Origin of the sequence: Aphanothece sacrum FPU1 (genome assembly GCF_003864295.1) — a bacterium.
In the GTDB taxonomy this organism is placed as follows: domain Bacteria; phylum Cyanobacteriota; class Cyanobacteriia; order Cyanobacteriales; family Microcystaceae; genus Aphanothece_B; species Aphanothece_B sacrum.
Genome location: NZ_BDQK01000003.1, coordinates 1 through 230,686, shown reverse-complemented (window position 1 = coordinate 230,686; position 230,686 = coordinate 1). Strand labels below are relative to the sequence as shown.

Genomic DNA, 230,686 nt, shown 5'->3' with positions numbered 1-230,686 from the left:
GGAAATTAGGGAACAACCAGATAGCGATCGCGCATTAAAGTGTTCCCTAACCCCATCTCAGAAAATTGTTGACAAAGCTAATTCTAAAGGACTTAAGGGTACATTTGATTTAAAAAAGATCGGGAAAAATTATTATTGGTACATCAGGTTTAGGGAACAAGGTATATTGAGAAGTGTTTATCTAGGAAAAGCTAAGCCAGAAATTACCAAGCAGCTTCTTTAGCAGATGCTCTCAAGGGCGTTAACCTTTTGAGCGTCACTAACTTCGATGTACCGTTGTAAGCTCGACAAACTCTGATGCCCGCTAATCGTTTGAATCACTCGCGGGTGAACCCCTTGCTTAGCTAAGTTGGTAATTAGGGAACGCCGCCCTGAGTGAGTGCCGATTTTTTCGTGACTCAAGCCAGCTTTTTCAGCTGTAACTTTCAAATACTTGTAAACCGCTTCATAGCTGATCGGTTGTTCTGGGTTCCGAGGTGAGGGGAATAAATAACCGTCCGTTGGGGGTTGATAGAGTTCCAAGTAACTCAACAGGGTTGAATTAACCGGAACAGATAAAGATTGCTTTTTACCTTTACGGATTGAAGCCGGGAAAAATATCTCAGGTCTAACAATGCCCTTAACCGGATCACTGTAAACATTCTCAACTTTAAGGAAGCGCACCTCGCAGGAACGACAACCAGTAAACCTCATAATCGCCCACATTGTCTGATGTACTTGACTTAAACAGTTCTTTTCTAACTTAGACCATTGTTTAGTGTCTAAAACTTTTACCTGACCGCCACACTTAACCATAATAATTTCTCCTATCTCTTTTTTAAAAAAATAACTACAGACTTGAAGCGTTTATTAGTTAAAGTCTGTAGTAATTCCCCTTCAGATAACTTTTTAACCTAACTTAATCCTAGACTAGCTAAGGATTACAAACCATTCGTATAACTACTGAAATTGTCTATTATCTGTAGTTGTCGTTTAATTTTTTGCCCACTAACGTAAGAAATATGAACATTCTTAAGCCTGTTTTATTTCAGATTGAATATTTCCTGGCACTGGTGAGATATAACTACTACTCTCATCAATCATTTATCAATTTTCTATTGACTTGTGCCTTGCTTTTATCACTATTCACTAACTCGATTAACTAAACATGACTACTATCACTGTTGGGACTGGCTCTGGTTTACCCTCAACAATTAACGAATTAACTAAATTAATTCTTTGGAATGCTATCAAAATTAAGGAAATTCAACCCAAAGAACAAAGAAATTTATACGAAAATTTTCCCACTCAAAGAATAATGACTTATCAGATCTTTGAAACACCTAATTATGGTGTGCGGTGTGCCTTGCAGCTAATAATTAAGCTTAATTCAGACTGGCTTAGCACAACTGGCAAAACTTGGGAAAAAGCCGTTCCTATTTTAATTAACGAAGACAGCCCACAAGGTGCGGTAAATACTTTTACCCCAGGTACGGGTGGCTCAATTCCTAGCGGCGTTAATACTCAAGCAAAGTTAGCCATGTGGTGCGTTGATGCGGCTAGTCGAACTAATCCAACTGGTCAAATTGTTGAGGACGAAAATGTTGGCTCAATCCCTTTAGTACAACTTAGTTTAGGAAAAGCTTTTGATGGATTTGAAACTGCTTTAATTCGATATTCAATCCCCTTAAGTCAAACCCATTTAAGCCAAACTACGCCCCTTTGGGAACAAGCATTGGCTTTTAATTATGTGCCATTACCTAGTGATTTGTTGGTTTAAATATGACCCCCGTACCTAAACAATTTCCATCAGGAAAATATGTGAATAATCCATCGGGTCGTGGGATATTCAATGCAAAACCCCTGCCAAAAAACGGTTCAATTGTCCCATACCATTCTCCATTAAATCCAAATTTGGGAAAAGGATTCAGTCAACCACAATTGCCTCCAGCCGGTGGTACTACGCCACCTTATGGAGTAAATGTTAAACCCAACACATTTACCAATATCCCACCTAATCGCGGGCCCGCGATAGATTTTGCGGGAAAAAGTGCGAAAGGGAACTTTAACGGTGGTGGTGGTCCTATTGGTCGTGGTCGTGGTGTTGGTGGTAATGGTCGTGTTTTTGCAATTGTGGAAAGTTTTGCAGTTGGTTTAGCGATAGGAAATATTATCTACAAAGAAGCAGAAAATCCTGACTCAATTGTTTTTAAGGGAATCGACGCGATTGATCGCAAATTGAGAGGAGGAAACCAAGTCAAATTAAACAAAAGTCCAAAGGTTGAGTCTAGAGGTGGCGTTCAAATTTCCCCTGACATACTTCCTTTTTACGGGGGTCAAGTTCCTGATCAACAGTACATCGTGAATTTTCAACGAATTGATTGTGAAGTTTTAGTAAATGGGAAATGGGAAGGAGGCTATTCAGCGTATAACCAAGGAATACTTGTGACCGGCCCCATCTCAGCAGTAGGAGTGAAAAATGATTCTCCTACTGCTGAATTGTATATTTATGCTGTTGGGAAAAATGGGGAAATTTCTTCAAGGGGTTTATCGTTTGGAATGTTAAACAGAAATCCTCCCGTGCGTGGTATTCCTGCAGGGATTGAAATTTTCAGAGTAGACGGAACTTCCCAACAAGTAGATCGCGCACAAGGAGGCAATCCCCAACCCACTCAAATAGGTACGTCCGAACCCAGGACAACAATTATCAATAATACGACCAATAATACGACGAATATAACAAATAATTATCCGCCCCCATTTGCTGAACCCGAACCTCCCCCCAAACCTTGGTTGCCACCTCCTAGCATTAAACCGACACCAGAACCCAATAAAGCCCCTAGTCCGGCGGGTAGCCCTAATCCGGGCAGTAGTTCGGGCAGTAGTCCGGGCAGTAGTTCGGGCAGTAGTCCGTCTGGTAGTCCTACCAGTAGCCCTTTCGGTAGTCCAACTGGTAGTCCTAACCCCGCGCCTGGAAATTATCCGGCCCCTAGTGGCTCGACTACTTTATCACCCGCACCTAAAATTTCTAGTGGTAGTGCAAGCGGGTCAAGCGGCCCTCAAGCCTTACCCGCGCCAGTTGCTCCAGCCCCTTTTGCTGAACCAGAAAAGCCGTCTAATTTGCCTTTCCCCTTATTTCCTTTAGCACCGCCTGTCACTTCCCCTAATACCTCAACGACCGACAGCTTAAAGCCTGTCACCCCGTCGGGACAACCTCAAACTACTCCCCAAACCGAACGGGAACGCCAAGGTTTACCCGTACCAGATTCAGGCGGTTCTTGTTGTGCTTTACCAGCAATTCAAACAGGAAACAATCGAATTCTAGAAAGATTAAATGGCTTAAATAATGCGGCTCAAGATGCTTTATTGTTGGAAGTTCTTAACAGATTAGGCCCTCAAGTACAAGGTGGCTTATCCGGTTGGTTAGGTCGGTTTAGTCGTTCGATTAGATTAGATCGAGTTCTTAGCGTACTTCAATTTATGCTAGTTCTTCACAACGCAGGAATGTTAAGTCGTTCATTACTTGATTCCATTAGTTATTTGATTGATTCAGCCGGTCAAGCTTTCGGATTGAAAGACGAAGATGATAACCCTATTAATTTAACGGCAACTATTGGGAGTTCTGTTAGTAGTTTTCTTGAAGGAATTTTAGGTACTGAATTATATTCTGGACTTTCTTATAACTGGAAGAAACTATCAGCTATTTATACATCTGCCGTTAATGTTTATCAGTTAACTACGAACTCTATGGCTGGTATAGCTGAAGGGTTAGAAACGGTTGGTAACTACACGGGAAAAATAGGAAATGCGCTTAAACGTGGTGGAGTAATTATAGAAAATGCCTATCAATGGATGGATGAAACCTTATCTATTAAATCAGGTAAATTTGCAGCCATTCAAAAAATTACTGATGGTATTTCTCAAGCTGATAGTATTGTTAATGACCTCACAAGCGTGACCGAGGAAATAATCGAAACTAAGGACAATATTAAACAAATCCAGACTGAGTTTAAAACAATTCAAGATAATTTAAAAGATAAGGAGAAAACAAAATTAGAGAAAGAAAATAAAGCTAGGACTGATAGTTTAGGCCCCAATATTGCTAGAGAAAACTTATTAGAAGCACCTGAAAAAGATGTCACTACCAACTGATTTTAATTCCTGGGAACACTTTCAAGATATTTGGAAGAAAACCCACAATAAAGAAGTTCGTCAATGGTTTCGTGACCTTGACCCTGATACTTTAGATCTTGACCTAAAAATACCTCGACAAAGTTTATATTTAGCTTCATTAATTGATGATAAAGATTCGGCTTTACAATGCATTTGTAAGTGGATTTTCTTTAATTATGATATTCGTCGAGGTCAAGCTTTTACAACTCCTATTTATGGCATTCCCATTGAAGACTACAATCAATCTTTTAAATACAAGCCACAAATTACCTTATTATTTGTTGAGAATGCTCATGACGTTGAGCCTGAATATGAACCTTGTACAGGACAAATTAGTTTTAGATTAATTCAAGAAACTTCTCAAACAATTACAGAATTAGAGTTAAAATTAATGGCCACTAAAATCAAAAGTCTTTTTGCTAAACCGCGTTATAAATGGCGTAAAGGTAAGGAGATTTATTCTTACAGAGATAAGGAAAAAGGCTATGAATTGAAAGTGTATGCCAGAGCTGAACTTGATGCGAAAAACTTAATAGAGCAAGTTTTAGATATTCAAAATCATAAACCCGATTGGGACTTACTCAGAAAAAATGTTGCTCCTAATGAAACCGCCGCTTTTCCCACTATTCCTGGTACTCAAATAATTTTAGGCAAAAGTAAGAAAAAACCTCGAAGCCGTCCCATTACTGATGTTTATTTTACTGGAGCTATTTGTACTATACATGGGCTTAAACGTCCCATACCTTTAGTGGATTTAACCTATCAATTTCCCGACGCTTATCAAACCGCTTGAGGTTGCGAATAAATTTCAAAGCAGGGAGAAATCCTAGGGTTTCCAGGGGAAAATTTGCTTAAAAGTTTGCTGTAATCTGGGTGAAACACCACACACAGAGGACTTTATGAGTACGTTACGAAATTTAGCACGCGGGGCCAAAAATCAGATCGCTTTCAAGAATTTGATCGCTTACTACGACAAATATGATGAACGCCCCGACAAGGTAGGCTCTGGAACTCCCAAACCCCCTCAAGTTGAATTATATGTACATTTGTTTGGACAAGATTTTAATGCAAAGGTATTTCACAAGGTTAAAGGGACAGAATCTACCTGGAATACGAATAAAGAAAAACTTGCAGGACGTACCAAGTTAGGAGAAGGTGCATTTCCTGCTGCCGACGATATCATTTTAATAGGTGGCCGCGCTCGTCCTGCTAAGGTCGTAATCACCACTGGCTTAACTTCTAAAGGTGTAAGAAAGACTTCAGATCGCACAAAATTACCTTACCTCAGTTATGGCGGTACTTCAGGTAGTATTCCCTTTGGCCGATTAAATGGCACAGACGAAGAACTGACCGCCTACAACGCCATTGTTAATAACTTTAAAACAGCAGGAAAAATCCCCGCCGGAACCCGTGTAAGTCGCATTAAGGAGAAAATCTAGCGATGAACAGAGAGACTCCTTTCTTAATATGGACACCTCCGATTGATGAAGATTGCAATCTAGATCAAGAACTAGAAAATTTGCATCAAGCGACTGAGTTATTAGATTATGCCCTTTATACCGGAGACGAGTTTGACTGCGTTTTGGATTGTCTCAATGATCAAGGTCAAGACCCTAACGCTTACCTCGATTATGTGGCTCAAAATCTTCAATTCTTAGGCATTTGTGATTAAAACGATCAGGTAATTATGACGTTAACTTTTCGTTTTGATAGTGGAGAAAATTGGGAATCTTTGGGGAGTTTTTCTTACTCCTCAAGGCCCATTCCTGGAAAAGAAGGTCAAACAGATCCTATCGGGTTTGTGACATTACCTTTAACTTTACAAAACCATAATATAGCGGTTCGTTGTTCTGGTTATCCTGTTTACTCCTTTTACAGATATTGGGCCATGACTTATTATCTGATTGAAGATTTAATCACTCTCGATGGTCAAGGAGAATATAACAGAGTTGAAGGTAAAAAGTCCTGGATAGGAGAGACAACTATTATGACTTTTCCCCAAATGGCTACTAATTACAAGATAGGGATCGAAGTTCCATTTTGGTACGATAACTTCTTAATTGAAGTTTACGAATATACGGGCCCTGTCTCCAGTTCACAAGATGAGAAATTAGACCTATTAATTCGGAGATTATTATGATGGAACCTCAAAAAAAATGGAAAGCAGAGCGTATTATTGATGATGTAGAACACTATGGGAGAAAGTTAAAAGCAGAAAGTCATATTGCTGATTTTAACTTATCTCTAAAACCTCAATCTAATCAGTCTAATGGCAATCTAGGTTTATTGTTAGGGTCTATGTTTTGTTTCCTTCTCTTTGGATTTATAGGCTTTACTGTCCTTTCTAATCATGAACAAAAAACATCGAACCCTATTTCCCCATCCCTTGATTCCTTACCGATTGCACCTTAGTTTTTTGGCTTTAACTGTTCTATTTTTCCTTATTCCTTTACCTCAAAGCAAAACCCAACCATCTATCAGGTATTTAATTAAAGATCATGCAATATATAAGCCTTATTCTAAATATCCTAAAATCTTGGTTTTTATTGCTGACAAAAACAATAAAGGTAAGGGAAAATTGATAAGTCTTGATACCAAAAACGGGTTAATTGACGCTGAGTTTAAAGCTGTTAGCGGTGTTGGGGGGAATGAGGGTCAATCTTCTGCTGGCCCCATTCCCTCGGTAGTTAGGGTTGACTTAAAACATTATAGCGTCAACACTAAACCGCTTTATCTAAGCATCAAAGGGATTGAGGGGAACTTCTACAAAATTAACCCACACTTGGTTAAAGTTGATGGCAATACTAGAGGTGACTTTGGTATTCATTTTGATGCTAATGTTCCAGGTACGGCTGGCTGTTTGGGAATTGTAGATAGTGCCAATTGGCAGCAATTTCAACGGTTAATGACTACCTATCAACGGGCCGGATTAAGGACAATTCCTTTAATTGTTGCTTATTTCTGAGGTGTTCCCTAAAAGGGCGATCGCCCCTTAACTGTTCCCTAACTTTCAAGCCTCTAACTGTGCGATCGCCTATTAATTGTTCCCTAAATTCCATCTGGGGATTCAGTCCAAAATGCTTCTTGATTAAACCAATGAAAAGCTTGCGCAACCGTAATTAAATCAATTGAATTAGATTCTAAAAGACTATTTTCTGCTAAGGAAACAAAATAGTTAATGCGCTCATTATTTTGAGCTTGACTAATTTGTTGTTCACTCCCATCTGAGGCATAAACTTGATCAAAATAATTGACTAATTGATTAGCAACTTGTCCATTACCTGTGGCACAATCCCAAGCAACTCCATGTTCCTGTACCAGGGTGTTTAGAAAAGTGAACAGATTTTTGGGGTAATGGGGACGATAAATAGCATAATCTGAAGCTGTTTGCGAAAAATAGTCTTTAAAGCTCATAATTTGCTCTTATTTAACACTTTTATTCTAAGATATTGCTCTGACAATTAAAATATGGCCGTTATGGTATAAGTCATTACAAAAAAAACACCACTTCTGTTGAAATTCTTTACATTTCGACGAACTGTGTTACTATCTTTGGTGATTGACCTATAAATCAATCAAACCTTGGTGGAGGAGTTTACTAGGAGTGTTCAGGAGAATGTACAACCAACAACCTAATTTAAAAGGACAGAGAAGCCCCTTTGACCCCATTCGTATCGGGGTGATTGGAGTAGGAAACATGGGACAACATCATACCCGTGTGTTAAGCTTACTCAAAGATGTCGAATTTGTCGGAATTTCCGATGTTAACGTAGAAAAAGGCATAGAAACCGCCAGTAAATATCGGGTACGTTTTTTTGAAAGCTATCTTGACTTATTACCCCATGTAGATGCAGTTTGTATCGCCGTTCCTACCCGTCTTCATCATACTGTAGGCATGGATTGTCTCAAGGCAGGGGTACATACACTAATTGAAAAGCCTATTGCGGCCAGTATCGCCGAAGCGGAATCTTTAGTCAATGCCGCAGCCGAATTTAATACTATTCTACAAGTCGGTCATATTGAACGGTTTAATCCCGCTTTCCAAGAACTCAGCAAAGTCCTCAAAACCGAAGAATTACTTGCAGTAGAAGCTCATCGCATGAGTCCCTATTCCCAACGAGCAAATGATGTCTCAGTGGTCTTAGATTTAATGATCCATGATATCGATTTACTCTTAGAATTGGTAGGGGCCCCAGTGATTAAGTTGACGGCTAGTGGTAGTCGGGCGGCTGATTCGGGATATCTTGATTATGTTACCGCAACTATCGGTTTTGGTAATGGTATTGTCTCTACATTAACTGCTAGTAAGGTAACACATCGCAAAATTCGTCGCTTAGCGGCCCATTGTAAAAATTGTTTAACTGAGGCTGATTTCCTCAATAATGAAATTCTTATTCATCGTCAAACTACAGCTAGATATAGTACGGATTATGGTCAAGTCCTATATCGTCAAGATGGATTAATTGAAAAAGTTTATACTAGTAATATTGAACCTTTACACGCAGAATTAGAGCATTTTGTTAACTGTGTCCGAGGGGGTGAACAACCTTCTGTCGGAGGCGAACAAGCATTGAAAGCTTTACGTTTAGCTAGTTTGATCGAGCAAATGGCTCTTGATGGCCAAATTTGGCATGATTCTGACTTAAATTATAAATCTCTTAATCGTTCAGAGATGGCGGTTTCCTGATGTTGATCCCTCTAAATCCTTCTTCAAAAGGGGGACTTTTTTGCAGTTTCCCTCTTATTTGCCCCCCTTATTAAGGTATGGGGTTGGGGGGATCAAATATTGCAAGCAATCTCAGCTTTTGACTAATGGTTTGACTAACCAGTTGATTTCCTTGAGGACTTAAATGTATATGATCTCGGTATAAAATAGTTTTGTCCTTATTTTCTTGAAATACCTCTAAAAAGTCAATTAGAGGTATATTTTGCTCTTGCGCCCACTGAGTAAGCCTTTTTCGGGCTTTCTGTTCATAATCTTTAGGGTTATTTTCTACCTCCCGTTTTAAAGGTGTAATGGCAACTAATAAAGGAATTTGAGACTCAGTGGCGATCGCCTGAATTTGAGTTAGGGCCGTTAAATTAATTCCTACGCGATCGCCTTTTTCTCCTAAAATATTAGCCATTTCTGGAATGTCCTCAGACTTGGCAAAAACGCGCTCTAACAGTTCTGTAATAGCTGATGATGGTTGAGTATTAGGATAATGGCGATCGCGTCCTACAGGCAATCCTGTAGGTGCTGTGGCGAATAAATCATCGGTATTGAGCAATAAAATAATTATCTGAGCGTCAAACGTGCCAAAGCGTTGTAAATAGGCTAACTGATTTCGCGGCCCCCAAGAATTAGCCGAGGCATTAAGAACTTCTATTCTCTTGACAAAATCTAACTTTAATGTATTAGAAATTAGAGTAGAAATGGTATCTGATTGATCTGTCCACCAAGCCCCATTAGCAACAGAATCACCTAATAAAAAAAGTCTTAAAGTATTTTTTTCAGGATGTTTTTCGATAGGTTGACTACGCATAGAATATTGATTAATTATTATCTGTTTACCAAAACGACGTAGATTTTGATTTGGTGCTAATAAATAACCAATCTCAGTATCAGGGATATATATCAGTCGTTTACCTAACCCGAAAACAAGCCTTAAACTACCTTCTAATAAGATTAATAAAACAAAAATTACAGCAAAAATAATTAATAATAGTTTCATCATTAAACGGAAAAGTAAAAATCTTGTAGGGGTCAACGGCTGTTGACCCCTACTATTGTAAAGACTATGGGGCAAAAAATCTAATTTTTAGACTATATTGACTATTGTATTGATATTAACCATTATTGTAGAAGTTTAATAATATTAACCGAATTTGTCAGAAATTCTTGGCCCATTTTTGTCAAATCTTCGCTAACCTATTAGATAAGAGTGCCTAATCTGGCCCATATAACCCGCAAAAGGAGCTAAGCTCTATGTCTGATCTGAACCGTGGCATCATGAAATTTGAGGGTGCTGATAAACCCGTATTAATAACTGTTTCTGCTATCCTAGTTTTGAGTGCCATTACCGCCTTAATTGTCTGGGCTTTAAACGTTGCCTATAAAGTCAATTAATATCTCAGACTCATTCACCGCTCGGACATTGTTTATAATGGTTTCTGAGCTTTTTTGTAATTATTTTGTCCCACTATTTTGTTAGCTTTAGACACTTATTTACTTGCTTTAACTGAACCTGCCCCTTTACTGGGACAGGTTTGGTTAGATATACTTGCAATTACGGTGATGCTATTGTTGTCTGCCTTTTTTTCTGGGTCAGAAACTGCGATCACCGCTTTTGATAATTTTAAATTACGAGGACTCATAGAACGTCAAGGTGATCCCTCTGGGATGTATCGCTTAGTATTAGAAAATAGACAACGTTTTATTACCAGTTTGTTAGTAGGAAATAATCTAGTTAATAATTTTTCTGCTATTCTCACCAGTAATTTATTTGCCATTTGGTTAGGGAATGCGGGGTTAGGGATAGCAACAGCAGTAGTGACAGTTTTGGTGCTGATTTTTGGTGAAATTACCCCTAAATCTTTAGCCATACTTAATACTCGTCCTTTGTTTCGTCTTTCCGTTCCGTTAGTATTCCGATTATCCCAATTTTTATCGATATTAGGAATTGTTCCAATTTTTGAAATGGTTACTCAAAGAACTATTCAATTATTCCAAGGAAAATTCGAGAAAACTTCTCCTGGAGAATCGGTAAATGATCTTCAGTTGATGATTGAAATATTAGGAGGAAAAGGACAAATAGACATCTATAAACATCAGCTACTCCACAAAACATTAATGTTGGATCGTTTGATGGCAAGAGATGTGGTTAAACCTCGTATTGATATGATAACAATTTCTCATCAATCGAGTCTACAAACTTTACTTAATTTATCCTTAGAAACTGGTTATTCTCGTATTCCCGTTCAAGGAGAATCTAAGGATCATATTGTAGGTGTTGTCCATCTTAAAAAAGCTTTAGCAAAACTACAATCCGTTCCTAAAGAAATGCGTTCTGAATTAGTAGTTACAACCGCTATGGATGCGCCCATTTATGTTCCTGAAACTAAAATGGTGACAAATTTATTAAAAGAAATGCTCCAACAACGGTTTCATATTGCTATTGTTGTAGATGAATATGGAGGAACAGTTGGTTTAGTGACTCTAGAAGACATTTTAGAGGAATTAGTCGGAGAAATCTATGACGAGAGTGATTCTCCTCATATTCCCAAACGTTTATCTATAAGCGATCGCTAAAATAGTTCTTTTTTTACTCAATCTCAATTAAAATAAAGAAAATAATACAGAAAATACATTCTAATCTTTGCTATGGAAATCAAACTTATTCCCGTTTTATCAGATAATTATATTTTTCTTCTTCATGATCCTAATACTCATAGGGCCGCAGTTATTGATCCGGCTGTTTCTACCCCTGTTTTAGACTGTTTAAATGAGTTAAAATCTGAATTAGTTGCTATTTTTAATACCCATCATCATTCTGATCACGTTGGGGCCAATAAACAACTTATAGAAAAGTTTCCTAATTTGTGTGTTTATGGAGGAAAAGAAGACCAAGGGAGAATACCCGGACAACAAATATTTTTAGAAGAAGGTGATCAAATAGAATTTGCTGGTAGAGTCGCACAAATCTATTTTGTTCCTGGTCATACTCGCGCTCATATTGCTTATTATTTTGCCCCAGAATCAACAGAAAGTCCAGGAGAATTATTCTGTGGTGATACTTTATTTGCGGGAGGATGTGGCCGCTTATTTGAAGGAACTCCAGCGCAAATGGTTGATTCTTTGAGTAAGTTACGCAACTTACCTGATAATACTCGGATTTGGTGCGCTCATGAATATACGTTAAGTAATCTTAAATTTGCTTTGACGGTTGATCCTGATAATTATGACTTACAAATTCGTTATCAAGAAGTACAAAATAAAAGAAAGCAAAACATAGCAACAGTTCCTTCTTTATTAGGAGAAGAAAAGAAAACTAATCCTTTTTTAAGATGGGATCAAGTGGCTTTACAATCAACTACAGGAATGATTGATTCTGTTAAAGTTTTTGGAAAAATACGAGGAATGAAAGATAATTTCTAGAGTAGTATGGTAGAAGAATCAGAATCAATTCGCCAAAAAGTAGCACATTACCTTGATGATTTCGATAGCTCTATTAGTATTATAATAAATTTGATTCTTGTAGGGCTAATTTTTTTATCTTCAGCAATTTTTGTAATTGAAACTTATCCGATAACTACCTCTTTTGTATCTCAATTACAAACAATAGATAAGGTAATTATTTGGATTTTTACAATAGAATATTTAATTCGTTTTTGGTGTGCAGATAGTAAATTGAAGTTTATATTTAGTTCTTATTCTTTCATTGATATCCTAGCAATTTTACCCTTATTTATTGGACTAATTGATATTCGCTATATTCGGATTTTACGTTGGTTTAGAGTTTTGAGATTAATTCGATTAATTAAGTTACAAACCTCTTTACTGAAAATTCAATCGGAAGATACAATCATTTTAGTTAGAATTTTTTTGCTTTTATTTTGTTTAATTTTTATCTATGCTGGGGCGATTTATCAGATTGAACATAAAACCAATCCCCAAGTTTTTAAGGATTTTTTTGATGCTTTATATTTTTCTGTTGTCACGATGACAACTGTTGGGTTTGGGGATATAATTCCTCTCTCAAAAGAAGGAAAAATTTTAACTGTAATTATGATTTTCTCAGGAGTAATTTTCATACCTTGGCAAATTAGTATTTTAACTCAAAAAATTTTTCAAATAACTCAACAAAATGATAAAGTATGTTCTTATTGTGGACTAAAATCACATGATCGGGATGCAAATTTTTGTAAAATTTGTAGCACAAAATTATAAAAATAGACCAATTGATAATTGTAGGTTGGGTTGAACGTTCTTTGAAACCCAACACTTTAGATAAATGTAGGTCTAGGTTTTGTTCTGCAACCCAACACAGCAATATGACTGATCAAAATAATCAATTTATATGATAAAATGAAATAATAATATTAATGGAAATTAGATATATCTTATGCACAAAATACCCGTTACTGTTATCACTGGGTTTCTCGGTGCAGGTAAAACAACCCTGATTCGTCACCTCCTACAAAATAACCAAAAACGTCGTATTGCGGTTATCGTCAACGAATTTGGAGAAGTAGGAATTGATGGAGAATTACTCAGAGATTGTCAAATTTGTGATGAAGAAGACAACCCTCAAAATAATATTTTTGAATTAACCAATGGATGTTTATGTTGTACAGTTCAAGAGGAATTTTTTCCGACTATGCAGCAACTTTTGGAACGACGAGAATCTATTGATTGTATGTTAATAGAAACCTCTGGGTTAGCATTACCTAAACCCTTAGTTCAAGCTTTCCGTTGGCCCGAAATTCGTAACGGTGCTACGGTAGATGGAGTAGTAACAGTAGTAGACTGTCAAGCATTAGCATCAGGAACTTTAGTGGGAGATTTAGACGCATTAGAAGCACAAAGAAAAGCTGATCCTAATTTAGAACATGAAACCCCAATTGAAGAATTATTTGAAGATCAATTAGCTTGTGCTGACTTAGTTTTATTAACTAAAACTGACTTAGTAGAAACCTCACAATTGACTCAAATACAAGAATGGTTAAAACAAGAATTACGGCCAGGGGTAAAAGTTGTTTCTTGTTATCAAGGAGAAATTAATCCTGATATTTTATTAGGTTTTAATGCTGCAGTAGAAGATAATTTAGAAAGTCGTCCCAGTCATCATGATGAGGAAGAAGAACACGATCATGATGAGGAAATTAATTCCATTCAAGTCATTTTTGACCAAGCATTTGACCCTAAATCTTTAATTGAAACTTTAAAAAAAATAGTTGAAAACAACGAAATTTATCGTATTAAAGGCTTTGTCAATGTATCGAATAAACCCATGAGGTTAGTATTACAAGGAGTTGGCGATCGCTTTGATACATTTTATGATCGGTTATGGAAGGCCAATGAACCCCGTCAAACCCGATTAGTGTTCATTGGCTGTCAATTAGATCAAACAGAAATTCAAAGTAAGTTAAAACACCAAATTTGATACCATTAAAGGGTTCAACGACATCAACAAAAAAATCTTTAAATTGACAAAGAATTAACAATAATTTACCTTGAAAAAATGACACAAAAATCCTCTCTTGAGCCATTAACCTCTATTCCCTCTTGGTTAAAACGTCCTATCGGTAAAGCGAGTGAACTGTCTACTGTTCAGCGTATCATTAAACAACGAAATATTCATACTATTTGTGAAGAAGGTCGTTGTCCCAACAGAGGGGAATGTTATGCTCAGAAAACCGCTACTTTTCTGTTAATGGGGCCGACTTGCACTCGTTCCTGTGCTTTTTGTCAAGTAGATAAAGGTCATGCACCGATGGCATTAGACCCCGAAGAACCCGAAAAAGTAGCAGAATCTGTTAAATTGTTAGGATTACGCTATGTAGTGTTAACTTCTGTTGCACGGGATGATTTAGACGATGGAGGGGCCCAATGGTTTGTTAGGGTAATGAGTTCCATTCGTCAGAGTAACCACCAGACACAAATTGAAGTCTTAACCCCGGATTTTTGGGGAGGAAAACACCGAGAAATTGCCCAAAAACAGCGAGTTGCCACCGTAGTTGCCGCTAAACCTGCTTGTTACAATCATAATATCGAAACCGTCCAACGACTACAAGATCGAGTGCGACGAGGGGCAAAATATGACCGTTCCTTGGCTGTTTTACGGTGGGTTAAAGAGATTGATCCCACCATTCCTACTAAGTCGGGTTTAATGTTAGGTCACGGGGAAACTGAGACAGAAATTAGACAAACCTTAGAAGATTTGCGAGAAATTGGCTGCGATCGCTTGACAATTGGCCAATATATGCGTCCGTCTTTAGACCATCTTCCAGTTGAAAAATATTGGACTCCTGAAGAATTTGAGGAATTAGGAAATTTAGGGCGATCGCTTGGATTTTCTCAGGTTCGTTCGGGTCCTTTGGTTCGGAGTTCCTATCATGCGGGAGAATAAGCTAAAACCCATTCAATGTTAAATATTTTCTATTGTAGGGGCATGGCATGATTAGCTTTAAGAAAAAAACAAAATCTTGATATTGCCATGCCCAAACCTATGATTAATACTGAAATTATAATTAATTCCACAAATCATATTTGGACATGGCAAATTATAATTGATGGATAGGCACAATAATTGGTTAATGCCATGCCCCTACAGGATGGTGAGAGTGTTGGGTTTCGTTCCTCAACCCAACCTACGGACTTCAATTGACCGTTGTTCGATGCTACCCTAAAAATAAGGCACTCTCTTAAGTAAGGGTAATAACACTGATGGGTATCAAAGATAAATTTCAATTACTCCCAATTCCTCCTCTAGAAAGTCTCATTTTAGCCTCCGCAGGAGTGTTAGTAGTTGCGTATATGTTTTGGCCTCGTTCGACTAAAATTCCTTTACAGCCTTATAGTGAATTTCTCGATCAAGTAGAACAAAATCAAGTTCTGTGTGTGCGTGTTCAACCAAATCAACTGGTTTACCAACTTAAAGATCCTCTTAAGAATTTAGAAGATGCCCTCGGTAATGTGCAGAAATCAGTTTCTGGGAGTAATCAAGCACAACAATGTGATTTAATCAAAGCAGACCAGACAACCGTTTCAGACAAAATCTTTTTAACAGTTCCCCTCAATGATCCCGAATTACCCAAATTATTACGCACTAAAGGTATCCTGTTTTATGCGGTGCAACCTGAAAGCGGTTTTTGGAGTACCTTATTAGCTTGGGTGGTTCCTCCAGTGATCCTGGTTTTGGCTATGCAGTTTCTTCTCTATCGTAATGAAGATCGGGGTTCCTTAGCCTTTAGTAAAAGTAAAGCCAAAGTCTATGTCGAAGGAGAAACCGCCAAAATTACCTTTAAAGATGTGGCCGGGGCCGAAGAAGCAAAAACCGAATTAGTCGAAATAGTCGAATTTCTCAAAAATCCCCAACGATTTAGTAAAATTGGGGCCCGTATTCCTAAAGGAGTCTTATTAGTCGGCCCTCCAGGTACAGGCAAAACCTTACTCGCTAAAGCGGTTGCGGGAGAAGCAGGAGTGACATTCTTTAGTATCTCTGCATCGGAATTTGTCGAATTATTTGTCGGGACTGGGGCCGCCAGAGTGCGGGATTTATTTGATCAGGCAAAAAAACAGGCCCCTTGTATTATTTTTATTGATGAATTAGACGCGATCGGTAAATCCCGTAGCGGGGGAACTTCTCACAGTGGGGGTAATGATGAACGAGAACAAACCCTTAATCAATTACTCACAGAGATGGATGGATTTAGTGTCGGAGATGCTACTGTAATCGTTTTAGCGGCTACTAACCGCCCCGAAACCCTTGATCCGGCATTATTGCGTCCTGGCCGCTTTGATCGTCAAGTTTTGGTAGATCGACCGGATTTATCAGGAAGACTGGAAATTTTAGAGATTTATGCCAAAAAAATTCAATTAGGCGAAGATCTCAACTTAAAAGAGATTGCTACCCAAACTCAAGGGTTTGCAGGGGCAGATTTAGCTAATTTAGTCAATGAAGCGGCTTTATTAGCAGCCCGAAATCAACGAGAATACGTACTCCAAGCAGATTTTAAAGAAGCTATAGAACGGGTAGTGGCCGGATTAGAGAAAAAAAGCCGTGTCCTGAATGATCAAGAAAGGAAAGTAGTAGCTTATCATGAGGTGGGTCATGCTTTGGTGGGGGCCGTCATGCCTGGTGGGGGAAAAGTGTCTAAAATTTCTATTATTCCCCGTGGTTTGTCTGCTTTGGGTTATACTCTAAAAATGCCCACAGAAGACCGTTTTTTGATGACTGATAAGGAATTTTGTCAACAAATTGCTATGTTACTCGGTGGACGGGTGGCCGAAGAAGTTGTTTTTGGGTCGGTGACGAATGGGGCCTCCGATGATTTGCAACGGGCCACAGATATTGCTGAACGCATGGTGACTAGCTATGGGATGAGTAAGGTGTTAGGTCCTTTGGCTTATGAAAAACGTCAACAAGGGGGTTTCTTAGGGGGTAATGAAGGACATTTACGCCGTATGGTCAGTGCAGAAACGTCTAAGGCCATTGATGAAGAAGTTAAACAAATTGTAGATTCTGGCCATCAACAAGCTTTGACAATTCTTAATAATAATCGTGAGTTATTAGAAATGATTGCTCAACATTTATTAAGTACAGAAATAATTGAAGGGGAAGAATTACAACAACTACTTGATCAAGTTAAAAATTAAGTTTAACTAATTTGCCATCTCAATCAATAATGATAACAAAATCTTCTATTTTGAGAGAGTGAACAATCCATTTGACATAATTACGTTTTTGTGTTAGTCGTGGTAATTGAGTAAAGTTAGATTAAAGTGCTTCTGGGGGACTGTTAAAATCCAGAACGGACAAAAGAAATGCACAAACGTCCCTGGCCGGATTTGAACCGGCGACCTAGCGCTTCAGATTGGTGTAAGTTTCCCTACTCTCTGGACTATTCCTTCACCTTAGGTCAAACTGCCTTTAGGTGGTGGCCGTTATGTTGTAGGCTCATTGAATGCTCTGTTCACTAATTCCCCTTAACTACCTACAACCAGTCTCTGCACCTTCTCTACCAGGGACGTAGAGCTTGGCTCAAGATTACCCTATCCTTAAACTTGGACTTAGGCTTCCTTGAATTTGACCACATTCATCTCTGACGTTTCCGCACAGGATGCCCGATATTTCAGGAGGCGCTCGCTCTATCCTACTGAGCCACAGGGACAATTAGGATTAACTCCTTGTCAATTATAATATTAAAGTGTCAGTCTTCCCAATGCAATCAAACGCGATTTTATAGAGAAATCTTTTATAATAAGAATTGTTAATTTAAAATGACAATTCTCAATATTTTGTCTAGTTACAGCAGGAATCATGATTGTCTCAATCTCAACTCAGTCATCAGCACAAGATACCCAAACCCTGAAAAGGGTTTGGCAAACTCTCCATCGTGAGAGTTGTCCCTATGACTATAATTTTCATATGCATACCCTTCATTCTGATGGAAGACTTAAACCAGAGGAATTAATTCAACAAGCAATTACCATTGGACTTAAGGGCATGGCCATTACTGATCACCATTCCCTTAATGGCTATCGGGTAGCCCAAAAATGGATTGATGACATTGGCCAAACATCCCCCCAAACTCCTCTCCCTCATCTATGGACAGGGATAGAAATAACTTCTTTGTTACTAGATATAGAAGTTCATATTTTGGGTTACGGATTTGACCCCAATCATCCCATTATACAACCCTATCTCACCGGAAACTCTCCCAAAGGTACTCAAGCTTTGGCCGAGCAAGTGATTAAAGCTTTACATCAAGCCGGAGGTTTAACAGTACTAGCTCATCCCTGCCGTTATCATCGTTCTGCTGTTGAGTTAATCCCAGCGATCGCTGATTTAGGCATTGATGGAATCGAAACTTTCTATGCCTATAGTAATCCTAAGCCTTGGAAAGCTAGTCTCAAAGAAACTGAACAAATGTTGACCCTTAGCCAATTTTATGGGCTTTTTAATACCTGTGGAACGGATACCCATGGGGTCAATTTACTCCAACGAATTTAATGTCTTAATTACTATTTATGCCCATTCACTATTCAACCGTTTCCAAGTTAATTGATGGGTCGTTTCTTCCCAATGCCAACGTAATAAATGGGCCGGTTGTCCAGGGCTAATACCCCCTAAGTTAAGAGCTTTTCTCGGTGATTCTGTCCCTAACGCGATGGCGATTCCTATCGGACAAATTTGCCATTCTACTAAGTTCTTAACCCCTACTAATAAGGGTAAGGTCGTCCCCGCTAAGGTTCCATCTGCTAATCTTGCTGTTCCTTCTTTAACTTCAATTTGTCGATCATCCCAAGGGTAAACCCCATCTTCTAAACCAATAGGGGCTAAAGCATCACTCACTAAAAATACTCCAGCTTCATAAAGACTTCCTCTTAATAATAATTCTATCATGGTTGGACTGACATGATTTCCATCCGCAATTAATCCACAATAAACTTTAGGATTTATCATGGCTTCTCCTAATAATCCTGGTTTACGATGATGCAATGGGGGCATAGCATTATAAGCATGAGTCACCATTGAAGCTCCTAATTTAAAGGCTTTCTTCGCTTCTTGAGCGGTGGCTTGAGAATGACCTAAACTAACAATAATTCCTTGGGATATTAAATATGAAATGACTTCATCACTAGGATCTAATTCGGGTGCTAATGTCATGATTTTAACCAGATGACCATATTCTCCTAATACCCATTCGACAGTTTCTTTCATAGGAGTTAATAAATATTGGGCGGGATGGGCCCCCTTTTTTTCATGGTTGAGAAATGGCCCTTCTAAATGCACTCCTAAAATTTTGGCTGTTTCTTTTTTTGCTTGGCTTTGAATCGCTAAAAAGTCATCAATTACTGATAGGGATCTCTTGATATTATCCACTGATGTTGTGACTAAAGTAGGCAAAAATCCATCAATCCCTTGTTCCCATAAATATTGACAGATCTTTTGTAGGGTCGGAATATGTTTTTCTCGTAGATTGGTAAAGGCTAATCCTAATCCTCCATTAATTTGTAAATCTACTCCCCCTAAAGATAACCAATCTCCTCTGACATCGTACAAAATTTCCGTTTTCTCTGGAGAAAATATCCCACTCATTAATTCTATTTTTTCAATTATTCCTTCTTCATTTATTGAGATTTGCTGCGTCTCTTTATATCCTGGTATTTTGGCGTTAATTATCTTAATATTTTTGAGCATTCTTGACTTCCCTAATTTTCTATATTTCTTAAGTATTTAAGTAAAATTAATTGCACAGACAGGGCGGGTTTATCTAGTTTTTTGTGAGCATCATTGATTAATGTAAAAAACCCGCCCCTACATATTTTATGTAATTAATTTTGTCTACCTACTTAATAATGTAGCAAAAAATTAGGCTGTTTTTCCTTGACTTATGGGACGAATTATGAAACAATGTATATTATAATTGAAGTCTATTCTTTTATTAATTACTGTCCATGATTCTATTATTAAGCATCTTAAAATTTACTATAACATAAAAGAAGATAAAAAGATAGCTTTTGGGTCGCAAAAATCTGTTTAAAGGTAATTCATGGAATACTCCTCAAAAAACACAATTTATCGAAAGGTTGGGTAGGTTCTGATATAATATAAGCGTAGCTCTAAAAGGTAAAATCAAGCATAATGAGGGAAAATACTCCCATTATCGGAATTATCATGGGAAGTGATTCGGACTTACCCACAATGAAAAGTGCGATCGCCATTTGTGAAACATTTGGGGTATCTTGGGAAGTAGCAATTGTTTCCGCCCATCGCACCCCAGAAAAGATGGTAGAATATAGTAAAACAGCCCATTTTAGAGGAATTAAAGTCATTATAGCAGGAGCAGGAGGAGCAGCCCATTTACCGGGGATGGTAGCATCATTAACGCCCTTACCTGTGATTGGTGTTCCCGTCGCCACAAAACACTTACAAGGAGTAGACTCATTATATTCTATTGTACAGATGCCTAAAGGAATTCCCGTAGCTACAGTAGGTATTGGAAATGGGGAGAACGCTGGATTATTAGCCGTACAAATTTTAGCAGTTAATGACCCAGACTTGCTGAAAAAAGTGCAAGAATACCGTCAAAATTTAACTCAAATAGTGCAAGAAAAGCAAACTAAATTAGAAGATATAGGCTATCAAAAGTATTTGGAACAATTGTAACTTAAGTTAAATTATAAAGTAAATAGTCATTAGGATTAATTAACAAGATATCAGATGATAATCAGTCTTATAGAGTATAGTTGGGACAGGTATTTTCATCAGAAAATCTTCAAAGAGACAAAGATAAATCTATGCCAAACCAGCAATAATCCTTAATGTCGAGGTCATTTTCGAGTATTAAGCATTATTTTAGACAGATATGTAGATAAACCGTTTACAATCAAAAATGTTACCACGTATAAGGACTAAAGTAGCATGAAAACAGACGCGACAGAGAAACAAGCCCGTATGAATACAAAAGTTATCGCCCCCCCTTGGAATATCGAGGAAAGCGAGCATTTATACCGCATTCAGGGTTGGGGAGATCCTTATTTTTCTATTAACGCGGCTGGCCATATTACTGTCTCTCCTGAAGGTGATCGCGGGGGTTCCTTAGATTTATACGAATTAGTTCAAGCGTTGCGACAACGTAATATTGGCTTACCTTTACTAATTAGATTTTCTGACATTTTAGCGGATCGATTAGCCCGTTTAAATGCGAGTTTTTCTAAAGCGATCGCTCGTTATAATTATCCGAATGTTTATCGAGGGGTTTATCCTGTTAAATGTAACCAACATCGTCATATTGTTGAAGCAGTGGTACATCATGGTCGCCCCTATCATTTTGGACTAGAAGCCGGATCTAAACCTGAATTAATGATAGCATTAGCGACATTAGATCCGAGTGTTTATCCAGCCAATGATCCGGCTTTAATTATTTGCAACGGGTACAAGGATCAAGAATATTTAGAAACGGCAATGTTGGCCACTCATTTAGGTCATAAACCGATCATTGTTATTGAACAGTTAAATGAATTATATGCGACGGTTGATATTAGTAAACGATTAGGATTAAAACCAGTGCTTGGGGTTCGAGCAAAGTTAAGCACTAAAGGTTCAGGACGTTGGGGCAGTTCAACAGGCGATCGGGCTAAATTTGGTTTAACTATTCCTCAAATGATAACAGCAATTGAGTATTTGAAATCTCAAGAAATGCTTGATTGTTTACAACTGTTACATTTTCATATTGGTTCTCAAATTTCTTCAATTAATGTGTTTAAAGATGCTATTCGAGAAGCCAGTCAAGTCTATGTGCAGTTAGCTAAGGCAGGGGCTAATATGAAATATCTGGATGTAGGAGGAGGATTAGGAGTTGATTATGATGGCTCAAAAACCAATTTTTACGCCTCTAAAAACTACGATATGCAAAGTTATGCTAATGATATTGTAGCGGAAATTCAAGAAGCTTGTGAGGGTTCTAAGTTACCCGAACCTATTTTAATTAGTGAAAGTGGACGAGCGATCGCGGCTCATCAATCTGTGCTAATTTTTGATGTTCTTAATACCAGTGATGTTCCGACTATTCCTCCTCCTCCTAATGGGGGAAATGATAATTTAATTATTCGCAATCTTTGGGAAACTTATGAGTCTATTAACCTCAAAAATTACCAAGAAATGTATCATGATGCGTCTCAATATAAAGAGGAAGCGATTAGTTTATTTAATTTTGGCTATCTAAGTTTACAGGAACGCGCCAGGGCTGAACAATTATATTGGGCTTGTTGTGGTAAAATTCTAGAAATGACCCGCCATCAAGAGTATGTTCCTGATGATCTTGAAGATTTAGAGAAGATCATGGCATCGATTTATTATGTTAATTTTTCGGTGTTTCAATCTGCTCCTGATTCTTGGGCTATTGATCAATTGTTTCCTATTATGCCAATTCATCGTCTTGATGAAGAACCAGAAAAAAGGGCAATTTTAGCGGATTTAACTTGTGATAGTGATGGAAAAATAGATCAATTTATTGATCTACGAGATGTTAAATCTGTCTTAGAATTACATTCTTTAAAAGAAGATAAGAGTGGATTAAATAGTGATAATTGTTCTTCGTTACCCCCCAAAGAACCTTATTATTTAGGTATGTTTTTGGTTGGGGCCTATCAGGAAATTATGGGCAATTTCCATAACTTATTTGGGGATATTAATGTAGTGCATATCCAAATGAATCCCAAGGGCTATAAAATTGAACACGTGGTTAAGGGAGATACGATTACTGAAGTTTTAGGTTATGTTCAATATGATGCAGAAGATTTACTAGAATCTATGCGTCAGCAGACGGAACACGCTTTACAAGATAATCGAATTGATTTTGATAAATCTCAACAATTATTAAAGGATTATGAGGGTAGTCTTTCCCGTTATACCTATTTAGTTTAAGTTAGTGACCGCCGTTCTACGGCGGTTATTTTTCTAGAAAAAGTTTTTTTAACCCTCAAAAATTAAGAATTTGCGTTATACTCCATAAAATATGCGTTATGAATCGATGACGATGATAAAGATCTAAAAAATGAGGATATGAACCCCATATATTACGACTATTATTACTACTATCAACAAGGATGTAATTTAGGCCAACAAGCAATACAGGCAGAAATGACTCAAAACTTTCCTGTCGCTGCTAATTTATACGCTCAAACAATTGAACAGATCAAACATTCGATAAGTATAGCTCGGCAGGTAGGACAATTTGTTTCTGGCTATGTATATTATTCGCTAGGATTTACCTATTTTCGTGCAGCATTAATGCAGACAACTTTAGGGTTTCAAGAGTTAGCACCAAATTATTTAACTGACTCCTTGGCTAATGTAAATCAAGCGATTGCTTTGAATCCTAACTTTTTTCAATATCATTCCTTGGCAGGAGAGATACTTCTAGCACAAGGAAATACAGTAGAAGCACAGAAGGCATTTTCATTCGCTCTACAACTTAATCCGATGGATGCTAAATCTTCTTGGATGTTAAGTTTTTTATATTCAGCTAGACAGCAAACGGCAATGGCAAATCAATACTATCAAAAAGCTCATCAAATACAACCTGATGCTCCACCAATACCATCAAATTTAGGCAAGACTTCAGGTTCAAATTGGCTAGATATAATAGTCCAAGTTTCCACTATTATAAAAAATTTATCACCTTCACCAGTTACTATTTATAATTCCAACTCTCAACAAGGAAATAGCAGTACTATGTCAAATGTTACTCAAACCCATTCTGGCAGTGGTGATAATGTTGCGACATCGGAGATCCAGATTTTTTTGGCTCATGCTAGTGAGGTAGTGTGTGGGATGAGCGGAGTCTGACCACAAATAATGACGAATACATTGTAAAGAATTGTAAAAGAATATTGACAGATAGACGAAGATGTGTACTGCGGGGCGGTTCCTGGGGCTACGATCCTGATTTCTGCCGTTCTGCTTTCCGCTACATCGACGTTTCGCGCGTCAACCACCTCCTCAATAGCGGTTTTCGTCTGGTATGCCTGTTCGGTAGACCTCTTTAACCCTCTGTTCTTTTCCCCTATTGCCCTTTATCCTTCCGTCAAATTTTTTTTTCTATTGTTACATTACTTAACATAAGTTAGTTAATTGTTACAATTTGGGGATTTCACAGGCAAGATGCGGCGTGCCACAATTGATGAGAGTATAACTTATAAGTTATACTCCGAGAATGAACTGGAGTGTTGAAACTTTAAACGAAACCGTAGATGCAGAACTAGCAGCATTACCAGCAGATATGCGTGCGCGGTTTATTTGGATTAGTAAGCTGATTACGGAACATGGTTTAGAAAATGTAGGGGAACCCTATGTCAAACATATAGAAAAAGCTTTGTGGGAAATTCGTCTTAAAGGGAGAGATGGAATTTCTCGTGCTTTATATGTCACTGTCAAACCCAAACGAGTTATTGTTGTGCGAGTTTTTATTAAGAAAACTCAGAAAATTCCCAGAAAAGAAATTGAACTTGCCCTAAAAAGGGCCCAGGAGATTGAAACATGACCCAAGTTTCCCAACTGCATCAGCAATGGTTAGAAGATCCAGAATATAAAACTGCTTATGAGGGGATGGCTTTAGAATTTGAAATTGCTTCAGCGATAATTTCTGCTAGAACCCAAGCTGGTTTAACTCAGGCAGAACTAGCTCAAAGAATGTCGGCTAAACAGTCTCAAATTGCACGATGGGAAGGTGGGGAACAAAATGCTACCATCAAAACATTAATGAGGATTGCGGAAGCGACGGGAACACATCTCAAAATTTCCTTTGAAAAGTCAAATTAGGATTGTAGTAATAACTAGAAAAATCTATGATAAACACACCATTTGAACCTAATCGCTCTGTGGCCAGCTTAACATTAGGAGAACTCGAAAACTTTATTAAACAAACCATTTATCAATATAATCAACAAAAATTAACCCATTCAGAAGATGATCAACCTTTTGATGAAACTGTCCCTTCTTTTTTACAAATTGTTACCGAAAATGCCGATAAAATTCCTGATAAACTTTGGGAAACGGTTCCAGAAGACGCTTCCGAAAATTTAGATTATTATTTATATAACATTCCCTACAATATTAATTAAAGTGGTTTCAAAATGACTCAAATAACAGAAACCTTAAAATTAGAACTTTCTCAGCTTTCTGTACAAGATCGTGCTGAAATTGCTCAATTTCTTATCCAATCTCTTGATGAAAATATAGATGAAAATTTAAAACAAGCTTGGGATAATGAACTAAATCAAAGATTAGCAGAAATTGGTGAGGGAAATGTTAGGGGCGAATTAGCTGAGCAAGTATTTCTGGAATTACGAGATAGATATTAAAGATTAAAATCAACCCTGTTACTTTGTTTTAAATTGGTGGGTTACAACGCGAATAAAAAGTTATTAGTTTTTTATAAAAATCATGGCCGCGTCTAACCCACTCTACTCGATTGTTTGACGCTAATTTGGTGTATTAAGATTCGAGTTTGTTGGGTTTCGTTCCTCAAACGCCACTTCCTCTACTTGGGGAAACCCCAAGACCGGAGTGGCTCCCCAACCTACAATCTATTGTCTTATTTTAGATTACTCTAAAAAGGTTTGAACTCTACCATTAGGGGTCAAAACTAAACGAATGGTTTGATTTTCCGACAGATCAAGCTTAGAGACAAAAGAATCTCCAGGTTTAGGAAGTCCCGTACTAGCCAGATAAAGGGTAGCCGCTTTCCCTAGAGGAACAGCTTGTTTGAGAGAACCATCAGGCCCAACGATGAGACGATATTCTAAAGTTTGTTTGACATCTGCGGCCGGTTGCCAGCGTTGTTGAATATATTGTCTAGCTTCTGCCACTTGAGGGATAGCATCAAGGAGAGTGGTTTCTAGAGGAGGTTTAGTGGTGACAGACGGCTCAAACTCAGTCGAAACATTATTACCATCAACCAGCGATCGCCCAGATAATGACTTAGCCGTTAGACGGGGAGGAGGAGTAAGAGGCGCGATCGCCATAATTTGAGCGGCGGGAGTGGAAGGCCAAGGCTGCATGACCATACCTCTACCAGCAGGAGGTAAAACAGGAACCCTGCCAGCCGTAGCAGGGTCTAAAGGAGGCGCATCAACAGCATTAGGAGGTTTAGGGGGTGCTGGAGGAACCACAGGCGCAGGCGGCAAAATAGCGAGGTTAGGAGATGTAATAGGACGGGAGGAATTACGGGGTGGAGGAGTTCCTGGACTAATTTTTGAGGGTGGTGGTAAAGGATCTCGACTAGCTAAAATAGGGGCTAAGGAAGGAGAGGGCAAAGGTTTGCCAGAAGGTGGGGGAACAGGGGGTAACACATCCAAAAAGCCCACAGGTTGCTCATTCTTTTCTTGAGTAGTATTAGAGGCAGAATTAGGGTTAAGTTGACGAAACCACTGAACCCCCACTGTAGGGACTACTACTGCCAGTATAGCCACTGTAACAGCCCCTATCCACACAGATAGTCCTTTCCCTCGCCAAGAAGTGGAAGCGGGTGTGACAACGGACTGTCCTTGAGTATAGCCTTCTAAAGCGTTGAGTAGATCAAATAATTGAGAAGCACTTAGAGTAATACCAGAATGAGAAGCTTGAATTTCGAGATCGGCAAATATTAATTGATGAGTCAGAAAACCTTGGGGTTGTAACCTGGGAGGATGACTCGACAAAAAAGAAGCATTATCAAGTATATTTGTCTGATTTGAATCAATTTTTTTCTCTAAGCAAGGAGTTAAACAACTAGAGGTTTGGTATAGTAAATTCTGCACATAGGAAGACACCACATCAGTGAGTAATTCAAGTTGAAGGTGATCTCCTGACAGGTTGACTTGTTCTTTTTCGGATAGTCTAGGATCGTCAAATTTTAGTTTAAAGTGTAAGTCATCAGGAGAAGCTTTTTTTGTCCAACGAGAGAATTTAGGGCGTTTGTCCCAAATTTCTAGGGTACAGGTTGGGGGTGTATAGCGTCGGATGGCAGACTCAGAAAATAACATCATAATTTTAACAGGAATATTAGCGAGTGTAGTCTAATAAGGCTATCCACAAACGGCGATGGCCATTAGGCGCACTATAAAACAGTAAATCTACTAAAAGTTTAGAGGCAAGTTTTGATAATTGGGAAGGGGAAAGACTCTCTGATGGAGGAATACAACCTTGATAGAGATCATTAAACTTTTCTATATAATTACCAAGTAAAGTTGTTCGATAAGGATCTTTATCTTGAAATGTCACCTGTTCTAGTAATGTAACAGCACGGCGAATAAATTCTTGATTTTGTTGTGCTAAGTGACAAATCAATAAAACTTGTCCTCGTGCCTGTTCTAATTGCAATTTTTTGCCAGATCTGCCATTATTTAGAGAAGGATTTAAGATACATTCTCGCCAAAGATTAAAGGTTTGGGCGATACTCATACTTATATTGAGTTCTTGGGCGGTTGCGAGTAGGGACTCACTATTGAGGTTTGTTAAGGCTTCTAAAGCCAATAATACTAAATCTAAATGAATTTGAATCTGATCGAGTTTTAGCCCTGTAGGAGCATGACTGAGGGTTAAATCTTCCCAATAGGGAACTAAAGATGGATTTATCGCCGTATTATTCATGAATTTGCTGGTTCTGATGATAAGAATTGTATCCTTAAATATAATCTATTTTCTTCTAATTATTAGTCTTATCAACTTATTTTGTAGGTTGGGTTGAGGAACGAAACCCAACCTAACTTTAACCATGTTAACCGATAATTATTAACTATTAACTATTAACTATCAGCATAGAGATTTTGTTGGGTTTCACTATCGTTCAACCCAACCTACCTATCAATGAAATACCTTTTAATTAAAGTACCTTATGGGTATGAGAATGCTGTTTAACATTATCTTCTGTCTTCACAACATTCACCGCATTAAGAACCCGCTTTCTTTCCAAAGAATAATTAAAATCCTTCTTTAAGTTGCCTAACTCAATATGAGATTTCGCTTCATTTCTACTTTTATAAGTTCGGACTGCTGCGGTGACTCGTTCAATAAAATTATCACAAAATTGAGCAGAATCAGGAAAATCAGACGGCTTTTGTAAAGTATCTGCCATTAAAAATTCCCCTACTAATTTAGCACAAGCCCATTGATAAGAAGTAGGAATTCCCTTAAGAATCGCTTCTAAAGCGGCCGAAGGAATAGGTTCAATAATTTCAACCTCATGAAATTCTCCATCCTCTTTAAGAAAACAGGTAGCTAACCCAAAAACACAATAATCATCGACACTAATATCAGGTGCATCAAGCAGTAAGGTTGCGGTTGCCATAAACTTATCGTTCAATCCCTACAGGAATAATCAATTAAGATTTTAACAGGAATTGAGTTACAAAGGGCGATTTCACATAATATATTTGTTGAAACCATCAATTATTGTTAAAACCATCAATTGCCGTTAAAAACTTGCCCCTACCATTTACTTTGTTTGATAGACTTGTTTTATCACTAAAATTCTTACTTATAAGTACCGTGCGCAAAATTAATTGCATAGTCGGGGCGGGTTTTGATATAGTTGTAATGGTTGAGTAACAATGGTTTTAGGGGCGGGTTTATCTAGTTTTTTTGTGAGAATCATTGATTTATGTAAAAAACCCGCCCCTACAAAAACCCGCCCCTACAAATTTTGTGTAATTAATTTTATTTACCTACTTATGAATATTCGTATTGGTAACGGTTATGATATCCATCGTCTTGTATTAGGAAGACCCCTAATTTTAGGAGGAGTTGAAATCTCCCACACCGTAGGATTACTCGGTCATAGTGATGCTGATGTGCTGACTCATGCTATTATGGATGCTATGTTAGGGGCCTTAAGTTTAGGCGATATTGGCCATTATTTCCCCCCTTCTGACCCCCAATGGGCCGGGGCTAATAGTTTAATCTTATTACAACAGGTTAATCAATTAGTGCGATCGCAAGGATGGCAAATCGGGAATATTGATTCGGTAATTGTGGCAGAAAAACCGAAAATGAAGTCCCATATCCCGACAATGCGCGATAAACTCGCTCATACTTTAGAAATTGACCCTAATCAAATTGGCATTAAAGCTACCACCAATGAACAATTAGGACCCGTCGGACGAGAAGAAGGTATTGCTGTTTATGCAGTTGTTCTTTTAATTGTCGTACCGGAGAAAACCCAATCATCATTTTGAAGGAGGAAGTCCCTTCAACGAAATCAACGCATCCATTACTAATTTAGCCACAGGTGCAGCAACCGTTGACCCGAAGGTATTACCCCCTTTCGGTTCATCCACCACCACTAAAACCACGTATCTAGGGGACTGAACCGGCAAAATCGCCACAAAACTCGTAATTTTGGCATTGGGCAAATATCCACCTCTGGGGCCCGCTTTTTGGGCAGTTCCCGTTTTCCCACCAATACGATAACCCGGAATTTTAGAGACTTCTCCCGAACCACTATTAACCACTGTTTCCATCATATTAACCACCTGTTGAGTCACTTTAGGCGGGAAAATAGAGTGAGTCTCATGATTCGGTTTCCAGTGTAAATTACCGTCAACATCTACTAACCCCCGCACCAAATGAGGAGTCACCAACTTACCCCCATTGGCTAAAGCACCATGTAACTGTACTAATTTCATCGGTGTTAGAGAGAAACCCTGACCAAAAGATGTTGTTGCTTGTTCAATTCCTTGACTGGTAAAAACATCCTTACTTTTAAGATGGCCAGAGGCCTCTCCTGGGAGATCAATTCCTGTTTTTTGGTTGAGTTTTAGCTTTTGTAACCGATTATAATAGTCTTCTCGACTTAATCGCCGCATCATCTGAACCATAGCCACATTACTCGACACTTGTAAGACTTTAGCTACGTTAATGTTGCCATTTCCGGCTTTACTGGCATTGTAGATTTTCCAACCATCCACGGTTACTAACCCAGAATCATTAAATACCGAATTCGGTTCAATAACCCCTGCTTCTAAAGCTAAAGCCACATTAATCGGTTTAAAGGTTGATCCTGGCTCATAAAGGTCACTAACTGTCCAATTTTTAAATAATTCTACCTTAGACTTATAAAATTGATTGGGATTAAAGGTTGGCTCACACACTAAAGATAACAAAGAACCATCACTCGAATCCATGACAATAACGGCCCCCCGTTTAGCATTAAACTTCTTTAATTGTTGTTGTAACGCCGAACGAGCCGCCCGTTGTAAACGCATATCTAAGGTTAATTGTACCTGCCAATCATTAGACTTGAGTAAATCTTCTGGCAAAAAGGCCGGCATGATTTCCCCTAAAGCAGTACGCCGCACATATAAACTCGTTAAATCCCGTTCTAATAGGTTTTCCTGACTCAATTCCATTCCTGCTTGGCCATGGCGATCGCCATCTACATAACCAATGATATCAGCGGCCATTTGTTCTTGGGGATAAAAACGGGCATAAGCTTCATTGAGTTCTACCCCATCAAGTTTCAATTTTCGCAGACGTTGTGTCACTCCTTCAGGTAAACCGCGCGCAATAACAACCCCAGTTTTGCGCTCTTTAAACCGTTCTAAAAGTTGTTGAGGGGTTTGATTTTCCAGAATTTCTGACAATTTAGCCGCAATTTCTTCTTTGGGCAGTTTCAATTGAATTGGGTGAACATAGAGAATATATTCTAGATGATCACTAGCTAGGACATTTCCCTGACTATCAATAATTGAGCGTCGTGGGATATAAGGCCGCAAATTGACCGTTTGTTGTGAACGAGCTTTTTTTTGTAATTCAGCCCCTTGAACAATTTGTAACTGATAGAGTTTCCAGCTTAACCCCATCATACAGGCCAACAGAAACCCCCAAACCATTAAGAGTCGTAGTTTGGGTAAAGTGGTCGGTTTAGTTTTAGGGGGAGGGGAAGAAACAGAAGAAACCTGCCGCGACTGGTTCCGTTTGGCAAAAGAACGACGCTTTCTAGGAAATGAATTATTTTTTGGGGAAGGTTTGTTAAACGGAGAATTCCTCATAATTATGATTGACTTCGTTTGTAAATTAGATAAACTCGCCCGTACAATAAACCAGCCCCCTATTACTCAACTGATCACTGATTTAATAAGCAACAGGAGCTTTACCTACTAAGGGTTCTCCTTCAGTTGAAGTAGTAACAGGGGGAACCGCAATCGGAATATTAGGCGTTTGCGGTAGAAAAATTGATTGACTCGGTTGAGGGGCGGTTAAACCTGAACCAGCTTGTTCAGCTTGTTCAGCTAATTTGTGTTTTAACGTTTCATTCGTGGTTACTAAACGACGTTCGTGACCTTGTAAGGTCTCTAATTTTGTAAATTGTTTACTCCAGAGGTTGGGGGCGTAAACTGTCCAACCATAAACCCCTAATGTCAGACCTATTAACCCAAAAGTAACTACCGTCGAGCTTTTTTGTACCAGCAAAAGAAATTGAAGGGCTAAGGGAAGTTGACCGCAACGGTTAGGTAGTTGGGTAATTGTAGCACGACTGAGGGAGGAGGACTGGGAACGGCCTGTAGTCTTAGCCGATTTTCTTAAACGGGAAGGGGGTGATGTGGGTGAATAATCACGTAAAGCAGTCATAATCTCCTCAAGTAAGAACTGTTAGCCACTAGGCTTGATGATACTGACTCTTGTTATAGAATCTTAATCTCTTTTGCTCTGTGTTGACGCAGATGACTTAATGTAAGTTGCCTTGACTCAATATCCCTAAATTTTTTAGATTCCTTTCACGTTCTCTGTCTTTATCAGTATTTATGTTTTATCTTAAGCCTTCCCTTGAATAGTATCAAGTCCCCACAAAAGTCCTTAAAATTGAGTGAAGATTGACCACTGAGCCAATAACCGCGATCGCAGGAGCTTCAAATTGTTGAGCTTCCACTTGTTCAACAATGGTAGCCAATGTTGCGATCAACTGTTCTTGCTCCGGTCGAGTTCCCCAACGAACTAAGGCGATCGCGGTTTGAGAAGTTAAACCCCCTTGTTGCAATTGGTCTACAATATACCCTAAGTTGTGGAGACCCATGTAAATAACAATGGTTTCTGAGCCTTGAGCAATAGCTTGCCAATTGACTTGAGGGCGGTATTTTCCGGCAGATTCATGACCCGTGACAAAGGTGACAGAAGAACTATAATCTCGATGGGTTAAAGGAATACCCGCATAAGCTGGAGCAGCTATCCCTGAAGTAATACCAGGAACTACCTCTACGGGAATACCCGCTTTAATTAAATCTGCCATTTCTTCTCCTCCCCGACCAAAAACAAAGGGATCACCCCCTTTAAGTCGCACTATAATAGCATGGGTTTGCGCTTTTTCAATCAATAACTGGGTCGTTTCCTCTTGTAACTTAGAGTGACGGCCCCGTCGTTTTCCAGCATGAATTTTTTCGGCGCGATCGCTGATCATGGCCAAGATAGGAGGACTGACTAAAGCATCATAAACCACCACATCAGCGTTTTCTAGTAGGGTTTTCCCTTTGAGGGTCATTAACCCAGGATCACCGGGGCCGGCCCCGACGAGGTAAACTTTGCCTAATGTTGGACTCATAAACGATCAATAATCAATTGGGCTAATTCGGGAGTTGCACCTAACGGATGTGCTAACTGTAATTGGACTTGGGGTAAAGTCGTCTGTAATTGTTCGATTTGTTGGGCGATCGCCCTAATAATACCTCCAGGAAAGAGAAAATAAGGGACGATGGTGATCCGTTCTTTGCCTTGTTGGGCCAGTATAGTAATTTGTTGGGCTAAACTCGGAGCAACAGACCAATAAGCCGCCACAGCATTTAAACTTATGGCCATGGCTTTAACAGGCTCATTGCCCCCCGGATAGCGACTACCGTGAGCTAAAATAATTTTTCCTTCTTGGGTTTGAGAGGGGAACTGACGGGCAATCAGTTCGGTTAACCCTCTATTACTTCCCAAATAAGGACATAATTCTAGGGTACAGGTATGTCCTAAAACTTGTTGTGCGATCGCGATTTCTTTAGGGATATCTTCGGTGACGTGAACCCCTGGTAATAGAAATAAAGGGATAATCTTAAGGTTTTTCTGACCTCTTGTATTAACTTGCTGCGCCACCTGTTGAATTTTTATGTTCAAAGGTACTGAAGTAAGTTCCAGAGAAGCGGTTTCTACTAGGATAGGGGATAGAGGGGTGAGTACTGCAGTCTTATTGTAATTTTTTTCTAATTCTAGATAAATCATGCCCCCAAGTCTTACACTTAATTGCTGTTTAAGTAAATAAGCTAACCGTTCAAGAGCCATTTGGGGACGGGGATCACGGCTACCATGGGAAACGAGAAGATAAGCTGATGTTAAAGTCAAGGTTTTTAACTCTCTACCGCGAGAAGTCCCCCGATTTATCGGTGGGTATGTCACGATAAATCTTATTAATTATGCTAACTGAGTTTATCTTTTTGTGCCAGAAAACCGCCTCTTTAGAGGCCCGATGAAGGGCATTCGCTTTGTTAATCGGGTCTGTCCTGTCACATTTTAAGGAATCAACCGAAATAACTGTTAACTGATAACTGTTAACTGATAACTGATAACTGTGTTAAACCCGTACTGAACTTCTCCGAGGGTCGGAAAACACCACTTACCCAATTGTTAGCACTCACTACTCAAGAGTGCTAAATTGACTAAAGAAGTGATAATAGCATCAAGGATAAATATGGCAAAAATTGTTTCTTTTGGTGATGACTCTAGACGGGCCCTTGAAGAAGGAGTTAATGCCCTAGCCAATGCAGTACGGATTACATTAGGCCCCAGAGGACGTAATGTATTACTAGAGAAAAAATTTGGCGCACCCCAAATTGTTAATGATGGAATTACGGTTGCTAAAGAAATTGAACTGCCTGATCCCTTACAAAATACTGGGGCCAGACTGATCCAGGAAATTGCTTCTAAAACCAAAGAAGTGGCCGGAGATGGAACCACCACCGCAACGGTTATAGGTCAGGCCCTGATTCGGGAAGGCTTAAAAAACGTCATTGCCGGGACTAACCCCGTGGCCCTGCGTCGTGGTATTGAAAAAACCGTTGCTTATTTAGTCAAAGAAATTGAAGCATTAGCTAAACCTGTCGCTGGAGACGCGATCGCTCAAGTGGCGACAGTTTCTGCCGGAAATGATGAAGAAGTCGGTCAAATGATCTCTTTAGCCATGGATAAAGTCACCACTGATGGGGTGATCACCGTTGAAGAATCTAAATCTCTGACCACTGAATTAGAAGTAGTCGAAGGGATGCAAATTGATCGGGGCTACATTTCTCCTTATTTTATCACCGATCAAGAACGGCAACAAGTAGAACTCGATCATCCCTATGTGTTAATTACCGATAAAAAAATTAGCTCGATCGCCGATTTAGTGCCTATCTTAGAAACAGTGGCCCGTGCAGGTAGACCCCTGTTAATCATTGCTGAAGACGTAGAAGGAGAAGCTTTAGCCACTTTAGTAGTCAATAAAGCCAGAGGTGTCTTAAGTGTAGCTGCTATTAAAGCCCCTGCCTTTGGAGAACGACGTAAAGCCGTTTTACAAGATATTGCGATCATCACCGGTGGTAGTATGATTTCCGAAGAAGTTGGCCTAACCCTAGATACAGTCACTCCTGATATGTTAGGACAAGCGGTCAAAATCACTATTCAAAAGGATAATACTGTTATTGTTGCCAGCAATGAGAATAAAGCCAAAGCATCTGTTGAAAAACGGGTCGCCCAACTACGCAAACAATTAGCCGAAACTGACTCTGACTATGATACAGAGAAATTACAAGAACGGATCGCTAAGTTAGTGGGTGGAGTAGCTGTCATCAAAGTGGGGGCTGCCACTGAAACCGAACTTAAGGATCGCAAACTTCGCATTCAAGATGCTCTCAATGCCACTAAAGCGGCGGTAGAAGAAGGGATCGTTCCTGGAGGCGGTACAACTTTAATTCATTTAGCAGGTAAAGTTGCCCAGTTCAAAAAGACTCTGACCAACCCAGAGGAACAAGTGGCGGCTGATATTGTCGCTAAAGCCCTAGAAGCCCCTTTACGTCAATTAGCTAATAATGCCGGGGTAGAAGGTTCTATTATTGTGGAACGGGTACGCGAAAGCGAATTTAATATCGGTTACAACGCTGTTACCGGAGTATTTGAGGACATGATTGCGGCTGGGATCATTGATCCGGCAAAAGTAGTCCGTTCTGCTTTACAAAATGCTGCTTCTATTGCGGGCATGGTATTAACTACCGAAGCTTTAGTGGTGGAAAAACCTTCGCCTGAACCTCCTGCTGCCCCTGATATGGGTGGTATGGGTGGTATGGGTGGTATGGGTGGTATGGGTGGCATGGGTGGCATGGGTATGATGTAATCGTCTACCTTTTCCTTCAGTTTCGTTTTCCCATTACAGCAAATTGCGACTGAGTGAGAGACAAAAATTGTAGGGGCATAATATATTATGCCCCGATTTTTTTATAATGGATAGATTAACAATAATGAATAATAAACCTGTGATTCGACAAATTTGTCCTCATTGTGAGGGAAAAGGTTATATTTATATTCGAGATTGTAGTGGAGATATTCAGCGACGGGTTTAACTACCAAGAAATTGATATTGGTGATATTACTTTATCGATATAGTTATGTTCATCAAACTAGACCTCAATTATACTTTATGGAGTTACTAGAAAATATTGGACAAGCAACCGATTTGATGAGTCTCATCTATCATATTAAAATTGCCTAGATCCATTCATCATCGTCGTCATCTTCAAATACTTCAACTTCAGGGGTTAATCTAATTTCAGGTTCTGGGGGAGGAGGAGAAATTTCCGGTTCTGGTAATAACTCACTCGGAGAACTTCCATCTACCTCAGTAACGACTATTTCAGCCGCAGGAAGCCAAAAAATTTGCCCCTGGCGATCGCAGACAGCCACTGTCGCAGGAAGCCAATTTTTGAGTAAACGGGAGGAAGGTAAAGCTTGATCAGCCCCTAACCCCGTACCAATGAGTAAATAATAATTTCCTGTTGTATTATGTCTAACAATAACTGCCATAATTAATTTTAGGACTGAACTTGGGCCCCATGACTACGAGGATCACTAGAAGGAGTATTGATGGGAGCATTAAACTCAGAGGTTTGACCCGTAGAATCAGCATAAGGTAAGGTTTGATGGGCTATTAATGCCTCCACATTCGCTTCCATGACAGAAGGTGGTTGTTCTCCTATAGCTTGGGCGATCGCTTCTCCAGTGTCATTGATAAAGACAAAATGAGGGATACCATCAACCCGATAACGGAGAATTTCGGGTAACCATTTATTATTATCCACATTCAACATGACAAAATTGATTGAATTCGCATATTTTTGTTTCAATTGAGCTAATTCTGGGGCCATGGCTTGGCAACTTGTACACCAATTGGCATAAAATTCTGTGAGGGTAGGTAAACCATTCTTTAAAGCCAGTTCTATAGGGGTTGCGGCTTGAGCTTGAGATTCTAAAGAAAGGGAACCTGTTTGAGTTTGAAAGCCAAAAAATATCGCTATACTGAGGATAATGGCAGCAAAGGCAATTAAGCTATTTCTGATGCGGTTTACATTGACGACTTCAGACATAAAAAGAATTGATGGATGAGGGCTTTTACTAATTTAACACCCTGTCGGGCAGAATTTCCTTATCATCTACAGGTTAGGGATGAATACCCGACCAACAAATAAACTTGTACAACTTTTATTTATCTCTACAGAATTAACTCATGAAAAAACGAGTCACTTTAACCTTTCCCAAACGGACTGTTCATATGCCTTTGACTTATCGTTTGGCTAAGGAATTTAATATTGCTTCTAATATTATTCGCGCTCAAGTTGCCCCCAATCAAGTAGGTAAATTAGTTTTAGAATTATTAGGGGATATTGATGCTATTGAAGCAGCGATAGAATGGATGCGATCGCAAGAAATTGGAGTTTCTTTAGCTAGTCGTGAAATTGTTATTGATGAGAATATCTGTGTTGATTGTGGATTATGTACAGGAGTCTGTCCCACAGAAGCTTTAGTTCTTGATCCAGAAACGTTTAAGTTAAGTTTTAAGCGATCGCGTTGTGTGGTTTGTGAACAATGTATCCCTACTTGTCCGGTTCAAGCAATTTCTACTAACTTATAGGTAAATATTAATGATTATGCAAGCAGAAGCCACCAAAATCTATACCTCACAAGAATATCTTGAATTAGAAATTAATTCACAAGAACGATTAATAAAAGGCTAAGGCCTAATTATATAAAAACGAAGTCCGACGAGCGCGGACAGCCATTATTAGGTTGCGTAGGCAACCTTTGTTTATATAGCTTAACTCTTCAGAGTTAAGGTTTATTATTTAGCATAACTTGTCCAGTAGGAAAAAAATAGCTAATAGTAGTCATTATTAACTGATAACTATTAACTATTAACTAATTACTGAGTTTGTATATCTCCTAAATTAAATAAGAAAGGAACACTACTCTTATTATCTCCGCTCATAACTAATACTTTAGGCATTTGTGCGCCCCCTTGTTTCCACGCTTCAATAGCTTCTTTTTGTAGGACTAATTGTCCCCCTTGAGCTTTTAAAGTTTCTGCTAACAAACGTTGCGCTTCTGCCCGACCTTTAGCACGGTTAATGTCAGCTTGTGCCTCTTGTTCCGCTTCTTGAGCAATATAAACTGCTCGTTGTGCGCGTTGTTCAGCAATTTGTTTCTCTTCCACTGCACGGGAAAATTCAGGAGAAAAATTAAGGTCAATTACACTCGTATCAAGCACAATAATTCCATACTTTTCTAATCGAGAATCAAGAGCCATATCAAAGTCTTGTTTAAGTTCACTTCGTTGCGTAATTGCCTGTTCTACTGTACGCCTCGCTGCTGCAATTTTAAATGATTCTTGTGTTTGAGGAGCGACAATTTTAGAGACAATATTCTGTAAGGTTCCTTGAGTTCGACGGATATCAACTACTTTTACAGGATCAAGACGGAAATTAATGGCAAAACTTGCACTAAGATTTTGTAAATCTTTGGTGGAACTTTCGGCGGGAACTTCAAATTTCTGTACCGTAAGATCATAGACATCTACTGTAGAAATCACAGGAGGTTTAAAGTGTATTCCTTCTAATAAGACTCCATCTTGAGCTTTTCCTAAAATACTTAAAACCCCCGCTTGTCCAGGGTTAATAACAATAAATGCGTTAAAACTTATGACTACCAATAAGGCGGCAATAATTCCCCCTATTAACGGTTGTAAGCTAAGTGATGATTGACGATTCACAAAAGTGTCTCCTTGGTTTTATTCAGCTTTAATAGGACTTAGGCAAGGCCCCTATAAATTTTGTTTTTTGTAAGGGCAATTCATGAATTGCCCTTACATCATAGGGTCTTTACTTAAGTCCTGTTTAATCTTAGCGGTTATTACAAATTTCCATCGGCAGACAAAACTAACCAATTATAAGGAGTCTATAGGCAGACACAGTTACCCCATTTTATTTTTAGTATAGCTCAATATCATATAAAAAAGTAGTATGCCTTGAAAACCCGCATTCTCTCGTTGATTATTGCAAAATATTTTTATTTATTTTTTATCACCATGAACATTTTCAAGGGAATTTTGTATTTAATATTACCGTTTTTGATGCGAATTTACACATCAAATATACAAATGTGTTACATAGATATTAATAAAATTAGCTTAACTATAAAAAAAAAGTAGCTGATCTTGTAGGGTGCGTTAATGTTAATGTAAAGCATGCTGTAACCTATAATTATAGATGTAGTCAACCCAGCCTAGCAGCTATTGTTGAGGAATTAATTTAATTAAACTTCTTAAAGTAGCATTAACAGATTCCGAATTAGGAAAATATTTTTTTACATCAGGATCAAGAATAATTACCTCGTTTTGTGGTGGAAAATGTTCGATCTTTTTGGTGCCATCTTCATAATGAATAGTAACATTATGACCTTCTCGATACTGTTCATAATATTTTCCGCGAACAGGATTTTTAAGTTGGCTTAAATCATATTCTTCTCGCAAATCATCTTCTAAGTTATCCTGGATGTTATCGTTCATAATATCTCCTTTCTTTTGGTGTAACTAATCTTGCACTAATTAAACGAATCTTATTATTACGATCCGTATAAGAAACAAAGAGAAATTTGCCTTGATCTGATAAACCTATTATAAGATATCGATCATGAATCATGAATCATGAATTATCAATTATCCATTGTTGAAGAATATTGTAGGGGCATGGCATTAACCAATCATGGAACCCACAGATAAATAATAAATTGCCATGCCCAAATCCTAACAAATTATTAAACTCGTTTAATTGTGGGACGTTCAACTTTAGTTAAGAATAAATTTTTTAATCCTTGTTGACGATCTTTGGGGGGTTCTTTGCCAAAATTCCACAAACTTTCATAGAAGAAAAAAGACACCCCATCAAAAGCTTGTTGACGAGTTCTTTCCACTTGTGTTTTCATTTGTTTGAGAGATACGGGACGACCTTTTAAACCAGAAAGAACCCCAACAGCAAAGGGAATATGCGCTTTTGCTGATTGGACTTCAGGACTGGCTAATTCTCGTTGAAAGTCTGTTAAATTTTCTCGATAAACTTGTAAGACTAATTCTTCAATAATGCCCTGTTTTTCCCAACTTTGCCAGTCTAAAAGGAAACAATTTGCCGAAAATAATTGAGGGTTAGGAGAAACCGAAACAATTAGATTAGGTTTCACTGCTTTAATGGCACTATATAAAGTCTTCATATAAGCTGTAATTTTATTTGCTCGCCATTGTGTCCATTCAGTCCAAGCAGCATCATTAACCATACAATTATTACTACCCATCCTCAAAGTTTTTGGAGTAGTTGGAGGCAATTTTCCCTCATGTTCTTTTTGATAAAGACTAACGGTTACTTCATCGTAACCAAAATCAAAGGGAATGCCAAAATGATCGTCTACTTGAATACCATCTACGTCATAATTAGTGACAATTTCTGTGACCAAATTGGTAATAAATTCTTGAACTTCAGGATTTAAAGGATTAAGCCATACTCGTTTATGAACATTTCCTTCTAACCAAACTGTGCTATTATCTTGACGTTGGGTTAACCAATTAGGATGACTTTGAGCTAAATCTGAATCGGCTGGAGCCATAAAGCCAAATTCAAACCAAGGAATTACAGTCATCTGTTTTTGATGCCCTTGTTCAATCATTTCTTTGAGCATATCTCGTCCTTGTAATCCTTCTGTGGGATCTAATTTTTTGCCAATAACAGATTCAGCAACATCAGAAGGATATAAAGTATAACCCCAATTCCAAACGGTGGGATAGATAGTATTAAAATTTAAGTCTGCCAGGGTGTTAATGGCTTCTGAAACATTCTTTTGAGTAAACAAAACATCACTATCAATATTCGTTAGCCAAACGCCCCTAATTTCAGGAGGAATATTGCGAGATTGAGCCGGATATGGAAAAGTAAAAGGAATTAAAGTGAGAAAAAATCCAAACAGAATGAGAAAGATTATCCAGGCCATACGACCTCTTTGACGACTAAAATTAACAAGGGTGTTTGCCCCCATATCAAATAACTTTTGTGCCATAGTTAAGAAGTGAGTGTTCTTATCGTTACAATCTAGACAATAACTTAAAACAGTGAACAGTGAACAGTGAACAGTAAACAGTTATCAAGGATAAACACATCATTCTTTAGATTTATGGAAAAAACCCAGGGCGGGTTAAGAAAAACCCGCCCCTACGAATTTTATGTAATTAATTTTGTGTACTTACTTAACTCATAACTCTCTTTTTGCCGTCCTAGATTATGATTAATGGTGGTATTTTATAGGCTAAGTTGACTTATGGGAGAATTTTTTCAAAACGTTTCTCGTTACCCTCGTTACCTAATTAGTTTTACCTTAGGTATCTTCTTTTCTGTGTTTGGCTGGGTCAAACCTCTACTGAAAAATCCGGTTACGGCGATCGCCCTTATAGGAATGGTAGTGGGAATCTTTTCTTTACTCTTTTTTACTCTAAAAGCCATGTTAGGATTATCACCAGTGTGATTTTGTCTGATCTGACGAATTTTTGCCAGATGACCCTATTCTAAAACTTAGGGATTATTTTTAAAATGATGGCCCACAATTAAGTAATAAAGAGGGCAAAAATGGCTAATGATCGTCGAGTTTCTCGCGTTTCCTCATTAATTAAACGCGAAGTCAGTCAAATGCTTCTCTACGATATCAAAGATGATCGCGTAGGGGCTGGAATGGTTAGTGTGACTGAAGTTGATCTGTCGGGAGATATGCAGCACGCTAAAATCTTTGTCAGTATCTATGGCACAGAAGAAGCGAAAACTGAAACGATGGAAGGCTTGCGATCGTCGGCGAGTTTTGTGCGACGGGAATTAGGACAACGTATGCGTTTAAGGCGTACCCCAGAAGTGGTATTCCTTGAAGATCATTCCTTAGAAAGAGGGGATAAAATGTTACATCTTCTTAACCAAATTACCTACATTAAGGACGATGAGGAGGATTATACTAAGTTAGAAGAAGAATAACATCCCTAAAACCCCTGTGGCTGATAAATTACCCGTTTGGACTCTGAAACAACAAATTGGACAAATGATCGTGGTTCGTGCTTCTGGTTATTTGTTCGATCATCAAATTTCTTACCCCGCTTGGGAACCTCCTAACCAGACTTTGCGCCATTGGTTGGAGAACTTGAATTTAGGCGGGGTGATTCTTTTAGGAGGCAGTGCCGCAGAATTAGCCCTTAAAACGCAACAATTACAACAATGGGCAACTACTCCCCTATTGATTGCCGCAGATATTGAGGAAGGGGTGGGACAACGGTTTTCTGGGGCTACTTGGTTTCCCCCTCCTATGGCTTTAGGGGTAATTGCTCAACAAGATTTAGGCCAAGGGAAAGAATATGCTGCCCAAATGGGGGTAATTACGGCACAAGAAGCTTTAGCTATTGGTATTAATTGGATTTTAGCCCCTGTCGTTGATGTTAATAATAATCCTGATAATCCTGTTATTAATGTTCGTTCTTTTAGTGATGATCCTCAAATAGTTTCTCAGTTAGCTAGTGCGTTTATTCAAGGGGCTAATACTTATCCGGTTTTGACTACAGCTAAACATTTTCCAGGTCATGGAGATACTAGCCATGATTCTCACTTAGATTTACCTGTAATTGCTCATGAAAGTTCTCGACTAAATGAAGTAGAGTTAGTGCCTTTTAAGGAGGTCATTAAGGCTGGAGTTGATAGTGTTATGACCGGTCATTTGTTAATTGAAGCTTGGGATAAGGAACGACCTGCTACTTTATCTAAACCTATTTTAACCGATAAATTACGTCAAGAATTAGGCTTTGATAAGTTGATTGTCACTGATGCTTTAATTATGGGAGGAATTGCTAATTATGCCTCACCTGAAGAAGTCGCAGTCATTGCCATAGAAGCAGGTGCTGATATTTTATTGATGCCAAAAGACCCTGAAAAAACCATTGAAGCGATTTATCAAGCTGTAGAATCAGGACGTATTACACCTCAAAGAATTGAAGATTCTTTAAATCGAATTTGGCAAGCTAAACAAAAACTTTCTAATTATTTATCTGGTAATGGATATAATCCCTTATTATCTCTGGAACAATTATCTCAAATTAGGGCAACCCAAACAGTTAAGAATATTCTCAAAGATTCAATTCAAATAGGAGGAAAATTACCATTAAGTTTTGTTAAAAAGAAAGAAAAACGCAACTTAATTGTGGTAGATAATTTACTCAGTTGTAAGTTTTTGGAGGGACAAAAACCTGCTGTAATGATTCCTGAAAAATTAGGTTATGATTTACAATTAATCGAGCAAAATAATCTTGAATTGTTTCTCAAAGATGACCGTGTAACCTTACTACAGATTTTTATTCGAGGAAACCCTTTTCGGGGGAATGCAGGGTTAACAGATGAAGCACAAAAAGTATATAAAAAGTTAATAAAGAAAGAGAAAGTACAAGGATTAATTATTTATGGCAGTCCCTATGTGAAAGATTGGTTTTTAGAAAAAACTAAGGTTTTTAAAACTAAATTACCTTGGATTTTTTCTTATGGACAAATGGCAGACAGTCAAAAAATCGCTTGTGAGACGTTATTTGATTTATCTCAACCGACTGAACAAGTCAAAGATACACTTAATGAATTTATGTGATCAGGACTTATTCACAGATGTTATTTGTAGGGGTCAACGGCCGTTGACCCCTACTATTTAAGTACCGAAGCAAAATTAATTGCACAGCTTTCGTAATTCATAATTCATAATTCATAATTCATAATCCTTATACTTCTACTAACTTTTAACCCCAGATTGATAACGCGATCGCAATTCTAAATAAACCAATAAAGCATTAATATCAGCCGGGTTTACTCCTCCAATACGAGATGCTTGTCCCAAAGTTAAAGGACGAATCTTTGTTAATTTTTCCCTTGCTTCCATTGACAAAGTTTCTATCATCATATAGTTAATATCTGGAGGTAAATTACGATTACTATGACGAGTAATTTGGTCAATTTGAATTTGTTGGCGTTTCAAATAACCCGAATATTTAATATCAATTTCTGCCCCTTCTTTTTCCACTATGGTTAACTGAGAATTACCCAATCCATATCTTTCTAAATCTACATAATGAAAGTGAGGACGACGTAATAATTCAGCTAAAGTAACTGACCCTTTAATCTTTTGTTCAGTATCATTAACAATAACAATTCCTATCTCATCCCGTTCTTTAATTCTGGTTTCATAAAGACGTTCCTTTTCAGCAATAATATTAGCTTGTTTTTGTTCAAATAATTGCCAACGACGATCATCAATTAAGCCAATTTTTCGACCTAAAGGAGTCATTCTGTGATCAGCATTATCAGAACGCAAAATTAACCGATATTCAGAACGAGAAGTTAACATCCGATAAGGTTCTCGTAAATCTTTCGTACACAAATCATCAATTAAAGTTCCCAGATAACTATCCTCTCTAGGAAAGACAATCATCTCCTCATTTTTAACAAATTTAACCGCATTAATTCCAGCCACAATTCCTTGGGCCGCTGCTTCTTCATATCCCGTTGTTCCATTGACTTGACCCGCACAAAATAACCCCTCAATTTTTTTAGTCATCAGAGTAGGATAACATTGAGTCGCGGGTAAAAAATCATATTCCACCGCATAAGCAGGACGCAACATAACACACTTTTCTAGTCCAGGAAGGGTTCTCAACATTGCTAATTGAATGTTTTCTGGTAAACCCGTCGAAAACCCTTGTATATACAATTCTGGAATGTCCCGGCCTTCCGGTTCAATAAAAATTTGATGGCTTTCTTTATCCGCAAAACGAACAATTTTATCCTCAATAGAAGGACAATAACGAGGCCCTTTTGAGTCAATAAACCCCCCATAAATTGGGGATAGATGCAAATTATCTTTAATTAATTGATGTGTTTCGGCCGTGGTTCGAGTTAAATAACAATTCATTTGTTCCCGTTGTACCCAAACATCAGGATCAAAACTAAACCAGCGTACTTCTTCGTCTGGTGGTTGGGTTTCCATCTGGGTATAGTCAACTGATCGCTTGTCAACCCGTGCAGGAGTTCCGGTTTTGAGTCGTCCGGTTTCAAACCCTAATTGGTTGAGAGTATCAGTTAAACCAACTGCGGCAAATTCCCCGGCCCGTCCTGCTTCCATCGATTTATTACCGATCCAAATGCGTCCCCCTAAAAAGGTTCCAGTGGTCAAAATAACGGCTTTGGTGGCGAAACAACTGCCAAAATAGGTTTGCACTCCGACTATCTCATCATTACTGCCCAAAACTAAATCTGTGACCATTCCTTCTCGGATGCTCAAATTCTCTTGATTTTCAACAATTTCCTTCATAACTGCCGAATATTCTCGTTTATCGGTCTGGGCCCGTAAGGCCCAAACTGCGGGCCCCCGTGAAGCGTTGAGAACCCGTTTTTGTAGATAGGTGCGATCCGCCATTTTGCCAATTTCTCCCCCTAATGCGTCTACTTCGTGGGTTAATTGGGATTTTGCAGGGCCTCCCACTGCGGGGTTACAGGGTTGCCAAGCAATGCGATCGAGATTTAGGGTTAACATGAGGGTACGACACCCTAAACGGGACGCTGCTAAGGCTGCTTCACATCCAGAATGACCCGCACCTACCACTATGATATCAAAAGCGTCTTGGAAGTCTACGGAGGCCGTTATGGTCATGGTTGTTGAGGATCGCACAGGGAATATTTTTTAATTTTAGCGGATAATTTTGAGTCTTACAAATATTTTTTTATACTCTATTTAACACATTAACTGATGCTTTAAAGCTTTCTGTAAATCATGTCCTGGATTGGTGATAGTATGGCCAGGATTATTCGATGTTGTTTTCCATTCTTCTATATCATGATAAGTGATAATAATTGATTTAAGTAAACACTCAATCGCTACACCTCCAAGGTGCATAGCGGCTATTTTTCTCTGAGAATCACAAAGAATTTCTTGATCTTGATGACGTTGTAAAAAAGCTGACTGGTAATCTTCCATAAATTACTAAGTTAACCTTAATCAGTGTAACTAAGCTTTCTTTGCTATATTATGAGATATTTCAAGAACTCAATTATCCCTTGTCAGTATCATTGGTCTTTAAAAACCACAAATAAGTTTTTAAAATACTTAACAAATACGGAAGTATTTTAATCTATTTGACATAATTACTATTTTGTGTTATTCGTTGTAGTTGAGTAAATTTTGAGTAAACAACGTAACTCTAAGAGTTGGTTACAGGGTTGAGAGTGAATAACCGACAAAGGGAGGAAAACACGGGTATGACAGGACTCGAACCTGTAACCGACGACTTAGAAGGTCGTTGCTCTATCCATTGAGCTACACACCCATCAAATTTATTGTAACTGTTTTTTTTGCTTCAAAATACTTACTTAAATCAATAAATTAAGTATAATCAAATCTTGCTGATATTGACAAGGAAGATCCTCACTATAATGAACCTATTGTCTCTTCAAATGTTCCCTCAAAACTCAATTAATCTTTTTTGTAACATCTGGGGAAATTTAGCATAATACTGTGTATTCAGAGGCGAAGGATGAGGTAAAGGAAGTAAATTGATTTTACGCTCATATTTCTCCCCTAAACTATCGGTTGCTTTTAAAATTAGGGGTAATTTACTACTATAGCGATCGCTTTGTTCCCAAAAGCTATTAATCTCTATTTTAGAGCAATAGGGAGTAAACCATTTAAAGGCCTCGGTTCCCAGGGTAATAATTTCAGTCCCTTTCCAATGAATAATAAGTAATTGTTCGATAAATGGGCGAAACCTCTCTTTAACTTCTTTAGAATAGGCTTTATTCCCAGGAGGTTTATAGGGGACAGTATTGGTCAAAAGCGCGCGATCGCAAATGGTTTGTAATGCTTCTTTATTGGGGGCCTCTTGTTTATTAATAGACCGATAAAAGCCTTTACGTACCAAAGTTCCGGCTGCCCCAATCAAAGGTTGACCCTCATGAACTTCATCTCGTCCGAGATCCCGTCCAAAAAAACAAATCTGACTTTTGAGGTTTCCTGCATAAAGGATAGCATCATTAGGGTTTTTGTGTGCTGCTTCATACACAGGAACATCAATGGGAAAGGGTTCTCGTTGTGCTTCTTGAGAAATTTGGTCTATCAGGGTTTCGATATCAGTCATGGCTCTCCCGACATCTTGGTATAAAATGTATAATCAGCTACAATACTTAATATGGTGGGTTACGACGCGCCTTAAAAGTTATGGGTTTTTCATCAAAATTATAGCCGCGTCTAACCCACCCTACGAATTATAAGCTTTACTTATCACCACAGGTACGGGAGAGCCTCTTTTTTCCATTTCATATTATTTCTATCCTCTTGAAAGAGAAGGCTTGAAACCTCTTTTTTCGATACAATATAGGGAAGATGAGTCAGGTTGGGGGCAATGAATTCTGGTATAAAATCCATGAATTATTGCCCGCACCTAACTCATCCTATGAATAATAAAATTTTATTATCACCACAAGTACGGTAAAGTTGAAATTTAAGCGTTTTTATCTTTCTTTTTGGCTTGACCTAATTTGCGTTTGAACGCACCACCAAAAGCAAAAGCAGCACCAGCACCTAACATGGTGAGAGGTTCAGGAACCGTATGTGAAGCATTGTCAATGCCGAAGCCATCGACGATATCCGAATTATTGCCAAAGACAACAGAATCAAATTTTGTCATCCCAACAATACCGAGAAAACCCGTACCTCCACCAATTTCTGCAAAGACGCTAAGAGTTTGATCTCCTGTGCCATCGAAATTACCTGTCAGGGTTAATCCACCATCATTAACACTAATAAAATCGGCACCAAAAGCCCATGTCTTGAGAGAGGGAAACACCCATGTTATTGTATTAGAAGCAGTGCCATTACCCGCCTGGGTCGCATTATTGTAAACACCCCCAGAGACGCTGTTGTTATTAAACGAATTAGGAAGGGTAATGGGGCCAGAATTGGTGGAAACAATACCTGAATCTAGGGTAATCGATTGTGCTGAAGCAATATCATTGCTAAAAGTATCAGTGAGAATTGTATTCCATCCTGGTGGTATACTGCTTGCGATCGCCGCTTCCCAGGCAGCACGATCTGTATACACAGTAAAAGCACTAGCAGAAGATACAGCACTGAACAATAGGGTAGCGGTACCTGTGACTAAAACCAAGGAATTAACGGTATTTAGCTTCATGGGGTTGTTTTCCTCACATTAAATAAAATATAAGCTATTCGCGACATAGTAACATAGTAGAGAACTAATGTCAAATATTTTGGCCAAGTCAGACAAAAAAATTAATAATTAACTGTCTTATAGTAAAAGATTATGTTAATTTTAACAGAAATGTCGTTCATGTTATCGAATATACTAATAAGGAGATATTTAATTAATGAATTCTCAAACTGGCTTAATTTTCAAAGTCTTAATTTTTTCTTTACTGGGATCGATTTTAATTAAATATGCTGGCCCTTTAATGTCCATACCTCCTACTGATATTAATGCAGCTATTATTATTGTGAGTCTTCCTTTAATGGTTATGTTCGCTTTAATTTGGCGACTAATTTATAAATCATCTGAACTTTAATAAAATTGATTTATTTGGCGTTTTAATTATGAATTTTTCTCAATGGCTTGGCTTTAGTGTATTAATAATTATTGTTTATATTTTCTGGAGAATTCGTAATTTATTACTCTTATTATTTACCGCAGTTATTATCGCTAATGCTTTAAATCATGGGGTAAAACAATTTCAAAATTGGGGTATTAGGCGCGGTTATGCTGTTTTAATATCAATGGTTTTATTATTAGGAACTTTAGGGGGATTTTTTTGGTTGATTGTTCCTCCATTTGCCGAACAATTACCAGAATTAGTCAAATTAGTACCTAAAGGAATTGAACGTCTAATTTTAACATTAAAAGAACAGGTTTCCTATCTTGATCCAGAATTTAGACAAGCTTTACCAACTCTTGAAAATCTGACCAAACAACTCCAGCCTTTATCTCAACAAATTATAAGTCAAAGTTTATCCGTTTTTTATACGACATTAGGGATTCCTCTAAGTATTTTATTATTATTAGTTTTGAGTTTAATGTTATTAGCTAATCCCCAACCCTATCGACAGGGCTTTATTCGTTTATTTCCTTCTTTTTATCGACAACGAGTTGATCAGATTTTAGTTCAATGTGATGAGGCATTACAAGGATGGCTAATGGCTATCCTTTGTAATATGACTATTATTACAATCTTAAGTTTTATTGGTCTATCAATATTGGGAATTCCTCTTTCCTTAGCTCAAGCATTACTAGCGGGAATTTTTACCTTTATTCCCAATATTGGCCCTGCATTAAGTGTCATTCCTCCTATTGCTATCGCTCTTTTAGAAGCTCCTTGGAAATCTATTGCTGTCCTTATTCTATACATACTGATTCAACAATTAGAAAGTCATTTATTAACCCCTTTATTAATGTTTCGTCAAGCTTCATTACTCCCTGCTGTCACCTTATTAGCTCAACTATTTTTTGCTACTATTTTCGGTGTATTAGGATTATTATTAGCCTTACCCTTAGCCGTAGTCGGTCAAGTTTGGTTCAAAGAAGTATTAATTAAAGATATTTTAGATCAATGGAAACCGTATTAGCTGAGGAAAGTTTGTTGGGTTTCGTGCCTCAAACGCCACTTCCTCTACTTGGGGAAACCCCAAGACCGGAGTGGCTCCCCAACCTACAATTTATTACTATATAATGATCCTGAGTCTCCGAAACTAACAACCGTAGAATAATCCGAATAATGCGTACTATTTCCGAAATTAACGACAAAATTTGCCAAAAAAAAGCTATTGTCTGGACAGTAGAAGAACTTAAAGTACGAGTCCAAGATATCGGAGTATCCCAAGCATTTAAAGAAGTCGATGTTATTTGCACAGGAACTTTTGAACCGATGGAATCATCAGGGGCTATGCTTAATCTAGGACATACTGATCCTCCCATTAAAATTCGTCAATGTTGGATCGATGGTATTCCTGCTTATGCCGGATTTGGTGCAGTAGATTTGTATTTAGGAGCCACCGCCACCGTAGATTATGGGGCCAATGACAAAATGAGTGACCTAGAAAATCGTCAGGGAAATCGTCCAGAAAGAGGAGGGGGTCATGTAATTGAAGATTTAATTGCCGGAAAACCCGTTCCTTTGCGGGCCCTTGGCCAAGTGACAGACTGTTATCCTAGAGCATCCTTTGAAACGACTATTACTCGTAAAACTATTAATCAGTTTTATTTATATAATCCTCGTAACTTATATCAAAATTTTATTGTTGGAGTAAATGGGGGCGATCGCCCTCTTTATACTTATTTGGGGCCATTACAACCAAGATTAGGTAATGCTGTCTATTCTAATCCAGGAGCGATCGCACCTTTATTTAATGATCCTGACTTAGAGGTGATTGGGATCGGAACTCGCATTTTTTTGGGAGGAGGAATAGGATATATTGCCTGGGAAGGAACCCAACATTTTCCTTTACAAAAACGCCTTCCTAACCGAACTCCTATCGGCCCCGCAGCTACATTAGCATTAATTGGAGATGCTAAACAAATGTCTCCTCGTTGGGTTAGAGGTTGTTATTTTCTTAATTATGGCCCATCTTTGATGTTAGGGGTTGGGGTTCCTTTACCTGTTTTAACCGAAAAAGTTATCGAACATTGTGCAATTCGAGATGAAGAAATTGTGGCCCCTGTAGTAGATTTTGCTATCCCTCGTCGAGTACGTCCTACCTTTGGATTAGTCAGTTATGGACAGCTTAAAAGTGGTCGGATGACTATTGAAGGAAAAACGGTTCGGGTCGCTCCTTTAGCTAGTTTAGCCCGTTCTAGAGAAGTCGCTCAAGAACTGAAAAAATGGATAGAAGCTGGTGAATTTATGTTAACTGAACCGGTTAGTTCTTTGCCTAGCGATCGCAGTTTTATGCCTCAAGATTTATGGGGATCTCAGATTAGTTTAGAATAATTATGAATTATGAATTATGAATTATGAATTATGAATTATGAATTATGAATTATGAATTATGAATTATGAATTATGAATTATGAATTATGAATTATGAATTATGAATTATGAATTATGAATTGTTAATCATCCATATGTGGCAGTAAATAGAGTAATTCAGTGGTTAATTTTTTGGTGAAATTTTGATAAGATTGACTCAGTTGAGGATGACGATTCCAAGCGATCGCAGTGAGTAAAATTAGGACAATCAAACTTCCTGATAGATTGAAACTCATAAAATAGGGAAATTTTCGTCGAGATGCAGCACAACGAGATAACTTGAGATCACCTTTGACTGCCTGCTGCCAAGATTCACTATCACGCATGACCCAAAAACAGTAATGAAGCTCAATATCATCAATGCAATCTACATGGCTACTAGGATTTTTGGAGGATTCTTGAGACATTATTACTTGTTAACCACACTCGTCTATATAAACTACAGGAGAATTTAGACAATTCCTAAAATATTGACACAATAATTAACAAAATTTTAGACGATCTTTTGATTTGAGCAGAAAAACCCCCTGTCACTTCCCTCAATGTGCGATAAGATTTTCATATTTGTGGATGTGTGTGAGGAGAATTCAACAATGAGACAGCAACAGCAGTCAGACTATTTTGTCTGGCCCTTAAGATTTCTGGGATTTTCGTTTAAATCTTGCAGTTGGCTGATAGGATTACTTTGGGTTATCTTTTGTCTTCCAGGACAAGCAACCGAACTAAGGGTCGCTATTCAAAAAGGGGTCAATAGTGTTCGGGTAGGCAGTTCTACCACTGCCATTGTCCGAGACGCAGGAGGCAAACAATTAGGAGAATTATCCCCCTTAAATTCTTTTAACGCCACCCCAGACAGAACAGGAGTTCGCCTTGAGCAATGGCAGTCTAACCAATTAGTTATTGAACCGACACTTGATGGGGTTGTTTGGATAGGCGATCGCTGGTATCGTGGCAAGGTAAGACTCTTACGACAAGGAAATGGAGTCAGTGCCATCAATTTAGTAGATTTAGAGAAATATCTTTATAGTGTGGTCGGGGCCGAAGCTTATCCTACTTGGCCCCTAGAGGCCCTCAAATCTCAAGCGGTTGTCGCTCGTACTTATGCACTGTACAAAAGTAATACGGCCAGTAATCGTTTTTATGATCTTGATACTACCACCAAAACTCAAGTTTATAAGGGTTTAGAAACAGAACATTTAAGCACTTTTGAAGCGGTGAATGCCACTATAGCAAAAGTGTTAACCTATCAAGGTAAAATCATTCTAGCAGCCTTTCATTCTTCTTCTGGTGGTCATACGGAAAATGTTGAAGATGTGTGGAATTCTTCTTTGCCCTATTTACGCGGGGTAGTAGACTATGATCAACAGGCCCCAGTTTTTGCCTGGAGTAAGTCGTTTAGTGCAAGTCAGTTGGGGAGTCTGTTAGGAGGTGTAGGAAATGTGCGATCGCTAGTTCCTGAAAGGACAACCCCTCATGGACGTATTATTACCTTAAAAGTGGTAGGCAATAGAGGTTCTCGGCGCATTACTGATGATCAATTACGTCAAGCTCTTGATATTAAGAGTACCCTATTTACGGTTTCTACTGATAATGGTACGTTTCAAATTGATGGACGTGGTTATGGTCATGGTATTGGCCTAAGTCAATGGGGTAGTTATTATCTTGCCCAACAAGGGGTTCTTTATGATCAAATTCTCTCCCATTACTATCAAAATGCTCAATTAACTAATCTTAATTAAGGAAATTTAAGGAGGAGTTGTGACACAGGCAAGATGCCTGTGTCACAACTCCTACATGATATTTGATTCTAACAAAGAGGTTGGTTCAATAATGGACAATTGACAATTTATTTATTTCTCCGGTAATTGATATTGAGAAACGATTTTTTTAGCATATTCAGGAACATGATCATCTAATTTTTCGGGATGATTGCGTTTGACATATAAATAGTTCCGCGTAAAATGAGAATCGATGGAAAAACGAGCATATTCTAATCCTTTTGGCCCGATTTTCTCGATAACAACTCCCATTAATTTAGCTGCCCACATTGGTAAAGTAACACCCTGATCATAAGCAGGAATACTTTGTTGAACAGCTTGTTTTCTATCCCCTTTAGAGATGACAGGTTTAGTGTCTATTTGTTCCTGTACTAATTCTAACATTTCTCGTCCTGTATCATTACGAACAACGAGCCATTGCCAGCCAAATTCTGCCCCCATATAGCCTACTACTAAATCAGCCAAAGAGTTCACATAATCAAAACAACTCATACAAGAAGGGGCAAAAACATCTTTTAATTGATTAGTTTTCAAGCCAAAAAAAGGAACCAATTCAGTTGAGCCATCTTCATGTTTAAAATGAACTCTAAAGTCCTGCATAAATTCATAATGAACCACCGTATCAGGAGATTTACTTGTAGTGTCTAAGAACTTTTGTAAGCCTTCACGAGTAACATTATCTACACAGGGAGTTCCTAATACATAAAGTTTCTCTAATCCTAATTCTTTTTCTACTGCTCTTAAAGCTTGAATTTGACAACCTACCCCAATGACTAATAATCGTTTCATCCCTGATTGTTCTATCTGTTCTAAAATAGATAAATTAGGGGATAAGGTTGGTTTATTAACTCTTGCGGCTAAAACTTCTTCAGGATTTTTGGCAATAATAGGCATAGGTTGAAAGCGATCTTCTTTCGTATTTTGAACACAAACCACACCTTCAACTAAACCATCTGTTAACATTTTACAAGCAATACTACTGACAATTCCTGTCCATTGCGCCCCTTCAATTGGTTCTTTCTTTTTGGCAGCCATCATCTCTTGATGCACCCCAAAATACCAATCATCTTCATTGTCTAAATTACGAGAATATCCATGAGCAATTTCTTCAAGTTCTTTAATTTGTTGATTAAGAAAAGCACAAGCTTCTTTCACATAATGGATATAATAAGTATCACATAATCCACACTCACTACAGAGTTCTTTCGCTGGACGACGACTTCCTGGTTTGAGAGCTTTAGCTTTAGTATGAGGGGCAATTGATGACATAAAGTAAGGTAGATTTGTTATGTAAGATCAAGCATCATAGTTTAGGTTACGACATTTTGGTAACAAAAAGCGATCAATGTTAAAAGACTGTAACGAAACAGCCAGAGATTTATCTTAGGTAAATTTGCCATGAAATAGGGGATTAATTCGAGAAAATGAACCTTAATCAATTATTTTTATTTAACTCACAAAAACGTCAACAATTAAAACATAATTATCAATTGCTTAAACAAGCAGTCGAAACAGTAGGCAAAGAATTTGAGCAAAAATCCTATCTAGAATTGTTACAACCAGCAGAAGAACTGTTTACTGTTAAAATGTTTGAGGAACATTATCTAACATTTTCCGGTGAAGCTTATCATCTCAAAAAAGATGGAACCATTTGTTTTTGTCTAGATGTAGATGGCTTACCAACTTTATTCGGCATTAAACCATCTTATCATTTTTATAAACGTCGTGATGGTTCAGTTTATTACTAAAACCACTTATAAAAAATTTTGGGATAAATGTTTCTTATTTTGAGAAGATAGCGTATTCTAGAGATAATCACTTAATTAAGTTGTTTAGCGCGATCGCAATTTGAGTAACCACTATGACAGATGAAACTACCCCCACGACTCCCACTTCTGAAGCTAAACCAGCAGCTAAAAAAGAGAAACCTCCAGCTATTGAAGATAAACCCTTCACTGAATTTATGGAACAACACTTTACCCCTGCGCTAAAACAAGAATTAAATAAGCAGGGACTTAAGGATGTAGAATTATCTTTTGTTAAAGAGAAAGTGTCTATTTCTGGAGCAAATTCAGATGATAGCTGTTGGCAAGTTATTGGAACTTGGAAAAGTGGTCAACGTCAGTTTAAACTTTATTTTCCTGAAGAAAATATTAACGGACAAAAAGCCTTTTCTTATGGACTTAATGGCAAGATTCCCAGCACCATTGAATCCTTTATGATTGACGAACGTAAAACTACTTTGGATTTAATGCTTTTATATACGTTACAACGTTTGAACGGACAAAAATGGCTGACTCGTAATTAACGGGAACTTACTCACAGACCCTAACTGTAGGGGCAATTAATGAATTGTCCCTACTCATTATTAAATGATGGATCAATTAAGATGACACAATCATTATCAATTCCCCTTGATGCAACTATTATCTATCCTGAAAAAGATGGCAAACCTATGTCAGATAATACTAAACAATTTCGTTGGATAGTCGTTATTAAAGAAAATTTAGAATTATTATTTGCTGATAATCCTAATATTTTTGTCGCCGGTGATTTATTATGGTATCCCAGACAAGGAGATAATAAAATTCGTCAAGCTCCTGATATAATGATAGTTATTGGAAGACCGAAAGGAGATAGAGGTTCTTATCGACAATGGGAAGAAGATAATATGGCACCTCAAGTAGTTTTTGAGATATTATCCCCAGGAAATCGTTTATTAGAAATGGCGAAAAAGTTTAAATTTTATGAACATCATGGCATAGAAGAATATTATCTTTATGATCCTGATAAAATAGATTTACAAGGATGGTTACGTCAGGAAAATGAATTAACTGTGATTGAAGATATACAAAATTGGGTGAGTCCAAGATTAGGCATTAAATTTGAATTAAATGCAGAAACTTTAGCAATTTTTCGTCCTGATGGAGATAAATTCTTAACATTTGTAGAGTTAGGAAAATTAAGAGAACAAGAAACCAAAAGAGCAGATGAGGAAAGACAAAGAGCAGATGAGGAAAGACAAAGAGCAAATGAATTTGAATCTCAATTACAACAAGAAAAAGAACAGAGGAGAATTTTAGAAGAAAAATTGAAAGAATTAGGAATTGACCTTAATAATCTTTAAGTCACCTTTTTAACCTAAAAGAAAAACAATGACACAATCATTATCAGTTCCCCTTGATGCAACTATTATCTATCCTGAAAAAGATGGCAAACCTATGTCAGATAATACTAAACAATTTCGTTGGATAGTCGTTATTAAAGAAAATTTAGAATTATTATTTGCCGATAATCCTAATATTTTTGTCGCCGGTGATTTATTATGGTATCCCAGACAAGGAGATAATAAAATTCGTCAAGCTCCTGATATAATGATAGTTATTGGAAGACCGAAAGGAGATAGAGGTTCTTATCGACAATGGGAAGAAAATAATATGGCACCTCAAGTAGTTTTTGAGATATTATCCCCAGGAAATCGTTTATTAGAAATGGCGAAAAAGTTTAAATTTTATGAACATCATGGCATAGAAGAATATTATCTTTATGATCCTGATAAAATAGATTTACAGGGATGGTTACGTCAGGAAAATGAATTAACTGTGATTGAAGATATAGAAAATTGGGTGAGTCCAAGATTAGGCATTAAATTTGAATTAAATGCAGAAACTTTAGCAATTTTTCGTCCTGATGGAGATAAATTCTTAACATTTGTAGAATTAGGAAAGTTAAAAGAACAAGAAACCAAAAGAGCAGATGATCTTCAACAACAATTACAACAAGAAAAAGAACAGAGGAGAATGTTAGAAGAAAAATTGAAAGAATTAGGAATTGACCTTAATAATCTTTAAGTCACCTTTTTAACCTAAAAGAAAAACAATGACACAATCATTATCAGTTCCCCTTGATGCAACTATTATCTATCCTGAAAAAGATGGCAAACCTATGTCAGATAATACTAAACAATTTCGTTGGATAGTCGTTATTAAAGAGAATTTAGAATTATTATTTGCCGATAATCCTAATATTTTTGTCGCCGGTGATTTATTATGGTATCCCAGACAAGGAGATAATAAAATTCGTCAAGCTCCTGATATAATGATAGTTATTGGAAGACCGAAAGGAGATAGAGGTTCTTATCGACAATGGGAAGAAAATAATATGGCACCTCAAGTAGTTTTTGAGATATTATCCCCAGGAAATCGTTTATTAGAAATGGCGAAAAAGTTTAAATTTTATGAACATCATGGCATAGAAGAATATTATCTTTATGATCCTGATAAAATAGATTTACAGGGATGGTTACGTCAGGAAAATGAATTAACTGTGATTGAAGATATAGAAAATTGGGTGAGTCCAAGATTAGGCATTAAATTTGAATTAAATGCAGAAACTTTAGCAATTTTTCGTCCTGATGGAGATAAATTTTTAACATTTGTAGAGTTAGGAAAATTAAGAGAACAAGAAACCAAAAGAGCAGATGAGGAAAGACAAAGAGCAGATGAATTTGAATCTCAATTACAACAAGAAAAAGAACAGAGGAGAATTTTAGAAGAAAAGTTAAAAGAATTAGGAATTGACCTTAATAATATTTAAACTTTAAGTAGGGGTCAACGGCCGTTGACCCCTACCATAAACTGTTATTTTTAAGTCTATTTTTATTCTTAAGGTTTGAGGTTTCCCCCGCGAATTACCCAACCAACTACACTACTGATAGTCGCTGTTATTGTTATAATTACTATCTGTCTCCAATTCTTTAATTCTCCTACCTTTTCTGCGAGATCTGGAATTTTTAGTATTGCTCCTTCTATTATTTTAATTCTCTCGCTTACTCCATTGAGTTTAGCATCAACGGTTTTAATCTCTCCCTTAATTTCCGTTTGTCCTATTGTAAGAGTTTGACTTTTCTCACTAATTTCTTCCTTAATTTCTGTTTGTTTTATTTCAAGGGTTTTGATTTCTCCCTTGATTTCCGTTTGTCCTATTTTAAGAGTTTGACTTTTCTCGTTAATTTCTTTTTTAAGTTCTATTTGTCCTATTTCAAGAGTTTTAATTTCCTCTTTAAGTTCTGTTTGTCCTATTTCAAGGGAATTTAATCGAGTCTCAATTGTACTTAATCGAGTTTCTAAGACATTCTGACCTTTTTCTAACCTATCAAAACTACCTATAATTAAGTCTTCTAATCTTTTGAGATCACTTTCTGTTATCTTTGACATCTGGGTTATTCTCCAATATTCGACAAGTCTCCTAGAATTAACTAGAGAACTATCTTTATGATCGGTTACGGCATCTTATCTTCAGTATATGATAGGATGACCTTCAACACCATAAATCAATGTACAATTGTAATGGGAAAGAAAAAACACAAGAAAACTATACGTTCCCTGATAAAAAGAATTGATTAACCGAAAATATAGTTTAACCTTGATAAGCAAAGACATCGACTTGAATAGATTTTGTCGGTTTAGTTTCTCCTTGAATCATCAGACGGACTTTTTCAGCAGTTTCACTACTAAAAATTATCTCTCCACAACGACAACAAACTTGAGCAGGAATATTTTCAATTAAAATCAATTTTCCTTTAATCTCAAAGGTTTCATTAACAAATTTATCTTGTAATTCATCTGAACCGCAATTATAACAATTAGACATTTTTACCTCCGTTGTGAATAATTAATCCATTCGTTTTTATTAGGTTCATATAGGGTAATAATAGTCGTTCTGGGAGAATCTAAACGAGATGTTTGGATATGTAATGGTCTATTTTCTTGGGTAAATCCTAACAAAAGACAACTGGGTGTGTATTTATCATTGGGATAATCTTCAATAATTATGGCATTTTTCCCAGTATCCATAATTTCTTGTTTAGATATATTCCGTTCAACTACACGCTTCAAAGCATGGCGTGTTAAATCAAATTGTCCAGATTTTAGTTGTTGGCAAATATTATCTAATGATTTCATCTTTTTGAAAAGTCCCCTAGAATTAACGAGAGGACTATCTTTAATTATCGTTTATAGCTAATAAACATCAGCTAATTTATTTTTTCTTGCTATTCTTGGCAAGTTTGCGTTTAAAATTGGCACCCAATGCAATGGCGGTTCCTGCACCTAACATAGCCAGGGGTTCAGGTTCAGGTACGGCCTGGTACTTAAAAGTCCCTGTCGCATAACGATTAGCTGGCAAAATATCTACAGTATCTCCAATACTCGAACCAAGTGTTCCACCATAACGGCTACTACCAACAAAGGAGATGAGTCCTCCGCCATCATTAGTTGTCCAAGGCGTTGGATCATAAGAATTGCCGTTTAGATCATTTCCAGAATAGCCATAGGAAACGATAGTATAGCTACCTGGATCTAAAACTAAGGGACTCAACAGAGTTTTGAAACGACTACCGCCTTCTAAAGAACCGGGATCACTATTAGAGAAAGTCAACGTAGCTAACTTAGCAATCCCTGTATCACCACTTCTCGACCATAACTCCGTTGTTAGGGTTCCAACAATACCATTTCCAAGATCATCAAAAGCACCCAGTTCAGAAACTTTGATACTGTTATTGACATCAAAATCCATACCTAGAATACCACCAAAATCTTGATTTCCAGCCTGTCCTGATGGTACTTGATAAGCAGTAAATGAACTTGCTTGGACTGATGTAAAAGGAGTTAAAAAAGCAAGAGTAGTACCAGCCATTAATAAGCCAGGCTTTACCCCCCCCCGAAAATAGATAAGTTTTGCTAAACTAAACATGGTAGAACTCCAAAAAATGATTTACAGACAACCCTCTTTCATCAGTCTAGGCAGGAGAATAACAAAAGTAATCCGAACAAAAGACTAAATAGTGTAAGCAGTCAAACTCATTCATCCGCACAAATGCGGAATGTAGTCATAAAACTTTACATATTGAGAGTTTATCCATTGAAGATCAAGGTTAGTCAAGATTAAAAGAATACAAATCGTAACAAACGCCCTCAGAAAGCACCAAACAGTTTAATCTAGATGCTGATTAACTTTTTAACAAACATCTGGTTTTAATCAAGATGTTGCGGATATCTAGACTCCGACCAGGAGTAGATTAGCAATTTTTTCATGGGAGATAGTTGAAATCCAATGAGTGTAAAGGCAAGTGGTGGAAGCTCGTTAGCACGGCCCCAACTGTATCAAACCGTTCCTGTATCGGCAATTACCCAAGCAGAACAACAGGATCGCTTCTTAGCTAAGACGGAACTTAGTGAGTTAGTTGCCTATTTTCAATCAGGAAGCAAGCGGCTCGAAATAGCGCAAATTCTTACGAATAACTCTGATTTAATCGTTTCACAAGCAGCCAACCGTATTTTTACGGGTGGATCACCCATGGCTTATTTAGAAAAGCCTCCCGTTGAAGTGAAAGAAATGGCCATGGCCGGGGCCCCTGTTACCATGCAACGGGCCATGGAATTAGGAAAAGTTACCTACGCTGAAAGTAGCGGTGGTGGCGGAGGCTTTTTCGCCGGATTTCGCTCTATTTTTGCTTCTACAGGCCCAATTCCTGCTGGATTTCGCCCCATTAATATCTCTCGTTATGGCCCAAGCAATATGCAGAAGTCCTTACGAGATTTATCATGGTTCTTGCGTTATGTGACCTACGCCATTGTTGCGGGCGATCCTAGTATCCTCGTTGTCAATGTTCGTGGACTACGGGAAATCATTGAAAGAGCTTGTTCAACGGATGCTACCTTAGTGGCACTCCAAGAAATGCGGGCCGCCGCTAAAGATTATTTCCGACAAGATGCAGAGGCACAAGAGATTGTGACTCAGTATTTTGATGTACTGATTACGGAATTTAAAGCCCCTACTCCGGCTAATCAAGTACGTCAACGTCCTTCATCGGATCAGCAAGGGTTAGAACTGCCCCAAAGTTACTATAATGCAACCACAACCCGGCAAAAATTCGTCATGAAAACTGGCTTATCCGAGTCAGAAAAAAGCGAAATTGTCAGAGCAGCTTATCGCCAACTGTTTGAACGGGACATCAGTAAAGCGTATAGTCAGTCTGTTTCTTATTTAGAATCCCAAGTCAGAAACGGCGACATTACCATGAAGGGATTTGTCCGTCGTTTGTGCAAATCTCCTCTCTATCGTCAACAATTCTTTGAACCCTTTATCAATAGTCGCGCTCTAGAATTGGCTTTCCGTCATATTTTAGGCCGTGGCCCCAGTTCTCGTGAAGAAGTTCAAAGTTACTTTGCCATCGTTTCTAATGGTGGTTTAGGTGCGTTAGTTGATGCTTTAGTGGATTCTCAAGAGTATTCTGATTACTTTGGAGAGGAAACCGTGCCTTATTTACGGGGATTAGGGCAAGAAGCCCAAGAATGCCGTAATTGGGGGATGCAGCAAGATCTGTTTAATTATAGTGCGCCTTTCCGCAAAGTTCCTCAATTTATCACCACCTTTGCTAAATATGATCGTCCCTTACCCGATCAGCACGTTTACGGTTCAGGTAATGATCCCCTAGAAATCCAATTTGGGGCTATTTTCCCGAAAGAAACCCGTAATCCGAGCAATCGTCCCGCACCTTTTAGCAAAGATACCAAACGGATTCTGATTCACCGTGGCCCTGGGATTAATAACCAAAATAGCAATCCTCAAGCCAGAGGAGAATTTCCCGGAACCCTGGGAGCAAAAGTATTCCGTCTCAATAACGAACTCCCTGGTAGTAGTAACGGGGTGAGCGTTAAATATGGGGAAAGTTCCACTCAAGCGGTGATTCGGGCAGCTTATCGTCAAGTATTTGGACGGGATGTCTATCAAGGTCAAAACTTGACTGTGGCTGAAATTAAGCTAGAAAATGGCGATATTACCCTACGGGAGTTTATCAAAACTTTAGCTAAATCGGAAGTATTCCTCAAGACATACTGGACTCCTTACTATGTCGTTAAAGCGATCGAATTCATTCACCGTCGTCTCTTAGGTCGTCCGACTTATGGTCGTCAGGAAATGAACGCTTACTTTGATTTGGCTTCTAAGAAAGGCTTTTATGCCCTCGTTGATGCCATGATCGACAGTAAAGAGTATGAGGAAGCTTTTGGCGAGGATACGGTTCCTTATGAGCGTTATGTAACCCCTGCTGGAATTCAGGCACGCATGACCCGTCCTGGTACGTTACGGGAAGATATTGGTCAACGGGTAGATAAAGAAGTTACCCCTCGCTTTGTGGAGTTAGGGCAAGTTTCTAATAATCGTACCGAACCGGATATTAAGTTCCGTATTAATCAAGGTGTGACGGTTCAACGGGAACAAACCAAGGTCTTTAAACTGCTATCAACGGCGGATAAAGTTGGGGTACAAAATGCGATTCGCGCTGCCTATCGTCAGATTTTTGAAAGAGATCTTGATCCCTATATTATCCAATCAGAATTTACTGCTCTTGAAAGTAAACTCAGCAACGCAGAAATTAACGTTAAAGAGTTTATTGAAGGATTAGGTTGTTCTGAGTTGTATGTCAAAGAGTTCTATGCACCTTATCCTAATACAAAGGTCATTGAATTGGGGACAAAACACTTCCTCGGACGTGCGCCTCTGACTCAGAAAGAGATTCAAAAATATAATCAAATTCTGGCAACTCAAGGCATTCGCGCCTTTATTAGTGCGATGGTTAATGGTATGGAATATGTCCAAATATTCGGTGAAGATACTGTTCCTTACCGTCGTTTCCCCACCCTTCCTGCGGCGAATTTCCCCAATACGGAACGGTTATACAACAAACTCACCAAACAGGATAAAGAGTTAGTGGTTCCTAGCTTTGAACCTGTGGTTAAAATTGGTGGTTAATTTCGGTTAGTTATTAACTGATTTTTAAGCAAGTAGAGGCGCGAGCGATCGCGTCTCTGTTGTTGTTATAGTAAATAATAGTCTATTTAACGGCAAACTCGGTATAAGGGCGAATATATTCTGGTTTAAATGCAAGGACAATTTTATCTTTAGGAATTCCTGAAGCTAATAAATCGGTGGCAATACCTTCTTCTATTTCGTCTCTTTGTATCCAGATTTTATCATTAATAATTTGCAAATGAACTAAACAGCCATGAACTCTTTCTGTGTTTTCCCATCCTTCTAAGAGAATGAGATAATTATCAGAGTCTTTGTCTATAATGAGGAGTCGATTAACTTCACCTGTTGCATAGCGTAAGTTAGCATAATAGCGCAGAGATTCAATAATAATTTCTCTCATCTTCTCTAAGTTATCCATTTTAAAATGACCTCCTGAATTGCATGAAAAACTAATAATTTAAGGCGTTTATTCTCTAATAAAACTTGACAAAAAAAAGGTTTCAATCCTCCTCTTTCAAAAGGATAGAAATAAAAATATTCATTGTATAAATCTCTTTTTCCCCAACGAATAACTAGGGGATCATTAGTAATTGTCCAACAGTCTTTTTCTAGGGCAGTTCTTACGATATCATGATAAATATCTTTGGCGGGCATTTGATGATAATTATCCATAATTAAGGATAATCATTATTGTAACACATTCATATTGCCGTGAGTTTGTGGAGAAATGATGACATTTGTCTAAAGATTCCCTATTCTGGGAGTAAATAGGCCCTTAGTTGCGCCCAGAGAAGGTTAAGATTACATACAATAAGTAACGGTTTTAATGATTTCTTTGTTAGAGGATAAGCACTTTTAGGAAATTGAATGAGCAACGAAATTTATGTCAACCATCCCACTTTCGGACTGTTATATCGAGTATGTATCCTCGATGATAATCAAGAGTTATTTACCACCCTATATGCCCAACGGTTATTTTTTTTGGTAACTACAAACTCAACTAATACCGCCCTTGACCCCATTAGTCGCTCTGATGCTAGGCTATTGATAGAAAAACGTTTACGGAACCTGCGTCGTATCGGAATCTCTCAAGAATATCAAGATCTCTCCGAAATCCATAAAAAGACGTTTCAATAGGTACGTAAGCGATAGTATAGTCCTCAAAATTAAGTAGGGGTCAACGGCCGTTGACCCCTACAAGGCAAGGTTTTAGGAATAACTAATGCCAAACTACGAAAATTGCTCCTTGATATGACCATTGCCCAACGCCTTGACCAAATTCGTCAACAAATCCCCCCGTCAGTTCTTTTGATCGGGGTAACTAAGCAAGTCTCCGTATCAGCTATGAAGGAAGCTTATGAAGCAGGAGTCAGAGATTTTGCCGAAAGTCGTCTACAAGAAGCAATCCCCAAACAAGAACAACTACAAGACCTAAAACATATCTCTTGGCATTTTATTGGACATTTACAAACGAATAAAGCCAAAAAAGTCCTAGAACACTTTGATTGGATTCACTGTGTTGATAATCTAAAGCTGGCTCAACGTCTTAATCAATTAGTACAGGAGGGGGTTAACTCCCCTAAACTCTGTCTCCAGGTTAAAGTTTTACCCGACCCCAATAAATACGGTTGGCACATTCGGGAACTTTTGGACGATTTATCGGAATTAGAAAGGTGTAAACATCTGAAAATAGAAGGATTAATGACTATTTTACCATTGGGGTTATCAGAATCCGAGATTTTAGCTGCCTTTGACCAGACCAGACAATTAGCTCAAACCCTTAAACAACAGTCCTCCTTATCGATGGAACAGTTGTCAATGGGAATGTCCTCTGATTACTTATTAGCTATACAACAGGGGGCAACCATGATTCGTCTAGGACGTATTATCTTTGGGGACAGATGAAAAATTTTTTGCTCATTAATACTCTAAAATTATTATACCCATCTAAAATTCTTTTTAATTTTTTGGGGAACATATTCTCAAGTCAAAACGACTAGAGGAAAAAGCTATCCTAACTCTAAACAACTGGCTTAAACTTTCCTAGAAAGAATGCCAGTACTAATGTAAGCAATAGGGAAGATGAAGGGAAAAAAGAGACGAGAACGGTAAAATAAAACAGCGATCGCGGCTCTAAAATTCTCTTTTACTCAACCCATTAAAACTGCAATTGTGAACTGCCATCAGGTATTTAACAAACTTGTGCTTGATTAACTCCTTGTAAAAAAAAACGAGATTGCGGATATGATTTTCAAAAAGCTGAAAGATTGGGCTAACATTGACGAACCAATAGATGATGAAGATGATTCTAACGAATCCTATGAAGAAATCTATGGTAATTTAGAACCCGATAATCAAGTACAAGATACCTCAGCCGAGGATGAACAACGCAACTGGCGCAAACAAGATAGATTAAACAATTTAACCCCACAATCGAATATGCGAACTAGTAGAAGTAATAACGTTCTCGATAACGTCATCGGTATGCCTGGCATTACTAATAGTATTGCTGAAGTTGTGGTGGTTGAACCCCATTCTTTTGACGAAATGCCTGAAGTTATCCAAACTTTACGGGAACGTAAGTCTGTTGTGCTTAATCTTAACTCAATGGACCCAGAAGAAGCTCAAAGAGCGGTAGATTTTGTCGCTGGTGGAACCTATGCCATCGATGGCCATCAAGAACGCATTGGGGAGAGCATTTTCTTATTCACCCCTAGTTGTGTCAAAGTAAGTACCCTCTCAGGTACTATGCACGATGTCCCTGATGTTAACCCCATTATGCCTCGTTCTTCTTCCCCTATTTCTAGTTGGGGAGCAGATGTTAATCGTTTAGTTCAATAGTTCGGTTGTTTGAGTTCCCGTTTTAGTGATTTTACCGTTTTAACGGGAGCTTATCCCCAAATTTCTCTTTTTTTCTATTTAAACCTGGAAATTAGTGTCCATTAGATTAGGCATCATTGGTGGTGGCGTGATGGCAGAAGCAATCCTATCACGTCTTGTACAACAAGGTATTTATCAAGGGTCTGAGGTATTAGTAAGTGAACCAGAACCGAAAAGACGAGAGTTCTTAGAACAAACCTATGGGGTTCAGGTAACTTCAGATAACCCAAACACCCTGACGGCAACGGAAGCGTTACTCTTAGCCATTAAACCCCAGGTATTCGATACGGTTGTCAACCAATTAGAAATAAAGTCTCAACCTAGTTATCCTCTAATTATTTCAATTTTAGCTGGAGTCCCTTTAAGCCGTTTACAAGCGGCTTTTCCCGTATATCCGGTAGTTCGAGTTATGCCTAATACTCCGGCGACTGTGGGGGCAGGAATGAGTGCGATCTCGTCTGGGCAAACAGTTGAACCTCATCACCTAAGTTTAGCGACTTCTATTTTTACGGCGGTTGGGGAAGTTGTTACCGTACCTGAATCTTTAATGGATGGAGTGACGGGTTTATCGGGTTCGGGACCTGCTTTTGTCGCCATCATGATAGAGGCTTTGGCGGATGGAGGAGTAGCAGCAGGACTCCCCCGAACTATTGCGGCTAAACTGGCGTTACAGACGGTTTTAGGCACGGCTCAACTGATGCAAACTACTAATATCCATCCGGCCCAATTAAAAGATCAAGTAACCAGTCCAGGGGGAACCACTATTGCGGGTGTGGCCCAATTAGAACAAAGACGGTTTCGTTCGGCTATTATTGAAGCAGTTAAGGCCGCTTATCTGCGATCGCAAGAATTGGGTCATAAATTATGAATTATGAATTATGAATTATGAATTATGAATTATGAATTATAAATTAGGATTTTTAAATTAGGATTTTTAAATTAGGATTTTTAAAGTCTAGACCTCATTAAATTATGAATTGTAAATTGTAAATAATGCTTGAAAGCTTTGTATAATTCGGTTCTACCGGACTTGTTCTGTTAAATCAACGTCTAAATCACAGACCTTATGTCTGATACTATAGGGACGAAGCCTCTCTTCAGAGGCTAAATTAAACCCGCGTAGGCGGGTTTTGTTTTTATAGCTTAACCCGATCGGGTTTAAACCCATAATTTCTAATAGTTTTACATACTAGGTTCAGTAGAACCTATAATTCTAAGTTCAATTCTTATTAATTCATAATTTATAATTTACAATTCATAATTTATAATTCATAATTTATAATTCATAATTCATAATTCATAATTCATAATTCATAATTCATAATTCATAATTTATAATTTAATGATGATTTACACCTATCCGCCCCTAATTCCAGGAATTCTAAAACAACGCTACAAAAGGTTTTTAGCGGATATTGAGCTAGAATCAGGAGAAATCATTACCGCCCACTGTGCTAATACGGGGCCCATGATTGGGGTATGTACAGTCGGAAGTAGGGTTTATGTATCTAAAAGTTATAATCCTACTCGAAAATTAGCCTATAGCTGGGAAATGATTGAAGTTAATAATACTTGGGTCGGTATTAATACAGCATTGCCTAATAAAGTCATTAAACTAGCCTTAGAAAAACAATGTTTACCCGACTTAGTGGGACAATATACCCAGATTCGTTCAGAAGTTCCTTATGGTGTTGCTAAAAAAAGTCGGATTGATTTTCTTTTAACTCAAGAAAAAGGAGAATCACCTATTTATTTAGAGGTAAAAAATACGACCCTATCTCAAGGAGAAATTGCCTTATTTCCTGATACTGTCACCAGTCGGGGTCAAAAACATTTAAAAGAATTAATGGCCCTTTTACCAGAAGCAAACCCCATCATGTTGTATTTTATTAATCGGGGAGATTGCGGTTTTTTTGCCCCTGGAAATGAATTTGATCCCACTTATGGGGAATTATTTCAGGAAGCCATAGAAAAGGGGGTTAAAGTGTTACCTTGTCGATTTGATGTAACCCCTGAAGGAATTAGCTATTTAGGTTTAGCTTCCCTTAGTTTATGGTGACATACTCCCGACAGCAACCGCTTAGGCGGTATGAGAAAGGGCTTTAGCTTTTTATTAATTATCAGTTTAGCATAGCAAATCCCGTAGAACCAGGTTTATTCAACAATTCAATATTTACGGTTCTCTGGCCATTTTTCCTAAAAATTCTGTGGCCTCCTTTGCTGATAAAGGATAACTAAATAAATAGCCTTGTACTTCTTGACAGTCAATTTCTCGTAATAGCTGAAGTTGTTCTGGTGTTTCCACACCTTCGGCCACGACTCGAATATTAAATCCGCGTCCAATAGCTAAAACGGCTGAAATTAAGCCCATTTCCTCTGATGTTCCTCGAAAATCTCGAATAAACTCTTGATCTATTTTAAGAGTACGGAACGAAAATTGTTTGAGATAGCCTAAAGAAGAAAAACCGCGACCAAAATCATCTAAAGCGATACGAACCCCTAAATTTTGTAAATCTTTGAGGGTTTTACGCGCTAAATTCAAATGTTGTCTTAAGGTTAACTCAGTCACTTCTAATTCTAACCACTGAGGGTCTAATGCGGTTTCATCCAAAACTCTAGCCACAATTTCTGCTAGATTAGGTTGTTGAAACTCCCGACTACAAAGGTTAACAGCAATGGGTATGGAGGGTAAACCGTCTTTTTGCCAAGAACGATTTTGAGCGCAAGCAGTTTTCAGCACCCATTTATTAATATGTAACATTAAATCGGTCTTTTCGGCCAAAGGAATAAATTTTTGCGGAGGAATGACCCCTAAAGATGGATGTTGCCAACGTAATAAGGCTTCCATTCCTACTATTTTACCTGTTGCTAGGCTAATTTGGGGCTGATAATGTAAATAAAATTGTTTTTTCTCAATTGCTTGATGTAAGAGACTTTCTATTCTTAATAATAGAGAAGATTCATCGGTTAAATTAGGACTATAAAATTGATAATGATTCCGTCCTTGTTCTTTGGTACGATTCATCGCCGCATCAGCATTCTTCAGTAAAATCTCTGAGTTTTCTCCATCTTGAGGATAAACCGCAATACCGATACTACACTTGATTTTTAATTGATGTTCCTCGATAATAAAGGGACGTTGTAGATTATCAAAAATTCGTTGAGCGAGTTTAATTGTATCTTCTGTATTGCTAATTTGAGGTAAGAGTAAGGTAAATTCATCACTTCCCCATCTTGATACTGTATCACCAGTCCTAACACAAGATTCTAGTCTTTTTCCAAAGCTTTGTAAAACCCGATCACCAATGGTATGACCCAAGGTATTATTAATATGAGTAAAGGAGTCAATATCAAGGAATATAACCGCTAAGAGATGTTGATGACGTTGAGCATGGGCTAAAGCAATCGCTAATTGTTTATTTAATAAAAGACGGTTCGGTAAATTAGTTAAGGGATCATGTAAAGACTGATATTTCAGTTTTTCTTCTGCTTGTTTCCGTTCTAAAATATCTCGTATTACCAAACAAAAAACTTCTTGTCCTTGATAAAGTGTCTCACTAATTTTTCCAGCAACACTAATTAAAGAACCGTTACGGTGACGATGGAGAGATTCTTTAATAATATAGGGTTTTTCGGCGGTAACTAGAACTAATTCTTGTTTAATGACTTCTCGTTCTAAGGCAATTAATTCATAAAGACTTAGACCAATAATTTCGGCACTACTATAACCTAATAATTTACAATAAGCTTGATTTGCTTCAATAATATTTTTGCTTTGTCTATCGACTAATAAAATTCCTTCTGTTCCTTGTTCAAGAAACAAACGATAACGATCTTTACTCGCTCTTAATTTTTCTTCTCTTTGTTTATATTTAGTAATATCAAACAAATAAGTCATAAGGGAATTATTATCTTTTGCATAATAAATATGCTGTTCATAATAATCTTCATCTACTTTAACTTCTCGCACTAAGTAAGTTTCATCTTTTCCCGATGAATTTAAAACCAGTCCTTGTAAAATAGGATGGTCTAATTTAACCTCATTGAGATCAGGAAATTTAACTTTTGCTGTTGGGTTGATATAGGTTATTTTTTCAGGAAAATTTATCTCAATAATGGGATAAGGATTTGAATCAATTAAGGAAGAAAGATCAATTTGATGACTAGGCTTATTTGTTTGACAAACCTTGCCAAACCTCATTGTTTCTTGGTTTTCTTCCTCATCTTCAATGAAAAGTTCCTCTAAAGGCATGATCGTATGATCGTTAAGAAAAGTATCTAAATGATTAGATTCAGAAGTTTTATTCCCTAGATTATTTCCCTGTTTTAATAAATCTAATTCTTCAGAATTAGCAATCACATAGTAATTAGCTTGAGACTTACTCCCAAAGCGAACTAAATCTCCTGGTTGTAATTCATGAGATAGACAATATTTACCATTAATGGTAATTCCATTAGTGCTTCTTTTTCCTTGTAAATTTCCATCAACTATCCGGTAACAAGGTTGTTCATTTTGAACATCATTAATTCGTAAAAGGGTGGCGTGATGGCGAGAAACTTGCCGATCATACAATAAAATACTACTATTAGGATCACGACCAATAGAATAATTGCTCTGGGCTAAAGGAACAATTCTTCGTGATTTTTGGTCAGCGATTACTAAGATATGACGAACTTCTGAAACATTACTCATCACGACTCATAAAGAGTAAGGGGCTATAATTCTAATGTTCCCAAAATCTTCCCTAAATTAACATGACCTCAAGAAAAATTTTTTAACGTTTTCAAGGAAATCGGTAAGTATTAAAGTATACTTACTATCTGGAGAGTACATATGAACGACGATAATAACTTTATGTTTCAATTGGTTCGGGTATCTAACCTCTTAGAAGAACCGATTAACTTAGAAAATGGTTTAGCTGAGGCGGCTAAGCTGACAGCCCAAATTTTGAGATCTCAACGTTGTTCTATCATGTTATTTTCTGATGAATCTGACGATTCCGTCAATGACCCCTATCTGCGAGTATTTACTCATTACGGAAATTTACCTACTTCAGCTTACGCAGAAGTGACTAAACTTAATGAGGGCATTGCTGGTTACGTCGCAGCAACGAGAGAACCCCTATTAATTAAGGATCTTACTCAATCTAAGTTTGTTACTAATGCTCGTTATCTCGATGAGGGTCATAATAGTTTAATGTCTGTCCCTATTATTTTAAGTCAACAAGTAGTTGGAGTAATTAATGTTAGTATTCCTTTAGAACGACCTAGCTTTGTTGAAGATGAGTTAGATATAGTCGAAATTTTTGCTTTATTTGTTGGTAAATCTTTACAAATAGCCCAATTACAAACTATTATGCGCTCAAAATTTGTTGAAGTTGCTGTTATTAGAGATGTTATCGAAAATAATCGACAACCTGCTGTCGCACTTCATTCTAATCCGACAAAATTAGCTAAAATTGTCGCCAAATCTTTCTATAAAGAACTTGCTCAAGCTGGTTTTAGTCCCAATCAAGTTATTGCGAGCGCAACAGAAGTCCTCAACTTATTACAAGATAGTTTAGAACGTCACAAAAAACGTATTAAATAATAATTAAAGCTTATGATTCCTAGGGTGGGTTAGACGAAGCAACGATTTTGAGGGCAAACTAATAAGTTTTAGGGCGCGTCTTAACCCACTATATTAAAGATTATAGCTTATCATACATTTTCTAGCAAGATGTCGGGAGAGTCAAGGGGGCGATCGCAACTTAATTGTTCCCTAACTTCTATTTTTGTGTAATTAATTTTGTCTACTTACTTATATTGTCATTTGATTGATAATAGAATTATGCACTTGTTACTATAAATTAGGGAATGTCTGAGCCAACTTTTGATGATCAATGGAATTTTTCAGACTTAGATGAAACTATTCTGAGTTTTGAAGCGATTCAGGAAGAATTAAACTATAAACAAGCACAAGATACCTTGAGAAATTTGGTTAATCGTCTAGATTTAACTTCTCAGGAACAAATCGGTTTAGAATTTGAACTCGATCATCTAACAGAAATGTTAGAAAAATTAGAGCAATCAGTCGTACAAATTGCTGCTTTTGGTATGGTAGGTAGGGGTAAATCTTCGGTTTTAAATGCTTTATTAGGACAATCTATTTTTGCAACTGGGCCCCTTCATGGTGTAACTCAAACTATTGATACAGCTAATTGGAAGTTAGAAGAAGATCAGAGTTTACAGGGTGTACAAAGATTAGTTTTATCGGGATGGGGTAATTCTCAAATACAATTAATTGATACTCCTGGTATTGATGAAATTGATGGAAAAACGAGAGAAATGTTAGCCCATCAGATGGCTAAACAGGTAGATTTAATCTTATTTATTATTGCGGGAGATATGACAAAAGTTGAGTTTGAGGCTTTATCTCAATTACGAGAAGCGGGAAAACCGATGATTTTAGCTTTTAATAAAATTGATCAATATCCTGAAGTTGATCGCTTAGCAATTTATGAAAAAATTAGGGATGATCGAGTCAAAGAATTACTTTCTGCTGATGAAATTGTCATGATTGCGGCTTGTCCTTTAGTGACAGAGGTAACACAAGATAAAAGCGGAAATATTAAGCAACAAAGACTCAGAGGAACGCCACAGATTGAATCTTTAAAACTGAAAATTTTAGAAATTTTGCACCGAGAGGGTAAATCTTTAGTTGCTCTTAATACGATGTTATATGCTGATGAAGTTAATGAACAAATTGTCGCCAGAAAATTAGAAATTAGGGAAAATGCGGCTAATCAATTAATACAAAAAGCGGTGATGACTAAAGCAATGGCCATTGCTCTTAATCCTGTGACGGTGATAGATTTATTAACAGGGGCCGTGATAGATGTTGCCATGATTTTAAGTTTATCTCGTCTTTATGGTATCTCTATGACTCAACAAGGGGCGATCGCTCTTTTACAAAAGATTGGTGTTAGTATGGGGGGAATTAGTGCCAGTGAGTTTCTTGCTTCTTTGGGGTTAAGTTCTGTCAAAGGAATGTTAGGATTAGCTGCACCAGCAACGGGGGGATTTTCTTTGTTTCCTTATGTGTCAGTTGCTATTACTCAAGGTAGTGTGGCCGGGGTTTCTTGTTATGCGATTGGACAGGTAACAAAACGTTATTTAGCTAATGGTGCATCTTGGGGGCCAGATGGGCCGAAATCGGTGGTTAAAAGTATTTTATTGTCTTTAGATGAAACCTCGATTCTTAATCGTATTAAATGGGAATTAGGGGCTAAATTAAAACGGAGTTAGTCTTTGATATTATGGAAAATATGGTTCTATCGGACTTACTATGCTAAATTAATAATTAATGACAGACCTTATGTCTTATCCTATAAAGACTAAGTCCGCCTGCGCGGACGCTCATTCTAGGTTGCGTAGGCAACCTTTGTTTGTATAGCTTAACTCTTTAGAGTTAAGGTCTATGTTAAGCAAGGTAAAACTAGACCTATTTCTGAATTATGGGAAAGAATTAATGACCGATAATTTTAGTTCTATTATGATTTTACAATATCATCAATAGTTTTACTAAAGACGAGTAAAAATAAATCTTACAAATTTTGATATACTTCATCATCATTACGCTTACCAATTTTAAATATTCTAATTTTATCATTCTCAACTGTGTATAAAATTCGGTATTCACCTTGATCTACTCGATAACCTTTCTCATACCCTTTTAACTTTTTGCAGTCTTGAGGAAAGGGATTATCTTGCAAGGTAAATATTTTGAAAACAATCTGCTTGATAAATTTTGGTTGAAGATTTTTTAAACTTTTTCTAGCAGAAGATTCAATGATAAATGAATATTCTTTATTCATCTTCATCTCCCGATGTTAAATCTTCAATATTTAAACCTAATTCTTCTAATAATTCATCAAAAGTCACACTAGGTTGGCCTTTGCTTTCTTCAACTGCTTGACGTAATAATTCAGAATCTCTAGCATCTTCTAAAGCTTCTAAATATTCTAAATCTGCATAATTAATAATGGCAACTTTTCCTTGACCTTCTTTTTCTATAATGATTCTTTCTCCTTCAATTTCAGCTTTTTTAACTAATGCTAAGAGTTCATCAGAATTAACTGTTTCATTGACTTTTATCATAACGATTTACCTAATTTTGATTGCCTTATGTAATTTAATTATAATCTAAAATCTAAAAGGATTTATATTATTATCTGAGTCAGGTATATTTGAAGACATAAAATGTTCAACAATACTGTTGACGGATAATCAATTTTTGTAGGTTGGGTTGAGGAACGAAACCCAACATAAGCTAATACGCATTTAAAATGCGTATTAGCAAGGCAAAAGGCAAAAGGCAAAAAGAAAGAGAGTTGTAGCTATTTCCTTCAATTTAACCAATAAGCAGTTTAAATGCACAACAGCTTAGCCATCTTCCGTCATCTTACGAGATTTTAACGAAGGCAAGTCATTTCAACTAGGGAAAAACCAGGGTTTTAATCCACTCTGACGCAAGAGGGATAGCATAGGGGGTTTGTTGGGTTTCACTATCGTTCAACCCAACCCCCATTTTAACAATTTAATGGCTGTTTGGACTCGAAATTATAAGAAAGTAACTCTTTTGATAACCCTTACTGTTATAGTATTTGAGGACAGAATCAACAAGCCTCTGATAACTACTATGCTGAGCCATAAATTGCTTCCAAAACGTTTATTGAGCAAAACCTTCAAACAGTTAACTTTAGGAACCCTGGCGGCGATTTTAACGGCACTTCCCCTTCAAGCTGGCCAAAGATTGCACTTTATTTTTGGCCCCATTAATATATCTTTAGGCATTGATTCCTTGGACACCTTTGCGAGAGAAGGGGTGGTTACTCGTGAATTAGCTGATTATATGCGTCTAGCAGGGGTTGATGACGAGCAAAAAGCTTTGTTTCGAGAGGCCTTAAACACACGCGCTGACATTAATGCGGTACAAATGTCTCGTTTTCTCAACACTCCCACTGGAGAAGCTATTTTAGAAAGAGTAGGATATCTGATCTCAATTCGCGGGGGACGTAATGGTAAGTTTGCCCTACGAGGTGCAATGATCAAAGCAGCACTGGATCAAAAAGAAGGACTAACCCTACTTAATGTTCTTAATAATCTTCCGGTTAATATGCAGTTTAATTTAAAAGATATCTTGCAAACTGCTGATTATGTTGATCTTTTAGGACGGGGAACAGATTCAGTTATCGAGGAAATGAGAGAATTATCAGCCCAACAAGCCAAAAAAGAGACTCCTGTAAATTTTTCTACCCTTCCTGATATTCGTCAACCGGGCCCCTATGGGGTAGCACCTGAACGAGTTCTAACCCTCAAAGATGAGAAGCGTCAAAGAACATTTAATGTGTTATTATTCCAACCTCAAAAGTTTCCAGAAGGTAAAATTCCAGTAGTTATCATTTCTCATGGGTTAGCTTCTCGGCCCCAAGATTTTAGCGATCGCGCTAAACAGTTAGCATCTTATGGTTATTTAGTAGCTTTACCTCAACATCCTGGGAGTGATTTTCAACAGGTACAGAATATGTTAGCAGGTCTATCTAGAGAGCTATATAATGTTAATGAATTTATTGATCGTCCTTTAGATATTAGTTATGTTATTGATGAATTAGAAGTGCGTAATAATCGAGAATTTGGCGGACGTTTGGAGCTAAAAAATGTCGGAGTTATGGGTCATTCTTTCGGGGGATATGGTGCATTAGCTGTTGCGGGGGCCCCCATTGATTTTAAGAAATTAGAAGAAGTTTGTGGTAGAAGAATTTGGGGGCCAAATCTTTCTTTATTGCTTCAATGTCGAGCCTTAGAATTGCCCCGTAAAGAGTATAATTTTCGGGATGAAAGGGTGACATCTGCCCTAGTAATTAATCCGGTTACGAGTGCTATTTTCGGGTCACAAGGATTAAATCAGGTCAAAATTCCGGTTATGATCGGAGCGGGAAGTAGTGACCCTGCAACTCCTGCTGTCATTGAACAATTACAAGCATTTGTCTGGGTTAATACGGCTGATAAATATTTAGTGTTAGTAAAAGGACAAGCTCACGTTAATTTTTCTCAATTGGATGCTAGTATTAAAGCTTTGATTGATTCCTTTCCAGATTTAACCCTTCCTAAACAACAAATTCTTGATGAATATGCGAATTCTATATTAGTGGGTTTTGCTGAAGTTTATGTCTCTAAAAATGAGGCTTATCGTCCCTTTTTAACCTCAGCTTATGGACAATATATTAGTCAAGAACCGAATACTCTTTATTTAGTAGGTGCTGATGCTGATGTTCCTTTAAGTGATGTATTTAACCGCTTAAGACCAGGAAGTACCCCTGCTATTTCTTCTCCAAGAGTTTTAAATAAGAATTAACATCTAGCAAGGCAATATCTAAGAGTTGTGGTTCTACCGAACTTGTCATGTCAAATTAATAAATCAATACAGGCTAAAGCCTTATTCTATAAGCACAAAGGCTGTCTACACAGCCTAATTTTAAACCTGGGTAGCCAGGCTTAGTTCCTATAGCTTAACCCGATCGGGTTTAAGCCTGTAATTTTTAATCGTTTTACATCCTAAGTTCGGTAGAACTTAGGATGTAAAACTTATTGATAATATCTCGAATATGGTTAGTTGTAATGTCAGTTTGGTCAGATTTAGCATATATAAGAATCAGTTGTAGATCATTGCGAATGCTACGATAACGTTTAGCAAGGGTGCGAAGTCTACTTTTGAAATCATCGAAGAAAAAGATTTTAAGATCGGGGATTTCTTCAGACATCAATGTCATCCCACAGTTCAGAGATAGGATGTAATTTGCCTTCTTTAGCTTGTTGAAGGGAAGTGTTAAGACTAGCGAGGATAAGTTCGTTGGATTCGTCGTCGGGGTCAGTGGGTAACGTAATGAGATTGCGACCTATTAGCAATTGATAGAAATCATCGATTGCCATTCCACTAATTTGGGCTGCTTGTTCCAAGTGAATACGCTGTTGCTGATAAAGCATTATAGCAATTTCTTTGAGCATTTCTGCTTCAGTCATTTGCGCTGTTTGCAGAAGTTCAGTAGGGAGTTTAAGACTCATCATAATTTTATTGAGTTGAGGTTATTTTATTATATGATCAAGCAATACCTAGTCTCTATATTGAATAAAGTGAGATTGATTATCAATGGAAAGTACAGAAATAAAACACAGAATAACAGAAACTCTGGATAATCTAAATCTTGAACAATTAGCTTTAGTCGAAAAACTTTTAACCGAAATTACCGCTTATTTTAAAACTGATAAATCCTTGTAAAATGCGTTAGAAACCACATCAAATAGTGATGATCCTCTAGCACAATTAAGAAATAGTGATTTCATTGGTTGTTTTTCTGATGACCCCGACTTAGCAGAAAAATCTGAAGAAATTTATCAAAGACTTCAATGGAGCGGATTTCTTCAGAAATCAATACCATCCCATAGTCTTGATAGCAATTATCCTCATCATATTGGGAATACTGAAATTACCATAAAGATAACATGATCGTGAGAGATAAGTAACATGATTGCTGATGTATCTATTTTAGAACTTCCCAGGATTGCTTTACACGCTAAACAATTACTGCCTGAATATTCAGGAATTTACTACGTTTTAGATGAAACTAAGACCATTTGGTATATAGGAAAAGCGAAAAATCTTCGTAAACGTTGGCAAGGTCAATCTCATCATCGTATTTATCAGCTAGAGGCCCAGAAAAAGAAATATTTTACTATTTATTATGAGCAAGTAGATGATAGTCAATTAGATCATATAGAACAGCAACGTATTAGCCAATATAATCCCTATTTAAACGCTACTTCAGTCAAAACAAAAACCCTACGCCCCACTGAAACACTACTCAGAGAAACTATTGCTGCGATCGCTGATTTTGCCGTTATTTTAGGGGTAGAACCTCCGAGAAAAGAGATAGAGTCTCAAATGAGATCTCAATGGTTAGCAGAAAAAAAAGTATTGGGTTTAAATGTAATTCATATAGCTTTAAATGATGATGATTTTCAAGAAAAATTTAAACCTGAATCATTAGAAGAAGAAGAAGCACTGATCAAAAAACCATTCATGAGTCGTAAAGCTTATGCTCATAAGTGGGAAAGTGTACAATTTGCTCGACAATACAGACTTTCAGTGAATAATTATGCAATTGAAATTAATTCTTTTACATGGTTTTTGACGCAAGAAATAAGAGAATTAAAACAATATACGCAAACAACATTAGCACAGGAATCTATTAGAACATTGACCCCAGAAGCTTTAACTAAAATACAACATCAGGCAGATAATCAACAAAGTTATGCTTTGCATTTACAAAGATTAATCCCTTACACTTCAGATCTTATTCAACTACTCTTTAACGAACCCATAGATCATGAAGGCGCAAGCAAAGAATTAACCCAAATTAGTGAAGACTATAAGACAGGAAAACGAGGAGTTGGGAGTCGTTCTACACCGATTAAATCTAAATTTATTACTTCAGAATTTACAACAATTGACGAATTATTATTGAGTCGAGGAATTGAACCAAATAAATATGATCAAGGTCAAATCATTACTTTTCCTAAATTCAGAGATCGGATAGGAGTATATATCAAGACTTTTAGTGGCAATGGTCAACAGCCTTATTATAATTTAGTTGAGGGAATGCTGGATAATAAGACAACAAAAGGTGCTTATTCTCAATTTAATCTTGTTTATTTATTAGCAAATGTTGACACAAAAGCCTGGCTACTGGTTGAAGAATATTTAAAAGACTTTGCTCTACCTGCTGGTAAACTAAGTAACGGAGAAGGATTTATGACAAAATTTTATATTTCACCTAGAAAATATATTGTACCCGCGAAAGTTAATATCAAACTTGAAAAAATCGAATATAGTGCTTGGATTCCTTTTGGCTTTAATCCAGAATTTCCGTCATTAGAATTGGCTATTGAGGAAATTCGTAAACGTCTTCAAAATTCAGATTTACCAGATTTAAAAGTAAGTTTTAAACGGGAAACTATTGAAAAATAGTAATAACTGTTGCTATATTTTCCCTTGCGTTTCGTGTAGGGGTAATTCATGAATTACCCCTACAGGCATTTCTACTGTGTAAGTTATGTAGATTATCTAGTTTAAATCTGACTTAAACCGTCCTGTAAACGAGTTTTATCCCATCCTTTTTCATTTAATAATAACCAAGATTGAATTAAATCAGGTCCGTGTAATTCTCCCATTAAACCTGCTCGTAAAGAACGCATAATTAACCCCTTTTTCACATTAAATGTTTTCGTTACTTGTTTAATAATCTGTTGAGCATTTTCTGAGGTTAACTCAGGATGATTATTCAAACTTTCAAGAACAGCTTCCAGAATTTCTTTGACTCCATCTTGTTTAATTTGAGCCATTGCTTCCTCAGAATAGATAACAGTTTCTCCAAATAATAAATGACTTTCTTTCACTGCATCGGTTAAACGGGTTAAACTTGGCCCAATTAACTTCGCTAATTGTTCTAACCATGCTCTATCTTGTTCTAAATTTACCTCATATCCAGCCCCTTGCCAATAAGGAAACGCTAATTCAACTAACTCATTGGCCGGCACTTTATGAAGATATTGACTATTAATCCAGTCTAATTTATCCCAATCAAATTTAGCACCAGCTTTGTTAACTCTTTCTAAACTAAACTGTTGCGCTGCTTCAGAAATGGTAAAAATTTCTTGGGTAGAGTCGGGGGCAGTCCAACCCAATAAAGTCATATAATTAGCCATAGCTTCGGGTAAAAAGCCCATATTACGAAAGTCATCAATAGAGGTCACTCCATCCCGTTTTGAGAGTTTACGCCCTTCCTGGTTCAAAATTAGGGGAGTATGGGCAAAGTCTGGAACCTTAGCCCCTAAAGCTTCATACAATAAAATTTGTTTAGCCGTATTAGCAATATGGTCTTCACCGCGAATGACCTGAGTGATGTGCATATCAATGTCATCCACCACCACAGCTAGGTTATAAAGGGGTTGTCCGAAGGCTTCTCCTTCAGTTTCCGGCATACGGGCGATCACCATATCCCCACCGAGATCACTGCCTTTCCAAACCACTTTACCTCGGATCAGATCGTTCCAGGAAATTTCCCGATTATCGTCAATAATAAACCTAATTACCGGTTTTCGGCCTTCAGCTTCTAAGGCTAAACATTCAGCTTCCGTCAAATGACGATGACGGTTATCATAGCGAGGGGCTTGGTTTTGGGCTTTTTGTGCCTCCCGCATCTGTTCTAATTCTTCGGAGGTGCAATAACAACGATAAGCACAGCCTTTGTCAATCAGGCTTTGAATAGCTTGACGATACAAGTCAAACCGTTCTGTCTGAAAGAATGGCCCCTCATCCCAGGTTAAACCAAGCCATGTTAGACCAGATTTAATGTTTTCCGTATATTCTGGACGCGATCGCTCTTTATCTGTATCCTCAACCCGTAAAATAAAAGTACCTTGATGATGGCGGGCAAATAACCAATTAAAAATAGCGGTTCTGGCGGTTCCAATATGTAAATTTCCGGTAGGACTGGGGGCAATACGAACTCTAACTGTCACAGAATTTTCCTGATAAATATTTACACTATCTACATTTTACTTTAGAGCGCAACCTTAACTAAAGAGTTAAGCTAGATAAACAAAGGTTGCCTACGCAACCTATAGCTCGTCGGACGCTCGTTCTTGTAGAATAATGCAATAGCTGTATTATTAATTATTCCTTTAGCATAGCAAGTCTGATAGAACTGATTTAGGAGGATCAAATAGACATTTAAGTACCCTTTTTTAAGGGGGATTTAGGGGGATCAAATATCTGTAGAATTCTTTTAGAGACTTAGTATAATAACATTGATAACAATTGTGTTAAAATTTTCACAACAACTTATAGAAATTTAAAATGCAATCTCTAGACTACTCTCATATTAAAAATTTAGATGACTGGAAAAATAAAATTTTTTGTGGAGATTGTTTAGAAGTTCTACAAAATTTTCCCGACGCTTCAGTTAATCTAATTGTAACATCTCCACCCTATGCAGATAGTCGCCGCAGTACCTATGGAGGTATTCATCCTGATAATTATGTGGAATGGTTCTTACCAATAGCTAAAGAGTTACAACGAGTTTTAAGAGATGATGGAACTTTTATCTTAAATATTAAAGAAAAAGCTGTAAATTGTGAACGTCACACCTATGTTATTGAGCTTATTTTAGCTTTAAAAAAACAAGGATGGTTATGGACAGAAGAATATATTTGGCACAAAAAAAATTGTACACCTGGTAAGTGGTCTAATCGCTTTCGGGATGCTTGGGAAAGATGTTTACAATTTAATAAACAAAAGAAATTTAAAATGAATCAAGATGCGGTTATGGTTCCTACAGGTGATTGGGCAAAAACACGCCTCAATAAATTAAGTGATAATGACAAAATTAGATTTAATTCTCAAGTTGGTAGTGGGTTTGGTAAAAATATTGCTAATTGGGTTGGTCGAGAAATGGCTTATCCTACAAACGTTTTACACTTACCAACAGAATGTAGTAATAAAAGTCATAGTGCTGCATTTCCTAAGTCTTTACCGACATGGTTTATTAAATTGTTTTCTGATGAAGAAGACATCATTTTAGATCCATTTCTTGGTTCAGGAACGACTTGTGTAGCTGCTTACGAATTAAATAGAAATTATATTGGTATCGAAATTAAAGAAGAATATTATAAGATAGCATTAGCAAATCTTGATGCTGTAAAAGTACCTTTTGTACAAAACTCTTTGTTTTAAAAAATATGATGATAAATTCAATTTATGATGATTACTACGAATATTTATCTAGGGAAGTAATTACTCCTTTTTACTCTAAAAGGCTGAACAAGCTTAAATCTCTCAAGCTGACCGATGTATTAAAAAGAAAAAATCCATATTTATTTAAAGCTAAAAATATTGAGCTTGCTGGTGAGTTAGTTAAAGGTATTGTTGATGCTTTTTTATCTTCTCAAGAAGAAACAATATTTGGAGATTTACTTGAAGGTTTTGCCGTGTATATATCACGTCGATTATATGGAGGTTTTAAATCTGAATTTAAAAGTGTAGATTTAGAGTTTGAACGTAATGGTATCTATTACATAGTTGGAATTAAATCAGGAATCAATTGGGGTAATAGTGATCAAGTTGCCAAGATGCGAGATAATTTTAAACTTGCCAAAAATCTCTTAAAACAAGGTGGAATATCAGTGGAAATTCAGGCAGTTAATGGATGTATCTATGGCAAAGAGAGATCCCCACTTAAAACTAATACTGATCCAGAAAAGAACTATTATAAGTATGCTGGACAAGACTTTTGGCAATTTATTTCTGATGATGATAACTTATACCGTGAAATAATTTCTCCTATTGACCATGAAGCACGTCAGAAAGATGAAACATTTAAGAAAGCTTATGTAGCAAAAGTCAATGAAATGACACAAGATTTTATGGAGCAATTTATGACGGCTAATCAAATAGATTGGCTCAAGTTAATAGATTTTGTTTCTAAGCGACACAACGTTTAACTATAGCACTCTGAAACCTTGTTAGATAGGGATCAATGGCAAGGTTATTTTATTGCCAAAAATCACAATCTAAGATAGACTCTATATCATTAGGATAGGACCAAACATCAGGAAAAGTGACTTGTGGATAATCTTTGCGAACTCCTTTAAGTGCAAGTCGCCAAACTGTATTAAAAGAATCTTCCCAGATAGTTTTTAGACGGGGAGAATCTTCAATTTCTAATTCTAATTGTCGTCTTTGTTCATTAATTGTAATTTCCCAACCACGATAGTTATCTGGTGAGTTAACGTACAATCTTTTGAGTAAATGTTCTAAAATAACTAAAAGTCTGCTTTTGAGTTCCTTTTTTTGCGATCGCCCCAAGCTTTCAATTTCCTCGATTAAATTTTCTAAATCTAGTTGTTCAAAATTATGTGCTTTTAGTTTAGTAACTGTATCTGTTGTCCACAGCAAAAAGTCACTTTCATAAAGGGAAACTGTCATTGATCTTCCTCACATAACTCTTTTAATAGACTTTAACTCGTTCATAGTAGGGGTCAACGGCTGTCTATTTTATTATTTTTTATTTTCATTTTAAGTAGAAGGAGTCCAAAAGCGAATTTGTTTAAAATATCCCAAATCTCGATAATCTAGGGTCCAGACTTCTGCGTTATATTTTTCTGCTAAGATGATTACTGTGCCGTCTTCTAAACTTCCTTTCCAATTAACCAGTTGACGCACCAAATCATAAACTTCCGCAAATAATTCTCCTTCTATCGGAACAATAACGGTTTCTTGATAAAGAATAGTTAATAAACGCTGTGCAGCTTCCACAGACGCTTCCCTAGAAACAAATTTATATACTTCAAAAAGAATGGGTAAAGGTGTTAAGACTTCGCCAAATTCTTGCGGGAGTTGACTAAAACCTGTTTTTGCCTCTTGATGATAATTATCTTGCTTAGATACCAAAGCAATCAGAGGGCCAGCATCTAAAATTAACCGTCTCATCAAAGGTAATCTTCATTCATAGAAGCTTCAGCCGGAGCATTATCAACGATTCCCGCTAATTCAAGCAAATTAGCCCCATTTCGAGGACGTAGCTTCTCCATAAGTGCCGATTGAATCACACTAGATGGATTTTCGTTAGGATGAGCTTGTAAATAAACTTTTAAGTGATCCCACAGTTCATCAGGAATATAAAGGGTTTTTTTCATTTTGGCTAAGGTATGATATAAGTTGTACCTTTCTATTCTAAAATGAAAACTGCATAAATTAAACTCCTCCTGATTAATTGGGAATCAGAATTAAAAAAAAATCTGACTTAAATCCCAAATAAAGCAAGGAAATAAAAAAAATAGGGCAGAAAATAGCAACCCTATCAGTTTTGTTAATTTAATTCTAACCTTTTCAGTTACTTTTTATTGTCTCTCATTAAAGTAACAAATTTCTCAAACAAATAATCAGCATCATGAGGACCCGGACTTGCTTCAGGATGATATTGTACCGAGAAAAAGGGCAAAGTTTTGTGAGATAATCCGGCGACAGTGCGGTCATTCAAATTAAGATGAGTAATCTGAACATTATCATCTAAAGACTTTTCTGTTACCGCAAAACCATGATTTTGACTCGTAATTTCGACTTGTTGTTGTAACCCACAAGGTTGATTTAAACCGCGATGACCAAACTTTAACTTAAAAGTTTCGCCACCTAAAGATAACCCTAAAATTTGATGACCCATACAGATCCCAAAAGTGGGTTTTCCTGCTTTTACTAACTCTTTAGTTGTCTCTATTCCTTCAGCAACCGCCGAGGGATCACCGGGGCCATTAGAGAGAAAAATTCCATCAGGATTGTACTTTAAAATTTCTTCAGCCGAGGTACTCGCAGGAACCACAATCACCCGACAACCATAACTAGCTAAACGACGTAAAATATTACGTTTAATGCCAAAATCAAGAGCAACAACCGTTAAACTTTCTCCCTTACCTTCTTGATTTTCAGGATTAAATTCCCAATGAATATCAGTGGGAGTTGTCCACTCATAAACATCTTTAGTAGTAACTTCTTTAACTAAATTTAAACCAGCCATACTGGGGGCCAATTGAATTTTATGTAATAATTCACTTGGATCAAGAATTTCCGTCGAAATTGCCCCATTCATTGCCCCAACCGAGCGCAATTTACGAGTTAAAGCTCTCGTATCAAGTCCATAAATAGCAAGAATTTTATGACGTACTAAATAATCAGGCAAAGATTCCGTCGATCGCCAATTACTGGGACGATAAGTAACATTACGAGCAATAACCCCCTTAACTTGAGGGCCATCTGATTCTTCATCCTCTGGGTTAACCCCTGTATTGCCCAATTCAGGGTAGGTAAAGGTAACAATTTGACCACAATAACTCGGATCGGTCAAAACTTCCTGATATCCCGTCATTCCCGTATTAAATACCACTTCTCCCAAGGTAGTGCCTTTGGCCCCGAAAGACCAACCCGAAAAAGAAGTTCCGTCAGCTAATACTAAGAGGGCAGGTGTAGCGTCTGCAATTGCCATAATCATTAAGTTTTTGAACTAACACACAGATGAAACCGAACATTGAGCCTTGATAATCTCGCCATTAAGCCTTTGACTATAACCGCGAGATTTATTTGCATTAAAGTAAGATAGACTAGATGAGGCGGCCAGTTAAACCCTGACTGTTTCCTAGTCTGTTAAGACAAACTCGCCCCCAGGCTACTCCCGATCATCTTATCAGATACTCTTGGGGGTATTAAGGTAGAATCAAACTGCCAGAAAGCAGGTATAATCCCATGAGTCCCAAGAAACTGACGGATGATGATAAGCAAGAAATTCTTAAGCTTTATCGTCAAACTCCCGAAACCACATCCACTTTAGCTGACCGTTACGGGGTTAGTAGTTCAACTATTAGTCGTTTTCTCAAAAGTTATTTGTCTGAATCGGAATATGAAGACTTAATTCAGCAAAAACGCTTAGCTAGAACGAATAAACCTGATTTTCCTTCCTTTGAACTGCTGCTAGAAACTCCAGAAGAGTTAGTGCTAGAAACAATTAAACCAGAGGTTGCTGTCACTCCGACGGTGATGGAGTCCACTGTGAAAAAGGTAACTGTTGTCTCAACTCCTAAAGCTGAGACTCAACCGACTGCCATCCCTTCAGAAGTTGCGGTTAAAAAGGTAACTGTTGTCTCAACCATTAAAGCGGAAACTCAAACTATTACAACACCCCCAGAAGTTACGGTGAAAAAAATCTCTCCTGTTTTAAGTGAGGTCAAATCTTCTCTGAAACTCAAAGCAATACCAGAGGAGGATGAGTTAGAAGAAGAACTAGAGGATATCGATGTTCTGGCCTTAGAGGAGATGTTTGGAGAGGATTTATTGCAAGATGAGGATGAGGATGAGGATGAGGATGATTGGGATGAGGATGAATCAACTTATCAACCTTCTTTGGCTGGAGGTAAGATCAACATATTACCTCTGTCCATCGCTGCCTTTCCTAAAACCTGTTATTTAGTCATTGATCGTGCGGCTGAATTAATTGCAATTCCTCTGAAAGAATTTGGGCATTTAGGTCAAATTCCAGCCGAAGAAGTGCAACAAAAAACTTTACCTGTTTTTGATAATCATCGGGTAGCACGTCGTTTTTCTAACCGTTCTCAGCGTGTAATTAAAATTCCTGATGGCCGTTTATTATATAAAACTTGTTCTTATTTATACGCTAAAGGAATTACTCGTCTTTTAATTGATGGTAATATTTATACTTTGGGAATTAATGGTGACAATAAATAATTAGGCTCAAGTCTTAAGTCTCATTTTATCGTGAAGTTCCGCGTTCTAGCACAAATCAAGGACTAAAGGAATGCTCTCCCGATACGCTGGGGTAAAATGTATAATAATATACAATATCCTATTTTATTATCAATTAATGGGTTGATGTATTATAATTATCGGGTAGTATTCATGTCAATTTTTCAACATAGGGTTAATAGTCGTAAATTTATCATAGAATAAACCAAAAATTCCAAATTTAACTTATCTTTGTGGCTAAAAGAGGCCTTTTGTTGTGTTTGCTTTGAATATCTTGTTATTTTGCCATTTTGAGGATATATAAAGAAAAATATGAAGATTATTTCTTTTCCGTTACCCCTTTGTTTGACGACCGTAGCAGCATTCATTTAGTCCTTGATTTGTGGTAGAACACGGAACAATCTGATACAATGGGGCAATCTTTTTGAGTATCCTTATAAATGTATCAGTTTTTATGTTCTACTATAAGGGTCATTGGTAGTTTATTGGTATTAACTTAAGCCAAAAATGGCTTTTTGGTTAAGTTCCACAGTCAGCCGTGAAATTTATTTCACGGCTAAAACCATAAGTCCATTTTAATGGACTAAGAATTTGTGGCGTTGCTGAATCAGAGGATGAAACATCAGTTCTTTGCGTCTTTGCGCGAGATAAAAATCATACCTTAATTCAGCAACGCCGCTTAAGCTGTTAAGCATATAAATTGCCTGGCGTGGGGACATAAAAATCTATAAGCTAGACTTAATCAGGGATATAGCCCGTCGTCCTCGTCGATAATAGGCGCGTTTTTCGGGGCTTAATTGCATTAATGCCTGGGCTTCAACGGTAAATAAATCACAAGAGTCAACCCAATCTTTTCCATGAAGACCGATATAAAAGTTACTGTGTCTCCGTCGCATTTTCTTGTTTTTTCTGACTCTCCCCACATATTTTGCCAATCCTTTCTCTTTAATAATTTTTCCAGAAAATGTTGCCATTGAATAAGCTAGAGTAATCAATATAATTAAGGAAGTAAGGCGATGTCCTGTTAATTTCGTTCTTTCTAAATCATAACCACCTTTCTTAAAATCCCGAAACATTTCCTCAATACAAAATCTCTTTTTATAAGCGTCAATCGTCTCATCAATACTGGTTAAATTTGTGATAATAAACCAAGCTTCTTTTGTCTCTATTCCTCTATACTTCTTTTTCCATTTCGCCACTATATTACTGCCTATAAATCCTTTTGTTTTCGTAACTTTAACTCCTTGATAAAATAAAGACATTCCTGAAGATAATCCTAAATCTTTTAGTCGCGTCCACATTTCCTTTTCTACTTCAATATAGTTGCTTTTCTTCAATCTGAGTGCATAATAAACTCTTTTTTGTCCATGTAACCATTTTGCTAGTTCAACTGAGCAGAATTCTCTATCCCCTAAGACAACTATTTTATATTCTTTTAGAAAGAGTAATATTCGGGCTAATATACTTTTCTGTGTGTCAAAGTTACTATTACCGATGTGATCTAGCAACTCAAAATATAAGGGAATTCCTCTATTATCAATTACCAGACTTACCATCAAAATATTAATCAACCCCCATTGGGTTCTATCTATGGCAATATGTAAGACATCTCCTGTACTAAATGATTGCTTTAACCACTGTTTTATGATAGGTATCCATACTCCTTCAATTGTCAAACAAGGAATCTCGAAAAACCGTTTTAACTTTTTTCTCTTACTTTCAAATAAAATGGGACTGGGAAAATAACTAGCTAACTCATAAAACCTAATTTTCCTATATACTTGCACTAATTCTATCATGATTAACAGTATTAAATATTCCGATTTTTTCAGATACTTTGTTAAATGGTTGTTATAAATTTCTGGTAACATTTTGGGTTTAGACGGCGATCGCTAAAAAAAGAACATTTTCTTTTTACCATGTTTTGCTCTTTTCGTCATCTGGTAAGGCTTTCAGGGTTTCATGTCCCCACGCCAGATAAATTGCTAGTTGAGATTGCAGGGGAGCGCCGGAGCAAAGGGAGCACCGGAGAAGGAGTTTAAGATTTTGTACTAAACAACTAAATACCCTGTTTAAATGCGTCTTAGCTTATCCCCCAACATTAACAAGTTCTTTTGTTGTCACTTTTTGCCCTTGCATTATCATTTTAACACCCCCACTGGGAGCTAGAGTAAACCCACGACGCTCAGGTTTAACCGTTTGATTTGGGGCTAAATTTAATTCATAATTAGATAATATAGTTGCTAGAACTAATTTCATCTCTAATAGAGCCAAAGCATAGCCAATACATAAACGGTTTCCTCCCCCAAAGGGATAAAATTCATAAGCAGAATATTGACGTTCTAAAAATCTTTCTGGTTTAAATTGTTTGGAGTTAGGATATAAATCTTCACGATGATGGGTTAAATAAATACAACCAGCTAACATAATTTCAGGATCAAATTCATGTTCCATAATACTTACTGGAGAATTAGTTATCCGACCAAACGTCAGTAACCCAACCGGATAAATTCGTAAAGTTTCTTGACAAACTGCACTTAAATAGGGCAATTTTGCCATCGTCATGGGGTTAGGATTTTCTCCCAAATTTGCTAATTCTTCTAATAATTTATTTTTGACTTCTGGTAAGTGATGAACCCAATAAAAAGCCCAAGCTAAAGTGGTAGCTGTGGTTTCATGTCCTGCCACTAGTAGGATCATCATTTCATCTTTTAATTCTTGGTCGCTCATGGGTTCACCAGCTTCATCCCGTGCTACCATCATTAAACTAAGAATATCATCTCCCATTAATTCTGGATGGTTACGTCTATCTTCAATTTCTGCTGCTAATAGTGCGTAAATTTTCTTGGTCGCTTGTTTCATTTTACGCCAAGGACTGCCAGGAATCCAAGGTTTTTGTAAAAATTTAAAAAACATAAAACTGGCTTCAAAGGGAGAAGAAAGACTATCTAGCATTTCAGTAACTAACGGTTTTAATTGTTGATATCTTTCTCCTTCTTTGAGACCAAAAACAACTTGAATAATCACTTCTAATGTGATTTCTTGCATTGCTTGACGTACAATAAAAGGTTTATTTTTTTGCCATTGACTTCCTATTTTATGGGCTATATTAGAAATACTTTGAGCATAAGTTTGTAGACGTTCTCCGTGAAAAGGAGGCATTAATAATTTTCTTTCTCGTTTATGGCGATCGCCGTCTAACATGACAATAGAGCGATCGCCGAATAATGAACCTAAGAGATTATTAGTACGTCCGGCATCAAATTGTTGTGTATCTGCTGTAAATAACTCTCGAACTGCTTGAGGATGACTCACCATGACAAAAGGAGGAAACCCTGTCATATTTGCAGTGAACATATCCCCGTATTGCTTAGCATTAGTTTCAAGATAATTAAGAGGATCACTGATCCATTGTATTAATTGTAACAAAGCAGGAGTTTTTGGCCCATTAGGAAGTTTTGTCATATTGTTTATTGGAAGAATAATTTATACATTTTTTTTTATAATAGCATTTTGTTTAATAATGTGAGTGAGAAAACACATAAATACAATTTCAGTCAAAAATTAGCTTTTCTAGACCTAAATAGAAGCCAATTATTATTAGTTTAATTTACCCTATATAACCTCAAGATGAATTCCAGGGTCATTTTCAAAAGTTTTTGTATACAATACTGGTAGGGTAGATAGGACTCATCCTACCCCTATCTGTAGCGTTTGTCCTTTATCTGTAGCTAAATAATGATAGAACATCCCCTGGGATCAGTTATTCAAGGATCTCTTTCTGAGGGTTTAGAGGTTCGTTTGCATCCTGATATTTCCGTTGAACAAATGCGGGTAGGTAAATTTTTAGTAGTTCAAGGGGTGAGGTCGCGTTTTTTTTGTCTTCTGACTGATGTTTCTTTGGGAACTGCTAACCCTCGTATTATGGCAAACCCCCCCAGTTTTGAAGATACTTTTATGCGGGATGTTTTAGCAGGAAGTAGCACTTATGGAACCATAGAATTAGCTCCTATGTTGATGTTTACCCCTATTGATAGTGATAATAATTATAGTTCTAAAAACAACAAAAATAATAGTTCTTTGGCTTCATTTAAAGCCCAAACTAACAGCGAAATTGAACTTCTCCCTGTGAAAACTATTCCGTCTCATTTTAGCCAAGTTTATGAAGCTTCAGAACGAGATTTTAGATTAGTTTTTGGTTGGGAAGACGATCAAACTCGCCGTAATTTTACCATTGGTAAACCCTTAGATATGGAAGTTCCTATTTGTATTGATCTAGATCGGTTTGTTGAACGAAGTAACGGAGTTTTTGGCAAGTCAGGAACCGGTAAATCTTTTCTCACAAGATTATTAATTTCGGGTATTATTCGTAGACAAGCTGCTGTTAATTTAATGTTTGATATGCACTCAGAATATGGGTGGGAAGCGATGCGAGAAGGGAAAGACATTGCCACAGTTAAAGGGTTACGTCAATTATTTCCTGGACAAGTAGAAATTTATACTTTAGATACAGAGTCTACTAAAAGAAGAGGGGTCAAAGATGCTCAAGAATTATACCTCAGTTACAATCAAATTGAGATTGAAGATATTCGCTTAGTCGGTTATGAATTAGGCATTTCAGAAGCAAGTTTAGATAATGCTAGTATTCTCAATGCAGAATATGGCGAATCTTGGATTGTTCAATTATTAAATATGACTAATGAAGATATTAAAATATTTTGCCAAGAAAAACAAGGTCATGCGGGATCAATTATGTCCTTACAACGTAAATTAATGCGCTTACAAAACTTAAAATATTTACGCCCTGTTTGTCCCCATAATTATATTGATCAAATCCTTCAATCTTTAGATGCAGGTAAGCACGTTGTAGTAGAATTTGGTTCCCAATCTAATCTGCTATCTTATATGTTAGCTACTAATATGATTACCCGACGTATTCATGCTAATTATGTAAAAAAATCAGAGCAATTTTTACAGACTAAAAGTTCAGTTGATCGACCCAGACAATTAGTTATTACAATTGAAGAAGCCCACAGATTTCTTGATTCTAAAATTGTTCATCAAACTATCTTTGGAACTATTGCTAGGGAGATGCGGAAATATTTTGTTACTCTCTTAATTGTAGACCAAAGACCATCAGGAATTGATAATGAAGTGATGTCTCAAGTCGGTACTCGTATTACTTGTTTATTGAATGATGAAAAAGACATTGATGCGATTTTTACTGGAGTTTCTGGGGGGCAAAATTTGCGTTCAGTATTAGCTAAATTAGATTCAAAACAACAAGCTTTAATCTTAGGTCATGCAGTCCCAATGCCTGTAGTTATTAGAACTCGTGCTTATGATCAACAATTTTATACGGAAATTGGAGAAATTGACTGGTCAGAATTATCTGATGAAGCTGTTTTAGCGGCAGCAGAAAAAGCAAGAGCAGATTTAGGATTTTAATCTTAATTATTTCCAAGAATTGGTTCTACCGGACAAGTTATGCTAAATTATTACAAATAATAGACTTTAACTCGCTTAGAGTTAAGCTATACAAACAAAGGTTGCCTACGCAACCTATAGAACCCATTTGGGATCTTTCCCAGAATCTCTACACAGTCAGGATTAAGAAGAAATCATCCAATTTGCTAAAACCATCATAAGTTCAATCTTTCGATAGAGATCCCAAATGGGTTCTATAATTTAGTCCGCGCTCGTCGGACGATCGTTTTTATAGAATAAGGCTTTAGCCTTTTATTAATTATTAGTTTAGCATAGTAAGTTCTGTAGAACCGCAGATTTAGGATTTTAATCTTAATTATTTCCAAGAATTTTGGGCAAAATTATAATTAACTCAGTATAAGAATTAACTTCTGTATTAACTTTAATTTGTCCTTGATGTCCCTGCACAATAATGTCATGACTAATGGAGAGGCCTAACCCTGTCCCTTCTCCTGTAGGTTTAGTGGTAAAAAAGGGATTAAAAATTTTGTCGACTACTTCTTGAGACATTCCCATACCATTATCTCGGATACGAATCTCAATTTGTGCTTCTAAATTTTGAGTAGTTACTAGAAGACTAGGGATAAATTCTTGTCCTAAAAGTTGTTGTTTTTCATGCACTGCATAGCAAGCATTATTAATAATATTAAGTAAGACTCTGCTGATATCTTGTGGCACAATATAAAGGGATTTTATCGCCTCATCATAATGGGTTTCAAGGGTAATATTAAAAGAAGCATGTTTAACCCGCATTCCATGATAAGCTAAATTGACAGATTCAGCTAATAAAGCATTAATATCAGTGAGTTGTCTTTGACCTGCTTTTCCACGAGAGTGCATCAACATTCCCCAGACAATTTTATCTGCTCTTTTGCCATGCTCATTAATTTTCTTGGCATTTTGTTGCAAATCATGTAAAATTTCTTCAATATATTCTTGAGTTTCTGAGTCAAATTTGTCTTGATGATTGTCTAATTCTTCGATTAGTTCCTGTGTTAATTCTACTGATAATTCAGAAAAGTTATTAACAAAATTTAAAGGATTTTTTATCTCATGAGCAATACCTGCGGTTAACGCACCTAAAGAGGCTAATTTTTCTTGAGCAATAATTTGTGCTTGAGTCGTTTTTAGTTTTTCTAAAGCTATTCCTAATTCTAGATTTTTTTCTTGTAATTCTTCAGTTCTTGCTTCTACTTTTTTCTCCAAAGTCCGACTGTAATCTTCTAATTGTTCATAAAGACGAGAATTTTCAATCGAAATTGCTCCTGAACTTGATAATATTTTTAAGACTTCAACTTGTTTTTCTGTAAATGCTCCTGTAGTTAGATTATTTTCTAGATAAATAATTCCACTGAGTTTCCCTTGATGGAGTAAAGGAGTACATAAAATAGATTTAGGTTGAGTTTTTATAATATAATCATCTCTGGTAAATTTCCCTTCATTAGTAGCATCGTTTAATACTATATTTTCTTTAGTATGAACAACATAATTTACGATAGAAACAGATAATAATGGCTGTTTTATTTCAGGAGCAATGGCATTAATAGGAACAGATTGTAAAATGGTCTTAGGCTCAACATTAATAGCTCCTTCTGCTTCTATTACCCAGTTTTCTTCTTTTTCAAGAAGTAAAAAGCCTTTGGTTGCTCCTGCATTTTCTATAACAGTTTTCATCAATTTTTTTAATAATATTCCTAAAACAATTTCTCCTGAAATTGTTTGAGAAGCTCTGATAATACTAATAATATCTAAATCACTACACAGATGTTTTCCTGTAATATTAAGTGTGTTATTATTTGCCTTATTTGGTTGGATTTTAGCCAGTAATTGAGGGTATTTATCTTCTAAGTCCTTGACTTTAGCAATTGCACCCCAACGTTGATAAGCATAATGAGCATCTTGTAAATAATAACGGGCTAAATGTTGATAATTTATATTAATATAAAACTGCGCGGCTAATTCATAGGCTAAAGCTTCTTCCTGAATATAATCTTGAGCTTTAGCAACTGTAATCGCTTGATCATAATAGTCTCTAGCAGTTTGCTCTTGCTTTAATATACGAGCTAATTCAGCTTCAACTAAATAAAATTTATTAAGATAATGACTAGGATTATGTGTAGCCCAAATTTTCATTTTTTTTTGATTAATTTTAACTTTTTTTATGATCTCATTTTGCTGAAATTTTGAGACGTTGTTATATATAGCTAATTGGGCTAAAGAATTATAAAATCGAAAGGTAGGTAAACCAGGAATTATGATCGCACCTAAATGTTTTTCTGCTTCAATTGAATTTTCTATTGCTTGAGAGAAATCACTAAATAAATAACAGAGCATTAATTTGTAAAAATACAAATGAAAAATAGCTAGATTATAATGAGATTTTATATATTGCTCTAACATTATTTTCTCATTATAACTTTTTCCAATTAATTGACATTTATCCTCACATTCACCTCTTAAATTTAAGGTAACTTGATAACCCATTTTTAAGAAACATAAACTATTTTTTTGTCCTAATTTATTAGCTAATTCAATATATTTATTGAATTCTTTCATGACTTGAGTTAGTTCGGTTCCTATTCCAAATAAATAAGAACAATACATATGTCCATGCCAGGCAGCATATTCAATATTTCCTGTGTCAATACCACTTTGATATCCTAAGAGTAACGGTTGTAATAATTGTTTTAACGGTTCTTTCCAATATCTGATAGAAACAGTGACAATAAACAAGGTTTGTGCTTCCCATATTTTCGTATTCAACTTAGAAAGTAACTGTAAAGTAAGTTGACCAAATTCATAACCATTATCAAAATCTCCTATTAATTGACATAAAATTTGCCCATAACAAGCATAAGCAAAAACAGACTCAGGAGCATTACCATATTTAATGGATAAGTTAACTTGATTAGTAACAATTAAGGGAAATAATTGAGGTAATGCTAAATAAGTTGCTGTACTAACTCCTCCTAAAATTTTCATTGCAGCTAAGGCTATGGTATCACTAATTTCCTGTAAATTAATTAATGTTTTAATGGCTTTTCCTTCTAATAAGACTTTCGTTTCTTCGAGTGCAGATTTAATATCTAACTGAGTAGGAGACTGAGGTAAATTCATTCCTAATTCTTTTAAAATAGGTAGGGCAATATTGATCACGTCTAATAGTCTATTTTGAGACGTATATGCTCTGATTTTAATTTCATAAGCTTTGACTTTATCAACGATAGATTTAGCTTGTTTGAGGAGTGTTTCTAATAACTTCTCCATCTCTTCAAATTGCCCATCTAAATAAGCTGCTTCTGCTGCTTCAAGATATAATTCTAAAGTTAATTCATATTGATTTTTCCATGTTTGTTGACTTTCTAATTGTTTAATTCCTAATTGAAAATAATTTAGAGCAGGGGTATACGCGGCTGATAATTTGGCTTTTTTTCCCGCGATTAAATTTAATGTGGCTAATTTATTTTGTTCTGATTGATTTGTTATTAATTTATGACCTATATTCAAATGATTAACCATATCAAAAATTTTATCCTCTTGTTTAGTGATTGAGATATATTCAAATAAAATTTGCCCTATTTTTAAGTGAATTTCTTGTTGGTTTTCTGGTTTTATTAAAGAGTAAGCTGCTTGTTGAACTCGATCATGAGAAAATTTATAATTAATTATTAAAGTATCGGGTATAGAGTCAGACTCTCGATAATTTCCTAGTATTTTATAATTATTTTTTAAAGGAACAATTAATCCTATTTTTAAAGCATCCCAAAGATATTCTGCCGTTTTAATTTGTGAATTATTATAAACCATTGAAAGAGTTTTTAGGTCAAAATTATTGCCAATACAAGCAGCTAATTTTAAAACTTCTTGGGTTTCTGGGTGAGTATTTTTTATTCTCTTGGACATCAATTCAACGACATTATCAGTGATTTTTGTAGTTTTAATTTTATCAATATCCCATTGCCAAAGTCTTTTATTAATATCAAATAAAATTAAATTTTCCTGATATAAAGATTTTAAGAATTCTCTAATAAAAAAAGGATTACCTTGCGTTTTTTGGTTTACTAATTCTGCTAAAGTTTGAGTGATATTATTTTCACATTGAAAAGTTTCTCTAATTAGCTGATTAATTTCTCTTAAATTTAAAGTATTAAGAACAATATAATTAATAGAAGTTCCTTTAGTGCGAATTTCATTTAAAGTTAATATCAGAGGATGGGCTGGACTTACTTCATTGTCTCGGTAAGCTCCAATTAAGAACAAATATTGTTGATTAGCTGGAAGCATTAATAATTGTATTAGTTGCAAAGATGCACTATCAGCCCACTGTAAATCATCGAGAAAGATAACAAGAGGATGAGTTGATTTAGCAAAAACTTTAATAAAGCTTTGAAAGACGAAATTAAAACGATTTTGTGCTTCAGATGGAGGTAAATTAGGTACATCTAATTGTTGACCAATAATTAATTCAATTTCGGGAATTACATCAATCACAATTTGTGCATTAATGCCTAAAGCTTTTAATAAGTTTTCTCGCAATTTACTAATTTCTAGATCACTTTCTGTTAGCAATTGTCCGATTAATTCCTGAAATGCCTGAATGATGCCACTATAGGGTATATTCCGTTTTAATTTATCAAATTTTCCTGAAATAAAATATCCCTTTTTTTCAGTAATTGGTCGATAAGCTTCTTTTACTAATGCCGTTTTGCCAATTCCAGAATATCCAGAAACTAAGATCATTTCTGTTGGTCCTTGCATTGTTCTTTCAACGGCTTTCAGTAAGGTGTTAATCTGTGATTCTCTACCATAAAGTTTTTGAGGAATTTGAAATTTATCTGATATATCTCCTTCTCCTAAATTAAATATTTCACAAAAATTATGTTTTCTTAAATTATTTAAACATTTTTCTAAATCTACTTTAATTCCGTAAGCGGTTTGATATCTATCTTCTGCTGTTTTTGCTAATAATTTTATGATAATATTAGAAATTATTAAGGGAATTAATGGATTTAATTCATGGGGAGATTGAGGATATTTAGCAAGATGAAAATGAACTAACTCCATGATATCATTACTCGTAAAAGGAAGTTGATTAGTTAACATTTCATATAAAGTAACTCCCAAAGAGTAAAAATCTGTTCTATAATCAACAATTCGGTTCATTCTCCCTGTTTGTTCCGGAGAAATATAAGCTAACGTTCCTTCAATTAAATTAGGATGTTCGGGACTAATATTTTCTGATGATAGTGACGTAGCAATACCAAAATCAATCAATTTAACTTCTTCGGTTTCTAAATTATAAATAATATTTGATGGATTAATATCTTTATGAATAATATTAGCTTGATGAATTACTGATAAAGCATCAATAATTTTTAGAGAAAGTTTTAGAAATTCTGGAATAGAAAATTGATGGTTTTGTAATAATAAATTTAGAGATTGTCCACCGAAATCTTCTAAAATAATCACTAAACTATTTTGATATCTTTGAATACCATAAGTTTTGACAACTTCTGGCACATTTAATTGATTTAAAATTTCATATTCTTGTTGAAATTGAGCTAAGGTTTGAGGGGGAGGATAATTGTCTTTGAGAATTTTCAAAATAACGGGTAGTTGATCTTCTTTTCGATAACCTTTATAAACTAAAGAGTGATGACTTTCATGAATTTTAATCGTTGTTTGATAGTTTTCAATTAAGATATTCATAATCACAACCTCAAAATATTAATTAATCTAAATAGTAAGGTCAAATAACTCTCAGTAAATGATTCTTAGGGAGTTGTTCAATGGCGTAATGATAAGTACGCTGCCAACCCCAAACATAAGCAATTTTTAGGGTAATTCGTTGATAATTCATAAAGGTAATATGAGAGTCTGAAACATCAGCAATTAATTGATTTGTTGTGTCTTTTCCCCATTGTTTATAGGCAGCTTCCCACCATCTTTGACTAGGACGTTTAAATTCTGGTAAATTAAGCCATTCTTCTTCCCAATTAGAAGGTTTCCACTGTTGATTTAAGGCATTAATTAAACAAGCAATCGGATATTCTATGGTTTGGTTTCGTTGTTTTAGCCATAACCAGTATTCAATTACACTTTGTAAGGCAGCTTCAAAACCATTATAACAAAATTCTAAGGCTTCTTGTACGTCTTCTCTTTCAAAATCTACTCCAATATAACTCAGGGCATGATGATAAGGTTCTAATAACTCTTGCTGAAAATCTTCTAACATATTAATTTCACTGCTAAAATGTTGAAGGTTATAGGTTAAGATGTGGATTAGATTTTATTGGTTTTTCCTCAAAATTGTAGCCTTGTCTAAACTTAAGATGGTGGGTGACGACGCGCCTTTAAATGTATTAGTTTTTCCTGAAAATACTAGCTGCGTCTAAACTTAAGATGGTGGGTTACGACGCACCTTAAATTTTATTAGTTTTTCCTCAAAATACTAGCTGCGTCTAACCCACCCTACATTATTAAGGCTAATAAATCAGCTTCATTTAGTTGAGTAATACCTAATTTTTGAGCTTTTTCTAATTTTGATCCTGCTTCTTCTCCTACAACTAAATAATCGGTTTTACTGCTGACAGAATTGGTTACTTTTCCTCCTACTTTTTCAATTAATGTTTGAGCTTCTGTTCGTTTTAATGTGGGTAATGTCCCCGTAATTACAAAGGTTTTTCCTGCTAATGTTGATTGAATTGATATTGAAGTCTCTAAAGGCGAAACTTCATTAACCAATTGTAAACCGGCTTCTTTTAAACGTTCAATTAAAGTATTATTGTGGGTAATTTTAAACCAATCAAATACAGATTGAGCGATTTCTTCCCCAATACCATGAATTGAAGCTAAAGAAGGGATACAGGCTTGAGATAACTCGTCAACTGTGGGAAAATTATCCGCTAATAATCTAGCGGTGACACTACCCACATAACGAATACCTAAGCCATATAAAACCCGTGACCAAGGTTGCTTTTTACTAGCTTCAATGGCAGTGATTAACTTTCCGGAAGATTTTTGACCCATTCTTTCTAAAGTAAAAATTTGCTCCGGAGTTAAATGATATAAATCAGCGACCGAATTGACTAATTTATTATTAATTAATAGCATAACAATTTTTTCACCTAATCCTCTAATATCTAGGGCATCTCTTGAGGCCCAATGTATTAAACTACCTCGTAAAATTGCGCTACAATAACTATTAACACATCGCGTCACTGCTTCTGTAGCAGGACGCATGAGGAGAGAACCACATTCAGGACAATGGGTGGGCATTTTATACGGTTGGGTCTGGGGAGGGCGTAATTCTTTAACCACCCGTACTACTTCTGGTATAATTTCTCCAGCCTTACGAATGATGACTGTATCCCCCACCCGAATGTCGAGTTCAGCGATGCGCTCGCTATTATGTAAGGTGGCACGTTGTACGGTGGTTCCCGCTAGGTGAACGGGTTTCATCACGGCCATGGGGGTCACGGCTCCGGTTCTGCCCACATTAACTATGATATCTTGGACTATAGTGGGGGCTTCTTCGGCTGGATATTTTAAGGCGATCGCCCATCGAGGGAATTTTTGAGTAAATCCTAATTGTTTTTGTAACTCATAATTATTGATTTTAACTACTACTCCATCAGTCATATAAGGTAGATTTCGTCTGTTAGTTTCCCACTGATTACAATAGTTAGTTACTTCTTCAAGAGATTGACATAATTTACGATTAGGATTAACTAAAAACCCCATACTTTGTAAATAGTTTAAAGAGTCCCATTGCGTGGTTATTTGATTATTTTGAGGTAAGTGTAAGGTATAAGCAAAGAATTGTAACCGTCGGCGATCAACGATTTTGGGATCTAATTGTCTTAGGGTTCCTGCTGCCGCGTTACGAGGGTTAGCAAATAAAGCTTCTGCTGTTTGTTCTCTTTCTAAATTAATGCGATCAAATTCATCTAGGGGTAAGAAAGCTTCGCCGCGAATTTCTATTAAATTAGGAGGATTTTCTAGAGTTAATTTTAAGGGAATAGAGCGAATAGTTCGCACATTTTGAGTTATATTTTCTCCGGTGGTTCCATCTCCTCTGGTGACTCCTCTAATTAATACCCCATTTTCATAAGTTAAGGCTAAAGCTGACCCATCTATTTTTAATTCGCAAACATATTCAAATTGTTCAATATTTGGGGTTTGACGTTGCCAACGATCTTGCCATTGTCTCAATTCTTGTAGGTTAAAGGCATTTTCTAGACTATAAAGAGGTATGTTATGTTTGATAGAGGCAAATTGAGAAGCTGGACTATCTCCGACTCTTTGGGTAGGACTATGGTCGGTGATCAGGTCAGGATATTGAGTTTCAAGGTCTTGTAGTTCCCGATATAATTGATCATAAATGCTATCCTCCATAATAGGATTATCAAGGACATAATAAGCATAATTCGCTTTTTGTAGTTGTTGACGTAGTTGGTTTATACGTTGTTGTGCTTGTGAGATATTCATCCTTTTTCCCTCAAGAATCTAATTTTAATTTAGCATTTTCTTGTCAGTTTCAGGGATAGTTTAGGCAATATCTTTAATCTAATTGAATCAGATTTACGCAAAGTCTCTATAATTTGTGTCGGATTGCTTACAAAGATTATGATAATAAGCTGCTACGCAGCTAAATAAAATAAATAGCATTACCTTTATTTTTAATTAAACGGCCCCACTTAATAATAAGTTGCTCTTCGTTTAATAATTTATTTAATAACTTTTCTAACTCTTCAACTGATTCAAATATTTTATTAGCTATATATTCTTTGGCTGAATGCCACACTAATTCAATCAAATTATAACCCACATTTCGCACTTCGTTTTGTAGTATCGCTTGTAGCATACTTTTCGCCTTAATTGAGTATAAATACTTAGAGACTATAGAACCCATTTGGGATCTCTATTGAAAGATTGAACTTATGATGGTTTTAGCAAATTGGATGATTTCTTTTTAATCCTGACTGTGTAGAGATTCTGGGAAAGATCCCAAATGGGTTCTATAGAGATAAGAAAAAAGAAATTTTTTAGGCCAACAAGACATTTTTGTTGTATATATTGAGGATATAACTAAAAGCACAGATTGTTTGTATGCTATCCCTCGACTTACCGCAAAATTCTACTTCTGGGTCTATTGTTAATAATTATCGAATCTTGGTAGTTGAAGATGAAGACGTAATTCGGGATATGATTGTTCTTGCTTTAGAAGAAGAAGGGTATGAGGTACTATCTATAAGTGATGGACGCGCTGCCTTAAATCTATTACAGCAAGAAGAAGAAACTAAGACTATTGGGTCAGGCTTTGATTTAGTATTACTCGATTTAATGTTACCTCAGATCAACGGCTTAGATATTTGTCGTTGTCTGCGTTATCAAAACAATATTGTCCCGATTCTAATTTTAAGTGCAAAAGCAAGTGAAACAGACAGGGTACTTGGTTTAGAAGTAGGTGCAGATGATTATTTAACAAAACCTTTTAGTATGAGAGAATTAGTGGCTCGTTGTCGTGCCTTAATTCGTCGTCAAGGTTTTACTAATATGTCGTCAGCACCTATTCGTAAGTTCCGCGATATTGCCATTTATACTCAAGAATGTCGGGTGATCGCTCATGGGGAAGAAGTTAATCTCTCTCCTAAAGAATATCGTCTCTTAGAGCTATTTATGAGTTATCCTCGCCGTGTTTGGTCACGAGAGCAGTTAATTGAGCAAATTTGGGGGCCAGACTTCTTAGGGGATACAAAAACCGTTGATGTTCATATTCGTTGGTTACGGGAGAAATTAGAAAAAGATCCCAGTCAACCGGAATATTTAATCACCGTACGAGGTTTTGGTTATCGTTTTGGTTGATCTACAATACTAGGAATATATTGAGAATTTAGGTGGCAGTCAACTTTGATTTTCTTTATCCTGGGTTTACTGCTAGGACTTGGGGTTGCTTGGTGGAACAATCATCGTCTTAAGTCACAATTAGGCAAAATTTTGACTATAGCACCAGATACACCCGATTTATTGCCCTCTTTGTCTATTACTTCTGTCATTAGGCGAGAAATTTTCTATCTTCAACAGAAGTATGACGAACAAACACAAGAATTACATTGTCAACAAGATTTATTAGCTTATTGTCCTCTGGCTTTTTTACGGATAGATGATCAAAATCAATTGTTATGGTGTAATAAACAAGCTCAAACCCTACTACAAATTGATCGTTGGCAACCAGATCAACTTCGCTTAGTCTTGCATTTAGTACGTTCTTATGAACTTGATCAACTGATTGAATTTACCCGTCAGACTCAAACCTCTCAAGTTAAGGAATGGGCCTTTTATCCTAACCCTTCCGTCTCTCAAGGGTCTTCAGAGAGTCCCCATGTCCCTCAACGTTCCATTGCGCTGAAAGCTTATAGTTTACCCCTTCCCCAAGGACAAATAGGGGTTTTTATTGAAAATCAACAGCCTTTGAGAGAATTATCCCGTTCCCGCGATCGCGCTTTTTCTGATCTGACTCATGAACTACGAACCCCCTTAACTTCTATTTCTTTAGTAGCTGAAACTTTACAAAATCGGTTACAAAACCCTGAACGTCGTTGGGCCCAACAACTGTTAAAAGAAACAAAGCGTTTAAGCAATTTAGTGGAAGATTGGCTAGATTTAAGTCAATTGGCCGAAAATGCTCATCAAACTCTGACTTATGAATTATTAGATTTACAAATATTAATTAGGTCAGCTTGGGAAATATTAGAACCCATTGCTGAAGGAAAACAAGTCACTCTAGACTATCAAGGAATAGAACAGATTAGTTTTTCTGGCGATCGCTCTCGTCTGATACAAGTATTTTTGAATTTATTAGATAATAGCCTTAAACATAGTCCCCCTCAAAAGGAGATTCTGGTAATGGCCACAGAGCAGGAGCTAAAAATCATTACAATTGATATAATTGATCATGGGTCTGGTTTTTCAGATGAGGATTTACCCTACGTTTTTGATCGGTTATATAGAGGTGATCTGTCTCGTACTCGTCAAGGGTTTTCTGAGCAATCACCCCGTCAAGGAAGTGGTTTAGGACTAGCCATTACTCAAGAGATTATAATTGCTCATGGTGGGTCTATTGTGGCGAGAAATCATCCATCAACGGGTGGAGCTTGGATACAAGTGATACTGCCTATTAATCAAGGGTAGGAAAAATCGGGTTTTTAATATCAGGTGCAAGATCTCATTGTAACTTAATTAAACAACAATTAGTCAAGATAGCAGAAGTAAATAAATGAGAATAATACAGACTAAAGGTAAAATACACAAAGGAGAATTAAGAGTCAAAGCACCCCCAGAATTTAGTGATGGAGAAGTCGATCTAGTTATTATTGCTAAAAATGAACTAGACGACTTTGAGGAAATGTGTCAACTGGCTAAAAGTAATGGCTATGAATCCTTAGACAAAAAAATGGAATTGATTCAACAAGTTAAATTAGAAATGTTGGCAGAAAAAGGAAGAACTAAATAATGTCTAATCTTAAACGTTATAAGTATAAAAGCTACATCTCCTGATTTTATTATTCCTTCTAAAGTAAAAGTAGTGAACATATCAAACAGGAAATATCCCGATAATACCTATTTTGCTCGCTGTCTCAAGCGATTAGAACAAGAAGTTCTACGGATGGGAACCTTAGTTGAAGAGTCTTTTCGTCTGAGTCATCAAGCTTTGTTTGAACAGAATCTTGATGTAGTTGTTAAAATTAGTGAACTTGATCGACAAATTGACCGTTATTATCGTCAAATAGAACTAGATTGCTCAACTTTGATGACCTTACAATCTCCTGTAGCTCAAGATCTGCGTCTTTTGAGTGCTTTTATGCAGTTGGTGCGAGATTTAGAGCGTATTGGAGATTATGCCCAAGACTTGAGCGAAATTGCTGTTAAACTGGTAACTTATCCCCCTCATGATTGTTTAGGGCAGATGGCTATTATGTCTAATTATGCTCAAATGATGTTAGCAGCTAGTCTGGTGGCCTTAGCAGAGTTAGATGGTGATGGGGGAAAACGGGTTAAACAGATGGATGATACAGTAGATGATGCTTACGAGCATCTTTATCAAATATTAGCCTATCAGCGCAATATTCCAGGAGTCATTGAACCTTTCATCTTACTTGCTCTTGTGATTCGTCACTTAGAAAGAATGGCTGATCACGCAACTAATATTGCTCAGCGAGTGTCTTATATTGTTACTGGACATCGGGGTTAACGAAGTCAGAAGTTAGAAGTCAGAAGACAGATTAATCTGATGATTTACTTAGTTTTATTGATTCTTAACATTAAGATAACTGAATCATAACTTTTATCTTTTATCGTCTAGAAATAGTTGGACTGATAGTTATTTAAGTCCGGTTCACAAATCAACCGCATCTGAGATAAACTATAACAGTGACGATTTCTCTCAACTTTTTTGTAAAAGAAACGTCATAGTGAACTAGACAATTAAAAAGGGATTGATTCAGTTGAATCCCTATCATTGAGAAGTGACGATTAATCCTACTGAATGACTTAAAACAGTAATAGTTTAAAGTTCATACCTGAAATAATAGGATGCTTTTACTAAATTGTTTTATAGTAATGATATATTTTATCCGTTAGGGATAAAGTTCCCAATTTTTCAGTAAGATTGGTTAGAATTGAAGAATTCTTTTTTGAAGAATTCGCTTGATATTATCGGTGTGAGGATTGTATTGTATGTCCAGGTTATTTCAAGAATTTCTTAAGAAAACACCCATTGCTTTGGGTTTTTCTCTGTTAGTCGCTCAAAGTGCGATCGCCTCTCCTAATCCTGAAATTCAGGATTCTCAAGAACAACTTGTAAGTAGTGAAGTCGCTTCTCCCGAAGAAGCATTAGGAGTTGTTCGTAGTCGTCCTGAATTAAAAACTCCCTTAAACCGCACTGAAACGAAGAAGTTTGATAATTCAGTGGCCGGTGAACCCATGTCCCAAGTAACCAGTATTTCTGAGTTACGGGATGTTTCACCCACGGACTGGGCCTATGAAGCGTTACGCAGTTTAGTTGAGCGTTACGGATGTATTGTGGGTTATCCTGACCGGACATTCAGGGGCAACCGGGCCACCTCTCGTTGGGAATTTGCGGCCGGTTTAAACGCTTGTTTAAATACCATTGAACGCTTGTTACAAGAAAACGTAGCAGTGTTACGGGAAGATATTGAAAAGCTCAAACGTTTAGCTCAAGAATTTGAGGCTGAATTAACCGCATTGGGAGCAAGAGTTAGTAATCTAGAAGAAAGGGTAGCGTTTCTTGAAGATCATCAATTTTCCACTACCACCAAATTAAGAGGGGAAGTCCTATTTTCCGTATCTGGTGCGTCAGGGGAAAGAGCCTTAGACTTCCGGGAACAAAATTTATTCAATCAAGGAAGACTTCCTAATGGCAGACGACGCATTGATGATAACGCGAATCTTGGTTATCGGGTTCGTTTAAATATCAATACCAGTTTTACCGGAAAAGACTTCTTAACTACTCGTCTGCAAGCGGGTAGTGTTTTTGACTATTCTGACCCTACTGGAACGCAAATGGCTCGTCTTTCCTACGATACCACTAGCAACCTTCGTAACACCAGTAACGTCATTGTTGATAACTTGTGGTATCGGTTCCCCATTGGTAACTTCACGGGTTATGTCGGAGGTACTGGACTTGATGTTGACGATATTTTTGATGTGGGCAACCCCTTCTTAAATGCTTCAGGAACAGGGACTTTATCTCGTTTCCTTCGTTATGATCCTCTCACCGCGCGGGGGAATGAAGGGATTGGGGGCGGTTTTGCCTATAAATTTGCTGATTGGGTGACGGTACGGGGTCTTTATTTAGCCCCCAGTAATACAGGTAATGATCCAGCTTTAGGAAGAGGTTTGTTTAATGGTAATTTTAGTGCGGGGGGTCAGTTAGGGATTTATCCTACTCAGAGCTTGGCCTTTAACTTTACTTTTATGCACCATTATTTCACTGCCGACTATGTCAATCCCAACCCCAACAATCCCAACCCCAACCGTCTCAATACGACTTTTGGTACAGGAAGTTATGTTGAACCGAATAACCGAACTGCGGCTGGTGTTAATAGTCGCCGACTCGGAGTTGGGATAGGCCGAGATCCCTTCTTAGGCGCGCCAACTATTATGGATGCCTATGGACTCAATGGTAACTGGCGCATTAACCAAACTTTTAACTTGACCGGTTGGGTTGGTTATGGTTTGGCCCGTGCGCAAGGTCTTGATGCCAATGGTCAAAGTCGTCGCGGTTTTGGGGCTGATATCTGGACTTGGATGGCTGCTCTTAATATCGTAGATTTAGGGAAAGAGGGGGCTGTCTTGAGTTTTGCTGGTGGTTCTACCACCAATTCTCGTCGGATTGATGCCTTACCTGGAGATTTAACGGTTCCTGACCAAGATACTCCTTACATTTTTGAAACCCAGTATCAGTATCCTCTGACTAAAAACATTCTATTGACTCCTGGGGTTTATGTAATCATCAATCCTGATGGTAACAATAGCAATAATAGTATTTGGGTAGGGGCATTGCGGACTACCTTCAGGTTCTAAGTCTGAATCATCTCTCAATTTGATATTTTCTGTAGGGGTCAACGGCCGTTGACCCCTAAAATTTATACTTTGTTCAAAATAACAATCCACAAATAAGCTAAGACGCATTTAAAATGGTTATAGAGGGTTTTGGTACAAAAGTTCAAATCTTTCTCCCTTGCTCCCTGCTCCCTTGCTCCCTGCTCCCTGCTCCCTGCTCCCTTGCTCCCTGCTCCCTTGCTCCCTTGCAATCTCAACTACCAATTTAGATGCGTGACAGCTTATTGCCCGCGATTCATAAGGCAGTTCTGTTGGCGGGTTCCCCGACATAAAGAAACTTCCGTCCCACCGATAAATCGGGGGACTTCTCGCGGAAGAAAGTTAAAAATTGATTAAAGGAATACGTGCTGTGGGACGTTGAACATCACCTAAAGTAGCATCATGTTGTTCTAATACTGAATTTAGGGCATCTGTTTTAGCTTCATAGGAATTTTTGTCAAATTTATATCCCGAAGTCACTCCATCGACCGGTGTATATTGTCCCCCAACACCACCTAAACCTTCTACTAGAGTTCTCGTTTCAGTTCCCCCTAAATCTTGTACTGTTCCTGTATAAATTTCTAAGGGTTTGGGGTCAGTAATAATTTCTTCTTGCGCTAAAGTAGGAACCGTTGAAAACATTACCCCCACTCCCAGGGTAAGTAATCCCATCACAATGTTAGTTGAGTGTGTTAAACTATGAGAAAAATTCATAATCTTTACCAAAATTTCAGCATAAACTTTAAGGTGAATATCTCACCCAACTCCTCACAAGATTTTTCACAACACCACACACTTAATAACGCTAAAATTGAGTCAGGTTTTCCTGTCTAATAATAAGCCAGGAAAAAACAAAAATTGTCTCAATTTTTACCAATCACCTCTATTATCGAGAAGATTCATTAATGAGACTATTAAAATAAACAAAAATTTGACAGGACATAGACAAAACTAATAAAAATAGAGTTTTTATAGGGTCAATTCGTGAATTGACCCTATAGATATACTAATGTATTGCTTGATAGTTCATACTAACTGGTTGCTTCGGCAGGTTTTTGGGTAGTACCATAAATTCTGCGAGAAGAGGAACTGGTAGTTTCTGAATCTTCTAGGGGAGTAAACTCAATATGGTTGAGCAGGGTAGTAACGAACGCAAACAATAGGAAAGGAAAAGATAAGACAATAACCAGTCCCACCACGGCTAAAGCGTAAATTTGACGGGTACTACTCCATAAACCTAAAGCACTGGCCAAGCTTAAGAAAATAACAATTAACCAAACGATAATTTGCCCGTAGACATCCCCAAAAGTCAGGGTGCATACCATACGGTATTTTTGAGTCTTGTTGTCCATCATTGGAAATTTCCAAAATTAGCTTCTTCTGATGTTCTACGTTAAGACTATGACGGGACGTAAGACTATATTTAAAGATTTTTTCTAAAGTTTTGTTATATAACTTTACAATTAACTTGATTTGTGTCACACAATTCTGTATCAAAAAGATGGGAACCTCAATTCTGATAAAATTCCAAGTCTTTAGGGAAAGATCTCAAAGATCGTAATAACCTAGACAGTAGACAAATGTATAAATCTACCGAGGAGGTTATTTCCCTTATGCTAGGAGACTCAATTATCGGAAATCGGGACTATACCCTGATGATCGACAAAAGTAGCAGCATGGCTACCTCTGATGAGGCTAATGGCAAGACTCGTTGGGAAATTGCTCAGGAGTCTACCTTCATGTTGGCGCAAAAATGCGAAGAAATAGATCCTGATGGGATCACCATCTATTTATTTTCTAGTCGCTTCAGACGGTATGACAATGTAACCTCAACTAAGGTAACGAAGATTTACGAAGAAAATGAACCTATGGGACAGACGGACTTAGCTGAAGTTCTTCAAGATGCCTTTGACAATTATTTTGAGCGTAAAGCAGTCGGAACAGCGCAACCCAATGGAGAAACCTTCTTAATAATTACTGATGGGGAACCCACTGATCGTAAAGCCGTTATCGATATTATTATTGATGCGACTCAAAAAATTGATCGAGACGAGGAATTAGCTATTTCTCTAATTCAAGTCGGTAAAGATAAGAAAGCAACAGCATTCTTTAAAGCTTTAGATGATCAATTACAAGCTGCTGGAGCTAAATTTGATATCGTTGATACTGTTACGGTTGATGATATGAAAGGTATGTCCTTAACCGATGTGTTATTCAAGGCCATCACCGATTAAGTTAAGTCTCAAGCTACAAATATAGGAACCCGCAAAGGAGAATTTTTATTGAGTAGAGACGTTTTTAAACAACGTCTCTATTATTGTTTGTGCTGCTAAACGTCCTGTTTCGGCTGCACCATTCATATAACCATAGTAATTTGCACTAAATTGTTCTCCAGCAAATATTAAATTCTCAACCCTTACTTTTTGAGTTTCGACAGGATTTTCAGAGTCTATATACATCCACTCTTGAAATTCAGTATACTGTCCTGGTTTAAAATTAGTATAAGCCCCTTGAATTAATCTTTCATTTTGCCAAGCAGTTCGCCAAAAATCCCCTGTTGCTGCTTCTTTAACCCCAGAAATGACAGAATCTAATTGTTTAATTAATGTATTTCCTAATACTCTTCCTGTCATTTTAATGGTGGAAGTTGCTTCATTTCCTCCGAGAAAAAAGGTTAATAAAGGTTCTGAAGGAGGAGTTAAAGAGGTAGTAGATTCCCAAATTTCTGAAGTACCTAAATCTGTCCATGCTTCTTTAATGAACCCTGTTTCTTGTTGCCAAACAGCATGAGTAAACTTCGCAAAAACTTTCTCATTATTACCTAGATCAACGGTTTGAATAAAACGTTTTAAGGAGTCAGGAAGACTGACCTGTATATTAACTTTTCTTAGGGTAGTAAGGGGAATTGCTAAAATCACATAATCTGCTAAGACATGACTATTATCTTGAAAAGTTAGCTTAAATTGATTTGCTTCTGATTGAATTTTTATTAATTGTTTATAGGTTTTAATTTGCTCTGAATTCAGAGATTTTACTAACTCATTAATTAATGCTCCTGTTCCCCCTGAAATACAATAAATTTCATCGCTATTTCCTAATACATTAACTTCTTTATTTTCAACTTTTGGTAAGTTATTAATTAACTGTAAAGCAGATGAATTTTGAGGTTCTACTCCATATTCAGTACGAATAGAATTTTCTAATAAATTCTGAACCACAGGATGAGAAATTTTACCCCTATGTTTATCTAAATATTGAGTAACTGAAAGAGCATCTAATGAAGGAGCATATTGACCAAAATTTTCTTCTAATAAAGCAGAATCTTGGGCAATTTGTTGAGAAATAGGGTTTAAAAGATTTGCTAATTCTGCTTCTGGCCATACCTTTCTCTTAAAATAATAACCCACTTTTGGATAAGGTAACTCTAAATTTCTTTCTATCTAAAATGCAAAAAGAGGACTCCCGCTACACCGCCTAAGCGGTTAGCGGTGAGATGAATTTTTGCCAACAAATAAACCGACCGTAGGGAGTCCTTATTTCTTAGGGGAATTTTGGTTTTCAACATAATTTTTAAGTTGTTCAACAGTTACGCCACCACAACTTGCCACAAAATAAGAGCCTGTCCAAAAATAAGGTTTTCCATAAAAGTATTTCTTAGACAAGTCAGGGTTTTCTTTTCGTATCAACCTACTACTAACAGTTTTTAAATTACCGATTAAAGTAGATAAAGGTTTATCGGGTTTGTAGTCAATGAGCAAATGAACATGGTCGGACTCGCCATTAAATTCTAGTAATTCACAATCCCATTTATTTAAAGTGTCTTTAAAGATTTCTTGAAGTCTAGACAGTATAGGTTCACTGATAGCCTGTTTTCTGTATTTAACGACAAAAACAATATGAGCGTTAAGTCTGTAGACCGATCTAAATCCATGATTGTAAGCGTTTGACATATTAAAGCGTTAAGTGTTACACTGGCTAATGTAACACAACAGGTCGAAAGCCGTGTTAAATGTCTTAAAAGTCAGAATTTATCCAAATCAGCCACAAGAAATTGCCTTAAATCGAAATTTAGGCTGTGCAAGATTTGTGTATAATTTTTACTTAAATAAGACTAACAATCAGTATCAAGAAACTGGGATTGGGATGACTTATTGCCAAATGGCAAAAGACCTAACTCAGCTAAAAAAGCTCCCTGATTTTGAATGGTTGCAAGAATCAACGGCTGCCACCTTACAACAGGCACTCAAAAACTTAGAAGCTGCTTTTAAAAATTTCTTTTCTAAAAGGGCTAAATTTCCTAAGTTTAAGAGTAAATATAAACAACAATCAATCCGTTACCCTGAAGGTTGTTCTCTTAATAACAACGGTTTAAAGCTCCCAAAACTGGGGATTGTTAAAGCTAAACTTTCAAAAGAGATTTTAGGAAAGATTAAGTCAGTGACAGTTTCAAAAACAAGTACAGGTAAATATTTTGCCTCTATTTTATTTGAATCTGACGATTTAATCATCAATAAAACCTCTAAAGTCTCAGGAATTGATTTAGGCTTATCTAGCCTAGTGACAGTCTTTGATGGTGAAACAACTTATAAGGTTGACCCAATTAAACCAACTAGAAAATATGCCAAACGATTAAAAAGGAGACAACAGAAATTATCTCGTAGAACCAAGGGTTCTAACAACCGTAGAAAAGCGATTAAAGAAGTCGCTCTTGTTCACGAAAAAATTACTAATACTAGACAAGATTTTCTCCACAAACTCTCAAGAAAGCTCGTTGACGAAAACCAAGTCATTGTAGCAGAAAACCTTTGTATAAAAGGATTAGCGCGTACCAAATTAGCTAAATCAATACTTGATGCTGGATTTGGTATGTTACTAAACTTCTTAAGCTACAAGCTAGAAAGAGAGGGGGGGAAACTTGTTCAAGTTGACAGATTTTATCCAAGTACAAAAACCTGTTCTTGCTGCGGATTCAAAAATAATTTGATAAATTTAAGCATCAGAGATTGGGTTTGTCCTAATTGTCAAACTCACCATGACCGAGACGAAAACGCAGCTAAAAATATCAGAGCAGAAGGATTAAGAATACTGTCAATAAATACCGCCGGACAGACGGAATTTTAAGCCTGTGGAGAGTGAATAAGACTCGCTGGTACTTGTATTAGAAAGCATCGCTCGTTGAATCAGGAATCTCCCGCTACACCCCCCAAGCGGTTAGCGGCGAGAGTGTCAAGACATCTACTCCTAATTCTTGAGCTAAAGTCAGTAAATCTTCGTGATCAGAATTGATAAATGAACCACCAAGATCTAAAATAGTGTCTTTTTTTGCACCTATTTTGATACTATGAACTCTACCTCCTAATCGTTCTTTTCCTTCATAAACATTTGCTATTAATCCTACTTTTTTGAGTTGATAAGCCGCGTTTAATCCTGCTATTCCTCCTCCTATAATCGCAATTGATGGAGAATTTTTACCATAGGTTTTAGAATAATTAGATAGGGCTAATGAAGTTATTAAACCACCTCCAGTAAGGGCAATATTTTTGAGAAATTTACGTCTTTTATAAATTGTAAATAATCCAGAAGGTTTATTTATATTTGCTTGCTTTAATAGACGTACTAAATAAGAGAATAAATGAGTTCGTGCCATAATTTATCTAATTTTTGACCTGTTGTAAAGGATTTAATCTCCATTCTAACCAACTAAATAAACGAGAAGATAGTAAGGTTAAAATTAAGTAAATTATAGCCACAGCCGTATAAATTTCAAAGGCTCGATAAGTGGTGGCTACCATTAATTGGCCTTGACGAAATAATTCCTCAAAACCAATCACTGCCACTAAACTTGTATCTTTGAGTATGGTAATAAATTCATTGCCTAATGGTGGTAAAATATAACGAAAGGCTTGAGGAAAAATTACATAACGCATGGTTTGTGTTGGGGTCATACCTAAAGATTTAGCCGCTTCTCCTTGTCCTTTAGGAACTGATTGAATACCCCCTCGTATAATCTCCGCTAAATAAGCAGAAGCATTCAAACTTAAGGCCATAACTGCGGCAGGAAAACGGGCAATATTAAAAGTAAATCCTAATTGTTGAAATAAGGCAGGTAAACCAAAATAAATCATAAAAATTTGCACTAATAATGGTGTCCCTCGAAAACCATCAATATAGAATCTTGCTAACCAACGTAAAACCTCATAATTAGACAGACGCGCTAAGGCTAATAATGCTCCTCCAACCATTCCTAAAAATACAGAAAATGCGGTTAATTCTAAAGTAATTATCGCACCTTTAATCAAATTTAAAATCAGTTGATTAAAATTAATTGATGATTCCTCATTCTCCTGTAAACTAGGAGCAATAAGCGGCAAAGATGAGGGTGAACCCGCAAACCATTTTTGATAAATAACTTGATATTTTCCTTGATCAATTAATGTTTGTAAACTATTATTAATAATCTGAATATAGGGTGATTTGTGTGGTAAGGCAATCCCATAATATTCTTCAGTAAGTAACTCACTAACTACTTTAATCCCTTGTAAATTGCCTGTTTTGATGGCATATAAAGTGACAGGCGCATCATTAACTACTGCATCAACATTACCATTAACTAATTCTTGAAGGGCTAAAGGTGCATTATCAAAAGTTGTAATTTTTGCCCCTGGAATTGTTTTCACTTTATTGGCTCCAGTTGTACTAATTTGTACAGCAATTCTTTGATTGTCTAAATCGGCAAAACTTTTTATATTGCTATTATTTTCTTGAACCGCAATGGCTAATCCTGCTTTAAAATAAGGACGAGAAAAAGCAATAGTTTTAGCTCGTTCAGGGGTAATAGTCATACCACTAATTGCCCCATCAACTGTTCCAGATTGTAAGGCCGGAATAATGCCATCAAATGGTAAACTTTCAAACTTAACTTTTAAGCCAGATTCTTGACCAATAGCCCTCATTAAATCAATATCAAATCCTTCTAATTCACCTCCCGTTTTAGCTGCCATTTCAAAGGGAGGAAAAGTTGGCTCAGTTGCTATTACTAAAGTGTTAGCATTAGCACCAGTTAATTGACTATAAAAAATTAAAATAATAATTAATAGACAACTAATAAATCCTAGCCATACTTGATTTGACTGTTTTAAGAGAATCATTTAACTTAACCAATGAGCAAACTCCGTCACAAAGCGATCGCTTAAAATCGCCTCTCGAATCTGTTGAGTAAATCTGATTAACTCGGCAATATTGTGTAATGATAAAAGAATATACCCTAACATCTCCCGTGACCGTATCAAATGATTCAAATAAGCTCTTGTAAAGGTTTGACAGGTATAACAAGCACAACTATCATCTAGAGGGGTAAAATCTTCCCGAAATGGAGCATTTTTCAGGTTCCAACGCTCACCTTTTACTAAAGCTGTACCATGACGACCAAAACGAGTAGGAATCACACAATCAAATAAATCTATCCCAGACGCGATCGCCATAGCCATTTCTTTATAAGTCCCCACCCCCATCAAATAACGGGGTTTCTCAAAAGGTAACAAAGGGGCGGTAAATTGGACAATTTCTCGAACTAAGGCGGGGTCTTCCCCCACACTGACCCCCCCAATGGCATAACCAGGCAAATTTAACTCTTTTAAAGCATTTACGGCCTTTTGTCGTAATTCTGGATAGGTTCCCCCTTGCACAATACCAAATAAAGCTTGTGTATCGGGACGTTGATGGGCAGTGATACACCGTTCTAACCAACGATAGGTGCGTTCTGTAGCAGCAGCTACCGTTGCATAATCAGCATCTCCCGGAGGACATTCATCAAAGGCCATAATCACATCGGCCCCCAAAGCATTTTGAATCTGGATGGAACGTTCAGGGGTTAATTCAATGATGCGTCCATCTCTAGGAGAACGAAACGTCACCCCAAATTCTTTAATTTTTCGTAATGCACTCAAACTAAAGACCTGAAACCCTCCAGAATCAGTTAAAACTGGGCCGTTCCAACCCATAAACCGATGCAGTCCCCCAGCTTGTTGAATAATGCTTTCTCCAGGTTGTAGATGGAGATGATAAGTATTGGCTAAAATCATCTGGGCCCCAGTCGTTTCGAGTTGAGCAGGAGTGAGTCCTTTAACGGTCGCTAGGGTTCCCACAGGCATAAATCGGGGCGTTTCCACCAATCCATGAGGTGTATGCCAAACCCCTACTCTAGCTTTCGTTTGGGAGCAATGGCCCCGAAGGTCAAATGAAAATACCACAATAAATTATGAATTATGAATTATAAGGACTAATCAAACTAGCAGAGATCGCCAAGACAGCTTAAAGTGCGATCGCTTTTTTGTTGAGTGCGATCGCTCTTATTTTTGTAGATCACACTACCAAACTTTTGGTTGAAACTCAGCATCGTTAAGAATAGCGACATTTTCTCCCGATTGTACCAACACAAATAAACCTTGACGATAAGCATATTTATCTGCACCTTCTTCTATTTCAATTCCTGCCACCGCCCCATATACTTGCTTTTCGTTATACTCAGGGAAGAATTGGCGAAATTTGCTTAAATCATCGCTCAATTCTTTAACATCATCCACACCTAAACTACTCTTAACTTCTACTACTAAAACATGATCTTCATTAGTCACTAAGACATCAATTTCTAACGTTTTACCATCCAGACGTTTTTTGACTCGTTGACTAACTTGATGAACGGGAATACCTCTATTAAAAAATAAAGTTTCACAGGCAGGAGCCACCATTTTTTCCACAAAACGCCCCCATTTACCGCCTAAAGCTCCTATTTGCTTACTAACTTCTTGAATTTTGCGATCTGTTTCTTGAAAGCGTCGCTCCGTTTCTTTTTGGGCTGTCACTAATTCAGCTAATAATTGCCATACATCATCTGCGGTAGTTGTCATAATTTTTCTTGTTGCGAACTTTTTACTTCGTTCATTATATCTTAATTTATCTCTTCTGTTAACTCGTTTTAAATCTTTTTTAAACTGAGTAGTCGTGACAATCTGGCGTGGGGACATAAAAATCTATAAGCTAGACTTAATCAGGGATATAGCCCGTCGTCCTCGTCGATAATAGGCGCGTTTTTCGGGGCTTAATTGCATTAATGCCTGGGCTTCAACGGTAAATAAATCACAAGAGTCAACCCAATCTTTTCCATGAAGACCGATATAAAAGTTACTGTGTCTCCGTCGCATTTTCTTGTTTTTTCTGACTCTCCCCACATATTTTGCCAATCCTTTCTCTTTAATAATTTTTCCAGAAAATGTTGCCATTGAATAAGCTAGAGTAATCAATATAATTAAGGAAGTAAGGCGATGTCCTGTTAATTTCGTTCTTTCTAAATCATAACCACCTTTCTTAAAATCCCGAAACATTTCCTCAATACAAAATCTCTTTTTATAAGCGTCAATCGTCTCATCAATACTGGTTAAATTTGTGATAATAAACCAAGCTTCTTTTGTCTCTATTCCTCTATACTTCTTTTTCCATTTCGCCACTATATTACTGCCTATAAATCCTTTTGTTTTCGTAACTTTAACTCCTTGATAAAATAAAGACATTCCTGAAGATAATCCTAAATCTTTTAGTCGCGTCCACATTTCCTTTTCTACTTCAATATAGTTGCTTTTCTTCAATCTGAGTGCATAATAAACTCTTTTTTGTCCATGTAACCATTTTGCTAGTTCAACTGAGCAGAATTCTCTATCCCCTAAGACAACTATTTTATATTCTTTTAGAAAGAGTAATATTCGGGCTAATATACTTTTCTGTGTGTCAAAGTTACTATTACCGATGTGATCTAGCAACTCAAAATATAAGGGAATTCCTCTATTATCAATTACCAGACTTACCATCAAAATATTAATCAACCCCCATTGGGTTCTATCTATGGCAATATGTAAGACATCTCCTGTACTAAATGATTGCTTTAACCACTGTTTTATGATAGGTATCCATACTCCTTCAATTGTCAAACAAGGAATCTCGAAAAACCGTTTTAACTTTTTTCTCTTACTTTCAAATAAAATGGGACTGGGAAAATAACTAGCTAACTCATAAAACCTAATTTTCCTATATACTTGCACTAATTCTATCATGATTAACAGTATTAAATATTCCGATTTTTTCAGATACTTTGTTAAATGGTTGTTATAAATTTCTGGTAACATTTTGGGTTTAGACGGCGATCGCTAAAAAAAGAACATTTTCTTTTTACCATGTTTTGCTCTTTTCGTCATCTGGTAAGGCTTTCAGGGTTTCATGTCCCCACGCCAGCTCATGAGGTACAGTAGCAGCAATGAGCAAACCAGTTACGAATATCCTGTTGAGTTACTTGAGCCATAGCAGGCTGTTACATTTTACCTCATTATGAACGGAGAGCCTGTAACGCCTCTTTAATACTGAGGGGAATTCCCCTCAGTAAATAATTAACTGTTGTGACCGTTGCTGGTTTGACTCATTAAGTATTGCCAAATGCGTTGTATTTCTTCTTGACTTTGCCGTTGATAAACTGCTAAGTCTCGCATAATCTCAACTGTTTCAGCTAACTTAAGATTTAAGTCAATCACTTGATTGTCTAATCTTTCAAGGGTTTCTTCATGACGTACGATCACTTCTTCATGACGTGCGATCGCTTCTTCTTGACGTGCGATCGCTTCTTCTTGACGAGTGATCGCCGCTTCGTGACGGGTAGTATATTTAGCTGCCGTAGCAAATAAAGCTTCAATTTGGCTTAGTCTTTCTTCTGGTGTCATCGGATATACTTTAGGAGTGTTTTAAGTGGGGGTCAGTTTGACCCCGTTTTTATTATTACCGCTAATTCTAGGTTTTAACACAACATCTAAATAGTTTAGATAATTATTTAGATATATAAATAGTTTAGATAATAGTTTATATATATAAAATAATTTAGATGATACCTTAGATATATAAAAAGTTTAGATTTTATACTATATATCTAAACTACTATCTAAAGGTTTATATGCCCATAATCACATTCAGTATCAATAAAAATCAAGAGGAATTTTTAAAAACTTACGTTGAAAATAATGAATCTTTAAACTTGACGGCGAAACGACTCCTTTTAGAAATGTTGGAATCTTATGAATTAACTGATAATGCTCGGAATCCTAACTGGGAAGAACGGTTAACTTCCTTAGAGTCAACTGTTCAGGATTTAGCTAAGGTTTTGTCTGAGTTGACAAATAAAGATGAGTTTTTTCTTGAAGCTCCTCAACCACTGGAGGAAATGTTAAGTAAATTTCCAGAAGGAAGAACCGCTAACGATGCTAAAGAATTTGTGCGTCGAGTTATCGCGGATAATCGGGTGCAGCCGGAGAAGAAAACAAAAAAGGAAACGGCTGAAGCTTTCTCATGAGGTACAGTGACAGCGATAGCTAAATCCAACAGCGATCGCTAAACCCAAACAGCGATCGCCAAATCCACACAGCGATCGCTTGGTACAACCCAATTTTCTAACAAACGATCACAAGAAGAACGCGATCGCTTATTGGAATCCAAGCATCGCCAGTTTGAATCACAAATAGAATTGCTTATGGGACAAGTTAGAGCGGTTGAGTTTTATTTAGCCAAAACGGGAACAGGATTTGTCCCCTATGACACCTCTCGGAAAAAAAACTAATGTACTTTTTAATTGACATTGGAATTGTGATTATTAGTTTTTGTGTCTTATGGTTTGTCCGTATTGTTGTAGGAGCTTTTTTACCTTTTTGACAGTTAATTGATGATTTATTTTGACTGTCAATTGACTGTCAAAATGAAGTTAATTTTAGTTAATCAAAGGCTTTAACAAAATCTAACATTTTACTGAAAGTCTTGATTTAACAAGGTTTGAGAGAAAGCGGGTGAGGGGAATCGAACCCCTATCATTAGCTTGGAAGGCTAAGGTTTTACCACTAAACTACACCCGCGTTGATTTTCCTTTTCATCAACCTATACTAGCATAACACAAGTTTCAACAATTTGACAAAATCTTTGTCAGAATTTTTTAACTATCTTGGCCAAGATAACATAAAAGTCCTAATTGGTCTGGATGCACTTTTACAAGAACAGATAAACTTTATTATCGAGGATATTTGTCCATCAAGTCTCTAACTTGTTCTGCATGATAAGAACTACGGGTTAGAGGAGAAGATACTACCTGTAAAAACCCAATAGATTCGCCAAATTTTCGCCACGCATCAAACTGAGTGGGATGGATAAAGTCTTGTACCCCTAAATGTTTAGGAGAGGGTTGTAAATATTGACCCAGGGTAAGAATATCACAATCAACTTGGCGTAATTCTGTCATTACTTGACGCACTTCTGCATCTGTTTCTCCTAATCCTACCATTAAGCCGGATTTAGTGTAAATTTCAGGGGTTAATTGTTTGCATCGTTGCAATAACTCCAGCGATCGCCCATAATCTCCTTGAGGACGTACCTGACGATATAAACGGGGAATAGTTTCTGTATTATGATTGAGAACTTCGGGTTTAGCTGACAAAATAGTCGCTAATGCGTCCCAATTGCCGCATAAATCAGGAATTAAGACCTCAATGGTTGTTTTTAGGGAAAATTTCCGAATTTCTGCAATACAGCGCACAAATTGAGAGGCCCCCCCATCGGATAAATCATCTCGGTTGACAGAAGTAATGACCACATGATTAAGATTAAGACGGCGTACAGCTTCCGCTAGGTTGAGGGGTTCGAGAGGGTCTAAGGCTTTCGGTTTTTTCTCAAAATCAATGTCACAATAGGGACAAGCACGGGTACAAGCGGGCCCCATAATTAAAAAGGTAGCGGTTCCGGCGTTGAAACATTCCCCAATATTAGGACAAGATGCCTCTTCACAGACCGTATTTAAGCCTAAATCTCGCAATATCTCTTTGACACTGCCGACTCGTTGCCATTGTGGTGCTTTTACTCGTAGCCATTCCGGTTTAACCGTCACGCCTTGTTGACTCCTGTGATGGTATTATCTTTACTTAGTTTATCTCAAAGAGCGTGTTAATATAGATTAGATGTTTATTGCTTACGGGATGTAGCGCAGCTTGGTAGCGCACTTCGTTCGGGACGAAGGGGCCGCAGGTTCAAATCCTGTCATCCCGATTATTACATAGTCTAGGATGCGCCTGTTTTTACTCAGGGCTTTCTACAAAAAATTTAACACTTAACACCCTGTAAACATCCTAGACTTTTAACTGTACTGTTGGAAAGTTGGAATTTTTAGTACGCCGTCGGGTAAAAGTTGAAAGTTATGCTTCAAATTTTTAAACAATACTTGTCAATGATAGTTAAGGCTTATAATCTATTTTTAGCAATATGATGCTCATCAAGGCTACGTCTCAGCATCATTTTAATAACTGCTTCACGATTAATATTTAATTCCGTTGCCATTGTATCAAGTTCGTTTACCATAGATTGAGGAAGATCAATATTCGTTATTATCAAATTTTGCTTTCTTCTTGGTATCATTTCATGAGGGGTTCCTACTCGCGTTGTCGAAACATCAAAATAGCGATCAATGATTTCTTCCCCTGCTTCAATTTTTTCTTCAAGTTCATCAATTGAAATATTGTTCATAAAGTTTACTTTCTTGTTTGGTACTTTTCCAATAGGTAACTAACCAGATATATTCTCCCTCCTCATCATAACGAATTTCATAGATAACAGACAATAAATTATTATTACAATAACCAATGGCAATAAATTGTTCTGGATCATCATTTTTCATCCTCTCTACATAAGAGACTGTAAAAATAACTGCTATTTCTTCGAGAAAATACCCTCTTTTTTGTTTGAGTAGCTGGCTTTTTTGATCATCCCAATCAAAGCGCATAATTATTTCTATGATCCGTTATGATTTAAGTAAGATAGGCAATGCTCACCCTACATTATTATTAGCACAATGATGCTTTTTGATCAATTTTTGGGTACACTAGATTAAAGCATGATCGTAGGTTGGGTTGAACGGAGTGAAACCCAACAAATCAATGTTAAAAAATGGGGGAAGATAATGTCAGATAACAAGTAACATAAATATGATGTTGGGTTGAGGAACGAAACCCAACCTACGCTCTCAATAGACATCTCCAAAATCACAGATTTGACCCCGATGCTACAAGGGTTTGAGGTTAATTTCTGGAGATGTCTAATTCATGTTTGACATTACCTCAAAATCAGTGACTTAAGCTAAAATAGTCAAACCTTGAAAATAATCTGCTAATTGACGATCATGATCATGACTGAGATTTCCTAATGGTAATTCATCCGGTAAAAAAGCCTCAACCTCCAGAACTTCTAAAGTATCTTTAACAGAGAATGTACCCGTTACATTAGCTTCCATTAAAACAGAAATAGAATGAATTCTGGGATCTCTATCAGGAGAAGAATAAACCCCAACTAAACGACGAATTTCTAATAATTCTAAGCCCGTTTCTTCCCTTAATTCCCGTTTAACAGTCGTAGTGATATCTTCCCCCCAATCCACAATACCCCCAGGAAGTCCCCACTGCCCCGTATCTTGCCGTCGAATTAAGACAATGCGACCATCAGGAAGAACGGGAATAATCGTGGCCCCCGTAATCGGGTGACGGAAGACTATCCCCATAATCGTTTTAATATATCGCCATAACTGACTCATAAATCAACAATTACCTTTAAGTTTGCTCAATTTGAGCGATAGCCCTGGCAATGGCTTGACGAATCTGCTCAAAACCAGTTCCTCCGTAACTATTACGGGCCGCTACCACTTGTTTAGGGGCAATGGCTTCATAAATATCACTTTCAAACTTAGGATGGAGTTGTTGCCACTCCTCTAAAGTTAAATCTTTGAGCAGTTTACCGGCCGCAGTGCTAGTTTTAACCACTTTGCCCACCAAATTATAAGCTTCTCGGAAAGGAACCCCTCGCGCCGCTAAATAGTCCGCTACATCCGTTGCATTAGAAAAATCTTCCGCAACCGCTTGGGCCAAACGTTCCTGACGGAATTTGATCCCTTCCCCTAATAAAATGGTCATGGCTTCTAGACAACCTTTAACGGTTTTAACCCCGTCAAAAATCGCTTCCTTATCTTCCTGTAAGTCTTTATTATAGGCCAGGGGTAAACCCTTCATTAAGACTAACATACCTTGCAAATGACCAAAGACACGCCCTGCTTTCCCTCGTACTAATTCAGGAACATCAGGATTTTTCTTTTGTGGCATAATACTTGAGCCAGTTGCGCAACTATCCGTCAGACTAATGAAACTAAACTCATGGGAAGACCAGAGAATCATTTCTTCACTCAAACGACTCAAATGTACCATAATTAAACTGGCCGCATTGAGAAATTCAATAGCAAAATCGCGATCGCTAACCCCATCTAAACTATTACCATAAACGCCACCAAACCCCAATAATTCGGCACTGTAATGACGATCAATGGGAAAAGTGGTTCCGGCTAAGGCCCCACAGCCCAAAGGCGAAATATTGGTTCTAGCGTAAATTTCTCCTAAACGTTCCCAGTCCCGTTGAGCCATCTGGAAATAAGCCAGTAAATGATGAGCTAAACTGATAGGCTGGGCCCGTTGTAAATGAGTATAACCAGGAATCAGGGTCTCTACATGAGTTTGGGAATGATTGAGTAAAACTCCTTGAAATTCCCGTAACTGAGTGCGAATATCCTTAATTTGCTCCCGTAGGTAAAGACGGATATCAGTCCCTACCTGATCATTACGCGATCGCGCGGTATGGAGTTTTTTACCTACATCTCCCACAAGTTCAGTCAAACGACGTTCAACCGCAAAGTGAACATCTTCTTGATCGATGCCGGGGGTAAACTGGCCTTGACGATATTCTTGACGAATTTGCTCTAATCCTGTTACCAGTTGTTGAGCTTCTTCCGGGGCAATAATACCCGTATGAGCCAGCATTTTTGCATGAGCGATTGATCCAGTCAAATCATATTCAATCAGTTCAATATCAAAGCCAATACTAGCGTTAAACTGAACAATGGCAGGATGTAAACTGCCTTCAAAGCGATCGCTCCAAGTCTTTTGTTGTATCACGGCAAATCCTTAAAACAGTTCAAATCAACAAGGGTTTAAGAACCCGTAAAAGTACGAAAAACCCATCCAAAAAAAAAGCCAATCCCCAGGGCCCAAACTTGTCCCGATTTAATAAAGTTTTGCCAAGATTTTTGTAATTTTTCAAGAATCTGGGGATCTTCAATCTTTTGGGCTAAGAAATGGCCCGACTCTACCAGAGGATTAGTTACTAAAGAGAAATGATCGTGTAACCAAGACCAATCAACAACACCGAGACTGATAGTTGGGTCAAACAACAGCATTTAGAGATATCTCCTACCATTTGAAGTTTATTCAGATGACTTTATCCGCATCACGACTAAAGTCATATCATCATTGTTATTATGACCTGAACCGATAAAATGCTCGATTTTCTTAAATAAATAATCTAGAATCTCTTGGGGATTTTCGTATTGCTGACATCCGTCCTGGAAGGTTTGAACCAGATTTTCTTCATCAAAACGACCGCCCTGTTGGTTCACAGCATCGGTTAACCCGTCGGTATAATAGATAATTATATCCCCAGAAGCTAATTGTATTTGGGCATCTTCGTATTGAGAATCAGGATCTAACCCGATTAACATTCCATCCGTATCGAGTTTTTGAATCGTCTGAGTCGCTGCTTGCCATAACAGAGGCGGATTATGGGCCGCATTGCTAAAAGATAGACAAGCGGTTTGGGGGTCATATTCAGAATAAAACAGAGTGACAAAACGGTGAGAATTGTCTAAATCTGCGTACATGACTCGATTAAGATGTTGGAGAATCTTAGCCGGAGAGTGACGGTTTAACACTTCTGCTCTGAGCATTCCCCTAGTCATGGTCATAATTAGACCTGCAGGGACTCCTTTACCCATAACATCCCCAATAACGATGCTCCAAGGCACACAAGCGGCCGGTTCATCAGCTTTGTTTGGCGACTCTTGACGCAGTTGATCGTAATTAGTGGGAATAAAATCGTAATAGTCCCCACCGACTCGATTAGCTGTTTGACAACGAGCAGCCAGTTCTACTCCTTTAATAGTGGGACATTGACGGGGTAATAAGCGTAACTGAATTTCTGAGGCAATTTCGAGTTCTCGATCTTGTCGTTCTTTGGAACGTAATTCTACAGTTAATTCGTTATTGGCAATGGCCACAGCCGTTTGATCAGCGATTAATTGTAGTAACTTACGGCGAGTTTGAGTCCAAATATATTCTGGATCGGTACTAAAAACATAGAGCCGACCTCGTTCACCATTTTTAACTAAAATTGGGGTACTATAAAGACGAATTTTTGTGCCTAAAAGATGACGAATTTGTTCATCTAAGGAACTTAATAAATCGGGGGTGTCCTCTTGAGTATTGGTTTGACCAATAATGCGAGCGATCGCTTGACGGATTTCTTGAGCGATCTGATGATCTTGGCAATGTAGCTGTTCTAGGGATAGCTGACCCTTAGTTTTATACAAAATCAAAGCACTGCCATCCGCATCGGTAACTCTGGCTGCCATTAAGGGAGTCAATTCCAAAAACTGATTCAAGTTATTAAAACTCCGTAGGGCAAACCCCAAGGAACTTAATAAATTTTGAATTTTATTTTGTTCTCGATAGAGACTCGCAACCAGTTCTTTAAGCGCGAAAACGGGAGTGGCTTCATTATTGAGACCACGCATTGGAAATTTAGTGGTGGGTGAGGGCTGGCGAGGAATAGGCACAGCAGTTATGACATCAGACGGTGAAAACATGAATTGACAACCGACGTTAGTTTCTTAATGCTTAACCGGAGAAGGTTAGAGAAGACCTATCGCCTAGCTAAATTTAACAGTATAGTCTATTTCTAAATTTTGACATTACTGATTTTTTTAGTTAGGAAACTCTCTTACTCCAATCAGGGCTGGCTAATGATAGCGTTAATTTGTCATTATGCCAAGGTATTGCTGGAAAAATTTTAGAATTGCGCTAATAATGGTTTTTGGGGTCGTGATGCGTAGGGGCGGGTTTATTGAGTTTTTTGGTGAGAATCATGGATTTATGTAAAAAACCCGCCCCTACATATTTTATATAATTAATTTTGTCTACTTACTTACTTACAAAAAGAGCGGCAAAACACATTGTGTTTTGCCGCTACAGGATTTTAGTCAAATAAATAAATAAGTTTTTTAAGTAGAAGTATCAGATTTTGAAGATTCTACCATTTCACCTATTTTAAAAGCATCTTCTAAATGACCATTGCTGGTAGAATTATCATCAAAAAGATTATCCCAATCTTCTGTTGATTCATTAAAAGTATCAGTTACTTTGTCCTCAGAATCAGTTTGCAACATTTTCAGAAACTCATCATTAGTTAGGGGATTTTCTTCTGCCAAGATATCAGCAAAAGGATCATTAAGATCACTAGGGATTAATTCGTTTTCTGGTTCAAATAAATCAGCAAAGGGATCTTTGTCTTGTTCTTTTTCTGAAACTGTTTCGGTGAAATTCTCTATCCCCATGCTTTTTTCTTCTGAAGTTGGCAGCATTTCCAAAAAGTCTAAATCTTCTTTGCTTTCCTCTTCCTTAAACAAGTCAATAAAAGAGTCATTTGTGGTGTCGGCCGTCAATTCTGAAGAAAGGTCTTCAATATGCTCGTCTGGTTGTTCCCCAAAAAAGTCGGCAATAGCCAAATTTTCAGAAGCATCAGAGGAAACTGATTCATTTTCCCGGAAATTCGAGAAATCCATATCCATCTGCTCAGTTTCTTCGGAAACAAAGGCTAATTCTTCCAGATTATTCTCTGGTTGTTCCCCAAAAAAGTCAGCATTAGCCAAGTCTTCGGAAGCATCAGAGGAAACTGGCTCATTTTCCCGGAAATTCGAGAAATCCATATCCATCTGCTCAGTTTCTTTGGAAACAAAGGCTAATTCTTCCAGGTTATTCTCTGATTGTTCCCCAAAAAAGTCACCACTAGCCAAGTCTTTTGAGGCTATTTCGGGAGTTTCTGGAAAAAAGAATTCATCGGAGATTTCAACCTCACCCATTTCTGGGAAAGTTTGAGTTGATTCGGCGGTATTGTTAGCCTCTAAAATGTTCTCCCCTTCGTCTGAGACAGATTCATCAATAGGTTCATCTTCTCTAACTTCTTCTTGATTTGCTAAAGCAGCTAACCCCGCAAACCCCGCAACGACTCCCATCGCTCCCCCTACTCCCATCATGACATTTGTCGCGCTCATGCTGTCTGAAGTCGATTCAGAAGAAAATGAAGGGGTTGGTTGTAAGGCTTGAATTTTTTCTTCGTGAGCTTGTTGTAATTCAAGAATTTGTCCTTGATAAGCAGATTCAATATCTCGCAGTTGAGTTTGATGAGCTTGTTCTATTTCTCTAAGTTGGTTTTGATGAGCCGATTGTAAGGCTGCAATCTCTTGTTGATTAATTTGCTGTAATTCTTGAATTTGCTCTTGATAAGCTTGAATTTGACCAAGGCTTTCTTCTATGGTTTGTCCATGGACTTGAAGCGTCTGAAGTTCCTGAATACGGGTTTGATAAGATTGTTCAATCTCCTGAATACGGGTTTGATAAGATTGTTCAATGTTTTGGATACGAACTTGATAGGATTGTTCAGTCTCGTGAATACTCCCTTCCAGTTGTGTTTTCACCCTGGCGAGTTCTTCTAGTTCTTGTTGATGGTTTTTCTCTATCTCTTGTACTAGATGACGATGGGAAGTTTCAATCTTTTGCAGATCCGACGGAGATTGTTGTAATTGTTGCAGTTGTGCTTCACTTTCGGCTAGAGCTTTCTCTGTACGTGCTAATTTACTTTCTGCGTTTTGTAGCTTCCGTTGGGAAGACTGAACCCAGAAGAAACCCCCGATAGCCCCAATAATTAACCCTATAACCATAGCAATAACAGGATTCATAGATTGTCTCCACAATTTAGGTAAGTCATTTTCAATATGCCCAATGTCCTCGCCTGAATTAACAGGCGATCGCCAATCTCGTTCAATTTTATCAGAAATTTGGGTTTAAAATCTCGTCACTTCGGCTTACTTCGACTTACTTTGACTGCGCTCAGTACGAGTCTCTCAGTACAAATCCCTCAGTGCATCGCCATTTTCCTGGGAGATTCCTATAGGAACTACTCGACAAGTTGGTTCTACCGAACTTGTCATGTAAAATTAATAAATCAATACAGGCTAAAGCCTTATTCTATAAGCACAAAGGCTGTCTACACAGCCTAATTTTAAGCCTGGGTGGCCAGGCTTAGTTCCTATAGCTTAACCCTGAGCGGGTTTAAGCCTGTAATTTGTAATCCTTTTACATCCTACTAAGTTCGGTAGAACCGCATAATTTAACCGACAAACTACTCTTAAATAAACACTTCATTTGTCCAATTTCCATGTAAACCATAGGGAATATGATGTTTAAGATGTAAGGTGGCAAGAGGACTTTTTTCTAAATTTTGTCCATCTAAAATAACCAGATCCGAACGATGACGAATCCCATCATAAACCAGGGTTAATACCCATCCTTCATCTTCTGATGTCCCATTAGGTTTAGGAACAAAAATCGGTTCACCAACATAACCTTGAGGCGCAAAAGAATGCACTTGTCTTTCTTTGGTTTTTACATCAAGTTTAAGAATAGCTTGCAAGGGAGCATTTCCTAGAGAATTATGAGTAGTTCCCAGGTATAAATAACGGTAATCTCGTCCTATTTTATCGGGATGAAGATTAGGAAATTCACAAGAACGATTTTCTAATAATTTATTCTGCACTGTATTCTTGTTTAAATCAATAGTAAATCGCCATAATTTACCTGGATCTAAGGTATCAAAATCTACTTTTTGATAATTATCTTCAGGTTTCATTTGCGGCAAAGAAGCATAACAAATAGAGTCTAAATAAATAGTTTTTCCTTCTTCAAAAGCATTAGCATGATGAAAAACAAAACCTGCTTGAGTTTCTATTATTCTTATATCTTCATAGGGAGGAGTTCGTGGAATAATAATTAAGCGAGTGGGTTGGTTAGGATGAAAATCAACACATTCTCCTGCCCCACAAAATCCTAAGATATAGGGTAAAGGATTAAAGGTGACAGAATTTTGTAAAAATATACAATAATGGGATGTAATAGCAAAATCATGGATAAAACAAAAGCCAGGAATACTATGGGAATGACTCCGCAATAATTCACCACTTTTGGCAAATTCATAGACAGTTATTTTACTAGAAAATCCTGGTTTAATAGAGTAGTTAACTAAACAAGGTTGTCCATTATCTAACTCACAAGTAGGATCAATACAAGGATGAGCAGAAATAGAATCACCAGGGTTTAATGTTCCGTCTAAATAATCTAATCCAAGAGTTTCTAAAGTAGCTGGATCTAGTCTATAGGGTTCAGCCGCTTCCCAAAGTGCTAGTAATTTATCTCCCCAATATATAATATTAGTATTTGCAATATTTTTGATTTTTATATCCAGAAAATTATTAAACCATCCTCCAGGTTTTTGACTACCAAATACTCCCCGATAGAGCATTTTTCCTGCTTTTTGTTCTTTAACATAACCTTCAGTCTGAACAAAACGATTACGAAAATGAACTTTTCCATCAGATAGAAATGAGATTGCACAAATCATCCCATCTCCATCAAAAGGATGTTTTAATGGTATTCCTTGAACGTCTAATAAACCCGGGCCATTACGGAATAAAGTTCCTTGTAATTCGGGGGGAATTTCCCCATCAATATCATCAATGAAATAATCATATTCATGGGGTTGAGATTGATAACCTTGTTTCCATTGTTCAAGGTTATAGGATCTTTCATTTTCGTTTTTTGTTAATAAATTTGTCATAAGTAATAGTTAATAGTTTACCAATTATTAATTATACATTATTTATCGCTCCTGATTGGTAATAAAATCAGGAATTAATTCGGGTATAATTGACTCTCCAATAGATGCACCTAAAGTATGATTTTCATAAACTTCTGAAGGAGACATTATTTTGCCTTTAGCTTCTTTTTCTTGAGTTTGAGGATCAGTATTAGGTAGCCAACGAATTAAAGGTAAGGGCAATAAAGTTGATAAATTGGTAATCATGACCAATAACCAAAGCTTATCAAAATTTGTTTCTGTGACTCCTAATAAATGAGTTAATAATGCTCCTAATTCATGAGATAATAAGGCTGATAAATTAGTAAAAGACATTAATAAAGCAAAGAGAGTTGCTTCAATTCCTTTAGGACATAATCTGGCAGATAAAACTAAAACTGGTAAAAAAGCAATTTGACCAGCAACAGACAGAATAAGACTATCCCCTAAACTAAACCAATGATCATCAATTCCTATTAGTCTATTGGTATGAGTAACTAATAATAAGGTTGTCATACCTAATCCAGAAGAAATGATGATACTCCAGCCGAGAATTATTCTAAAAGAAACAGTTTTAAGGAATCTTTGATAAACCCAAATTCCTAATAATGCCGCCAAACTACTGACTAAACGAACTCGTCCTAAAAATTCTGGTTGAAAGCCTAATTCATTGGTAGTAAAATAAAAGAAAGCTGACTCAGAATTAGGAGTTGCTTGCCAGATAAAAATAAACAAAGTAGGCAAGAGAATAGATTTTTGGGTTATGGCTTGCCAAAGTTGTTTACTTTGTTCTTTAATGGGGAAAGAATAAGCAGAAGAATTTGTTGAATTTTTAGCAATAGGTTCCTCCGAAATTAACCAGGAAGAAGCACAAACAATAAAGGGGAAAATTGCGGTAATTTCAAAAACAGTTTGATTACTGAAATGTTGTAATAACCACCCACTTAAATAAGCCGTGATTAGACCTCCCACAGCAGACATTCCCCAAGCTAATGATTGTAGGGAACCTGCTTTGTCTAAAGATTCTTTACGGGCCCTTTCTACTACTAAAGAGTCTACAATAACATCGCTAATAGCTACAGATATAGACGTTAATAAAAGAGTTAAAGTCGCTGACCAAACATTATGAACGACAGTTGCTAAAATTATCCAAGATAAACTGCCCAATAATCCCGAAAGTATCATATAAGAACGACGACGATAGCCAAATAAAGGCAAACCGTCCGAAAGAAAGCCAAAAACAGGTTTTATAATCCAAGGGATAGCCGCAACCCCAATTAATGCCCCCATTTGGGCGGGAGTTAACCCTAAATCATCTTTGAGAAAGAAACTAACTGCTAAACGGGCTAAACCGAGGATTCCTTGCACAAAATAAACGTTAAGGATAGCTAATAGTTCAGGAGTTGGTTCATTCCCAAACAGAAGGCTATTTTTTACGATATTTTTCAGAGATTTGAGCTTTAGTTCTATTGAACTCATGAAGATAAGTAAAGTTTTATTGCTTTACTTATCATAGACGATTAGCAAAAAGAAACCAAAACCGACAAAGAAAACTGCTTTTAAAAGGGGATTTAGGGGGATCAATTATAGAAAAATCTCCCTAGAGAGTCTAGAGAGATGTTAACAAAATAGGAGTTAAATGAAGGTTATAAGACAGATTAGAAATAAATGGTACCGCCCCATCTTTGGTCAAGTCTGGGGGCAATTAGCATATAACCTGCCACATCCTCGACATCTTGTTTAGTCCAGTTTCTCAACTCAGGATAGATATCAGGGCGACTCACATTAGGATGTAATTCCTTATAGTCATCTTCGCCATCATAACTGGTAGGGTTTTCTAAGTAATCAATCAAAGCTAACAAATTATCACGGGGAGGTTCTGCTTTCCCTAAATCAGCGAGTCCTAAACTCACATTATTGTTAGTTTTTGTTTTACCTTGTAGATGACATTGAGTACATTCTTGAATGAACAGTCTATTACCATTAGTATATTGTTCAGCTTTAAAGACAGTCTTTGATCCTGACTCATTTAAAGGAATGGTAAGAGTATCTTCAGTCAATACTATGGCGTTGGCTGGATTAAGTTGAAATTGCAAAAAGAAAAATACTGTTGCGATCGCAACTAAAAAGAATCGTTTCACTATTGTTCTCCTCAAAGTGATTGATTTTGTCATGATAAATCGTGTAATCGGCCCCATCTCAATCTGAATAGACCCAAGGGCGTAAGTCTAAACAAGATTGAAAGTTATCATTAACTATCATGCCATCCCTGGACACACTTTATTGAAAAAGCTTATTAGATAAAACTTATAGGATGGGTTAGCCCAGCGTAACCCATCACCAGAAGACGATAAATGATGGGTTACGGCACGCGGGTTCCCTAAATTTCAGCAATCTTCCTTCAGCCTTGCCAACCCATCCTACAATCTGTTGGTTTGTAAATTCTGTTGCTGATGATTTTTAGCCATTCCAGGGGCCTTTTGTTACAGTTCTTGACAAAGCTAGGTAACAAAGGTTATCTCAGTGATACCATGCCCTAAAACACCTTTTTGAAGGAATAACATTACCATGGCAGAAGAACTTCAAGGACAACTACCTAAATTCGGTGGTAGCACTGGCGGCTTACTCTCGAAAGCTGAGCGTGAAGAAAAATACGCTATCACCTGGACAAGCTCTACAGAGCAAGTCTTTGAGATGCCTACAGGTGGAGCCGCTATCATGAATGAAGGCGACAATCTCCTGTATTTAGCTCGTAAAGAGCAATGTCTGGCCTTGGGAACTCAGTTACGTACTAAGTTCAAACCCAAAATCGACAACTATAAAATTTACCGGGTCTATCCCAGTGGAGAAGTACAATATCTTCATCCTGCCGATGGAGTATTTCCCGAAAAAGTCAATCAAGGCCGGGAATTTAACGGCAAGAAAGACAGAAATATTGGTAGCAACCCTGAACCTGTTACCCTCAAATTCTCCGGTAAAGCACCTTGTGACGTTTAATTTTTTACGTCCCCTAACTTCTTGATGAGATAGGGAGTGTGGGGAGGTTTGGGGACTATGGGAGATTTGGGCAAAAAATCCCTCTCTCTCTTGTCTCCCTTTCTCCTTCCTCTCCTTGTCCGATCTCTTAACATTAGCTCTTAACCATGATTTTTCCCGATTTTGAGCAGTTTTCTGCTTTAGCTGAACAAGGCAATTTTATTCCGGTGTATCAAGAATGGGTGGCTGATTTGGAAACCCCTGTTTCTTCCTGGTATAAAGTATGTGGCGATCGCCCTTATAGTTTTTTATTAGAATCGGTGGAAGGGGGAGAAAATCTCGGACGTTACAGTTTTTTGGGTTGTGATCCGGTTTGGATATTAGAAACTAGAGGTCATACTACTACCCAGACTCATCGAGATGGCACTGTTAAAGTGTTTGAAGGCAACCCCTTTGAGATCTTAACTGAGTGTATTGGCCCTATTGTTCCCGTCACTTTACCTGAACTCCCATCAGGTATCGGCGGTTTGTTCGGTTTTTGGGGTTATGAACTAATTCAATGGATCGAGTCAAGAGTCCCTGTTTATCCCCTAAAAGATGAAGATTTGCCCGATGGGGTCTGGATGCAAGTTGATAATCTGATTATTTTTGATCAGGTAAAACGGAAAATTTGGGCGATCGCCTATGGAGATTTACGAGATACTACTGTTAGTCGAGAAGATGCTTATCAAGACGCTTGCGATCGCGTGACGAAATTGGTGTTGAAGTTACAACTTCCTTTACCCATAGAAGCCAAAATATTAGAATTAAACCAGAAATCGCCTGAAGTTGAGCCTTTAGTGTATGAAAGTAATACTCAGCGATCGCAATTTTGTGATAATGTCCGTCGCGCTAAGGACTACATCAGGGCCGGAGATATCTTTCAGGTGGTCATTTCTCAACGTTTACGGGCTATTTATAGTGATAATCCTTTTAATCTCTATCGTTCCCTCAGATTGATCAATCCTTCTCCTTACATGGCTTATTATAATTTTGGGGATTGGCAAATTATCGGGTCAAGTCCCGAAATTATGGTTAAAGCGGAACAAACGGACGAAAATCACATTAAAACAACTCTAAGACCCATTGCCGGAACTCGAAGACGGGGTAAAACCGTCACAGAAGATCAAGCATTAGCTCAAGATTTACTGCAAGATCCCAAAGAAATCGCTGAACACGTGATGTTAGTGGATTTAGGGCGTAATGATTTGGGCCGGGTATGTCTCGAAGGAAGTGTCACGGTTGACGAATTAATGGTCATTGAGCGATACTCTCATGTGATGCACATCGTTAGTAACGTTATCGGAGAATTAGCCCCTAATAAGACTGCCTGGGACTTACTGAAGGCTTGTTTTCCGGCCGGAACTGTCAGTGGTGCGCCCAAAATTCGGGCCATGGAAATTATCCATGAACTTGAACCGGAACGACGAGGCCCCTATTCAGGAATTTATGGTTATTATGATTTTGAAAGACAACTTAATACGGCCATAACTATTCGTACTATGGTAGTCAGATCTCTAGGAGGCAATCAACATCAGGTGTTTGTTCAAGCAGGGGCCGGTTTAGTGGCTGATTCTGATCCCGAAACGGAATACGAAGAAACCATCAGTAAAGCCAGAGGACTTCTAGAAGCCATAAGACGTTTAACTTAAGGTTATAATATAAAGCCAAAGGTCGCCATTTATTTGAGCTGACTATGGTGGTGTGAGGAAAAACCATGATCACAGATCGTTCCCAACGTAAACGGGAAACCAAATTACTATTACCATTGGTAGTTACGTCTAAGCCTAAACCTAAGTCTATTTTATCCCATCGTTCCCTAATTTGGTGGGGAACTGGTGTTTTGATGGTGGGATTAGGGGGAAGTTGTCTTACGGGGTGGTTTTGGGTACAAAGACATTTATCTCCCCTCGTAGAAGCAGAATTAAGTAATTTTCTCAATCGTCCTGTTAAAATGGGTTCGGTGGAGTATTTTTCTTTGGGTCAAGTTAATTTTGGGGAGACTAAAATTTCAACGACTCCCACTGATAAAGCTCAAGTTTCTATGAAAGGATTAAGGGTGAGTTATAATCCTCTTAAGTTATTATTGAAACAGAAATTAGATATAGTTGTTACTGCGATTGAACCGGATATTTATTTAGAACAAGGAACCAAAGGAAATTGGTTATTGACTGAGTTTGATCCGGTTAATGCTAATCATCCGGTTGCTCTCAAGTCTTTACGGCTTAAAAATGCTAAGACTATTGTAGTGGCTCGTGGGAATAATGGACAAAAAAATTCCCCGGTTACGTTGCAAAACTTATCTAGTCAAACGGATTTTATTAATAATAATCAAGAAATTAAATTTGAGGTCAATGCTAATCTAACTCAAGGGGGACAATTTAATGTTTCTGGAGTAGCTAAACCGACAACAGGAAATACTAATTTGTTGGTGCGAGGAAATGGACTTAAAGTTAGTGAGGTAGGTAATTTATTTGCCCTGCCTGTGATACTTAAATCAGGTGAATTAGATACCAATTTAGAAGTTAGTTTAAGAAGTAATCAATTACCTTTATTACGGGGTATAGGGACGTTACATCAGGTTACAGCTAAGGTTTCCTCTTTACCCCATACTGTCCAAACAACTGGAGAATTACGTTTTAAAGAGACTGAAATTAATTTTAATCAAGTAGCTACTAATTTTGGTGCTATTAATAGTATTGTAAGTGGTACTATTGATTTAAGAAAAGGTTATAATATAACTGCTCAAACTAAGCCGATAACTATCTCTAATCTTTTTAAGACTTTAAATCATAAACCGCCTAAAGTTGCTCTTTCTGGGGAAATTAAATCAACTTTACAAGTAACAGGAAGTATTGATAAACCTAACTTTGATTTAGGGGTTGCGACAACTAAACCTACACAAGTTGATCGGGTTAATTTTAAGCAAATTAATGCTCAATTAAACTTTAATAATCATAATTTATTTATTAATAATATTCAAGCATTCCCCACCATAGGAGGTAAAATAAACGGAACAGGAAAACTATCTTTAACTGTTAAAAATGCGCCTAAATTTGACCTTAATATTCAAGGAGAAAATGTACCGACAACTACATTAGTTCGTCTTTATAATGTTACCTTACCCCTAGAAATAGGAACCACAAATGCACAGATTAACTTATCAGGAATTGTCAATAAACCGGATAGTTTACAAGGTCAAGGTAAGGCTGATTTTCAGGTAGCAGGGGGAACCATTCAATCGAATAATATAAGTATAAGTCAGGGCAGTTGGCAAGGAATATTACAAGCAGAAAATATTAATTTAAAAAATCTAAATGTATCTTTACCCGATAAATTAAATCAAGGTAAATTAGCAGGCACTTTTAATGTATCTGGTCAAGTAAAATTAGCAAATATTAATAATATTAAAGCTGACGGTAACGCCAAACTTGTTTTAAATCAGGGACATATTACTGCTAATAATTTACAGTTAAGTCAAGGAAATTGGCAAACTAATTTAGGTATTCAAGGAATTAAATTCAAAGAAATTTTACCTACAGTACCCCAAAATTTGAATGGAAATATTAACGGTAATTTAGTTGTAAGTGGCAAAATCAATAATAGTTTAGAGAATATTAAAGCAAAAGGTAAAGCAGGTTTAGACTTAGAAAAAGGTCAAATACAAGCATCTAATATAAACTTAACTGACGGTAAGTGGTCAACTCAACTAAGCACTTCAGATATTCCTATTACTCAGTTATTTACCCATAGTCCTCCTACTTTAAACGGAACATTAAATAGTCAATTAAACTTATCAGGTAATGTAACAGGTTCTTTAGACAGTATTCAAGGTCAGGGAATAGCCAAATTAGCTATATCTCAAGGAATTATTACAGCACAAAAGATAACTTTAAATCAAGGAAAATTCATCACAATTTTATCTCCTCAAAACATTGATTTAAAAAAAATATCTGCCAACTTAACAGGTAAATTAAACGGAAACGTTACAATTATTGGTCAATTAGATAAATTAAATCCTGAGAATTTACAAGCTAAAGGACAATTAAATTTTAGTCAAGGAATCCCATCCATTCGACAAACTTTAACCACTAATTTTAATTGGAACGGACAACGTTTAACCTTAGAAAATATCAAATCTCTTGGACTATCGGCCCAAGGTTGGGCCGAAGTCGAAAAAACAGATAAATTACCCCAAATAAAAGGATTTTTTCTAGAAATAGCCGCAAAAAGCTTTGATTTAACCGCTTTACCCCTTGATTTATCCTCTGTCATCCCCAACTTAAACTATTCGGGAAAAATGGACTTTGAGGGAACAGTCACAGGAACCCCCAAAACCCCGACTATAGAAGGGAAATTAGCCTTAATTAACTTAAAAGTCGGAGAATTACAGTTTGAACCCGTTTTAACGGGAAATATTGCCGGAGAACCCACACAAGGAGTTAAACTAGCATTAGCAGGACGTAACGACCAATTAAACCTAGAATTAGCCAAAAATTGGCAACCTGTCACCTTTAGTATTAAACAAGGTCAGCAGTCAGTTACAGGAATTCGTCAAACTCAAGAATTTCAAGTAGAAGCTAAGCAAATTTCCCTTGATTTCCTGCAAAATTTAGCTAAAACGATTACAAAAACGCAAAATAACCTTGTATCCTCTAATTATCTCCTCTCTCAACCCGTATCAGGGGAATTATCGGGTAAATTTGTCTGGGATATTCAAACAGGGGCCATTACCGGAAAACAAGTGGCGATCGCCAATCCTGTTGTGGGAACCCTCAAAGGGAAAGAATTTACCGGAAACATTCATTATGGAAATGGTAGCGTTACCCTTAAAAATGGTCAATGGCAAGCGAAAAACAGTCAATATCAACTTAACGGACAGTTTACCTCAACCGCTAACGGCCCCCTCATCAATGCAGAAGTGGCCATTAATCAAGGAAACTTGCAAGATATTTTAGAGACATTGCAGATTTTTGACTTAGATGACTTAAAAAGAGGGTTAACCCCCCCCGTATACGGAAAAGCTGCCGATCTCTATGGAAATGCTTCCCCAAACTCTCCCTTAATCGAAGTAGGAAAAGCAGACTTAAACAATCGTTTGGATTATTTTAAACGTTTTAGTGCAACATGGGATGAAGACAAGAAAAACCGCAAAAAAACCGCACCTTTACCCGAATTAAGGGAATTACAAGGAGAATTCACCGGTCAAGTTGCCCTAAAAATGACCCCCCAATTAGGAATACAAGCGAACTTTGATCTTCAGGGACAGCAGTGGAAATGGGGACAATATCAGATAGATCAAATGACTGCCAAGGGTGACTGGACAAAAGGGAAGTTGACCCTAGAACCCGTCAGTGTACAAGTCGGTAACAGTTTAGTCGGATTTGCGGGCCAGATCACGGAAAAAACCCAAAAAGGGGAGTTAACCGTGCAAAATATCTCTTTAGAGAAGATTTCAGACTTATTAGCGGTTCCTCCTCCTCTGAATTTTGGGGGACAACTCAATGCAACTTTGACCCTTGGGGGAAGTCGTGAGAACCCTCAAGGACGAGGAAAACTGGTCATTGACCAAGCAAGTATTAACGAAACCTCTCTTAATTCTACTCAAGGTGAGTTTATTTACAGTGAAGGAAGATTTAATTTTTCTGTTCATAGTGTGTTAGGAAGACGAACTAATCCGTTAACATTAGAAGGCACATTTCCCTATCAATTACCCTTTGCTAAAGTTAAGCCCAAAAATGATAATTTTGCTCTTAAATTTCAGGCACAAAATGAAGATTTAAGCTTATTAAATGTGTTAACTAAAGGACAAGTTGCCTGGTTAGGTGGTCAGGGAGAAGTACAACTTAATGTATCAGGAAAGGTTGAGCCAAAATGGGGTATTCCTTATGAATTAGAGGCAAATGGTATAGCCTGGGTAGAAAATGCCACCATTGCTGCTCAGATGATGCCTCAAGCCCCTTTAACCAAAGTTCAGGGCAAAATTTTCTTAAATCTTGATCGTCTTACCGTAGAGAGTTTAACGGGGCAATTTAGCGGTGGAAAGGTTGCAGTAACAGGTTCTTTACCATTACTACAAAGTATTCCAGAAACCAATCCTTTAACGATACAATTTGATGATTTAGCGTTGAATCTTCCTCAAAGATATCGAGGGGGAGTAACAGGGTTTCTTAACATTACCGGAAGTGCATTAACTCCTAAAATTGGGGGCAATATAGGGTTATTTGAGGGAGAGATTTTCTTAGGGGATGAAAAAGAGGAAAACAAGAATCAAGGAGAATTATTAGCAAAGACAGAATTTGCTGATTTAAGATTGACATTAGGGGAAAATATTGTAGTGAGTCGTCCCCCAATTTTAAACTTTTTAGCAACAGGAAGTTTAACTGTTAATGGAACCTTAAATAAACCCCTTCCCGAAGGAATTATTAATCTTAATAGTGGGTTAATTAATTTATTTGCAACTCAGTTAAGATTAGCAGGAGGAAAAGATAATACAGCCCAATTTTTCTCAGAGAAAGGACTTGATCCTTATTTGAATGTTCGCTTATTCACTGCGGCCACAGAAACCAGTCGTAATAGGGTGAATATTAATCCAAATTCTGCCGAAATTAATGAACCTTTTAGTGCGAATAGTGATAGTTTACAAACGGTTCGTATTCAAGCATACGTCAAAGGATATGCGAGTCAATTAACAGATAAAATTGAACTCACCAGTCAACCTCAACGAACCCCAGAAGAAATTATTACTTTATTAGGGGGAAATTTCCTCAATACTTTAGGACAAGGAGAGACAACATTAGGATTAGCAAATTTAGCCGGAACTGCCGTCTTAGGGGCAGTACAAGGGGCAATTGGAGAAGCATTAGGATTAAATGAATTTCGTATTTTTCCTACTACTTTAATTAATGAAAAAGATCTGGTTGACTCTTCTTCTCTTGGGGTTGCTGCGGAAGCTGGAGTAGATTTAACTAATAATTTATCCTTGTCTATTCAGAAAATTTTAAATACAGATCGTCCCCCGGAATTAGGGATTAAGTACCGCATTAATAAAAGTACAACTATTAGAGGATCGAGTAATTTTTCTAATGATAGTCGAGGAAGTATTCAATTTGAACGAAGATTTTAAATAAATAATTCTCCTACGTTACAATAAAATATTTCATAACTTTAATAATGTAGTAAGCTGTTATAAGACGTTAAAACGATTTTTAAAAACCAATAAAAGGTTTCAAAATTAGATAGTATATAATTGATTTAACCAATTAATAAATTTTTTAGTGATCGCGTTATCATATTTTAAAACTTTAGCAGTTATAGCTTGTCCCATTGGCATTCCTGGTTGTTTTTGCCATGCTAACCAAGTATGAATAAACGCTTTAGATCTATCTTGTATAGGATAACAATTAATATTGAGTTTTTCAAGTTCATTTAAGATATTATTAGCTTGAGGATGTAATGGATCATCGTTAGGAATGAGATAAGAAACAAAATCTTCTAATTCTCCTGTTAGTTGATTATTAGGCATGATCCAAACCCCAATTTTAGGTAGTTCTGATTGTTCATAAATCCAACCTTCAGGAGATGGAGTTTTAGGAATATTTGTATAACCTACTAATTTTAGTTTATCACTAATTGCTTGCCATCTTGCCTGTAAATCTTGATCAGCATCAACAACTATTCCTAGTGTTTTTAAATGAGGTTCTTTTAGTCTAACAGGTAATCCTGATAATAAGGCTTCTACTCCTGTAGTTTGATCTTTATCAGGTAGTTCTACAGAAAAAGTTTGAGGTATATTGTATTGTTTACATAATGCCTAAATAACGTGTCTATCGTTTTCTCCTTCTACTAAAAGTTGTTGCGGTTCAGGTTGAGAGGGTGTCTTTTTTCTTGTCATTAACGTACCTCAATACCTTGACGAACAGCAATAGAAATCTCATCAGCTTTATATTCTACAGCCCTGATTTTACCGTATTTATTATCAAGTCTAAACAGTTTACCAACTGATTTATCTTCTATGTCTTGTAATGCTTCTTGGAAAGCAGAAATACAGTCCCAACTATGGGTAGTAGCAAAGATTTGTACATTTAATTCTTGGGCAGTTTGTATCAGTAAACGCCACATATCAATTTGTGCTTCATAATGTAATCCTGTTTCGATTTCATCGATTAATAATACTCCATTTTCTGAAGTAACAGTAAACATTGCTAAGGTCAGTATTTTATTGATTCCTTCTCCTAAACTACCCAAAGGAATTAACTGATCTTGATCTTTAAGTTTTAAGCGAATTTGATTAATTCCTTGACTAACAGTAAATCCTATACGTTCTATGTCAGGATGAATTATATTTAATGCTTCTATTATTCTTTTTTCTTTCAGAGTCATGCTGATTTGATCCCATAATTTTGCTACTTCTTCATGGCTTTTTTGTCTAGTTGAAACTAATTGAGAAAGACTGACTGATTGAGATTTGTTATCATTTTTTATTGGTAAATCTCTTTTAATTAAAGATGATTCTAGGTAGTTTGACAACTCAGGATTTTCATCAAGTTCGAGGGCAAGAGGTCTAAACTTAACTTCTCCAGTTTTATTATTAAAAATGCCAATAAATTCACCGTAAATATCTGTGTTTTCTTGTTTATTATAAATCAAATAAAAATAAAAACTACCATTATTTGAAACAATATTAACTACCTTTGGATTTTCTTCTTTACTGTAAATAGAAATTTGATTATTCCGATCAAAATTATAAAATAAATAATCTGTTAAGTAATTAATGGATAAACTTTTCTTCTTGACAAATATACCACTATTAACAGTCTCTTCTTCAATAACGTTAATAAATTCATTTCTACTTTGAAAAATATCAGCAAAAGCTTGTTCTATATTTTTGCTTGTTTGTTGATTAGTTAAAAGATAAATCGCTTCTAAAAAAGTAGTTTTACCATTGTTATTATTACCAACAATTAAATTAACTTGTGCTAAACCATTAACAGAAAAATCTTCAAAACAGCGATAATTTTTAATTGTTAAATCTCGTAACATCTTTGCTCCCTCTTTGCGTCTTTGCGCGAAATTATAATCTAAAATAAGTCTACAATCTGACAGTTAAAATCGGGTAATAAGGGGCTAGTTAATTGGTCTGAACCATACAAAGTCATCACTTTTATTAAAATTCCCTGATCACGGCGATAAACTTCTATTAATTGTTGCTGACGGTCAATAATCCAATATTCATAAACTCCTTGAATTGAATACAATTTTAACTTAGTTTGGCGATCTCTTTTGATATCTTTTTCAGAAGTTGATAAAACTTCTATTATTAATTCTGGGGCCACTGTAAGATGACCGGAATTATCTGTAAATTTAGTAAGCTTTTCATTACTAACCCAAATTACATCAGGAATCACTGCATCGGTTTCAGAAAAGATAATTCCTGGGGTAATAAATGCTTTACCTAATCTTTTTTGACGTGACCAACTTCTTAATTCTGCATAAATATTACCATACTTAGCTGAGAATCACCAAGTAAATACCAAAGAAAGGTATGAGTATCTAGAAGAAATTTCATGTTACATATATTCCTGTAAATCTTCTAATGGTTCATCAAAATCATCAGACATAATAATTTGTCCTTTCCAACTACTATAACCATGATCATTTTCTATTTCTTCACTTGGTTTTTTAATATTTGGGTACTTTTATAGTAAATATTCAGCATAGTGTAAAAGTTCAGTTTTAAGAGATTCTGGCATATTAATCAGAACTTTCCATAAAGCAATGTCAGTATTCATAATTTTTCTTTATTAACGGATAAATAATTAGGAGATCCTATACTATAATAAAGATAATTATAAATCAGAAGCTTTAGAATATGAAGCTTGGGAAGAAAAGTTAAATAAGTTTATTAATCGTTCTGTTTATGTGAATAACCTTTATCAGATGAAGCGATTAATAGAGAAAATATTTATACTAGAGAAGAAAAAATGTTATGAATTATGTATTAAAGTTTCCATTCAATAATCTTCGTCTTGGACCTTCGCTAATTAAATCTATTTTTAGTTTATAGTTATTTCTTTCGAGTTTTGTTTGTATATTTATTAAATCTTGATCCGTAATTAGATAGTTTATGTAAGCTTCTAAAGCAATATCTATAATACTAATAATTTTATCAGATTCTATTGTTAAATGTCTTTTAACATATTTTACTGCTTTTGCATCATCGGTCATCACTTTACATCCTAGACGATAAGCTATAGCAAAACAAGATAATTCTCCTTTACTAGCTTTTCTAGATTCTGGAATATTTGCCATGATAATTAAATCATTAATTTCTAAAGGATAAAGTATAATGTCTTTGCTATCTATGAGTGACATAAAAAAATTATAACTATTTTCGTGTCCTTTATTAAGTCCTAATTCAAATTCTTCTTGTATGGAATCAGTAGTTATTACGGAATATTTTAATTGTTTGAGTAGATTCCAACATTCAGCATACATAAAATGAATAATCGCACAAGAATCAATAACGACCAATTTATCCACTACTTAGTCGCCTCCATAAATACTCTTAAATCACTTAGTAATTCATTTCCTTCTTCTATTGGTAAATTGAGCATTTCTAAGAGTTTCTGATAGGTTATGTCATTTTTACGATAAGCTTCAGTTGCTAGTTCAATAAAATACCAAGATAATCCTTTATGAATAAGTTTCATAATTCTTTCTTTTGAACCTATAGATAAATCATCAGAAATTTCTGGATCAAATTTATCTGTTTTTTTAATAATTAATCTTTGATCATTATATAACCTATGTTTGAGTTCTGCATCAATCCATTTGATATCATGCAGTCTGATAATAACAACTTTTGAACTGACTGAAAAATCTGAACACATTTGTTTAATTAAAGTAAGCCATTCTCCATAATTATTTTGAAGTCTATAGTATTTATGTATAGCTTTTTCTGGAACTAAAAAATAACCAGCAAAACTATTTGCTCTCCATTCTCTTTCTTTATGATTATTATTGTTCGTTTTGAAATAAGTCATTTCTTGTTCTAATGAAGAATCAAATAAAGCATGACAATATTCATGAGCAGCGGAAAAATTTTGACGATATAAATCATCGATGTAATTAATTAAAATACAGTGTCCAGCTTCAGGATGTTTAATATATAAACCAGAAATATTTTGATCTTCTAATTTACGTTTAAAAACATGAACACCTTGTTGTCTTATTAGTTGAAAAATGTCAGTAATAGGAGAATTTCCAATCTGCAATCTTTTTCTTTCTAAATAAGCTCCTTCTTGACCTTGCTGTTGATAATAATTATGGTGAATTATGTTACTATAATCTGGTAATTCTTCACTTACTTTTTGTGATATTAGACCTTCCAAAAAGTATTCATATTCACAAAATCTAATAAATTCTTGAATAGCAAGTCTATCATTTTTTGATAAAGATGAGTTTAAGCGAAAAAGTTCTTGAATTTGAGACTCTGCTGACGGATAATCTCCTGTAATAAAATATCTAAAATCTCTTTGATATAATGTAGCTAATCTTAAAATTTGATCGCCTGTTGCTTGTTTTTCTCCATTTTCTAACTTTATATATTCATTTTTACTGATTTTTAAGATACCAGCAACTTCAGAAGGCTCAATTAATAAGCTTTCTCTTGCTTCTCGTAGTTTTTTACCTAATAGTCTGTAGTCAAATGACATGGCATTAGGGAATTGAACTATCCCACGAATGACTATTTTATTATATACCTTCAAAGCGAAAGGTGGGCATTGCCCACCCTACGGAGTTATTTACCAACGACAAAATTAACTAATTTTCCAGGGACAACAATCACCTTTTTAACCTCTGCATCCTCTAAATAACGCTTACCTACTTCTGACTCACGGGCTAACTTTTCTAACTCATCTTTAGTCGCACTTGCTGATACTTGAATAGTTCCTCTTGTCTTACCCATAATTTGAATAACTAAGGTAATTTCATCTACTACCAAAGCATCAGGATCAAGCTGTGGCCAACTTGCTAAATGAATCGACTTTTTATATCCCAAATTATGCCATAATTCCTCAGCAATATGAGGGGCAAAAGGTGACAATAAAATTAATAAGGTTTCTATCCCTTCTTGATAGACCGCAGAATCAAAAGATTTAGCATCATTTAGGGCATTACTTAACTTCATTAACTCCGAAACTGCGGTATTAAATTGATAGTCTCCTTCTAAGTCTTCGGATATCTCTTTAATAGCAGTATGTATCGCCCATCTTAAGTCTTTTTCAACTTTAGTTAACTCAGGGTTTTTCTTGACTTTATGATGTTTGTTTTCTCCATATTCAACTACTAATCGCCATACCCGATTTAAAAAGCGAAATTGTCCTTCTACTCCCGCATCATTCCATTCTAAATCTTTCTCAGGAGGTGCAGTAAATAAAATAAACATTCGCGCTGTATCTGCCCCATATTTGCCTAAAACTTGTTGTGGATCGACCCCATTATATTTAGATTTAGACATCTTCTCAAAGAAGAAAGATAAAATTTCTCCTGTTTCACGATCACGGTAATTATCATCTTTATAGACGACATTTTCCAAGGGGACATATTTACCTGTTTGCGGATTTTTGTAAGTTAAAGCTTGTACCATTCCCTGTGTCAAAAGACGTTTAAAAGGTTCATCTACATTTACTAAACCTCTGTCTCGCAATACTTTAGTAAAAAAGCGGGAATATAACAGGTGTAAAATAGCGTGTTCAATACCACCAACATATTGATCTACACCCATCCAATCATTGGCTTTTTCTAACTTAAAAGCTTCTTGATCATTGACTGCATCCGTATATCTTAAATAATACCAAGATGAATCAATAAATGTGTCCATTGTATCGGTTTCACGCTTTGCAGGTTCCCCACAACTAGGACAAGAAACATTGATCCAATCTTCCAATTTTGCCAAAGGAGAAGTCCCCCGTCCCGTAAATTCGACATTTTCGGGCAATTTAACGGGTAAATCTGCATCAGGAACCGCAATGCTACCGCAACTAGGACAATGAACCACAGGAATGGGACAACCCCAATAACGCTGACGAGAAATCAACCAATCTCGCAAACGGTACTGTATTCTAGCTTTACCGTAACCCTCTTTTTCTGCATACTCAATAATGGCGGTTTTGCTCTCTGTAGACTTCATTCCATCAAATTTACCGGAATTAACCATAATTCCTGGTTCTGTATACGCTTCGGTTAATTTGGGGTTGGTTTCTTTGCTGTCTTCAGGAACAATAACCACTTTAATAGTAAGTTTGTTCTTATTTGCAAACTTAAAATCACGGGTATCATGGGCCGGAACTCCCATCACTGCACCTGTACCATATTCATAAAGGACATAATCAGCGATTAAAATGGGGATTTCTTGACCATTAAAGGGATTTATGGCAGTTCCTCCGGTTAAGATACCCCGTTTAGGTTTATCCTCTGCGGTTCGTTCTATTTCGCTTTCGCTTGCTACTTCTTTGATGAATGCGTCTACTGCTTTTTGTTGCTTAGCAGTGGTAACTTTAGGGGTTAAAGGATGTTCTGGGGCTAAAACGACGTAAGTTACGCCATAAACCGTATCAGGACGGGTGGTAAAGACGGCAATCTTCTCCTCACTCCCTTTGATGGGAAATTCCAAATATGCACCGACAGACTTACCGATCCAGTTTTCCTGCATTAATTTAACACGGTCGGGCCATCCTGGTAATTTATCGAGGTCGTTTAATAATTGTTCTGCATAATCAGTAATTTTAAAGAACCACTGACGCAATAGTTTCCGTTCTACTTTAGCACCCGATCGCCAGGAATAACCCTCACTGTCTACTTGTTCATTCGCTAAGACGGTTTGATCGATGGGGTCCCAGTTAACAGCCGCTTCTTTTTGATAAGCTAACCCTGCTTGATAAAATTGTAAAAATAGCCATTGTGTCCATTTGTAATAGTCTGGGGAACAGGTGGCCACTTCTCGATCCCAGTCAATAGACAGTCCCAATGTTTGTAGTTGTTGTTTCATTTGGGCAATATTTTTATACGTCCATTCTGCGGGGGGAATACCGCGATCGATGGCAGCATTTTCGGCAGGAAGTCCAAACGCATCCCAACCCATCGGATGTAAGACGCGATACCCTTGCAGACGCTTGAGACGGGCGATAACATCAGTAATGACATAGTTGCGAACATGACCCATGTGTAGGTTTCCTGAAGGGTAGGGAAACATGGATAAGGCGTAAAATTTGGGTTTATCGCTGTTTTCTGGGGTTTTGTCTAACCCTTGTTTAACCCAGTCTTCTTGCCATTTTTGTTCGATCGCTGCTGCGTTATATTGGGACTCCACGAATGTCTACTCCACTGCTATTTTCTTGATTAATTATCCCTGATTGTTGGGTAATGTGTCGGAAGGTGAGGGGGTGAGGGGGTGATGGGGTAATGAGGTAAGGAGAACTGATTTATTGCTTGTTTTCGGGAGGGGATAAGCGATCGAGGATCTCAGTCATCCTAGCTTGTCTTTCATCTATCTGATCAAAGCGTCGGTAAAAATCTGATTGTACTTCATAAAAATCTGACATAGAACGGGTTAATTGTCCTAATAGCTGATAGATACCCCTTCTATCTTTTTGCCACTCCTCCCTGTCTTTTTGCCATTCTTTTTGGAATGAGGCAAAATTGTCAGTTAATGCTTCAATTGCACGGGCGTTTGATTCAATCAATTTCTTTAAATCATCATCAGACATGGTTTAATCTCCGTTATATTGGGACTCTATTATCAATTATCCCTGATCCTTGGTTAATCTGTCGGGGGTTGGGATGTGATCGCTTTCCAGAAGTTATTTTTTAGACTTGTTAGTTTTAGTACGACTACGGGAATACTAGAAATGAGACTTTAGTTCATTCCGTAGGGATGATGATCATCAAAATGAATTCCAACATTGATAACCAACAGTCAAAACCCAACAGTCAAAAGCAAAAAGCCACCAATAAAAATTACTATCCAGTCTGGTTTCCTTATCCTCATTGTTGGCTTAAAACTATAATTCTCTTATTATCTTTTTGTTTAATTATTTTTTTATTAAGAATTATTGGAGTCATTAGTGGAGTGGCAATTTTAGCAATGATAGGAAATTCTAAAGACAAAATATTATTGAATTTGCCAATTATCCTTTGGGCGTGTTTTTTAGGTCTACTATTTCCAGTGTTTTTATTAGCCCATATTTATCAATTACTTTGGAGTAATCCTAACCCTAAATTGCCCTCATGGATGCCAAACTATCGAAGTTTAGGCGAGGGTATTTGGGGTTGGTTTGTCTCAATTTTTGCTGTCTTAATGGGTGTACTTATACTTTTTTCATTGGATCCTCATGTTTTTTCATCGTCTTATCAAAATTCAGAATTATCAGATACGCAAGTGACCATCTTATCCATTAGTTGGGTGTTTACATCTGCTTATCTTTACCATTTTCGTCGGTTGATTTGTAATTCTTTCAAATGGCTTAAGAAACCTAAACAACAATAATTGTGTCAAGTTAATCTAACAATAAGAACAGGGCATAATGGTATTATGCCCCTACAGTAATTATCATAATTTGTAGGTATTTAACACTGTTAAAACTCATTCCCCTGATTGTGATTTTTGTCAAATTAACCTAACAATAATCACAGGGCATAATGGTATTATGCCCCTACAGTAATTATGATATTTTGTAGGGATTTAACACTGTTAAATCCGATTTTATACCTATTTGTTGGGTTTCGTTCCTCAACCCAACCTACAATACTATTATTTCCTATCAGTCCAATAGTTAGGTTTTCGGTGAAGGTTCATAACAGCAATAACAAAAATTTCTTTTTCTTTAAGTTGATATACAATACCGTAGGGAAAAGCAACAACTCGACATCTCCGAGTATTTTTTGATAGTTGAGGCCAAGCTTGAGGAAATTTTTCAATACGATCTAAAGTTCGTTGGATTTCTAAGATAAACTGACCTCCTAATACTTGACTAATACTATCATAATAACTAACTGCTTCTTCTAATTCCTGCTTTGCTTTGGGATGAAATTCAAAAATCATGATTGTCTTTTTAAATTAAGTTCTTTAAATACTTGTTCTTTACTGATCATTTGAATTTCACCTTTTTCTATTTCTTCTATTCTTTTTTCTGCTTCTTCTACCCAAGCTTTATCAATTTCTTCTTGATTTTCATTATCTAAACTTTTCAGTAAATGTTCAGCTAACATTACTTTTGAACTAGGTGATAAGGCTAATGCTGCACTAAATATATCATCATAGGTTTTAGTATCCATTTTTTGTTTCCTCGATGAATTAGCTATTAGACTAACATACTATGTTATTCTAGCACAAATTTTTGTAAACTGTAAAGCTTTAATAGAAGTGTCAGCATCTAAATGTAACTTTAACTTAGTCATTATAGATAGATTCAATAATTTTATCAGTAGCGATCACAGCATCAATTTCTTGACGATGACTTTCATAAAATGCCATTATGTTAATAACTTGTTCTTCATTTATTCCATATTCATCAGCAACTTGTTTAGGTGTTAATCTCCAATTTTGTATAGCAATAACTAAAGTTTTTACTTGTATATTTGTGCCTCGTAATTTAGGAATCATTTCACCTTCTATATTACGACAATAGACAATATCTGGAAAATTAGGATCATCTAATTTTTGCTTTAAACTGCCAATTTTTTCTGCAATTGCCCAAATAATTAGATTATCTAATGTTATGCCTTGATCAGTAGCATATTTTTCTGCTTCTTGTTGTAATTGAGGGGGTAATTTAAGGGAATATGGGAGCATAATTCATAAATGCCTCAAAGTTGATATCTTGAGTATAACGCAAAACTTTATTACCACTAATAATAATATCCTCTAAATATAACCGAATACTACGAGACATAAATCGCTTCTTGTTTAACGGTTTGACGAATTGGAGACTTTAGCATATTGTGAGTTACTAAATCTACTTTAGTACCTAAACAATCTTCTAAATAAAATTTTAAATCCATATAGCGATCAAATGTAACTTTTTCCGTAAACTCTACTAAAATATCAACATCACTATTAACAGTTGCCTCGTTTCTAACAACTGATCCAAAAATTGCTAAAGATTTAATACCATAATCTTCTATAATTTGGTAATTTATTTTTAGGATATTAAGTACCTTATCTCGTTCCATAATCATCATTGTCGGTTAAAATTTTAGCTAAATCTGAAGCAATTTCTACGACTTCCTCAATGGTGTTACCTTCAGCAACTAATCCTTGTATTTGTTCGGTAGTTGCCACAAAATACTCTTGTCCTTTTTCTTCAAATTTCTCTATTTTTAACGTGATTAGAGTTTTCATAAAACCTCAAGTAGATAAATTAATCCTCCTGATTCAAAGATAAACTAAGTTGTTGAATTTCTTTTAAAGTTAATCCTGTTACTTTAGCAATATCCTCCATATTCATGTTATTTTTGAGCATATTTAAAGCTATTTTTCGGATAGCTTTGATTTCACCTTCATGGAAAATTTTTTCATAGATAACTGATTCGTGCATAAGATTAATTTTTACTTTGATTGTTCTTGGTTATTCAAAGATAAACTAATTTGCTGAATTTGTTCTAAGGTTAGTCCTGTTAGCTTAACAATATCCTCCAGATTCATGTTATTTTGAAGCATATTTAAAGCTATTTTTCTAATTGCTTTTTGTTCTCCTTTCTTTTCACCTTTTTTTTCTCCTTGAATTTCACCTTCATGGAAAATTTCTTGATAAATAACTGATTCGCGCATGATATCACTCCTAAGAATTCGTTGAATACTCTCTTGATCTAATTTTAACCCAGATAGAATAGCAGTGGAGGCACTAATATCACCTTGTCTTTGTCGGTTAGGAATATCGTCAATAATAGAGGCAATTTGAGTTAATGTTTCTGTAGGGTTATCGGTACGACTGAGAACAGCAAATGGTAATAAACCAGGAGTTTCCATAAAAATAGTTGTCGGTTCTTCCCAAAGACGAATAATCTGGAATTGATGACGTAAATTAGTTAACTCAAAGGTATTTTGATACACTAATTCTGAATTACTGGGTTTTAGATAAATTACCACCTGATACATTTCCTTATTGGGATAACGACGATACACCCGTAAACGATAGTCAGTCATCCTAAAGGGTATATCTTCATCCGGTGAGGTTTGAAACTCAATATGCAGGACAATTTCTTCTGATTGCAAAAAAATGAGAGAATCTGCTCTAATAGGATTTAATGAGAGTTCTGTGGGTTTTAATTCTGTGAGTTCAATGGGTTTATTTAGTAACCAGTTAGCAAAGTCACTACTAAATCTTTCTGCTAGAAATTTACAAACATTATCATACATTGGAAACAAAAAAATATAATTTTATTTAATTTTACTCAATAAAGATAAACAAATTATATATCAAAAACTTGTTTAACAGTTAACTTTAAATCAGGAAAAAGCAAAGATTTAATATCTTGTTCTTCTGTAAATTCTGTCACTTCATAAAACCCAGAAACTAACAATAATACTGATACTTTTTTTGCCTCTGGATCAATAATCCAATATTCAGGTATTTCTCTAACCGCATATTCAGAACGCTTATAACGATAGTCATCATCTGAATTTCCTGGACTAACAATTTCCACTGCTAACATAGGAGGAGATTCTAAAACTGCTGTAGACATTTCTCGAATATCTTGACATTGACTTTCCGACAAAATAATTAAATCAGGAATTCTTGATTTATTCTTAGAAGTTCTGACACCGACTGTTCCTGGCATAACTTTCCACTGCTGTTTTAATTTGTCAATTTCTTGCTCTAAAATATTAAAAATTAAATGTAATATCAAAACATGAAAACCACTAGCAGTTGGAATAAGTTTTAACTCTCCATTAACTAATTCATACTTGTTGTCTGTCCCATCATCATAGTTGAGATATTCTTCAAAAGAATAAGTTTTAGTTAGTATTTGAACCATTTTTCCTTGACTCCTATTATGATTATTAAAGGAATACAGATGTAGGTAATAATTAAATTATAACAACTTTATAACAAAATCAAAGTGGCACAGGCATCTTGCCTGTTATCTATTATATAATAAATAAAATAGTCAACCTGATATGACTTATGACTTCTGCTAAAGTAAATCAACCACTAACTGAATACAATTTATACGACCAAGACTTTCCTAAGACTCAATAAATAAACTAGGTGCAACCTTAAAATATACTCCTAATTTTTTTGCTTGTTCAACACTAATTGTTTGTTGACCATTAACTAGGGCTGAAATCAACTCACGGTCAGAACCAATCACTTCGACTAAATGTGCTTGTTGAGTCTCACTAGATTCTAAAAGATGTTGTAAAATTTCATGGGGTGGGAGGTGGCTCCAATCTTCTAACGAATAATATTGTTCTTCATAGTCTTCTATTAATTTGACCAGTAAGCGAAATAAGGTTGTTTCTTCTGGAGTACGGTTATCTTTCTTGGAAATCAGGTTTTCGGCAACAGTTAAGTAGTCCTGATATTCAGCCTCTGTCTCAATTATCTTCGGAATAATCTTCGTTTCCTCTAAAAGTTTTAGGTAACTTTTTTTATTGAAAGTAAGGGTCATTCTTCCATTGCTCCTTATCATATTCTGCATGAGTTAAAAAATATTTAAAATAGACGACTTGTTCTTGATAATCAATATCGAGAATCAGACGATATGTATTCCCTTTAATATTCAAAACAGTGAAATTTCCTACCGATTCAGCATCTTTATAAGCTTGTTGCAGTTCAATAAGGTTTTTCCATTGAGCTTTTTTGATAGTTTGGCAAAAGGCTTTGACAATTTTAGTCACTTCGGGGTATTTTGATGCTGCCTGTTTGAGTTTACCTGCTGAAATTAAGTGCATAAAAGCAAAGCCTCCCAATCCTCAGATTATACCTCTGGCTTGGGTCGTCAAACAACATACTTGACCCACAAGATACCATTAAACAAGGCAATAACCTCATTTTTAATGATACTAATCCAACAATATTAAACTAACTAGGATTGGCCCACATTAAGGTCTGACCATATTCGACAGGTTCCCCATTAGCGACTACAATTTCCATAATTTGGCCCGTTACTTCGGCCTCTATTTCATTCATTAACTTCATCGCTTCAATAATACAAACCGTTTGGCCATTACCTATGCGATCGCCTACTTCGACAAAAGCAGCCTCATCAGGTGCCGGAGCGCGATAAAATGTACCTACCATCGGCGAAGTAATAGCCACCCATTTTTTCTCCACTGGAGAAGGGGTAGGGGGTTCAACAGGGGTGGCGGTTATCACAGAGGGAGGAGGGGTTGTAGGCGTGACTACCACTGGTGCTGGTGTCGCTATAGAAGGCAAAGAAGGAGTCACATTACCCCCTCGACGAATCTTTAATTCAAAAGTATCCGTTTTTAAGGTGACTTCCTCAATATCCGTCTGAGCGATCGCCCCTAATAATTCTCGAAGTTCATTGAAGTTGATCGACACAAATTATCCATCCCATAATGTGAGCAAAAACCGTGATTCATGACAATTAAACCCCAAGAGGTTATTCTCGTCCTAAATAAGAACCATCGCGGGTATCTACTTTAATTTTTTCCCCAGTGGTAATAAACAGAGGAACCATAATTTGGGCCCCAGTTTCTACGATAGCGGGTTTCGATCCCCCGGTAGCAGTATCTCCTTTAAGTCCTGGATCTGTTTCAGTAACTTCTAGGATAACGGAAGTAGGCATTTGAACTTCTAATACCTGCTCATTCCAGAAAACGATGTCTACGTTCATTTCTGGTTTAACGTACTTTACCGCATCCCCCATTGTTTCAGGAGATAGGGTACGTTCTTCAAAAGTTTCCATATCCATAAAGACGTACTGTTCACCTTCTTTATAGGTATGCTGCATAGTACGTTTTTCTAACGTAGCTTGGGGGACGGTTTCCCCTGCACGGAAGGTACGTTCCACTACGCTTCCGGTTTGGGCATTTTTTAATTTAGTGCGGACAAACGCAGATCCTTTACCTGGTTTGACGTGCAAGAATTCGATGACCCGCCACACAGACCCATCTATAACAATGGTGACACCGCTCCGAAAATCGTTACTAGAAATCATGAAATGCTATGAGACCCTAGAAATGTCATGATTAATTGTACAGGAGATTGGGAACTAGCAATAAACTTTAATTAACATTAACATTTCCCGATTGAAACAGACGGCCAATAATCTCCTCTATGGGTGGATCAGTGACATTAAGATCAATTACGTCTAATTGGGATAAAATTTTGGCGAGGGTTGTGGTTAGTTTGTCTCGTTGAACTAAAAACCGCACCTCTGGTCCTTCTAATACTTCTATTTCTCCATATTGGGCTAACTCTTGAGAAGATAAAGGATTGGCTAATTCTACTTTGATTTCTCGATAAGGAGCAAATCTTTCTACAAGTTGTTCTAAACTGCCGTCATAGATTAATTCTCCTTGATGAATTAGCAAAACTCGTTGACATAAAGCGGTAATATCCGCCATGTAGTGACTGGTTAACAAAATAGTCGCTTGATACCTTTGATTATATTCTTTTAAAAAGGTTCTAATAGTTGCCTGTGCATTTACATCTAATCCTAATGTGGGTTCATCTAAAAATAAAACTTGAGGATGATGTAAAAGAGCAGCTAATAACTCTGCTTTCATTCTTTCCCCTAAAGAAAGCTTACGAACAGGCTGAGTTAACTTATCTTTTATATCTAACATTTGAGCTAATTCTTCTAGCCTTTTCTGAAAAATTTTCTCAGGAATTTGATAAACTGCTCCATTAATTCTCAAAGAATCTAAAGCAGGTAAATCCCAAAGTAATTGTTGTTTTTGTCCCATCACTAAACTCATTTTTGTGAGAAATGGAGTCTGACGACGAAAAGGAATATAACCGGCCACCGTAATGCTTCCTTCTGAGGGATAAATTAACCCTGTTAACATTTTTAAGGTAGTGGTTTTTCCCGCCCCATTTGCACCTAAAAATCCTACCATTTCTCCACTTTCAATCCTAAAAGAAATATTTTGAACTGCTTTTATTTCTCGATAATTCCGATGGAAAAAATGGGTTAATGTTCCTTTAAGTCCAGGTTTCTTAACCGCTACTTGATAGCATTTACTTAAATTTTGGACAATAATACTTGACATATTAATATTTTTATGGTAGGCAAACTTAAGTATTTTGAATAAACGTAGGTTGGGTTGAACCATAGTGAAACCCAACAAAACCTCTGTTTTTGGTGTCGTTTCCTTCGACCTACTTTGTTTAATGTAGCCTATTTATTAAGCATATGTTCTGTCACAAAATTAGTGTAGATATCACCTGCTAAAAAAGCAGGAGTTTCTAACACTCTTTTATGAAATTCAATTGTTGTTGGAATCCCCGTAATAGCACATTCTTTTAAAGCCCGTTTCATGCGTTTAATAGCAGTAGGACGATCAGGCCCCCAAACAATTAATTTGCCAATCAAAGAATCATAATAAGGGGGAATTTCATAATCCGTATAAACATGAGAATCCATTCTAACTCCAGGGCCACCAGGGGGCAAATAACCGCTAATTTTACCAGGATGGGGTCTAAAATTCAGATTAGGATCTTCAGCATTAATACGACATTCAATCGCATGGCCTTTAAGTTGTACTTGATCTTGTTGTAACGTTAATCTTTCCCCCTGGGCAATATGAATTTGTTCTGTAATTAAATCCAATCCCGTAATCATTTCCGTCACCGGATGTTCTACTTGAATCCGGGTATTCATCTCCATAAAATAAAAATTTCCTTCACTATCGACTAAAAATTCTACCGTTCCTGCTCCCACATAATCAATGCACTGGGCCGCTTTAACCGCAGCATCTCCCATTTTTAAGCGTAATTCAGGGGTTAAAAAGGGACTAGGGGCTTCTTCAAGCAGTTTTTGATGGCGACGTTGTATCGAACAATCTCTCTCTCCTAAATGAATCACGTGGCCGTAACTATCTGCTAATATTTGAAACTCAATATGACGGGGCCGTTCGATAAATTTTTCGATATAAACCCCTGCATTACCAAAAGCTGCCTCTGCTTCCCCTTGGGCCGCCAAAAACAACCGTGTAAATTCGCTATCTTCTCGTACCAGACGCATTCCTCGTCCCCCACCTCCTGCAGTCGCTTTAACAATCACGGGATAACCCATATCACGGGCAATACTTAGACCTTCTTTGTCACTGTCAATAATGCCCCAACTCCCTGGTACGGTGGGAACTCCAGCTTTTTGCATTGTTTTTTTAGCGGTAGATTTATCTCCCATCAAACGAATTGCTTCAGGAGTAGGGCCAATAAAAGTAATTTTGTGATCAGCACAAATTTCCGCAAATCGGGCATTTTCCGCCAAAAAACCATAACCTGGATGAATTGCGCTCACATTACGAGTGAGGGCCGCCGCAATAATATTAGGAATATTGAGATAACTTTTACTACTCGCTGGCGGGCCAATACACACACTCTCATCCGCCAACTGAACGTGGAGGGCGTGACGGTCTATAGTAGAGTGGACGGCGACTGTGGCGATGCCTAATTCTTCACAGCTATGTAAAATTCGTAAGGCGATCTCCCCGCGATTGGCAATCAGGATTTTGGAAAATTGCATCGTTTGACCCGTGCATGAACAGTGCTATTAGTAGGATAACCTTTAAGGACACTATTTAGTGATCAAAGCTTTATATGCACTTAGATTTACCGGAATTGATTAAATCGTTAGGTTACTTTGGCGTTTGGGCCATTATTTTTGCTGAGTCGGGGTTGATGATTGGCTTTTTTCTACCTGGAGATAGTTTACTATTTACGGCTGGTTTTATTGCTTCTTTAGGATACCTCAATGTTTTTGTCTTGATTTTTGGGGCGTTTATCTGTGCTGTTTTAGGGGATAATGTTGGCTATGCTACAGGTTTCCGCTTTGGACGTAAATTATTTCTCCGAGATGATTCTAGATTTTTTAAGAAAAAATACTTGATGCAAACCCAAGCTTTTTATGAAAAGTATGGCAAAAAAACTATTGTTTTAGCGCGATTTATACCTATTGTTCGCACTTTTGCTCCCATTGTGGCAGGAACGGCCGCTATGCACTATAAAACTTTCCTGACCTATAATTTGCTAGGAGGATTTTTTTGGACGGTGGGAGTTACCTCCCTTGGCGTATTTCTTGGTCGCATCATTCCTGAAGACAAAATAGATCATTATTTACTGCCTATTATTGTTGCAATTATTGTGATTTCTTTGTTGCCTTCGGTTTGGCATTTAATTCAAGAAAAAAGAAAATCTTAAGTAAGCTGTTGTGCATTTAAACCGCTTATTTTGAACTTTTATAAATTATAATAAAGCAATAAATTCATCAACAGTTAATCCTGCTTGGCGAATAATTGTTCGTAATGTCCCTCTATCTAATTCTTTATGATTAGGAACAGAAAGACGAGTTTTAGGCGTTTGTCTCACTATAATAATATGACTTCCTTTTTGAGAATTGACAACAAACCCAATTTTAGTGAATGCTTTGACACATTCTTTCCCAGAAATAACAGGTAATGAACTCATTGTTATACCTTAATCACTTCATAGCAATCTTCAGGAATAATCTCTCCATCTTGTATTAGTGATTCAATATAAAGTTCAATCGCTTCTTGAATATTTTCTAGGGCTTTTTGGCGAGTTTTTCCCTGACTAATACAACCAGGTAAGCTAGGAACTTCTGCTATAAAATAACCATCTTCTCCTGGATATAACAATACAGTTCTTTTGATCAAACTTTTTATTTTTATTGCGTCCATGATGTCAATTATAAACAAAGTTAATTTTTTTATTACAGGTCTAATAACTTTATTCTAACTCCATATTTGTCAACAGGCTGCTAATTGTTTACAAATCGAAATTTATCCCCATTTCCGTCATTTTAATTTTAATCAGTTTAACGACTCCCTAAAAACAGATATCTCCAAAAAGTTGTGTTAAAATAGAGTTCAGATACTTCTATTCAACCTGACCATTATTAATATATGAATATTCACTTAAATTTAGAACAAGAAGAATTCATTGAATCTCAGATTAAGCAAGGAAAATATACTAATGTTCAGCAAGTAATTGATCACGCTTTAAAGCTGTTAGAACAAGAAGATCAAGATTATGAAAAATGGCTTGATGAAACTCGTCAAAAAGTTGCAATTGGTTTAAATCAATTGGAAAGAGGTGAAAAGGTTGATGGAGAAACTGTTATAGCACAATTAGAACAGAAATTTGCTTGTTTACGTCAGGAAAAATTACATGGCTAAATATAGCATTTCTGAGGAAGCTATCCGTGATTTAGATGAGATTTCTGATTATTTTGCTCTGCAAAGTTTAGAAGCAGGTGAAAGCTTTATTCGTCGATTTGCTGATAAGTGTAGAAATCTAGTGAATTTTCCGAATATGGGACGAAGTTATACAGAAATTATGCCTAATTTACGAGGTATTCCTCTAGATAATTATATTATTTTATATCAGGTAATCAAAGAAGAAATTGAAATCGTTAGAGTTGTGAGTGGGTATCGAGATTTAGGAATTTTATTTGATGATCATGAATAAAAAACCGTAGGGTGGGCATTGCCCACCTACTACTCATAATTAACTTAACGAACTGTTCCTCGTAATGCTTCAGCATCAATGGGTTTAATTAAGTAAATTCGTAATAAATCCCCAACAATACCCGCAATTAAAGGTAGTTTACGCAAGGTTTTAAGGACTTTATTTGTGTTACTTTCTTGAATCGCTTTAATCTCTTGATTGCGCTCAGAACAACGTTGTAAACGGGGATAAAATTCGGGATGATCTACATCTAATACACTAGGAAATGCTCTGGCAGAAGTTTCATTTGTTTTGCGAATTACTTCTTTATCAAACTCAGTAGGATTTAAACCCAAAGACTCATAAAAACTTCCTCTTTCATGAACCGTTAACGTATGGGTTGCAAACACAGATAAGAGGAAAAAACGACTCCATAACCGAGATTGCCAAGTGTTCCAAAGTTTCGGTTGAGAACGTAATAAAGCGTTGAAAATATCTCCATGACGGTTCTCGTCTTGACACCAATTCTCAAACTTCTTGAAAATAGGATAAAATTCTTTTTCTGGATGCTTTTCTAAGTGACGGAAGATAATAATATAACGCCAATAACCAATTTTTTCGGAGAGATAAACCGTGTAAATGACCCACTCTAAAGGGAAAAATGTATAGGTACGAGTTTTGGTCACTTTGGCTAAATCTAAGGATAGATTAAAATCAGCCATCGCTTTGTTTAAAAAACCAGCATGACGGGCTTCATCTCTAGCCATAAGATGAAACATTTCTGATAAAATAGGGTTACGATCTTTGAGTTTCCGAGATAATTCTTTAAATAACAAAAACCCAGAAAATTCGGAAATACAAGACCGTTCTAAATATTCAATAAACCCTTCTCTTGTGGTTTCATCTAAATGATCCCAACACCCTTTAAAATCATCATTACGGACAAAATGATGACGGTTATAGTCATTCCGCATTTCCGTTAACATCGCTTGTAACTCTGTCTCTTGTTCCGCTAAAGAGAGACTGGCCGCTGTTTCAAAGTCTGTGGTGTAGAAACGCGGTGTCAGGAGAGTTTCCTTCGCAGGTGCTTTTGTTCCTGTTTTGAGTTCCTGGGATCTAGGGAGAGTCGCTACCATAACGCTTATCAACTTTATTACTTCATGGTTATATCACAATATACAATTATTTTCTCCTTTTGACTAGGGGTATTTGCAAACTGTTACATAAAGGCTGATTAGATAAAACTTGTAGGATGGGTTAGCGCAGCGTAACCCATCATTTTAGATAAAATTAACGGTAGGATTCAACGGCCGTTGACCCCTACGGATAGAGGGGTTTAATATCATTAAGCCCAGACATTTGAGGCGGAATGTTACAATTCATTAAGACTTGACAATCTTTTCTTGTATAACTGTATAGTAATAAAGCGAGAGAGAAATTTAGTTGTTTCCCTTGCCTTTTAGGAAAAGTCCCCCAGCTACGAGGTATCGATATATGAGTCATGATTTAGCGACCCAACTGCGAGAAGGAACCAGTCATTCTCACACCTTAGCAGAAAATACGGCATTTACCAAATGTTTTCTTAAAGGTATTGTAGAAAAAGAACCATTTCGTAAACTGTTGGCAGACTTTTATTTTCTCTATAGTTCCTTAGAAGAAGAAATACTTCGTCATCATGATCATCGAGTTGTTAGTAAGATATATTTTCCTCAACTAAACCGTCAGAAAAAGTTGGAAGAAGACCTAGCATTCCACTATGGTGAAAACTGGCGTAATGAAATTAAAGCATCTGAAGCAGGCAAAACTTATGTTGCACGTATTCACGATGTTGCTAATACTGAACCTGCCTTATTAGTAGCCCATTCTTATGTTCGTTATATGGGGGATTTATCAGGAGGCCAAAGTTTAAAAAATATTGCTCGTTCTGCATTAGAATTACCTCCCAACCAAGGTCTACAATTCTATGACTTTAATGAACTAGGAAGTCCTGAAGATAGACGGGCTTTTAAAGGTGTTTATCGGGATGGTTTAAACTCCATTGATGTTGATGAAGAACTCGCTCAAAAAATCGTTGCTGAAGCTAATTATGCCTTTAACCTTAATCGGGATGTGGTGCATGAATTAGAAGCTGATGTTAAAGCTGCTATTGGGGATCATGTTTTTGACTTAATTACTCGTCAAGAGATTCCGGGTAGCACAGAACATCATCACCATCATCATGGTCATCGGCCTACTGAATTAGTATCTGCCGAGTCATAATTTAAGTTTGTGTTTATTTTTAGGGAGTCAAACAAAGCATCAAAAAATGGGTCAAGGTTCTCCTCTTATTCCCATAGACTCCCTATCTTTTCCTGTCATTAATCTAGAATTGAGACAGTTTACTCACCTTCACTATTGACACAGGTTGTTATTTTTATGATTTGCCAATCCCCTGCTGTAATATTTGACACTGATTTATTGAACAAATATGATAAATCTTTACCTAGATATACCAGTTATCCGCCTGCAACGGAATTAAAAGAAAATTTCGGAGAAAGAGATTTTCGGGCAGGAATAGCGGCAGGAAACCATAAAAAAACACCTATTTCTCTTTATTGTCATATTCCTTTTTGTGAGAGTGCTTGTTATTTTTGTGGTTGTAATACTATTATAACTAGAAACAAAAAAGTTGCTCCCCCTTATTTAGATTATTTAACTAAAGATATTCACCAGACGGCTGAATTAATTTCTTCTGATCGCACAGTTAATCAAATTCACTGGGGTGGAGGAACACCTAATTATTTAAACCAGTCTCAAATTGATCAGTTATTTACTACGTTAGTTAACAATTTTAATATTGAGGAAAACGCAGAAATTTCTATTGAAATAAACCCCAGATATATCGACAAAAATTATATTTTTTTCTTGAGAAGTTTAGGGTTTAATCGGATCAGTTTTGGTATCCAAGATTTTGATCCTAAAGTTCAAGAAGTCATCAACCGAGTTCAACCTGAAGAAATGCTCTTTAATGTGATGAGTTGGATTTGGGAAGCAGGGTTTGATAGTGTCAATGTGGACTTAATTTATGGACTTCCTTATCAAAATCGGAACACCTTTGAAAAGACAGTCAAAAAGACCATTGAATTGAATCCTGATCGTATTGCTGTCTTTAATTTTGCTTATATTCCTTGGATAAAACCAGCGCAAAAAAATCTACCTGTGGAAGAACTTCCTAATGTGTCAGAAAAACTAGCAATGTTGCAAATGACCATTGAAGAATTCAATCGAAACGATTACTTATATATTGGCATGGATCACTTTGCTAAACCCAATGATGAACTATCCATTGCTCAAAAAGAAGGTAAACTTCATCGTAATTTTCAAGGATATACCACAAAACCTGAATCTGATTTGTTTGCTTTTGGTGTAACATCTATTAGTATGTTACAAGATGTTTATGTCCAAAATGATAAATCATTAAAAGGGTATTATAATGCTCTTGATGCTGAACAAATTCCCATTGATAAAGGTGTAAGTTTAACGCGAGATGATATTATCCGTCGCGCTGTTATTATGGAATTAATGTGTCAGTCACAGCTTTATAAAGAACGAATTGAAGAAAAATATAATCTTAATTTTGAGCTAGATTTCGATGAATATTTTGCTCAAGAATTGATTGATTTACGTCCTCTAGAAGCCGATGGGTTAATTCATTTATTTCCAGATCGATTAGAAGTTACTAATTCTGGAAGATGGCTTATCAGAAATATTGCAGCCGTTTTTGATCCTTATCTTAAAACTCGTAAGTTGCAATCTTTTTCTAAGGCTATTTAAGCAGATGGGAATGGTATCATAAATAATGTAGGGGCGGGTTTATCTAATTTCTTTGTGGGTATCATTTATTTTAGCAAAAAACCCGCCCCGACGAAAACCTTTTTTGTGGCTATCATAAATAAGGTAGAGGCGGGTTTATCGAATTTCTTTGTGGGTATTATTCTTAACAACACCTAAGTTAACATTGATATAGCCGCGTTCAACGTAACACAGATGGGGCTGCAATTTTTGGTGGGCTTTACCTAAAGCATGAAAAGGAATCGAAGGACAAAAATGATGTTCAGCATGAAAGGGCATATTCCACATCAAAAATCTTAGGGGTATAGCTGTCAAAGTCGTGCGAGTATTGGCAAAAGGATTAGCATCAAAAGTGCAAGCTGTATGTTCTGCCAATAAAATGAATCTTAATAAAGGTTGTCCCATAGCTAGAGGCAATAGCCAAAACAAAACAAACCAAGGTTGTTGGTAATATATTGAGACGATGATCGCGCCCAAATAGGTTAATAGTTGTAACTGTACTGAACGCTGAATTTCCCCTCTCGCGGTTTCCTGAATATAGGGCAAATCTTCCATCTGTCCTGTAGCGCAAAGATAATGGGTTTGCACCTTACCTATCCACCAAGGAATGCCGCTTATTACCCAAAGATATTCACCCAGGTTAGTGGGTGTGAGATCAGTAAGTTCGGGGTCTTTATCTCGAATACGAGTATAGCGGTGATGCCATTTGTGGTAGCGACGATAGAACGTGCTATTGTAAAAGGATAGTAAACCTGCGAACCAAGCCACTATGTCGTTAAGACGATTGTTGGCAAAGGCAGTGCGGTGAACGCATTCATGTAAAGCGGCAAACATGGTCGCAAGCGTAAATCCGTAGATTATTAAGGCCGGAATCTTAAGCCCTAAATTGTCCTGATTCAGCCAAATATATCCACTACCTACCATGACGGCTAAATGTCCAAGTAGTTGCAGGATTCCTTTGAGATTGGATGGTTGATTGAGTTCCGTCAATCCTTCACTCGAAAAGACTTGTTGGGGAGACAGATAAGCTACTGCTCTTTTTGGGGAACGCTCAAAGTTTCGTTCTGAATCAACAGTTTCGTCTCTTGTCACCTTGAGGGATGATTGGATTGAAATTTCGTCAAATCTAGCATCAGCCATAGTCATAAAGCCTCAATAATGGCTTTGGTGTCATTCGAGCCTCATACTTGTTATAACAAGTTGTCAAAAGCTTTGTCAAAGAAGATCATTGATCTTTTTTAACCCCTTGACATTAAACCAAATATTCGGTATAGTAATCCCGTACCCAATAAAGGGTACACAAGTTAAACTAAAGGAAGTAACCCCCATGATTAAACTTTACGGTCACGAACTATCTGGTAATAGCTACAAAGTTAAACTTTTGTTATGCTTGTTAAAGCTTGATTTTGAGTGGATTAAAGTGGATTTAATGCAAGGAGCGCACAAAGCACCCGAATTTCTGCAACTTAATCCTTTTGGTCAAGTCCCTGTTTTGATTGACGACAATCAGATTATTAGCGATGCTCAAGCCATTTTAGTCTATATAGCTCGTCAATATGGGGGTGAAGAATGGCTTCCTTTGGATGCAGTTTCCTTGAGTCAAGTTGTGCGTTGGTTGTCTACCACAGCAGGAGAAGTACGCCAAGGACCAGAAAACGCTAGATTATACTATCTATTTAACGCTACGACCATTAATATTGAGCGCGCAACTCAAAAATCTGAATTTATTTTAACTCAACTCAATAATCATCTTAAAGAACGTCAATGGTTAGAATTTGAACGTCCTACCATTGCTGATATCGCCGTTTTTCCCTATGTGGCTTTAGCGGCTGATGGTAAGATTGATTTAGCCCCCTATCCCAATGTATTAGCCTGGATTGAACGGGTTAAGCAATTATCCGGTTATGTTCCCATGTTAGGACTGTAAAAAGGCTTTTTTTAGTGATGTTCGGGCAATCTTTTTTGATTTTCTTGATTGTACCGAACGCTATATATAATTAAACTTATAGAACGGATAACATATTTTTCAGATTAGTATTTTCATCCATGATTTTATTTCCTAAAACGGAGCAACTCTCACCTATTATTTTAGCTCAGATCCATAACCAAAAGTTCATTAATGGCAACTTATTAGGAGATAATTAAAATGCCTCGCAAATTCACAGAAATTGCCTTTACCCCTGCTGTTAAGGAAGCACAAGAAAAACGAGGGTCACGACAAATTTATGCTAAGTTTGAACAACACGGCCCCGATAACGATACAGTCACTCCAGAAATTGCCCAATTTATTGCTAATTTGGATGGTTTTTATTTCGGAACCGTGAGTTCTAATGGTTATCCCTATATTCAGTTTCGGGGAGGAAACCCAGGATTTCTCAAGGTTTTATCGGAAAAAACTGTTTGTTTTCCTGATTTTAGAGGTAATGTTCAATATATCACCGTTGGCAACCTTGCAGAAAATTACAAAGCGTTCCTCTTTTTAATGGACTATCGTCATCGTCAACGGTTGAAAATTTGGGGCAAAGCCAGATATATTGAAGGAGATAAAGCTTTAATTGAAAAAGTTAGAGATCATAACGATGATACCGAAATTGAACGCGTTATTGTCTTTGATATTGAAGCTTGGAATTGGAATTGTCCCCAACATATCCCTGTTCGTTATTCCCAAGAAGAAGTTGACACATTGCAAGCTAAAATTACTGAATTAGAAAAAATTATTGCTGATTTTAATCAATAAATACAGTCATTTCAGTTAAGTAGGTACACAAAATTTGTAGGGGCGGGTTTTTGTAGGGGCGGGTTTTTTACATAAATCAATTATTCTCACCAAAAAATTAAATAAACCCGCCCTTACCGTTGTTACTCAACCATTACGACTATATCAAAACCCGCGCCTTGACTGTGCAATTAATTTTGCTTCGGTACTTATCAGTTATCAGTCAATTCATGAATTGACCTTATTATTAATTATTAATTATTGAAACCCCTAATGATTCTCCAATTAGTAAATGACTCCCGTTAACAAAATCTTGACCTAATTGTGGACGTTTACCAGAACGTTGAACTTCTCGTAATAATAGAAATCCTTCTCCTGTTTGAATAACCGGTCCAAAATTTTTGATAATACTAACAACTTCTCCGGGATTTTGTGCTGTATTATAATGTATATTTGTTAGGTTAATTAAAGCTTTTAAGTCATCAGGAAGTTGGGAATAATAAGCTTCAATAAGGGGAAAAGTTGCCATGATTTTGACAAAACCATCTCTAAATGGTGTCACACAATTAGGATAAAATCCTCTAATTTGATTATGAATTTCTCTAGCTGACCTTGACCAATTAATAAGATAATCTTCTTTTTTAATCAAGGAAGCATAAGTTGCTTCACTATCATTTTGAGGTATAGGATTAATCTTACTTTGTTCAAGTTTTCCTAAAGTTTCTATCAGTAAATCCGCTCCTTGTTCAGCTAATTTTTCTGCAATTTGATGAGCATTATCTAATAAATCAATTGGGGTATAAGCTTTTAATAACATGGCCCCTGTGTCCATTCCTTCATCCATCAGCATCGTTGTAATACCCGTTTCTGCTTCCCCATGATAAAGACACCATTGAATAGGGGCCGCACCCCGATATTTGGGCAAAATTGAGCCATGAACGTTAATACATCCCAGTTTTGGCATGGCTAATATTTCGGGGGATAAAATTTGTCCATAGGCTACTACAATAAAAGCATCCGCTTGAGCATTCTTAAGAGCATAAAGGGTGTCTTGATGCTTTTTGATTTTTTTAGGTTGCCAGACGGGAATATCATGCTTGAAAGCTAATTTTTTAATGGCTGAGGGGATTAATTGACTACCCCGTCCCCGTCGTTTATCGGGTTGAGTTACCACTCCTATTACCTTAATATTAGGCTGATCAATTAATCGTTGTAAAGTCGGGACAGCAAATTCTGGGGTTCCAAAAAAAATAACTTCCATAGATAAATTTTAGGGCTGATTAATTACACTTGTTCTAACTTTTTCTACCCAATTATTAAGATTATCTAAATTGAGGCGATAACTTAAGGGATGAGCAATTAAACGAGAGGTACTTTCAAAGAGAGTATCAATTTCAATTAAACCATTTTCTCTTAAGGTTTTTCCCGTAGAAACTAAGTCAACAATTGCTTCAGACATCCCTGTAATGGGACCTAATTCCACAGAACCATAAAGGGGTATAATTTCTACGGGTAAGTCTAAACTTCGGAAATATTCTTTGGCACAATTGACAAATTTAGAGGCAACTTTTCCATGAGGTGGTAAGTCAACTGGACGTTGATATGGACTTGTTTTTGGCACAGCTACAGACATCCGACAAGACCCAAATTTTAGATCTACTAAATTAGCAACGACAGGTTTTTTTTCTAGTAATAAATCATAGCCCACAATACCTAATTGGGCCTGACCATATTCTACATAAACCGGAACGTCAGTTGCTCTTACTAATAAAGCGGTCGCTGTCTGAGTGGGATCACTAATTTGCAGTTGACGATTTTTGGGATCTAAAAAAGCACTAAAATCTAAGCCAATTTTTTGAAAAAGTTGAATTGAATCTGATAAAAGCGCGCCTTTTGGTAATGCAATAGTAATCATTTAAGTTATTAATTATTCGGTTAAATCAACGTCTACAAATAAACTAAACTCTGATACTATAGAACCATTATTAATTATTCATTAATAAAAGATTCTGGCTCCTTGGGTATCTAGAGAAAGAGATCTCACTTGTGCTATAATGTCTAATGACTGCCAGGCTGTTTCCATTCCTTTGATCACTTCTGTGGCCTGCTTAGGGGATGTAATCGCTAATAAGGTCGGGCCAGCCCCACTAATGACCATACCATAAGCTCCAGCCGCGATCGCTGCTTGTTTGACAGCTTCATATCCTGGAATTAAACTTTGACGGTAAGGTTGATGCAATTTGTCTTCTAGGGCCATGGCTAACCAGTCTGTATTGGCTGTTTCTAAGGCTCTGATCAGTAACCCCATGTGGGCTATATTGAAAATAGCATCGGCACGGCTCAATTGTTTCGGTAAGACCCCCCGCGCTTCTTGGGTGGATAGTTCAAAATTAGGAATGCCTACCACCGGAATCAAATCCTGATGCCAAGGTACTTGACAAATTTGCCAGTTTCCCCTCTCTCCTACAGATAATTGACAATGACCCAATAAAGCAGGGACAACGTTATCGGGATGTCCTTCTATGGCGATCGCTAATTCCATCACTTCCTCGATGGATAGGGCCTGTCCTGCTAATTCGTTGGCCCCGACTAATCCCCCCACAATGGCAGTGGCGGAACTGCCTAAACCTCTGGATAAGGGAATCCCCAACTCTATATTAATAGCAATACTAGGGGGACTTTTGTCAAGATGTTGATAAAAATTAACAAAAGCTTGATAAATGAGGTTAGTTTGGTCGATGCTCACCCGATGAGATTCTGCTCCTGTTACCGTAATTTTGAGGGGGTTTAGGGTATCTTCTGTGAGGGCAAACTGAAATTGATTATAGCAGGTTAAGGCTGCTCCAATACAGTCAAAACCTGGTCCTAAATTAGCGGTAGTCGCTGGAACGGAAACATTAACAGTAGACATTATTTAAGTCTTTTTAACTAACCAGTCATTGTGCTTTCAATTTTAACACTAAATAAGCAGAAAAGATTGATTTTTCTAGCTTTATTGACAGATTAAACCTAATGCTTGACGAATTGTCCCATTTAATTCCCAATTACTATTAGGACTAATATCAAGCATAACCTTTTCTTGAGTGAGTTGCTGATAAATAACTCGCCCTTCGGAATTAATAATATTTTCCCTCAGAAGCGGACTGAGAACATTACTACCAGATGATTTTATCAGACAAACTATGCTAAACTAATAAATAATTGATAAAAGACGATGGGTAACAGATTAGCGATGCGCATCAATCTTGAGAGAGTTTGATCCCCCTTGAAATATTACAATAATCGTAATCTTTTCCCTAAAAGACTACTTTGACTGAGACAATAGAAAATAGAGCTAAATAATGTTTGCGTCTGCTTTATTATTACTGATTAGACGAATTATGCTGGTTTGTCCCCAATGTCAATTAGAAAATGCCAATCATTATAAATTTTGTCAACAATGTGGAACCTCGTTGACTCATCAGATTTGTCATAAATGCACTAAAAGTGTTCCCTTAAATACGGCCACTTGTCCCGAATGTGAGGCCTTAATTGGGACAATCTGGCAGGCCATCCTAGCACAAACCATTGATGATCCCCAAAATAATACCTCAGTCGAAGAAATCCCTTCATCTCAACAACTAACTCTCTATGGAGACTACTTAGATGCCGGACAAAAGTATCAACTATGGACACAGAACAAAGAGACTGCCTTACAAACCATAGCACTCACTGATACCCAAAAATTGTATCGGGGACAAGTGGTTGATTGTCAACCCCTGCAAAAATCCGTCCTCAAGGTTTTATTAACCCAATCGCCTAATTTGACCTCATCTCCTCAAAATGAGTCTTCTAGCTCTATCTGGCAACAAATAGGGCTGCCTAACTTAGCCTTACCTTATCTTAGTTTTCCTGACTTATACCCCATAATTCCCGAAGTCCACGACGCTTGGATTGAAGAAGAAACAGAAGTCATTTTATTGCCTGATCGCACCCATTGGCAAGTCCTCTCAACCTTACTCATCGAAGAATCTTTACCCATCCTTCAGATTATCTACTGGTTTAAGCAGATGGTGACTCTTTGGAAATCCCTTGCTACCGTCAACTGTCGTCAAAGTCTGCTGATCGATGATAACTTACGAGTGGATGAGGATCAAATGTTTGGCATAGGGCAACTTTATCCCGATATTCCTCATAAACCACCCGCTTTAAAAAATTTAGGCAAATTATGGCAAAAATGGTTGACTCAAACTAAATATCCCCCTGGGACTTCTTTAATGACTCTCGTGACTAAAGTCGCTCAAGGAGAGATTGAAAACCTAACCGACTTGCGATTAGAATTGCAAGATTTAGCCACCGAACAACAAGGTATTTCAGAAGATAACCCCACCCAAGAAGGAGCATCTTCTGATGTACCCCAAAATTTGCCTCAGGATAATCTCTCAATTTTACCAGATTTCTCCGAAGATTTACTGGATATGAGTTCGGACGAACCTCTGACCATTGGTGAACGGGGTCATGACTTACCCACGGCCGTTCTTCCCCTGGAATTGCTCAGTCTCGATGAGGCTGGATGTACTGATAAAGGTCGTCAACGTCATCACAATGAAGACTATTTTGGGATTAATACGGAAGTACATAAACAAGAGACTAATCAGGGGAAAAACCTGGAAGGTCGCGGCTTATATATTGTCTGTGATGGAATGGGAGGTCATGCGGCCGGAGAGGTGGCCAGTAAAATGGCCGTGGAAAGTTTACAAGAATTTTTTGCCAAGCATTGGACAGAAGATTTCCCGACCCAAGAAACCATCTTACAGGGGATTTTATTGGCCAATCAAAGTCTTTATGATGTTAATCAAAAAAACTCCAGTTCTGGTAGTGGCCGCATGGGAACCACCCTGGTTTTGGTGTCTGTCAAAGATACTCAAGTAGCGATCGCTCATGTAGGAGACAGTCGGGTTTACCGTCTGAGTCGCAAAGGGGGACTCGAACAGCTAACAGTCGATCATGAGGTGGGTCAAAAAGCCATTCAACGCGGTATTGACCCAGAAATTGCCTATGGGCGACCTGATGCTTATCAATTAACTCAGGCCTTGGGACCTCATGATAACAATTATGTGCAACCGGATATCCGCTTTCTGGAACTTTATGAAGACACCCTATTGTTATTGTGTTCTGACGGACTCTCGGATAATGATCTGATCGAAGATCATTGGCAGACTTATTTATCGCCCTTGTTGAGTTCTAGCCAAAATTTAGAACAGGGACTCCATAAACTCATAGAATTTGCCAATCGTTACAATGGCCATGATAACATTACGGCGGTTTTAGTTAGGGTTAAAGTGCGACCCCAAAGCAGCTTTAATGACTGGTAACATTGCCTAGTTATATCATAAAATCCTGTGGTGCGATGGTTGGTGAGTGGAACCAAACCATTCATCTCGTCACCAAGCTTTGCTGTGGTGGGAGTCCTCTGGCAGAAGAAAGGTAGAATCAGATTGCAAGGATAAGTTTCTTACGATTCATCCCAAGCTTCCACCATTAACACCTCACTAACGGGATCTTGCATAGCAAAACCAAACTCTGATAATTCTCCTTTCCAGTAAGACCATTCATCTCCATAGAGTAGGGCCAGTTTCCAGATGCTATCATTAGGTTTGATTACCTTAGACTCTACGAGTGAAGCGACTTTGCGTTGGAACTTCACCATGGGATGAGCGACTTGTTTCGTCATAGACTCAATCAATTTTGGTTTACTATATTGTACAAATGCTATTTGAGCCATACTTCTCTTGTGTTGTTATAATTAGTCCGGTTGTAGATATTAATCTAAAGGATTATATCGAGAGGCAGTCTTTTGACACTGCCTTATGAGATCTAAGCAATACTAACAAGTATTACTGTTAAATTCTTGCTTCACATTGTTTGCTGAAACCTAAACCATACTACATGGTATTCCTGTTCAATTCCTGCTTCATTCAAATGTCCAAAGTTGTTCAGTTTTATCTAGATTCGAGTCTTCTAGAAGACACCCTTTCATTGATTTTAGCACAGGTTTGTTCAATTGTCTCCCTATGATCGGTTTATTTGTGAGCAAAACTCATCTACTGTATAGGGGAACTCTTAACGGGAGTCCTCTTTTTGCATTGTTTAGGATACAAATATTTTTACGTGATCGGGTTCATTTTGGCAAGTCTTTTTGAGCTAAAGTACGGGAATTACTACTGTCAACCCCACCTTAAGACAAAAGCAGGGGAAGTGTGGGGCCTTATTGCTCAAGAAACAATCATAGAACCAATTCCTTGATCAGTAAAAATTTCCAACAATAGAGCATGGGGAAGACGGCCATCAATAATATGAGTAGCTTTAACCCCTTGAGCGAGGGAACGAACACAACAATTGACTTTCGGGATCATCCCTCCTGAAACAATACCTTGATTAATCAACTCTCTGGCCTCTTGAATGTCCAAATGATGGAGTAAAGTCGAGGGATCTTTATAATCTTTGAGGATGCCGGGAGTATCTGTCAGTAAAATCAGTTTTTCCGCACCTAAAGCCGCAGCAATTTCTCCAGCGACCGTATCGGCATTGATATTATGAGCTTGTCCTGCTTCATCAGCGGCCACACTAGAAATAACAGGAATATAGCCACTACTGACAAGAGACTCCACAATTCTTGTATCAACGGTATTGACTTCTCCGACAAAGCCAATACCATCTTTACCGACAGGACGGGCTGTGATTAGATTACCATCTTTACCACATAAACCAACACCTCGGCCCCCCGCTTGGTTAATGAGGGAAACTAATTCTTTGTTAACCCGTCCCACTAAGACCATTTCTACCACATCCATAGTTGCAGCATCTGTGACCCGTAAACCATCCTTAAATTGAGGTTCAATGCCAAGTTTATCGAGCCAAGTATTAATTTCTGGCCCTCCCCCGTGAACGACCACCGGACGCACCCCTACACAAGCCATAAAAATGACATCCCGAATCACTTTATCCTTGAGAGAACTGTCTTTCATGGCAGCCCCTCCATATTTAATGACCACAGTGCGGCCGGCAAATTGTTGAATGTAGGGTAGAGCTTCGCTTAAGACTCTCACGCGAGTGGCATCTGTTTCCCGATTATATTCGCTTTCGCTGCTCATAGATGATAGATTTTGGTCAATAATTAATTTTTAGTTTAACGGGTTTTTGGGTTTCGGTGTGTTAACTGTAATCCTTAACTCCAGTTTCGTTTTTTCCATCAGGACACCTGAAAAATTGTCACAAAATTATACATTTCCTCCCTCAATTTCCAACAACACCCTTTATAATACGAGTTAGTCAGCCAAGTCTTACTGAGGCTAATGTAGGGCCTATTTCAAACAATTAATCGACAAGGCGACGTTACAAGGTGTGTAGGATTAATTTATGTTAGGTGGTGTGAGATGTTAGAACGTCTTTTTTTAGCAGGTACTGTTACGTGCTTGCTCTATGTATCTTTACCCTTTGGCCAATCTTCTGTAAACCCAACTCGTACAAATCAACCTGCTAGTTATGTCAAGATTGAGGGTTTACCGATGTCAAATGTTCATGACAATCAGGATAATTTAAGGATTTGATCACAAAAATTATCAAAGGGGAGTGAAATTAGTTATCTAGAGACAACTTAATCTGGGAACAAAATCCCCCTTCCCTAACTCTAAATTAAACTGATATAGAAAAATGTTGAGCAAGTTGTAATAATTGTTCATCAAACCCGATGATCTGGAGCTAAAACACAGGGATAATTAGAATCACCTGTTTCAATTTGTAAAGTCGGGTGTTCGATCCCAAATAAATCATAAAGTTGTTGACAAGTTTCGCTTAAGAAAGCATCTCCCGGAAAGCCATTAGGCATGACCAAATGAACGGTGAGGGCTGTTTCTTGGGTACTCATAGCCCAGATATGAAGATCATGAATTTGAGCTACTCCTGGCAATTCTTTGAGATAAGTACGGACAGCTTGGGGTTCAATGGCCAGGGGAACTCCATCTAGGGCTAAACTGAGAGAATCTCTCAATAATTGCCAAGTTCCGACGACAATTACGGCAACAATTAATAAACTGACTAGGGGATCAAACCATAGCCAACCCGTAAACAAGATGGCTAAACCTGTTAAAATTACGCCACAAGAAACCAGTGCATCAGAAGCCATGTGAAGAAAGACCCCCCGAATATTTAAGTCTTGACGACGACCTGACATAAACAATAAGGCAGTCACGGTATTGATAACGACACCGACTGAGGCCACAATGATGATCGTTACACCGGAAATGGGACTCGGATGAAATAACCGTTGTATCGCGTCCCAAGCAATACCTCCCATGACTAACAGTAAGATCAGAGCATTGAACAAAGCTGCTAAAATAGATGAACGACGCAAACCATAAGTATAACGTTGTGTAGGAGGATGTTGCGCTAAAATGTTACCACTCCAAGCCAATAATAAGCCAAATACATCGCTTAAATTATGGCCCCCATCGGCTAGTAAAGACAGAGAATGAGTCCAAAAACCAAACCTTAACTCAATGATCACAAACCCTGTATTTAATATGGTTCCAATCAAAAAAGCACGATTATAGTTAATAGAGTGGTGGTCATGGTCATGGTGGTGATGGTCATGAGAATGAGTCATAATGTTCCATTGAAGCTTGCTAGATGGAAGTCGTAAAGATATGATATTTTTCGTCTTTACCCAATATTAATGGCTCAACCCTTGAACCCAATTTTATAATAAATCCTTAGATTAATGACTTCTGACGATTCCAAAAGCCCTAAACTTAACCTAACGACTGATATACCCGAAAAATTAGTCGATAGTCCCAATTTATCTGATTCTTTAACTATGGCATCAGAACCGACAGAGATTGCTTCAACTGACTCCGACAAGATTAATATTCCTGTTTCAGAAATTCTGATGACAATTGAAGAACCCCAACCGGAGGTTAAACAGCCACTAGAAACCCTAATATCTTTATCAGAAAACTCCTCTAGTCTAAAAAATGAAGCACAAGACCTAAAAGTTGAAATAGAGTCTTTAGAACGGCAAAAACGAGAGTTAAACGAAGAAATAAAAACATTGCGATCGCGTAAAGTTCAGCTACTCTCGGAACAAACTCAAGAAGTGGAACAAACTCTACGTAGCTTGGTGCAAGAGGGTTTAAAAGAATTTGAACAGCAAAAACAAGCCTTAGAAATTGCTGTAGAACAACTAGAACGTCGTCGAGACAAAATTCGCCAGGAAATGCGAACAACCTTTGCTGGAGTCTCTCAAGACCTAGCTATTCGGGTTCAAGGGTTTAAAGATTATTTAGTAGGCAGTTTACAAGATTTAGCGGCCGCGGCCGAACAATTAGAGTTTCCCACTACAGAAAGTTGGAATGAACCACTTCAAACCCCTTCCCCTGTGGTTTCTAGTTCCTCAACTGTACAATTTACTAAACAACAATTTGAGGATCAAACCCGGAAAATTGAACGTATTTTAGAACAATACCGTAAAAATCCCGATTATTATGGGCCTCCTTGGCAATTACGCCGTACTTTTGAACCTGTTCATGCGGAACGAGTCCAGAAGTGGTTCTTCTCTCAAGGGGGACGGGGGACTATTCGTTCTCTGGGGAATCGTCTGCAAAATATTCTTATTACTTCGGCCGTGATGTCTGTCTTGTATAGTTTATATGGCGATCGCAGTCGTACTCTAATTTTAGCTAATAGTCCAGAAAGACTAGGAGAATGGCGACGGGGACTACAAGACTGTCTAGGCATTTCTCGCGGAGATTTTGGGCCAGAAAAAGGGGTAGTTCTGTTTGAGTCCCCAGATGCGTTAATACAGAAAGCAGAACGTTTAGTGGATGAGCAATATCAGCCTTTCGTGGTGATTGACGAAACTGAAGATCAAATTGACCTTTCTCTATTACAATTTCCCTTGTGGTTAGGTTTTGCTCGTGATCCAAAACAAATGTCTAGTTATCTTTATTAATAAATGATTGTGGTACAGGCTTTGGCACTGTTACGGGCAAGATGCCCGTTCCACAATTACATCAATTACATCAATTACATCTCATAATTCATAATTCATAATTCATAATTCATAATTTTATGGTTTGGTTAATTATTGCATTACTAATATTGCAGGCTTATTTATTAGGTTCTATTCCCACGGGCTATTTAGTGGCAAAATACGTCAAAGGAATTGATATTCGTGAAGAAGGTTCCGGTTCTACTGGGGCAACTAATGTTTTGCGAACTATCGGCAAAACGGCGGCTATTTTTGTGTTAATTGGAGATATGGCCAAAGCTATGTTAGCGGTAGGGATAATCAAACTTTGGTTTATCTTTACTCCTTTAGCTATCATTCCCCTGGAGTGGAAATCTTGGTTGATAGTAGCAGGGTCAATGGCTGCGATTTTAGGTCACAGTAAGTCGATTTTTCTCAATTTTACTGGAGGTAAGTCGGTAGCTTCTAGTTTAGGGCTTTTACTCGTTCTTAACCCAATAGTAGCTTTGGGTGCGTTGGCTACTTTTTTAGGAGTGTTAGGGTTATTTCGTATGGTATCCCTCAGTTCTATCATGGGAGTGATCGCGGTTAATATTTTAATGCTAGTCTTACATCAACCTTTATCCTATTGTCTGTTTGCGGTGGTAGGTGGTATTTATGTTATTGCTCGTCATCGTACTAATATTATGCGTATATTTGAGGGAACAGAACCGAGAATTGGAGAAAAGTTAACATCAGAAGCAGTTAAAACGGTTTAAATGTCTAAATGAAGCTTTAAAGCGGCACTAACTAATTCCATTTTTTGCCATTTCTGAACCCATAGCAGGATCGAGGTTAGCGTAGTAAATCTCACCACGTTTCATTGCTTAGTCCGTCAGTTACTGTTATTTCCCAAATTTCGTCAATTTCCTCACTTGCTTGTTTATAAGCTGTTTCTAACTCTTTTTCTTGTAGTAATACTAAAGCTTTCTCGATGACTTGTGATCGAGATTTACAACCTTTGCTAATCTTAGAAGGATAACAATGACCACATATATTGATATAAGAACACTCTATGAATCTGATTATTTACAATGGCTAGAAGAAACCGTTAATCTGCTCAAATCTCGTCAATTAAATAAACTCGACTATGATAACTTAATTGAGGAATTAGAAGCATTGGGAAGAACAGAAAAAAGGGCAATTACAAGTCTTTTAGAACAGATTATTAGACATTTATTGCTTGATCAATATTGGACAGTTGAACATGAATTTAATGCTAATCATTGGGAGGCAGAAATTATTAGTTTTCGCAATCAATTAAATAAATGTTTAACAACTAATTTATATAAGTATTTACAAAATAATTTAGAGTCTATTTATGATGATGCTAAAGACTATATTAAAGCAAAAACTAAGTTAAATAATTTACCAGATATCTGTCCTTATACTTTAAATCAGTTATTAGATAAAACTTGGCTACCATAAATCAGATTTGGCTAATATTATTAATGCTTAGTCCATCACTTGTGGTTATTTGCCAAACTTCGTCAATTTCCTCTATTGCTTATTGATAAGCTGTGTCTAGTTCTTTTTATTGTAGTAATTCTAAGGCTTTCTCCATGACTTGAGAGCGAGATTTACAACAATTAGACGTGAAGACTAAAATCATTCTCAGCCTAGTTGAAAATAGGACAGGTTATCTGTAACAATAGAAAGGTAATAAAACTTAAACCTAAGATCTAAAGGAGATAACTTTGCCTCATACAATTGTTACTGAAACTTGTGAAGGTGTGGCCGACTGTGTAACAGCTTGTCCTGTTGCTTGTATTCATGAAGGGCCCGGAAAAAACATCAAAGGAACTGACTGGTATTGGATCGACTTTAATACCTGTATTGACTGTGGAATTTGTCTACAAGTTTGTCCTGTCACAGATGCAATTTTACCTCAAGAACGTCCAGAATTACAACAAACTCCCTAAGCATTACATTGTAACACAAAAGCTAAATTATGTCAATTATTTCTAATAATAAACATTCCCAAACTAAGCGAGGTTGAACATAACATAAAAGACTTTGACGGGCTGTTTCTAGATAATTTAATACAGTCGAGTTATGAAAATTTTCCCAATAACGATACTCTAAATAATCAATTAACCATAATTGGGCTGGTGTATCTAATTCTTTAGTAACGGTTTTCGCTAAATCTAAAGCCCCCAAAACATTTTGAGGTAATTTAGTTAATTGTTGACGTAAGGTTTCGGGAATTGTTTGTAATTGGGAATAAGAAGCAATAGCTTCTCCTGGACTACCTTGGGCCAGGTTTAAGATTTCTTGATTCTGCAAAATTTCTCCATAACCAATTCTTTCTAAAACCATCGTTAAATCTGTTTTAGATAATCGATAAAATGGTATTTTTTGACAACGAGAAACTAAAGTAGGTAACAAAGAATCCGTACTCGGTGCAATTAATATTAACGTCGCTTTTCCTGGTTCTTCTAAGGTTTTTAATAAACCATTTGCTGCCGCTTCTGTCATGGTTTCTGCCCCTTCAATAACAATAACAGAACGAGAAGCTTCTAAGGGAGGACGACTCAAAAATTGAGGAATTTCTCGAATTTGTTCAATGCGAATTTGTGGAGTGGCCTTGCGTTTTAATCCTGATTTTTCTGCTTCTTGAACTGTCAATAATTGTCCCTGATTTTGATACGTGGGTTCTATCCATAATAAATCAGGATGATTCCCTTCACTGACTCGTTTTTGCAATAAAATTTGCTTATCTTGGGCAATATTGAGAGACAATAAAGCTTCCGTGAAACATTTGGCTACTAAACTGCGTCCAATGCCAGGAGTACCGGCTAATAAATAAGCAGGGGCAATGCGATTTTGAGCGATCGCTTGTTGTAATAATTCCACAGCTTGAGGTTGTCCAATAACTGGTTGAAACCCGTTCATTTTGATCCAATACCAACAGTTTAATCAGCAAAAACTAACAGAGGAGTTTTAAATTTATGGCCCGCTATACTTCATCTTACATTGCCACAGTGTCTTTAAAACAACTACCTCCTTTATTGAATCAAATTTTAGAATCTTGTGAATTTGAAGTAATTTATCAAGCTATTGATTATATAATGGCCCGAGAAATTCCGGGGAAAGTTACCTTTTCTAAATTAGTGACGGTAGAAGTTCTGATTGAAAGTACCGCGGCCAAAGAGAATGAGGTTCCAGTTAATTGGGTCATTAAAAATGATGAATTGCCCTTGCAAGTCGAAAACCATTGTCAACAAAAATTTCAAAAGATAGAACAAGCCATCAATAAGAATTCACAATGGCGTTTAATCGCTTCTGTGAGCAATTAATCATACTCACGGGTGTCATCATCATAATCCATCATCGCGGGGTCAATCAGGGTAATATCGAAGGGATCATTATTAGGTAAAGTTGGGAACTTATCCTGTTGACGAAATTGATAAATGGCAAAAACTTGAGGGCCAAAAACAACTTCATCCCCGTGTTGGAGATCTCGGGCCGTTTGTTTTGTCCCATTCACCAACAGTCCATTGACACTGCGTTTACCTTCCGTATCCCCATCCACAATGCGATAATAACTTGTGCCATCTTGACGCACTCGTCGATATAAGGTGGCATGGCAACGAGAGACAAATTGAGAACGCAAGCGAATTGTACAATCTGGCCCTCTGCCCATTGTATATTCTGGTTCACACAGAATGATCTCTTGTCTGCCTTTGTCATCCTCGATAATCAAAAAATGTTCTCTTTGTGGGCGTACGGATTTACCAGCCATTACATTAACGGTTTAAGTTGAACTCTGATATCAATTAAAGAGCAATCTCAACCCATCTTAATATAAATTGGGAGTCTGCTACATAAAACTGATACAACGTGGTATATCAAGTCACCTGTTCGGTTTACTTCGTCCTTCATACCATCACTCCCCACCGAAAGTGCGCGTAGCGACCACCTCATCAGTCGAATAGGACTAATTTAGATGGGTGACAGCTTAGTACCCAGGGGGGAATCTCCTCGGCATTAAACGGCTTTTTTGGCTCTATTGACTATATAATGTTGGAAAGATACGGATTTATATTTTGGCGATAATTTGCTATATAAATTCTCCAAACTATCTGAGTTTCTTTCTAAAGAATTGTAGTTAAACCAATATTCTAAATCACAGTAATTTGAGTAATTTATATAGCAAAAATGACCATAACTCTCATATTCACTAAAGCTACACCATTCTTTCTTATCTAAACAATCAATTATCGCCAAAAACCAGGGCTTTTTATGATATAGTTCTATAGCATTTTTAAAATCTAATAATTTACCTTTTTCAAACAAAATATGATGACTTATAAAGGAAAGGGGCAAGAAATCATGATTTTTGTATCCCAGCAACTTTTGCAATGTTTTAAAATATTCAAGACGATATTTATCAGCACAGTTAAAAACAACTTTATCCCGATGTATAAAGGATTGAGGACGAAGAAATATTGTATCGGCATCTACTACTAAGTAATGTTCACAATTTCCTAATTTTTCACCATTTAACTTAATAAGCTGTTGAAATATCCATCCTGAACGATCTCGTCCATTTACAATATAATTAATGTCTTTTTTCTGAATTGTTAATACAGTATTCTCGTCAACAAATTTACATTTTTTTTCAAAGGCTAAATTTTTGATTTCCCGCTCATCTGGTGCTACTATAATAATATCCTTAATCAGATGAGATACATATTTTAAAGACTCTATTACTAAAGGTAAAGTAGATAAATCTTTTTTGATCACTGGAATTAAAACATCTATTGGTATTTCACTATATGATTGTGATTTACTCAACAAAATTTTCAAGTTCTTCAGCCAGTAAAAATATAAATGTCTTTTAATTTTATCAAAATAACTAAGTTTTGTTTTTGAACTATTTAACTTCATATTCATCACCTTTAGGGGTATGGAAAGAATAAGGATAAAGTCTCAGGGTTGGTGTAAGCTTAGTTACCTAGTCAATGGGAGTTTTTCTGAGTTAAAATATCTAGTTAATAAGTGTTCTTTGTCTGGTAAGAAATTATGGAAAGTGTTAAGTTAAAAACCCACATTGGTCAGAATGGATTATTACAGAACTTAAGATGGTGGGTTACGACGCGCCTTAAAAGTTATGCGTTTTTCATCAAAATCATAGCCGCGTCTAACCCACCCTACGAACTCGGTGGAATTCATAATTTATAATTCATAATTTATAATTCATAATTCCTCGTGGGGGTTGACGGCGCAATAATAAAGAATTACTGACAACTGTAATGGAACTTAAGGCCATTAAAGCTCCTGCAAAAGCTGGACTAATCACTAAGCCAAAACTAGGGAGCAACAATCCGGCAGCGATGGGAACAGCTAATGTATTATAACCCAAAGCCCAGAGCAAATTTTGACGAATCTTAGTAAAAGTGGCTAAACTTAAGTCAATGGCTCCGACTACATCCCTTAAACGATTACCCATCAACACAATATCAGCCGTTTCTATGGCCACTTGAGTTGATCCTTGTAACGTTATACCTAGATTAGCTTGAGCTAAGGCTGGAGCATCGTTAATACCATCTCCCACCATAGCAACAATTTTCGATTGTTGCAATTGTTGAATAATAGCAGCTTTCCCTTGGGGACGAATTTGAGCAAAGACTTGATTAATGCCTAATTGAGTCGCAATGGCATTAGCAACCTGGGGATGATCTCCCGTGACTAAAATCACCTCTAAGCCCCGTTTTTGCAATTCTAAGACGGTTGCTTGAGCATCAGGACGTAAACTATCTTTTAGGGCAATCATGCCCTGAATTTCCCCATCTAGTGCCAAATAGACGACGGTTTTACCTGCCTTGGTTAAGAGTTCCCCTTGAAATAGAATCTCATGATTGAGAGGAATGTGGTGATGGCTTAACCAGTCCTGATTGCCCAATAAAACAGTTTTCTTGTCAATTATAGCACTAACCCCTAATCCCCCCTCTGTATGAAAGTTTTGCGCCTTTAACAGGGGTAAATCTTGCTGTTGGGCGGCTTCTACCATAGCCGAGGCCAGAGGGTGATTAGTACCACTTTCCACAGTAGCGGCTAATTGCAATAATTCTTGCTTATTGAGAGAGGTAAAAGTCAGACAGTCAGTGACACTGGGATGGCCAACGGTCAGGGTTCCGGTTTTGTCGAAAACAATGGCATTGAGTTGATGAACCGTTTCTAAGACATCCCCTCCTTTAATTAATAACCCTTTTTCGGCCCCGATACCTGTACCAACTAAAATTGCAGTGGGAGTTGCTAACCCCAAGGCACAGGGACAAGCCACCACTAAAACCGCTATCATTAGTTTTAAACTGAGTAAAATGGGGGAATTCATGGTTAAATGATGGCCTGTTGTCATTAATACTTGGGGATAGACTTTTGTGCCAATTTCTAACCAAAATAAGAAGGTTAACGAAGCAATAGCCATGACTCCATAGGCAAAATATCCGGCCATGGTATCAGCCAATTTTTGTATGGGGGCCTTACGGGTTTGGGCTTCTTCTACTGAGGCGATAATCTGAGCTAAAGTTGTATTTAGTCCGATACGGGTAGTTTTTACTGTAATTACCCCTGATTGGTTAATAGTTCCGGCGATAACGCCTTCTCCTGGCTGTTTGGGAACAGGTAAAGATTCTCCCGTGACTAAAGATTCATCAATGAGGGTTTGTCCAGTGATAATTTCTCCATCCACCGGAATTTTTTCTCCTGGGAGTACCCGTATCCATTCCCCTAAGCGGACTTGTTCGACAGGAATTTCGATGCTAGGGCTATCAGAAGGGAAGGGATCACCGATTAAACGAGCTACAGGGGGTTGAAGGGATATTAAGGCTTCTAATGCCGCAGAAGCGCGATTTCTGGCTTTTTTCTCTAAGGTGCGTCCCAAGAGGATAAACCCTAATAACATGACGGGTTCCTCAAAAAAGCATTCCCACCCCAAATTAGGGAATAAGAGGGCGATACAACTAGCTAAATAGGCACTAAGCGTTCCTAAAGCCACTAAGGTATTCATATTAGCCATACCATGCCGTAAACCGCGCCATCCATCGATAATAATCTCTCTACCGGGAATAAGTAAGGCCAGGGTAGCTAACCCCCAATGAAACCAACTACTACTTAATAAGGGGAGGGAAGGGCCGCCTATATGATGCAGATGACCTAAACCTGAAAAGACTAATAAAATCGCTGCAGTGGTTAAAGCGATGCGTTGTTGTTGGGCTTCTTTTTGCTTACGTTGGGCGACGTTTTGGGAGGTTTCTCCTAGACTGAGGGTGTGGGAGTCTCGCACATCAGAGGGAAACCCGACGGCGGTTAATTTTTCAGCCAGGTTTGCGGGTTGAACTTGTCCGGGGACATACTGAATGACAGCGACTTCGGTAATTAGGTTAACACAAGCGGAGATGACCCCGGACTGTTGGCTAAGTTGTCGTTCTACGGCTTTGACACATCCAGCACATTTCATCCCTTGTACGTCGAGAGTAATGGTTTCTGAGAGGGTTTGAGGGGCTGTTTCTTGAGTTTTGGGGGAAAGCTGCACCATAGTCTAATTACCAGTGACTCAACCTTTATTATAGTTACGTTAGTGAAATTTTGATAGTAATTACGGTTCTACCTTTTGAATGGGGTATTGTTTTAACACCTCTTTCAAATATTTTCCTGTATAAGATTTAGGATTTTTAGCCACTTCTTCAGGAGTTCCAATAGTTACAATTTCGCCTCCTTTATCCCCTCCTTCTGGCCCTAAATCGATAATCCAATCTGAACAACGAATCACATCTAAATTGTGTTCAATCACTAAAATAGAATTACCTTTATCTACTAATCTTTGTAACACATTTAATAAGTGATGAACATCATAAAATGATAATCCTGTTGTTGGTTCATCTATTAAATATAACGTCTTTCCTGTGGCTCGACGAGATAATTCTGACGCTAATTTTACCCGTTGTGCTTCTCCTCCAGATAAAGTAGGTGCAGACTGACCTAATTTAATATAACCTAATCCAACATCTACTAAAGTTTGTAAGCGATTCACTGCCCTCGGAATATTCTCAAAAGTATGTAATGCTTCTTCTACTGTCATATTTAAAACATCAGCAATAGAATGATTTTTATATTTTACTTGCAGGGTTTCTCTATTATATCTTGCTCCCTTACAAACATCACATTGAACGTAAACATCAGGTAAAAAATTCATCTCAATAACATTAACCCCTTGTCCGCTACAATTTTCACATCTTCCCCCTTTAACATTAAAAGAAAATTGACCCGCTTTATACCCTCTAGCTTTCGCTTCAATGGTTTGAGTAAATAATTCTCTAATAACATCAAAAATACCTGTATACGTTGCAGGATTTGAGCGAGGAGTTCTACCAATGGGAGATTGATCAATAATAATGACTTTATCAATAGAATTAAGTCCTTTAATTTCTCCTAGATTTTTAGGAAAGGGAACTTGTCTAGTTAAATGATGTTGTAAGGCCGGATATAATAAGTCATTAACTAGGGTAGATTTTCCTGAACCTGATACTCCTGTAATACAGACTAATTTACCTAAAGGAATATCAACACTAATATTTCTTAAGTTATTTTCTTGACAATTTTTCAGAGACAAAATTACCCCATTTCCTTTCCGTCTTTTTTCAGGGGTTGCAATAACTTTTTTGCCGGATAAATAATCAGCAGTTAAAGAATTTTTTGCTTTAAGTAATGTCTCAAAACTTCCTTGAGCAACAATTTGTCCCCCATGAACTCCCGCTAATGGGCCAATATCTACTAAATAATCAGCCGCGCGAATTGTTTCTTCATCATGTTCTACTACAATTAAAGTATTACCTAAATCTCTGAGCTTTTTTAAAGTAGATAATAATCGTCCGTTATCTCTTTGATGTAATCCAATACTAGGTTCATCTAAAACATATAAAACTCCTGTTAATCCTGATCCAATCTGGGTCGCTAACCTAATTCGTTGTGCTTCTCCTCCTGATAAACTCATTGTTGCTCTATCTAAAGTTAAATAATTTAATCCCACATCTAATAAGAATTGTAAGCGATTTTTGATTTCTCTTAATGCTAATTCACCAATTAAAGCTTGTCTATTTGTTAATTCTAATTTATTGATTTTTTCTAAACATTTATCAATAGAAACACTTGTTAATTCATAAATTTTACACTGTCCTAAATGAACGGATAATGCTTCTGGTTTTAATCTCTTTCCGTTACATACTTCACAAGTTTGATCAACAATATATTTTTCTAATTTTTGTTTAACTATTTCTGAACTGCTCTCTTTATAACTTTTCTCTAGTATCGCTAAAATTCCTTTAAAAGTACGGTAATAACCCTTACTATCATCGGAACGAGAATCATCCTCAAACCAAATTTTTTCTTCACTACCATACAATAAAACATTTTGTTGTTCTTTGGTCAATTTATTCCAAGGAGTTTGGATCTCAAAATCATAAGCTTGACCCAAACTATACAATAAAGATAAATAATAGGAATTATCTTTTTCTGACCAAGGGGCGATCGCAGCATAAAGAGATGCACTCGGATCAGGAATTACTAAGTCAGCAGAAAAACGCCGTAAACTTCCTAATCCATGACAATTTTCACAAGCACCATAAGGAGAATTAAAAGAAAATAAACGAGGTGATAATTCTTCCATCACTGCCCCATGTTCAGGACAAGCAAAATTTTCAGAAAACATTATTTCTGACGGTAAATTTATCTCAGAATTTTCTTTTCTCTCTGAGTCATTTTCTGTTATAATATTAACAATAGCCAAGCCTTCAGAATGCTTTAAAGAAGTAATTAATGAATCCGTTAATCTTTCTTGAACTCCCTCTTTTTTGATTAAGCGATCAACAACAATTTCAATATTATGTTGCTGATTTTTTTCTAATACAATCTTATCCGAAAGTTCTGTCACTTCCCCATTAATTCGTACCCGTACAAACCCTTGAGAAGCTAAACCGGATAATAATTGTTTATGGGTTCCTTTTTTTCCTCGAACCACTGGGGCTAAAATTTGAAATTTAGTACGTTCAGGAAGTTCCATAATTTGATCACATATTTGATCAATAGTTTGAGGAGAAATTGAGCGATCGCAATGAGGACAATGGGGTTCTCCGGCCCGTCCAAATAATAACCGCAAATAATCATAAATTTCTGTTACTGTACCCACCGTAGACCGAGGGTTATGAGAAGTCGATTTTTGGTCAATAGAAATGGCCGGACTTAACCCTTCAATACCATCCACATCCGGTTTATCTAACTGACCTAAAAATTGTCTCGCATACGCACTCAAAGACTCCACATAACGTCGTTGTCCTTCCGCAAAAATAGTATCAAAAGCTAGGGAAGATTTTCCCGACCCCGATACCCCCGTAAAAACAATTAGGCGATCGCGCGGAATGTCAAGATCAATATTCTTTAAATTGTGCTGTCTTGCACCACGAATGCGGATACTGTTCAACTCACCCATATTCCCTAAACTTAATAATCCTTAATACTTAATCATAGCGTTCTATCTCGCTACAGATCAGGTAAAAGGCAAAAGTAAGGGTTAACGGCCGTCATTAGTGTCAACTTAAAATTAAACCCCAAGACACACAAGCTTTCCCACCATCCCACCCACACCCTGTCAAGGGTGTGGTTAAATGTACTAAAGCCTGCCTACGCAGGCTAATGTTAATAAAAGTCCGCGAAGGCGGACTTCGTTGGTATAGCCACAGGCTTTAGCCTGTCGGCGTTTTGGACTAAGTTGACACCAATGACGGCCGTTGACCCCTACAATAAAACAAACTTTATTGAGAATTAATTGCAAGACTATTGACAAAATTTATTAATAAGACTATAGTAAGGTTAATAAGTGTTCTAAGTGTTCTCCTCTCAAGGATGGATCGGCAGGTGGAACCGTCACCTACACAATGATGGTTCCCCCGATTTTTTTTGCCTAACCATCGGTCACAGACGCGATAAACTAGAAAGACGAAAAATCTTTTAGCGTGACTAAACCATGAGTGGGACATTAACCGCGATCGCCTCTAAAAACACCGTCAACCCCCCAAAATATGATGTTATCGTCATTGGTTCAGGAATAGGGGGGTTAGTTACTGCCACTCAACTTGCGGCAAAAGGGGCCAAAGTATTAGTCTTAGAAAAATATCTAATTCCGGGAGGAAGTGCCGGATATTTTGATCGAGAAGGTTATCGGTTTGATGTGGGTGCATCCATGATTTTTGGCTTTGGAACCCAAGGCACAACTAACTTATTAACCCGTGCTTTAGAAGCGGTCAATGTTAGCATAGAAACCCTCGAAGATCCGGTACAAATTCATTATCATTTACCTAATGGATTAGAACTCAAAGTTCACAGAGATTATGAAAAATTTCTGCAAGAATTAATCAAGTATTTTCCTCAAGAAAAAGAAGGAATTCGTCGCTTTTATGATGAATGTTGGCGAGTTTTTAACTGTCTTAATGTGATGGAACTCCTTTCTTTAGAAGAACTTGGATATTTAACAAGAGTATTTTTCCAACATCCTTTAGCCTGTTTAGGGTTAGTCAAATACTTACCCCAAAATGCCGGAGATATTGCGCGACGTTATATTAGTGATCCGCAACTTTTAAAATTCATTGATATGGAATGTTATTGTTGGTCAGTAGTGCCAGCAGATAAAACACCAATGATTAACGCAGGTATGGTTTTTTCAGATAGACATTATGGCGGGATTAACTATCCAAAAGGAGGAGTAGGACAAATTGCACAAAAATTAGTTGAAGGGTTAGAAAAAGTAGGAGGAGAAATTCAATATAAAGCCAGAGTTACTAAAATTGTAAAAGAAAATAATCAAGCCATTGGAGTTGAATTAGCTAACGGTCAAAAATACTATGCTAAACGCATAGTTTCTAATGCCACTCGTTGGGATACCTTTGAAAAATTATTACCCACCTCAGATATCCCAAATAAAGAGAAAAGATGGCAACAGAGGTATCAAAAATCTCCTAGTTTTTTAAGCTTACATTTAGGGGTTAAAGCTGATGTATTACCACCAGGAACAGACTGTCATCACATTCTTTTAGAAAATTGGGATAAGATGGAAGATGAACAGGGGACAATTTTTGTTTCAATTCCTACCCTACTTGATTCTGATTTAGCACCCCCAAATCATCATATTATTCATACCTTTACCCCAAGTTGGATGGAACAATGGGACAAACTTTCACCCCAAGAATATCAAGAACAAAAAGAGGAAGCAGCAAGTCATTTAATTCATCGTTTAGAGAAGATTTTTCCGGGGTTAGCTGACGCATTAGACTATCAAGAAGTAGGAACCCCTCGTACTCATCGACGCTTTTTAGGACGAGATGAAGGAACTTATGGCCCCATACCTCGTCGAAAATTACCTGGGTTATTAGGAATGCCTTTTAACAGTACCTCCATCAAGGGACTTTATTGTGTAGGGGATAGTACCTTTCCGGGTCAAGGGTTAAATGCCGTCGCCTTTTCTGGGTTCGCTTGTAGTCATCGTATTGCCGTTGACTTAGGATTATGAATTGATTGTTACAATTCTTGACATTTTGTTGAGTACATTTACGGTTGGACTTGTTCCAATTATTGTGGATGATGAAATTAGCTAAGTAGACTTGACGAATAAAAACACCAATGTTTTACAAATGACCTAATCATGTGAGGATTGTGATTATACTTAAGTCGGTAAAAAGCAATTTTTATGCGTTACTTTAGCCATAAACGCTTATTAAACTCTTGAGAAAATGCCTAATCTTAAAAAGTCCAATGAATTACAACAAGGCATAATTAATATTATTCAAAATTACTCTGATACAGAAGCAATGCTTCAAGAAATTTCGAGTTTTTTGGGTCAGATTTTTTTGATAGATCTTTGTTTAATTATTACAGGATTTAATGATTTAAACTTGCTAAAATGGGTCTGTTGGACACCAGAAAAATTTATAAAATTGCCAACTAAAACCCTATCAGAATTAATTGAGCAGCCAGGAATCAAGAAAGTCATAGAAACCTCAAAAGTGACGGAAATTGCTAATCTTAATAAATCCAGTAATCACCCTATTTATCTGACTTTAGAGCAACTGCATTTTCGAGAATTATTAGGAATTAGCACCCAATTTGATGGGAAAGTCAATGGAATTATTTTATTAGGCAAAACTCATGCTCATGAATGGACACATCAAGATAAAAGCTTGTTAAAAATAGCCAGTAACTTAGTAGCGATCGCCGGTCATTTGAGTCAATTAAAAATATCAGGTCAGCCGTCTTTAAATGAAAAAGAAACCCCAATCAATTTTTCTTCTACAGATATTCCCCATTTATTAGAAGAAATTCCTATACTTAAAGTATGGTGGGAAGCGACCCGAAATCAACTAGAAAGACAATTACAATGGAATAAACAGCTTGTCCATAATATTATCACGATTATGAGCGATCAAACTCGTAATCCTCTAGCCATTATTAAAATGGGAATTACCACTTTACGTCATAGACAATTATCTCCCGAAGACTTAGAAAAACGGTTAGATATTATGGAGAAAGAATTACAGAAACTTAGTAATATTAATGACAAAATTCTGCAACTAAAAACGGTTAAATCTCAAAAAACAAGTTTGTTTCCTACTTTAGTTAACCTAGAGACATTAATCAAGGAAATTGTTCTTCCCCATGAAAAAAATTGGCAAGAAGATCAACGTCAATGTTTAAATCTAGAAGTTAATTTGACTCAAAATACTCCCATCGATCAACAACAGATTTATATAGACATTGAGCATTTTAAGAAAATTTTAAACGAACTGTTAATTAATGCCGGTAAATTTTCCTTACCTAATTCAATAGTTTGTTTAGAATTTGGAGAAAATAAAAGACATAATCAAAGTGAAATAATTATGAGTATTACTAATGTAAGTAGATGTATTTCAAAAAAAAATATATCCTATCTTTTTAACCCTTTTTATCGAGAACAATGGGTAATTGATAATGCAATTCCAGGAATAGGTTTAGGGTTAACTATCATTAAAGATCTCGTGGAACTATTAAATGGTAAGATTGAGACAGTCTGTCAACCCACAGATAACCCAGAACACTGTATAATTATTTTTAAACTTACTATTCCCCAGTCCTGATCATGACAGTAGTTTAACCTATTATGCTAACAAAAAGTGCATCGCCTAAATCGCTGCGCTGGCAACGTTCTAACTATTCTCCTTTAGCTCGTCAATGGGAAATTTCTAGCGTTACCCTTCAATTTATTTTTCGCTTACTATGGGATAAAATACTCCACAATCATTCACCCCGTCAACGACATCGACAAGCCAAATGGTTAGTCAAAAAACTATTACAATTAGGGCCAACCTTTATTAAAATTGGCCAGTCTCTTTCTACCCGCGCTGATCTAATTCCTTTAGAGTATATTCAAGAATTAAGTCAACTACAAGATCAGGTTCCTCCTTTTAGTTCTGATCAAGCGATCGCCGTGTTAGAATCAGAATTAGGAAAACCCGTTTACGACTTATTTCAAGAGTTTGAATCAACCCCTTTAGCAGCGGCCAGTTTAGGTCAAGTCCATCGTGCTAAATTATATAGTGGAGAAGCAGTTGTTGTTAAGATACAAAGACCAGGACTAGAGAAAATTTTTAACTTAGATTTTGAAGTTATTAATCGATTACTTCGCTTAAGCAGTCATTATATATCAGCCTTAAAAAAATATGATTTAGATGCTATTCACGAAGAATTTTTTGAATTATTATTTCAAGAAATTGATTATATACATGAAGGTAAAAATGCCGATAGATTTAGAGTTAATTTTAAAGGCTATTCTCAAATTAGAGTCCCTAAAATTTACTGGCATTATACAACTAAAAAAGTTTTAACCTTAGAATATTTACCAGGGGTTAAAGTTGATGATCGGGCCGCATTAGAAGCGAATGGAATTAACTTAGATCGGGTTATACAACTGGGAATTTGTTCTTATTTGAAACAATTATTAATAGACGGATTTTTTCAATCTGATCCCCATCCTGGTAATATGGCCGTTGGTCAAGGAGGAGAATTAATTTTTTATGATTTTGGTACTATGGCCGAAGTCAAAACCTTTGCTAAAGATCAAATGATTCAAACCTTTTTTGCTGTTTTAAGAAAAGATACGGATCAAGTTGTGGAAACCTTGGTTTATATGGGATTAATTGAACCTTTAAATGATCTGAGTTCAGTGAAAAGAATTATTGCTTTTATCTTAGATAATTTTCGTGATAAACCGATAGATATTAAAGCATTTGAACAAATTAGTGATGAAGTTTATTTAATGTTTAAAGAACAACCTTTTAGGTTGCCACCACAAATGACCTTCATTCTCAAATCTTTAACCACTTTAGATGGCATTGCTCGTGCCTTAGATCCTCAATATAATTTATTAGCAGCTAGTCAACCTTTTGTCAAGAGTTTAGCTCTTAGTAATTCTCAAGGAAATGTGCTAATTACCTTGGCAAAACAAGCAAAAATTCTACTTAAAAATACGTGGCAAAAATCCCAAACAAATGATAGATTAATTAAAAATATAGAAGCAAAAATTGAACGAGGAGAATTACAGTTTCGCACTCGTTCATTAGAAAGTGAAAGAATATTAAATCGGATAAATTTAGGCATTAAAAGTTTAATTTATGCTTGTTTAACCGGATTTAGTTTACTTTCTGCTTCAATTTTAATGACAACAGTATATCTAAAAATTGCTATTATTGGATTTAGTTTATCTGGTTTATTTTGCTTGTTCTTATTACGATCATTAATCAAACTAATGATGCAAGAGAAATTAGATAAATTAGTAACCAAATAATAGCAATTCTCAAAAGTCAAACTCTCCTGACCCCATCACTCCATCACTCCATCACTACTAATCTGTTTTTTTGCTAACAATTTCTACCACTTTGTTAAGAAAATCGTGATCAAATAGAGATTTTACGCAAACTTGAGCGACCTTTTGTCTAGGGATACTCCCCTCAAACAGAGTATCTGCGGATGACATTACAATTTGATCTGAGTTATCTTCGTTTTTAAGACCACCAGGACGAACAACCGTATAACTGATTCCACTGTTTTGGAGATAGGTTTCAGCCTGTTTTTTCCAATACAAAACTAACCAAAAGAGGTTCAAGGGATGAAAAAATTGGGAGACACACAAAGAAGAAACCAAGACAAACTGCTCAATTTCTTGGGTTTTAGCTATGTCAACCAGATTTTTAGTCCCTTGATAATCTACTTGATAAGGGCCCGTTGGATCAAAACTAGGCCTTGCTCCTGTGGCACAAAGTACGACAGTACAGTCAGCCAAGGCGTTCCTTAAACTTTCCAGGTTCAGAACATCCCCTACCACTAACTCTGCTTCTGATGGTAAAATTGCCTGTCCTGTTTCGAGATTTCTAACTAAGGCCCGTACAGGGATCTGACGTTTAACCAACTCTTGGACAATTCTGCGTCCTGTTTCTCCGGTTGCTCCTGCTACTAATGCTTTCATATCACACTCTTAAGATTAAGACCAAAATTATCCTTATCTGTTATTGTATTAAATTTAGTTAGCTAATATTTAGTCTTGATCAATGAGATCTTAGGCATGAGGCAATAAACTCCAACACACCCATTAACCCTCTAATAATTCTTAAAGGTTCGTTATGCAATGCCAATGGATTAACAATCATCCGACTGATTTATCTAAGATAAACCACACCATCAATCCTCAACTGTCTCAAACTAATGAGGAAAACCCTGTTCACTTTCAGACGAAATTTGCAGGTTATATGGAGATGTATAGCGACGTTCAAAGCGTTGGTCATTATCTTAATGCTCATCAGGGGTGGTTTTGTCATTGTGCAGCACCAATGAAAACAAAAAGCCTTGATAATAATGGTTATGTGTTGACTATTGGGCAATTTGCTTCGTTTGGATATGAAGTAGAACCTAAATTAGCGGTAGTTTTGGAACAACCTAAAGATGGGGTTTATAAGATGTACAGTATTCCTCTTCCTGATGAACCCAGTTTAGGGTATGAAGTAGATTATCAAGCGGTAATGAGATTAACTGAAATTCCCACTAATTTAGCTGGAGATGGTTTAGTTAAAGCTTATCGAAAACAGGGATTATCTCAAGTACCTGATGTCATTACTAGAGTTGAGTGGCAATTAGAAATGGATGTGGCGGTACAATTTCCTAAGTTTATTTATAAATTACCTTTATCTCTGATTCAAACCACAGGCGATCGTCTTTTAAGTCAAATTGTTCGTCAAATTTCTCCCGGTCTGACTTATAAAGTTCAACAAGACTTTCATGATAAACAAAGTCTTCCTTTACCACCTAAAAGTAGTCGTCATCTTGAGAGATTAGGAGAATTACAAGAAAAATCTGCTTAAATCCATTGGACTTAATAAGTAACAAAACCCTTGGGGCTTAATATTATTAAGCCTCTACTGAGATCTTGCACCTGATGTTGAAAACCGGATTTTGAGCCAAATTACAACGAAGTGAATTTTGTATCTAATTTTTCCTGTAATTATTTAGAAAAGATTGCTTAAATTCTTCTAGAGAATTAACAGTAACAGCCATTTTTAACTTTTCTTTTAAGACAGATAAATCAGAAATTTGATCGAGAGAAGTTTCAATTTCTGAAGTAATTTCACCTAGTCGAATTTTGAGAACTTCTTTAACGTCATCACGAGCATTTTGTAACGCGCCAATTTCCTTGCCAATTTCTTTGCCAATTTCCTTACCTTTTTCTATTCCTCTTAATTCCATATTACTTAATAAAGGCATAGTTCTTTCCTCCTCGAATTCCTTAATTTTGCTATCTAATTTTTTCTATAATTATTTAGAAAAGATTGCTTAAATTCTTCTAGAGAATTGGCTGTAGCTGCCAATTTAACAATATTTTCTAAGATAGATAGAACTGAAATCTCATTAAGATATTGTTCGACATCTAAAGGAACTTCACCCAGTCGAGCTTGTAAAACTGTTTTGACAAAATCACGAGCATTTTGTAACGCGCCAATTTCTTTGCCAATTTCTTTACCAATTTCTTTACCAATTTCCTTACCTTTTTCTATCCCTCTTAATTCCATATTACTTAATAAAGGCATAGTTCTTTCCTCCTCGAATTGCTTAATTTTGGTATCTAATTTTTCCTGTAATTGGTTAGATAAGGTCATCATTCTGTCAATTATTTGAAACAGTTTAATGATTTGTTCTCTTTCTAAACCTCGGTCATACAATCCTCTAACTAACGTCCATTTCCACTGTTCCCGTTCTTTCAGTTTTCCCGTAGTGGCTTTAGTTTTTAAGTGTGCCATTATAATAATAGCAAAAGGATTATTATTTGATTCTAATTCAGTCCACTGTTCCTCATAATCTAGTAGTTTGACCATCGGAAACTCAATACTCCCTCGATAACCTCCAAGTTCATAACTATAGGAATTAGGTCGCCAACTGACTCGTTCATCCCCCAAAATAGCTAAACTAACCACAGGTTTGTGATACAAATCAAAGGCACGATAATTATAACTTAGATTCCGCACTTCAAAATGTAGTATTAAAAAATACAGAGCTTTGAAAAGGCAAAAAATTCAGATGGAATAAAGAAAAATTCTCAATCCATCAGATGTTTGGGTGAACTTATCAAATTTAGAATATTTTAACTCGTTGAAAATTAGAAGAAGTCACCACAAACAGAGGAGTATTTCCCCTCCTCTGTGAATATTATTCAACTCTTATCGATTTATTCTTTTTGTTGTATTTGCTTAAAATTATAGATAATATTTTTGACAAGATGCGGGCAAACAACTTAAAATAAAACGTCTTTCTTCCGTTAAATTAACAATCTGTTTTACTTCGTTTAAAATTACAAAATGAATCCCTTGGAAACATTGAAACATCCATCTCAATGTAGGACGCTCTGTTAATTTACCAACTTGATTTTTGACTCCTACCTTGGCTCTTTTTAAACACTTTCTTAGTTCTCTTTGTCCCAAGTTATACAGGAGCAAACAGAAAGACATCAAAAATAACATTGTCTCTATTCTTTCCGGTTTCTCGACAAAAAAACTATCGGCAAAAAATAAAGGATCTTTCAAGAATCGAAATCCTCTTTCAGAAGATTGCTGATTTTTATAAGTTATGAGAATTTCAGTCGGCTCTAATTTATTTTCCTCTACTAAGTTAGTCGCTAAAATAAATCTCCCTGATTCTTTAGTTCTTTTAGCTATCTCTTCATTATTTTTCTGAGCCAGACCAACAATTTTATAAATCGTTTCATTTTTCTTAGAGCAAGCTTCAATAAGTTCAACTTCTATTATTTCAAAAAATCTCAGTTTTTTGTTAATGGCTTTTAATTTATATCTAGCAGATTGGGGATGCTCAAATTCTTCAGATTGTAATTGTTTAAGAAGTTTTTGGCATTTATCTTCTTCTTGTTTGAGTTGTTTTTCTAGTTTCTCTAAGTCACTTTTTTGTCTTTTTTCACTTGATACTATTAACCAAGTTTGCTTGATTCCACCATAAGTTACTATTTCCTCTTTCCAAGTATAACCTTCTAAATGTAGGTGACTTCTTTTCTTTTTTTCGTCATCTGTTATTTCTTCTATTTCTACATTTTGTATTAATTCTTTCGCTTTTTTGAGGGTCATTGGAACCCTAGTTATCCATTTTAAATGTTGGATTAGTTTGAGATTTTCTTGACTATATAAAGCACTATCACAGACCATGATACTGTCAAACTCTATTTGTTTTTTAAATTCTACTAAGATTTTTCCAAATACGGCTTTGTCAGCCTCATTTCCATCTCCAACTCTGACAAATAAGGGTAAGTCTCCATCTTGGGTTGTTATTAAGTCTAAAACGCATTGTTTTAAGTCTGGTCGATGGTCACGAGAGTATCCTTTCTTAATAAAAATTGGTCTTTCTTTTATAATCTTTTCTTCTTGCTCTTTCTCGTATTTTTCTTCACTTTTATATTCTCCATCTAGATGGAATGATGTGGCATCTAAATGGGAATATTTAATCTCTATTTCAAATTTATTTATAACTTCTAAGATAACTTCTATAAAGAGATTATTTAGTCCATATTTATATAATTCATCCATGACTCTCCCAATTTTATCATCATTTATATAATTAGGTTCTATTCCTTCTCCTAATAATTTTTCGACGGCTTTATCTTCAAAAAATTGGCTAAATAAATATAGGGGTCTTGAGACAAATCCTAGTCCATTGATGAGAATGGACTTAACTACCGTGCCTGCTGAGATTTTTTCTCTGACATCTATTCCTAATTTATTATTGATTATTTTGACTATTCCTATTTCATCAATTAATCCGGCTACTATGCCTAAATGGTCTATATTTTTAACTTCTATTTCTTCTAGATAAGACACTTTTTCGTTTTTCTTTATGGTGGATAACTCAAACAATTATCTCATCTTTTTGCCTCATCTTCTTTAAGCAATTATACTTAGAACAAATTAGAAAAGACTGTAGTATTTAATACTACTTTTTTGAAGTGCGGAATGTGGGTTATAAATATACATCCGTTTCGGGAAATCAACTTCATATTGGCTTTGTATCTCAATATGAATCAAAATCCACACTTCTTCCCCATCTAATAGCCAAACTTGATAAAGTTTATCAGCGAAACGTTTTTTAGTCTCCGATGAAGCCGTAATTTGTTGTAGTTCCTTATCAAGAGATTGGGGAATTTGTGTCCAATCAATTAACTCATAGACTGAGGGAAAAAAGAAACTTAAAAAGTCTTCAAAATACTCGCTTAAAGATTCTTTCCAGGATTCATCATAATTGGCTGTTAACTGGTTCATGATTATATTACTTTAAAGAATTAATAGTAATAGCTATTTTTACTTCTCTTTTAAAATAGATAAATGATTATAATTTAATTCCTAATACTTGAGTATAAGCCCCTCGCGCTTGAGTTACTCCTATCGTTCTTTGAGACGCTTCAATCATCGGACGACGCAAACTAACGACAATAAATTGGGCTTGTTGGGCTTCTTGTCTAATCATTTTTGATATTTTTTCGACATTAGCACCATCTAAAAACATATCGACTTCATCGAAGGCATAAAAAGGTGAGGGACGATATCTTTGTAGAGCAAAAATAAAGCTTAAAGCTGTTAATGATTTTTCTCCCCCTGACATGGAACTTAACCGTTGTACGGGCTTTCCTTTAGGATGGGCAACTAAATTTAATCCACCTTCAAAGGGATTTTCTGTATTATCTAATTGTAAGTATCCATCCCCATCAGATAAAGTAGCAAAAATACTTTGAAAGTTCTCGTTAACCGCATCAAATGCTTCTTTAAATGACCGGAATCTTAAAGTCGTAAAAGTTTCAATTCTTAATAATAATTCGGTTCTTTCTCCTTCTAATGTGGTCAGTTTATCTGATAATTCGGTTAATCTTTCTTGAGTTTTTTCATGTTCTTCTAAGGCTAACATATTAACTGGTTCCATCGCTTCTAAGCGTTTTTGTCCGTTCTTTATTTCTTTTTGTAATTGTTCAATGTAAGGGGTCAAATCTGTCGTATTGGGGTCAATTTCTGACAGCAAAGGCACTTCAGGTAAGGGATGAGGTAATTCTGTTTGTTGGGCAGTAATTTGTTCTTGAAGATGGGTTAAATTATCTTCTCTTTCTTGTTGTGTTGTTTGCAGTTTCTCTAATGCCCAGGTTTTTTGTTGATGATTTCTTTGTAATGATTGTAGGGCGGTTTCTGTGCGATCGCGTTCTTGTTTAGTTTCCCCTAACTTGAGGTTTAACTTTTCAATAGTTATCTCTAATTCTTGGATTTTTTCCTGTAGAGAAACCTGTTTATTTTGATTGTCTATTTGTTCATTATCAAGGTTGACTTCTTGCTGTTTATATGCTTCAATTCGTTGTTCTTCTTCCTTAACTTTTTCGGTTAAATATTGAGCTTGACTTTGACTTTCTTGGAGTCTTTGTTCAGCTTGTTTAAGTTCCTTTTCTCTTTCTTGTAAATGAGTTTCTTGGGTTTTAATTAACCCTTGAATTTGTTGCCATTCACTATGAGTTTGAGACTGTTCTAACTCATTTAATCTTCGCTGTTTTTGTTGTAATTCCGCTTCTAAAACTAGAATTTCCGCCCCTAAAATTTGTAAACGACTATTGACAATTTCTAATTCTTGTCGATGACGGGCTAATTGTAATTCTAATTTTTCTCGTTGTTCTTTGAGTCGTTTAATATCTTTTTCTAATTGTTGCTCAGATAATTTTTGTTCTCTTTCTGTTTGTCTTGCTTCTGTTAATTCTTTTGACAAACCTTGACTATCAAGCACTTTTTGTGCTAGTTTTTCTTCATTACGAGCTAATAAATTATCTAAATCTCCTAATCGTTTTTTCAGAGATCTAATTTCTTCAGACTCCCCTCTATTAACTGCCCCAAAACGTAGTGAAGATCGTTTAGGTTTACTACCTCCTGTCATGGCCCCACTGGTTTCTAATAAATCTCCATCTAAAGTAACTATACGTTGTTTTCCTAGATAATTACGGGCTTCATTTAAGGTTTCAAAGATAACAGTATTACCAAAAACATAAGCAAAAATCTTCTGATATTCAGGTTGACAAAGCACTAAATTAACCGCTAGATCAATATAACCTTTAGCTTGTTTAAAACTAGCATTATTTTGTCCTTGAGGTGAGTATATTTTATTAATAGGTAAAAACGTTGCCCGTCCCGCTTTTGCTTGTTTTAATAATTCAATTCCTGCGGCAGCAATAGTATCATCTTCAACTACTACATATCCTAATCTTGATCCGGCAGCTATTTCTAATGCTAATTGATAGCGGGGGTTAACTTGTCCCAGTTGTGCGACTAACCCACACACTCCCGGCAAATCTGATGTTAAAATCAGTTGAGTAGCATAGGTTCCTTGAGCTTCTTGTTGTGCTTGTTGAGAAGCTTCTTGACGATCTAATTCTCTTTGTTTTTCTCGCTGTTCTTTTAATAAACGGGTTTGAGTTTCTTCTAAGATACTTCGTTCTTGTTCTCTACTAGCAAATTGTTGAGCCAATGTTTGAATATTAGCTTCTGAGGTGATTAGTTGTTCTCGTAATTTTTTCAGTTCTTCTTGTTGTTTATTGAGTTCTTCTTCTAATGTTTCTAATTGTTGATTCTCGTCTATAATAGTATTGGTTAATTGTTGACTCCTTTCATTTAATTGTGCTTGTTCTGTTCGTTGCGGGGTTAAACTTTCTTGTAAGTTAGATAGTTGACGACTTAGATTAGCTTGTTCTTGTACCCAAGCATCTGAAGCTTCAGCGATCGCATTTGCTTGTTGTCTCACCATCTCTAAAGTATGACGATTGCGATCGCGTTGTTGAATTAAAGTAGGAAGAATATCTATTTCTAATTCTTTGATCTCTTGAGTCAGATCTGTTAAAGTTTGATTATGTTGGACAATTGCGGCTTGAGTTTGAGCGATCGCGGCTTGAGTTTGTTGAGTTTGACTAACTAATTCTTGATAGCGTTGTTTTCGTTGGTTATATTGTGCCTTGTGAGTCGCTAGTTGAGAAGCAACTGTTAATTGTTCATCCTCTCCTAACGCTTTAACTTGACGGTTTAATTCTTCTAGGTTAGTAACAGTTTGATTTATCTGTTTACCTAACTCATTTAAGTCAGATTGTAATTGAATTTCTTCTTGTTGTCCTGTGGTGATTTGACCTTTAACAATTCTAACTTGCTGTTGTAAAGATTGCCAAATTAATACAATTTCCCACTGTTGCTTGGTCTGAACTTCTGCTTTTAACTTCTGATATTTTTCAGCTTTAATGCGATCTGCACTTAACCGTTCTAAAGATCGTTTTAACTCAGTTTCAATAATACGACAACGATCTTCTCTATCCCTTACTTCCTCTAAAGTTTCCTTCGTCTTTTCAATTTTACGATCAAATTCTGCTACTCCTGCTAATTCATCAATAATTTGCCGTCTTTCCTTAGAATTCATAGTAATAATACGGGTCACATCCCCTTGTAATACCACGTTATATCCTTCAGGATAAATGCGTAAACGGTTTAATTGTTCATGAAGTTCACTAACATTACAAGGTTCATTATTAATATAATAATTAGAAGAATAACTGCCTCCTGGTGTCACTCGTAACCGTCGCGTTACCGTCCATTCATTATTATTAATAACCTCTGGGGTTTCAATATTTTCTAAATCTTCTAACTCATCAGATGGTTTATTTTCCTTGGTATTATTATTAGTATTGGCAGAAGAATTAAAATTAACATCACCTAACTCTGAGAGGTCAGAAATATCAAAAGTCACCGAAACTATTGCTTCTTGAGTCTTGCGATTATTACTATGATTATGATTAACTAAATCAGGAAGACGTTCGGCCCGCATCCCTTTAGAAGTAGCCAGACCCAAACAAAAAAGTAGGGCATCGAGTATATTGGACTTACCCGACCCATTAGGCCCAGATACCACCGTAAACCCAGGTAGAAACGGTATGGCAGTAGTCCCGCCAAACGATTTAAAATGAGATAGTCCGATGCGCTTAATATGAACCATAGGCGCAGATAGCCCGTTTATCCCAGTCCGCGAAAATAACAGTTAATTGATCTAGTCTAGCAACTTATGACACCTTTGCGTATAAATAGGTTCCATTTCTTCAAAAACAGGTGCATAAGGATCGACACCGGATTTATACACTTGATATTTAATAATATTTTCATGGTTAACTATCTTAGGTTGAGGATTAATTGATGTTTTAATGATGTTAAGAATAGCATTGTGAATCAGTTCGTCAACATCTAATCCTGTTACGGCAGATGCTTGGTAAAGATCTTGAATTTCTTGGGGGGTGAAGTTAATGTTAATAACCATTTTTGCTGGCGAGGATTAAATAGAGGAATTTCTTCTTTTCTTTCTGGATCGATTCCTGTTGTAAAATTATCAATCATTTAGATTCTGCAATTATTTTTGCATTCATCAGGGTAAAAATTTGATTGAGTTCTAATTTTGTCATTTACTGTGTTTTGTCAGACGATATTGAGTCAGAGAACTACTACGAATATCTGCTTCCACTTGAGCAATTAATTCATCAAGTTGAAAATTTAGTGTATCCCATTGGCGACTATTTTCTTTAAGTCGGGATGCCATTTTTTGAAAGGCTTCTGCGTCGGGTTGTTTTTTCATAATAAACCAGTATCTCTTTTTGATTCTTGAATAGTGGCTAAAGATGAAGCTAGATTTCCTTGAGCTTGTTCAATGGATTTAATCAGTAATTCTAGTGTAGCAGCATCGGCTATAGGTTGAGCTTCAGCAATCCTTAAAAGTAGGGTGTTCAGCCGAGAATAGGAGTTTCTCATACGCTCAACAATATTTTGCAGTTCTTCTAGGACAATAAGGGTTATTTCTGTTTCACCAAACTGTTCTAAAATTTGGGACTCGGTTGCTTTTGCTTCGTTAATGAGTTCAAGTAATTGACGATAAATTGTTAAGATTGTTATTAAGATTTCATTGGATATTTGTGCCATATAATTAAGATTATTTCTTGATATAATTCCAATATAACTTACTATTTTAATTGAAAGATAAATACGGTGTTGGGTTTCGTACCTCAACCCAACCGACAAGATACGCGATCGCACTATACAATTAATCAAATACATAATACATCAAACAATCTATTATTGTAGGTTGGGTTGACGAAGAAAACCCAACATCAACCTTGAAACTGCTACAATTAAAGAGTTGTTGGCATCGCATACCCCTATTGATATCATCATGACCAACCTTTACGAAGTAGATTTTTTTGAATGGACTAAGATCCAAGCAAGAGCTTTACAAGAACATAATACTGAAGCACTTGATTGGGATCATCTAAAAGAGGAGATAGAAGACTTGGGAAATGAGAAACTTAATGCTGTTAATAGCTTTTTGAAACGGCTGATAGAACACAGACTAAAACTTGATTATTCTCAAGAAATTTATCCCCGTAATCATTGGCTCAAAGAAGTTGATAATTTTCAAGATGAAATTGAAGATAGATTAACCCAGGCTATTTTAAATAAACTCGATATTTCGAAACAGTATGAAAGAGCTAGACGATTTTTTTTGCGAGAATATAAACTAGATATTCCTCAAAAATGTCCTTATACTTTTGAGGAATTAATGACTAGATACCCATTAAATAATGATTAGTTTAGTTTCTTTACTCCTAATCCTGGTAAATTATTTAACATTAACTTTCCTTCTTCTAAAGTAACACCTTGAAAGGGATCATCTATTAAGTTAAAATGACTATCTAAGTCTAAATAATCAGCATAAGGTGCAAGATGACACATAGCAGTATTAGCTAAACTACTATCAGAATAACAACCATACATAATTTGTAATTTACAAGCTTTTGCTATAGCAATCACTCGCATTACTTCTGTTAATCCTCCTGCTTTCATTAGTTTAATATTAATACCATGAACATAAGGAGAAAGTTTGATAATATCTTGACTTTTAAAACAACTTTCATCCACAAAAATAGGGAGATGCGATCGCTGATATAATTGGGGTAAGTTTCCTTCATCTCCTACTTCTAAAGGTTGTTCTATATATTTAACATTTTGAGTGGCTAACCAATCACTCATATAGATAGCATTTTTGATATTCCATCCCCCATTAGCATCAACGGTTAAAGGAATATGAGGAGTAGCTTCACGAATAGCTACAATCATTGCTTTATCTGCTTCTATTCCATCAGGGGAACCTAACTTAATTTTTAATAGTTTAGCATCCATAAAATTAAGCCAATTTTTAACTCTTTCTACGGCTTTTTCGGGGGAACTAATACTAATAGTTACGGAAGTTGGAACAATACAATCACAATTTAAACCCCATAATTTCCATAGGGGTAAACCTACTTTTTTTCCCAACCAATCATGTAATGCTGTATCAATGGCTGCCCTTAAAGATGAATTAAGATTATTTTCTAATAAAACTGTTTCTATTTGTTGACGTTGTAAAGGGTTAAACTTTTCTAAAGTAGGGATAATTTTCTCTAATTCTTGTTGCAATTTCTCTGGATTTATGCTAGTTCCTTTGATGACAGAAAAAGGTGAAGCTTCTCCCCATCCTTCTATTCCTTCTGACTCTATTTTTAACCAAAGATTAGTTGTTTGGGCAGTAGTTCCCCGACTAATGGTTAAAGGGAATCGTTTATGAACTGTAAAAGTTTTAACTGTAATTTGCATGATAAATTAACTAGATTTAAGATTTTTTTTCAATGAAATTTTCCAATTCTTCTAATGCTTGAACTGTTCCCACTTGCCAAGAAAGTTCTATTATAGTGGGAATAATTTGAGTTAGGGGAACATCAGGGAAAATCAAACTAGAGTTAGCTTTAATATATTTTCCATTTTCTAGTAAATATATAATTAGTTCACCTTGATTATAAATCCAAAGTTCAGGAACTTCAAGGCTTTCATAAGCACTCAAAGTCGTTTTGGATGTAACATCTATTTCAATGGCTAAATCTGGGGGGGGATCATCATATTGTAAGCGACGTTTACCCATCATTTGCTGATAATTATCAATATAGAAACAAGCATCTGGTTCTACTCCTGCTGTATTTTCTTTCTTAAATGTAGTTGAACCAAAAGGTTCATATTTTCTGCCTGTTCTTTTAAGCAATATTTTAACCATGTCTGAGATTAAATCTTTTGATTTTTCATGTTCAGGGAGAGGAACCATAATCTCTAAAGTATCTTGATAATAACAAATTCTTGATGTTCTTTTTTGTCCCATTTCTTGTAAAATACTTTCAAATTCTTGCCAACTGATATTAGGAATAGTAACCCTACTCCCAGATTCTAACTTCATTTGACTAACGGGTTTAATAACAGGAATAATAAGAGACATAAGCATTAATATTATAAAAGATAAATCTGATAACTGTTCACTGATTTAATAAGCACCCTTACCAAAGACAACAATTCTCACAGTTTCGACTAAAATATCTAGATCCAAATTCAATGACCAATTATCAATATAATATAAATCTAAGCGAGCCGCATCACTAAAATCTTCAATATCAGACCGTCCTGAAATTTGCCATAATCCTGTAATTCCTGGTAAAACTTGATGTCGAATATGATGCCATTCTTCAAACCTTTCTACATCTCTTAAAGGTAAAGGACGAGGGCCAACTAAACTCATTTGACCGATTAATACATTAAATAATTGAGGCAATTCATCAATGCTACTTTTGCGTAAAAAGTGACCAATAGGAATAATTCGAGGATCTTTTTTAATCTTAAAAAGAACCCCATCTTCTGACTCATTTTGTCCTTCTAATTCTGCTTGTAATTTATGGGCATTCGTCACCATTGTCCGAAACTTCCACATCTGAAAGACTTTACCATGTAATCCTATGCGTTCCTGACGAAAAAAAACAGGCCCTGGTGATGATAATTGAATCGCTATCGCTACTCCTAAAAATAGAGGGCATAAGACAATAATTCCTAATAAAGAACCAATGATGTCTAAACACCTTTTAAAGCGATAATCCCACCCCACTAACACAGAAGTTTGGACTCTTAAAGTAGGTAAACCTGCGAATATTTCAGGAATTCCTCGACGATAAAGAATCTCTCTACTAGAAGGTAATAAACGTAAAGCAATACCACCCCGTCTTAAATTCCAATAAAGAGTAGAAGCTAATGCAGTTTGAGGTAAATCTTCTGCTAATACTTCTATAGCCCCTGATCTCATAATAGCTTGTAAGGTAGTAGGACTATTAGCCGTTGAAGCTAAAGCAGCCCCAACAATTTTATAATAAGAACGTTTTTCCATAACTTGAGATAGTTTTTTTAAACGGGAAGCATTAGCAATTAAGAAAACTTTAACTTTAGAATTTTTAGGCTGTATTTGACCGAAAATTAAAGTAATTATTAAACGAAAACCCATTACTAAAATAACACTACTAATCCAAGCCGTAAAAAATAGCGATCGCGGAGGATCAAGTTTAGGATCATAAAAATAACTAAACACCAAAGAAAGTAAATAAACTAGAGTAATTACTTTAGCTGTGCGAATATAATTTTGACTACTAGGAGAGGGACTATATAAACCACCATAAGCAAAAAAGATTAAAATAATAGCAGAAAATACCCAGAATAAACTGGGCATTCCTAACCATACCCACCAAACTAATTCGGGAGGAAGTGGCGAATAAAATTGATTGAAATAAACAGCCATTAGCCAAGCACCTCCAATAGCGAAAAGATCACTTAGGAGTAAAATAGAAATACGATACCAGGGTTGATTGGCTAAATGTAACCAACGAAACCGATGGGGGGCGCGAATATCGGCAATAAATCTGCTTGTCTGAGAGGGAAGCTTTTTCATAATAACAAGGTCAGGCGTTTTTCCCTGTTTGTTCTAATTATCACCTGAATTACTCGTTAAGGGATCGGGAATGTCTATACTCTGAGCATAGCGGATTTTAGAAGTCTCTCTCCTTCGTAATAAATTGTTAAATATAGATGGCGGAGAATAGGAGTATCCTAATAGCAGAAACAGCTAATCGTCGTTACTAACATAGTTTTAATCCATGCTGGAAAAAATATTATACGCCGACTCAGGATCAAGTACGACTCAAGATATGCTTAAAGTTTTGATGGATCTTCCCGCCATCAAAAAAGCTTCTCTTAACATTCTGCACGTTGTTCCTCCCCAAATTACCACTGATGCGATCGCAACTAAATGGGAAGAAGGAGGGAAAAGTATCGCCGGAATTTTAGATAGTCTGCAACTTGAAACCTCCCAAGTCTCCACCATGTTACGTCAAGGAGATCCTAAAGATACAGTTTGTCAAGTCGCTGATGAACTCAATGCGGATTTAATTATTATGGGATCACGGGGATTTAAACGCCTCGAAGCCATTTTACAAAATTCCGTCAGTCAATATGTCTTCCAACTCACCAGTCGCGCGATGTTGCTGGTAAAAGATGACATTTATGTCAAAAAAATCAAGCGGGTGATGGTGGCCCTTGATAAATCGGCGGCCGCTGATTATGCTTTAGATTTAGCCCTTTATTTGCTACGGGACTATTCAGAAGCAGAATTAATTTTAGCGAGGGTTAACCCTGACTTAAAACCGGAACTCCTACCCCTATCTAAAGCGGAAATGGAAAATAACCCGGTTCTTGCACCCGCAGCAGCTAAAGCGAAACGAATGGGTGTTTCTCATCGCTGTATTGTCACAGGGGGTAAACCAGGGGAACAAATTTGTAAGTTAACCGAAGAATATAACATTGATTTGTTAATGTTAGGTTCCCCAGAACGTCGTCCCTCGGTAGCTAGAAGTTTGCCAGATCTTGATCGTCTTTTGGGAACTTCCCTATCAGATTATATTCGGGTTAATGCTAATTGTCCTGTTCTTTTAGCCCGTCGAGAAGGTACTTAATTAGTAGGGTGGGCAATGCCCACCTTAACTGAAATAAAATCAATGTAAAATATCAAGTTCAATAATTTTAGTTACTATAATTAAGGTAATGCCAGCAAAGGATACTTATCATAATGCGGTCAAAAATGCTTTAATTAAAGATGGTTGGACAATTCTTCGTGATCCTTATACAATTAAGTATGAAGAAATACAATTATTTGCTGACTTATTGGCCGATAGAACGTTAGAAATTGAGCGAAATGGACAACAAATTATTGTTGAGATTAAAAGTTTTATTAGTCGTTCACCAATGCGTGAATTTGAAACAGCATTAGGTCAATATATTATCTATCGTACTTTATTAAAAGCTGTTCTTCCCCAAACTAAAATTTATTTAGGTATTAGTCGAGGTATTTATCAATCATTTTTTCAACAAAAAGCAATTTCAATAGTGCTGGAAGAAATTAAAATACTATTCATTATTGTTGATTTGAATAAAGAGGAAATTATCAAATGGATAAACTAGAAAAGTATCGTAATTTAATTAAAAAAATTCTCACTGAATATGAAAACTTAGCATCACAAACCCCTAACCCTTCTGGTGTTGATAGTATTTTAGCCTTTGATGAAAAAAGAGAACAATATCTTTGGTTTCAAACAGGTTGGCATGATGATAAAAAGATTAGAGGTATTACTATTTATATCCGTATTAAAAATGAGAAAATTTATATAGAGGAAGATTGGACAGAGGAAGGTATTGCTACTGAGTTATTAAGGGAAGGTGTACCCAAAGAGGATATTGTTTTAGCCTTTCATGATCCTGAAACCCGTAAATTAACTGAGTTTGCTATTGCTTAAAACCGTACAATTTTGGGAATAGGTAATAGTAAAATAAATTGAGCTTTTTTCTACTAAAATTGATTTTATTTTGCTTTATACAAGTAGTTTAATATGAAACAGCTTATCAATTATTAGGTCTAGCTAGTAGCATCATTACCTAAATCTGGATTTTGTTTCAAGATTTCTGACGCTTCTGAAGTTGGAATATGTAGGTTGATTTGAAAAACTATTTGATCTCGTTCAACAGTAATGCTGCTGATATTAATCAAGCTATCGTCAGGTAACAACTTATTGACAGAAACTTGAGTTGATGAACCATTTTTATAACCAGCTTCTTCTAACCATTCTCTTACCTTTCTCCAGTTATCTATTCTTTCATCAAATTTCAGTAGATGGAAAAGTTTGGATTTAATGCGATCGCTCTAGTTTTTAGTATCATAAGATACTAACCCCCCCCTAGTTTAATAAAGAAAACTTATAATAATACAAAAAGTATTATTGTTTTTAACCAGAGGGTAAATAAATAGTATCAACAACTTGATATAATCTATCAATAGCCTGTCTGGCGAAACAATAACATCTGTTTAAAAGTGAAGATATCTCTGTAAATTAATCATCCCCCTCGGTTCGGTAAACTAACTTTTTTCCAGAGCAAATTAACCCAAATATTAACAAGAAGAAAAGAGATCCCGATAAATAATAAGCGAATTACTGGTTTTTTATTAATAGTTTTAATACGACAAATATTTTTGATTCTATAACTACTCTCAATGCCAAAACGTCGGCGATAATCGGTATGAATATAATCTAAACGAATTTTTGGTTGGTAAACAACATAGACAAAATATTCAATTCCATGTTTTTTTCTTTTCCCCTTTTTGTACTTACAGATTATCCACAAATCAAGAGTGACAAAATCTTCTTTATTTTTTTCCATAGTATAAGTCGTTTTATAACTCTTTCTACCTTGAAGAAATTGTTTAATACCTCCCGTTTTTCCGGTTTTAATTGCTGGCATCATGAAAGGAATTCTTAATGCTTTTAACCAACGAATTACAGCAATACTGAAAAAACCTCGATCTAAATAAAGAGTTTTTATCTCTATTTTTAGAGAAGATACAGAAGCTAATAAATAGGTAATAATGGCGACATTCGTATCTCGCTGACGAATACCTCTGATAGCTAAAGTAAGTCTTTTCCCTTTTTTGATAACATATAAAGTGGCATAAGCATAAAAGGAACAAGTTCCACATTTCGCTTGACTTCGATAAATATAAGGCATTTCTTCTGGTGTAGGATTGCCATAATAAGGAATTAAATTTAAGTCAATTGCTAATTTAAGTTTTTTCTGGGCAATGCCAGGTAATTTTCTACTTTTTAAAGCTGAATTAATGTTTGTTTCTAATTCTTCAAAATCATTGAATTTATCGAGGTGATATCTAATATTTTTACCACAGGGAGACTTTTTTAAACTTTTAGTTGTATTTTCAATACTATCACAATTACTGGCTGCTCTGACTAAAATTTGATACAGATCCGAGGCGTTAAATGCTCCCTGTGTTTCCAGGGGTATATTTTGTCTTAAACAATCAATAGTTTCTTCTAATGTTTCTGATTCTGTTAGAAGAATTCGGGGATTTAAGTCAGTCAATTCTATTTTTTTGATTTTAATTTATCTCTTAAATCTTAGCATTTTTTCTGATAATTGAGAGACTTTTAATGATATCTTTTTTTGAGATAAAAATTGATAATTTTTTCTTATCATTTATTCTTTGATTGGTTTATGTGTATTGAGTGATCTTCGATTTTTTGACCTTTTGTCATTTAGCGATCGCTATTAAATCCAAACTTTTCCATCTACTGAGATTATCTATCATGAGTAAAACAATTGTTATTCGGCTTATTAGTGTATTAGTTGTAGCATTTAGCTTACTATTTTTTTGCTATGGTACTATGGAATTAGCCCTCGCAGAAAATCCAGAAAAAGTTGCAATTAATGTTCCTGGTGTTGTAGTAGAACAAGACTCCATGTTTGTAAGCTCAGAAAATGCTAAAAAAATTATTGGTTTTTCTGCTCTAGCTTTTATATTAGGAGGCATTACTCTCTCGCTAACTTTTGCTTTTAAAGAAAATCCTGAATAATAAAATTTTGGTAGACTAGGGAAGTCATAGCCATGAAAAAAGTAATTCAACGTATTGGCATATTATTGACATCATTCTGTCTAATATTTTTCCTGTTTAGAAAAAGCGCAAACTATTGGGTTTCATTATGTCTCGAAAATGGATTAGTAGGACAAGGACAAACCCCAGAACAAGCTATTGATAAACTTAAAAAAGCCATTGAATCTTTCTTAGAGGCCTATCAAAATGAAGATAATATTTATGACAGTCCCATTCGTATTGATGAACTTCATGAATTCTTAACGATTGAAGACACTGAGTCTTCTCAAACTTACGAACTTAGAAAAGTTTATGCCTAAAAATATTCCTTCTCTCAAACCCAAGATATTAATTAAAAGATAACTGATAACTGATAACTGTTAACTGTTAAAAAGCCCCACCTGTACCATGAGGTTAGGTGGGGTCATTAGCCAACGGCTTAAGATTCAGTTCCTTTACGGGTTTGAATGAATAAAATCAACAGAAACACAGTAGGAACTAGCACAAATAGAATAGTAGCGATAAAGCCAAGATCGTTAACTTGCATGGACTCCCTGCCTCTCTCTCATCAAATGAAAACTAACATTATTAGGATATCATTACATTGGCCGATGGCAGCAATTAACGGAACATACTCATTAGGGTTTAGTTTTGACCTTCACCGGCCCATTGACCAGGGTTTGACAGGCCAAACGGTAACTATCAGGCTTTTTCTTGAGGACACGCTGCTCAAAATCCGTACGGGGAGATAAATTTTCCATCCCTTCTACAATTTCTACAAGACAAGTGGCACATTGTCCATTACCCCCACAATTGGTCAGTTTGCCTTTAAGGGTGTAGATGTCTATTTTATTCTCTAGGGCTTTTTGTCTAAGGTTCGCCCCTTGCGCCACTACAGCTTCTTTATTTTCTTTAACAAAATTAATGGTCATCTGCCCTCCTTGTGCTTTCTTAACATTTTGTCATAATTTTAAGAAATTATATTAACTTTTGTTAAGGAGTGGGGAACTGGCTATTGATAGATGTTGAATTGGGTAGGAGTTACGCACTTAGAACCGTACGTTAAGGATTTTGCGTCATTGTGAGGGGTAGTAAAGCAATCTCAAACCCTGATTATGACCTTACAGTGCGTAACTCCTATTGGGATGGGTTGGGAACCCATCCTACGGGAGCTTAATTTTTGTATGGCATAGTATCAGTGAACATTGCCAATCTAAACCTCTGACTTGTATTATATTATCTGTGTCACAATTGAGGCAGTAATCATTAACCCAAGCAACGAACAAGCTCAAGCCTGTCTGCAAGTCTGCCAGTGGTTGTCTAACTGCTATAAAGATATCCACCTATTCCGTTTTGATACCGTGACAGGAGATGTTTATATTCTTGCAGGCGATGAATTAGAAATTCTTGTTCCTTCTGATGGACTCTGGTATTTCCTATGAAACCAAATTTTGAAGAAATGACTAACGCTCAATTGAGAACTTATGCTCTCGAACATCGTGCAGAAGAGGATCTTGAAGCTTTACGTCTGTTGTTTAGTCGTCTCAAATCAGACTCACAAGCTATCAAATTTGATTTGCCTAAAACACAAGAAGAAGAACAAGAACAATTTGAATTATTTAAACGATTAGTCGAGAAGAAAAAAACTTAACGGCTCTCCCGTATCTAAGGATTTCATCTAAAGGCTTAACTTTCAATATCTTTGAGTGTAGTCATCACAATATCTTGTAAACCGTAATTTTGAGTAGGGTGGGCAATGCCCACCTACAGGATAAAACTTCTTAAGGCTTTTGAAACAAGCGGCCATCGGGTAGATTACTAACCGCCCGTTGTAAGGAATTAAGGGATTGATTATAACCAATAATAGCCTGTAAAAAACGACCCCGCGCATCAGTAAGATCCCTTTGGGCATTAATAACATCGGTTTGGGTTCCTACCCCTGCCTGAAACCGCAGTCGCGCAAGTCTGAGAGCTTCTTCAAACCGTTCTACGTTCTTACGGGTACTAGCAATATTTTCTTTATTCGCAATGAGGTTATTATAAGCTTCTTCCACCTGAAAGCGAATTTCGTTACGCTGGTTAGCAAAGCGGACATTAGCTTGATCCTGACGACGTTCAGCCCGTCTAGCACCTTCAAAGGCTCTACCCCCATCAAATAACCGCCACCGCACACGGGTTTCAAACGTCCAGTCAGTTAAGACAGGCACTGCATCATCAAAGTTCTCTCGCGCGAAATAGAAAGCAGTAAAATCTACTTGGGGTCGAATCTGTGCTAGGGCAATTTCTCGATCTTGTTCGGCGATCTCTCCTTGTATTAGTTCTTGTTCTAGTTCAGCCCGATTTTTATAAGCCCGCACAATGGTTTGATCTAGGGTCAATTTCCAAGTTCCTGATTCTGCAATTTCATCGGCTGCCGTCAACTCCACGTGTTGTCCAACGCTGAGGGTTTCGGCTAACCGTCGTCTAGATGTCCGTTGAGCAGCGATCGCTCTAGTTAAACCTTCATTGGCCGTGGCTAAATCTCCTTCTGCTCGTAAAACATCAAACCTTGTCCCTAACCCTGCTTGTTCTAATAATTGAGCATCTCGTAAACTTTGAGTGGTATCTTCCACTGCTGCTTGGGCGATCGCTACTTGAGCATCGTCATTTTGTAAACGGTAATAATTATCTGTTGCTTCAAAACGAATTCGTTCAGTTGATATCTCGACTCCTAAGTCTTGGCGGCGCACTTCCCTTTCAGCACGGGCAATTCTAGCGGCCCTTTCACCCCCACTGTAAATAGTATAAGTTAGACTTGCCCTGCTTTGGACATTGGTAAAGGTTTCTGCTGTAGTGGTCTCAGGTAAGAGAGTTCCTAACACATCAGTCCCACCCCCGAACACCCGATCATTTCTAATACGGTCTAAACTAGCTTCTATATCAAGACTAGGGAAAAGATCTGCTCTAGCAACCCCTAATTCTGCTTTTAATTCTTCTAAAAGCAGTCGTGCCTCTTGTAATTCCTTATTATTTTGTAATGCTAAACTAATGGCTTGTTCTAGGGTTATTGGTTGACGCACCTTTGGTTTAACTTCATCCGGTTTGGTGGGAAATAGTAAGGGGTTCCCACTAGGGTTGAGATTATTCGGGGGTAATTTTTCTAAGGTTGTTTCACTTGATAATCCCTGATCTCCTACATTAACTGAGTTAGGAGAAGATGGCTCAAGAACTTGGTTTTGGGAGGTAACATTGGGTTCTGTCTTAACTCCTGTCACAGATGGCTCATTTTCTAAGCTTAATAGGGAAGCCCCTGAACTCGGCTGAGGTTCTTCCGTCGTTTGAGTTGCTTCAGGGTTAGACACCGTTTGGGCGGTTATTGATACCCCATTAGCTAACACAATTAATATACCAACACTCACACTCACACAATAACGTAAAGCAAACATAGGATTTAATCAGGGATTCGAGTTGGACACATAAAAATCATGTTTGTGAGAAGCCACTTAATGAGTCATGATATCTTTTCAACATACTCTTTGGAAAGTTTAACAAACAATGCCCACCCCTGACCGTCGAGAATCACCTATTCCTTCCATTATTCCATCTGGGGTAGCTCTAACCCCATTAACTCCCCCAAAAAACATATTTTTCTCTTGCCACAAAACTGAAATTGTAAATTATAAATTATAAATTGTAAATTATAAAGCCTTTCTTATGCCTGTTGCCTAACCTTACCGTTAACTTTAATTTTGTGTGACTACTTCTAAATTATAATTCATAATTCATAATTCATAATTCATAATTCATAATTCATAATTCATAATTCATAATTCATAATTCATCTCATTAATTCTAATAATAACCGTTGTTCAGCACGAGCGATCGCTTGATAAGTTCTTTCTACTGCGTCAGCTTCCACAGAAATAGTTGTAATTCCTGAACGCACTAATTCTTGAATAATTTCAGGATATTGAACCATGATTTGACCACAAATAGCACTAGGAATTTCTAATTGTTTAGCCTGTTGAATTAAAAATTTTAATCCATTTAATAAAGCCAGAGGACAGGATTTTGAACTATCACTTAAACGAGGATTATCTCGATTAATTCCTAATAGTAACGGAGCTAAATCATTAGTGCCGATCGCAATTCCTTGAACCCCCGCTTCAACATATTGAGAAAGTTCAAACATAATAGAAGGAACCTCTGCCATAATCCACAATTCAAAGAAATCTGAGGCAAACAATTGAGATTTTTCGACTAAATTACGACAAAAGCGAAATTCTTCAACAGAACGCACAAAAGGCAAAATTAAATTAAGATTATGGTAGCCTTCTCGTTGCACTTGGGCTAAAGCTTGTAATTCTTGCTCAAAACGAGTTGAATCTAAGCAATAACCCGCCGTTCCCCGATAATCCACCTCAAAATTAGAGTTAAATGAATCCGAGAATTTTTCATCAAAAGAACGATAAAATACAGGACGAGGAGCAAAACTGACCGCAAATTCCCGAATACCTCCTGCTAGTTGTTTAATCACCTCACAAGGAGCGGTTTGCTCGAACCATTGTTCTAAACAATAAGGGTAACACAGGTCTAAAAACAACAATTCTGAGCGGAGTAAACCCACCCCATCCAAGGGTAACTCCATCATTAAATCTAAAGAACTTAATTGACTGGCATTGACCATCAATTTTGTGCCAATGGGATAATTAAATCGAGGTGATGTTTTAGGTTGAGCTAAATTTTTATTAACTTTCACTTCTTTTTGAGGGAACAAAGAACGATAAATTTCTCCTGTTTCCCCATCTAAAACTACTGATTCTCCCGTTTTTAGGATTTGAGTTGCTCCTGATACCCCAACCACCACAGGAACCCCTAATTCCCTAGCTAAAATGGCTGCATGACTCGTCATTCCTCCTCTTTCGGTAATAATTCCCCCAGCTTGTTTAATCAAAGATAGCTCAGAAGGATAAATCTGTTGAGTAACTATAATATGACCTGTCAGTCGAGAGGGTTCAAGAGGAGTATCTGGAGTGATCACCTGAGTTAACCCTTGAATACGACCGGGTGCGGCCCCTAAACCTGTCAGTAACACTTGTTCCTTGATCGGTGATGGAGCAACTTTAGCAGGAGAAGGATTAGATAATGAGGATGAAAGCATTAATTGATTAATCACCAAAGTGGGAAGATTAGGAGGAGTAGTTGATTCTAATAACATCCACTCTAAGGAACCCCAAGAAAACGGTTCATCACTTAGATCGGTGATCAGTTGAAACAGTTGACACAGATAAGACTCATCTAGAGAATATTGTTCGGCGTTGCTCGTACTTAGTATATAGGCTTCTAAACAAGTTTGAGAGATTTCTGGGGAGTCTGGGGGAGATTTTAAACGATAAGCGCGGTTTTTATTCCCTAGTTGTTTTTGGCTGATATTTCCAGTAAACAGGTCTAGTTTAAACATATCGGGTAAGACTTCCCCTTGTAATAAACTATGGCCTAAACCCCAAGTGGACTGTATTTCCCAACTATCAGTCTGAAGGGTGACGATACCTGATGCGATCGCATTATTTAAGGGTTGGACTAAAATACCTAAGTTTAATTCCTTAATTTGTTTGCCCAATCGTTGCCAGTAAAATAGACTCTTAGCACTCAACATCTGGGCCCAAGCCTGTTTTAAGGCCAATTCTAGGGCTTGGGGATGGTTCCAACACACTTGGGAGGGGGCTAACCCTGATAATTCCTGTCTGATGGGCCAAGGTGCGGCAATAGAACTCCGTATAATTAAAGCAGGGGCGTTGATCTGGCTAATGGCTTGAGTTAAGGTTTCTTGCCAAGTGGGGGGTAAAGATTTGTTAAGAATGGCTTGACGACTTTGTTGGGCTACCAGTTGTAAGGCACGGGGATTATCTACATCCAAATGAAGGGAAGATGTGGGAAAATCCGCTAATAATGAGGTAGAATCGTCCAAACTTTCCAGGAATTCTCTAAAGATTTGCCCACTAATGACAAACCCAGGCAAAACCGGATAGCCTAGCTTTTTGAGTTGGCTAAGCATCCACACTTTTTCACCCACCCAAGGGCGATCACTTGATTCAATCTGAGGAAGCCAAGAAAGGTTAATCACTGACGTAAAAAGGACTGAATCACTAACATTTGGGGCAAAGAATATACTGTCTTTATCCCTAATTCATTTCTAACGTTCGGCGGAATACTTTTGATAAAATTGTCAATAGCTTGTTGCAATAATTTACAAGTTACTCAATTTTCTCTAAACTACTAACAGCCTTAGATAATCGACTGATTTTATTCTAGATTGTTTCTATCATAACCCAATGATTCCCTTTTCAATAACCTTTATTGCTGGAATTTTCTCATCTACCCCATCTACTACTACTTTGTCTACCTATCAAATCCCTGATCAACCTCAAGAATAATTTATGTTAATTTTTCATATTACTACTTCTGAATCTTGGAAAATAGCCCAAAATATGAGCGAATATAAGACTGAATCTCTTGACATCGAAGGGTTTATTCATGCTTCTACTATTACTCAAGTTATTAAGGTGGCGAATGCTTTTTATCACTCTTATAATTCGTTAATTGTCTTGAGTATTAATCCTGATAAACTATTAACTGATGTTAGATGGGAATCTCCAATTCATCGTGATACACAAGGCTCTTTAATTGTCAATAGTGAAGAAACATTTCCTCATATTTATGGAGTCATTAATCTAGATGCAGTTGTTGAGATATTACCTTTAATTAAAAATAATCAAGGTGTATGGGAATATGAATCATGAACTACCTTTTTTCAACTATAGCAATAATTTATGAGTTGTAAGAAAAATAGGTTCTACAGGACAACTTATGCTAAACTATAAGTTATTAGACGAGCTTAATCAAGCCCGTGATATCTTTAAACAGTTACAGGGAGATATCAGTTAATCTCAACGCCAAATTACATTTACAAACCATAGATTTTTCTAGATACTATTCCTAAATAATTAATAAGGTGGGCAATGCCCACCCTACTGTATTTTTAACGTTTTGCTAATTTTTTCGCTGGCATTTTCCGAAGACGAATCGATACTGGAGTCACTTCTACTAACTCATCAGAACCAATATATTCTAAAGCCCGTTCTAAACTCATATCTTCGGGGGCTTGTAGTTGAACTAACTCCTCCCCACCCGAAGCACGATGGTTTGTTAACTGCTTAGTCTTGCACACATTTAATTCTATATCCTGAGCGCGGTTATGTTCACCAATAATCATGCCGCGATACACTTTTGTCCCCGGAATAATAAAGAAAACTCCCCGATCTTCTGCGTTTTTCATCGCATAAAAGGTAGAGGTTCCTTCCTCAAAAGAAATCATCACCCCATTAAAACGGGTTGCCATCTCACCCGAAATAGGACGATATTCTAAGAAACTATGGTTCATAATACCTTCGCCCCGTGACAGACGAATAAACTCCCCACGAAACCCTAATAAACCCCTTGCAGGAACCACAAACTCTAACTGGGTACGTCCATTAACCCCTGTTTGCATATCCTTCATTTCCCCTTTCCGTTGTCCTAAACGTTCGATAGAAGAACCGACTGCTTCTTCGGGGACATCTAAGACTAAATATTCAAAGGGTTCATAAGGTTGTCCGTTGACTTCGCGATAAATAACCTGGGGTTGGGCCACTTGGAACTCATACCCTTCTCGACGCATGGTTTCAATTAAAATTCCTAAATGGAGTTCACCCCGTCCTGAGACTAAAAATTTATCGGGGGAGTCGGTTTCTTCCACCCGTAATGCGACGTTAGTTTCTAACTCTCGCATCAAGCGATCGCGTATTTGTCGGGAAGTGACTAATTTTCCTTCTTGACCCGCAAAAGGAGAGTCATTAACAGAAAATGTCATCTGTAGGGTTGGTTCGTCTACCTTGATTAAAGGTAAAGCTTGGGGTTCATCGGGACAAGTTATAGTTTCCCCAATATTGGCATCAGCAAACCCGGCCACGGCTACAATATAACCTGCACTTGCTTCGGCCATTTCTACCCGTTGCAGTCCTTCAAACCCTAATAATTTACTAATCTTTCCTCTGACCATGCTGCCATCTTCTTTCATTAAAGCAGCTTGTTGTCCAGATTTGATGACTCCATTGTGGATACGACCGATAATAATACGTCCTAAATATTCAGAATAGTCTAGGGTAGTTACTTGCAGTTGTAGGGGTTTGGTGGGGTCGCCTGCCGGGGGTGGAACATGGTGTAAAACCGCTTCAAATAAAGGCTTCATGTCTTCGGGTTCATCTTCTAGGTTATCTTTGGCATAACCTGAGATACCGGAAGCAAATAAAGTAGTAAAATCACATTGATCATCATCGGCCCCTAATTCGACGAATAGATCAAAAACTTTATCAACGGCAATATGGGGGTCTACATTGGGACGGTCGATTTTATTAACAACTACAATAGGACGTAAACCTTTTTCTAAAGCTTTTTTGAGAACAAAACGGGTTTGAGGCATGGGGCCTTCATTGGCATCTACAATTAAGAGACAGCCATCAACCATTCCTAATACTCGTTCTACTTCTCCCCCAAAGTCTGCGTGTCCGGGGGTGTCTACAATGTTAATTAGAGTTTCTTTGTAGTGAACGGCGGTATTTTTGGAGAGGATGGTAATACCCCGTTCTCGTTCGAGGGCATTGGAGTCCATCACGCAATCGGGAACTTCTTCTCCTTCGCGGAAGATACCAGACTGTTTGAGGAGGGCATCAACCAGGGTCGTTTTACCGTGATCGACGTGGGCGATAATGGCGACGTTGCGAATGGGGAGAGACATAGGATGTGATATGTAAGAAGCGATAGTTACATTACTATAGATTTCTTCATAATTCTAGCTTACATTAGGGAATATCTGATAAAAAATTTATAAAATCCATATTTTAAGCATTATCTTTAATAATGTAGAAATTGTTGATTATCATTAAAGTATAAATTATGACTAATTTTAATGCCCCAATTCATCCTGGTGAAATTTTGGCTGATGAACTTAAAGAAATTGGTATAGAATCTGATCAATTGGCTTTAAAAATTGGGATCTCAGAAGATTACATAAATCTAATTATTCGGAGGGAAGGTAATATGACTGCTGAAGTTGCGTTAAGGTTAGGAAAGTTTTTTAATACGGGGCCTAATCTTTGGATGAATTTACAAAAGGCTTATGATTTAGAAATTGCTAGAAGTAAGCTAGGGGATAGTCTTGAAATGATTACTCCTTTGGATACATAAAGAAGCTTACTTTTTAGAACCGGATTTGCAAGAATATTTACAAAAAGAATTATCATTAACTAAAATTACTTATCAAAATAAACCTTTAGCTTTAGAAGAAGTTTATCAGGATATGATCGAAGAAATTATTCATGATAAAGACATAAATAATAACAAAAATAATGTTCTAAAACGGATAGAAAAATTTTTATCTGTTCCTATTCCTGATATAAATAGTCTTTTAAATGAATGCCAAAAATTAAATAATAATTCAGATATAAACCCTCAGCAAAAACGTCAACTGATAGAAGTTATTCTAAAAATAGTTAAAGCTAAAGATTATTGGAAGAAAAAAATAACTGTTGAAGATGATTATCTTCCCCAAGACAAAGCAAAAGATAATGTTATGAGAACTATAGCTAATTTTTATGCTAATTCTTGTGATTTATCAGATAAAATCAACTCAACTATCTATCATATTCCTCAATGGGTGAATTTTCTTTATTCAATACACTCGAATACTTTTTAGATAGTTTCAAATCAATAGTAGTTTTAGCAGGTTCAAAACAGAGAAACGTTTTATAAATATCTTGAGGAACCGCTAAATAAAGAATTCTGTCTGGTTCTTCAGAAAATTCGGTTCTACCGGACAAATTATGCTAAATTACTACCAATAAGAGACCTTAACTCGTTCATAGTTAAGCTATATAAACAAAGGTTGCCTACGCAACCTATAATGAGCGTCCACGAAGGTGGACTTCGTTTTTATAGGCTAAGGCTTTAGCCTTTTATTAATTGTTAGTTTAGCATAGTAAGTCCGCTAGAACCTTTTTCAGCAGCGATCGCTTCTTCAGCAGCAAGATCAATATAAATATCAGCAATACCATAACGCAAACGATAGGGATCATGGGTGATCTTCCAACCGTCTTTTATCAACGCATTTTTAACAGCATTGTGAAAAATATCTTTAGCCATTAGTCAGTCATTGTTTTTCTGATTATTTATTCTTCACCATCGCCGTCGCTTTCTAGAATTTTACTATCAGGAGCAACCCGTTTCATGCCATTTGCTTCTAAATATCCAGGTAAAAAACCCATAGGATTAACCGCTACTGTTCCTTGGGGAGAAACTTCAAAATGTAAATGAGGGCCGGTACTGTATCCGGTACTACCCATGAGAGCAATTTGTTCACCCTGTTCTACAGTTTGTCCGCGACGTACTAGAACTTGACTATTATGTCCATAACGGGTGACACTGCCGTCTGGATGTCGCAAAACGACTAAATTACCCAAACCTTCGGGACTCCATCCTACAAATGCGACTACCCCCGAAGCAGCAGCGACAATAGGAGTTCCCATAGGGCCAGCAATATCAATTCCTGTGTGCATATTATTACCCCAGCGTACCCCAAAACCAGAAGTAATGACTCCCGTAGTCGGCCAGATATAACCCGCTAATTTTTTAGGGGTTTCCCGTCCATAACTTTTCAGGTTAACTGAATTAGATATACCTGATTCTGAGATTAGGTCATTAGAACTAACTGGTAAATTGCTTGAAAGTACCCACAGAAGGCAACCCATAGTCGTTAAACCTAAGCTCAATTTTACAAGTTTCATAGTATGAAAGAATTATTAAAGTTGGTAAGAGTGAAACCTTTTATTAAGATTTATGAAAGGTTCCTACTACCTTACCCTATTGACGCGAATTTGGAAAATAATTTCCTAACACACCTGAGTTCGGTGTTAGGAGTAAAGAAATGGTTAATTCTAATTTAGTTATCATTTCCATATCAAATTAATTCTTGCATTACCCCTTCAATAAGTTCAGCAGAAACGCGATCGCTAATAATAACTTTTCCGATTTCTGTAGGAAGAATAAACCGAACTTTACCCGCTTTAACTTTCTTATCCATTTGTAAACTCTCTAGGACATCAGCTATATTTAAACTACTGGAAATTGTAATAGGTAGACCTATTTTTTCAATTAATTTATCTTGTCGTTGTGACTCTTTTTCTGTCCACATTCCTAATTTAAAGGCAATTTTTCCTGCTGCTATCATACCCATTCCGACAGCTTCCCCATGATTAATAGTATTATATCCAGTTAAACTTTCGATAGCATGACCGAGAGTATGACCATAATTCAAAATTGCCCTTAAACCAGATTCTTTTTCATCTTGACTAACTACATCTACCTTAGCTTGACAAGAACGAGTAATAATTGTTTGTAGGAATTCTTTCTCTAAATTTTCTAAGGTATCTAGTTCTTTTTGGGTTTCTAATTGATTAAATAAATCCTGATCCCAAATTACCCCATATTTAATTACTTCTGCCATTCCTGCCCGAAATTCTCGCACTGGTAAGGTTTTTAATACCAGAGGATCAATAAATACTAACCGAGGTTGATAAAATGCCCCAATTAAATTTTTTCCTTGAGGATGGTTAACCCCGGTTTTTCCCCCAATAGAAGCATCTACCATCGCCAATAAAGAGGTAGGAACCTGAATAAAATTGATTCCTCTTAGCCATGTAGCCGCCGCAAACCCTGTCATATCCCCAATTACTCCTCCCCCTAAAGCCAACATAGTTGAAGCCCGTTCTAGGCGATTTTTGAAAGCAATATCATAAATTTGGGCAATAGAGTCTAAGGTTTTGTAGGGTTCTCCTGGAGGAATTAAATGAGTATAGACTTCAAATCCTGATTTAATCAGAGAATTAACGACTATATCCCCGTAATAATCGTAAATTTCGGGGTTGGAGATAACGAGAATTTTTTGGCCTAATTTTAGGTGGTTGAGATATTCCCCCAACTGAGGAAGACATCCCGACGTGATAACAATTTCGTAAGCGGTATGGGGTAAAGTAACAGGAATAACTGAAGACATAGAAGTTCAATAATGGATAATTTTCAATTGCTCGGTAAAAATAGGGTCAATTGGGAAGTACAATAACAAAGATAATCTGATCAGGAGTTATTTAATAATTATGTCTACTTTTGCTTTTGCTGCTTTTGCGGGTTACATGATCGTGTTTACAGGGGTGACGTTAGCATTGTATTTTGGTCTACGTTCAGCCAAAATTATTTAATTTTATTGTAGATACCCCTAAATCCCCCTTCTTAAGGGGGACTTTGTTCTATTTTTAGGGAGAACTTCCGGTTCTACTGGGTAAGTTATGCTAAATTATCACAAATAAGAGATAGGGGTCAACGGCCGTTGACCCCTACAATACAAAAAAAGGTTGCCTACGCAATCTAGAATTTAGTCCGCGCTCGTCGGACTTCATTTTTATAAGATCAGGCAATAGGGGCGTTATTAACTATTAGTTTAGCATAATTTGTCCTGTAGAACCACCTAATTTGGTATAATTTTATTCTCAAGCCCTTAGTACAAATTTTTGTATTAAAATTCAAATAAAAATATTCTATTTTGACTAAAATAAATTTGTTGATTACCTATTTTAATTTCAGAGTTTAAACCTGTTCCTATCACTTTAATCTCAGGGTATGATCCCTTTTGAACTGTCATAATAATAAAAAATTCATTACCTCCTCTAGCTAATATTTTACTTCCTTTATTTGTTTTTTCAACACTGATTTTAACTTGAGAAGGAGCGACAAAAGTTCCTTTCATTGTCGCCCCATTATTAGCTTTAATTATAAAACTTTTACCCTCAATAGTTACATTTCCTTCCGTGTGCATCACCCAAACTTTTTCTTTAAATTCCTCAGCTTCAACTGAACCCATAAATTTATCTACTACAACAAATAAACCAGGAACCCCAGATGCACCACTATAGTCAACAGCAAAAGAGCGTAACCCCTGAATTCCAAGAGGAGGATTACTTTCTTTATTAACAATAGCATCAGTCGTTAAACTAACAATTCCTGAACCATTAGGACGAGAGGCAAAAAAACTAAGATTTGATACTTTCCAAGGCCGACTTTTTGGTATTACTACCACATTTTCCTCATCCCATTTGGCTTCAGATTCCCCTGAATTAGCCCAATGTCCTCCTAAACCCCAAATACGAAAACTTCCCACGTCAGGAAATGACCAAGTACCTCCAATAACTTGTTTTTTTAAGTAAATATTAGCGACAAAGTCATCTTTATCTTGCCATTCATTACGAAAATTATAAAAGCCTTTTTGCTCATCTACTAATATTTTATTAAAAGTTTTAACTGGATTTTGTGTGACAATTGTGTTATTATATTTACTGAATATAAAAGGAGCTTGTTCAGGACTATTAATGCCAAAAGTTCGATTACCTTTACTGCCCAAATAGCGATTAAATAGCTCCATAATTCCAGGCAAAAATTCATCAGAAACGGTAGGGATTCCTAAAGAAAAAAGAGAACTTCCTCCATAATAACGGTGTCGTCCATAAGTTGCTACCTTTAATTCTCCATTATCTTCAATCATTCGCATTACATAATGAGGTAAAATCCATTGAGCAGGAGAACCTGTAACTAAATCTTGACCCATCACATTACGATAAGCTTGTAAAAAGGGAAACATGGACAAAACAAATGGTTCTGTGGTGTAATGATCTCCTTCTATTCCGAAACCGCGATCGCCAATAGCACTACTTAAATAACGTTTAATATGACGTTCAGATAGTTTAATATATCCCTTAATTTTTTGACGTTTAGTGATAGGTTCATCGAGAATAGCTAAAGCACCTAAACCTGCTGCCCCTCGCGCCCTAGCATTCCAATTACTTGCGGGTTGACTATTCCAACCATTGCGCGGTGAGTCCCCTTTAATTAACCTACTGGTTTGTCCTTCTAACCATTTAGTAACTTGGGTGATTTGTGGTTGATTCCACATAGGATAACATAGATCATAAGCTAAGGCAACACCGGCCACAATTGGGGACTGTTCTAATATACGACGGCCAGGATTTTTCAGAGAAGTTTCTGTTAGTTTCCAGCCTGTTTCTGCTGCTTTTTGATCGTCGTTAATAAGAGCTAAAAAACAATTTCCTACCGCGTGATATCCTCCATTGGGTACATATCCGTCATAATAAATTGGTTGTTTAAGAGTCTTTTGAAGTTGAGCTAAAATAGCTTTTCCAGTAGCAGTTTTAGCGGTTTCTTTTAATTTAGGTAATTCATCTTTGCGAAAAATAAGACGGGGATGTTCTAAAGGGGTAATAGGACGATGATTACTGATAGGAATAGGCCAATGAGGGCTCATATTTCCGGTGACAGCACCTTGTAAAAAACGTTGATTAAATGTTCCTTGATAACTGCCTAAAATTTTGCCTTTTTGAGGAACTAATTCAATCTCATAAATAGCTTCTTGACTATCATTTTGCCAAGGATTAAATTGAATTTGCATTTTGATTTTTAACCGCCAAGCATCGAGAGATTGATTAAATTTGAACGGTAAATTAATAATAGGTGGAGGTTCTAAATTGTTAGTTTCGAGGGTTCCTTGGTTATCAACATCTTGGTTAAATTTAGGCGCGTAACCCCATACTTCGGGTTGACAATTACCGCGATCACAGACTAAATCTAGGGTAATATCTTGATAGACTGGCTTTTCTTCCCACAGTTTCCAAATTCCATGTTTAAGGGTTAATTGAATATTACCCGATAATTGATTTAAGTCGATGTTTTTATCAATAGGAGCATTTGCTCCTTTGACAAAGAAAATTAAGGGAAAGATTAGCCAATAATGCCATTTCATTGTTAATTATTTCCGATTGCTTTACCTGCTATCCATCCAGTTGTCCAAGCACTTTGAAAGTTAAATCCTCCGGTTACACCATCAATATCTAAGATTTCTCCTGCGAAGTATAAATGAGGACAGATTTGACTTTCCATTGTTTTAAAATCAATTTCTTTTAATTTAATACCTCCACAAGTAATAAATTCTTCTTTAAATACTCCTTTACCTTCTATTTTATAACAACTTTGAGTTAATTCAGTCACTAATTTAGTTAAGTTTTTTTGCGAAATCTCTGACCATTTCTTCTGTGGATCAATTTCTGAGATATCTAGAAATCTTTGCCAAAGTCTTTTAGATACACTAACAGGAGAAAAACTAGATATATTTTTACGCAAATGTTCTTCTTTAATTTTTAATAAATCTTGTTTAATTTCTTCTACATTTTTAGGATAAAGCCAATTCACTAATAAAGACATTTGATAATTATTTTCTTGTAATATTTTCGCTCCAAATGCAGATAATTTGAGGATAGCGGGGCCACTTAACCCCCAATGAGTAATTAAGACGGGACCAATTTGTTCTAAAGGTTTTTTACTTGTATTTAATAAGCCTACCATCCCATTGTCAACACTAATTCCTGCTAATCCTTGAAGACGTTTATCTTTAATATTAAAGGTAAATAAAGAAGGAATAAGCGGTTCAATAGTATGACCTAAAAATTTAGCCCAACGATAGCCTAAAGGATTACTACCTGTAGCAATTAAAACGCGATTGCCTTTAATTATTTCACCACTTTTCAACTCTATTTCAAAATAATTATCAATGTTTTTAACTGCTGTAACAACTGCTTGAGTTCGTAATTTAACCCCTGCTTTAGTAGCTGCATTTAGTAAACAATTAACAATAGTTTCTGAGTTATCAGTTATAGGAAACATTCGACCATCAGCTTCAGTTTTTAACTTAACACCTTGAGACTCAAACCAAGCAATAGTATCTTGAGGTTGAAAGCGAGTAAATGCACCTCTTAAAGCTTTACTTCCTCTGGGATAATAATTAATTAATTGAGCGGGATCAAAACAGTGATGAGTGACATTACAACGGCCTCCTCCAGAGATACGAACTTTGCTTAAAGGTTGACGACCTGCCTCTAATAAAATAACCTGTGTATTAGGGTAGGTATTAGCACAAGTAATTGCTCCAAAAAAACCCGCCGCACCCCCACCAATGACGATAATTGTTAACATTTTATTTGTTTTATAATAACTAAGGTAAACCTTAAATTTTTATATTGTAATGAATCACTATATTGAGGGGGATACCTTATCAAATGCTTATTGGAAAAGTGTCGCTTGGATAGGACAATGAATCTTTATCAGAGAACCGTTAACCCGTCCTTTTACCCCTAAAAAACCCTAAATCAGATTAATTAGGAGGGTTCAAGAATTGATAAGCTTTTGTGGCGTTGTTCGATAGTAATGGGGGCGGAGAGACTTGAACTCTCACGACTTTTAAGGTCAACGGATTTTCATTCTCTTGCAGCTTTCGCTACTGCTTGATCTCAGCTTTGAGAATTGGACTCTCTCTTTACCCTCAGCATTATCTGTTAGGGTAGCTCCCGTCGAGTCTCTGCACCTTCGAAAACCTTTCGATTTCAGCTTGGCTCAGGATTGCCTTATCTATATGTTAGACTTAGGTTTCCCTGAATTTGAGAGCTTACACTTGCCAGATTACTCCAACAAGGCTCAATTCATTTAAGTCCGCAGCGTCTACCATTCCGCCACGCCCCCGTAATGTGCGCTACATTAATCTAAACTTAGCTTAATTAACCCACGATTAATAATCATAACACACAAATCACCAAAGGTAAAATAAATTTGGATTTATCCTCATATTTTTTTTTGAGAGCCGCTAAAATTGGGGTGAGACTTAGCTAAACTAATGGTAAGAACCAGATCATCAAAGGAATGACCAAAAAGTAATACACAACATATTACATGAATAACACATAAAGCGATCACGCCTAGTAAGTAACTAAATACCAGTGAAGGAGAGACGGGGAACAATAAGAATCTAAACCAGAAGTAGACTGCCGCTCCGTTGCAGTTGGTTTTCTATTAGCTTTCGGAACCGGAATAATTAAGATGCTATTTTCAAACTTCCTCAACTTACCTCATTAAATAAGTGTATTCTATTCCTCAGCTAATTCTCGACTTTTTACTTTCCATAACCAGAGATAAAGATCACTAAATACCTGCTTAATCTTAACATTTTGGGTGTTCACTAATCTTGCTTTTAAGTCATCAGAAGGATTCAATAAAAATATATCACTAAAACCCCTTGGTATAGTATATTCTTTTTCTTCTGGTAATACCTGAATCTTTACTTCTGGTTTAAGAAGATAACTCAAAGCAAAAATATTACCAGGATTATAACCCGTATTATTGCTAATTAAAAGAGGAGAGGAAGATTGATTAATAATCCGAGCAACTTCAGGGAGATTGTAGCTAATTACTTGAAACCAAACTACTTTTGCTTGAGCATTCATTACACAAGAGACAATACTAATAGACATCAATATACCTGCTAAAATAGTCCAGATTTTATTAGTTAATTCATTAGAAAAAATTGGCAATATGACTTTCGTTGCAACTAGATAGCTAACAGCTAAAATATAACCAAGAAAAGCAGCAATCAAATATCGTGCTGATAGAGAACGAATTCCTCCTATAATTAAATCTGGTAAAAGCAATAAGGAAATAGGAATAATGATCATACTGAGAATAAAATATTTAATACGAGGTGCAGTATCATAACAAACCCAGTAAACAGAATAACTCACTAAAACTAAACTAATCAAACTGATTATATAAGTTAAAGTATGTTCTAATGGTAATCCGAAATCAAAAAATACTCTACTTATATTTAAACTCAAGTTTTTTAACAATTCTAAATTGGAAATTTTAATAGTACTAATCCAAGACATGGAATTATTAAAAGCTTGATAGTTGACAATAAAAACAATGAACCAGGGTAAAAAAGCAATGAGATTAATAATGGACGCGAGGCAATAGAAAATGACTACTTTGGTCAATCTAAATCTTTCCAGTAAAATTATATAAATACTCTGTGCTAACATAACTGAAACTGTAAAAAGAGATGTATAGAAACTCAAAATCATTAAAATAATATAGATTCCCCAAGCGTAATTTTTATTTCTACTAGAACAATTTAAGTCATGTTCTAAGCGAATGGCTCTTAATAATGACCCGTTTGCTAGTATAATAATGGCAGTCCATAAGATAAAATCACGAGATTCCTGAGCATAGAGAATGAAAAAAGGAGAAATTGCCATAATAGCCAGAGAAGTCACAGCTATTAAAGAAGAATTAAATAGTTCCCAAGACAACCAATAAAGTGCAGGAAAAATGAGCAAGCTAGAGACAACCGATAAACTTCTAATTACAGTGATCGAATCTCCCAAAAATTGCACCCAAAATCTAAGAATTATATGATATAAAGGAGTATAGTCAGGCTCTTGTACGGCTAAGGTATAGAGAAGATCCCCTAAAGTTCTCTGAGGGTTAAACTGTAAATATTTTTCCACATCTTTAACCCCAATAATCTGTCCATTAAAAAGCGATGTTATCCAGTCTTGTCTGGTATAACCAGCCATATATAATTTCGTATAGACTTCATCATGCCAAAAAATCTTTTGCTCTATATTGACAACCCTAAAAAAAATTCCTAAAGCTAAAATAATCATGAAAAGAATTAGCGCAAGATACTGTAGATTGTTATATTTTTTCAAGCGAGTAAACAACAACTTAACCTCCGGGAATTATATAACTTAGTAAGTTCTATCTTAAATTCTAGTTTATAATTTATAATTTATTAAAAATATGCAAACTCAAGGATTTCATCACGTAGCTATTATTTGTTCTAATTATGAAAAGTCAAAAAAGTTTTATACCGAAATTTTAGGCTTTTCCGTCATACAAGAAACCCTGAGAAAAGAAAGAGATTCTTATAAACTTGATCTGCAAGTCGGAAACCACGATAGAATAGAATTGTTCTCCTTTCCTAACCCTCCCGCTAGAATAGGTTATCCACAAACAGAAGCTTGTGGATTAAGACATTTAGCTTTAGCAGTTGACAATTTAGAGCAAACTGTTAATGAATTAGAAAGCAAAGGAGTCCCCGTTGAACCCATTCGACTTGATGAATTAACAGGTAAACAATTTACCTTTTTTAAAGATCCTGATGGTTTACCCATTGAACTTTACGAATCTTAATTATCTAAACACAAGGAGAGAAAATTATGGGATATGTGGTTGACGTTGATGAGAATAATTTTGAAGTAGCAGTTATTAATAATTGTCAAGACAAGCTCGTTTTAATTGACTTTTATGCTACTTGGTGCGGTCCTTGTAAATTGCTCAGTCCTCTGCTAGAAAATTTACTCAAAGAATATGATTTTATCGTCGCTAAAATTGATATTGATCGTCACCCAGAATTAGCTAAACAATTTGCTGTAGAAGGGGTTCCCGATGTGAGAATTGCCTATCAAGGAAAGATATCCCCAGGATTTGTCGGGATGTTACCCGAAGCGGATATACGAGCTTTATTAGAACAGTATAATTTACAATCTGACTTAATATTAAAATTAAAAGAAGTCCATCAAGCAATTGAGGCTAAAAATGCCACTAAAGTTAAACAATTATTTGATGAATTATTTGTTAAATATCCTGATAACCCTCAATTGATTTTTGAAGTATCTACCTTTCTTCTGCGTCTTAATCGTTTAGATGAAGCAGAAAAAATGCTCAAAACTATCAGTTCAGAACATACAGAGTATTATACTAAAGCTCAATTAATGCAAAATTTAATTTACTTTAAGAAAATAATCGCAAATCCTGGAGAAACAGACTTAGACAAATTATTCTTTAAAGCAGCAGAATTAACCCTCAAAGAAGATTATGAAGAAGCTTTGAAAATCTTTTTACAAATTGTCGAAGAAAATCGTAAATATCGGGAAGATGGAGCCAAAAAAGCGATGCTTTCTATTTTTAGTTTGTTAGGTAAAAATAACCCTTTAACTCAGCAATATCAGAAAGAGTTAATGATAGTTTTGTATTAAAATTGGGACATCAAAATGGGTTTAACTCTCCCGCAAAGACACAAAGAGATCTTAACTAGGATCAATATGGTAATGCTTTTTGTCCATTATTCATAACATTATGTTTTGTAACAGAGTATCTGGCCCATTCATCTTTTTCGACAGATATTATAGTATGATTGAAAGGTTGTATTCGGTGACACACAGCCGTGATTGAGCGTTATACTCTGCCCGAAATGGGCCAACTCTGGACAGATACCTACAAACTCCAAACCTGGTTACAAGTTGAAATTGCGGTGTGTGAAGCACAAGCTTCTTTAGGATACATTCCCAAGGAAGCTGTTGAAGAAATTAAGGCTAAAGCAAATTTTGACCCCCAACGGGTGTTAGAAATTGAAGCAGAAGTACGTCACGATGTGATCGCTTTTCTGACTAATGTTAACGAATATGTGGGAGATGCAGGGCGATACATCCATTTAGGGTTAACCAGTTCCGATGTTTTGGATACTGCCTTAGCTTTGCAAATGGTGGCTAGTTTAAACCTGATTTTAGAACGGTTAGAAGACCTGATACAAGCCTTACGTTATCAAGCGCAACAACATCGTAACACGGTCATGGTCGGGCGATCGCATGGTATTCACGCTGAACCTATTACGTTTGGGTTTAAATTAGCTGGATGGTTAGCTGAAGTGTTACGCAACCGTGAGAGATTAGTAACATTACGTCAGTCTATTTCTGTGGGGAAAATATCGGGGGCCGTGGGAACTTATGCTAATGTTGACCCCAGAGTAGAAACCTTATCTTGTCAATATTTGGGACTTGAACCTGATACCGCATCCACTCAGGTTATTTCTCGCGATCGCCATGCAGAATTTGTGCAACAATTAGCTTTATTAGCGGCATCTTTGGAACGGTTTGCTGTAGAAATTCGTAATTTGCAAAGGACTGATGTTTTAGAGGTAGAAGAATACTTTTCTAAGGGACAAAAAGGATCTTCTGCTATGCCTCATAAACGTAACCCGATACGTTCTGAACGGTTAACTGGGATGGCTCGTATTATTAGAAGTTATACGGTTGCTGCTTTGGAAAACGTCGCTTTATGGCATGAAAGAGACATTTCTCATAGTTCTGTCGAACGAGTAATGTTACCAGATACTTGTATTTTGACCCATTTTATGTTAAAAGAAACCACCGATTTAATTAAAAATTTATTGGTGTATCCTGATAACATGAAACGGAATATGAATGTTTATGGTGGGGTCATTTTTAGTCAACGAGTTTTATTATCTTTAGTCGAAAAAGGGATGAGTCGAGAAGAAGCTTATCAAGTTGTGCAAAAATGCGCTCATGAAGCTTGGAATAAAGAGGATGGTAATTTTCATGATTTAATTACAAAAGACCCTCAAGTGACTCAATATTTGTCATCTGAAGATCTTGAAAAATGTTTTGATCCTCAACATCATTTACAAAATTTGGATACTATTTATCAAAGATTAGGGATATAATATATTATTATGTCTCTACGAAATAATACATCGCCATATTTCCTCAATTTAATCTAGTTGAAAAAATTCCAGAAACCTTACAATCTGCCCAAAAAATAGGAAGTGCCAAAGCATTAAAACAGTTTAGGATCTGGGTTAAACAAATAATTAATCACTAAATTGATAATTTATTGTAGAATTAAAGATCGTGGTCAAAACTATAATTAAGACTAAGGAGTAAGAACAATGGCAAAACGAGTTCAGCTTGTATTAAACGAATCTGTCAATAAATTAGGTAAAACTGGCGATCTCGTGGAAGTAGCTCCAGGATATGCTAGAAATTACCTGATTCCTCAAAAATTAGGCGTAATCGCGACTGCAGGAATTCTCAGACAAGTAGAACAACGCAAGGAGAAAGAAAGACAACGCTTATTAGCTGAAAAACAGGAAGCTCAATCTCGTAAGATTGCCCTAGAAACTATCGGACGTTATATTATTCGTAAACAGGTTGGGGAAGGAGAATCTATCTTTGGAACCGTTACTACTCAAGAGGTAGCGGATCTCATTAAGGAAGCTACTAACCAAGAGATTGATCGTCGCGGTATTACTATCCCAGAAATTAGTCAAACTGGGTTCTACAAAGCAACTGTTAAACTTCATCCTGAAGTCACTGCTGAAGTTGAAATTCAAGTTGCACCTCTTTAAAACATTGTTTATCGTAGGGGTTTAACACTGTTAAACCCTCACACGGTTAAACTGAAAAACTATTAAATTTAAACATAATTAACCCCTAATAGGCAATCAAAAATAACGGGCATAATGGTATTATGCCCCTACAATGAATTTAAACAATAATTATAATTAATAACCCTGTAACATATTTGTATCTTTAATATTTTCTTTTACTTCAAAAAGTGTAACATTGAATACAAAATATCAGCAAAAATGTTCAAAATGAACAAAAAAGAGTGAGAAAGATTCTTAATAAGGAACGAGAGAATGGGGTTGACAGAAGCATACTACTTATTGTATATTTTTTCGTAATAGTAAAGGTATGATGGGTAAACTGTGTCCGCTATATTGCTTGCAATTAGTTGGGGTAGTTCACCTATTTTTTAAACTGATAACCTTCCCTCATATAATTACCCCATAAAGCAGCCGCTTGACCACTACTTCCCCTAGTAGGAGAATTATTATCATTGCCTAACCAAATACCTGTAGCCAGTTGATAATTAGGAATATATCCCACAAACCATAAATCAACTGCTTTATTAGTGGTTCCGGTTTTTCCTGCTTCTGCGAGTCCAATACTTGCACCTCTCCCTGTTCCCCCTGAAACCACACCCCTTAACATAGAAGTCATGGTTTGGGCAACTTGGGGAGACATAGACCGTTGTTTTGCGCTATTATCCCCCTCAAAGGTATAAATTTCTCGACAAGACTGCCACTTATTTCTATCCGTGCAGTCTCCTCCATCCAAAATACGACGAATGGCATGGGGACGGTTCCAAATGCCATCATTAGCAAAGGCTGCATAAGCTCCCGTCATTTCTAAGACTGTGACCTCACTTTGCCCCAAAACGACCCCAGGAACCTCCTCTAATTCTGATTTTACCCCCAATCGTCGGGCCATGTCTAATACTCGGTTTAAGCCTACATCTCGCGCTACTTGCAAGGCGATGGTATTTTCTGATTGGGCTATTCCTCCATACATATCTACTGACCCCCCACTCCGTTCACAGGGTTTAAAATCTTGGCCACGCCAACTAATACCCCCACAGGAATAATATTTTCCTGCAGGTATTCCCTGTTCTAAAGCTGCTGAATAAGCAAACACTTTAAATGTGGAACCGGGTTGACGTTTCGCTTGTGTGACACGGTTAAATTGACTTTGCTTGTAGTCTGCACCTCCAACCAGGGCTAAAATTTCCCCTGTACGGCTATCTAATGTGACCATGGCCCCTTGAGAAAAGCCATAACTGGGCCCTTGAGTTTTAACCGTGTCCCGTAACTTTTTTTCGGCTAAAGCCTGTAATTTGACGTTTAAGCCCGTCTCTACGATAAAATTACCTTCTTTGGCTACCTCATCCCCTAATAAGTCTCGTAACTCCTCAAAGACATAACCATAAAAATAGGGGGCCATGCTATTAGCTAGGGCTTTTCTGGCTTTAGGACTAATATTAATCCGCGATCGCCGGGCCCTAGCCCCATCTTCGGCGGAAATCATACCTAATGCAACCATGCGACTAATTACCCGATTTCGCAATTGCACTGAGGTATCATAATCTTGGACAGGATTATACAAATTAGGGGCCGGTAACATGGCGACTAAAGTGGCGGCCTCGGAGATACTTAAAGCTTTGGCTGATTTCTCAAAATAAAATTGGGCCGCATCTTCAAACCCATAACTACCGACTCCTAAATAGACCCGATTAAGATAGGTAGTTAATATTTCATCTTTGCTATAAACGGCTTCTAATTTCAAGG

At 36.7% G+C, this 230,686-nt stretch carries 224 protein-coding genes, 3 tRNA genes and 7 pseudogenes (1 of these 234 cut by a window edge); 103 read left to right on the top strand and 131 right to left on the bottom strand.

The genetic code is table 11. The features are described from left to right. Nucleotides 1–223 carry the 3' end of a DUF6788 family protein gene (locus tag AsFPU1_RS05635; RefSeq protein ID WP_124978510.1) on the top strand. It extends 575 nt beyond the left edge of the window, so only the last 223 of its 798 coding nucleotides appear in the window; its start codon lies off the left edge, out of view; its stop codon occupies nucleotides 221–223. Here the strand turns inward: AsFPU1_RS05635 and AsFPU1_RS05630 are convergent. Further along, entirely contained in the window at nucleotides 220–795 is a 576-nt protein-coding gene (locus tag AsFPU1_RS05630) for a tyrosine-type recombinase/integrase (protein ID WP_124978508.1), read from the bottom strand. The two genes, AsFPU1_RS05635 and AsFPU1_RS05630, sit on opposite strands and share 4 nt — an antisense overlap. A gap of 352 nt (nucleotides 796–1,147) precedes the next feature. Here AsFPU1_RS05630 and AsFPU1_RS05625 point away from each other — a divergent pair, with 352 nt between their 5' ends. The 8 genes from AsFPU1_RS05625 (at nucleotide 1,148) to AsFPU1_RS22970 (ending at nucleotide 7,117) form a co-directional block, all read left to right on the top strand. Beyond that, the gene (locus tag AsFPU1_RS05625) at nucleotides 1,148–1,759 is read left to right on the top strand and encodes a hypothetical protein (protein ID WP_124978506.1); all 612 of its coding nucleotides are present in this window, start codon (nucleotides 1,148–1,150) and stop codon (nucleotides 1,757–1,759) included. A 2-nt stretch (nucleotides 1,760–1,761) separates the two neighbouring features. Then, nucleotides 1,762–4,131, top strand: a complete 2,370-nt coding sequence (locus AsFPU1_RS05620) for a hypothetical protein (RefSeq protein WP_124978504.1) — start codon at nucleotides 1,762–1,764, stop codon at nucleotides 4,129–4,131. Continuing rightward, the gene (locus tag AsFPU1_RS05615; RefSeq protein ID WP_124978502.1) at nucleotides 4,115–4,945 is read left to right on the top strand and encodes a hypothetical protein; all 831 of its coding nucleotides are present in this window, start codon (nucleotides 4,115–4,117) and stop codon (nucleotides 4,943–4,945) included. The genes AsFPU1_RS05620 and AsFPU1_RS05615 overlap by 17 nt, the downstream gene beginning before the upstream one ends. A 106-nt stretch (nucleotides 4,946–5,051) precedes the next feature. Continuing rightward, nucleotides 5,052–5,591, top strand: a complete 540-nt coding sequence (locus AsFPU1_RS05610) for a hypothetical protein (RefSeq protein ID WP_125061057.1) — start codon at nucleotides 5,052–5,054, stop codon at nucleotides 5,589–5,591. A 2-nt stretch (nucleotides 5,592–5,593) separates the two neighbouring features. Then, nucleotides 5,594–5,824, top strand: a complete 231-nt coding sequence (locus AsFPU1_RS05605; RefSeq protein WP_124976902.1) for a hypothetical protein — start codon at nucleotides 5,594–5,596, stop codon at nucleotides 5,822–5,824. A gap of 15 nt (nucleotides 5,825–5,839) precedes the next feature. Next, a complete protein-coding gene (locus tag AsFPU1_RS05600) occupies nucleotides 5,840–6,292 on the top strand; it encodes a hypothetical protein (protein WP_124976900.1) in 453 nt (150 codons plus the stop codon). Next, nucleotides 6,289–6,564, top strand: a complete 276-nt coding sequence (locus tag AsFPU1_RS05595) for a hypothetical protein (protein ID WP_124976898.1) — start codon at nucleotides 6,289–6,291, stop codon at nucleotides 6,562–6,564. The genes AsFPU1_RS05600 and AsFPU1_RS05595 overlap by 4 nt, the downstream gene beginning before the upstream one ends. A gap of 166 nt (nucleotides 6,565–6,730) precedes the next feature. Then, nucleotides 6,731–7,117, top strand: a complete 387-nt coding sequence (locus AsFPU1_RS22970) for a hypothetical protein (RefSeq protein ID WP_227875708.1) — start codon at nucleotides 6,731–6,733, stop codon at nucleotides 7,115–7,117. 83 nt (nucleotides 7,118–7,200) lie between these two features. On the opposite strand, the gene AsFPU1_RS05585 is transcribed toward AsFPU1_RS22970, so the two are convergent. Next, a complete protein-coding gene (locus AsFPU1_RS05585; protein ID WP_124978500.1) occupies nucleotides 7,201–7,566 on the bottom strand; it encodes a methyltransferase domain-containing protein in 366 nt (121 codons plus the stop codon). Nucleotides 7,567–7,768: 202 nt separating this feature from the next. On the opposite strand from AsFPU1_RS05585, the gene AsFPU1_RS05580 reads away from it, so the two are divergent. Further along, complete coding sequence (locus AsFPU1_RS05580) at nucleotides 7,769–8,839, top strand: Gfo/Idh/MocA family protein (RefSeq protein ID WP_124978498.1); 1,071 nt, start codon at nucleotides 7,769–7,771, stop codon at nucleotides 8,837–8,839. A 70-nt stretch (nucleotides 8,840–8,909) separates the two neighbouring features. Here AsFPU1_RS05580 and AsFPU1_RS05575 read toward each other — a convergent pair whose 3' ends face one another. Next, entirely contained in the window at nucleotides 8,910–9,866 is a 957-nt protein-coding gene (locus tag AsFPU1_RS05575; protein WP_125061058.1) for an SGNH/GDSL hydrolase family protein, read from the bottom strand. Between the two features lie 254 nt (nucleotides 9,867–10,120). Between AsFPU1_RS05575 and AsFPU1_RS22490 the strand changes: the two genes are divergently transcribed. The 8 genes from AsFPU1_RS22490 to AsFPU1_RS05540 all read left to right on the top strand — a co-directional run bounded on the left by AsFPU1_RS22490 (nucleotide 10,121) and on the right by AsFPU1_RS05540 (nucleotide 18,869). Beyond that, entirely contained in the window at nucleotides 10,121–10,261 is a 141-nt protein-coding gene (locus AsFPU1_RS22490; RefSeq protein WP_172957593.1) for a hypothetical protein, read from the top strand. 168 nt (nucleotides 10,262–10,429) lie between these two features. After that, nucleotides 10,430–11,443 (top strand): hemolysin family protein, encoded by a 1,014-nt coding sequence (locus tag AsFPU1_RS05570; RefSeq protein WP_124978533.1) that lies wholly within the window; start codon nucleotides 10,430–10,432, stop codon nucleotides 11,441–11,443. 72 nt (nucleotides 11,444–11,515) lie between these two features. Next, nucleotides 11,516–12,289: a hydroxyacylglutathione hydrolase gene (gene gloB / locus AsFPU1_RS05565; protein ID WP_124978496.1), complete on the top strand. Its 774-nt coding sequence runs from the start codon at nucleotides 11,516–11,518 to the stop codon at nucleotides 12,287–12,289. A gap of 6 nt (nucleotides 12,290–12,295) precedes the next feature. After that, the gene (locus AsFPU1_RS05560) at nucleotides 12,296–13,081 is read left to right on the top strand and encodes an ion transporter (RefSeq protein WP_124978494.1); all 786 of its coding nucleotides are present in this window, start codon (nucleotides 12,296–12,298) and stop codon (nucleotides 13,079–13,081) included. A 175-nt stretch (nucleotides 13,082–13,256) separates the two neighbouring features. Continuing rightward, the gene (cobW, locus tag AsFPU1_RS05555) at nucleotides 13,257–14,297 is read left to right on the top strand and encodes a cobalamin biosynthesis protein CobW (protein ID WP_124978492.1); all 1,041 of its coding nucleotides are present in this window, start codon (nucleotides 13,257–13,259) and stop codon (nucleotides 14,295–14,297) included. A 78-nt stretch (nucleotides 14,298–14,375) separates the two neighbouring features. Beyond that, complete coding sequence (gene lipA / locus AsFPU1_RS05550; RefSeq protein WP_124978489.1) at nucleotides 14,376–15,263, top strand: lipoyl synthase; 888 nt, start codon at nucleotides 14,376–14,378, stop codon at nucleotides 15,261–15,263. A 317-nt stretch (nucleotides 15,264–15,580) separates the two neighbouring features. Further along, nucleotides 15,581–17,512 (top strand): ATP-dependent zinc metalloprotease FtsH, encoded by a 1,932-nt coding sequence (ftsH, locus tag AsFPU1_RS05545; protein ID WP_124978487.1) that lies wholly within the window; start codon nucleotides 15,581–15,583, stop codon nucleotides 17,510–17,512. Between the two features lie 664 nt (nucleotides 17,513–18,176). Beyond that, the gene (locus AsFPU1_RS05540; protein ID WP_124978485.1) at nucleotides 18,177–18,869 is read left to right on the top strand and encodes a PHP domain-containing protein; all 693 of its coding nucleotides are present in this window, start codon (nucleotides 18,177–18,179) and stop codon (nucleotides 18,867–18,869) included. Between the two features lie 15 nt (nucleotides 18,870–18,884). Here the strand turns inward: AsFPU1_RS05540 and nagA are convergent, their stop codons facing one another. Then, nucleotides 18,885–20,060 carry an N-acetylglucosamine-6-phosphate deacetylase gene (gene nagA / locus AsFPU1_RS05535; RefSeq protein WP_124978483.1) on the bottom strand — a complete coding sequence of 392 codons (1,176 nt, stop codon included), beginning with the start codon at nucleotides 20,058–20,060 and terminating at the stop codon, nucleotides 18,885–18,887. A gap of 444 nt (nucleotides 20,061–20,504) precedes the next feature. Between nagA and purE the strand changes: the two genes are divergently transcribed. From purE to AsFPU1_RS05500, 7 genes are all read left to right on the top strand, one after another. Next, nucleotides 20,505–21,029: a 5-(carboxyamino)imidazole ribonucleotide mutase gene (gene purE, locus AsFPU1_RS05530; RefSeq protein ID WP_124978481.1), complete on the top strand. Its 525-nt coding sequence runs from the start codon at nucleotides 20,505–20,507 to the stop codon at nucleotides 21,027–21,029. Nucleotides 21,030–21,284: 255 nt separating this feature from the next. Further along, nucleotides 21,285–23,288, top strand: coding sequence for a biosynthetic arginine decarboxylase (speA, locus tag AsFPU1_RS05525; RefSeq protein WP_124978479.1), 2,004 nt, complete (start codon nucleotides 21,285–21,287; stop codon nucleotides 23,286–23,288). 138 nt (nucleotides 23,289–23,426) lie between these two features. Then, entirely contained in the window at nucleotides 23,427–24,212 is a 786-nt protein-coding gene (locus AsFPU1_RS05520; RefSeq protein WP_124978477.1) for a tetratricopeptide repeat protein, read from the top strand. Between the two features lie 367 nt (nucleotides 24,213–24,579). Continuing rightward, nucleotides 24,580–24,906 carry a type II toxin-antitoxin system RelE/ParE family toxin gene (locus tag AsFPU1_RS05515; protein WP_124978475.1) on the top strand — a complete coding sequence of 109 codons (327 nt, stop codon included), beginning with the start codon at nucleotides 24,580–24,582 and terminating at the stop codon, nucleotides 24,904–24,906. After that, complete coding sequence (locus AsFPU1_RS05510) at nucleotides 24,903–25,184, top strand: helix-turn-helix domain-containing protein (RefSeq protein WP_124978473.1); 282 nt, start codon at nucleotides 24,903–24,905, stop codon at nucleotides 25,182–25,184. Before AsFPU1_RS05515 ends, AsFPU1_RS05510 begins: the two co-directional genes overlap by 4 nt. A gap of 26 nt (nucleotides 25,185–25,210) precedes the next feature. After that, a complete protein-coding gene (locus tag AsFPU1_RS05505; RefSeq protein ID WP_124978471.1) occupies nucleotides 25,211–25,486 on the top strand; it encodes a hypothetical protein in 276 nt (91 codons plus the stop codon). Between the two features lie 12 nt (nucleotides 25,487–25,498). Next, the gene (locus AsFPU1_RS05500; protein WP_124978469.1) at nucleotides 25,499–25,726 is read left to right on the top strand and encodes an addiction module protein; all 228 of its coding nucleotides are present in this window, start codon (nucleotides 25,499–25,501) and stop codon (nucleotides 25,724–25,726) included. Nucleotides 25,727–25,969: 243 nt separating this feature from the next. Here AsFPU1_RS05500 and AsFPU1_RS05495 read toward each other — a convergent pair whose 3' ends face one another. The 3 genes from AsFPU1_RS05495 to AsFPU1_RS05485 all read right to left on the bottom strand — a co-directional run bounded on the left by AsFPU1_RS05495 (nucleotide 25,970) and on the right by AsFPU1_RS05485 (nucleotide 28,692). After that, nucleotides 25,970–27,391, bottom strand: a complete 1,422-nt coding sequence (locus AsFPU1_RS05495; protein ID WP_124978467.1) for a DUF4335 domain-containing protein — start codon at nucleotides 27,389–27,391, stop codon at nucleotides 25,970–25,972. A 16-nt stretch (nucleotides 27,392–27,407) separates the two neighbouring features. Continuing rightward, nucleotides 27,408–27,995 (bottom strand): DUF3038 domain-containing protein, encoded by a 588-nt coding sequence (locus AsFPU1_RS05490; protein ID WP_124978465.1) that lies wholly within the window; start codon nucleotides 27,993–27,995, stop codon nucleotides 27,408–27,410. Between the two features lie 232 nt (nucleotides 27,996–28,227). Then, a complete protein-coding gene (locus AsFPU1_RS05485) occupies nucleotides 28,228–28,692 on the bottom strand; it encodes a hypothetical protein (protein ID WP_124978463.1) in 465 nt (154 codons plus the stop codon). Between the two features lie 382 nt (nucleotides 28,693–29,074). Between AsFPU1_RS05485 and ispF the strand changes: the two genes are divergently transcribed. Further along, the gene (gene ispF / locus AsFPU1_RS05480; protein ID WP_124978461.1) at nucleotides 29,075–29,578 is read left to right on the top strand and encodes a 2-C-methyl-D-erythritol 2,4-cyclodiphosphate synthase; all 504 of its coding nucleotides are present in this window, start codon (nucleotides 29,075–29,077) and stop codon (nucleotides 29,576–29,578) included. On the opposite strand, the gene AsFPU1_RS05475 is transcribed toward ispF, so the two are convergent. From AsFPU1_RS05475 to AsFPU1_RS05460, 4 genes are all read right to left on the bottom strand, one after another. Then, a complete protein-coding gene (locus AsFPU1_RS05475) occupies nucleotides 29,570–31,393 on the bottom strand; it encodes a peptidoglycan D,D-transpeptidase FtsI family protein (RefSeq protein ID WP_124978459.1) in 1,824 nt (607 codons plus the stop codon). The two genes, ispF and AsFPU1_RS05475, sit on opposite strands and share 9 nt — an antisense overlap. Nucleotides 31,394–31,475: 82 nt before the next feature. Then, the gene (locus AsFPU1_RS05470) at nucleotides 31,476–31,973 is read right to left on the bottom strand and encodes a hypothetical protein (protein ID WP_124978457.1); all 498 of its coding nucleotides are present in this window, start codon (nucleotides 31,971–31,973) and stop codon (nucleotides 31,476–31,478) included. Nucleotides 31,974–32,178: 205 nt separating this feature from the next. Next, nucleotides 32,179–32,937, bottom strand: a complete 759-nt coding sequence (gene cobA, locus AsFPU1_RS05465; RefSeq protein WP_124978455.1) for a uroporphyrinogen-III C-methyltransferase — start codon at nucleotides 32,935–32,937, stop codon at nucleotides 32,179–32,181. Then, nucleotides 32,934–33,770, bottom strand: coding sequence for a sirohydrochlorin chelatase (locus AsFPU1_RS05460; protein ID WP_227873677.1), 837 nt, complete (start codon nucleotides 33,768–33,770; stop codon nucleotides 32,934–32,936). The genes cobA and AsFPU1_RS05460 overlap by 4 nt, the downstream gene beginning before the upstream one ends. A gap of 292 nt (nucleotides 33,771–34,062) precedes the next feature. On the opposite strand from AsFPU1_RS05460, the gene groL reads away from it, so the two are divergent. After that, nucleotides 34,063–35,739 (top strand): chaperonin GroEL, encoded by a 1,677-nt coding sequence (gene groL / locus AsFPU1_RS05455; RefSeq protein WP_124978453.1) that lies wholly within the window; start codon nucleotides 34,063–34,065, stop codon nucleotides 35,737–35,739. 371 nt (nucleotides 35,740–36,110) lie between these two features. Here the strand turns inward: groL and AsFPU1_RS05450 are convergent, their stop codons facing one another. Continuing rightward, nucleotides 36,111–36,425: a hypothetical protein gene (locus AsFPU1_RS05450; protein ID WP_124978451.1), complete on the bottom strand. Its 315-nt coding sequence runs from the start codon at nucleotides 36,423–36,425 to the stop codon at nucleotides 36,111–36,113. Nucleotides 36,426–36,433: 8 nt separating this feature from the next. Further along, nucleotides 36,434–36,985: a thioredoxin family protein gene (locus AsFPU1_RS05445; protein WP_124978449.1), complete on the bottom strand. Its 552-nt coding sequence runs from the start codon at nucleotides 36,983–36,985 to the stop codon at nucleotides 36,434–36,436. Between the two features lie 140 nt (nucleotides 36,986–37,125). Between AsFPU1_RS05445 and AsFPU1_RS05440 the strand changes: the two genes are divergently transcribed. After that, complete coding sequence (locus AsFPU1_RS05440; RefSeq protein WP_124978447.1) at nucleotides 37,126–37,530, top strand: NIL domain-containing protein; 405 nt, start codon at nucleotides 37,126–37,128, stop codon at nucleotides 37,528–37,530. A 288-nt stretch (nucleotides 37,531–37,818) separates the two neighbouring features. Here AsFPU1_RS05440 and AsFPU1_RS05435 read toward each other — a convergent pair whose 3' ends face one another. From AsFPU1_RS05435 to AsFPU1_RS05420, 4 genes are all read right to left on the bottom strand, one after another. Continuing rightward, the gene (locus tag AsFPU1_RS05435; RefSeq protein WP_124978445.1) at nucleotides 37,819–38,664 is read right to left on the bottom strand and encodes a prohibitin family protein; all 846 of its coding nucleotides are present in this window, start codon (nucleotides 38,662–38,664) and stop codon (nucleotides 37,819–37,821) included. A gap of 519 nt (nucleotides 38,665–39,183) precedes the next feature. Further along, nucleotides 39,184–39,459 carry a hypothetical protein gene (locus tag AsFPU1_RS05430; RefSeq protein WP_124978443.1) on the bottom strand — a complete coding sequence of 92 codons (276 nt, stop codon included), beginning with the start codon at nucleotides 39,457–39,459 and terminating at the stop codon, nucleotides 39,184–39,186. Beyond that, nucleotides 39,449–39,592 (bottom strand): BrnT family toxin, encoded by a 144-nt coding sequence (locus AsFPU1_RS05425; RefSeq protein ID WP_438357545.1) that lies wholly within the window; start codon nucleotides 39,590–39,592, stop codon nucleotides 39,449–39,451. The genes AsFPU1_RS05430 and AsFPU1_RS05425 overlap by 11 nt, the downstream gene beginning before the upstream one ends. A gap of 115 nt (nucleotides 39,593–39,707) precedes the next feature. Next, nucleotides 39,708–40,994: a glycoside hydrolase family 10-like protein gene (locus tag AsFPU1_RS05420; protein ID WP_124978441.1), complete on the bottom strand. Its 1,287-nt coding sequence runs from the start codon at nucleotides 40,992–40,994 to the stop codon at nucleotides 39,708–39,710. Nucleotides 40,995–41,252: 258 nt separating this feature from the next. On the opposite strand from AsFPU1_RS05420, the gene AsFPU1_RS05415 reads away from it, so the two are divergent. From AsFPU1_RS05415 to AsFPU1_RS05405, 3 genes are all read left to right on the top strand, one after another. Further along, nucleotides 41,253–41,456: a DUF751 family protein gene (locus AsFPU1_RS05415; protein ID WP_124978439.1), complete on the top strand. Its 204-nt coding sequence runs from the start codon at nucleotides 41,253–41,255 to the stop codon at nucleotides 41,454–41,456. 101 nt (nucleotides 41,457–41,557) lie between these two features. Continuing rightward, on the top strand, nucleotides 41,558–41,950 hold the full coding sequence (gene rbfA, locus AsFPU1_RS05410) for a 30S ribosome-binding factor RbfA (RefSeq protein ID WP_124978437.1): 393 nt from the start codon (nucleotides 41,558–41,560) through the stop codon (nucleotides 41,948–41,950). Nucleotides 41,951–41,966: 16 nt separating this feature from the next. Beyond that, a complete protein-coding gene (locus AsFPU1_RS05405; protein WP_124978435.1) occupies nucleotides 41,967–43,595 on the top strand; it encodes a glycoside hydrolase family 3 N-terminal domain-containing protein in 1,629 nt (542 codons plus the stop codon). 138 nt (nucleotides 43,596–43,733) lie between these two features. Here the strand turns inward: AsFPU1_RS05405 and mnmG are convergent, their stop codons facing one another. From mnmG to AsFPU1_RS05380, 5 genes and pseudogenes are all read right to left on the bottom strand, one after another. Further along, entirely contained in the window at nucleotides 43,734–45,647 is a 1,914-nt protein-coding gene (gene mnmG / locus AsFPU1_RS05400; protein ID WP_124978432.1) for a tRNA uridine-5-carboxymethylaminomethyl(34) synthesis enzyme MnmG, read from the bottom strand. 99 nt (nucleotides 45,648–45,746) lie between these two features. Continuing rightward, nucleotides 45,747–45,971, bottom strand: a pseudogene (locus tag AsFPU1_RS05395) (hypothetical protein); the annotation flags it as partial. Between the two features lie 276 nt (nucleotides 45,972–46,247). Beyond that, nucleotides 46,248–46,320, bottom strand: a tRNA-Arg gene (locus AsFPU1_RS05390). Nucleotides 46,321–46,455: 135 nt separating this feature from the next. Next, nucleotides 46,456–47,127, bottom strand: a complete 672-nt coding sequence (locus AsFPU1_RS05385) for a uracil-DNA glycosylase family protein (protein ID WP_124978430.1) — start codon at nucleotides 47,125–47,127, stop codon at nucleotides 46,456–46,458. A 363-nt stretch (nucleotides 47,128–47,490) separates the two neighbouring features. Continuing rightward, nucleotides 47,491–48,180 (bottom strand): PEP-CTERM sorting domain-containing protein, encoded by a 690-nt coding sequence (locus AsFPU1_RS05380; RefSeq protein WP_124978428.1) that lies wholly within the window; start codon nucleotides 48,178–48,180, stop codon nucleotides 47,491–47,493. A 196-nt stretch (nucleotides 48,181–48,376) separates the two neighbouring features. Between AsFPU1_RS05380 and AsFPU1_RS05375 the strand changes: the two genes are divergently transcribed. The 3 genes from AsFPU1_RS05375 (at nucleotide 48,377) to AsFPU1_RS05365 (ending at nucleotide 50,986) form a co-directional block, all read left to right on the top strand. Then, nucleotides 48,377–48,571, top strand: coding sequence for a hypothetical protein (locus tag AsFPU1_RS05375; RefSeq protein WP_172957591.1), 195 nt, complete (start codon nucleotides 48,377–48,379; stop codon nucleotides 48,569–48,571). Between the two features lie 28 nt (nucleotides 48,572–48,599). Beyond that, on the top strand, nucleotides 48,600–49,625 hold the full coding sequence (locus AsFPU1_RS05370; RefSeq protein ID WP_124978426.1) for an AI-2E family transporter: 1,026 nt from the start codon (nucleotides 48,600–48,602) through the stop codon (nucleotides 49,623–49,625). Between the two features lie 149 nt (nucleotides 49,626–49,774). Next, nucleotides 49,775–50,986, top strand: coding sequence for a homocysteine biosynthesis protein (locus tag AsFPU1_RS05365; RefSeq protein ID WP_124978424.1), 1,212 nt, complete (start codon nucleotides 49,775–49,777; stop codon nucleotides 50,984–50,986). A 122-nt stretch (nucleotides 50,987–51,108) separates the two neighbouring features. On the opposite strand, the gene AsFPU1_RS05360 is transcribed toward AsFPU1_RS05365, so the two are convergent. Continuing rightward, nucleotides 51,109–51,432 carry a hypothetical protein gene (locus AsFPU1_RS05360; protein ID WP_124978422.1) on the bottom strand — a complete coding sequence of 108 codons (324 nt, stop codon included), beginning with the start codon at nucleotides 51,430–51,432 and terminating at the stop codon, nucleotides 51,109–51,111. A 186-nt stretch (nucleotides 51,433–51,618) separates the two neighbouring features. Here AsFPU1_RS05360 and AsFPU1_RS05355 point away from each other — a divergent pair, with 186 nt between their 5' ends. Beyond that, complete coding sequence (locus AsFPU1_RS05355) at nucleotides 51,619–52,764, top strand: SpoIID/LytB domain-containing protein (protein ID WP_124978420.1); 1,146 nt, start codon at nucleotides 51,619–51,621, stop codon at nucleotides 52,762–52,764. Nucleotides 52,765–52,875: 111 nt separating this feature from the next. Here AsFPU1_RS05355 and AsFPU1_RS05350 read toward each other — a convergent pair whose 3' ends face one another. After that, nucleotides 52,876–54,072: a Coenzyme F420 hydrogenase/dehydrogenase, beta subunit C-terminal domain gene (locus AsFPU1_RS05350; protein ID WP_124978418.1), complete on the bottom strand. Its 1,197-nt coding sequence runs from the start codon at nucleotides 54,070–54,072 to the stop codon at nucleotides 52,876–52,878. A gap of 155 nt (nucleotides 54,073–54,227) precedes the next feature. Between AsFPU1_RS05350 and AsFPU1_RS05345 the strand changes: the two genes are divergently transcribed. The 5 genes from AsFPU1_RS05345 (at nucleotide 54,228) to AsFPU1_RS05325 (ending at nucleotide 57,399) form a co-directional block, all read left to right on the top strand. Continuing rightward, nucleotides 54,228–54,551: a hypothetical protein gene (locus tag AsFPU1_RS05345; RefSeq protein WP_124978416.1), complete on the top strand. Its 324-nt coding sequence runs from the start codon at nucleotides 54,228–54,230 to the stop codon at nucleotides 54,549–54,551. 113 nt (nucleotides 54,552–54,664) lie between these two features. Next, nucleotides 54,665–55,111 carry a DUF2996 domain-containing protein gene (locus AsFPU1_RS05340; protein WP_124978414.1) on the top strand — a complete coding sequence of 149 codons (447 nt, stop codon included), beginning with the start codon at nucleotides 54,665–54,667 and terminating at the stop codon, nucleotides 55,109–55,111. An 81-nt stretch (nucleotides 55,112–55,192) separates the two neighbouring features. Further along, the gene (locus tag AsFPU1_RS05335; RefSeq protein ID WP_124978412.1) at nucleotides 55,193–55,930 is read left to right on the top strand and encodes a Uma2 family endonuclease; all 738 of its coding nucleotides are present in this window, start codon (nucleotides 55,193–55,195) and stop codon (nucleotides 55,928–55,930) included. A gap of 28 nt (nucleotides 55,931–55,958) precedes the next feature. Further along, nucleotides 55,959–56,654: a Uma2 family endonuclease gene (locus AsFPU1_RS05330; protein ID WP_124978410.1), complete on the top strand. Its 696-nt coding sequence runs from the start codon at nucleotides 55,959–55,961 to the stop codon at nucleotides 56,652–56,654. A gap of 28 nt (nucleotides 56,655–56,682) precedes the next feature. Next, complete coding sequence (locus AsFPU1_RS05325; RefSeq protein WP_124978408.1) at nucleotides 56,683–57,399, top strand: Uma2 family endonuclease; 717 nt, start codon at nucleotides 56,683–56,685, stop codon at nucleotides 57,397–57,399. Between the two features lie 68 nt (nucleotides 57,400–57,467). Here the strand turns inward: AsFPU1_RS05325 and AsFPU1_RS05320 are convergent, their stop codons facing one another. The 4 genes from AsFPU1_RS05320 to AsFPU1_RS05305 all read right to left on the bottom strand — a co-directional run bounded on the left by AsFPU1_RS05320 (nucleotide 57,468) and on the right by AsFPU1_RS05305 (nucleotide 59,499). After that, the gene (locus tag AsFPU1_RS05320; protein WP_124978406.1) at nucleotides 57,468–58,019 is read right to left on the bottom strand and encodes a hypothetical protein; all 552 of its coding nucleotides are present in this window, start codon (nucleotides 58,017–58,019) and stop codon (nucleotides 57,468–57,470) included. Between the two features lie 202 nt (nucleotides 58,020–58,221). Then, the gene (locus tag AsFPU1_RS05315) at nucleotides 58,222–58,455 is read right to left on the bottom strand and encodes a YgiT-type zinc finger protein (protein ID WP_124978404.1); all 234 of its coding nucleotides are present in this window, start codon (nucleotides 58,453–58,455) and stop codon (nucleotides 58,222–58,224) included. Between the two features lie 2 nt (nucleotides 58,456–58,457). Further along, a complete protein-coding gene (locus AsFPU1_RS05310; RefSeq protein ID WP_124978402.1) occupies nucleotides 58,458–58,766 on the bottom strand; it encodes a DUF4258 domain-containing protein in 309 nt (102 codons plus the stop codon). Nucleotides 58,767–58,842: 76 nt separating this feature from the next. Continuing rightward, nucleotides 58,843–59,499, bottom strand: a complete 657-nt coding sequence (locus tag AsFPU1_RS05305; protein ID WP_227873675.1) for a PEP-CTERM sorting domain-containing protein — start codon at nucleotides 59,497–59,499, stop codon at nucleotides 58,843–58,845. 417 nt (nucleotides 59,500–59,916) lie between these two features. On the opposite strand from AsFPU1_RS05305, the gene AsFPU1_RS05300 reads away from it, so the two are divergent. Next, nucleotides 59,917–62,616, top strand: coding sequence for a phycobilisome rod-core linker polypeptide (locus tag AsFPU1_RS05300; protein ID WP_124978398.1), 2,700 nt, complete (start codon nucleotides 59,917–59,919; stop codon nucleotides 62,614–62,616). Nucleotides 62,617–62,698: 82 nt separating this feature from the next. Here AsFPU1_RS05300 and AsFPU1_RS05295 read toward each other — a convergent pair whose 3' ends face one another. Together AsFPU1_RS05295 and AsFPU1_RS23510 are read right to left on the bottom strand one after the other, a co-directional pair. Beyond that, entirely contained in the window at nucleotides 62,699–63,034 is a 336-nt protein-coding gene (locus tag AsFPU1_RS05295; protein WP_124978396.1) for a XisI protein, read from the bottom strand. A 125-nt stretch (nucleotides 63,035–63,159) separates the two neighbouring features. Further along, nucleotides 63,160–63,270 (bottom strand): annotated as a pseudogene (locus AsFPU1_RS23510) (element excision factor XisH family protein); the annotation flags it as partial. 213 nt (nucleotides 63,271–63,483) lie between these two features. Here AsFPU1_RS23510 and pipX point away from each other — a divergent pair. The 5 genes from pipX to sfsA all read left to right on the top strand — a co-directional run bounded on the left by pipX (nucleotide 63,484) and on the right by sfsA (nucleotide 67,555). Continuing rightward, nucleotides 63,484–63,753, top strand: coding sequence for a transcriptional coactivator PipX (gene pipX, locus AsFPU1_RS05285; RefSeq protein WP_124978394.1), 270 nt, complete (start codon nucleotides 63,484–63,486; stop codon nucleotides 63,751–63,753). A 114-nt stretch (nucleotides 63,754–63,867) separates the two neighbouring features. Further along, entirely contained in the window at nucleotides 63,868–64,521 is a 654-nt protein-coding gene (locus AsFPU1_RS05280) for a YggS family pyridoxal phosphate-dependent enzyme (RefSeq protein ID WP_124978392.1), read from the top strand. Nucleotides 64,522–64,860: 339 nt separating this feature from the next. Then, nucleotides 64,861–65,457 (top strand): cell division protein SepF, encoded by a 597-nt coding sequence (locus AsFPU1_RS05275; protein ID WP_124978390.1) that lies wholly within the window; start codon nucleotides 64,861–64,863, stop codon nucleotides 65,455–65,457. 94 nt (nucleotides 65,458–65,551) lie between these two features. Further along, the gene (gene proC / locus AsFPU1_RS05270; RefSeq protein ID WP_124978387.1) at nucleotides 65,552–66,364 is read left to right on the top strand and encodes a pyrroline-5-carboxylate reductase; all 813 of its coding nucleotides are present in this window, start codon (nucleotides 65,552–65,554) and stop codon (nucleotides 66,362–66,364) included. 474 nt (nucleotides 66,365–66,838) lie between these two features. After that, on the top strand, nucleotides 66,839–67,555 hold the full coding sequence (gene sfsA, locus AsFPU1_RS05265) for a DNA/RNA nuclease SfsA (protein WP_124978385.1): 717 nt from the start codon (nucleotides 66,839–66,841) through the stop codon (nucleotides 67,553–67,555). A 114-nt stretch (nucleotides 67,556–67,669) separates the two neighbouring features. Here the strand turns inward: sfsA and AsFPU1_RS05260 are convergent, their stop codons facing one another. Beyond that, nucleotides 67,670–70,189, bottom strand: coding sequence for an EAL domain-containing protein (locus AsFPU1_RS05260; protein WP_124978383.1), 2,520 nt, complete (start codon nucleotides 70,187–70,189; stop codon nucleotides 67,670–67,672). Nucleotides 70,190–70,330: 141 nt separating this feature from the next. On the opposite strand from AsFPU1_RS05260, the gene AsFPU1_RS05255 reads away from it, so the two are divergent. Both AsFPU1_RS05255 and AsFPU1_RS05250 read left to right on the top strand, forming a co-directional pair. Continuing rightward, on the top strand, nucleotides 70,331–71,086 hold the full coding sequence (locus AsFPU1_RS05255; protein ID WP_124978380.1) for a GAF domain-containing protein: 756 nt from the start codon (nucleotides 70,331–70,333) through the stop codon (nucleotides 71,084–71,086). A gap of 266 nt (nucleotides 71,087–71,352) precedes the next feature. Next, nucleotides 71,353–72,783, top strand: coding sequence for a GTP-binding protein (locus AsFPU1_RS05250; protein ID WP_124978378.1), 1,431 nt, complete (start codon nucleotides 71,353–71,355; stop codon nucleotides 72,781–72,783). Nucleotides 72,784–73,082: 299 nt separating this feature from the next. Here AsFPU1_RS05250 and AsFPU1_RS05245 read toward each other — a convergent pair whose 3' ends face one another. Both AsFPU1_RS05245 and AsFPU1_RS05240 read right to left on the bottom strand, forming a co-directional pair. Further along, nucleotides 73,083–73,352, bottom strand: a complete 270-nt coding sequence (locus tag AsFPU1_RS05245; protein ID WP_124978376.1) for a type II toxin-antitoxin system RelE family toxin — start codon at nucleotides 73,350–73,352, stop codon at nucleotides 73,083–73,085. After that, entirely contained in the window at nucleotides 73,345–73,635 is a 291-nt protein-coding gene (locus AsFPU1_RS05240; protein WP_124978374.1) for a type II toxin-antitoxin system prevent-host-death family antitoxin, read from the bottom strand. Before AsFPU1_RS05240 ends, AsFPU1_RS05245 begins: the two co-directional genes overlap by 8 nt. Before the next feature lie 541 nt (nucleotides 73,636–74,176). Here AsFPU1_RS05240 and AsFPU1_RS05235 point away from each other — a divergent pair. After that, complete coding sequence (locus AsFPU1_RS05235; protein ID WP_124978372.1) at nucleotides 74,177–75,892, top strand: alpha/beta hydrolase; 1,716 nt, start codon at nucleotides 74,177–74,179, stop codon at nucleotides 75,890–75,892. Between the two features lie 193 nt (nucleotides 75,893–76,085). Here the strand turns inward: AsFPU1_RS05235 and AsFPU1_RS05230 are convergent, their stop codons facing one another. Beyond that, complete coding sequence (locus AsFPU1_RS05230; RefSeq protein WP_124978370.1) at nucleotides 76,086–76,298, bottom strand: hypothetical protein; 213 nt, start codon at nucleotides 76,296–76,298, stop codon at nucleotides 76,086–76,088. Beyond that, entirely contained in the window at nucleotides 76,291–76,599 is a 309-nt protein-coding gene (locus AsFPU1_RS05225) for a UPF0175 family protein (protein WP_124978527.1), read from the bottom strand. The genes AsFPU1_RS05230 and AsFPU1_RS05225 overlap by 8 nt, the downstream gene beginning before the upstream one ends. 85 nt (nucleotides 76,600–76,684) lie before the next feature. Here AsFPU1_RS05225 and AsFPU1_RS23285 point away from each other — a divergent pair, with 85 nt between their 5' ends. After that, nucleotides 76,685–76,813, top strand: a complete 129-nt coding sequence (locus tag AsFPU1_RS23285) for a hypothetical protein (protein ID WP_265415795.1) — start codon at nucleotides 76,685–76,687, stop codon at nucleotides 76,811–76,813. Nucleotides 76,814–77,059: 246 nt separating this feature from the next. Continuing rightward, complete coding sequence (locus AsFPU1_RS22485) at nucleotides 77,060–78,562, top strand: GIY-YIG nuclease family protein (protein WP_174715374.1); 1,503 nt, start codon at nucleotides 77,060–77,062, stop codon at nucleotides 78,560–78,562. Nucleotides 78,563–78,663: 101 nt separating this feature from the next. Here AsFPU1_RS22485 and gltX read toward each other — a convergent pair whose 3' ends face one another. Further along, nucleotides 78,664–80,115, bottom strand: a complete 1,452-nt coding sequence (gene gltX / locus AsFPU1_RS05210; RefSeq protein WP_124978368.1) for a glutamate--tRNA ligase — start codon at nucleotides 80,113–80,115, stop codon at nucleotides 78,664–78,666. Nucleotides 80,116–80,452: 337 nt separating this feature from the next. Here gltX and AsFPU1_RS05205 point away from each other — a divergent pair, with 337 nt between their 5' ends. Next, on the top strand, nucleotides 80,453–81,328 hold the full coding sequence (locus AsFPU1_RS05205; protein WP_124978365.1) for a DNA-methyltransferase: 876 nt from the start codon (nucleotides 80,453–80,455) through the stop codon (nucleotides 81,326–81,328). A 5-nt stretch (nucleotides 81,329–81,333) separates the two neighbouring features. Continuing rightward, complete coding sequence (locus AsFPU1_RS05200) at nucleotides 81,334–82,095, top strand: PmeII family type II restriction endonuclease (RefSeq protein WP_227873672.1); 762 nt, start codon at nucleotides 81,334–81,336, stop codon at nucleotides 82,093–82,095. A gap of 49 nt (nucleotides 82,096–82,144) precedes the next feature. Here the strand turns inward: AsFPU1_RS05200 and AsFPU1_RS05195 are convergent, their stop codons facing one another. The 4 genes from AsFPU1_RS05195 to carA form a co-directional block, all read right to left on the bottom strand. Beyond that, entirely contained in the window at nucleotides 82,145–82,579 is a 435-nt protein-coding gene (locus AsFPU1_RS05195; protein WP_124978363.1) for a DUF29 domain-containing protein, read from the bottom strand. A 90-nt stretch (nucleotides 82,580–82,669) separates the two neighbouring features. Then, entirely contained in the window at nucleotides 82,670–83,083 is a 414-nt protein-coding gene (locus AsFPU1_RS05190; RefSeq protein ID WP_124978361.1) for a type II toxin-antitoxin system VapC family toxin, read from the bottom strand. Further along, the gene (locus AsFPU1_RS05185) at nucleotides 83,083–83,289 is read right to left on the bottom strand and encodes a hypothetical protein (protein ID WP_124978359.1); all 207 of its coding nucleotides are present in this window, start codon (nucleotides 83,287–83,289) and stop codon (nucleotides 83,083–83,085) included. Before AsFPU1_RS05185 ends, AsFPU1_RS05190 begins: the two co-directional genes overlap by 1 nt. A gap of 197 nt (nucleotides 83,290–83,486) precedes the next feature. After that, nucleotides 83,487–84,629, bottom strand: a complete 1,143-nt coding sequence (gene carA / locus AsFPU1_RS05180; protein ID WP_124978357.1) for a glutamine-hydrolyzing carbamoyl-phosphate synthase small subunit — start codon at nucleotides 84,627–84,629, stop codon at nucleotides 83,487–83,489. A 257-nt stretch (nucleotides 84,630–84,886) separates the two neighbouring features. Between carA and AsFPU1_RS05175 the strand changes: the two genes are divergently transcribed. After that, nucleotides 84,887–85,882 carry a helix-turn-helix domain-containing protein gene (locus tag AsFPU1_RS05175; protein ID WP_124978355.1) on the top strand — a complete coding sequence of 332 codons (996 nt, stop codon included), beginning with the start codon at nucleotides 84,887–84,889 and terminating at the stop codon, nucleotides 85,880–85,882. Between the two features lie 743 nt (nucleotides 85,883–86,625). Here AsFPU1_RS05175 and AsFPU1_RS05170 read toward each other — a convergent pair. Next, nucleotides 86,626–87,771, bottom strand: coding sequence for an IS4 family transposase (locus tag AsFPU1_RS05170; protein WP_124969650.1), 1,146 nt, complete (start codon nucleotides 87,769–87,771; stop codon nucleotides 86,626–86,628). A gap of 217 nt (nucleotides 87,772–87,988) precedes the next feature. Continuing rightward, complete coding sequence (locus AsFPU1_RS05165) at nucleotides 87,989–89,365, bottom strand: cytochrome P450 (RefSeq protein WP_124978353.1); 1,377 nt, start codon at nucleotides 89,363–89,365, stop codon at nucleotides 87,989–87,991. A 273-nt stretch (nucleotides 89,366–89,638) separates the two neighbouring features. On the opposite strand from AsFPU1_RS05165, the gene AsFPU1_RS05160 reads away from it, so the two are divergent. Further along, a complete protein-coding gene (locus tag AsFPU1_RS05160; RefSeq protein ID WP_124978351.1) occupies nucleotides 89,639–91,348 on the top strand; it encodes a helicase HerA domain-containing protein in 1,710 nt (569 codons plus the stop codon). Between the two features lie 351 nt (nucleotides 91,349–91,699). Here the strand turns inward: AsFPU1_RS05160 and AsFPU1_RS05155 are convergent, their stop codons facing one another. The 4 genes and pseudogenes from AsFPU1_RS05155 to AsFPU1_RS05140 form a co-directional block, all read right to left on the bottom strand. Continuing rightward, nucleotides 91,700–97,096, bottom strand: a complete 5,397-nt coding sequence (locus AsFPU1_RS05155; protein ID WP_124978349.1) for a trifunctional serine/threonine-protein kinase/ATP-binding protein/sensor histidine kinase — start codon at nucleotides 97,094–97,096, stop codon at nucleotides 91,700–91,702. Nucleotides 97,097–97,136: 40 nt separating this feature from the next. Next, entirely contained in the window at nucleotides 97,137–97,622 is a 486-nt protein-coding gene (locus AsFPU1_RS05150) for a hypothetical protein (RefSeq protein WP_124978347.1), read from the bottom strand. 236 nt (nucleotides 97,623–97,858) lie between these two features. Next, nucleotides 97,859–99,877 carry an NAD-dependent DNA ligase LigA gene (gene ligA, locus AsFPU1_RS05145; RefSeq protein WP_124978345.1) on the bottom strand — a complete coding sequence of 673 codons (2,019 nt, stop codon included), beginning with the start codon at nucleotides 99,875–99,877 and terminating at the stop codon, nucleotides 97,859–97,861. Nucleotides 99,878–100,037: 160 nt separating this feature from the next. Further along, nucleotides 100,038–100,211 (bottom strand): annotated as a pseudogene (locus AsFPU1_RS05140) (IS630 family transposase); the annotation flags it as partial. A gap of 287 nt (nucleotides 100,212–100,498) precedes the next feature. Between AsFPU1_RS05140 and AsFPU1_RS05135 the strand changes: the two are divergent. The 5 genes from AsFPU1_RS05135 to AsFPU1_RS05115 all read left to right on the top strand — a co-directional run bounded on the left by AsFPU1_RS05135 (nucleotide 100,499) and on the right by AsFPU1_RS05115 (nucleotide 105,994). After that, nucleotides 100,499–101,254 carry a response regulator transcription factor gene (locus AsFPU1_RS05135; protein WP_124978343.1) on the top strand — a complete coding sequence of 252 codons (756 nt, stop codon included), beginning with the start codon at nucleotides 100,499–100,501 and terminating at the stop codon, nucleotides 101,252–101,254. 45 nt (nucleotides 101,255–101,299) lie between these two features. Beyond that, a complete protein-coding gene (locus AsFPU1_RS05130) occupies nucleotides 101,300–102,580 on the top strand; it encodes a sensor histidine kinase (RefSeq protein WP_124978341.1) in 1,281 nt (426 codons plus the stop codon). Between the two features lie 85 nt (nucleotides 102,581–102,665). Beyond that, nucleotides 102,666–102,902, top strand: a complete 237-nt coding sequence (locus AsFPU1_RS05125) for a hypothetical protein (RefSeq protein WP_124978338.1) — start codon at nucleotides 102,666–102,668, stop codon at nucleotides 102,900–102,902. Between the two features lie 72 nt (nucleotides 102,903–102,974). Then, nucleotides 102,975–103,640 carry a phosphate signaling complex protein PhoU gene (gene phoU / locus AsFPU1_RS05120; protein ID WP_124978336.1) on the top strand — a complete coding sequence of 222 codons (666 nt, stop codon included), beginning with the start codon at nucleotides 102,975–102,977 and terminating at the stop codon, nucleotides 103,638–103,640. 485 nt (nucleotides 103,641–104,125) lie between these two features. Beyond that, complete coding sequence (locus AsFPU1_RS05115) at nucleotides 104,126–105,994, top strand: iron uptake porin (RefSeq protein WP_124978334.1); 1,869 nt, start codon at nucleotides 104,126–104,128, stop codon at nucleotides 105,992–105,994. Nucleotides 105,995–106,354: 360 nt separating this feature from the next. On the opposite strand, the gene AsFPU1_RS05110 is transcribed toward AsFPU1_RS05115, so the two are convergent. Both AsFPU1_RS05110 and AsFPU1_RS05105 read right to left on the bottom strand, forming a co-directional pair. After that, on the bottom strand, nucleotides 106,355–106,726 hold the full coding sequence (locus tag AsFPU1_RS05110) for a hypothetical protein (RefSeq protein WP_124978332.1): 372 nt from the start codon (nucleotides 106,724–106,726) through the stop codon (nucleotides 106,355–106,357). A 317-nt stretch (nucleotides 106,727–107,043) separates the two neighbouring features. Next, nucleotides 107,044–107,364, bottom strand: a complete 321-nt coding sequence (locus tag AsFPU1_RS05105; RefSeq protein WP_124978523.1) for a hypothetical protein — start codon at nucleotides 107,362–107,364, stop codon at nucleotides 107,044–107,046. Between the two features lie 261 nt (nucleotides 107,365–107,625). Between AsFPU1_RS05105 and AsFPU1_RS05100 the strand changes: the two genes are divergently transcribed. Continuing rightward, nucleotides 107,626–108,246: a vWA domain-containing protein gene (locus tag AsFPU1_RS05100; protein WP_124978520.1), complete on the top strand. Its 621-nt coding sequence runs from the start codon at nucleotides 107,626–107,628 to the stop codon at nucleotides 108,244–108,246. A gap of 45 nt (nucleotides 108,247–108,291) precedes the next feature. Here AsFPU1_RS05100 and AsFPU1_RS05095 read toward each other — a convergent pair whose 3' ends face one another. Together AsFPU1_RS05095 and tnpA are read right to left on the bottom strand one after the other, a co-directional pair. After that, nucleotides 108,292–109,419, bottom strand: coding sequence for a flavin monoamine oxidase family protein (locus AsFPU1_RS05095; RefSeq protein WP_172957590.1), 1,128 nt, complete (start codon nucleotides 109,417–109,419; stop codon nucleotides 108,292–108,294). 126 nt (nucleotides 109,420–109,545) lie between these two features. Further along, nucleotides 109,546–109,962: an IS200/IS605 family transposase gene (gene tnpA / locus AsFPU1_RS05090; protein WP_124973012.1), complete on the bottom strand. Its 417-nt coding sequence runs from the start codon at nucleotides 109,960–109,962 to the stop codon at nucleotides 109,546–109,548. Nucleotides 109,963–110,014: 52 nt separating this feature from the next. Between tnpA and AsFPU1_RS05085 the strand changes: the two genes are divergently transcribed. Continuing rightward, nucleotides 110,015–111,133: an RNA-guided endonuclease InsQ/TnpB family protein gene (locus tag AsFPU1_RS05085; RefSeq protein WP_227873431.1), complete on the top strand. Its 1,119-nt coding sequence runs from the start codon at nucleotides 110,015–110,017 to the stop codon at nucleotides 111,131–111,133. 73 nt (nucleotides 111,134–111,206) lie between these two features. Here AsFPU1_RS05085 and AsFPU1_RS05080 read toward each other — a convergent pair whose 3' ends face one another. From AsFPU1_RS05080 to AsFPU1_RS05055, 6 genes are all read right to left on the bottom strand, one after another. Further along, nucleotides 111,207–111,659, bottom strand: coding sequence for an FAD-dependent oxidoreductase (locus AsFPU1_RS05080; RefSeq protein ID WP_124978324.1), 453 nt, complete (start codon nucleotides 111,657–111,659; stop codon nucleotides 111,207–111,209). Nucleotides 111,660–111,666: 7 nt separating this feature from the next. After that, nucleotides 111,667–113,160, bottom strand: coding sequence for an ABC transporter permease subunit (locus AsFPU1_RS05075; RefSeq protein ID WP_124978322.1), 1,494 nt, complete (start codon nucleotides 113,158–113,160; stop codon nucleotides 111,667–111,669). Further along, a complete protein-coding gene (tgt, locus tag AsFPU1_RS05070; RefSeq protein WP_124978320.1) occupies nucleotides 113,161–114,261 on the bottom strand; it encodes a tRNA guanosine(34) transglycosylase Tgt in 1,101 nt (366 codons plus the stop codon). It abuts the gene before it with no gap. A gap of 117 nt (nucleotides 114,262–114,378) precedes the next feature. After that, nucleotides 114,379–114,918 carry a DUF3782 domain-containing protein gene (locus tag AsFPU1_RS05065; protein ID WP_124978318.1) on the bottom strand — a complete coding sequence of 180 codons (540 nt, stop codon included), beginning with the start codon at nucleotides 114,916–114,918 and terminating at the stop codon, nucleotides 114,379–114,381. A 123-nt stretch (nucleotides 114,919–115,041) separates the two neighbouring features. Then, complete coding sequence (locus AsFPU1_RS05060) at nucleotides 115,042–116,187, bottom strand: IS4 family transposase (protein WP_124969650.1); 1,146 nt, start codon at nucleotides 116,185–116,187, stop codon at nucleotides 115,042–115,044. Between the two features lie 258 nt (nucleotides 116,188–116,445). Beyond that, on the bottom strand, nucleotides 116,446–116,772 hold the full coding sequence (locus AsFPU1_RS05055) for a hypothetical protein (protein ID WP_124978316.1): 327 nt from the start codon (nucleotides 116,770–116,772) through the stop codon (nucleotides 116,446–116,448). Between the two features lie 227 nt (nucleotides 116,773–116,999). On the opposite strand from AsFPU1_RS05055, the gene AsFPU1_RS05050 reads away from it, so the two are divergent. Next, on the top strand, nucleotides 117,000–117,395 hold the full coding sequence (locus AsFPU1_RS05050; RefSeq protein ID WP_124978314.1) for a hypothetical protein: 396 nt from the start codon (nucleotides 117,000–117,002) through the stop codon (nucleotides 117,393–117,395). Between the two features lie 482 nt (nucleotides 117,396–117,877). On the opposite strand, the gene AsFPU1_RS05045 is transcribed toward AsFPU1_RS05050, so the two are convergent. Both AsFPU1_RS05045 and lipA (AsFPU1_RS05040) read right to left on the bottom strand, forming a co-directional pair. Next, nucleotides 117,878–117,948: transfer RNA gene (locus AsFPU1_RS05045), tRNA-Gly, on the bottom strand. A 152-nt stretch (nucleotides 117,949–118,100) separates the two neighbouring features. After that, a complete protein-coding gene (gene lipA, locus AsFPU1_RS05040; protein WP_124978312.1) occupies nucleotides 118,101–118,970 on the bottom strand; it encodes a lipoyl synthase in 870 nt (289 codons plus the stop codon). 84 nt (nucleotides 118,971–119,054) lie between these two features. Between lipA (AsFPU1_RS05040) and AsFPU1_RS05035 the strand changes: the two genes are divergently transcribed. Then, a tRNA-Pro gene (locus AsFPU1_RS05035) sits at nucleotides 119,055–119,128 on the top strand. 192 nt (nucleotides 119,129–119,320) lie between these two features. Here the strand turns inward: AsFPU1_RS05035 and brnA are convergent. The 10 genes from brnA to psbV form a co-directional block, all read right to left on the bottom strand. Further along, entirely contained in the window at nucleotides 119,321–119,602 is a 282-nt protein-coding gene (gene brnA, locus AsFPU1_RS05030) for a type II toxin-antitoxin system BrnA family antitoxin (protein WP_124978310.1), read from the bottom strand. After that, nucleotides 119,583–119,858: a BrnT family toxin gene (locus AsFPU1_RS05025; protein WP_124978308.1), complete on the bottom strand. Its 276-nt coding sequence runs from the start codon at nucleotides 119,856–119,858 to the stop codon at nucleotides 119,583–119,585. Before AsFPU1_RS05025 ends, brnA begins: the two co-directional genes overlap by 20 nt. Nucleotides 119,859–120,206: 348 nt before the next feature. After that, nucleotides 120,207–120,662, bottom strand: a complete 456-nt coding sequence (locus tag AsFPU1_RS05020) for an NUDIX domain-containing protein (RefSeq protein ID WP_124978306.1) — start codon at nucleotides 120,660–120,662, stop codon at nucleotides 120,207–120,209. Nucleotides 120,663–120,678: 16 nt separating this feature from the next. Continuing rightward, the gene (gene argH / locus AsFPU1_RS05015) at nucleotides 120,679–122,067 is read right to left on the bottom strand and encodes an argininosuccinate lyase (protein ID WP_124978303.1); all 1,389 of its coding nucleotides are present in this window, start codon (nucleotides 122,065–122,067) and stop codon (nucleotides 120,679–120,681) included. A gap of 35 nt (nucleotides 122,068–122,102) precedes the next feature. After that, entirely contained in the window at nucleotides 122,103–122,348 is a 246-nt protein-coding gene (locus tag AsFPU1_RS05010) for a hypothetical protein (RefSeq protein ID WP_124978301.1), read from the bottom strand. A gap of 27 nt (nucleotides 122,349–122,375) precedes the next feature. Further along, entirely contained in the window at nucleotides 122,376–123,791 is a 1,416-nt protein-coding gene (locus tag AsFPU1_RS05005) for a PP2C family protein-serine/threonine phosphatase (protein WP_438357544.1), read from the bottom strand. Between the two features lie 435 nt (nucleotides 123,792–124,226). Continuing rightward, on the bottom strand, nucleotides 124,227–125,960 hold the full coding sequence (locus tag AsFPU1_RS05000) for a hypothetical protein (RefSeq protein WP_124978297.1): 1,734 nt from the start codon (nucleotides 125,958–125,960) through the stop codon (nucleotides 124,227–124,229). 449 nt (nucleotides 125,961–126,409) lie between these two features. Next, complete coding sequence (locus tag AsFPU1_RS04995) at nucleotides 126,410–127,894, bottom strand: carotenoid oxygenase family protein (protein WP_124978295.1); 1,485 nt, start codon at nucleotides 127,892–127,894, stop codon at nucleotides 126,410–126,412. Between the two features lie 42 nt (nucleotides 127,895–127,936). Further along, entirely contained in the window at nucleotides 127,937–129,391 is a 1,455-nt protein-coding gene (locus AsFPU1_RS04990) for a folate/biopterin family MFS transporter (protein ID WP_124978293.1), read from the bottom strand. Nucleotides 129,392–129,570: 179 nt separating this feature from the next. Then, a complete protein-coding gene (psbV, locus tag AsFPU1_RS04985) occupies nucleotides 129,571–130,053 on the bottom strand; it encodes a photosystem II cytochrome c-550 (RefSeq protein ID WP_172957589.1) in 483 nt (160 codons plus the stop codon). 427 nt (nucleotides 130,054–130,480) lie between these two features. Here psbV and AsFPU1_RS04980 point away from each other — a divergent pair, with 427 nt between their 5' ends. The 3 genes from AsFPU1_RS04980 (at nucleotide 130,481) to AsFPU1_RS04970 (ending at nucleotide 138,053) form a co-directional block, all read left to right on the top strand. Then, nucleotides 130,481–130,909, top strand: a complete 429-nt coding sequence (locus tag AsFPU1_RS04980) for a photosystem I reaction center subunit II PsaD (protein ID WP_124978291.1) — start codon at nucleotides 130,481–130,483, stop codon at nucleotides 130,907–130,909. Between the two features lie 146 nt (nucleotides 130,910–131,055). After that, nucleotides 131,056–132,579: an anthranilate synthase component I gene (trpE, locus tag AsFPU1_RS04975; RefSeq protein ID WP_124978289.1), complete on the top strand. Its 1,524-nt coding sequence runs from the start codon at nucleotides 131,056–131,058 to the stop codon at nucleotides 132,577–132,579. A gap of 65 nt (nucleotides 132,580–132,644) precedes the next feature. Further along, on the top strand, nucleotides 132,645–138,053 hold the full coding sequence (locus AsFPU1_RS04970; RefSeq protein ID WP_124978288.1) for a translocation/assembly module TamB domain-containing protein: 5,409 nt from the start codon (nucleotides 132,645–132,647) through the stop codon (nucleotides 138,051–138,053). A 108-nt stretch (nucleotides 138,054–138,161) separates the two neighbouring features. On the opposite strand, the pseudogene AsFPU1_RS23395 reads toward AsFPU1_RS04970, so the two are convergent. From AsFPU1_RS23395 to AsFPU1_RS04925, 9 genes and pseudogenes are all read right to left on the bottom strand, one after another. Continuing rightward, nucleotides 138,162–138,728: pseudogene (locus AsFPU1_RS23395) on the bottom strand (DUF3226 domain-containing protein); the annotation flags it as partial. Nucleotides 138,729–138,820: 92 nt separating this feature from the next. Continuing rightward, nucleotides 138,821–139,969 carry an AAA family ATPase gene (locus AsFPU1_RS04960; RefSeq protein ID WP_124978286.1) on the bottom strand — a complete coding sequence of 383 codons (1,149 nt, stop codon included), beginning with the start codon at nucleotides 139,967–139,969 and terminating at the stop codon, nucleotides 138,821–138,823. A 38-nt stretch (nucleotides 139,970–140,007) separates the two neighbouring features. Further along, nucleotides 140,008–140,424 carry a Uma2 family endonuclease gene (locus AsFPU1_RS04955; protein WP_124978284.1) on the bottom strand — a complete coding sequence of 139 codons (417 nt, stop codon included), beginning with the start codon at nucleotides 140,422–140,424 and terminating at the stop codon, nucleotides 140,008–140,010. A gap of 72 nt (nucleotides 140,425–140,496) precedes the next feature. Then, a complete protein-coding gene (locus AsFPU1_RS23390) occupies nucleotides 140,497–140,592 on the bottom strand; it encodes a DUF2281 domain-containing protein (protein ID WP_368665981.1) in 96 nt (31 codons plus the stop codon). Nucleotides 140,593–140,625: 33 nt separating this feature from the next. Next, nucleotides 140,626–140,718, bottom strand: a complete 93-nt coding sequence (locus AsFPU1_RS22955; RefSeq protein ID WP_124978282.1) for a DUF2281 domain-containing protein — start codon at nucleotides 140,716–140,718, stop codon at nucleotides 140,626–140,628. Between the two features lie 202 nt (nucleotides 140,719–140,920). Continuing rightward, nucleotides 140,921–141,469 (bottom strand): PIN domain-containing protein, encoded by a 549-nt coding sequence (locus tag AsFPU1_RS04940; RefSeq protein WP_124978280.1) that lies wholly within the window; start codon nucleotides 141,467–141,469, stop codon nucleotides 140,921–140,923. Further along, nucleotides 141,469–142,644, bottom strand: coding sequence for a helix-turn-helix domain-containing protein (locus AsFPU1_RS04935; RefSeq protein ID WP_125061056.1), 1,176 nt, complete (start codon nucleotides 142,642–142,644; stop codon nucleotides 141,469–141,471). Before AsFPU1_RS04935 ends, AsFPU1_RS04940 begins: the two co-directional genes overlap by 1 nt. An 86-nt stretch (nucleotides 142,645–142,730) precedes the next feature. Next, nucleotides 142,731–145,301, bottom strand: coding sequence for a leucine--tRNA ligase (gene leuS / locus AsFPU1_RS04930; RefSeq protein WP_125061055.1), 2,571 nt, complete (start codon nucleotides 145,299–145,301; stop codon nucleotides 142,731–142,733). 112 nt (nucleotides 145,302–145,413) lie between these two features. Further along, nucleotides 145,414–145,686 (bottom strand): annotated as a pseudogene (locus AsFPU1_RS04925) (hypothetical protein); the annotation flags it as partial. 194 nt (nucleotides 145,687–145,880) lie between these two features. On the opposite strand from AsFPU1_RS04925, the gene AsFPU1_RS04920 reads away from it, so the two are divergent. After that, a complete protein-coding gene (locus AsFPU1_RS04920; protein ID WP_227875707.1) occupies nucleotides 145,881–146,477 on the top strand; it encodes a hypothetical protein in 597 nt (198 codons plus the stop codon). A gap of 264 nt (nucleotides 146,478–146,741) precedes the next feature. Here AsFPU1_RS04920 and AsFPU1_RS04915 read toward each other — a convergent pair whose 3' ends face one another. The 14 genes from AsFPU1_RS04915 to accC all read right to left on the bottom strand — a co-directional run bounded on the left by AsFPU1_RS04915 (nucleotide 146,742) and on the right by accC (nucleotide 154,654). Further along, the gene (locus AsFPU1_RS04915; protein ID WP_124976839.1) at nucleotides 146,742–147,032 is read right to left on the bottom strand and encodes a type II toxin-antitoxin system RelE/ParE family toxin; all 291 of its coding nucleotides are present in this window, start codon (nucleotides 147,030–147,032) and stop codon (nucleotides 146,742–146,744) included. Next, nucleotides 147,029–147,265 carry an addiction module protein gene (locus AsFPU1_RS04910; protein WP_124976841.1) on the bottom strand — a complete coding sequence of 79 codons (237 nt, stop codon included), beginning with the start codon at nucleotides 147,263–147,265 and terminating at the stop codon, nucleotides 147,029–147,031. Before AsFPU1_RS04910 ends, AsFPU1_RS04915 begins: the two co-directional genes overlap by 4 nt. Before the next feature lie 115 nt (nucleotides 147,266–147,380). Beyond that, nucleotides 147,381–147,782 (bottom strand): DUF433 domain-containing protein, encoded by a 402-nt coding sequence (locus AsFPU1_RS04905; RefSeq protein WP_124976844.1) that lies wholly within the window; start codon nucleotides 147,780–147,782, stop codon nucleotides 147,381–147,383. Between the two features lie 89 nt (nucleotides 147,783–147,871). After that, on the bottom strand, nucleotides 147,872–148,171 hold the full coding sequence (locus tag AsFPU1_RS04900) for a nucleotidyltransferase family protein (protein WP_369692076.1): 300 nt from the start codon (nucleotides 148,169–148,171) through the stop codon (nucleotides 147,872–147,874). After that, a complete protein-coding gene (locus tag AsFPU1_RS04895) occupies nucleotides 148,149–148,331 on the bottom strand; it encodes a DUF1902 domain-containing protein (protein ID WP_124976848.1) in 183 nt (60 codons plus the stop codon). Before AsFPU1_RS04895 ends, AsFPU1_RS04900 begins: the two co-directional genes overlap by 23 nt. A gap of 19 nt (nucleotides 148,332–148,350) precedes the next feature. Further along, a complete protein-coding gene (locus tag AsFPU1_RS22475; protein WP_172957556.1) occupies nucleotides 148,351–148,527 on the bottom strand; it encodes an Rpn/YhgA-type helix-turn-helix domain-containing protein in 177 nt (58 codons plus the stop codon). 11 nt (nucleotides 148,528–148,538) lie between these two features. Continuing rightward, nucleotides 148,539–149,348: an Rpn family recombination-promoting nuclease/putative transposase gene (locus AsFPU1_RS04890; protein ID WP_124976850.1), complete on the bottom strand. Its 810-nt coding sequence runs from the start codon at nucleotides 149,346–149,348 to the stop codon at nucleotides 148,539–148,541. 53 nt (nucleotides 149,349–149,401) lie between these two features. Continuing rightward, nucleotides 149,402–149,968 carry a Uma2 family endonuclease gene (locus tag AsFPU1_RS04885; protein WP_124976852.1) on the bottom strand — a complete coding sequence of 189 codons (567 nt, stop codon included), beginning with the start codon at nucleotides 149,966–149,968 and terminating at the stop codon, nucleotides 149,402–149,404. A 210-nt stretch (nucleotides 149,969–150,178) separates the two neighbouring features. Next, nucleotides 150,179–150,604 (bottom strand): helix-turn-helix domain-containing protein, encoded by a 426-nt coding sequence (locus AsFPU1_RS04880; protein WP_124976854.1) that lies wholly within the window; start codon nucleotides 150,602–150,604, stop codon nucleotides 150,179–150,181. Further along, complete coding sequence (locus AsFPU1_RS04875; RefSeq protein WP_124976856.1) at nucleotides 150,585–150,887, bottom strand: type II toxin-antitoxin system HigB family toxin; 303 nt, start codon at nucleotides 150,885–150,887, stop codon at nucleotides 150,585–150,587. The genes AsFPU1_RS04880 and AsFPU1_RS04875 overlap by 20 nt, the downstream gene beginning before the upstream one ends. A 130-nt stretch (nucleotides 150,888–151,017) precedes the next feature. Beyond that, entirely contained in the window at nucleotides 151,018–151,500 is a 483-nt protein-coding gene (accB, locus tag AsFPU1_RS04870; RefSeq protein WP_124976858.1) for an acetyl-CoA carboxylase biotin carboxyl carrier protein, read from the bottom strand. Nucleotides 151,501–151,561: 61 nt separating this feature from the next. Next, nucleotides 151,562–152,119, bottom strand: a complete 558-nt coding sequence (gene efp / locus AsFPU1_RS04865) for an elongation factor P (protein ID WP_124976860.1) — start codon at nucleotides 152,117–152,119, stop codon at nucleotides 151,562–151,564. Nucleotides 152,120–152,186: 67 nt separating this feature from the next. Next, on the bottom strand, nucleotides 152,187–153,176 hold the full coding sequence (locus AsFPU1_RS04860) for an ABC transporter ATP-binding protein (RefSeq protein WP_124976862.1): 990 nt from the start codon (nucleotides 153,174–153,176) through the stop codon (nucleotides 152,187–152,189). A gap of 128 nt (nucleotides 153,177–153,304) precedes the next feature. Further along, nucleotides 153,305–154,654 (bottom strand): acetyl-CoA carboxylase biotin carboxylase subunit, encoded by a 1,350-nt coding sequence (gene accC / locus AsFPU1_RS04855; RefSeq protein ID WP_124976864.1) that lies wholly within the window; start codon nucleotides 154,652–154,654, stop codon nucleotides 153,305–153,307. Between the two features lie 74 nt (nucleotides 154,655–154,728). On the opposite strand from accC, the gene AsFPU1_RS04850 reads away from it, so the two are divergent. Next, nucleotides 154,729–155,328, top strand: a complete 600-nt coding sequence (locus AsFPU1_RS04850; RefSeq protein ID WP_124976866.1) for a DedA family protein — start codon at nucleotides 154,729–154,731, stop codon at nucleotides 155,326–155,328. Nucleotides 155,329–155,373: 45 nt separating this feature from the next. Here AsFPU1_RS04850 and AsFPU1_RS04845 read toward each other — a convergent pair whose 3' ends face one another. Both AsFPU1_RS04845 and AsFPU1_RS04840 read right to left on the bottom strand, forming a co-directional pair. After that, nucleotides 155,374–155,595, bottom strand: a complete 222-nt coding sequence (locus AsFPU1_RS04845; protein ID WP_124976868.1) for a type II toxin-antitoxin system HicA family toxin — start codon at nucleotides 155,593–155,595, stop codon at nucleotides 155,374–155,376. Between the two features lie 2 nt (nucleotides 155,596–155,597). After that, nucleotides 155,598–155,828 (bottom strand): type II toxin-antitoxin system HicB family antitoxin, encoded by a 231-nt coding sequence (locus AsFPU1_RS04840; protein WP_124976870.1) that lies wholly within the window; start codon nucleotides 155,826–155,828, stop codon nucleotides 155,598–155,600. Between the two features lie 225 nt (nucleotides 155,829–156,053). On the opposite strand from AsFPU1_RS04840, the gene AsFPU1_RS04835 reads away from it, so the two are divergent. Both AsFPU1_RS04835 and AsFPU1_RS04830 read left to right on the top strand, forming a co-directional pair. Beyond that, complete coding sequence (locus tag AsFPU1_RS04835; protein ID WP_124976872.1) at nucleotides 156,054–156,326, top strand: ribbon-helix-helix domain-containing protein; 273 nt, start codon at nucleotides 156,054–156,056, stop codon at nucleotides 156,324–156,326. Beyond that, on the top strand, nucleotides 156,319–156,618 hold the full coding sequence (locus AsFPU1_RS04830; protein ID WP_124976874.1) for a type II toxin-antitoxin system RelE/ParE family toxin: 300 nt from the start codon (nucleotides 156,319–156,321) through the stop codon (nucleotides 156,616–156,618). The genes AsFPU1_RS04835 and AsFPU1_RS04830 overlap by 8 nt, the downstream gene beginning before the upstream one ends. Before the next feature lie 44 nt (nucleotides 156,619–156,662). Here the strand turns inward: AsFPU1_RS04830 and acsF are convergent, their stop codons facing one another. After that, on the bottom strand, nucleotides 156,663–157,733 hold the full coding sequence (gene acsF / locus AsFPU1_RS04825; protein ID WP_124976876.1) for a magnesium-protoporphyrin IX monomethyl ester (oxidative) cyclase: 1,071 nt from the start codon (nucleotides 157,731–157,733) through the stop codon (nucleotides 156,663–156,665). Nucleotides 157,734–158,091: 358 nt separating this feature from the next. Between acsF and AsFPU1_RS04820 the strand changes: the two genes are divergently transcribed. Beyond that, nucleotides 158,092–158,856, top strand: a complete 765-nt coding sequence (locus AsFPU1_RS04820; protein ID WP_124976878.1) for a biliverdin-producing heme oxygenase — start codon at nucleotides 158,092–158,094, stop codon at nucleotides 158,854–158,856. A gap of 156 nt (nucleotides 158,857–159,012) precedes the next feature. Beyond that, nucleotides 159,013–160,410 (top strand): oxygen-independent coproporphyrinogen III oxidase, encoded by a 1,398-nt coding sequence (gene hemN / locus AsFPU1_RS04815; RefSeq protein WP_124976880.1) that lies wholly within the window; start codon nucleotides 159,013–159,015, stop codon nucleotides 160,408–160,410. Nucleotides 160,411–160,545: 135 nt separating this feature from the next. Here hemN and AsFPU1_RS04810 read toward each other — a convergent pair whose 3' ends face one another. Then, a complete protein-coding gene (locus tag AsFPU1_RS04810) occupies nucleotides 160,546–161,568 on the bottom strand; it encodes a fatty acid desaturase family protein (protein WP_124976882.1) in 1,023 nt (340 codons plus the stop codon). A gap of 187 nt (nucleotides 161,569–161,755) precedes the next feature. On the opposite strand from AsFPU1_RS04810, the gene AsFPU1_RS04805 reads away from it, so the two are divergent. Beyond that, nucleotides 161,756–162,355, top strand: a complete 600-nt coding sequence (locus AsFPU1_RS04805) for a glutathione S-transferase family protein (protein WP_124976884.1) — start codon at nucleotides 161,756–161,758, stop codon at nucleotides 162,353–162,355. 219 nt (nucleotides 162,356–162,574) lie between these two features. Beyond that, entirely contained in the window at nucleotides 162,575–163,165 is a 591-nt protein-coding gene (locus AsFPU1_RS04800) for a pyridoxamine 5'-phosphate oxidase family protein (RefSeq protein ID WP_124976886.1), read from the top strand. Between the two features lie 226 nt (nucleotides 163,166–163,391). Here the strand turns inward: AsFPU1_RS04800 and fmt are convergent, their stop codons facing one another. The 3 genes from fmt to thrB form a co-directional block, all read right to left on the bottom strand. Beyond that, nucleotides 163,392–164,405 (bottom strand): methionyl-tRNA formyltransferase, encoded by a 1,014-nt coding sequence (gene fmt, locus AsFPU1_RS04795; protein ID WP_125061054.1) that lies wholly within the window; start codon nucleotides 164,403–164,405, stop codon nucleotides 163,392–163,394. Nucleotides 164,406–164,414: 9 nt separating this feature from the next. Beyond that, nucleotides 164,415–165,059: an ATP phosphoribosyltransferase gene (gene hisG, locus AsFPU1_RS04790; RefSeq protein WP_124972198.1), complete on the bottom strand. Its 645-nt coding sequence runs from the start codon at nucleotides 165,057–165,059 to the stop codon at nucleotides 164,415–164,417. A gap of 81 nt (nucleotides 165,060–165,140) precedes the next feature. Then, nucleotides 165,141–166,055 carry a homoserine kinase gene (gene thrB / locus AsFPU1_RS04785; RefSeq protein ID WP_124972200.1) on the bottom strand — a complete coding sequence of 305 codons (915 nt, stop codon included), beginning with the start codon at nucleotides 166,053–166,055 and terminating at the stop codon, nucleotides 165,141–165,143. Between the two features lie 430 nt (nucleotides 166,056–166,485). Here thrB and AsFPU1_RS04780 point away from each other — a divergent pair, with 430 nt between their 5' ends. Continuing rightward, nucleotides 166,486–168,498 (top strand): serine/threonine phosphatase, encoded by a 2,013-nt coding sequence (locus AsFPU1_RS04780; RefSeq protein WP_227873386.1) that lies wholly within the window; start codon nucleotides 166,486–166,488, stop codon nucleotides 168,496–168,498. Nucleotides 168,499–168,638: 140 nt separating this feature from the next. Here the strand turns inward: AsFPU1_RS04780 and AsFPU1_RS04775 are convergent, their stop codons facing one another. Then, a complete protein-coding gene (locus AsFPU1_RS04775) occupies nucleotides 168,639–168,857 on the bottom strand; it encodes a DUF4327 family protein (protein ID WP_124972436.1) in 219 nt (72 codons plus the stop codon). 541 nt (nucleotides 168,858–169,398) lie between these two features. Further along, the gene (gene argB / locus AsFPU1_RS04770; protein ID WP_124972202.1) at nucleotides 169,399–170,277 is read right to left on the bottom strand and encodes an acetylglutamate kinase; all 879 of its coding nucleotides are present in this window, start codon (nucleotides 170,275–170,277) and stop codon (nucleotides 169,399–169,401) included. 282 nt (nucleotides 170,278–170,559) lie between these two features. Between argB and AsFPU1_RS22470 the strand changes: the two genes are divergently transcribed. Then, a complete protein-coding gene (locus tag AsFPU1_RS22470) occupies nucleotides 170,560–170,733 on the top strand; it encodes a QAALIT motif small membrane protein (protein ID WP_172957449.1) in 174 nt (57 codons plus the stop codon). Between the two features lie 131 nt (nucleotides 170,734–170,864). Here AsFPU1_RS22470 and AsFPU1_RS04765 read toward each other — a convergent pair whose 3' ends face one another. Beyond that, nucleotides 170,865–171,788, bottom strand: a complete 924-nt coding sequence (locus AsFPU1_RS04765; RefSeq protein ID WP_124972204.1) for a cation diffusion facilitator family transporter — start codon at nucleotides 171,786–171,788, stop codon at nucleotides 170,865–170,867. 114 nt (nucleotides 171,789–171,902) lie between these two features. Here AsFPU1_RS04765 and AsFPU1_RS04760 point away from each other — a divergent pair, with 114 nt between their 5' ends. The 4 genes from AsFPU1_RS04760 to AsFPU1_RS04745 all read left to right on the top strand — a co-directional run bounded on the left by AsFPU1_RS04760 (nucleotide 171,903) and on the right by AsFPU1_RS04745 (nucleotide 175,111). Next, nucleotides 171,903–173,132, top strand: a complete 1,230-nt coding sequence (locus tag AsFPU1_RS04760) for a DUF3086 domain-containing protein (protein WP_124972206.1) — start codon at nucleotides 171,903–171,905, stop codon at nucleotides 173,130–173,132. A gap of 119 nt (nucleotides 173,133–173,251) precedes the next feature. Further along, the gene (gene plsY, locus AsFPU1_RS04755) at nucleotides 173,252–173,908 is read left to right on the top strand and encodes a glycerol-3-phosphate 1-O-acyltransferase PlsY (RefSeq protein WP_124972208.1); all 657 of its coding nucleotides are present in this window, start codon (nucleotides 173,252–173,254) and stop codon (nucleotides 173,906–173,908) included. 265 nt (nucleotides 173,909–174,173) lie between these two features. Next, nucleotides 174,174–174,617: a DUF29 domain-containing protein gene (locus AsFPU1_RS04750; protein WP_124972210.1), complete on the top strand. Its 444-nt coding sequence runs from the start codon at nucleotides 174,174–174,176 to the stop codon at nucleotides 174,615–174,617. A 269-nt stretch (nucleotides 174,618–174,886) separates the two neighbouring features. Continuing rightward, the gene (locus AsFPU1_RS04745) at nucleotides 174,887–175,111 is read left to right on the top strand and encodes a ferredoxin family protein (protein ID WP_124972212.1); all 225 of its coding nucleotides are present in this window, start codon (nucleotides 174,887–174,889) and stop codon (nucleotides 175,109–175,111) included. A 22-nt stretch (nucleotides 175,112–175,133) separates the two neighbouring features. Here AsFPU1_RS04745 and AsFPU1_RS04740 read toward each other — a convergent pair whose 3' ends face one another. Next, on the bottom strand, nucleotides 175,134–176,084 hold the full coding sequence (locus tag AsFPU1_RS04740; protein WP_124972214.1) for a DNA polymerase III subunit delta': 951 nt from the start codon (nucleotides 176,082–176,084) through the stop codon (nucleotides 175,134–175,136). Between the two features lie 56 nt (nucleotides 176,085–176,140). On the opposite strand from AsFPU1_RS04740, the gene AsFPU1_RS04735 reads away from it, so the two are divergent. Next, on the top strand, nucleotides 176,141–176,488 hold the full coding sequence (locus tag AsFPU1_RS04735; protein ID WP_124972216.1) for a hypothetical protein: 348 nt from the start codon (nucleotides 176,141–176,143) through the stop codon (nucleotides 176,486–176,488). On the opposite strand, the gene AsFPU1_RS04730 is transcribed toward AsFPU1_RS04735, so the two are convergent. The 4 genes from AsFPU1_RS04730 to uvrA all read right to left on the bottom strand — a co-directional run bounded on the left by AsFPU1_RS04730 (nucleotide 176,485) and on the right by uvrA (nucleotide 183,678). After that, entirely contained in the window at nucleotides 176,485–176,934 is a 450-nt protein-coding gene (locus AsFPU1_RS04730; protein WP_124972218.1) for an FHA domain-containing protein, read from the bottom strand. The genes AsFPU1_RS04735 and AsFPU1_RS04730 overlap by 4 nt on opposite strands. A 245-nt stretch (nucleotides 176,935–177,179) precedes the next feature. Continuing rightward, the gene (locus AsFPU1_RS04725) at nucleotides 177,180–178,082 is read right to left on the bottom strand and encodes a DUF6492 family protein (RefSeq protein WP_148096695.1); all 903 of its coding nucleotides are present in this window, start codon (nucleotides 178,080–178,082) and stop codon (nucleotides 177,180–177,182) included. A 295-nt stretch (nucleotides 178,083–178,377) separates the two neighbouring features. Next, complete coding sequence (locus tag AsFPU1_RS04720) at nucleotides 178,378–180,732, bottom strand: heavy metal translocating P-type ATPase (protein ID WP_124972222.1); 2,355 nt, start codon at nucleotides 180,730–180,732, stop codon at nucleotides 178,378–178,380. Between the two features lie 60 nt (nucleotides 180,733–180,792). Further along, on the bottom strand, nucleotides 180,793–183,678 hold the full coding sequence (uvrA, locus tag AsFPU1_RS04715) for an excinuclease ABC subunit UvrA (RefSeq protein WP_124972224.1): 2,886 nt from the start codon (nucleotides 183,676–183,678) through the stop codon (nucleotides 180,793–180,795). A 534-nt stretch (nucleotides 183,679–184,212) separates the two neighbouring features. Between uvrA and crtH the strand changes: the two genes are divergently transcribed. The 3 genes from crtH (at nucleotide 184,213) to AsFPU1_RS04700 (ending at nucleotide 189,057) form a co-directional block, all read left to right on the top strand. After that, nucleotides 184,213–185,751, top strand: coding sequence for a carotenoid isomerase (crtH, locus tag AsFPU1_RS04710; RefSeq protein WP_124972226.1), 1,539 nt, complete (start codon nucleotides 184,213–184,215; stop codon nucleotides 185,749–185,751). A 220-nt stretch (nucleotides 185,752–185,971) separates the two neighbouring features. Then, nucleotides 185,972–187,351 (top strand): GAF domain-containing sensor histidine kinase, encoded by a 1,380-nt coding sequence (locus tag AsFPU1_RS04705; protein WP_124972228.1) that lies wholly within the window; start codon nucleotides 185,972–185,974, stop codon nucleotides 187,349–187,351. Between the two features lie 23 nt (nucleotides 187,352–187,374). Continuing rightward, nucleotides 187,375–189,057: an ABC1 kinase family protein gene (locus AsFPU1_RS04700; RefSeq protein ID WP_124972230.1), complete on the top strand. Its 1,683-nt coding sequence runs from the start codon at nucleotides 187,375–187,377 to the stop codon at nucleotides 189,055–189,057. Between the two features lie 57 nt (nucleotides 189,058–189,114). Here AsFPU1_RS04700 and AsFPU1_RS04695 read toward each other — a convergent pair whose 3' ends face one another. Continuing rightward, nucleotides 189,115–189,735, bottom strand: a complete 621-nt coding sequence (locus AsFPU1_RS04695) for an SDR family oxidoreductase (protein ID WP_124972232.1) — start codon at nucleotides 189,733–189,735, stop codon at nucleotides 189,115–189,117. A 154-nt stretch (nucleotides 189,736–189,889) separates the two neighbouring features. Here AsFPU1_RS04695 and AsFPU1_RS04690 point away from each other — a divergent pair, with 154 nt between their 5' ends. Further along, a complete protein-coding gene (locus AsFPU1_RS04690; protein ID WP_124972234.1) occupies nucleotides 189,890–190,624 on the top strand; it encodes a DUF1997 domain-containing protein in 735 nt (244 codons plus the stop codon). Nucleotides 190,625–190,748: 124 nt separating this feature from the next. Here the strand turns inward: AsFPU1_RS04690 and AsFPU1_RS04685 are convergent, their stop codons facing one another. From AsFPU1_RS04685 to AsFPU1_RS04650, 8 genes and pseudogenes are all read right to left on the bottom strand, one after another. After that, the gene (locus AsFPU1_RS04685; RefSeq protein ID WP_227873387.1) at nucleotides 190,749–191,024 is read right to left on the bottom strand and encodes a hypothetical protein; all 276 of its coding nucleotides are present in this window, start codon (nucleotides 191,022–191,024) and stop codon (nucleotides 190,749–190,751) included. Nucleotides 191,025–191,059: 35 nt separating this feature from the next. Beyond that, nucleotides 191,060–191,830: a hypothetical protein gene (locus AsFPU1_RS04680; RefSeq protein WP_438357502.1), complete on the bottom strand. Its 771-nt coding sequence runs from the start codon at nucleotides 191,828–191,830 to the stop codon at nucleotides 191,060–191,062. 180 nt (nucleotides 191,831–192,010) lie between these two features. After that, nucleotides 192,011–193,636 (bottom strand): IS1634 family transposase, encoded by a 1,626-nt coding sequence (locus AsFPU1_RS04675; protein ID WP_124972238.1) that lies wholly within the window; start codon nucleotides 193,634–193,636, stop codon nucleotides 192,011–192,013. A gap of 138 nt (nucleotides 193,637–193,774) precedes the next feature. Next, nucleotides 193,775–194,074: pseudogene (locus AsFPU1_RS04670) on the bottom strand (hypothetical protein); the annotation flags it as partial. Nucleotides 194,075–194,141: 67 nt separating this feature from the next. Further along, nucleotides 194,142–197,810: a chromosome segregation protein SMC gene (smc, locus tag AsFPU1_RS04665; RefSeq protein WP_124972240.1), complete on the bottom strand. Its 3,669-nt coding sequence runs from the start codon at nucleotides 197,808–197,810 to the stop codon at nucleotides 194,142–194,144. A 51-nt stretch (nucleotides 197,811–197,861) separates the two neighbouring features. Further along, nucleotides 197,862–198,125 (bottom strand): hypothetical protein, encoded by a 264-nt coding sequence (locus AsFPU1_RS04660; protein WP_125061053.1) that lies wholly within the window; start codon nucleotides 198,123–198,125, stop codon nucleotides 197,862–197,864. 138 nt (nucleotides 198,126–198,263) lie between these two features. Continuing rightward, complete coding sequence (locus AsFPU1_RS22465; RefSeq protein WP_172957450.1) at nucleotides 198,264–198,437, bottom strand: hypothetical protein; 174 nt, start codon at nucleotides 198,435–198,437, stop codon at nucleotides 198,264–198,266. Then, on the bottom strand, nucleotides 198,434–198,913 hold the full coding sequence (locus AsFPU1_RS04650) for a hypothetical protein (RefSeq protein ID WP_227875706.1): 480 nt from the start codon (nucleotides 198,911–198,913) through the stop codon (nucleotides 198,434–198,436). Before AsFPU1_RS04650 ends, AsFPU1_RS22465 begins: the two co-directional genes overlap by 4 nt. Before the next feature lie 115 nt (nucleotides 198,914–199,028). Between AsFPU1_RS04650 and AsFPU1_RS04645 the strand changes: the two genes are divergently transcribed. Continuing rightward, entirely contained in the window at nucleotides 199,029–199,445 is a 417-nt protein-coding gene (locus AsFPU1_RS04645; protein ID WP_124972244.1) for a DUF29 domain-containing protein, read from the top strand. Here AsFPU1_RS04645 and AsFPU1_RS04640 read toward each other — a convergent pair. The 3 genes from AsFPU1_RS04640 to AsFPU1_RS04630 are packed head-to-tail and all read right to left on the bottom strand — an operon-like array spanning nucleotide 199,442 to nucleotide 202,643. Beyond that, entirely contained in the window at nucleotides 199,442–200,488 is a 1,047-nt protein-coding gene (locus AsFPU1_RS04640; RefSeq protein WP_124972246.1) for a dipeptide epimerase, read from the bottom strand. The two genes, AsFPU1_RS04645 and AsFPU1_RS04640, sit on opposite strands and share 4 nt — an antisense overlap. Nucleotides 200,489–200,504: 16 nt before the next feature. After that, nucleotides 200,505–201,155 carry a Uma2 family endonuclease gene (locus AsFPU1_RS04635; protein ID WP_124972248.1) on the bottom strand — a complete coding sequence of 217 codons (651 nt, stop codon included), beginning with the start codon at nucleotides 201,153–201,155 and terminating at the stop codon, nucleotides 200,505–200,507. A 45-nt stretch (nucleotides 201,156–201,200) separates the two neighbouring features. Then, nucleotides 201,201–202,643, bottom strand: a complete 1,443-nt coding sequence (locus AsFPU1_RS04630; RefSeq protein ID WP_124972250.1) for a sugar transferase — start codon at nucleotides 202,641–202,643, stop codon at nucleotides 201,201–201,203. Between the two features lie 205 nt (nucleotides 202,644–202,848). On the opposite strand from AsFPU1_RS04630, the gene AsFPU1_RS04625 reads away from it, so the two are divergent. The 3 genes from AsFPU1_RS04625 to AsFPU1_RS04615 all read left to right on the top strand — a co-directional run bounded on the left by AsFPU1_RS04625 (nucleotide 202,849) and on the right by AsFPU1_RS04615 (nucleotide 204,540). Continuing rightward, a complete protein-coding gene (locus tag AsFPU1_RS04625) occupies nucleotides 202,849–203,703 on the top strand; it encodes a universal stress protein (protein WP_124972252.1) in 855 nt (284 codons plus the stop codon). Nucleotides 203,704–203,791: 88 nt separating this feature from the next. Next, entirely contained in the window at nucleotides 203,792–204,208 is a 417-nt protein-coding gene (locus AsFPU1_RS04620) for a XisH family protein (RefSeq protein ID WP_124972254.1), read from the top strand. Further along, nucleotides 204,196–204,540 carry a XisI protein gene (locus tag AsFPU1_RS04615; RefSeq protein WP_124972256.1) on the top strand — a complete coding sequence of 115 codons (345 nt, stop codon included), beginning with the start codon at nucleotides 204,196–204,198 and terminating at the stop codon, nucleotides 204,538–204,540. Before AsFPU1_RS04620 ends, AsFPU1_RS04615 begins: the two co-directional genes overlap by 13 nt. A 595-nt stretch (nucleotides 204,541–205,135) precedes the next feature. Here AsFPU1_RS04615 and AsFPU1_RS04610 read toward each other — a convergent pair. Then, nucleotides 205,136–206,173: an ISH3 family transposase gene (locus AsFPU1_RS04610; protein ID WP_227873388.1), complete on the bottom strand. Its 1,038-nt coding sequence runs from the start codon at nucleotides 206,171–206,173 to the stop codon at nucleotides 205,136–205,138. 224 nt (nucleotides 206,174–206,397) lie between these two features. Between AsFPU1_RS04610 and AsFPU1_RS04605 the strand changes: the two genes are divergently transcribed. Together AsFPU1_RS04605 and AsFPU1_RS04600 are read left to right on the top strand one after the other, a co-directional pair. Next, on the top strand, nucleotides 206,398–206,664 hold the full coding sequence (locus AsFPU1_RS04605; RefSeq protein ID WP_124972258.1) for a hypothetical protein: 267 nt from the start codon (nucleotides 206,398–206,400) through the stop codon (nucleotides 206,662–206,664). Between the two features lie 32 nt (nucleotides 206,665–206,696). Next, complete coding sequence (locus AsFPU1_RS04600) at nucleotides 206,697–207,002, top strand: type II toxin-antitoxin system HicB family antitoxin (protein WP_124972260.1); 306 nt, start codon at nucleotides 206,697–206,699, stop codon at nucleotides 207,000–207,002. Nucleotides 207,003–207,121: 119 nt separating this feature from the next. Here AsFPU1_RS04600 and psbM read toward each other — a convergent pair whose 3' ends face one another. Further along, nucleotides 207,122–207,229, bottom strand: a complete 108-nt coding sequence (gene psbM, locus AsFPU1_RS04595) for a photosystem II reaction center protein PsbM (protein WP_124972262.1) — start codon at nucleotides 207,227–207,229, stop codon at nucleotides 207,122–207,124. Nucleotides 207,230–207,320: 91 nt separating this feature from the next. Further along, nucleotides 207,321–207,614 carry a 2Fe-2S iron-sulfur cluster-binding protein gene (locus tag AsFPU1_RS04590; protein ID WP_124972264.1) on the bottom strand — a complete coding sequence of 98 codons (294 nt, stop codon included), beginning with the start codon at nucleotides 207,612–207,614 and terminating at the stop codon, nucleotides 207,321–207,323. Nucleotides 207,615–207,908: 294 nt separating this feature from the next. Here AsFPU1_RS04590 and AsFPU1_RS23505 point away from each other — a divergent pair, with 294 nt between their 5' ends. After that, nucleotides 207,909–208,124 (top strand): DUF6888 family protein, encoded by a 216-nt coding sequence (locus AsFPU1_RS23505; RefSeq protein WP_124972266.1) that lies wholly within the window; start codon nucleotides 207,909–207,911, stop codon nucleotides 208,122–208,124. Then, complete coding sequence (locus AsFPU1_RS04580; RefSeq protein WP_124972268.1) at nucleotides 208,121–208,333, top strand: DUF6887 family protein; 213 nt, start codon at nucleotides 208,121–208,123, stop codon at nucleotides 208,331–208,333. The genes AsFPU1_RS23505 and AsFPU1_RS04580 overlap by 4 nt, the downstream gene beginning before the upstream one ends. 130 nt (nucleotides 208,334–208,463) lie before the next feature. Here the strand turns inward: AsFPU1_RS04580 and AsFPU1_RS04575 are convergent, their stop codons facing one another. Both AsFPU1_RS04575 and AsFPU1_RS04570 read right to left on the bottom strand, forming a co-directional pair. Next, nucleotides 208,464–210,107 carry a TolC family protein gene (locus tag AsFPU1_RS04575; protein ID WP_124972270.1) on the bottom strand — a complete coding sequence of 548 codons (1,644 nt, stop codon included), beginning with the start codon at nucleotides 210,105–210,107 and terminating at the stop codon, nucleotides 208,464–208,466. A gap of 392 nt (nucleotides 210,108–210,499) precedes the next feature. Next, entirely contained in the window at nucleotides 210,500–212,785 is a 2,286-nt protein-coding gene (locus AsFPU1_RS04570; protein WP_124972272.1) for a putative PEP-binding protein, read from the bottom strand. A 313-nt stretch (nucleotides 212,786–213,098) separates the two neighbouring features. On the opposite strand from AsFPU1_RS04570, the gene AsFPU1_RS04565 reads away from it, so the two are divergent. Continuing rightward, complete coding sequence (locus tag AsFPU1_RS04565) at nucleotides 213,099–213,461, top strand: DUF952 domain-containing protein (protein ID WP_124972274.1); 363 nt, start codon at nucleotides 213,099–213,101, stop codon at nucleotides 213,459–213,461. A 239-nt stretch (nucleotides 213,462–213,700) separates the two neighbouring features. Here AsFPU1_RS04565 and typA read toward each other — a convergent pair whose 3' ends face one another. Further along, a complete protein-coding gene (gene typA, locus AsFPU1_RS04560) occupies nucleotides 213,701–215,494 on the bottom strand; it encodes a translational GTPase TypA (protein ID WP_124972276.1) in 1,794 nt (597 codons plus the stop codon). 158 nt (nucleotides 215,495–215,652) lie between these two features. On the opposite strand from typA, the gene AsFPU1_RS04555 reads away from it, so the two are divergent. Both AsFPU1_RS04555 and AsFPU1_RS04550 read left to right on the top strand, forming a co-directional pair. Next, nucleotides 215,653–215,943, top strand: coding sequence for a HigA family addiction module antitoxin (locus tag AsFPU1_RS04555; RefSeq protein ID WP_124972278.1), 291 nt, complete (start codon nucleotides 215,653–215,655; stop codon nucleotides 215,941–215,943). A 25-nt stretch (nucleotides 215,944–215,968) separates the two neighbouring features. Then, nucleotides 215,969–216,451 carry a hypothetical protein gene (locus AsFPU1_RS04550; RefSeq protein WP_227873389.1) on the top strand — a complete coding sequence of 161 codons (483 nt, stop codon included), beginning with the start codon at nucleotides 215,969–215,971 and terminating at the stop codon, nucleotides 216,449–216,451. A 269-nt stretch (nucleotides 216,452–216,720) separates the two neighbouring features. On the opposite strand, the gene AsFPU1_RS04545 is transcribed toward AsFPU1_RS04550, so the two are convergent. The 3 genes from AsFPU1_RS04545 to aroB form a co-directional block, all read right to left on the bottom strand. Continuing rightward, entirely contained in the window at nucleotides 216,721–216,897 is a 177-nt protein-coding gene (locus tag AsFPU1_RS04545; RefSeq protein ID WP_124972280.1) for an element excision factor XisH family protein, read from the bottom strand. A 26-nt stretch (nucleotides 216,898–216,923) separates the two neighbouring features. Beyond that, the gene (locus tag AsFPU1_RS04540) at nucleotides 216,924–217,502 is read right to left on the bottom strand and encodes a M23 family metallopeptidase (protein WP_227873390.1); all 579 of its coding nucleotides are present in this window, start codon (nucleotides 217,500–217,502) and stop codon (nucleotides 216,924–216,926) included. A 209-nt stretch (nucleotides 217,503–217,711) separates the two neighbouring features. Then, entirely contained in the window at nucleotides 217,712–218,806 is a 1,095-nt protein-coding gene (aroB, locus tag AsFPU1_RS04535) for a 3-dehydroquinate synthase (RefSeq protein ID WP_124972284.1), read from the bottom strand. Between the two features lie 100 nt (nucleotides 218,807–218,906). On the opposite strand from aroB, the gene petL reads away from it, so the two are divergent. Continuing rightward, complete coding sequence (petL, locus tag AsFPU1_RS04530) at nucleotides 218,907–219,008, top strand: cytochrome b6-f complex subunit PetL (protein ID WP_124972286.1); 102 nt, start codon at nucleotides 218,907–218,909, stop codon at nucleotides 219,006–219,008. Nucleotides 219,009–219,322: 314 nt separating this feature from the next. Here the strand turns inward: petL and AsFPU1_RS04525 are convergent, their stop codons facing one another. The 3 genes from AsFPU1_RS04525 to AsFPU1_RS04515 all read right to left on the bottom strand — a co-directional run bounded on the left by AsFPU1_RS04525 (nucleotide 219,323) and on the right by AsFPU1_RS04515 (nucleotide 225,362). Then, nucleotides 219,323–221,617 carry a hypothetical protein gene (locus AsFPU1_RS04525; RefSeq protein ID WP_124972288.1) on the bottom strand — a complete coding sequence of 765 codons (2,295 nt, stop codon included), beginning with the start codon at nucleotides 221,615–221,617 and terminating at the stop codon, nucleotides 219,323–219,325. Nucleotides 221,618–221,619: 2 nt separating this feature from the next. Next, entirely contained in the window at nucleotides 221,620–222,843 is a 1,224-nt protein-coding gene (locus AsFPU1_RS04520) for a BaiN/RdsA family NAD(P)/FAD-dependent oxidoreductase (RefSeq protein WP_124972290.1), read from the bottom strand. Nucleotides 222,844–223,787: 944 nt separating this feature from the next. Continuing rightward, entirely contained in the window at nucleotides 223,788–225,362 is a 1,575-nt protein-coding gene (locus tag AsFPU1_RS04515; RefSeq protein WP_124972292.1) for a glycosyltransferase family 39 protein, read from the bottom strand. A 136-nt stretch (nucleotides 225,363–225,498) separates the two neighbouring features. Here AsFPU1_RS04515 and gloA2 point away from each other — a divergent pair, with 136 nt between their 5' ends. From gloA2 to rplI, 5 genes and pseudogenes are all read left to right on the top strand, one after another. Beyond that, nucleotides 225,499–225,891 carry an SMU1112c/YaeR family gloxylase I-like metalloprotein gene (gene gloA2, locus AsFPU1_RS04510; RefSeq protein ID WP_124972294.1) on the top strand — a complete coding sequence of 131 codons (393 nt, stop codon included), beginning with the start codon at nucleotides 225,499–225,501 and terminating at the stop codon, nucleotides 225,889–225,891. Between the two features lie 26 nt (nucleotides 225,892–225,917). Beyond that, nucleotides 225,918–226,736: a tetratricopeptide repeat protein gene (locus AsFPU1_RS04505; RefSeq protein ID WP_124972296.1), complete on the top strand. Its 819-nt coding sequence runs from the start codon at nucleotides 225,918–225,920 to the stop codon at nucleotides 226,734–226,736. 188 nt (nucleotides 226,737–226,924) lie between these two features. After that, the gene (purB, locus tag AsFPU1_RS04500; protein ID WP_124972298.1) at nucleotides 226,925–228,220 is read left to right on the top strand and encodes an adenylosuccinate lyase; all 1,296 of its coding nucleotides are present in this window, start codon (nucleotides 226,925–226,927) and stop codon (nucleotides 228,218–228,220) included. 35 nt (nucleotides 228,221–228,255) lie between these two features. Further along, nucleotides 228,256–228,378: pseudogene (locus AsFPU1_RS23385) on the top strand (Uma2 family endonuclease); the annotation flags it as partial. A gap of 67 nt (nucleotides 228,379–228,445) precedes the next feature. Continuing rightward, a complete protein-coding gene (gene rplI / locus AsFPU1_RS04490; protein ID WP_124972300.1) occupies nucleotides 228,446–228,904 on the top strand; it encodes a 50S ribosomal protein L9 in 459 nt (152 codons plus the stop codon). Nucleotides 228,905–229,307: 403 nt separating this feature from the next. Here rplI and AsFPU1_RS04485 read toward each other — a convergent pair. Further along, on the bottom strand, nucleotides 229,308–230,686 hold a 1,379-nt coding region (locus AsFPU1_RS04485; RefSeq protein ID WP_174715372.1), incomplete at its 5' end, for a transglycosylase domain-containing protein.

What these genes read in the sequence shown, in the direction of transcription:
- AsFPU1_RS05630 (WP_124978508.1), bottom strand. Translation starts at nt 795, where the DNA reads ATGGTTAAGTGTGGCGGTCAGGTAAAAGTTTTAGACACTAAACAATGG.
- AsFPU1_RS05625 (WP_124978506.1), top strand. Translation starts at nt 1,148, where the DNA reads ATGACTACTATCACTGTTGGGACTGGCTCTGGTTTACCCTCAACAATT.
- AsFPU1_RS05620 (WP_124978504.1), top strand. Translation starts at nt 1,762, where the DNA reads ATGACCCCCGTACCTAAACAATTTCCATCAGGAAAATATGTGAATAAT.
- AsFPU1_RS05615 (WP_124978502.1), top strand. Translation starts at nt 4,115, where the DNA reads ATGTCACTACCAACTGATTTTAATTCCTGGGAACACTTTCAAGATATT.
- AsFPU1_RS05610 (WP_125061057.1), top strand. Translation starts at nt 5,052, where the DNA reads ATGAGTACGTTACGAAATTTAGCACGCGGGGCCAAAAATCAGATCGCT.
- AsFPU1_RS05605 (WP_124976902.1), top strand. Translation starts at nt 5,594, where the DNA reads ATGAACAGAGAGACTCCTTTCTTAATATGGACACCTCCGATTGATGAA.
- AsFPU1_RS05600 (WP_124976900.1), top strand. Translation starts at nt 5,840, where the DNA reads ATGACGTTAACTTTTCGTTTTGATAGTGGAGAAAATTGGGAATCTTTG.
- AsFPU1_RS05595 (WP_124976898.1), top strand. Translation starts at nt 6,289, where the DNA reads ATGATGGAACCTCAAAAAAAATGGAAAGCAGAGCGTATTATTGATGAT.
- AsFPU1_RS05585 (WP_124978500.1), bottom strand. Translation starts at nt 7,566, where the DNA reads ATGAGCTTTAAAGACTATTTTTCGCAAACAGCTTCAGATTATGCTATT.
- AsFPU1_RS05580 (WP_124978498.1), top strand. Translation starts at nt 7,769, where the DNA reads ATGTACAACCAACAACCTAATTTAAAAGGACAGAGAAGCCCCTTTGAC.
- AsFPU1_RS05575 (WP_125061058.1), bottom strand. Translation starts at nt 9,866, where the DNA reads ATGAAACTATTATTAATTATTTTTGCTGTAATTTTTGTTTTATTAATC.
- AsFPU1_RS22490 (WP_172957593.1), top strand. Translation starts at nt 10,121, where the DNA reads ATGTCTGATCTGAACCGTGGCATCATGAAATTTGAGGGTGCTGATAAA.
- AsFPU1_RS05570 (WP_124978533.1), top strand. Translation starts at nt 10,430, where the DNA reads ATGCTATTGTTGTCTGCCTTTTTTTCTGGGTCAGAAACTGCGATCACC.
- gloB (WP_124978496.1), top strand. Translation starts at nt 11,516, where the DNA reads ATGGAAATCAAACTTATTCCCGTTTTATCAGATAATTATATTTTTCTT.
- AsFPU1_RS05560 (WP_124978494.1), top strand. Translation starts at nt 12,296, where the DNA reads ATGGTAGAAGAATCAGAATCAATTCGCCAAAAAGTAGCACATTACCTT.
- cobW (WP_124978492.1), top strand. Translation starts at nt 13,257, where the DNA reads ATGCACAAAATACCCGTTACTGTTATCACTGGGTTTCTCGGTGCAGGT.
- lipA (WP_124978489.1), top strand. Translation starts at nt 14,376, where the DNA reads ATGACACAAAAATCCTCTCTTGAGCCATTAACCTCTATTCCCTCTTGG.
- ftsH (WP_124978487.1), top strand. Translation starts at nt 15,581, where the DNA reads ATGGGTATCAAAGATAAATTTCAATTACTCCCAATTCCTCCTCTAGAA.
- AsFPU1_RS05540 (WP_124978485.1), top strand. Translation starts at nt 18,177, where the DNA reads ATGATTGTCTCAATCTCAACTCAGTCATCAGCACAAGATACCCAAACC.
- nagA (WP_124978483.1), bottom strand. Translation starts at nt 20,060, where the DNA reads ATGCTCAAAAATATTAAGATAATTAACGCCAAAATACCAGGATATAAA.
- purE (WP_124978481.1), top strand. Translation starts at nt 20,505, where the DNA reads ATGAGGGAAAATACTCCCATTATCGGAATTATCATGGGAAGTGATTCG.
- speA (WP_124978479.1), top strand. Translation starts at nt 21,285, where the DNA reads ATGAAAACAGACGCGACAGAGAAACAAGCCCGTATGAATACAAAAGTT.
- AsFPU1_RS05520 (WP_124978477.1), top strand. Translation starts at nt 23,427, where the DNA reads ATGAACCCCATATATTACGACTATTATTACTACTATCAACAAGGATGT.
- AsFPU1_RS05515 (WP_124978475.1), top strand. Translation starts at nt 24,580, where the DNA reads ATGAACTGGAGTGTTGAAACTTTAAACGAAACCGTAGATGCAGAACTA.
- AsFPU1_RS05510 (WP_124978473.1), top strand. Translation starts at nt 24,903, where the DNA reads ATGACCCAAGTTTCCCAACTGCATCAGCAATGGTTAGAAGATCCAGAA.
- AsFPU1_RS05505 (WP_124978471.1), top strand. Translation starts at nt 25,211, where the DNA reads ATGATAAACACACCATTTGAACCTAATCGCTCTGTGGCCAGCTTAACA.
- AsFPU1_RS05500 (WP_124978469.1), top strand. Translation starts at nt 25,499, where the DNA reads ATGACTCAAATAACAGAAACCTTAAAATTAGAACTTTCTCAGCTTTCT.
- AsFPU1_RS05495 (WP_124978467.1), bottom strand. Translation starts at nt 27,391, where the DNA reads ATGATGTTATTTTCTGAGTCTGCCATCCGACGCTATACACCCCCAACC.
- AsFPU1_RS05490 (WP_124978465.1), bottom strand. Translation starts at nt 27,995, where the DNA reads ATGAATAATACGGCGATAAATCCATCTTTAGTTCCCTATTGGGAAGAT.
- AsFPU1_RS05485 (WP_124978463.1), bottom strand. Translation starts at nt 28,692, where the DNA reads ATGGCAACCGCAACCTTACTGCTTGATGCACCTGATATTAGTGTCGAT.
- ispF (WP_124978461.1), top strand. Translation starts at nt 29,075, where the DNA reads ATGAATATTCGTATTGGTAACGGTTATGATATCCATCGTCTTGTATTA.
- AsFPU1_RS05475 (WP_124978459.1), bottom strand. Translation starts at nt 31,393, where the DNA reads ATGAGGAATTCTCCGTTTAACAAACCTTCCCCAAAAAATAATTCATTT.
- AsFPU1_RS05470 (WP_124978457.1), bottom strand. Translation starts at nt 31,973, where the DNA reads ATGACTGCTTTACGTGATTATTCACCCACATCACCCCCTTCCCGTTTA.
- cobA (WP_124978455.1), bottom strand. Translation starts at nt 32,937, where the DNA reads ATGAGTCCAACATTAGGCAAAGTTTACCTCGTCGGGGCCGGCCCCGGT.
- groL (WP_124978453.1), top strand. Translation starts at nt 34,063, where the DNA reads ATGGCAAAAATTGTTTCTTTTGGTGATGACTCTAGACGGGCCCTTGAA.
- AsFPU1_RS05450 (WP_124978451.1), bottom strand. Translation starts at nt 36,425, where the DNA reads ATGGCAGTTATTGTTAGACATAATACAACAGGAAATTATTATTTACTC.
- AsFPU1_RS05445 (WP_124978449.1), bottom strand. Translation starts at nt 36,985, where the DNA reads ATGTCTGAAGTCGTCAATGTAAACCGCATCAGAAATAGCTTAATTGCC.
- AsFPU1_RS05440 (WP_124978447.1), top strand. Translation starts at nt 37,126, where the DNA reads ATGAAAAAACGAGTCACTTTAACCTTTCCCAAACGGACTGTTCATATG.
- AsFPU1_RS05430 (WP_124978443.1), bottom strand. Translation starts at nt 39,459, where the DNA reads ATGAACGATAACATCCAGGATAACTTAGAAGATGATTTGCGAGAAGAA.
- AsFPU1_RS05425 (WP_438357545.1), bottom strand. Translation starts at nt 39,592, where the DNA reads ATGATTCATGATCGATATCTTATAATAGGTTTATCAGATCAAGGCAAA.
- AsFPU1_RS05420 (WP_124978441.1), bottom strand. Translation starts at nt 40,994, where the DNA reads ATGGCACAAAAGTTATTTGATATGGGGGCAAACACCCTTGTTAATTTT.
- AsFPU1_RS05415 (WP_124978439.1), top strand. Translation starts at nt 41,253, where the DNA reads ATGGGAGAATTTTTTCAAAACGTTTCTCGTTACCCTCGTTACCTAATT.
- rbfA (WP_124978437.1), top strand. Translation starts at nt 41,558, where the DNA reads ATGGCTAATGATCGTCGAGTTTCTCGCGTTTCCTCATTAATTAAACGC.
- mnmG (WP_124978432.1), bottom strand. Translation starts at nt 45,647, where the DNA reads ATGACCATAACGGCCTCCGTAGACTTCCAAGACGCTTTTGATATCATA.
- AsFPU1_RS05385 (WP_124978430.1), bottom strand. Translation starts at nt 47,127, where the DNA reads ATGACTGATATCGAAACCCTGATAGACCAAATTTCTCAAGAAGCACAA.
- AsFPU1_RS05380 (WP_124978428.1), bottom strand. Translation starts at nt 48,180, where the DNA reads ATGAAGCTAAATACCGTTAATTCCTTGGTTTTAGTCACAGGTACCGCT.
- AsFPU1_RS05375 (WP_172957591.1), top strand. Translation starts at nt 48,377, where the DNA reads ATGAATTCTCAAACTGGCTTAATTTTCAAAGTCTTAATTTTTTCTTTA.
- AsFPU1_RS05370 (WP_124978426.1), top strand. Translation starts at nt 48,600, where the DNA reads ATGAATTTTTCTCAATGGCTTGGCTTTAGTGTATTAATAATTATTGTT.
- AsFPU1_RS05365 (WP_124978424.1), top strand. Translation starts at nt 49,775, where the DNA reads ATGCGTACTATTTCCGAAATTAACGACAAAATTTGCCAAAAAAAAGCT.
- AsFPU1_RS05360 (WP_124978422.1), bottom strand. Translation starts at nt 51,432, where the DNA reads ATGTCTCAAGAATCCTCCAAAAATCCTAGTAGCCATGTAGATTGCATT.
- AsFPU1_RS05355 (WP_124978420.1), top strand. Translation starts at nt 51,619, where the DNA reads ATGAGACAGCAACAGCAGTCAGACTATTTTGTCTGGCCCTTAAGATTT.
- AsFPU1_RS05350 (WP_124978418.1), bottom strand. Translation starts at nt 54,072, where the DNA reads ATGTCATCAATTGCCCCTCATACTAAAGCTAAAGCTCTCAAACCAGGA.
- AsFPU1_RS05345 (WP_124978416.1), top strand. Translation starts at nt 54,228, where the DNA reads ATGAACCTTAATCAATTATTTTTATTTAACTCACAAAAACGTCAACAA.
- AsFPU1_RS05340 (WP_124978414.1), top strand. Translation starts at nt 54,665, where the DNA reads ATGACAGATGAAACTACCCCCACGACTCCCACTTCTGAAGCTAAACCA.
- AsFPU1_RS05335 (WP_124978412.1), top strand. Translation starts at nt 55,193, where the DNA reads ATGACACAATCATTATCAATTCCCCTTGATGCAACTATTATCTATCCT.
- AsFPU1_RS05330 (WP_124978410.1), top strand. Translation starts at nt 55,959, where the DNA reads ATGACACAATCATTATCAGTTCCCCTTGATGCAACTATTATCTATCCT.
- AsFPU1_RS05325 (WP_124978408.1), top strand. Translation starts at nt 56,683, where the DNA reads ATGACACAATCATTATCAGTTCCCCTTGATGCAACTATTATCTATCCT.
- AsFPU1_RS05320 (WP_124978406.1), bottom strand. Translation starts at nt 58,019, where the DNA reads ATGTCAAAGATAACAGAAAGTGATCTCAAAAGATTAGAAGACTTAATT.
- AsFPU1_RS05315 (WP_124978404.1), bottom strand. Translation starts at nt 58,455, where the DNA reads ATGTCTAATTGTTATAATTGCGGTTCAGATGAATTACAAGATAAATTT.
- AsFPU1_RS05310 (WP_124978402.1), bottom strand. Translation starts at nt 58,766, where the DNA reads ATGAAATCATTAGATAATATTTGCCAACAACTAAAATCTGGACAATTT.
- AsFPU1_RS05305 (WP_227873675.1), bottom strand. Translation starts at nt 59,499, where the DNA reads ATGGCTGGTACTACTCTTGCTTTTTTAACTCCTTTTACATCAGTCCAA.
- AsFPU1_RS05300 (WP_124978398.1), top strand. Translation starts at nt 59,917, where the DNA reads ATGAGTGTAAAGGCAAGTGGTGGAAGCTCGTTAGCACGGCCCCAACTG.
- AsFPU1_RS05295 (WP_124978396.1), bottom strand. Translation starts at nt 63,034, where the DNA reads ATGGATAACTTAGAGAAGATGAGAGAAATTATTATTGAATCTCTGCGC.
- pipX (WP_124978394.1), top strand. Translation starts at nt 63,484, where the DNA reads ATGAGCAACGAAATTTATGTCAACCATCCCACTTTCGGACTGTTATAT.
- AsFPU1_RS05280 (WP_124978392.1), top strand. Translation starts at nt 63,868, where the DNA reads ATGACCATTGCCCAACGCCTTGACCAAATTCGTCAACAAATCCCCCCG.
- AsFPU1_RS05275 (WP_124978390.1), top strand. Translation starts at nt 64,861, where the DNA reads ATGATTTTCAAAAAGCTGAAAGATTGGGCTAACATTGACGAACCAATA.
- sfsA (WP_124978385.1), top strand. Translation starts at nt 66,839, where the DNA reads ATGATGATTTACACCTATCCGCCCCTAATTCCAGGAATTCTAAAACAA.
- AsFPU1_RS05260 (WP_124978383.1), bottom strand. Translation starts at nt 70,189, where the DNA reads ATGAGTAATGTTTCAGAAGTTCGTCATATCTTAGTAATCGCTGACCAA.
- AsFPU1_RS05255 (WP_124978380.1), top strand. Translation starts at nt 70,331, where the DNA reads ATGAACGACGATAATAACTTTATGTTTCAATTGGTTCGGGTATCTAAC.
- AsFPU1_RS05250 (WP_124978378.1), top strand. Translation starts at nt 71,353, where the DNA reads ATGTCTGAGCCAACTTTTGATGATCAATGGAATTTTTCAGACTTAGAT.
- AsFPU1_RS05245 (WP_124978376.1), bottom strand. Translation starts at nt 73,352, where the DNA reads ATGAATAAAGAATATTCATTTATCATTGAATCTTCTGCTAGAAAAAGT.
- AsFPU1_RS05240 (WP_124978374.1), bottom strand. Translation starts at nt 73,635, where the DNA reads ATGATAAAAGTCAATGAAACAGTTAATTCTGATGAACTCTTAGCATTA.
- AsFPU1_RS05235 (WP_124978372.1), top strand. Translation starts at nt 74,177, where the DNA reads ATGCTGAGCCATAAATTGCTTCCAAAACGTTTATTGAGCAAAACCTTC.
- AsFPU1_RS05230 (WP_124978370.1), bottom strand. Translation starts at nt 76,298, where the DNA reads ATGTCTGAAGAAATCCCCGATCTTAAAATCTTTTTCTTCGATGATTTC.
- AsFPU1_RS05225 (WP_124978527.1), bottom strand. Translation starts at nt 76,599, where the DNA reads ATGAGTCTTAAACTCCCTACTGAACTTCTGCAAACAGCGCAAATGACT.
- AsFPU1_RS23285 (WP_265415795.1), top strand. Translation starts at nt 76,685, where the DNA reads ATGGAAAGTACAGAAATAAAACACAGAATAACAGAAACTCTGGATAAT.
- AsFPU1_RS22485 (WP_174715374.1), top strand. Translation starts at nt 77,060, where the DNA reads ATGATTGCTGATGTATCTATTTTAGAACTTCCCAGGATTGCTTTACAC.
- AsFPU1_RS05205 (WP_124978365.1), top strand. Translation starts at nt 80,453, where the DNA reads ATGCAATCTCTAGACTACTCTCATATTAAAAATTTAGATGACTGGAAA.
- AsFPU1_RS05200 (WP_227873672.1), top strand. Translation starts at nt 81,334, where the DNA reads ATGATGATAAATTCAATTTATGATGATTACTACGAATATTTATCTAGG.
- AsFPU1_RS05195 (WP_124978363.1), bottom strand. Translation starts at nt 82,579, where the DNA reads ATGACAGTTTCCCTTTATGAAAGTGACTTTTTGCTGTGGACAACAGAT.
- AsFPU1_RS05190 (WP_124978361.1), bottom strand. Translation starts at nt 83,083, where the DNA reads ATGAGACGGTTAATTTTAGATGCTGGCCCTCTGATTGCTTTGGTATCT.
- AsFPU1_RS05185 (WP_124978359.1), bottom strand. Translation starts at nt 83,289, where the DNA reads ATGAAAAAAACCCTTTATATTCCTGATGAACTGTGGGATCACTTAAAA.
- carA (WP_124978357.1), bottom strand. Translation starts at nt 84,629, where the DNA reads ATGGCAATTGCAGACGCTACACCTGCCCTCTTAGTATTAGCTGACGGA.
- AsFPU1_RS05175 (WP_124978355.1), top strand. Translation starts at nt 84,887, where the DNA reads ATGAGTCCCAAGAAACTGACGGATGATGATAAGCAAGAAATTCTTAAG.
- AsFPU1_RS05170 (WP_124969650.1), bottom strand. Translation starts at nt 87,771, where the DNA reads ATGTTACCAGAAATTTATAACAACCATTTAACAAAGTATCTGAAAAAA.
- AsFPU1_RS05165 (WP_124978353.1), bottom strand. Translation starts at nt 89,365, where the DNA reads ATGACAAAACTTCCTAATGGGCCAAAAACTCCTGCTTTGTTACAATTA.
- AsFPU1_RS05160 (WP_124978351.1), top strand. Translation starts at nt 89,639, where the DNA reads ATGATAGAACATCCCCTGGGATCAGTTATTCAAGGATCTCTTTCTGAG.
- AsFPU1_RS05155 (WP_124978349.1), bottom strand. Translation starts at nt 97,096, where the DNA reads ATGAATATCTTAATTGAAAACTATCAAACAACGATTAAAATTCATGAA.
- AsFPU1_RS05150 (WP_124978347.1), bottom strand. Translation starts at nt 97,622, where the DNA reads ATGTTAGAAGATTTTCAGCAAGAGTTATTAGAACCTTATCATCATGCC.
- ligA (WP_124978345.1), bottom strand. Translation starts at nt 99,877, where the DNA reads ATGAATATCTCACAAGCACAACAACGTATAAACCAACTACGTCAACAA.
- AsFPU1_RS05135 (WP_124978343.1), top strand. Translation starts at nt 100,499, where the DNA reads ATGCTATCCCTCGACTTACCGCAAAATTCTACTTCTGGGTCTATTGTT.
- AsFPU1_RS05125 (WP_124978338.1), top strand. Translation starts at nt 102,666, where the DNA reads ATGAGAATAATACAGACTAAAGGTAAAATACACAAAGGAGAATTAAGA.
- AsFPU1_RS05115 (WP_124978334.1), top strand. Translation starts at nt 104,126, where the DNA reads ATGTCCAGGTTATTTCAAGAATTTCTTAAGAAAACACCCATTGCTTTG.
- AsFPU1_RS05110 (WP_124978332.1), bottom strand. Translation starts at nt 106,726, where the DNA reads ATGAATTTTTCTCATAGTTTAACACACTCAACTAACATTGTGATGGGA.
- AsFPU1_RS05105 (WP_124978523.1), bottom strand. Translation starts at nt 107,364, where the DNA reads ATGGACAACAAGACTCAAAAATACCGTATGGTATGCACCCTGACTTTT.
- AsFPU1_RS05100 (WP_124978520.1), top strand. Translation starts at nt 107,626, where the DNA reads ATGCTAGGAGACTCAATTATCGGAAATCGGGACTATACCCTGATGATC.
- tnpA (WP_124973012.1), bottom strand. Translation starts at nt 109,962, where the DNA reads ATGTCAAACGCTTACAATCATGGATTTAGATCGGTCTACAGACTTAAC.
- AsFPU1_RS05080 (WP_124978324.1), bottom strand. Translation starts at nt 111,659, where the DNA reads ATGGCACGAACTCATTTATTCTCTTATTTAGTACGTCTATTAAAGCAA.
- AsFPU1_RS05075 (WP_124978322.1), bottom strand. Translation starts at nt 113,160, where the DNA reads ATGATTCTCTTAAAACAGTCAAATCAAGTATGGCTAGGATTTATTAGT.
- AsFPU1_RS05065 (WP_124978318.1), bottom strand. Translation starts at nt 114,918, where the DNA reads ATGACAACTACCGCAGATGATGTATGGCAATTATTAGCTGAATTAGTG.
- AsFPU1_RS05060 (WP_124969650.1), bottom strand. Translation starts at nt 116,187, where the DNA reads ATGTTACCAGAAATTTATAACAACCATTTAACAAAGTATCTGAAAAAA.
- AsFPU1_RS05055 (WP_124978316.1), bottom strand. Translation starts at nt 116,772, where the DNA reads ATGACACCAGAAGAAAGACTAAGCCAAATTGAAGCTTTATTTGCTACG.
- AsFPU1_RS05050 (WP_124978314.1), top strand. Translation starts at nt 117,000, where the DNA reads ATGCCCATAATCACATTCAGTATCAATAAAAATCAAGAGGAATTTTTA.
- brnA (WP_124978310.1), bottom strand. Translation starts at nt 119,602, where the DNA reads ATGAACAATATTTCAATTGATGAACTTGAAGAAAAAATTGAAGCAGGG.
- AsFPU1_RS05025 (WP_124978308.1), bottom strand. Translation starts at nt 119,858, where the DNA reads ATGCGCTTTGATTGGGATGATCAAAAAAGCCAGCTACTCAAACAAAAA.
- AsFPU1_RS05020 (WP_124978306.1), bottom strand. Translation starts at nt 120,662, where the DNA reads ATGAGTCAGTTATGGCGATATATTAAAACGATTATGGGGATAGTCTTC.
- AsFPU1_RS05010 (WP_124978301.1), bottom strand. Translation starts at nt 122,348, where the DNA reads ATGCTGTTGTTTGACCCAACTATCAGTCTCGGTGTTGTTGATTGGTCT.
- AsFPU1_RS05000 (WP_124978297.1), bottom strand. Translation starts at nt 125,960, where the DNA reads ATGAATCCTGTTATTGCTATGGTTATAGGGTTAATTATTGGGGCTATC.
- AsFPU1_RS04995 (WP_124978295.1), bottom strand. Translation starts at nt 127,894, where the DNA reads ATGACAAATTTATTAACAAAAAACGAAAATGAAAGATCCTATAACCTT.
- AsFPU1_RS04990 (WP_124978293.1), bottom strand. Translation starts at nt 129,391, where the DNA reads ATGAGTTCAATAGAACTAAAGCTCAAATCTCTGAAAAATATCGTAAAA.
- AsFPU1_RS04980 (WP_124978291.1), top strand. Translation starts at nt 130,481, where the DNA reads ATGGCAGAAGAACTTCAAGGACAACTACCTAAATTCGGTGGTAGCACT.
- trpE (WP_124978289.1), top strand. Translation starts at nt 131,056, where the DNA reads ATGATTTTTCCCGATTTTGAGCAGTTTTCTGCTTTAGCTGAACAAGGC.
- AsFPU1_RS04970 (WP_124978288.1), top strand. Translation starts at nt 132,645, where the DNA reads ATGATCACAGATCGTTCCCAACGTAAACGGGAAACCAAATTACTATTA.
- AsFPU1_RS04960 (WP_124978286.1), bottom strand. Translation starts at nt 139,969, where the DNA reads ATGTTACGAGATTTAACAATTAAAAATTATCGCTGTTTTGAAGATTTT.
- AsFPU1_RS22955 (WP_124978282.1), bottom strand. Translation starts at nt 140,718, where the DNA reads ATGAATACTGACATTGCTTTATGGAAAGTTCTGATTAATATGCCAGAA.
- AsFPU1_RS04935 (WP_125061056.1), bottom strand. Translation starts at nt 142,644, where the DNA reads ATGTCATTTGACTACAGACTATTAGGTAAAAAACTACGAGAAGCAAGA.
- AsFPU1_RS04920 (WP_227875707.1), top strand. Translation starts at nt 145,881, where the DNA reads ATGAATTCCAACATTGATAACCAACAGTCAAAACCCAACAGTCAAAAG.
- AsFPU1_RS04915 (WP_124976839.1), bottom strand. Translation starts at nt 147,032, where the DNA reads ATGATTTTTGAATTTCATCCCAAAGCAAAGCAGGAATTAGAAGAAGCA.
- AsFPU1_RS04910 (WP_124976841.1), bottom strand. Translation starts at nt 147,265, where the DNA reads ATGGATACTAAAACCTATGATGATATATTTAGTGCAGCATTAGCCTTA.
- AsFPU1_RS04905 (WP_124976844.1), bottom strand. Translation starts at nt 147,782, where the DNA reads ATGCTCCCATATTCCCTTAAATTACCCCCTCAATTACAACAAGAAGCA.
- AsFPU1_RS04900 (WP_369692076.1), bottom strand. Translation starts at nt 148,171, where the DNA reads ATGATGATTATGGAACGAGATAAGGTACTTAATATCCTAAAAATAAAT.
- AsFPU1_RS04895 (WP_124976848.1), bottom strand. Translation starts at nt 148,331, where the DNA reads ATGAAAACTCTAATCACGTTAAAAATAGAGAAATTTGAAGAAAAAGGA.
- AsFPU1_RS22475 (WP_172957556.1), bottom strand. Translation starts at nt 148,527, where the DNA reads ATGCACGAATCAGTTATCTATGAAAAAATTTTCCATGAAGGTGAAATC.
- AsFPU1_RS04890 (WP_124976850.1), bottom strand. Translation starts at nt 149,348, where the DNA reads ATGTATGATAATGTTTGTAAATTTCTAGCAGAAAGATTTAGTAGTGAC.
- AsFPU1_RS04885 (WP_124976852.1), bottom strand. Translation starts at nt 149,968, where the DNA reads ATGGTTCAAATACTAACTAAAACTTATTCTTTTGAAGAATATCTCAAC.
- AsFPU1_RS04880 (WP_124976854.1), bottom strand. Translation starts at nt 150,604, where the DNA reads ATGACCCTTACTTTCAATAAAAAAAGTTACCTAAAACTTTTAGAGGAA.
- AsFPU1_RS04875 (WP_124976856.1), bottom strand. Translation starts at nt 150,887, where the DNA reads ATGCACTTAATTTCAGCAGGTAAACTCAAACAGGCAGCATCAAAATAC.
- efp (WP_124976860.1), bottom strand. Translation starts at nt 152,119, where the DNA reads ATGATTTCTAGTAACGATTTTCGGAGCGGTGTCACCATTGTTATAGAT.
- AsFPU1_RS04860 (WP_124976862.1), bottom strand. Translation starts at nt 153,176, where the DNA reads ATGTCAAGTATTATTGTCCAAAATTTAAGTAAATGCTATCAAGTAGCG.
- accC (WP_124976864.1), bottom strand. Translation starts at nt 154,654, where the DNA reads ATGCAATTTTCCAAAATCCTGATTGCCAATCGCGGGGAGATCGCCTTA.
- AsFPU1_RS04850 (WP_124976866.1), top strand. Translation starts at nt 154,729, where the DNA reads ATGCACTTAGATTTACCGGAATTGATTAAATCGTTAGGTTACTTTGGC.
- AsFPU1_RS04845 (WP_124976868.1), bottom strand. Translation starts at nt 155,595, where the DNA reads ATGAGTTCATTACCTGTTATTTCTGGGAAAGAATGTGTCAAAGCATTC.
- AsFPU1_RS04840 (WP_124976870.1), bottom strand. Translation starts at nt 155,828, where the DNA reads ATGGACGCAATAAAAATAAAAAGTTTGATCAAAAGAACTGTATTGTTA.
- AsFPU1_RS04835 (WP_124976872.1), top strand. Translation starts at nt 156,054, where the DNA reads ATGAATATTCACTTAAATTTAGAACAAGAAGAATTCATTGAATCTCAG.
- AsFPU1_RS04830 (WP_124976874.1), top strand. Translation starts at nt 156,319, where the DNA reads ATGGCTAAATATAGCATTTCTGAGGAAGCTATCCGTGATTTAGATGAG.
- acsF (WP_124976876.1), bottom strand. Translation starts at nt 157,733, where the DNA reads ATGGTAGCGACTCTCCCTAGATCCCAGGAACTCAAAACAGGAACAAAA.
- AsFPU1_RS04820 (WP_124976878.1), top strand. Translation starts at nt 158,092, where the DNA reads ATGAGTCATGATTTAGCGACCCAACTGCGAGAAGGAACCAGTCATTCT.
- hemN (WP_124976880.1), top strand. Translation starts at nt 159,013, where the DNA reads ATGATTTGCCAATCCCCTGCTGTAATATTTGACACTGATTTATTGAAC.
- AsFPU1_RS04810 (WP_124976882.1), bottom strand. Translation starts at nt 161,568, where the DNA reads ATGGCTGATGCTAGATTTGACGAAATTTCAATCCAATCATCCCTCAAG.
- AsFPU1_RS04805 (WP_124976884.1), top strand. Translation starts at nt 161,756, where the DNA reads ATGATTAAACTTTACGGTCACGAACTATCTGGTAATAGCTACAAAGTT.
- AsFPU1_RS04800 (WP_124976886.1), top strand. Translation starts at nt 162,575, where the DNA reads ATGCCTCGCAAATTCACAGAAATTGCCTTTACCCCTGCTGTTAAGGAA.
- fmt (WP_125061054.1), bottom strand. Translation starts at nt 164,405, where the DNA reads ATGGAAGTTATTTTTTTTGGAACCCCAGAATTTGCTGTCCCGACTTTA.
- hisG (WP_124972198.1), bottom strand. Translation starts at nt 165,059, where the DNA reads ATGATTACTATTGCATTACCAAAAGGCGCGCTTTTATCAGATTCAATT.
- thrB (WP_124972200.1), bottom strand. Translation starts at nt 166,055, where the DNA reads ATGTCTACTGTTAATGTTTCCGTTCCAGCGACTACCGCTAATTTAGGA.
- AsFPU1_RS04780 (WP_227873386.1), top strand. Translation starts at nt 166,486, where the DNA reads ATGTTTGCGTCTGCTTTATTATTACTGATTAGACGAATTATGCTGGTT.
- AsFPU1_RS04775 (WP_124972436.1), bottom strand. Translation starts at nt 168,857, where the DNA reads ATGACGAAACAAGTCGCTCATCCCATGGTGAAGTTCCAACGCAAAGTC.
- argB (WP_124972202.1), bottom strand. Translation starts at nt 170,277, where the DNA reads ATGAGCAGCGAAAGCGAATATAATCGGGAAACAGATGCCACTCGCGTG.
- AsFPU1_RS22470 (WP_172957449.1), top strand. Translation starts at nt 170,560, where the DNA reads ATGTTAGAACGTCTTTTTTTAGCAGGTACTGTTACGTGCTTGCTCTAT.
- AsFPU1_RS04765 (WP_124972204.1), bottom strand. Translation starts at nt 171,788, where the DNA reads ATGACTCATTCTCATGACCATCACCACCATGACCATGACCACCACTCT.
- AsFPU1_RS04760 (WP_124972206.1), top strand. Translation starts at nt 171,903, where the DNA reads ATGACTTCTGACGATTCCAAAAGCCCTAAACTTAACCTAACGACTGAT.
- plsY (WP_124972208.1), top strand. Translation starts at nt 173,252, where the DNA reads ATGGTTTGGTTAATTATTGCATTACTAATATTGCAGGCTTATTTATTA.
- AsFPU1_RS04750 (WP_124972210.1), top strand. Translation starts at nt 174,174, where the DNA reads ATGACCACATATATTGATATAAGAACACTCTATGAATCTGATTATTTA.
- AsFPU1_RS04740 (WP_124972214.1), bottom strand. Translation starts at nt 176,084, where the DNA reads ATGAACGGGTTTCAACCAGTTATTGGACAACCTCAAGCTGTGGAATTA.
- AsFPU1_RS04735 (WP_124972216.1), top strand. Translation starts at nt 176,141, where the DNA reads ATGGCCCGCTATACTTCATCTTACATTGCCACAGTGTCTTTAAAACAA.
- AsFPU1_RS04730 (WP_124972218.1), bottom strand. Translation starts at nt 176,934, where the DNA reads ATGGCTGGTAAATCCGTACGCCCACAAAGAGAACATTTTTTGATTATC.
- AsFPU1_RS04725 (WP_148096695.1), bottom strand. Translation starts at nt 178,082, where the DNA reads ATGAAGTTAAATAGTTCAAAAACAAAACTTAGTTATTTTGATAAAATT.
- AsFPU1_RS04720 (WP_124972222.1), bottom strand. Translation starts at nt 180,732, where the DNA reads ATGGTGCAGCTTTCCCCCAAAACTCAAGAAACAGCCCCTCAAACCCTC.
- uvrA (WP_124972224.1), bottom strand. Translation starts at nt 183,678, where the DNA reads ATGGGTGAGTTGAACAGTATCCGCATTCGTGGTGCAAGACAGCACAAT.
- crtH (WP_124972226.1), top strand. Translation starts at nt 184,213, where the DNA reads ATGAGTGGGACATTAACCGCGATCGCCTCTAAAAACACCGTCAACCCC.
- AsFPU1_RS04705 (WP_124972228.1), top strand. Translation starts at nt 185,972, where the DNA reads ATGCCTAATCTTAAAAAGTCCAATGAATTACAACAAGGCATAATTAAT.
- AsFPU1_RS04700 (WP_124972230.1), top strand. Translation starts at nt 187,375, where the DNA reads ATGCTAACAAAAAGTGCATCGCCTAAATCGCTGCGCTGGCAACGTTCT.
- AsFPU1_RS04695 (WP_124972232.1), bottom strand. Translation starts at nt 189,735, where the DNA reads ATGAAAGCATTAGTAGCAGGAGCAACCGGAGAAACAGGACGCAGAATT.
- AsFPU1_RS04690 (WP_124972234.1), top strand. Translation starts at nt 189,890, where the DNA reads ATGCAATGCCAATGGATTAACAATCATCCGACTGATTTATCTAAGATA.
- AsFPU1_RS04685 (WP_227873387.1), bottom strand. Translation starts at nt 191,024, where the DNA reads ATGCCTTTATTAAGTAATATGGAATTAAGAGGAATAGAAAAAGGTAAG.
- smc (WP_124972240.1), bottom strand. Translation starts at nt 197,810, where the DNA reads ATGGTTCATATTAAGCGCATCGGACTATCTCATTTTAAATCGTTTGGC.
- AsFPU1_RS04660 (WP_125061053.1), bottom strand. Translation starts at nt 198,125, where the DNA reads ATGGTTATTAACATTAACTTCACCCCCCAAGAAATTCAAGATCTTTAC.
- AsFPU1_RS22465 (WP_172957450.1), bottom strand. Translation starts at nt 198,437, where the DNA reads ATGAAAAAACAACCCGACGCAGAAGCCTTTCAAAAAATGGCATCCCGA.
- AsFPU1_RS04650 (WP_227875706.1), bottom strand. Translation starts at nt 198,913, where the DNA reads ATGTATTTGATTAATTGTATAGTGCGATCGCGTATCTTGTCGGTTGGG.
- AsFPU1_RS04645 (WP_124972244.1), top strand. Translation starts at nt 199,029, where the DNA reads ATGACCAACCTTTACGAAGTAGATTTTTTTGAATGGACTAAGATCCAA.
- AsFPU1_RS04640 (WP_124972246.1), bottom strand. Translation starts at nt 200,488, where the DNA reads ATGCAAATTACAGTTAAAACTTTTACAGTTCATAAACGATTCCCTTTA.
- AsFPU1_RS04635 (WP_124972248.1), bottom strand. Translation starts at nt 201,155, where the DNA reads ATGTCTCTTATTATTCCTGTTATTAAACCCGTTAGTCAAATGAAGTTA.
- AsFPU1_RS04630 (WP_124972250.1), bottom strand. Translation starts at nt 202,643, where the DNA reads ATGAAAAAGCTTCCCTCTCAGACAAGCAGATTTATTGCCGATATTCGC.
- AsFPU1_RS04625 (WP_124972252.1), top strand. Translation starts at nt 202,849, where the DNA reads ATGCTGGAAAAAATATTATACGCCGACTCAGGATCAAGTACGACTCAA.
- AsFPU1_RS04620 (WP_124972254.1), top strand. Translation starts at nt 203,792, where the DNA reads ATGCCAGCAAAGGATACTTATCATAATGCGGTCAAAAATGCTTTAATT.
- AsFPU1_RS04615 (WP_124972256.1), top strand. Translation starts at nt 204,196, where the DNA reads ATGGATAAACTAGAAAAGTATCGTAATTTAATTAAAAAAATTCTCACT.
- AsFPU1_RS04605 (WP_124972258.1), top strand. Translation starts at nt 206,398, where the DNA reads ATGAGTAAAACAATTGTTATTCGGCTTATTAGTGTATTAGTTGTAGCA.
- AsFPU1_RS04600 (WP_124972260.1), top strand. Translation starts at nt 206,697, where the DNA reads ATGAAAAAAGTAATTCAACGTATTGGCATATTATTGACATCATTCTGT.
- psbM (WP_124972262.1), bottom strand. Translation starts at nt 207,229, where the DNA reads ATGCAAGTTAACGATCTTGGCTTTATCGCTACTATTCTATTTGTGCTA.
- AsFPU1_RS04590 (WP_124972264.1), bottom strand. Translation starts at nt 207,614, where the DNA reads ATGACCATTAATTTTGTTAAAGAAAATAAAGAAGCTGTAGTGGCGCAA.
- AsFPU1_RS04580 (WP_124972268.1), top strand. Translation starts at nt 208,121, where the DNA reads ATGAAACCAAATTTTGAAGAAATGACTAACGCTCAATTGAGAACTTAT.
- AsFPU1_RS04575 (WP_124972270.1), bottom strand. Translation starts at nt 210,107, where the DNA reads ATGTTTGCTTTACGTTATTGTGTGAGTGTGAGTGTTGGTATATTAATT.
- AsFPU1_RS04565 (WP_124972274.1), top strand. Translation starts at nt 213,099, where the DNA reads ATGTTAATTTTTCATATTACTACTTCTGAATCTTGGAAAATAGCCCAA.
- typA (WP_124972276.1), bottom strand. Translation starts at nt 215,494, where the DNA reads ATGTCTCTCCCCATTCGCAACGTCGCCATTATCGCCCACGTCGATCAC.
- AsFPU1_RS04555 (WP_124972278.1), top strand. Translation starts at nt 215,653, where the DNA reads ATGACTAATTTTAATGCCCCAATTCATCCTGGTGAAATTTTGGCTGAT.
- AsFPU1_RS04545 (WP_124972280.1), bottom strand. Translation starts at nt 216,897, where the DNA reads ATGGCTAAAGATATTTTTCACAATGCTGTTAAAAATGCGTTGATAAAA.
- AsFPU1_RS04540 (WP_227873390.1), bottom strand. Translation starts at nt 217,502, where the DNA reads ATGGGTTGCCTTCTGTGGGTACTTTCAAGCAATTTACCAGTTAGTTCT.
- aroB (WP_124972284.1), bottom strand. Translation starts at nt 218,806, where the DNA reads ATGTCTTCAGTTATTCCTGTTACTTTACCCCATACCGCTTACGAAATT.
- petL (WP_124972286.1), top strand. Translation starts at nt 218,907, where the DNA reads ATGTCTACTTTTGCTTTTGCTGCTTTTGCGGGTTACATGATCGTGTTT.
- AsFPU1_RS04525 (WP_124972288.1), bottom strand. Translation starts at nt 221,617, where the DNA reads ATGAAATGGCATTATTGGCTAATCTTTCCCTTAATTTTCTTTGTCAAA.
- AsFPU1_RS04520 (WP_124972290.1), bottom strand. Translation starts at nt 222,843, where the DNA reads ATGTTAACAATTATCGTCATTGGTGGGGGTGCGGCGGGTTTTTTTGGA.
- AsFPU1_RS04515 (WP_124972292.1), bottom strand. Translation starts at nt 225,362, where the DNA reads ATGATTATTTTAGCTTTAGGAATTTTTTTTAGGGTTGTCAATATAGAG.
- gloA2 (WP_124972294.1), top strand. Translation starts at nt 225,499, where the DNA reads ATGCAAACTCAAGGATTTCATCACGTAGCTATTATTTGTTCTAATTAT.
- AsFPU1_RS04505 (WP_124972296.1), top strand. Translation starts at nt 225,918, where the DNA reads ATGGGATATGTGGTTGACGTTGATGAGAATAATTTTGAAGTAGCAGTT.
- rplI (WP_124972300.1), top strand. Translation starts at nt 228,446, where the DNA reads ATGGCAAAACGAGTTCAGCTTGTATTAAACGAATCTGTCAATAAATTA.